This is a genomic window from Roseovarius nubinhibens ISM, from assembly GCF_000152625.1.
In the GTDB taxonomy this organism is placed as follows: Bacteria; Pseudomonadota; Alphaproteobacteria; order Rhodobacterales; family Rhodobacteraceae; genus Roseovarius; species Roseovarius nubinhibens.
In genome coordinates, this window is record NZ_CH724156.1 from 1,190,793 (window position 1) to 1,417,927 (window position 227,135).

The 227,135-nt window shown below is 63.6% G+C and carries 216 protein-coding genes, 1 tRNA gene, 1 pseudogene and 1 riboswitch (2 of these 219 cut by a window edge); of the genes and pseudogenes, 92 read left to right on the forward strand and 126 right to left on the reverse strand.

The annotated features are described in order from the left end of the window. On the reverse strand, positions 1-630 hold the 5' portion of the coding sequence (locus ISM_RS05785; RefSeq protein WP_009813188.1) for an enoyl-CoA hydratase. Its footprint begins 147 nt before the window's first position; only the first 630 of its 777 coding nucleotides appear in the window; the start codon lies at positions 628-630; its stop codon lies off the left edge, out of view. 64 nt (positions 631-694) lie between these two features. Continuing rightward, the gene (gene mutM / locus ISM_RS05790; protein WP_009813189.1) at positions 695-1,546 is read right to left on the reverse strand and encodes a bifunctional DNA-formamidopyrimidine glycosylase/DNA-(apurinic or apyrimidinic site) lyase; all 852 of its coding nucleotides are present in this window, start codon (positions 1,544-1,546) and stop codon (positions 695-697) included. A 113-nt stretch (positions 1,547-1,659) separates the two neighbouring features. Here mutM and ubiE point away from each other — a divergent pair, with 113 nt between their 5' ends. The 4 genes from ubiE to ISM_RS05810 all read left to right on the forward strand — a co-directional run bounded on the left by ubiE (position 1,660) and on the right by ISM_RS05810 (position 6,935). Further along, on the forward strand, positions 1,660-2,403 hold the full coding sequence (ubiE, locus tag ISM_RS05795) for a bifunctional demethylmenaquinone methyltransferase/2-methoxy-6-polyprenyl-1,4-benzoquinol methylase UbiE (RefSeq protein ID WP_009813190.1): 744 nt from the start codon (positions 1,660-1,662) through the stop codon (positions 2,401-2,403). Then, positions 2,404-3,939 (forward strand): 2-polyprenylphenol 6-hydroxylase, encoded by a 1,536-nt coding sequence (gene ubiB, locus ISM_RS05800; RefSeq protein ID WP_009813191.1) that lies wholly within the window; start codon positions 2,404-2,406, stop codon positions 3,937-3,939. Between the two features lie 192 nt (positions 3,940-4,131). Next, complete coding sequence (locus tag ISM_RS05805) at positions 4,132-6,234, forward strand: YjbH domain-containing protein (RefSeq protein ID WP_009813192.1); 2,103 nt, start codon at positions 4,132-4,134, stop codon at positions 6,232-6,234. Continuing rightward, positions 6,231-6,935, forward strand: a complete 705-nt coding sequence (locus ISM_RS05810; RefSeq protein WP_009813193.1) for a YjbF family lipoprotein — start codon at positions 6,231-6,233, stop codon at positions 6,933-6,935. The genes ISM_RS05805 and ISM_RS05810 overlap by 4 nt, the downstream gene beginning before the upstream one ends. Before the next feature lie 273 nt (positions 6,936-7,208). On the opposite strand, the gene ISM_RS05815 is transcribed toward ISM_RS05810, so the two are convergent. The 3 genes from ISM_RS05815 to ISM_RS18380 all read right to left on the reverse strand — a co-directional run bounded on the left by ISM_RS05815 (position 7,209) and on the right by ISM_RS18380 (position 8,754). After that, complete coding sequence (locus ISM_RS05815; protein ID WP_156783323.1) at positions 7,209-7,412, reverse strand: hypothetical protein; 204 nt, start codon at positions 7,410-7,412, stop codon at positions 7,209-7,211. A gap of 167 nt (positions 7,413-7,579) precedes the next feature. After that, a complete protein-coding gene (locus tag ISM_RS05820; RefSeq protein ID WP_009813195.1) occupies positions 7,580-8,263 on the reverse strand; it encodes a flagellar hook capping FlgD N-terminal domain-containing protein in 684 nt (227 codons plus the stop codon). Positions 8,264-8,310: 47 nt separating this feature from the next. Continuing rightward, positions 8,311-8,754 carry a flagellar hook-length control protein FliK gene (locus tag ISM_RS18380; protein ID WP_217622866.1) on the reverse strand — a complete coding sequence of 148 codons (444 nt, stop codon included), beginning with the start codon at positions 8,752-8,754 and terminating at the stop codon, positions 8,311-8,313. A 1,145-nt stretch (positions 8,755-9,899) separates the two neighbouring features. Between ISM_RS18380 and ISM_RS18505 the strand changes: the two genes are divergently transcribed. Both ISM_RS18505 and ISM_RS05835 read left to right on the forward strand, forming a co-directional pair. Beyond that, entirely contained in the window at positions 9,900-10,073 is a 174-nt protein-coding gene (locus tag ISM_RS18505) for a hypothetical protein (RefSeq protein WP_009813197.1), read from the forward strand. A 28-nt stretch (positions 10,074-10,101) separates the two neighbouring features. Beyond that, positions 10,102-10,422 carry a flagellar biosynthesis protein FlgN gene (locus ISM_RS05835; protein ID WP_254655654.1) on the forward strand — a complete coding sequence of 107 codons (321 nt, stop codon included), beginning with the start codon at positions 10,102-10,104 and terminating at the stop codon, positions 10,420-10,422. A 202-nt stretch (positions 10,423-10,624) separates the two neighbouring features. Here ISM_RS05835 and ISM_RS18510 read toward each other — a convergent pair. The 8 genes and pseudogenes from ISM_RS18510 to ISM_RS05870 form a co-directional block, all read right to left on the reverse strand. Further along, positions 10,625-10,717, reverse strand: a pseudogene (locus ISM_RS18510) (chemotaxis protein MotB); the annotation flags it as partial. 92 nt (positions 10,718-10,809) lie between these two features. Beyond that, positions 10,810-12,030, reverse strand: coding sequence for a phenylacetate--CoA ligase family protein (locus tag ISM_RS05840; protein WP_009813199.1), 1,221 nt, complete (start codon positions 12,028-12,030; stop codon positions 10,810-10,812). Between the two features lie 97 nt (positions 12,031-12,127). Next, positions 12,128-12,952, reverse strand: coding sequence for an ABC transporter ATP-binding protein (locus ISM_RS05845; protein WP_009813200.1), 825 nt, complete (start codon positions 12,950-12,952; stop codon positions 12,128-12,130). 62 nt (positions 12,953-13,014) lie between these two features. Beyond that, on the reverse strand, positions 13,015-14,295 hold the full coding sequence (locus ISM_RS05850) for an ABC transporter substrate-binding protein (RefSeq protein ID WP_009813201.1): 1,281 nt from the start codon (positions 14,293-14,295) through the stop codon (positions 13,015-13,017). A 68-nt stretch (positions 14,296-14,363) separates the two neighbouring features. Then, positions 14,364-15,440: a branched-chain amino acid ABC transporter permease gene (locus ISM_RS05855; protein ID WP_009813202.1), complete on the reverse strand. Its 1,077-nt coding sequence runs from the start codon at positions 15,438-15,440 to the stop codon at positions 14,364-14,366. 133 nt (positions 15,441-15,573) lie between these two features. Next, a complete protein-coding gene (locus tag ISM_RS05860) occupies positions 15,574-16,560 on the reverse strand; it encodes a branched-chain amino acid ABC transporter permease (RefSeq protein ID WP_040617889.1) in 987 nt (328 codons plus the stop codon). A gap of 134 nt (positions 16,561-16,694) precedes the next feature. Continuing rightward, the gene (locus ISM_RS05865) at positions 16,695-17,513 is read right to left on the reverse strand and encodes an ABC transporter ATP-binding protein (RefSeq protein WP_009813204.1); all 819 of its coding nucleotides are present in this window, start codon (positions 17,511-17,513) and stop codon (positions 16,695-16,697) included. A 12-nt stretch (positions 17,514-17,525) separates the two neighbouring features. After that, complete coding sequence (locus tag ISM_RS05870) at positions 17,526-19,499, reverse strand: AMP-binding protein (RefSeq protein ID WP_040617890.1); 1,974 nt, start codon at positions 19,497-19,499, stop codon at positions 17,526-17,528. 195 nt (positions 19,500-19,694) lie between these two features. Between ISM_RS05870 and ISM_RS05875 the strand changes: the two genes are divergently transcribed. Both ISM_RS05875 and ISM_RS05880 read left to right on the forward strand, forming a co-directional pair. Beyond that, complete coding sequence (locus ISM_RS05875; protein WP_009813206.1) at positions 19,695-21,629, forward strand: PAS-domain containing protein; 1,935 nt, start codon at positions 19,695-19,697, stop codon at positions 21,627-21,629. Beyond that, positions 21,626-22,327, forward strand: a complete 702-nt coding sequence (locus ISM_RS05880; protein WP_009813207.1) for a response regulator transcription factor — start codon at positions 21,626-21,628, stop codon at positions 22,325-22,327. The genes ISM_RS05875 and ISM_RS05880 overlap by 4 nt, the downstream gene beginning before the upstream one ends. Positions 22,328-22,388: 61 nt before the next feature. Here the strand turns inward: ISM_RS05880 and ISM_RS05885 are convergent, their stop codons facing one another. The 3 genes from ISM_RS05885 to ubiA form a co-directional block, all read right to left on the reverse strand. Then, on the reverse strand, positions 22,389-22,706 hold the full coding sequence (locus ISM_RS05885; RefSeq protein WP_009813208.1) for a hypothetical protein: 318 nt from the start codon (positions 22,704-22,706) through the stop codon (positions 22,389-22,391). Continuing rightward, positions 22,693-24,609 carry an OmpA family protein gene (locus ISM_RS05890; protein WP_040618346.1) on the reverse strand — a complete coding sequence of 639 codons (1,917 nt, stop codon included), beginning with the start codon at positions 24,607-24,609 and terminating at the stop codon, positions 22,693-22,695. Before ISM_RS05890 ends, ISM_RS05885 begins: the two co-directional genes overlap by 14 nt. Before the next feature lie 112 nt (positions 24,610-24,721). After that, positions 24,722-25,687 carry a 4-hydroxybenzoate octaprenyltransferase gene (gene ubiA, locus ISM_RS05895; RefSeq protein ID WP_009813210.1) on the reverse strand — a complete coding sequence of 322 codons (966 nt, stop codon included), beginning with the start codon at positions 25,685-25,687 and terminating at the stop codon, positions 24,722-24,724. 12 nt (positions 25,688-25,699) lie between these two features. Between ubiA and ISM_RS05900 the strand changes: the two genes are divergently transcribed. The 3 genes from ISM_RS05900 (at position 25,700) to ISM_RS05910 (ending at position 28,442) form a co-directional block, all read left to right on the forward strand. After that, a complete protein-coding gene (locus tag ISM_RS05900) occupies positions 25,700-26,467 on the forward strand; it encodes a 16S rRNA (uracil(1498)-N(3))-methyltransferase (RefSeq protein WP_040617891.1) in 768 nt (255 codons plus the stop codon). After that, positions 26,464-26,994 (forward strand): hypothetical protein, encoded by a 531-nt coding sequence (locus ISM_RS05905; RefSeq protein ID WP_009813212.1) that lies wholly within the window; start codon positions 26,464-26,466, stop codon positions 26,992-26,994. The genes ISM_RS05900 and ISM_RS05905 overlap by 4 nt, the downstream gene beginning before the upstream one ends. A gap of 77 nt (positions 26,995-27,071) precedes the next feature. Beyond that, positions 27,072-28,442 (forward strand): glutamate--cysteine ligase, encoded by a 1,371-nt coding sequence (locus tag ISM_RS05910; protein ID WP_009813213.1) that lies wholly within the window; start codon positions 27,072-27,074, stop codon positions 28,440-28,442. Between the two features lie 19 nt (positions 28,443-28,461). Here ISM_RS05910 and pncB read toward each other — a convergent pair whose 3' ends face one another. The 3 genes from pncB to ISM_RS05925 all read right to left on the reverse strand — a co-directional run bounded on the left by pncB (position 28,462) and on the right by ISM_RS05925 (position 31,138). Beyond that, complete coding sequence (pncB, locus tag ISM_RS05915; protein ID WP_009813214.1) at positions 28,462-29,754, reverse strand: nicotinate phosphoribosyltransferase; 1,293 nt, start codon at positions 29,752-29,754, stop codon at positions 28,462-28,464. Between the two features lie 86 nt (positions 29,755-29,840). Continuing rightward, positions 29,841-30,704, reverse strand: a complete 864-nt coding sequence (locus tag ISM_RS05920) for an SDR family oxidoreductase (protein WP_009813215.1) — start codon at positions 30,702-30,704, stop codon at positions 29,841-29,843. Next, complete coding sequence (locus ISM_RS05925) at positions 30,701-31,138, reverse strand: VOC family protein (RefSeq protein ID WP_009813216.1); 438 nt, start codon at positions 31,136-31,138, stop codon at positions 30,701-30,703. Before ISM_RS05925 ends, ISM_RS05920 begins: the two co-directional genes overlap by 4 nt. An 80-nt stretch (positions 31,139-31,218) precedes the next feature. On the opposite strand from ISM_RS05925, the gene ISM_RS05930 reads away from it, so the two are divergent. From ISM_RS05930 to ISM_RS05940, 3 genes are all read left to right on the forward strand, one after another. After that, the gene (locus tag ISM_RS05930; protein ID WP_009813217.1) at positions 31,219-32,694 is read left to right on the forward strand and encodes an AMP nucleosidase; all 1,476 of its coding nucleotides are present in this window, start codon (positions 31,219-31,221) and stop codon (positions 32,692-32,694) included. A 130-nt stretch (positions 32,695-32,824) separates the two neighbouring features. After that, complete coding sequence (locus ISM_RS05935; protein ID WP_009813218.1) at positions 32,825-33,112, forward strand: HU family DNA-binding protein; 288 nt, start codon at positions 32,825-32,827, stop codon at positions 33,110-33,112. Positions 33,113-33,238: 126 nt separating this feature from the next. Further along, positions 33,239-34,126 carry a DMT family transporter gene (locus ISM_RS05940; protein ID WP_009813219.1) on the forward strand — a complete coding sequence of 296 codons (888 nt, stop codon included), beginning with the start codon at positions 33,239-33,241 and terminating at the stop codon, positions 34,124-34,126. Here ISM_RS05940 and ISM_RS05945 read toward each other — a convergent pair. From ISM_RS05945 to ISM_RS05975, 7 genes are all read right to left on the reverse strand, one after another. Next, entirely contained in the window at positions 34,123-34,818 is a 696-nt protein-coding gene (locus ISM_RS05945) for an ABC transporter ATP-binding protein (RefSeq protein WP_009813220.1), read from the reverse strand. The two genes, ISM_RS05940 and ISM_RS05945, sit on opposite strands and share 4 nt — an antisense overlap. Next, the gene (locus ISM_RS05950; RefSeq protein ID WP_009813222.1) at positions 34,805-35,524 is read right to left on the reverse strand and encodes an ABC transporter ATP-binding protein; all 720 of its coding nucleotides are present in this window, start codon (positions 35,522-35,524) and stop codon (positions 34,805-34,807) included. The genes ISM_RS05945 and ISM_RS05950 overlap by 14 nt, the downstream gene beginning before the upstream one ends. Next, positions 35,521-36,465 (reverse strand): branched-chain amino acid ABC transporter permease, encoded by a 945-nt coding sequence (locus ISM_RS05955; protein ID WP_009813223.1) that lies wholly within the window; start codon positions 36,463-36,465, stop codon positions 35,521-35,523. Before ISM_RS05955 ends, ISM_RS05950 begins: the two co-directional genes overlap by 4 nt. Further along, positions 36,462-37,388, reverse strand: coding sequence for a branched-chain amino acid ABC transporter permease (locus ISM_RS05960; protein WP_009813224.1), 927 nt, complete (start codon positions 37,386-37,388; stop codon positions 36,462-36,464). Before ISM_RS05960 ends, ISM_RS05955 begins: the two co-directional genes overlap by 4 nt. Before the next feature lie 143 nt (positions 37,389-37,531). Then, the gene (locus ISM_RS05965) at positions 37,532-38,839 is read right to left on the reverse strand and encodes an ABC transporter substrate-binding protein (RefSeq protein WP_009813225.1); all 1,308 of its coding nucleotides are present in this window, start codon (positions 38,837-38,839) and stop codon (positions 37,532-37,534) included. 136 nt (positions 38,840-38,975) lie between these two features. After that, the gene (locus ISM_RS05970; RefSeq protein WP_009813226.1) at positions 38,976-40,313 is read right to left on the reverse strand and encodes a hypothetical protein; all 1,338 of its coding nucleotides are present in this window, start codon (positions 40,311-40,313) and stop codon (positions 38,976-38,978) included. Positions 40,314-40,418: 105 nt separating this feature from the next. Further along, positions 40,419-40,742, reverse strand: a complete 324-nt coding sequence (locus ISM_RS05975) for a DUF3775 domain-containing protein (protein ID WP_009813227.1) — start codon at positions 40,740-40,742, stop codon at positions 40,419-40,421. 259 nt (positions 40,743-41,001) lie between these two features. On the opposite strand from ISM_RS05975, the gene ISM_RS05980 reads away from it, so the two are divergent. Next, on the forward strand, positions 41,002-43,026 hold the full coding sequence (locus tag ISM_RS05980) for an NADPH-dependent 2,4-dienoyl-CoA reductase (RefSeq protein ID WP_040618347.1): 2,025 nt from the start codon (positions 41,002-41,004) through the stop codon (positions 43,024-43,026). Between the two features lie 60 nt (positions 43,027-43,086). Here the strand turns inward: ISM_RS05980 and ISM_RS18640 are convergent, their stop codons facing one another. The 3 genes from ISM_RS18640 to ISM_RS05990 form a co-directional block, all read right to left on the reverse strand. Continuing rightward, a complete protein-coding gene (locus ISM_RS18640; RefSeq protein ID WP_009813229.1) occupies positions 43,087-43,317 on the reverse strand; it encodes a hypothetical protein in 231 nt (76 codons plus the stop codon). A 15-nt stretch (positions 43,318-43,332) separates the two neighbouring features. Further along, the gene (locus ISM_RS18645) at positions 43,333-43,497 is read right to left on the reverse strand and encodes a hypothetical protein (RefSeq protein ID WP_009813230.1); all 165 of its coding nucleotides are present in this window, start codon (positions 43,495-43,497) and stop codon (positions 43,333-43,335) included. 77 nt (positions 43,498-43,574) lie between these two features. Next, positions 43,575-44,594, reverse strand: coding sequence for an alkane 1-monooxygenase (locus ISM_RS05990; protein WP_009813231.1), 1,020 nt, complete (start codon positions 44,592-44,594; stop codon positions 43,575-43,577). A gap of 194 nt (positions 44,595-44,788) precedes the next feature. On the opposite strand from ISM_RS05990, the gene ISM_RS05995 reads away from it, so the two are divergent. Then, a complete protein-coding gene (locus tag ISM_RS05995) occupies positions 44,789-46,474 on the forward strand; it encodes an NAD(P)H-dependent oxidoreductase subunit E (protein ID WP_009813232.1) in 1,686 nt (561 codons plus the stop codon). Positions 46,475-46,534: 60 nt separating this feature from the next. Here ISM_RS05995 and ISM_RS06000 read toward each other — a convergent pair whose 3' ends face one another. Further along, the gene (locus ISM_RS06000) at positions 46,535-47,611 is read right to left on the reverse strand and encodes a Hint domain-containing protein (protein WP_009813233.1); all 1,077 of its coding nucleotides are present in this window, start codon (positions 47,609-47,611) and stop codon (positions 46,535-46,537) included. A 172-nt stretch (positions 47,612-47,783) separates the two neighbouring features. Beyond that, entirely contained in the window at positions 47,784-48,824 is a 1,041-nt protein-coding gene (locus tag ISM_RS06005) for a Hint domain-containing protein (RefSeq protein ID WP_254655655.1), read from the reverse strand. 476 nt (positions 48,825-49,300) lie between these two features. On the opposite strand from ISM_RS06005, the gene ftsY reads away from it, so the two are divergent. Next, positions 49,301-50,770 carry a signal recognition particle-docking protein FtsY gene (gene ftsY, locus ISM_RS06010; RefSeq protein WP_009813235.1) on the forward strand — a complete coding sequence of 490 codons (1,470 nt, stop codon included), beginning with the start codon at positions 49,301-49,303 and terminating at the stop codon, positions 50,768-50,770. A gap of 14 nt (positions 50,771-50,784) precedes the next feature. Here ftsY and ISM_RS06015 read toward each other — a convergent pair whose 3' ends face one another. Continuing rightward, positions 50,785-51,267 carry an MgtC/SapB family protein gene (locus ISM_RS06015; protein WP_009813236.1) on the reverse strand — a complete coding sequence of 161 codons (483 nt, stop codon included), beginning with the start codon at positions 51,265-51,267 and terminating at the stop codon, positions 50,785-50,787. A gap of 38 nt (positions 51,268-51,305) precedes the next feature. On the opposite strand from ISM_RS06015, the gene ISM_RS06020 reads away from it, so the two are divergent. After that, the gene (locus ISM_RS06020; protein WP_040617893.1) at positions 51,306-52,208 is read left to right on the forward strand and encodes an EamA family transporter; all 903 of its coding nucleotides are present in this window, start codon (positions 51,306-51,308) and stop codon (positions 52,206-52,208) included. A 23-nt stretch (positions 52,209-52,231) separates the two neighbouring features. Then, positions 52,232-52,840 carry an inner membrane-spanning protein YciB gene (locus tag ISM_RS06025; protein ID WP_009813238.1) on the forward strand — a complete coding sequence of 203 codons (609 nt, stop codon included), beginning with the start codon at positions 52,232-52,234 and terminating at the stop codon, positions 52,838-52,840. A gap of 9 nt (positions 52,841-52,849) precedes the next feature. Here ISM_RS06025 and ISM_RS06030 read toward each other — a convergent pair whose 3' ends face one another. Next, complete coding sequence (locus ISM_RS06030; protein WP_083780908.1) at positions 52,850-53,845, reverse strand: alpha/beta hydrolase; 996 nt, start codon at positions 53,843-53,845, stop codon at positions 52,850-52,852. A gap of 119 nt (positions 53,846-53,964) precedes the next feature. Continuing rightward, positions 53,965-54,041, forward strand: a riboswitch (SAM riboswitch). A gap of 57 nt (positions 54,042-54,098) precedes the next feature. Here ISM_RS06030 and metZ point away from each other — a divergent pair. From metZ to ISM_RS06045, 3 genes are all read left to right on the forward strand, one after another. Next, positions 54,099-55,280, forward strand: coding sequence for an O-succinylhomoserine sulfhydrylase (gene metZ / locus ISM_RS06035; RefSeq protein ID WP_009813240.1), 1,182 nt, complete (start codon positions 54,099-54,101; stop codon positions 55,278-55,280). 92 nt (positions 55,281-55,372) lie between these two features. Then, positions 55,373-56,908, forward strand: a complete 1,536-nt coding sequence (locus tag ISM_RS06040; RefSeq protein ID WP_009813241.1) for an ATP-dependent DNA helicase — start codon at positions 55,373-55,375, stop codon at positions 56,906-56,908. Next, positions 56,905-57,630, forward strand: a complete 726-nt coding sequence (locus tag ISM_RS06045; protein ID WP_009813242.1) for an SDR family oxidoreductase — start codon at positions 56,905-56,907, stop codon at positions 57,628-57,630. The genes ISM_RS06040 and ISM_RS06045 overlap by 4 nt, the downstream gene beginning before the upstream one ends. Before the next feature lie 17 nt (positions 57,631-57,647). Here the strand turns inward: ISM_RS06045 and ISM_RS17930 are convergent, their stop codons facing one another. The 5 genes from ISM_RS17930 to ISM_RS06070 form a co-directional block, all read right to left on the reverse strand. Continuing rightward, positions 57,648-58,883: a Hint domain-containing protein gene (locus tag ISM_RS17930; RefSeq protein WP_009813243.1), complete on the reverse strand. Its 1,236-nt coding sequence runs from the start codon at positions 58,881-58,883 to the stop codon at positions 57,648-57,650. 243 nt (positions 58,884-59,126) lie between these two features. After that, positions 59,127-63,653, reverse strand: a complete 4,527-nt coding sequence (gene gltB, locus ISM_RS06055) for a glutamate synthase large subunit (RefSeq protein ID WP_009813244.1) — start codon at positions 63,651-63,653, stop codon at positions 59,127-59,129. 143 nt (positions 63,654-63,796) lie between these two features. Continuing rightward, a complete protein-coding gene (locus ISM_RS06060; RefSeq protein ID WP_040617894.1) occupies positions 63,797-65,230 on the reverse strand; it encodes an NAD(P)-dependent oxidoreductase in 1,434 nt (477 codons plus the stop codon). A gap of 158 nt (positions 65,231-65,388) precedes the next feature. Beyond that, a complete protein-coding gene (locus ISM_RS06065) occupies positions 65,389-66,192 on the reverse strand; it encodes an undecaprenyl-diphosphate phosphatase (protein WP_009813246.1) in 804 nt (267 codons plus the stop codon). Positions 66,193-66,216: 24 nt separating this feature from the next. Then, the gene (locus tag ISM_RS06070; protein ID WP_009813247.1) at positions 66,217-67,197 is read right to left on the reverse strand and encodes a complex I NDUFA9 subunit family protein; all 981 of its coding nucleotides are present in this window, start codon (positions 67,195-67,197) and stop codon (positions 66,217-66,219) included. A 148-nt stretch (positions 67,198-67,345) separates the two neighbouring features. Here ISM_RS06070 and ISM_RS06075 point away from each other — a divergent pair. From ISM_RS06075 to ISM_RS06115, 8 genes are all read left to right on the forward strand, one after another. After that, a tRNA-Leu gene (locus ISM_RS06075) sits at positions 67,346-67,431 on the forward strand. Positions 67,432-67,531: 100 nt separating this feature from the next. Next, positions 67,532-68,908, forward strand: a complete 1,377-nt coding sequence (locus ISM_RS06080; RefSeq protein ID WP_198011651.1) for a site-specific integrase — start codon at positions 67,532-67,534, stop codon at positions 68,906-68,908. A 97-nt stretch (positions 68,909-69,005) separates the two neighbouring features. Beyond that, positions 69,006-70,391: a hypothetical protein gene (locus ISM_RS18185; protein ID WP_156783325.1), complete on the forward strand. Its 1,386-nt coding sequence runs from the start codon at positions 69,006-69,008 to the stop codon at positions 70,389-70,391. Positions 70,392-70,974: 583 nt separating this feature from the next. Then, positions 70,975-72,489 (forward strand): DNA cytosine methyltransferase, encoded by a 1,515-nt coding sequence (locus ISM_RS06090; RefSeq protein WP_009813250.1) that lies wholly within the window; start codon positions 70,975-70,977, stop codon positions 72,487-72,489. Between the two features lie 120 nt (positions 72,490-72,609). Further along, on the forward strand, positions 72,610-72,834 hold the full coding sequence (locus ISM_RS06095; protein WP_009813251.1) for a hypothetical protein: 225 nt from the start codon (positions 72,610-72,612) through the stop codon (positions 72,832-72,834). Positions 72,835-72,848: 14 nt separating this feature from the next. Next, positions 72,849-74,813 (forward strand): hypothetical protein, encoded by a 1,965-nt coding sequence (locus tag ISM_RS18195; protein ID WP_156783326.1) that lies wholly within the window; start codon positions 72,849-72,851, stop codon positions 74,811-74,813. Between the two features lie 12 nt (positions 74,814-74,825). Continuing rightward, positions 74,826-75,647, forward strand: coding sequence for a hypothetical protein (locus tag ISM_RS06110; protein ID WP_009813254.1), 822 nt, complete (start codon positions 74,826-74,828; stop codon positions 75,645-75,647). After that, the gene (locus ISM_RS06115) at positions 75,647-76,411 is read left to right on the forward strand and encodes a hypothetical protein (protein WP_009813255.1); all 765 of its coding nucleotides are present in this window, start codon (positions 75,647-75,649) and stop codon (positions 76,409-76,411) included. Before ISM_RS06110 ends, ISM_RS06115 begins: the two co-directional genes overlap by 1 nt. Positions 76,412-76,961: 550 nt before the next feature. On the opposite strand, the gene ISM_RS18200 is transcribed toward ISM_RS06115, so the two are convergent. Beyond that, positions 76,962-77,348, reverse strand: coding sequence for a hypothetical protein (locus tag ISM_RS18200; protein WP_156783327.1), 387 nt, complete (start codon positions 77,346-77,348; stop codon positions 76,962-76,964). Positions 77,349-77,682: 334 nt separating this feature from the next. Here ISM_RS18200 and ISM_RS06120 point away from each other — a divergent pair, with 334 nt between their 5' ends. Together ISM_RS06120 and ISM_RS06125 are read left to right on the forward strand one after the other, a co-directional pair. Next, positions 77,683-78,246: a recombinase family protein gene (locus ISM_RS06120; protein ID WP_040618350.1), complete on the forward strand. Its 564-nt coding sequence runs from the start codon at positions 77,683-77,685 to the stop codon at positions 78,244-78,246. Between the two features lie 449 nt (positions 78,247-78,695). Next, positions 78,696-79,550: an SDR family oxidoreductase gene (locus ISM_RS06125; protein ID WP_009813257.1), complete on the forward strand. Its 855-nt coding sequence runs from the start codon at positions 78,696-78,698 to the stop codon at positions 79,548-79,550. Between the two features lie 16 nt (positions 79,551-79,566). Here the strand turns inward: ISM_RS06125 and ISM_RS06130 are convergent, their stop codons facing one another. After that, entirely contained in the window at positions 79,567-80,103 is a 537-nt protein-coding gene (locus ISM_RS06130; protein WP_009813258.1) for a DUF421 domain-containing protein, read from the reverse strand. Positions 80,104-80,335: 232 nt separating this feature from the next. Here ISM_RS06130 and ISM_RS06135 point away from each other — a divergent pair, with 232 nt between their 5' ends. From ISM_RS06135 to ISM_RS06145, 3 genes are read left to right on the forward strand one after another with little or no spacing between them, the layout of a single operon-like run. Continuing rightward, complete coding sequence (locus ISM_RS06135; RefSeq protein WP_009813260.1) at positions 80,336-80,926, forward strand: hypothetical protein; 591 nt, start codon at positions 80,336-80,338, stop codon at positions 80,924-80,926. Beyond that, positions 80,923-81,336: a phage holin family protein gene (locus tag ISM_RS06140; RefSeq protein ID WP_009813261.1), complete on the forward strand. Its 414-nt coding sequence runs from the start codon at positions 80,923-80,925 to the stop codon at positions 81,334-81,336. The genes ISM_RS06135 and ISM_RS06140 overlap by 4 nt, the downstream gene beginning before the upstream one ends. Next, positions 81,326-82,489: a DUF3618 domain-containing protein gene (locus ISM_RS06145; protein WP_009813262.1), complete on the forward strand. Its 1,164-nt coding sequence runs from the start codon at positions 81,326-81,328 to the stop codon at positions 82,487-82,489. The genes ISM_RS06140 and ISM_RS06145 overlap by 11 nt, the downstream gene beginning before the upstream one ends. A gap of 172 nt (positions 82,490-82,661) precedes the next feature. Here the strand turns inward: ISM_RS06145 and ISM_RS06150 are convergent, their stop codons facing one another. After that, entirely contained in the window at positions 82,662-83,990 is a 1,329-nt protein-coding gene (locus ISM_RS06150; RefSeq protein ID WP_156783328.1) for a coiled-coil domain-containing protein, read from the reverse strand. 157 nt (positions 83,991-84,147) lie between these two features. Further along, positions 84,148-84,504 carry a hypothetical protein gene (locus tag ISM_RS06155; protein ID WP_009813264.1) on the reverse strand — a complete coding sequence of 119 codons (357 nt, stop codon included), beginning with the start codon at positions 84,502-84,504 and terminating at the stop codon, positions 84,148-84,150. A gap of 216 nt (positions 84,505-84,720) precedes the next feature. On the opposite strand from ISM_RS06155, the gene ISM_RS06160 reads away from it, so the two are divergent. Continuing rightward, on the forward strand, positions 84,721-85,074 hold the full coding sequence (locus ISM_RS06160; protein WP_156783329.1) for a PRC-barrel domain-containing protein: 354 nt from the start codon (positions 84,721-84,723) through the stop codon (positions 85,072-85,074). Positions 85,075-85,154: 80 nt separating this feature from the next. Here the strand turns inward: ISM_RS06160 and ISM_RS06165 are convergent, their stop codons facing one another. Then, positions 85,155-86,027, reverse strand: a complete 873-nt coding sequence (locus tag ISM_RS06165; RefSeq protein ID WP_040617898.1) for a LysR family transcriptional regulator — start codon at positions 86,025-86,027, stop codon at positions 85,155-85,157. 312 nt (positions 86,028-86,339) lie between these two features. Here ISM_RS06165 and purB point away from each other — a divergent pair, with 312 nt between their 5' ends. Then, positions 86,340-87,704, forward strand: a complete 1,365-nt coding sequence (gene purB, locus ISM_RS06170) for an adenylosuccinate lyase (protein WP_040617899.1) — start codon at positions 86,340-86,342, stop codon at positions 87,702-87,704. A gap of 94 nt (positions 87,705-87,798) precedes the next feature. Here the strand turns inward: purB and ISM_RS06175 are convergent, their stop codons facing one another. The 8 genes from ISM_RS06175 to phnG all read right to left on the reverse strand — a co-directional run bounded on the left by ISM_RS06175 (position 87,799) and on the right by phnG (position 94,016). Then, entirely contained in the window at positions 87,799-88,941 is a 1,143-nt protein-coding gene (locus tag ISM_RS06175) for an alpha-D-ribose 1-methylphosphonate 5-triphosphate diphosphatase (protein ID WP_009813269.1), read from the reverse strand. Between the two features lie 82 nt (positions 88,942-89,023). After that, entirely contained in the window at positions 89,024-89,593 is a 570-nt protein-coding gene (gene phnN / locus ISM_RS06180) for a phosphonate metabolism protein/1,5-bisphosphokinase (PRPP-forming) PhnN (protein WP_009813270.1), read from the reverse strand. Further along, entirely contained in the window at positions 89,590-90,270 is a 681-nt protein-coding gene (phnL, locus tag ISM_RS06185) for a phosphonate C-P lyase system protein PhnL (RefSeq protein ID WP_009813271.1), read from the reverse strand. The genes phnN and phnL overlap by 4 nt, the downstream gene beginning before the upstream one ends. 3 nt (positions 90,271-90,273) lie before the next feature. Further along, positions 90,274-91,047 carry a phosphonate C-P lyase system protein PhnK gene (gene phnK / locus ISM_RS06190; RefSeq protein WP_009813272.1) on the reverse strand — a complete coding sequence of 258 codons (774 nt, stop codon included), beginning with the start codon at positions 91,045-91,047 and terminating at the stop codon, positions 90,274-90,276. Further along, positions 91,044-91,898, reverse strand: coding sequence for an alpha-D-ribose 1-methylphosphonate 5-phosphate C-P-lyase PhnJ (locus ISM_RS06195; RefSeq protein ID WP_009813273.1), 855 nt, complete (start codon positions 91,896-91,898; stop codon positions 91,044-91,046). The genes phnK and ISM_RS06195 overlap by 4 nt, the downstream gene beginning before the upstream one ends. After that, positions 91,895-93,001, reverse strand: coding sequence for a carbon-phosphorus lyase complex subunit (locus tag ISM_RS06200; protein ID WP_009813274.1), 1,107 nt, complete (start codon positions 92,999-93,001; stop codon positions 91,895-91,897). Before ISM_RS06200 ends, ISM_RS06195 begins: the two co-directional genes overlap by 4 nt. Then, positions 93,001-93,576 carry a phosphonate C-P lyase system protein PhnH gene (gene phnH, locus ISM_RS06205; RefSeq protein WP_009813275.1) on the reverse strand — a complete coding sequence of 192 codons (576 nt, stop codon included), beginning with the start codon at positions 93,574-93,576 and terminating at the stop codon, positions 93,001-93,003. The genes ISM_RS06200 and phnH overlap by 1 nt, the downstream gene beginning before the upstream one ends. After that, positions 93,573-94,016, reverse strand: coding sequence for a phosphonate C-P lyase system protein PhnG (gene phnG, locus ISM_RS06210; protein ID WP_009813276.1), 444 nt, complete (start codon positions 94,014-94,016; stop codon positions 93,573-93,575). Before phnG ends, phnH begins: the two co-directional genes overlap by 4 nt. A gap of 113 nt (positions 94,017-94,129) precedes the next feature. Between phnG and phnF the strand changes: the two genes are divergently transcribed. Continuing rightward, on the forward strand, positions 94,130-94,843 hold the full coding sequence (gene phnF / locus ISM_RS06215; RefSeq protein WP_009813277.1) for a phosphonate metabolism transcriptional regulator PhnF: 714 nt from the start codon (positions 94,130-94,132) through the stop codon (positions 94,841-94,843). A gap of 5 nt (positions 94,844-94,848) precedes the next feature. Here phnF and ISM_RS06220 read toward each other — a convergent pair whose 3' ends face one another. From ISM_RS06220 to ISM_RS06250, 7 genes are all read right to left on the reverse strand, one after another. Next, the gene (locus ISM_RS06220) at positions 94,849-95,466 is read right to left on the reverse strand and encodes an LbetaH domain-containing protein (RefSeq protein WP_009813278.1); all 618 of its coding nucleotides are present in this window, start codon (positions 95,464-95,466) and stop codon (positions 94,849-94,851) included. Beyond that, complete coding sequence (gene phnE, locus ISM_RS06225) at positions 95,463-96,842, reverse strand: phosphonate ABC transporter, permease protein PhnE (RefSeq protein WP_009813279.1); 1,380 nt, start codon at positions 96,840-96,842, stop codon at positions 95,463-95,465. The genes ISM_RS06220 and phnE (ISM_RS06225) overlap by 4 nt, the downstream gene beginning before the upstream one ends. Continuing rightward, entirely contained in the window at positions 96,839-97,711 is an 873-nt protein-coding gene (gene phnE, locus ISM_RS06230) for a phosphonate ABC transporter, permease protein PhnE (protein ID WP_420806181.1), read from the reverse strand. Before phnE (ISM_RS06230) ends, phnE (ISM_RS06225) begins: the two co-directional genes overlap by 4 nt. 64 nt (positions 97,712-97,775) lie before the next feature. Continuing rightward, the gene (phnD, locus tag ISM_RS06235; protein ID WP_009813281.1) at positions 97,776-98,678 is read right to left on the reverse strand and encodes a phosphonate ABC transporter substrate-binding protein; all 903 of its coding nucleotides are present in this window, start codon (positions 98,676-98,678) and stop codon (positions 97,776-97,778) included. 57 nt (positions 98,679-98,735) lie between these two features. Continuing rightward, a complete protein-coding gene (gene phnC / locus ISM_RS06240) occupies positions 98,736-99,530 on the reverse strand; it encodes a phosphonate ABC transporter ATP-binding protein (protein ID WP_009813282.1) in 795 nt (264 codons plus the stop codon). A 145-nt stretch (positions 99,531-99,675) separates the two neighbouring features. Further along, the gene (locus ISM_RS06245) at positions 99,676-102,807 is read right to left on the reverse strand and encodes an efflux RND transporter permease subunit (RefSeq protein ID WP_009813283.1); all 3,132 of its coding nucleotides are present in this window, start codon (positions 102,805-102,807) and stop codon (positions 99,676-99,678) included. A 40-nt stretch (positions 102,808-102,847) separates the two neighbouring features. Beyond that, on the reverse strand, positions 102,848-104,068 hold the full coding sequence (locus ISM_RS06250) for an efflux RND transporter periplasmic adaptor subunit (protein ID WP_009813284.1): 1,221 nt from the start codon (positions 104,066-104,068) through the stop codon (positions 102,848-102,850). Positions 104,069-104,383: 315 nt separating this feature from the next. Between ISM_RS06250 and nfsB the strand changes: the two genes are divergently transcribed. Further along, positions 104,384-105,052, forward strand: a complete 669-nt coding sequence (gene nfsB, locus ISM_RS06255; RefSeq protein WP_009813285.1) for an oxygen-insensitive NAD(P)H nitroreductase — start codon at positions 104,384-104,386, stop codon at positions 105,050-105,052. A gap of 70 nt (positions 105,053-105,122) precedes the next feature. Here the strand turns inward: nfsB and rpe are convergent, their stop codons facing one another. Then, a complete protein-coding gene (rpe, locus tag ISM_RS06260) occupies positions 105,123-105,812 on the reverse strand; it encodes a ribulose-phosphate 3-epimerase (protein ID WP_009813286.1) in 690 nt (229 codons plus the stop codon). A gap of 175 nt (positions 105,813-105,987) precedes the next feature. Here rpe and ISM_RS06265 point away from each other — a divergent pair, with 175 nt between their 5' ends. Then, positions 105,988-106,386, forward strand: a complete 399-nt coding sequence (locus ISM_RS06265; protein WP_009813287.1) for a PaaI family thioesterase — start codon at positions 105,988-105,990, stop codon at positions 106,384-106,386. 18 nt (positions 106,387-106,404) lie between these two features. Here the strand turns inward: ISM_RS06265 and ISM_RS06270 are convergent, their stop codons facing one another. Genes ISM_RS06270 through ISM_RS06285 form a run of 4 tightly spaced genes read right to left on the reverse strand, consistent with a single transcriptional unit; the run spans position 106,405 to position 110,141 of the window. Continuing rightward, a complete protein-coding gene (locus ISM_RS06270) occupies positions 106,405-107,136 on the reverse strand; it encodes an SDR family NAD(P)-dependent oxidoreductase (RefSeq protein WP_009813288.1) in 732 nt (243 codons plus the stop codon). Next, a complete protein-coding gene (locus ISM_RS06275; RefSeq protein WP_009813289.1) occupies positions 107,133-107,867 on the reverse strand; it encodes an SDR family NAD(P)-dependent oxidoreductase in 735 nt (244 codons plus the stop codon). The genes ISM_RS06270 and ISM_RS06275 overlap by 4 nt, the downstream gene beginning before the upstream one ends. A 2-nt stretch (positions 107,868-107,869) precedes the next feature. After that, the gene (locus ISM_RS06280; protein WP_040617901.1) at positions 107,870-109,420 is read right to left on the reverse strand and encodes a trimethylamine methyltransferase family protein; all 1,551 of its coding nucleotides are present in this window, start codon (positions 109,418-109,420) and stop codon (positions 107,870-107,872) included. Positions 109,421-109,445: 25 nt separating this feature from the next. Next, on the reverse strand, positions 109,446-110,141 hold the full coding sequence (locus ISM_RS06285; RefSeq protein WP_009813291.1) for a GntR family transcriptional regulator: 696 nt from the start codon (positions 110,139-110,141) through the stop codon (positions 109,446-109,448). Between the two features lie 114 nt (positions 110,142-110,255). On the opposite strand from ISM_RS06285, the gene ISM_RS06290 reads away from it, so the two are divergent. Together ISM_RS06290 and ISM_RS06295 are read left to right on the forward strand one after the other, a co-directional pair. Continuing rightward, positions 110,256-111,704, forward strand: coding sequence for a TrkH family potassium uptake protein (locus ISM_RS06290; protein ID WP_040617902.1), 1,449 nt, complete (start codon positions 110,256-110,258; stop codon positions 111,702-111,704). Next, positions 111,704-113,296 (forward strand): thiamine pyrophosphate-binding protein, encoded by a 1,593-nt coding sequence (locus ISM_RS06295; RefSeq protein ID WP_009813293.1) that lies wholly within the window; start codon positions 111,704-111,706, stop codon positions 113,294-113,296. Before ISM_RS06290 ends, ISM_RS06295 begins: the two co-directional genes overlap by 1 nt. Before the next feature lie 170 nt (positions 113,297-113,466). Here ISM_RS06295 and ISM_RS06300 read toward each other — a convergent pair whose 3' ends face one another. Then, a complete protein-coding gene (locus tag ISM_RS06300) occupies positions 113,467-114,360 on the reverse strand; it encodes an AraC family transcriptional regulator (protein ID WP_009813294.1) in 894 nt (297 codons plus the stop codon). A 169-nt stretch (positions 114,361-114,529) separates the two neighbouring features. Between ISM_RS06300 and ISM_RS06305 the strand changes: the two genes are divergently transcribed. Further along, positions 114,530-115,477: an oxidoreductase gene (locus ISM_RS06305; RefSeq protein WP_009813295.1), complete on the forward strand. Its 948-nt coding sequence runs from the start codon at positions 114,530-114,532 to the stop codon at positions 115,475-115,477. Positions 115,478-115,511: 34 nt separating this feature from the next. Here the strand turns inward: ISM_RS06305 and aroC are convergent, their stop codons facing one another. Beyond that, positions 115,512-116,615 carry a chorismate synthase gene (aroC, locus tag ISM_RS06310; RefSeq protein ID WP_009813296.1) on the reverse strand — a complete coding sequence of 368 codons (1,104 nt, stop codon included), beginning with the start codon at positions 116,613-116,615 and terminating at the stop codon, positions 115,512-115,514. 135 nt (positions 116,616-116,750) lie between these two features. Here aroC and ISM_RS06315 point away from each other — a divergent pair, with 135 nt between their 5' ends. Then, positions 116,751-117,146 (forward strand): VOC family protein, encoded by a 396-nt coding sequence (locus ISM_RS06315; protein ID WP_009813297.1) that lies wholly within the window; start codon positions 116,751-116,753, stop codon positions 117,144-117,146. Positions 117,147-117,386: 240 nt separating this feature from the next. Here ISM_RS06315 and ald read toward each other — a convergent pair whose 3' ends face one another. Beyond that, a complete protein-coding gene (gene ald, locus ISM_RS06320; protein ID WP_009813298.1) occupies positions 117,387-118,505 on the reverse strand; it encodes an alanine dehydrogenase in 1,119 nt (372 codons plus the stop codon). 136 nt (positions 118,506-118,641) lie between these two features. Between ald and ISM_RS06325 the strand changes: the two genes are divergently transcribed. Next, a complete protein-coding gene (locus ISM_RS06325; protein WP_009813299.1) occupies positions 118,642-119,100 on the forward strand; it encodes an Lrp/AsnC family transcriptional regulator in 459 nt (152 codons plus the stop codon). An 88-nt stretch (positions 119,101-119,188) separates the two neighbouring features. On the opposite strand, the gene pnp is transcribed toward ISM_RS06325, so the two are convergent. The 8 genes from pnp to rbfA form a co-directional block, all read right to left on the reverse strand. Further along, entirely contained in the window at positions 119,189-121,330 is a 2,142-nt protein-coding gene (gene pnp / locus ISM_RS06330; protein ID WP_009813300.1) for a polyribonucleotide nucleotidyltransferase, read from the reverse strand. Between the two features lie 227 nt (positions 121,331-121,557). Then, positions 121,558-122,421 (reverse strand): DMT family transporter, encoded by an 864-nt coding sequence (locus ISM_RS06335; protein ID WP_009813301.1) that lies wholly within the window; start codon positions 122,419-122,421, stop codon positions 121,558-121,560. Between the two features lie 129 nt (positions 122,422-122,550). After that, positions 122,551-122,820, reverse strand: a complete 270-nt coding sequence (gene rpsO / locus ISM_RS06340; RefSeq protein ID WP_009813302.1) for a 30S ribosomal protein S15 — start codon at positions 122,818-122,820, stop codon at positions 122,551-122,553. Positions 122,821-123,011: 191 nt separating this feature from the next. After that, on the reverse strand, positions 123,012-124,085 hold the full coding sequence (locus tag ISM_RS06345; protein WP_009813303.1) for a calcium-binding protein: 1,074 nt from the start codon (positions 124,083-124,085) through the stop codon (positions 123,012-123,014). A gap of 116 nt (positions 124,086-124,201) precedes the next feature. Then, a complete protein-coding gene (locus ISM_RS06350) occupies positions 124,202-124,744 on the reverse strand; it encodes a DUF1643 domain-containing protein (protein ID WP_009813304.1) in 543 nt (180 codons plus the stop codon). A 39-nt stretch (positions 124,745-124,783) separates the two neighbouring features. Further along, complete coding sequence (truB, locus tag ISM_RS06355; RefSeq protein WP_009813305.1) at positions 124,784-125,692, reverse strand: tRNA pseudouridine(55) synthase TruB; 909 nt, start codon at positions 125,690-125,692, stop codon at positions 124,784-124,786. Between the two features lie 107 nt (positions 125,693-125,799). Next, positions 125,800-126,552 (reverse strand): phosphodiester glycosidase family protein, encoded by a 753-nt coding sequence (locus ISM_RS06360; protein WP_040617903.1) that lies wholly within the window; start codon positions 126,550-126,552, stop codon positions 125,800-125,802. Then, a complete protein-coding gene (rbfA, locus tag ISM_RS06365; protein WP_009813307.1) occupies positions 126,539-126,934 on the reverse strand; it encodes a 30S ribosome-binding factor RbfA in 396 nt (131 codons plus the stop codon). The genes ISM_RS06360 and rbfA overlap by 14 nt, the downstream gene beginning before the upstream one ends. An 86-nt stretch (positions 126,935-127,020) precedes the next feature. Between rbfA and dapB the strand changes: the two genes are divergently transcribed. Next, positions 127,021-127,833 carry a 4-hydroxy-tetrahydrodipicolinate reductase gene (gene dapB / locus ISM_RS06370; RefSeq protein ID WP_009813308.1) on the forward strand — a complete coding sequence of 271 codons (813 nt, stop codon included), beginning with the start codon at positions 127,021-127,023 and terminating at the stop codon, positions 127,831-127,833. Between the two features lie 36 nt (positions 127,834-127,869). On the opposite strand, the gene ISM_RS06375 is transcribed toward dapB, so the two are convergent. Continuing rightward, positions 127,870-128,064 carry a DUF1674 domain-containing protein gene (locus ISM_RS06375; RefSeq protein ID WP_009813309.1) on the reverse strand — a complete coding sequence of 65 codons (195 nt, stop codon included), beginning with the start codon at positions 128,062-128,064 and terminating at the stop codon, positions 127,870-127,872. A gap of 66 nt (positions 128,065-128,130) precedes the next feature. On the opposite strand from ISM_RS06375, the gene ISM_RS06380 reads away from it, so the two are divergent. From ISM_RS06380 to ISM_RS06415, 8 genes are all read left to right on the forward strand, one after another. Continuing rightward, complete coding sequence (locus ISM_RS06380) at positions 128,131-129,405, forward strand: RsmB/NOP family class I SAM-dependent RNA methyltransferase (protein WP_040617904.1); 1,275 nt, start codon at positions 128,131-128,133, stop codon at positions 129,403-129,405. Between the two features lie 74 nt (positions 129,406-129,479). Then, positions 129,480-130,880 carry a hypothetical protein gene (locus tag ISM_RS06385; protein ID WP_040617905.1) on the forward strand — a complete coding sequence of 467 codons (1,401 nt, stop codon included), beginning with the start codon at positions 129,480-129,482 and terminating at the stop codon, positions 130,878-130,880. A gap of 158 nt (positions 130,881-131,038) precedes the next feature. Next, positions 131,039-132,757 (forward strand): heparinase II/III family protein, encoded by a 1,719-nt coding sequence (locus ISM_RS06390; RefSeq protein ID WP_009813312.1) that lies wholly within the window; start codon positions 131,039-131,041, stop codon positions 132,755-132,757. 12 nt (positions 132,758-132,769) lie between these two features. Next, positions 132,770-134,365: a bifunctional phosphoribosylaminoimidazolecarboxamide formyltransferase/IMP cyclohydrolase gene (gene purH, locus ISM_RS06395; protein ID WP_009813313.1), complete on the forward strand. Its 1,596-nt coding sequence runs from the start codon at positions 132,770-132,772 to the stop codon at positions 134,363-134,365. Positions 134,366-134,383: 18 nt separating this feature from the next. After that, positions 134,384-134,854, forward strand: a complete 471-nt coding sequence (gene lspA / locus ISM_RS06400; RefSeq protein ID WP_009813314.1) for a signal peptidase II — start codon at positions 134,384-134,386, stop codon at positions 134,852-134,854. 52 nt (positions 134,855-134,906) lie between these two features. After that, positions 134,907-135,428: a DUF3035 domain-containing protein gene (locus tag ISM_RS06405; protein WP_009813315.1), complete on the forward strand. Its 522-nt coding sequence runs from the start codon at positions 134,907-134,909 to the stop codon at positions 135,426-135,428. Positions 135,429-135,559: 131 nt separating this feature from the next. Continuing rightward, positions 135,560-136,933 carry a M16 family metallopeptidase gene (locus tag ISM_RS06410; protein ID WP_009813316.1) on the forward strand — a complete coding sequence of 458 codons (1,374 nt, stop codon included), beginning with the start codon at positions 135,560-135,562 and terminating at the stop codon, positions 136,931-136,933. After that, positions 136,930-138,249, forward strand: a complete 1,320-nt coding sequence (locus tag ISM_RS06415) for a M16 family metallopeptidase (protein ID WP_009813317.1) — start codon at positions 136,930-136,932, stop codon at positions 138,247-138,249. Before ISM_RS06410 ends, ISM_RS06415 begins: the two co-directional genes overlap by 4 nt. Here the strand turns inward: ISM_RS06415 and ISM_RS06420 are convergent. Further along, on the reverse strand, positions 138,246-138,983 hold the full coding sequence (locus tag ISM_RS06420; RefSeq protein ID WP_009813318.1) for a 2-dehydro-3-deoxygalactonokinase: 738 nt from the start codon (positions 138,981-138,983) through the stop codon (positions 138,246-138,248). The genes ISM_RS06415 and ISM_RS06420 overlap by 4 nt on opposite strands. Then, positions 138,980-139,405, reverse strand: a complete 426-nt coding sequence (locus ISM_RS06425; RefSeq protein ID WP_009813319.1) for a protein tyrosine phosphatase family protein — start codon at positions 139,403-139,405, stop codon at positions 138,980-138,982. Before ISM_RS06425 ends, ISM_RS06420 begins: the two co-directional genes overlap by 4 nt. A gap of 171 nt (positions 139,406-139,576) precedes the next feature. Here ISM_RS06425 and radC point away from each other — a divergent pair, with 171 nt between their 5' ends. After that, complete coding sequence (gene radC, locus ISM_RS06430) at positions 139,577-140,329, forward strand: RadC family protein (RefSeq protein WP_009813320.1); 753 nt, start codon at positions 139,577-139,579, stop codon at positions 140,327-140,329. Between the two features lie 6 nt (positions 140,330-140,335). On the opposite strand, the gene ISM_RS06435 is transcribed toward radC, so the two are convergent. The 3 genes from ISM_RS06435 to secA all read right to left on the reverse strand — a co-directional run bounded on the left by ISM_RS06435 (position 140,336) and on the right by secA (position 145,754). Then, a complete protein-coding gene (locus ISM_RS06435) occupies positions 140,336-141,898 on the reverse strand; it encodes a substrate-binding domain-containing protein (protein WP_040617907.1) in 1,563 nt (520 codons plus the stop codon). A gap of 26 nt (positions 141,899-141,924) precedes the next feature. Then, complete coding sequence (locus ISM_RS06440; RefSeq protein WP_009813322.1) at positions 141,925-142,917, reverse strand: hypothetical protein; 993 nt, start codon at positions 142,915-142,917, stop codon at positions 141,925-141,927. Positions 142,918-143,051: 134 nt separating this feature from the next. Further along, positions 143,052-145,754: a preprotein translocase subunit SecA gene (gene secA, locus ISM_RS06445; protein WP_009813323.1), complete on the reverse strand. Its 2,703-nt coding sequence runs from the start codon at positions 145,752-145,754 to the stop codon at positions 143,052-143,054. Between the two features lie 190 nt (positions 145,755-145,944). Between secA and ISM_RS06450 the strand changes: the two genes are divergently transcribed. The 4 genes from ISM_RS06450 to ISM_RS18390 all read left to right on the forward strand — a co-directional run bounded on the left by ISM_RS06450 (position 145,945) and on the right by ISM_RS18390 (position 148,770). Continuing rightward, positions 145,945-146,805, forward strand: coding sequence for a peptidylprolyl isomerase (locus ISM_RS06450; protein WP_009813324.1), 861 nt, complete (start codon positions 145,945-145,947; stop codon positions 146,803-146,805). A 2-nt stretch (positions 146,806-146,807) separates the two neighbouring features. Continuing rightward, a complete protein-coding gene (gene argJ, locus ISM_RS06455) occupies positions 146,808-148,037 on the forward strand; it encodes a bifunctional glutamate N-acetyltransferase/amino-acid acetyltransferase ArgJ (RefSeq protein WP_009813325.1) in 1,230 nt (409 codons plus the stop codon). Then, complete coding sequence (locus tag ISM_RS06460) at positions 148,034-148,432, forward strand: (deoxy)nucleoside triphosphate pyrophosphohydrolase (RefSeq protein WP_009813326.1); 399 nt, start codon at positions 148,034-148,036, stop codon at positions 148,430-148,432. The genes argJ and ISM_RS06460 overlap by 4 nt, the downstream gene beginning before the upstream one ends. 194 nt (positions 148,433-148,626) lie before the next feature. Then, positions 148,627-148,770 carry a hypothetical protein gene (locus ISM_RS18390; protein WP_009813327.1) on the forward strand — a complete coding sequence of 48 codons (144 nt, stop codon included), beginning with the start codon at positions 148,627-148,629 and terminating at the stop codon, positions 148,768-148,770. A 175-nt stretch (positions 148,771-148,945) separates the two neighbouring features. Here ISM_RS18390 and infB read toward each other — a convergent pair whose 3' ends face one another. The 5 genes from infB to pip all read right to left on the reverse strand — a co-directional run bounded on the left by infB (position 148,946) and on the right by pip (position 155,450). Continuing rightward, entirely contained in the window at positions 148,946-151,444 is a 2,499-nt protein-coding gene (gene infB / locus ISM_RS06470) for a translation initiation factor IF-2 (RefSeq protein WP_040617908.1), read from the reverse strand. After that, positions 151,441-152,073: an RNA-binding protein gene (locus ISM_RS06475; RefSeq protein WP_040617909.1), complete on the reverse strand. Its 633-nt coding sequence runs from the start codon at positions 152,071-152,073 to the stop codon at positions 151,441-151,443. The genes infB and ISM_RS06475 overlap by 4 nt, the downstream gene beginning before the upstream one ends. Positions 152,074-152,097: 24 nt before the next feature. Continuing rightward, on the reverse strand, positions 152,098-153,732 hold the full coding sequence (gene nusA, locus ISM_RS06480; protein ID WP_009813330.1) for a transcription termination factor NusA: 1,635 nt from the start codon (positions 153,730-153,732) through the stop codon (positions 152,098-152,100). A 2-nt stretch (positions 153,733-153,734) separates the two neighbouring features. Further along, positions 153,735-154,307, reverse strand: coding sequence for a ribosome maturation factor RimP (rimP, locus tag ISM_RS06485; RefSeq protein ID WP_009813331.1), 573 nt, complete (start codon positions 154,305-154,307; stop codon positions 153,735-153,737). Between the two features lie 171 nt (positions 154,308-154,478). After that, on the reverse strand, positions 154,479-155,450 hold the full coding sequence (pip, locus tag ISM_RS06490) for a prolyl aminopeptidase (RefSeq protein WP_009813332.1): 972 nt from the start codon (positions 155,448-155,450) through the stop codon (positions 154,479-154,481). 49 nt (positions 155,451-155,499) lie between these two features. On the opposite strand from pip, the gene ubiG reads away from it, so the two are divergent. Further along, positions 155,500-156,243: a bifunctional 2-polyprenyl-6-hydroxyphenol methylase/3-demethylubiquinol 3-O-methyltransferase UbiG gene (ubiG, locus tag ISM_RS06495; protein WP_040618357.1), complete on the forward strand. Its 744-nt coding sequence runs from the start codon at positions 155,500-155,502 to the stop codon at positions 156,241-156,243. Here the strand turns inward: ubiG and ISM_RS06500 are convergent, their stop codons facing one another. Genes ISM_RS06500 through ISM_RS06515 form a run of 4 tightly spaced genes read right to left on the reverse strand, consistent with a single transcriptional unit; the run spans position 156,244 to position 158,567 of the window. Further along, positions 156,244-156,690, reverse strand: coding sequence for a MarR family winged helix-turn-helix transcriptional regulator (locus ISM_RS06500; RefSeq protein ID WP_009813334.1), 447 nt, complete (start codon positions 156,688-156,690; stop codon positions 156,244-156,246). Further along, positions 156,683-157,525 (reverse strand): carbon-nitrogen hydrolase family protein, encoded by an 843-nt coding sequence (locus ISM_RS06505; protein ID WP_040618358.1) that lies wholly within the window; start codon positions 157,523-157,525, stop codon positions 156,683-156,685. The genes ISM_RS06500 and ISM_RS06505 overlap by 8 nt, the downstream gene beginning before the upstream one ends. Positions 157,526-157,530: 5 nt before the next feature. Further along, positions 157,531-157,788: a glutaredoxin 3 gene (gene grxC / locus ISM_RS06510; RefSeq protein ID WP_009813336.1), complete on the reverse strand. Its 258-nt coding sequence runs from the start codon at positions 157,786-157,788 to the stop codon at positions 157,531-157,533. Between the two features lie 32 nt (positions 157,789-157,820). Continuing rightward, complete coding sequence (locus ISM_RS06515; protein ID WP_040617910.1) at positions 157,821-158,567, reverse strand: double zinc ribbon domain-containing protein; 747 nt, start codon at positions 158,565-158,567, stop codon at positions 157,821-157,823. Between the two features lie 15 nt (positions 158,568-158,582). Here ISM_RS06515 and ISM_RS06520 point away from each other — a divergent pair, with 15 nt between their 5' ends. Together ISM_RS06520 and hemH are read left to right on the forward strand one after the other, a co-directional pair. Beyond that, positions 158,583-159,404: a methyltransferase domain-containing protein gene (locus ISM_RS06520; protein ID WP_009813338.1), complete on the forward strand. Its 822-nt coding sequence runs from the start codon at positions 158,583-158,585 to the stop codon at positions 159,402-159,404. A 53-nt stretch (positions 159,405-159,457) separates the two neighbouring features. Further along, positions 159,458-160,513, forward strand: coding sequence for a ferrochelatase (gene hemH / locus ISM_RS06525; protein ID WP_009813339.1), 1,056 nt, complete (start codon positions 159,458-159,460; stop codon positions 160,511-160,513). A gap of 77 nt (positions 160,514-160,590) precedes the next feature. Here the strand turns inward: hemH and ISM_RS06530 are convergent, their stop codons facing one another. Next, a complete protein-coding gene (locus ISM_RS06530; RefSeq protein WP_009813340.1) occupies positions 160,591-160,779 on the reverse strand; it encodes a hypothetical protein in 189 nt (62 codons plus the stop codon). 140 nt (positions 160,780-160,919) lie between these two features. Continuing rightward, positions 160,920-161,513, reverse strand: coding sequence for a L,D-transpeptidase (locus tag ISM_RS06535; RefSeq protein WP_338053135.1), 594 nt, complete (start codon positions 161,511-161,513; stop codon positions 160,920-160,922). Positions 161,514-161,692: 179 nt separating this feature from the next. Between ISM_RS06535 and dalA the strand changes: the two genes are divergently transcribed. Next, a complete protein-coding gene (gene dalA / locus ISM_RS06540; protein WP_040617912.1) occupies positions 161,693-162,205 on the forward strand; it encodes a divisome-associated lipoprotein DalA in 513 nt (170 codons plus the stop codon). 69 nt (positions 162,206-162,274) lie between these two features. Here dalA and ISM_RS06545 read toward each other — a convergent pair whose 3' ends face one another. The 5 genes from ISM_RS06545 to hslO form a co-directional block, all read right to left on the reverse strand. Then, positions 162,275-162,760 (reverse strand): L,D-transpeptidase family protein, encoded by a 486-nt coding sequence (locus ISM_RS06545; RefSeq protein ID WP_009813343.1) that lies wholly within the window; start codon positions 162,758-162,760, stop codon positions 162,275-162,277. A gap of 120 nt (positions 162,761-162,880) precedes the next feature. Then, a complete protein-coding gene (locus ISM_RS06550; protein WP_009813344.1) occupies positions 162,881-164,113 on the reverse strand; it encodes a class I SAM-dependent RNA methyltransferase in 1,233 nt (410 codons plus the stop codon). Beyond that, positions 164,110-165,246: a CCA tRNA nucleotidyltransferase gene (locus ISM_RS06555; RefSeq protein WP_009813345.1), complete on the reverse strand. Its 1,137-nt coding sequence runs from the start codon at positions 165,244-165,246 to the stop codon at positions 164,110-164,112. Before ISM_RS06555 ends, ISM_RS06550 begins: the two co-directional genes overlap by 4 nt. Next, a complete protein-coding gene (locus tag ISM_RS06560) occupies positions 165,236-165,853 on the reverse strand; it encodes a CoA pyrophosphatase (RefSeq protein WP_009813346.1) in 618 nt (205 codons plus the stop codon). Before ISM_RS06560 ends, ISM_RS06555 begins: the two co-directional genes overlap by 11 nt. After that, a complete protein-coding gene (gene hslO, locus ISM_RS06565) occupies positions 165,843-166,829 on the reverse strand; it encodes an Hsp33 family molecular chaperone HslO (RefSeq protein ID WP_009813347.1) in 987 nt (328 codons plus the stop codon). Before hslO ends, ISM_RS06560 begins: the two co-directional genes overlap by 11 nt. 84 nt (positions 166,830-166,913) lie before the next feature. On the opposite strand from hslO, the gene ISM_RS06570 reads away from it, so the two are divergent. Then, the gene (locus ISM_RS06570) at positions 166,914-167,348 is read left to right on the forward strand and encodes an NUDIX domain-containing protein (protein WP_009813348.1); all 435 of its coding nucleotides are present in this window, start codon (positions 166,914-166,916) and stop codon (positions 167,346-167,348) included. A gap of 364 nt (positions 167,349-167,712) precedes the next feature. Here ISM_RS06570 and ISM_RS06575 read toward each other — a convergent pair whose 3' ends face one another. Further along, the gene (locus tag ISM_RS06575) at positions 167,713-168,990 is read right to left on the reverse strand and encodes a PP2C family protein-serine/threonine phosphatase (protein WP_040617913.1); all 1,278 of its coding nucleotides are present in this window, start codon (positions 168,988-168,990) and stop codon (positions 167,713-167,715) included. 146 nt (positions 168,991-169,136) lie between these two features. Here ISM_RS06575 and ISM_RS06580 point away from each other — a divergent pair, with 146 nt between their 5' ends. Continuing rightward, positions 169,137-169,460 (forward strand): Hpt domain-containing protein, encoded by a 324-nt coding sequence (locus ISM_RS06580; protein ID WP_009813350.1) that lies wholly within the window; start codon positions 169,137-169,139, stop codon positions 169,458-169,460. Here the strand turns inward: ISM_RS06580 and ilvA are convergent. Next, positions 169,457-170,692 (reverse strand): threonine ammonia-lyase IlvA, encoded by a 1,236-nt coding sequence (gene ilvA, locus ISM_RS06585; protein ID WP_009813351.1) that lies wholly within the window; start codon positions 170,690-170,692, stop codon positions 169,457-169,459. The two genes, ISM_RS06580 and ilvA, sit on opposite strands and share 4 nt — an antisense overlap. 139 nt (positions 170,693-170,831) lie before the next feature. Between ilvA and ISM_RS06590 the strand changes: the two genes are divergently transcribed. The 4 genes from ISM_RS06590 (at position 170,832) to dctP (ending at position 175,356) form a co-directional block, all read left to right on the forward strand. Further along, on the forward strand, positions 170,832-172,058 hold the full coding sequence (locus ISM_RS06590; protein WP_009813352.1) for an argininosuccinate synthase: 1,227 nt from the start codon (positions 170,832-170,834) through the stop codon (positions 172,056-172,058). Between the two features lie 370 nt (positions 172,059-172,428). Next, positions 172,429-172,923 carry a TRAP transporter small permease subunit gene (locus ISM_RS06595; RefSeq protein WP_009813353.1) on the forward strand — a complete coding sequence of 165 codons (495 nt, stop codon included), beginning with the start codon at positions 172,429-172,431 and terminating at the stop codon, positions 172,921-172,923. Further along, positions 172,920-174,245: a TRAP transporter large permease gene (locus ISM_RS06600; protein WP_009813354.1), complete on the forward strand. Its 1,326-nt coding sequence runs from the start codon at positions 172,920-172,922 to the stop codon at positions 174,243-174,245. The genes ISM_RS06595 and ISM_RS06600 overlap by 4 nt, the downstream gene beginning before the upstream one ends. A gap of 37 nt (positions 174,246-174,282) precedes the next feature. After that, the gene (gene dctP / locus ISM_RS06605) at positions 174,283-175,356 is read left to right on the forward strand and encodes a TRAP transporter substrate-binding protein DctP (RefSeq protein ID WP_009813355.1); all 1,074 of its coding nucleotides are present in this window, start codon (positions 174,283-174,285) and stop codon (positions 175,354-175,356) included. A 60-nt stretch (positions 175,357-175,416) separates the two neighbouring features. Here the strand turns inward: dctP and ISM_RS06610 are convergent, their stop codons facing one another. Next, positions 175,417-176,136 (reverse strand): sulfotransferase-like domain-containing protein, encoded by a 720-nt coding sequence (locus tag ISM_RS06610; RefSeq protein ID WP_040617915.1) that lies wholly within the window; start codon positions 176,134-176,136, stop codon positions 175,417-175,419. A 180-nt stretch (positions 176,137-176,316) separates the two neighbouring features. Here ISM_RS06610 and msrA point away from each other — a divergent pair, with 180 nt between their 5' ends. Continuing rightward, complete coding sequence (gene msrA / locus ISM_RS06615) at positions 176,317-176,976, forward strand: peptide-methionine (S)-S-oxide reductase MsrA (protein WP_009813357.1); 660 nt, start codon at positions 176,317-176,319, stop codon at positions 176,974-176,976. On the opposite strand, the gene ISM_RS06620 is transcribed toward msrA, so the two are convergent. Beyond that, on the reverse strand, positions 176,966-177,826 hold the full coding sequence (locus ISM_RS06620; RefSeq protein ID WP_009813358.1) for a PfkB family carbohydrate kinase: 861 nt from the start codon (positions 177,824-177,826) through the stop codon (positions 176,966-176,968). The genes msrA and ISM_RS06620 overlap by 11 nt on opposite strands. Positions 177,827-177,864: 38 nt before the next feature. Then, a complete protein-coding gene (locus tag ISM_RS06625; protein WP_040618361.1) occupies positions 177,865-180,120 on the reverse strand; it encodes an NADP-dependent malic enzyme in 2,256 nt (751 codons plus the stop codon). Between the two features lie 156 nt (positions 180,121-180,276). Here ISM_RS06625 and mutS point away from each other — a divergent pair, with 156 nt between their 5' ends. Continuing rightward, the gene (mutS, locus tag ISM_RS06630) at positions 180,277-182,901 is read left to right on the forward strand and encodes a DNA mismatch repair protein MutS (protein ID WP_009813360.1); all 2,625 of its coding nucleotides are present in this window, start codon (positions 180,277-180,279) and stop codon (positions 182,899-182,901) included. A gap of 139 nt (positions 182,902-183,040) precedes the next feature. Here mutS and ISM_RS06635 read toward each other — a convergent pair whose 3' ends face one another. Further along, positions 183,041-183,601, reverse strand: a complete 561-nt coding sequence (locus tag ISM_RS06635; RefSeq protein ID WP_009813361.1) for a nucleotide exchange factor GrpE — start codon at positions 183,599-183,601, stop codon at positions 183,041-183,043. A gap of 11 nt (positions 183,602-183,612) precedes the next feature. Then, positions 183,613-184,677, reverse strand: coding sequence for a heat-inducible transcriptional repressor HrcA (gene hrcA, locus ISM_RS06640; RefSeq protein ID WP_009813362.1), 1,065 nt, complete (start codon positions 184,675-184,677; stop codon positions 183,613-183,615). Positions 184,678-184,798: 121 nt separating this feature from the next. On the opposite strand from hrcA, the gene rph reads away from it, so the two are divergent. From rph to ISM_RS06660, 4 genes are read left to right on the forward strand one after another with little or no spacing between them, the layout of a single operon-like run. Beyond that, on the forward strand, positions 184,799-185,515 hold the full coding sequence (gene rph, locus ISM_RS06645) for a ribonuclease PH (RefSeq protein WP_009813363.1): 717 nt from the start codon (positions 184,799-184,801) through the stop codon (positions 185,513-185,515). Next, positions 185,508-186,116 (forward strand): RdgB/HAM1 family non-canonical purine NTP pyrophosphatase, encoded by a 609-nt coding sequence (rdgB, locus tag ISM_RS06650; RefSeq protein WP_009813364.1) that lies wholly within the window; start codon positions 185,508-185,510, stop codon positions 186,114-186,116. Before rph ends, rdgB begins: the two co-directional genes overlap by 8 nt. Further along, on the forward strand, positions 186,109-187,266 hold the full coding sequence (hemW, locus tag ISM_RS06655) for a radical SAM family heme chaperone HemW (protein ID WP_009813365.1): 1,158 nt from the start codon (positions 186,109-186,111) through the stop codon (positions 187,264-187,266). The genes rdgB and hemW overlap by 8 nt, the downstream gene beginning before the upstream one ends. Positions 187,267-187,269: 3 nt before the next feature. Then, entirely contained in the window at positions 187,270-187,629 is a 360-nt protein-coding gene (locus ISM_RS06660) for a YbaN family protein (RefSeq protein ID WP_009813366.1), read from the forward strand. On the opposite strand, the gene ISM_RS06665 is transcribed toward ISM_RS06660, so the two are convergent. The 7 genes from ISM_RS06665 to hemJ all read right to left on the reverse strand — a co-directional run bounded on the left by ISM_RS06665 (position 187,598) and on the right by hemJ (position 195,017). Beyond that, a complete protein-coding gene (locus tag ISM_RS06665; RefSeq protein ID WP_009813367.1) occupies positions 187,598-188,515 on the reverse strand; it encodes a ParB/RepB/Spo0J family partition protein in 918 nt (305 codons plus the stop codon). The two genes, ISM_RS06660 and ISM_RS06665, sit on opposite strands and share 32 nt — an antisense overlap. 20 nt (positions 188,516-188,535) lie before the next feature. Then, positions 188,536-189,345, reverse strand: a complete 810-nt coding sequence (locus tag ISM_RS06670; RefSeq protein ID WP_009813368.1) for a ParA family protein — start codon at positions 189,343-189,345, stop codon at positions 188,536-188,538. Beyond that, entirely contained in the window at positions 189,338-189,940 is a 603-nt protein-coding gene (rsmG, locus tag ISM_RS06675; protein ID WP_009813369.1) for a 16S rRNA (guanine(527)-N(7))-methyltransferase RsmG, read from the reverse strand. The genes ISM_RS06670 and rsmG overlap by 8 nt, the downstream gene beginning before the upstream one ends. After that, positions 189,937-191,802 (reverse strand): tRNA uridine-5-carboxymethylaminomethyl(34) synthesis enzyme MnmG, encoded by a 1,866-nt coding sequence (gene mnmG, locus ISM_RS06680; protein ID WP_009813370.1) that lies wholly within the window; start codon positions 191,800-191,802, stop codon positions 189,937-189,939. Before mnmG ends, rsmG begins: the two co-directional genes overlap by 4 nt. Positions 191,803-191,814: 12 nt before the next feature. Next, the gene (mnmE, locus tag ISM_RS06685; protein WP_040618362.1) at positions 191,815-193,098 is read right to left on the reverse strand and encodes a tRNA uridine-5-carboxymethylaminomethyl(34) synthesis GTPase MnmE; all 1,284 of its coding nucleotides are present in this window, start codon (positions 193,096-193,098) and stop codon (positions 191,815-191,817) included. A 28-nt stretch (positions 193,099-193,126) separates the two neighbouring features. Then, entirely contained in the window at positions 193,127-194,398 is a 1,272-nt protein-coding gene (gene rho, locus ISM_RS06690; protein ID WP_040617917.1) for a transcription termination factor Rho, read from the reverse strand. Positions 194,399-194,564: 166 nt separating this feature from the next. Then, positions 194,565-195,017, reverse strand: coding sequence for a protoporphyrinogen oxidase HemJ (hemJ, locus tag ISM_RS06695; protein WP_009813374.1), 453 nt, complete (start codon positions 195,015-195,017; stop codon positions 194,565-194,567). Positions 195,018-195,410: 393 nt separating this feature from the next. On the opposite strand from hemJ, the gene ISM_RS06700 reads away from it, so the two are divergent. Genes ISM_RS06700 through dnaQ form a run of 4 tightly spaced genes read left to right on the forward strand, consistent with a single transcriptional unit; the run spans position 195,411 to position 198,124 of the window. Beyond that, complete coding sequence (locus ISM_RS06700) at positions 195,411-196,004, forward strand: Maf family protein (RefSeq protein WP_009813375.1); 594 nt, start codon at positions 195,411-195,413, stop codon at positions 196,002-196,004. An 8-nt stretch (positions 196,005-196,012) separates the two neighbouring features. Next, on the forward strand, positions 196,013-196,846 hold the full coding sequence (locus ISM_RS06705) for a shikimate dehydrogenase (protein ID WP_009813376.1): 834 nt from the start codon (positions 196,013-196,015) through the stop codon (positions 196,844-196,846). Continuing rightward, positions 196,843-197,436 (forward strand): dephospho-CoA kinase, encoded by a 594-nt coding sequence (coaE, locus tag ISM_RS06710; RefSeq protein ID WP_009813377.1) that lies wholly within the window; start codon positions 196,843-196,845, stop codon positions 197,434-197,436. Before ISM_RS06705 ends, coaE begins: the two co-directional genes overlap by 4 nt. After that, on the forward strand, positions 197,429-198,124 hold the full coding sequence (dnaQ, locus tag ISM_RS06715) for a DNA polymerase III subunit epsilon (protein WP_009813378.1): 696 nt from the start codon (positions 197,429-197,431) through the stop codon (positions 198,122-198,124). Before coaE ends, dnaQ begins: the two co-directional genes overlap by 8 nt. Positions 198,125-198,130: 6 nt before the next feature. On the opposite strand, the gene secB is transcribed toward dnaQ, so the two are convergent. Next, the gene (gene secB / locus ISM_RS06720; protein WP_009813379.1) at positions 198,131-198,637 is read right to left on the reverse strand and encodes a protein-export chaperone SecB; all 507 of its coding nucleotides are present in this window, start codon (positions 198,635-198,637) and stop codon (positions 198,131-198,133) included. 67 nt (positions 198,638-198,704) lie between these two features. Then, a complete protein-coding gene (locus tag ISM_RS06725) occupies positions 198,705-199,181 on the reverse strand; it encodes an FxsA family protein (protein WP_009813380.1) in 477 nt (158 codons plus the stop codon). Positions 199,182-199,295: 114 nt separating this feature from the next. Here ISM_RS06725 and ISM_RS06730 point away from each other — a divergent pair, with 114 nt between their 5' ends. Genes ISM_RS06730 through ISM_RS06740 form a run of 3 tightly spaced genes read left to right on the forward strand, consistent with a single transcriptional unit; the run spans position 199,296 to position 201,567 of the window. After that, positions 199,296-199,952 (forward strand): Tim44/TimA family putative adaptor protein, encoded by a 657-nt coding sequence (locus ISM_RS06730; protein WP_040617918.1) that lies wholly within the window; start codon positions 199,296-199,298, stop codon positions 199,950-199,952. Continuing rightward, positions 199,949-200,986: a murein transglycosylase A gene (gene mltA, locus ISM_RS06735; RefSeq protein WP_009813382.1), complete on the forward strand. Its 1,038-nt coding sequence runs from the start codon at positions 199,949-199,951 to the stop codon at positions 200,984-200,986. Before ISM_RS06730 ends, mltA begins: the two co-directional genes overlap by 4 nt. Beyond that, complete coding sequence (locus ISM_RS06740; RefSeq protein WP_009813383.1) at positions 200,983-201,567, forward strand: Smr/MutS family protein; 585 nt, start codon at positions 200,983-200,985, stop codon at positions 201,565-201,567. The genes mltA and ISM_RS06740 overlap by 4 nt, the downstream gene beginning before the upstream one ends. Here ISM_RS06740 and ISM_RS06745 read toward each other — a convergent pair. The 11 genes from ISM_RS06745 to regB form a co-directional block, all read right to left on the reverse strand. Next, positions 201,550-202,773, reverse strand: coding sequence for an MFS transporter (locus ISM_RS06745; protein WP_009813384.1), 1,224 nt, complete (start codon positions 202,771-202,773; stop codon positions 201,550-201,552). The genes ISM_RS06740 and ISM_RS06745 overlap by 18 nt on opposite strands. Before the next feature lie 274 nt (positions 202,774-203,047). After that, positions 203,048-204,355: an ATP-dependent protease ATPase subunit HslU gene (gene hslU / locus ISM_RS06750; protein WP_009813385.1), complete on the reverse strand. Its 1,308-nt coding sequence runs from the start codon at positions 204,353-204,355 to the stop codon at positions 203,048-203,050. 45 nt (positions 204,356-204,400) lie between these two features. Further along, on the reverse strand, positions 204,401-204,958 hold the full coding sequence (gene hslV, locus ISM_RS06755) for an ATP-dependent protease subunit HslV (RefSeq protein ID WP_009813386.1): 558 nt from the start codon (positions 204,956-204,958) through the stop codon (positions 204,401-204,403). Between the two features lie 121 nt (positions 204,959-205,079). Then, on the reverse strand, positions 205,080-205,400 hold the full coding sequence (gene trxA, locus ISM_RS06760) for a thioredoxin (RefSeq protein WP_009813387.1): 321 nt from the start codon (positions 205,398-205,400) through the stop codon (positions 205,080-205,082). A 63-nt stretch (positions 205,401-205,463) separates the two neighbouring features. After that, entirely contained in the window at positions 205,464-208,835 is a 3,372-nt protein-coding gene (gene addA, locus ISM_RS06765) for a double-strand break repair helicase AddA (RefSeq protein WP_254655657.1), read from the reverse strand. After that, positions 208,795-211,752, reverse strand: coding sequence for a PD-(D/E)XK nuclease family protein (locus tag ISM_RS06770; RefSeq protein WP_009813389.1), 2,958 nt, complete (start codon positions 211,750-211,752; stop codon positions 208,795-208,797). Before ISM_RS06770 ends, addA begins: the two co-directional genes overlap by 41 nt. Then, complete coding sequence (locus ISM_RS06775; RefSeq protein WP_009813390.1) at positions 211,745-212,431, reverse strand: nucleotidyltransferase family protein; 687 nt, start codon at positions 212,429-212,431, stop codon at positions 211,745-211,747. The genes ISM_RS06770 and ISM_RS06775 overlap by 8 nt, the downstream gene beginning before the upstream one ends. After that, positions 212,416-213,426, reverse strand: coding sequence for an aminoglycoside phosphotransferase family protein (locus tag ISM_RS06780; RefSeq protein ID WP_009813391.1), 1,011 nt, complete (start codon positions 213,424-213,426; stop codon positions 212,416-212,418). Before ISM_RS06780 ends, ISM_RS06775 begins: the two co-directional genes overlap by 16 nt. Continuing rightward, positions 213,423-213,899, reverse strand: a complete 477-nt coding sequence (gene tsaE, locus ISM_RS06785; RefSeq protein WP_009813392.1) for a tRNA (adenosine(37)-N6)-threonylcarbamoyltransferase complex ATPase subunit type 1 TsaE — start codon at positions 213,897-213,899, stop codon at positions 213,423-213,425. The genes ISM_RS06780 and tsaE overlap by 4 nt, the downstream gene beginning before the upstream one ends. 62 nt (positions 213,900-213,961) lie before the next feature. After that, on the reverse strand, positions 213,962-215,461 hold the full coding sequence (locus ISM_RS17695) for a PAS-domain containing protein (RefSeq protein ID WP_009813393.1): 1,500 nt from the start codon (positions 215,459-215,461) through the stop codon (positions 213,962-213,964). An 82-nt stretch (positions 215,462-215,543) separates the two neighbouring features. Next, positions 215,544-216,935, reverse strand: coding sequence for a sensor histidine kinase RegB (regB, locus tag ISM_RS06795; protein ID WP_009813394.1), 1,392 nt, complete (start codon positions 216,933-216,935; stop codon positions 215,544-215,546). Between the two features lie 99 nt (positions 216,936-217,034). Here regB and ISM_RS06800 point away from each other — a divergent pair, with 99 nt between their 5' ends. Both ISM_RS06800 and ISM_RS06805 read left to right on the forward strand, forming a co-directional pair. Further along, entirely contained in the window at positions 217,035-217,658 is a 624-nt protein-coding gene (locus tag ISM_RS06800) for an SCO family protein (protein WP_009813395.1), read from the forward strand. A 98-nt stretch (positions 217,659-217,756) separates the two neighbouring features. Further along, a complete protein-coding gene (locus tag ISM_RS06805; protein ID WP_009813396.1) occupies positions 217,757-218,308 on the forward strand; it encodes an ActR/PrrA/RegA family redox response regulator transcription factor in 552 nt (183 codons plus the stop codon). Positions 218,309-218,358: 50 nt separating this feature from the next. On the opposite strand, the gene ISM_RS06810 is transcribed toward ISM_RS06805, so the two are convergent. Further along, a complete protein-coding gene (locus ISM_RS06810; protein ID WP_009813397.1) occupies positions 218,359-218,907 on the reverse strand; it encodes a hypothetical protein in 549 nt (182 codons plus the stop codon). 61 nt (positions 218,908-218,968) lie between these two features. Further along, entirely contained in the window at positions 218,969-219,565 is a 597-nt protein-coding gene (locus tag ISM_RS06815) for an HD domain-containing protein (RefSeq protein WP_040618366.1), read from the reverse strand. Positions 219,566-219,789: 224 nt separating this feature from the next. Here ISM_RS06815 and ISM_RS06820 point away from each other — a divergent pair, with 224 nt between their 5' ends. The 8 genes from ISM_RS06820 to ISM_RS06855 all read left to right on the forward strand — a co-directional run bounded on the left by ISM_RS06820 (position 219,790) and on the right by ISM_RS06855 (position 226,504). Next, complete coding sequence (locus tag ISM_RS06820; RefSeq protein ID WP_009813399.1) at positions 219,790-220,098, forward strand: hypothetical protein; 309 nt, start codon at positions 219,790-219,792, stop codon at positions 220,096-220,098. A 198-nt stretch (positions 220,099-220,296) separates the two neighbouring features. Further along, positions 220,297-221,685 (forward strand): adenosylhomocysteinase, encoded by a 1,389-nt coding sequence (gene ahcY, locus ISM_RS06825; protein WP_040618367.1) that lies wholly within the window; start codon positions 220,297-220,299, stop codon positions 221,683-221,685. 31 nt (positions 221,686-221,716) lie between these two features. Further along, the gene (locus tag ISM_RS06830; protein ID WP_009813401.1) at positions 221,717-222,157 is read left to right on the forward strand and encodes a DUF922 domain-containing protein; all 441 of its coding nucleotides are present in this window, start codon (positions 221,717-221,719) and stop codon (positions 222,155-222,157) included. Positions 222,158-222,298: 141 nt separating this feature from the next. Then, complete coding sequence (locus tag ISM_RS06835) at positions 222,299-222,640, forward strand: DUF2853 family protein (RefSeq protein ID WP_009813402.1); 342 nt, start codon at positions 222,299-222,301, stop codon at positions 222,638-222,640. 120 nt (positions 222,641-222,760) lie between these two features. Beyond that, on the forward strand, positions 222,761-223,771 hold the full coding sequence (locus ISM_RS06840; RefSeq protein ID WP_009813403.1) for a D-cysteine desulfhydrase family protein: 1,011 nt from the start codon (positions 222,761-222,763) through the stop codon (positions 223,769-223,771). Then, positions 223,768-224,478 (forward strand): metallophosphoesterase, encoded by a 711-nt coding sequence (locus ISM_RS06845; protein ID WP_009813404.1) that lies wholly within the window; start codon positions 223,768-223,770, stop codon positions 224,476-224,478. Before ISM_RS06840 ends, ISM_RS06845 begins: the two co-directional genes overlap by 4 nt. A gap of 67 nt (positions 224,479-224,545) precedes the next feature. Further along, positions 224,546-225,724, forward strand: a complete 1,179-nt coding sequence (locus tag ISM_RS06850; RefSeq protein WP_009813405.1) for an acetyl-CoA C-acyltransferase family protein — start codon at positions 224,546-224,548, stop codon at positions 225,722-225,724. A gap of 126 nt (positions 225,725-225,850) precedes the next feature. Beyond that, the gene (locus ISM_RS06855; RefSeq protein ID WP_009813406.1) at positions 225,851-226,504 is read left to right on the forward strand and encodes a sugar transferase; all 654 of its coding nucleotides are present in this window, start codon (positions 225,851-225,853) and stop codon (positions 226,502-226,504) included. Positions 226,505-226,891: 387 nt separating this feature from the next. Here ISM_RS06855 and pbpC read toward each other — a convergent pair whose 3' ends face one another. Then, positions 226,892-227,135, reverse strand: the end of a protein-coding gene (gene pbpC / locus ISM_RS06860; RefSeq protein ID WP_040617919.1) for a penicillin-binding protein 1C. The gene runs 1,802 nt beyond the window's last position; 244 of the gene's 2,046 nt are visible here — the last part of the coding sequence; its start codon lies off the right edge, out of view — the gene reads right to left on this strand; the stop codon is at positions 226,892-226,894.

Genomic DNA, 227,135 nt, shown 5'->3' on the forward strand with positions numbered 1-227,135 from the left:
CTCCTTGACCGCCATCACGGCAATCATGGATTTCTCGGCGATCTTCTGGGCCGCCGTCATGGTCTCTTCCATCAGCTTCTTGGCGGGCACGACGCGGCTCACCAGACCCGAGCGTTCGGCCTCTTCGGCATCCATGAAGCGACCGGTGAGGTTCATGTCCATGGATTTCGATTTGCCGATGAAGCGGGTCAGCCGCTGGCTGCCGCCCATCCCGGCGATGACGCCGAGGTTGATCTCGGGCTGGCCGAATTTCGCGGTGTCCGAGCAGATGATAAAGTCGCACATCATCGCCAGTTCGCAGCCGCCGCCCAGCGCATAGCCGGAGACGGCCGCGATGATCGGTTTGCGGATGCGCATAATGCCTTCGGCCTCGGGGCCGAAAAGATCGCCAGCGAAGACATCGACAAAGCTCTTCTCGCTCATCATCTTGATGTCGGCCCCGGCGGCGAATGCCTTTTCCGAGCCGGTGATCACGATGCAGCGCACCTTGTCATTGTTCTGTGCGTCCTCGAGCGCCTTGACCAGCTCGCTCAGCAACTGATCGTTGAGAGCGTTCAATGCGTCAGGGCGGTTCAGGGTGATGAGGGCGACGTGGTCTTCTACTTCGACGATGATCGTCTCATAGGCCATGGATTTTGCTTTCGCTTGTTCCTGTCAGGTGGGTGTTCTTATCACCCCTACGGCGCGGATCAACCTATCTTTGGCATCGGGGGCAGTAGAAGGAGGACCGCCCCGATTGCACGACACGGGCCACGATCCCATCGCAGCCGGGGCGGCGGCAGGGCTGACCCTCGCGGTCATAGACGTCGAAATTATGCTGAAAATAACCCAATTCCCCATCCGCCTGCCGGAAATCGCGCAGCGACGAGCCCCCCGCCGCGATGGCATCGCCAAGCACGTCGCGGATGATCGGAACCAGCGACGCGATGCGCGCCGATGACAGGTTATTGACGCGACGTTTCGGCGAGATCCCGGCCCGAAACAGCGCCTCGCAGACATAGATATTGCCGAGACCGGCCACGATTCGCTGATCCAGCAGGGCGGATTTCGCGGGCATTGTCCGGGTCTTGAGGGCGGCGACGAAATACTCTTCGTGAAAGCCATTGCCCAAGGGCTCCGGCCCGAGCACCGCCAAAAGCGGATGCGCCTCGGCGCCGTCGGTGGGCAGAATATCCATCGCGCCAAAGCGGCGCGGGTCGTTGAAGGTGATCCGCGCCCCATCCGCCATATGCAGCACCACATGGTCGTGTTTCTCGGGTGCCGGGTGATCATGGACGAACCGCCCCTGCGCATCGCCCGAAATCAGCATCCGCCCCGACATGCCGAGATGGATGAGCAGCGTCTCGCCCGAGGCGAGATCGGCGAGGATATATTTCGACCGCCGCCGCAGCGCGGTGACCTTTTGCCCGGCGAGCCGCTCGGCCATGCGGTCGGGAAAGGGCCAGCGCAGATCGGGGCGGTTGACCTCGGCGCGGGCGATGGTGCCGCCCTCCATCACCGGGGCCAGACCACGGCGCACGGTTTCGACCTCGGGCAATTCGGGCATGGCGGGCCTTTCTGATCACGGCGACATGTCGCGCCGACAATTCACGGCGGCGCATTGTCACCGCCGCCTCGCAGCCTATAAGAAGAGGCGAAACAGCACCGGGGGCAAGACCCATGAGCGGGAAAACCACGCATTTCGGATTTCAGACCGTGCCAGAGGCCGAAAAGGCCGGGCGCGTGCAGGGGGTCTTTGGCTCGGTCGCGTCGAAATACGACGTGATGAATGATGCGATGAGCATGGGCATCCACCGGATCTGGAAAGATGCGATGATGGATTGGCTCGCGCCGCGCCCGGGGCAGCGGCTTCTCGATGTGGCGGGCGGCACGGGCGATATTTCCTTCCGGTTCCTGAACCGCGCCGGGAGCGGCCATGCCACCGTGCTCGACCTGACCGAGCCGATGCTCGTCGAGGGGCGCAAGCGGGCCGAGGCGGCGCAGATGGCCGACAGTCTCGACTGGGTGGTGGGGGATGCGATGGCGCTGCCCTTTGCCGACAACACATTCGACGTCTACACGATCAGTTTCGGCATCCGCAACGTGACCCGCCCCGAAGAAGCGCTGCGCGAGGCCTATCGCGTGCTGCGCCCCGGCGGGCGTCTCATGGTTCTCGAATTCAGCCAGATCCCCAATGAGATGATGCAGAAGGTCTATGACCTCTATTCCTTCCATATCATCCCGCGCATGGGGCAGGCGATAGCCGGCGACCGCGACAGCTATCAGTATCTGGTGGAATCGATCCGCCAATTCCCCGATCAGAAGACGTTTCTCGGGATGGTGCGCGAGGCCGGGTTCGGCAATGCGAAATACCGCAATCTGAGCCTGGGCATCGCCTGTCTGCATTCGGGCTGGAAGCTCTGAATGCGGGGGCCTCACAATATTCTTCGGCTGATCCGGACCGGTGCCACGATGGAGCGCACCGGCGCGATGGGGCTTATCATGGAGGCCATGGAGGCGCCGCCCTTGGTGCGGGGCACGATGCGTTGCCTCGCCTGGCCCTTTCAATGGCTCGGCTATAAGGGCGATCCGAGCATGCCGCCCGCGGTGCGCGCGCTCACCGCGCTTGGGCCAGCCTATATCAAATTCGGTCAGATCCTGAGCACGCGGCCCGATCTCGTCGGGGCCGAGCTGGCGCAGGAGCTGCGCGTGCTGCAGGACCAGCTGCCGCCCTTTTCCACCGAGATCGCCAAGCGCGGCGTTGCGCAGGAGCTTGGCGCGCCGGTCGACAGTCTCTTTGACGAGTTCAGCGAGCCGGTGGCCGCCGCCTCGATCGCGCAGGTCCACAAGGCCCGTCAGCGCGACAGCGGCGCGCCGGTCGCGGTTAAGGTGCTGCGCCCCGGGATCGAGCGGGCGTTTCGCCGCGACATCGATGCGTTCTACTTTGCCGCCGGGATGATCGAGTTTCTCTCGCCCGCCTCGCGGCGGCTGCGGCCCACCGATGTCATCGCCCATTTCGAAGGGGTGGTTCTGGGCGAGCTCGACCTGCGGCTCGAGGCGTCTTCGGCATCGGAATTTGCCGCCAATACGGTGGGCGACGAAGGGTTCGAGCTGCCCGAGATCATCTGGCCGCTGTCGAAGCGGCGGGTGATGACCATGGGCTGGGCCGATGGGGTGCCGCTCGGCGACAATGCGGCGCTCGATGCGGCGGGGCATGACCGCGAGGCGCTGGCGGCGCGGGTGCTGTCGCTGTTCCTGCGGCATGCGCTGCGCGACGGGTATTTCCATGCCGATATGCATCAGGGCAATCTCAAGGTCGCGCCGAGCGGCAATATCATCGCCTATGATTTCGGCATCATGGGCCATATCGATGAATACACCCGCCGGGTCTATGCCGAGATCCTCTACGGGTTCATCAAGCGCGATTACCGCCGGGTGGCGGAGGTGCATTTCGAGGCGGGCTATGTGCCGCCCGACCGCGATGTCGACGAGTTCGCCCGCGCCCTGCGGGCGGTGGGCGAGCCGATCTTCGGGATGGATGCGAGCCGCATTTCCATGGGCAGCCTTCTGAGCTATCTCTTTGAGGTCACAGAGAGATTTGGCATGGAGACGCGGACCGAGCTGATCCTTTTGCAGCGCACGATGGTGGTGGTCGAAGGGGTCGCGCGGTCGCTCGATCCGCAGATCAACATCTGGCAGGTGGCGAAGCCCGTGGTCGAGAATTACATCCGCGATTCGCTGGGTCCCCGGGCGATGGCCACGCATCTCACCAAGACGGCGATGGTGCTCTCGCGCTTTGGACCGCGACTGCCGCAGATGGTCGAAGCGGCCCTCATGCGTCACAGCATGCCGTCGCCGCCCCCGCCGCCGCGCCGCCGCCGGCGTGATCTGGTCTTTGCCGGGATGGCCGGGGCTGTCGGGGCGCTCGGGTTGGCGGGGCTTGGCTGGCTGCTCTTCTAGCGAGATCCACCGCCGATCGTCGCATTTCTGCGACAGGGTGAGATACATCTAAAAGTTGCACAATCCCCCCTGTTCCCGGCCGCCAAGTTTTCCTATGGTGCGGAGGTGTCAGTATCCGACAAGAGGGATGGTCGAGCCTTGAAGACGTTAACCAGTGGTGCCGCGGGCCTTGCGCTCGCAATGGTTTTGCCGATGTCCACGGCCCAGGCAGATCCCCTGACCACCAAACAGACAAACATCTATGGTGTGCCCGGTCGCCTCATCGACATGCCCACCGCCGAGGTGGCCCCTGATGCCCAGCTTTCGACCACCGTGTCGATCTATGGCAGTGGCAACAATCAGACCACCCGCACGACGCTCAGCTTTCAGATGCTGCCACGGCTCAACGCCTCGTTTCGCTATAGCGCGATTGGCGGGCTTGTCCCGACGCCGGGGCGGCCAACCTTCACCACGCTCTATGACCGCAGCTTTGACCTCAGCTACCGGTTCCTGAACGAGGGCAAATATCACCCGGCCATGTCCATCGGCCTGCGCGATTTTGCCGGAACGAATATCTATAGCGGCGAATATATCGTCGCCACCAAGAGCTTTGCCCAGGGCAAGCTGGCGCTGACCGCCGGGCTTGGCTGGGGGCGGCTTGGCAGCTATGGCAGTATCGGCAGTACCGGGACGCGCAAGACCGGTTTTCTCGGCCAGGGCGGCATCCCATCTTATGACCGGTGGTTCCGGGGGGATGTCGCGGCCTTTGGCGGCCTGTCTTATCAGCCCACCGAAAAGCTCGGGTTTGCGGTCGAATATTCCTCGGACGCTTATGACCGCGAGGTGCGTGACGGCGCGCTCGACCACAAATCGCCGTGGAACTTTGGCGTGAGCTACAAGGCGAGCGAGGCGCTGCGCTTTGCCGCCTATTCGCTCTATGGCGATGAGATCGGCGCGAGCGTGACCCTGACGCTGAACCCGCGCAATCCGGCGGTGAAAGGCGGGCTCGAGCCCGCGCCGCTGCCTGTCGCGGTGCGCTCGGCCCAGAGCGCCGCCGATCTTGGCTGGAGCACCGATCCGGCGCGCCGGGCCAGCACCACCGCCCAGAGCCAAGAGACGCTGAGCGCGCTGCTCGAGAAGGAAGGCATCTCGCTTCATGCGATGTCGATGAGTGGGCGCGAGGCGCATGTGCAGATCCGCAACCATCGCTATGACATGCGCGCGCAGGCCTTTGGGCGGACGGCGCGGGCGATGACCCGCTCCCTGCCCGCCTCGGTCGAGACGCTGACCGTGACGCTGATGACCCAAGGCGTGCCCAGCACCGCCGCCACCTTCCCGCGCAGCGATCTCGAGCGGCTTGAAAACGCGCCGGCGCAGGCCATGCGTGAGGCAACCACGCTCAGCGATGGACGGCGCTTCGACACCGGGCTCAGCTATCATGAGGAGGCGCTGCCGCGGTTTGAATATTCGGTCTCGCCCTTTCTGCGGCTGAGCGTGTTCGACCCGGAAAACCCGGTGCGCGCCAATGCCGGGGTGCAGGCCAAGGCCAAGTATCACTTTGCCCCCGGCTGGGCGGTTTCGGGCTCTGTCTCGCAGAAACTGGTGGGCAATCTCGACAAGAGCTCGCCCCCCGGCGCGTCGGGCCTGCCGCGCGTGCGCTCGAACGTGGCCTTCTATTCGCGCACCGACACGCCGACCATCGATCACCTGACGCTGGCCCATTACGGGCGGCCCGCCGAGAATATCTATAGCCGGGTGACCGCCGGTTATCTCGAACGGATGTATGCCGGTGTCTCGGGCGAGGTGCTGTGGAAACCGGTCGAGAGCCGTCTCGGCCTCGGGGCCGAGATCAACTATGTCCAGCCGCGCGATTTCGACCAACAATTCGGTCTGCGCAGCCGCAACACCGGCACCGGGGTGATCCCCGAATGGAACGGCCATGTCTCGGCCTATCTCGACATGGGCTACGGGTTTCACGGGCAGCTCGATGTCGGGCGCTATCTCGCCGGGGATTGGGGCGCGACCGTGGCGCTCGACCGGGTCTTTGCCAATGGCTGGTCGATCGGCGCCTTTGCCACCAAGACCAATGTGTCGTCCGACACTTTTGGCGAGGGCTCCTTTGACAAGGGGCTGCGCATCACGATCCCCTTCGCCTGGGGTCTCGGCACCGCCAACAAGCGCAGTTCGACCACGACCTTGCGCTCGCTCACCCGCGACGGCGGGGCGCGGCTTGAGGTCGAGGACCGGCTCTATGAGCGGATCCGCGACACGCATGATCCGCAGCTCTCGCGCGGTTGGGGGAAATTCTGGAGATGACCGATATGATCCGCACCGCCGCGCCCCTGTCGCGTAAATTGGGTGATCTGGGCCGCGTGGCCGCCCTTGTGGGCCTTGGCCTCTTGGCCGGGTGCAGCAATGCGCCCGAGGCGGGCAAGACGACGGGTTTTGTGAAGGGCATCTTTACCAAATCCTCGGCCCAGCCGCGCAGTGCCGAAGAGGTCTCGGCCGAGGCCGCCGCGGCGTTGCAACGCACCGATGCGCGCGTGATTCTGATCTCGCTGCCCTCGGTCGAAGTGACGACCGTGATGCAAAAGCTCGAGCAAAACGGGGCCTATGAGACCTATGGCACCGCCGACCGGCGCAGCCTGACGCTGCGCAATGGGATGCTCACGGCGAGCCGCTCGATTGGCAGTGATCTGATGTCCGCCGATGTCACTGAGGCGCTGCGGCTGGTGAGTGCCCGCCGCGCGGGCCAGGCGGTGCGGGTGTACCGGCATCTCGATGGTGAGAACCTGACGGTCGCCACCCGGATGCGTTGTGACATCCGCACGGGCGGGACCTCGCAGATGGCGGTGGGTGAGATCAACGCGACGGTGACCAAGGTGATCGAGAGCTGCACCGGTGAGGCGCAGTCCTTCGAGAATATCTACCAGGTCGATGGCGCGGGGCGCATTCTCGCCTCAAAACAATGGCTGAGCGCCGAGCGCGGGGCGATTTCGATCCAACAGCTGCGCTGAGCGAGCGGTGCTGTGGCGCCTCGGTTGGCGGGCCCTGCCTGCTGTCCGCGTTTTGCCGGGGATAGGGCCTGCGGCTGGTAAGGTGTGGGCGGGAAAGATCCTGTCGAATTCGAGCGTGGCTGGAGGGGCAGCCCGCCGCACCTGGGCCCGGGGTGACTTTGATCTGCCACCTCAAATGACCAACACTCGGTGAACAGCGCAATGACCAGCCCATGAAAAAAGGCGACCCCGAAGGCCGCCTTTTCCCTATCTCTTCCAAAACCGTGAGACGGCTTAGGTGTCGTCGCTGGAATCCAGTGCGGCGATCGCGATGACAGCCACTGCGATACCGGCAGCCACAGCGCCAGCGCTGATGTTGGTCACGCCTTGCGAAGATACAAACGGATCTGCAGTCACGTTTGCTTCGTTGGCCGCGACGGGGGCTGCTGCTGCCGCAACGATTGCGGTGGCGGCGGCGAGGGTTGCGAATTTTTTCATGTCGTCTCTCCAAACCATTTAAAAAGGCGCGTGAGAATCCACGCTCCGCGGTGACTATTACACAGCTTAAGGCAGAAAAAAACTGTAAACCTTATTGCTGCGGCCTTCTCGCGAACTGTTGCATCGAGGTCGCATTTTCGGCGAATTTTAACCTTTGTTACAGTATGTTACTCGCTGCGGCGCAGGGCAATGACCTCTTCAGCGGCGATCTCTTGTCCGGAGGAGAGTAGCAAACGGGTGCCTTGGGCGGTCTGGCGTGCCTCCACGATATCGGCGCGATGTTCCACCGGTTGCGACCCGAGCAAGGCGTCGCTGGCATAACCCTCCACCGTCAGCGTATAGACGCCATTGGGCAGTGGATCCCCATCCTCATCCACCGCGACCCAGGTCAGCTCTCCGCCGCTGGCGGGGACAGTCTGGCGCTGCACCTCAACCCCTCGGGCATTGGTCACCACCATCTCGGCCCGGTCGGCCAGGGCGATCTCTGGCAGAACCAAATCGACCGGCGCGCCATCGAAGGCCACGGGCGCGGTGGTCCGCGCCTCCATGCCCACCCAGCCGAGCAATTGGCCAAAGCCGAGGCCGCCCAGTTGATTGCCCAGCGCCCCCAAAAGGTCATTGGTGCGCACCTGCTGTTCCACGGTGGAGAACGTCGCCAATTGGACCGCGAAATCAGTGCCTTCTACCGGGTTCAGCGGGTCCTGATTGCGCATCTGGACCGTGAGCATCTTGAGGAAAGTCTCAAAATCCGCGCTGATCGCGCGCGAACTGCTGTCGCTTTCTGCCTGTGTGCTGGCCTGGCCGGATTGGGCGGCCTGACCCGTCGATGTTGTGCTGGTGGTAACGTCCATTCAGTGTCCATTCCTCATCATTGCGCGCCCTGTAGGCCCAGCTATGGTTACAGCCGCAGGTTCAGCCCGTCGGAAAGGAGCAGCTCTTGTGCCGCTGCCTGCACCGCAACCGGCCCCTCCTCCTCCGACAGATCGAGCTCTAGAAGCTCTGCCTGATCCGGCATCTGATCTCGGGCCTGGCCTGACCCTGTGCCACCAAAGCTCAGCTCGGCGCGTTCAAATCCCGCCTGACGGAACTCTTGCATGAGCTGCTCGCTGTGGCGGCGCATCAGATCCAGCGTTTCAGGGCGATCCGCATGGATTGTGACCACCAGACCCGCCTCGCCCGGTGCCATACTCAGCCGGACGCGCCCAAGCTCGGCCGGGTTAAGCGTAAGATCCACCTGCCCCGGAATGCGCGGCCCGTCCGGCCCCGCGCGGACAAGCCGCGCGACGAGCTGCTGACCGATATCAGCGGCCTGCGCCGTGGCGCTGCCGGGTGGTAAGGACACGGGCCCGAACCGCAGAGGATCAGAGATCGATCGCATGTCGGTCAGACCGGACAGCGAACGCTCGCCCCCATCGCCCGGCGACGATGATGCATCGCCTGCCACTCGCCGCGCGGCCTCACTGGCCTCTCCGGTCCCAAAGGCCGTGGCGGGCGCTATCGGATTGGCCCTTGGCGCGGCCTCTGGCCGGCTGGGCTGCGCCCTATCCCCCGTGGGGTCCTCTCTGCTCCGCCCTTCGCCGCCTGACTGTTCAGGCAGATCAAACGGCGCCCCAGTCGTGGCGGACACGGCGGGCGCGGGTCCAAAGCCGCTGCCCGCGGCAAGTGGCGGAGAAGCTGCTTTGCCATCTTGTGCGGGGTCCCTGATAGCTCGGGCCGGTTGCGCGACAGTCACGGCTTCAAACGGCGTTCCTGCGGCGCGGCTCAACCGGTCCGAAGGGGACTGACCCACCGCCACCTCTTCGATTTCCAACACTCGCGTCATGGCTGCAGTCGTATCATCAGTTTGCATAGGTGCAGGCAGGGGTTGCCAGTCATCCGCGTTCTGAAGGTCATCCTCTGCGATGTGCGAGGCCTCTTGAGGAAGCTCTTCACCTGCTCCTGTGGCCCGCGTGGCAGGATCACGCAGCCGCTCATACCCATCTTGCGAAGCGCCCATATCTGGCGATTCGGCCACAGTCTGAACCTCTTCAATTGCAACCTCGGCCGATGTCGTCTCAGCCTCAGAAGCGAGGCGAGACTCAGGCTCTGATTGAGGCGTTTCCTCGCCTTTTTCGGCCCGGCGATTCACGATATGTTCAAAACTCTCATGGCTTTTCGCAGGCTGTTTCGGCGTTGCCGCCCCGGGCACGGAAGGGGCAGTCTTGGCCTGAGGCGGCGCGACATTCGCCCCCCGTATCTGGGAAATAAAATCCTGCATGATCAGCCTCCGGCACCGTCATTTGACCTGTGCAGAATATCCGTCGCTGGTTACCGCTTCTTTACCGCTTTGCTGTTTATTGGTCCCAAGTTCCATCAATTGGAGGCATTCCTGTGACCGCTTCTTTACCATTGGCCGCGCCCCCTGCCGCGCCATCAATTTCATCGCCCACAGCCGCACCAGACCGGCGCGCTGCCGCAGAAAAACTCGAGGCGGTGTTTCTGGCGGAAATGCTGAAATCGAGCGGCCTTGGCAAGGCGACCCAGGGGTTCGGCGACCAGGGCGACGAAGACCATTTCGCCAGTTTTCAGCGCGACATCCTCGCGCGGGAAATGGTGCGCAAAGGCGGCATCGGGCTCGCCGAAATCTTCTTTCGGGCCATGGCGGGACGGGCCGATGAGTAGCGCGCCGACGACCGATCTGATCGATGAGTTGACCGATCTTCTCGAAGCCGAGCAGCGCGCGCTTCTCGATGGAGATCTGACCGGCGTGACCGCGCTTGCCGAACGCAAAGCGGCGCTGATAGCAGCGCTCGACAAGGCCCCAATCCAACCCGGCGATTTACACGGTTTGCGCGCCGCTCTCGACCTCAATCAGACTCTGCTGCGCGGCGCGAGCGACGGGATCAAAGCGGTTGCCGAACGGCTGCGCGCGCTCAAACGGACCCGCGACACGCTCGAGACCTATGGGCGCGATGGCAAACGCGAAACGATCCCCGCTCATAAAACGAAAACCGTGGAAAAACGGGCCTAAAACCGCAGTCATTCAAATCCGAGATAAACGGTGGGCAGAGTTTAGGGTTTCGTTAGCAGTTTCGGCCCCAAGGTGCCCCGGCATCCCTCGCGGATGGCGCAGCCCGCCCCCCGGCGCTGCATATGTCAGAAGGCAGCAAACCGCCTGGATCGCCCAGGCACGAACCAGGTGCAAAGCACTGTCGACGAAAGGAATAATCCATGGCCACCTTCCAGGCGCCGCCGTGATGGCCTTCGCCACCCATGACCTTCTTTTTCTTGATGATAATGGGCGCCACATTACCCTGCGCGCTCATATCCACCACCTTCATTCACCCAAAGGTAGGGATAGCAGCAGGCCGTTACCGCCGGTTTAACAGCTAAAATTGTCGCCGTTTCACCGCCCGGCTCAGTCGTAGCTGCGCTGATCCTCGATCACCATCCCATCATTGGGAAGACTGCCCGGCGCAACGATCTCGATCCGACCCTTCATCTTGAGCGCCTCGACAACCGAAGCCTCATAGCGCTCTGCCGCGCCGCCCTCGGCCTCGATCTGCACGGTCATCACATCGCGCTCGCCCTCGCGGCTGGCGATGACACGGGCGCGGCGCACCTCCTCATGGCGCGCGACCAGCGCCGCCACCTGTTCGGGGCGCACGAACATGCCCTTGATCTTGGTGGTCTGATCGGCCCGGCCCATCCAGCCCTTGATGCGCATATTGGTCCGGCCACAGGGGCTCTGCCCCTCCATCACCGCGCTCATGTCGCCGGTGGCAAACCGGATCAGCGGATAATCGGGGTTGAGCGTCGTCACCACGACCTCACCGACCTCGCCCGGCCGCACCGGATCGCCGGTGCCCGGGGTCACAATCTCGACGATGACCCGCTCATCGACGATCATCCCCTCCTGCGCCGCGCTCTCATAGGCGATATTGCCGAGATCGGCCGTGGCATAGCATTGCAGACACAGGATGCCGCGATCCGCATATTCCTGCCGCAGCGACGGAAAGAGCGCCCCGCCGCCCACCGCCGCGCGGGTGATCGACAGCCGCTCGCCCATCTCCTCGGCCTTGTCGAGAATGACCTTGAGGTAATCGGGCGTGCCGGCATAGACGGTACAGCCGATATCCGCCGCCGCCCGCACCTGAAGCTCGGTCTGCCCGGTCCCGGCGGGCAGCACCGCCGCGCCCACGGCCCGCGCGCCGCTCTCGAAAATCATCCCCGCCGGGGTCAGGTGATAGCCAAAGCAATTCTGCACGATATCGCCCTCGCCGACGCCACAGGCATGGAGAAACCGCCCCATCCGCCACCAGTCGCGATCAATGCCGCCCGGCTCATAGATCGGCCCGGGGCTCTGGAACACATGGGCAAAGCCCGACACCGGCCGCGTCGTCAGCCCGCCAAAGGGCGCCGCGCCCTTCTGCGCCGCCCCGAGGTCAGATTTCCGCAACACCGGCAGCCGCGCCAGATCGTCGAGACTGCCAAGCCCCTCCGGCTCCACCTCGTCAAGCGCCCCGGCATAGCCCGCCAGCCCCTGCGCCCGGCCAAGCTGCGCCCGCAGCTCATGCATCTGCGCGTCAAGCCGTTCCTCGGTGCTGCGGGTCTCTAGATCATCGTAATAGCGGGTCATAGCCTGTCCTTGCCAGGGCGCAATTGCGCTGGATTAGGGTCTGTTTTGATGCCCCGCACCCGGGGCGGACGTATCACTTGCGGGGGCAATCCCCGGCTCAGCTGAGCCAGCGTTTGCGGCGCCGATAGCTGCGCACATCGCGAAAGCTCTTGCGCCCCTCATCGGACATGCCGAGGTAAAATTCCTTCACATCCGGGTTCTCGCGAAGCTCCTTCGCGGGCCCGTCCATCACCACCCGGCCATTCTCGAGGATATAGCCGTAATGGGCAAAGCGCAGCGCCACATTGGTGTTCTGCTCCGCCAGCAAAAACGTCGCCCCCTCGTTTTCGTTGAGGCTTTTGACGATGTTGAAAATCTCTTCCACCAGCTGCGGCGCAAGCCCCATGCTCGGCTCGTCGAGCAGGATCATCTCGGGCCGGCTCATCAGCGCGCGACCGATCGCCACCATCTGCTGCTCGCCCCCCGAGGTATAGCCCGCCTGGCTCTTGCGGCGCTCCTTGAGACGCGGAAAATAATCATAGACCATGTTCAGATCGGCATCGATCTCGCCACGGCTCGCCCGCCGCGTATAGGCCCCGGTGAGAAGGTTTTCCTCGACGGTCAGATGCTCAAAGCAATGCCGCCCTTCCATCACCTGAATGACCCCCTTTTTCACAAGCTCCGAGGGCACCAGATCCTGCACCCGCTCGCCGCGATACTTGATCGACCCCTTGGTCACCTCGCCCCGCTCCGAGCGGAGCAGGTTCGACACGGCCTTGAGCGTGGTGGTCTTGCCCGCCCCATTGCCGCCCAAGAGCGCGGTGATCCCGCCCTTCGGCACCTTGAGGCTCACGCCTTTGAGCACGAGGATCACATGGTTGTAGATCACCTCGATATTATTGACCTCGAGCAGGCTGTCTTCTGTCTCTGCACCGTCCAGCATGGGCCCTGTCCTGCGTTAGAATTGCGGGAATGGGCCCCGGCACTTGGCCGGGGCCGCATCACTTAGTTGCAGCGTTCCGAGATATTGTTCTCGGCGGCAAAGGCGGCACTGTCCTCGGCCACCAGCGTCGCGATCACCTCACGGTCGCTGTCGATGTAATCGGTCAGCGGCTTCCACATCTTCTCATTGGCGTCCCACTGCTGAACGATCGCCTGACCGGACCCACCGTGATCGGCACAGCTCACGCTGAACTCCGGCCCGATGCCTTCCATGCCAAGCGCTGCCATCTTCTCATTGGTCATCTCCAGCGCCTCCATCCCGTCACGCATCTGCGCGGCGTTGATGTCTGCGGTGCCGTGGATTTCCTGCGCGGTCTTGGCTGCCTCAACGGCGAGCATCGCGGCATACATGCCCCGCGTATAGAGGACCGACCCCACGTTCGACCCGTCGCCCGCGGCATTGCCCGCCTCATGGACATGTTTCTTGATGTCCTCAAAGACCGGCAGATCGGCGATCCGGTTCATGTTGAGCGACTTGTAGCCATGTGCCGCCTCGCCCGCGGGCGTCACGTCATGCTCGGCCCCGGCCCACCAGTTGCCGATGAAGTTCTCCATCGGGAAACGGATGTTGGCGGCCTCTTGAATGGCGACCTGGTTCATCACGCCCCAGCCCCACATGATCACGTAATCCGGACGCTCCCGGCGGATCTGAAGCCATTGGCTCTTCTGTTCCTGACCGGGGTGATCCACCGCGATCTGGCCAAGCTCGAACCCGTGTTTCTTCGACAGCTCTTCGAGCGTGCGAATGGGCTCCTTGCCATAGGCCGAGTTGTGATAGAGCAACGTGATCTTCTTGCCATCGAGCGACCCGCCGTTCTCTTCGAGCAGGTGGTTGATCGCCGCCGAGGCCGCATCCCAATAATTCGCCGGATAGTTGAACACATTGCTGAACACCTTGCCATTCGCGGCAGAGGTCCGGCCATAGCCCATGGTGTGAAGCGGGATACCATCCGCCGTAACCTTCGGGATGAGCTGATAGGTGATGCCCGTCGACAGCGGCTGATAGACAAGCGCGCCTTCACCCTTGGTCGCCTCATAGCATTCGACGCCCTTCTCGGTGTTATAGGCCGTCTCGCATTCGATCACCCGCGCCTTCTCGCCGCCGATGCCGCCATCGCGCGCATTGACCAGCGCGAAATAATCCTGATAGCCATCCGAGAACGGCACGCCGCCCGCCGCATAGGGACCGGTGCGATAGCTCAGATCCGGAAAGACCAGATCCGCCGCCGCCGGGCCTGCGGCCAATGCCGCCCCCAAGGCCAATGTCGTGAACATCTTCTTCATCGGTTTATCCTCCCATGGTTTGTCCGATGTGCCGGGGTTCGCCCGGTCGTCTCTCGCAGCCCGCCCCGTTAATGCGGGAAGGGCCACAATCTCAGTTTTTCCTTCGCCACCCGCCACAGCTGGGCCAGCCCATGCGGCTCGACGATGAGGAAGAGCACGATAAGCGCCCCCACGATGATCAGCTGCAGATGCGCCACAAGATCGGTCGGCCATCCCAAGAGATCGACCCCCACCAGCTTGAGCACCACGGGCAGAAGCACCAGGAACGCCGCCCCCGCGAAAGAGCCGAAAATCGACCCCAACCCGCCGATAATCACCATGAACAGCACGAGGAAAGACTTGGTGATGCCAAAGGCCTCACCGACTTCCACCGCACCCAGATAGACCGCGAAAAACAACGCCCCCGCCACGCCGACGAAGAACGACGACACCGCAAAGGCGCTGAGCTTGGCCATCAGCGGATTGACCCCGATGATCTCGGCCGCAATGTCCATGTCGCGAATGGCCATCCATTTGCGCCCCATCATGCCCCGCGTCAGGTTGCGCGCGATCAGCGCACAGAACACCGTCAGCACCAGACAAAAGAGATAGGCCGCCCAGGCCGCCGTCTCCGGCCCGGTGACCGGCACGCCGAACATGGTCCGCTCCGGCGCGTTGATCTGCCCCGAGGCGGAATAATTGTAGAACCACGGCACCCGGTTGAAGAGCCAGACGAGAAAGAACTGCGCCGCCAGCGTCGCCACCGCGAGGTAAAACCCCTTGATGCGCAGGCTCGGCAGACCAAAGAGCACGCCGACCCCGGCGGTGATCCCCCCGGCCAACAGCACATGGATGAGAATGCTCACCTCCGGAAAGGCGGTCATCAGCTTGTAACAGGCATAGGCCCCCACCGCCATGAACCCGCCGGTCCCAAGGCTCACCTGCCCGCAATAGCCGGTCAGGATGTTGAGCCCGATCGCCGCGATCGAATAGATCAGGAAGGGCAGGAAGATCGCATTCACCCAATAGTCGTTGATGACAAAGGGGATGAAGGCAAAGCCGATGATCAACACCGCGTAATAGCGGTAGCGGTCGAACTTAATCGGAAAGGTCTGGCTATCGGCGACATAGCTCGTCTTGAAATCGCCTGCTTCACGGTAGAGCATCGCTTACCCCTCTCCCTGTTCCGCGCCACGCCCGGCGCCTTGCGTCTTCTGATCTTGCTTCAACTGGCCTTGCTTCTTCTGGCCCCGAAATATCCCGGGGTCCGGGGCAGCGCCCCGGCACGCCCGCCGCGCCTCACACCCGTTCAATGATCTTCTCCCCAAACAGGCCCTGCGGGCGGAACACGAGGAACAACAGCGCCAGCACATAGGCGAACCAGTTCTCGGTCGCCCCGCCGACCATCGGCCCCACGGCAAATTCGAAAAGCTTCTCGCCCACCCCGATGATGAGCCCGCCGACAATCGCGCCGGGGATCGAGGTGAACCCGCCGAGCATCAGCACCGGCAGCGCCTTGAGCGCGATGAGCGACAGCGAAAACTGCACCCCCGATTTCGTGCCCCACATGATCCCGGCGACCAGCGCCACGAACCCTGCCAGCGACCAGACCATCACCCAGATGAAGTTGAGCGAAATCCCCACCGACAGCGCCGCCTGATGGTCATCCGCCACCGCCCGCATCGCCCGGCCCTGCTTGGAGTACTGCGCGAAAATCACCAGCGCGATCACCAGCAGCGCCGCCACCAGCGTCGCCACCAGATCGAGATTGTCGATGAAGAACCCGTAGTTGAAGATATTGTAGGTGAGCTCGTCAATCGGCCCGTTGATCCCCTGCGGCAACCCGACATCGAGCTTCTTGATGTCCGACCCCCACATGATGTCGCCCACCCCTTCGAGGAAATAGGCAAGCCCGATCGTCGCCATGAAGAGGATGATCGGCTCCTGGTTGACGAGATGGCGGAAAATGAACTGGTTCACCGCCCAGGCCAGCGCGATCATCACCACCATGGTCAAGAGGATCGCCAAGAGCCCCGGCACATGCCAGCCAAAGTGATGGATTTCCGTGCCGAAGATCGCGTTGATCAGATGCGCGAACGGCACCTGCCCCTCCATGATCCCGACCAGCGTCAGCGCCGCAAAGAGCGCCATGACCCCCTGCGCATAGTTGAAAATCCCGCTCGCCTTGAAGATGAGGACAAACCCCAGCGCCACCAGCGCATAGAGAACCCCCGCCATGAGGCCGTTGAAAAAGACCTCCATACCCCAGATCAATTGTTCAGGCATTCTCTTGCTCTCCTTTGCGGGGGGCGTGTCGTGTCTCGCTTTTGGCTGTGCTCGCGGCGGGGCTCTTGGCCATGCTCAGGCGGCACCGACGCGATACCGACGTGCGGCCGACGTCTTGCCGATGGGCGCGGGGATCAGTCATGGGCCACCCCCAGATAGGCGTCGATCACATCTTGGTTGTTGCGCACCTCGTCGGGCGTGCCGTCACCGATCTTCTTGCCGTAATCCATCACGACCACCCGGTCGCTGAGATCCATCACCACGCCCATGTCATGCTCGATGAGCGCAATCGTCGTGCCGAACTCGTCATTCACATCGAGGATAAAGCGGCTCATGTCCTCTTTCTCCTCGACGTTCATCCCGGCCATCGGCTCGTCCAGAAGCAGGATCGACGGTTCCGCCGCCAGCGCCCGCGCCAGCTCCACCCGCTTCTTGAGCCCATAGGGCAGACGCCCCACCGGGGTCTTGCGGATATGCTGGATTTCGAGGAAATCGATAATCCGTTCAACGGCTTCGCGGTTGGCGATCTCTTCGCGCTCGGCCGGCCCTTTCCACAGCGCCTGCGCCCAGAACCCCGAGGTCATCTGCCGGAACCGCCCGGTCATCACATTGTCCAGAACGCTCATCCCCTCGAACAGGGCGATGTTCTGAAAGGTCCGGGCGATGCCCTGCCGGGCCACCTGATAGGGCTTCATCGCCGGGCGTTTCGCCCCCTTGTACCAGACCTCGCCCTCCTGCGGATGGTAAAACCCGGAAATCACGTTGAGCATCGAGGATTTGCCCGCGCCATTCGGCCCGATGATCGCCCGGATCTCGCCCTCGCGGATATCGAAACTGATATCCTTGATCGCCACCACCCCGCCAAAACGCAGCGTGATATTCTTCATTTCCATCACCACCGGACCGATCTTGCGGCCATCCTCGGTGACAAATCCTTCTGTCTGATCAAGCATTTGACACCTCTCTCATTCGGCCGCGACACGGGCCGGTTCGACCGGGACAATCTCGGCATCGACGAGTTTGAGCGTCGCGCTGATCGACCCTTTGCGGCCGTCCTCATAGGTCACTTCGGTGGTGGTAAAGATCTCGTCCGACCCGTCGTAGAGCGCCCCCAGAAGATCGGCGAATTTCTCCGCGATGATATTGCGGCGCACCTTGCGGGTGCGGGTCATCTCGCCGTCATCGGCGTCGAGCTCCTTGTGCAGCACGAGGAACCTGTGCACCTGACAATGGGCCAGCATCGGGTCCTCGGCGAGGCTCCGGTTGACCTCTTCCACATGGCCCCGGATCGTGTCGAGAACCTGCGGATGCCCGGCCAGCTCCTGATAGGAGGCATAGCCGATATTGTTGCGCTCGGCCCAATTGCCCACCGCCGTCAGGTCGATATTGATAAAGGCGGTGCACATCTCGCGCCCATTGCCGAACACCACCGCCTCGAGAATATTGGGAAAGAACTTGAGCTTGTTTTCCACGTATTTCGGCGCAAACAGCGCGCCATCGGCCATCTTGCCCACATCCTTGGCGCGGTCGATGATCTTGAGATGCCCGGTGTCCGGCTCAAAGAACCCCGCATCCCCCGTCGCGACCCAGCCCTCAGGATCCTTGGTGCTCGCCGTGCTCTCGGGGTTCTTGTAGTAATATTCGAACGTCCCGGGGCTGCGATAGAACACCTCGCCGCTCTCCGCGATCTTGATCTCTACCCCCGGCGCGGCGACACCCACCGTGTCATTGCGCACCTCGCCATCGGGCTGCAAGGTGATGAACACGCTCGCCTCGGTCTGCCCATAGAGCTGTTTGAGATTGATCCCAAGGCTCCGGTAGAACTCGAAAATCTCCGGCCCGATCGCCTCGCCCGCGGTATAGCCCACCCGCACCCGGCTCAGCCCCAGCGTATCCTTGAGCGGCCCGTAGACACAGAGATTGCCCAGCCCATAGCGCAGCCGGTCGATCATCCCCACCGGCTTGCCATCGAGGATATCCGGCCCCACCCGACGCGCCAGATCCATGAAGTGATGGAACATCTTCTGCTTGAACCGCCCGGCATCCTCCATGCGGATCATCACATTGGTGAGCTGCGTCTCGAACACCCGCGGCGGCGCAAAGTAATAGGTCGGCCCGATCTCGCGCAGATCGGTCTGCATCGTGTCGGCGCTCTCGGGGCAATTGACGCAGAACGCGTTCCAATAGGCCTGCCCGATGGAGAAAATGAAATCCCCCACCCAGGCCATCGGCAGATAGGCCAGAACCTCTTCGCCCTTGGTCAGATGGTCAAACTCGGATGAGGATTTCGACGCCTCGATGATATTGCGGTTCGACAGCACCACGCCCTTCGGCTTGCCCGTCGTCCCCGAGGTGTAGAGCATCACGCAAACACTGTCATAGCTGAGCTTGGACCGCCGCGCCGCCAGCTCAACGCCGAGCCGGTCATAGGCCGCGCGCCCCTTCTCCTGCACCTCCGAGAATTGATGCAGCACGCTATGGTCGTATTTCCGCAAGCCGCGCGGATCGACATAGATGATCTGCTCAAACTCACTAAGCCGATCCTGCACCTCGATGAGCTTGTCGACCTGCTCCTGATCCTCGACCACCGCGAACCGCGCGCCGCAGTGATCCATCACATAGGCCATCTCTTCGGCGGCACTGTCCTGATAGACCGGCACCGGCACCGCGCCCACGCATTGCGCCGCGACCATGGCCCAGTAGAAATAGGGCCGGTTGCGCCCGGCAATGGCAATGAAATCGCCCTCGGCAACCCCCAGCTCCAGAAACCCGAGCGCCAGCGCCTCGATTTCCTGCGCGGCCTCGGCCCAGCTCCAGCTCTGCCAGATGCCGAATTCCTTTTCCCGATAGGCCGGGCGTTGGGCGTGCTCGCGTGCATTACGGGCCAGCAAGGCCGGAATGGACGCAAGTCCTCCGGCCGCCTCAGACGACTGTGCCAAATTGTATCCTCCCTTTGCCCGACTCCCCTCGGGCTGTGCCTTTGCGGCACGATTCTTCTACACCCAAGGGTGCAGCTTCCTGTCTGGCGGTCAACTTTTTCCATAAGTTTGCCGAAACCTTTCGAATTGTAACAAGCCCCCTTTCGGGCATTTGCACCGGCGCGCCACGGTGCTAGCCATGAGGGGGGAGAGACGATGACCACCGAGAAAACCTATCGCCAGACACAGGACGGCCCCCGTGCCGACGCCATGACCATGGCCGGGCTCAACCTGATCCAGCAGGCGCTCACCATCTATGATGCCGAGCTCCGGCTCGCCGTGTGCAACGTCCGCTTTCAACAGATGTTCGACCTGCCCGACTGGCTGGTGACCCCGGGGGCGAGCTTTGACGACACGATCCGCTTTCTCGCCAAACGCGGCGATTATGGCGATGTGGGCGAGATAGAGCCCTTTGTGCGCGGCCGCGTCGATGTCGCCCGCGCGTTCAAGCCGCATTACATGGAACGCACCCGCGCCAATGGCCGGACGATCTCGGTCGAAGGCTCGCCCCTGCCCGAGGGCGGCTGGGTCACCGTCTATACCGACATCACCCGGACCAAGCGGCAAGAGGCGCTGCTGCGCGCCCGCTCGGACGAGCTCTCGGATCAGCTCTCGGGCTATTCCGAGGAACTCACCGCCTCCAACCGGCAACTCGAGGCGACCATCACCGCCCTCGAACATGCCCAGCGCCAGCTCACCGCCTCCGAGGCCCGCGCCCGGCTCACCACCGAAATGATGCCGGCCCATATCGCCCATGTCGGGCCCGACGGGCTCTATACCTATTCCAACCGGCGGCTCACCTCGGTGATGCCGGGCAGCAAATCCGACATTCTCGGCCTCACCGTGGCCGAGGCGCTCGGCCCCGCCGCCTATGCCGCGATCAAGCCCCGGCTCGAACAGGCCTTTGCCGGCACCGCCTCGATCTTCGAGTTCACCCATCAGCCGAGCTCGCGCCGCATCCGCGCCGCCTTCACCCCCGATGGCCAGACCGGCGGCGTCTATATCCTGTCGATGGACATCACTGAGGAAACCCAGACCCGCGCCGCCCTGCAACAGACCCGCCGCCGCGAAGTCGCGGCCCAGCTCACCTCCGGCATGGCGCATGATTTCTCCAACCTGCTGACCATCATCCTCGGGCTGCAATCGCGGCTCGCCCGGCTCGGCCTGCCCGACCCCGCGCCCGAGCTGATCGAGGCCACCCATGCCGCCGCCCGGCGCGGGGGCGATCTGCTCAACCGCATCGCCGACATGACCGGCGAACGCGAACACACGCCCGAACCGGTGCACCTGCCCGGCTTCTTCCGCGATCTCGAACCGCTGGCCCGCTCGACCCTGCCCGAGGCGGTGGGTTTCACGGCCGAGAACACGCTCGGCGACGCCACCCTGATGCTCGACCCGGCGATGTTGCAGGATTCTCTCCTGAACCTCGTGCTCAACGCCCGCGACGCCTGTGGCGGGGCCGGGCGCATCACCCTGACCGCCCGGCGGGTGCAGGACACCTGGGTCGATTTCTCGGTGACAGACACCGGCCCCGGCTTTTCCGACACCGCCCGCGAACGCGCGTTCGAGCCGTTCTTTACCACCAAGGGCGACGACGGCTCGGGGCTCGGGCTGGTGATGGTCTATGACATGACCAAACTCGCGGGCGGCCGCGTCACCCTCGCCAACACCGGCAGTGGCGCGCAGGTGACGCTCCGCCTGCCGCTCCGCGTCGCCCCCGATCCGGTCGAGGCCGGGCTCATCCTGCTGCTCGAAGACACCGCCGAAATCCGCGACGCGCTGCGCGACATGCTGCGCGCTGATGGCCATGCGGTGATCGAGGCAAGCTCGGTGCCCGAGGCCCGCGAATTGCTCGCCGGTCTGCCCGAGATTTCGGCGCTCCTGTCGGACATCGTGCTCGAAGGCGAGGAAACCGGGCTCGACCTTATCCGCAACCTGCCGCGCGACGGGCTGCCGGTCATCCTGATGACCTCGCTGCCCCCCGACGACCCCCGCCATGCCGAGGCCCGCGATCTCGCCCCGGTGCTGCGCAAGCCGGTGACACCGGCCCGGCTGCGCGCCCTCCTGAGCCAGAAGGATTGCCCCCGATGACCGCCCCCCTTGTCGCCATTCTCGATGACGAACCCGAGATCCGCACCATGCTGGCCGACGCGCTGGACGAGGCCGGGTTTCGCACCGTCTCCTTTGGCCGCGCCACCGAATTCGAGGCCTCGCTCAACACCACCGTGCCCGATGTCTGCCTCGTCGACCTGTCGCTGCCCGACCGTGACGGGCTGTCGCTCGTGCATCGGCTGGCGCTGGAAAAAGGCGCCATCGTCATCATCATCTCGGGCCGCGCGCAGGTCCGCGACCGGGTGACCGGGCTCGAACTCGGCGCCGATGACTATATCATCAAACCTTTCGACCCGACCGAGGTGGTGGCCCGTATCCGCGCCCGCCTGCGCCGCGATGTGGCCACGCCAAGCGGTCAGGATCAGGCCCATTTCGCCGGATGGGTGGCGCGGTTCGACCGCTTCGTTCTGGAACGCGAGGATGGCAGCGAAACCGCCTTCTCCCACGCCGAGGGCGAGGTGCTGCGCCTCTTTCTCGAACGGCCCAAGCGGCTCATCACCCGGCAATCAATGCTCGAAACCTTGGGCGGCAGCGCCGGGGACAGCTTTGATCGGGCGATGGATGTGCGCATCTCGCGGCTGCGCACCAAGCTCTGTGAAGACCCGAAGAACCCGAAACTGATCAAGACGATCTATGGCGCGGGCTATATCTTTCTGGCGGATGTGACATGGTCCTGACGGGCCGAAATCTGCACCGTCGCTTTACTGTCGTTTTACCGACGCATTACCGACCCGGCATTTAGCCCCGTTCGAGCTGCGCCCGCATCACTTCGGCTTCCTGCCGCGCCTCGCGCAGACCTTCCATCGTGGCCGCCAATTCCGCCTCGGTCTGGTTGAGCTGATTGGTCAGTTCCGCCTCGCGCTGCTGCAGATAGGTGATCGCCTGATCGCGCGTCTCCTCGGCCTCGTGAAGCTCCTGCGCCATCCGGTCAAGCTCGCCCATCTCGGACTGATTGACCCGAATGAACCGATGCACCAGCCAATTGGCAAACCACCCGAGACAGAATGCAACGAACAGGATGATCGCAGTGGCGATGATAAATTCAGTTCTGTTCATCGGTCGGCTCGCCCTGCTCGGTCTCGTTGTCTGCTTGTTCTTCTTCGCCTTGTTCTTCAAGGCTTTCAAGACCCGTTTGCCGCTCTTTGACCGGTTCCGGCTTGATCAGGTGGAATTCGATACGCCGATTGGCCTCGCGCCCCTCGTCACTGTCATTGTCCGCGATAGGGTCGTTTTCGCCATAGCCCACGGCCTCATAGGTCGAGGTGATGACCCGCCGCATCCGCAGCCCGTCAAGCACCGCCCGCGCCCGGTTCTCGCTGAGCTGCTGGTTCATGCTCTCGCGGCCCTGACTGTCGGTATAACCCGCGATCTCGAGCTTGATTTCCCCGCATTTCTTGAGGATTTCGGCAATATCATCGAGGATCGCCGCCCCGTTGGAATCGAGCTTGTCGGACCCCGGCTCAAAGTTGATCTTGCGCTCCGCCACGATGAGCTGAATCTTCGACACGCATTCCTCCGGCGTCGGCAGCGCCGCAATCGGATCGAGCACTTCCTGATAGGTCACATCGATCTCGAACTGCCCCCGCTCGCCCAGCGTTTCGGCCAGAAACCCAGAGATCTGCGCGCTCGCGTCCTTGTTACCGGTGTTGCCCGTCACATCGATCGAATCCGGCGTCACCGTCACCGCGCCATTCTCGAGATAGGACAGCGATTCCAGCCCCGCCAGCACCCGCACCGGCCAATCCGCCGGCAGCCCCTCGACCACCCGCGCCTTGGTATGCACCCCGGCCGAGCTGAACCGCGCCCGGGCAAAACTGTCCACCGTCTCGCGCAGCTTGTCACTGCCCAGACGCCCGCGCAGCTGCACCAGCCCCTCGGGCGACAGGGTCGCCACGAACTCGGGGATCACCACCTCGGCATCGGTCGGCGGCGGCGGCAGCACCGCATGCAGCGCGAACACATCCGGCAGCGCGGTCTCAAGCCCGCCCACCACATCGTCGAAACTCTTTTCCTCGATCCCCTGCAGCGCGATCAGCGAAATATCGGCATCCGAAAAGGTCACCGACCCGCCGCCCAGATCCTTCACCGCCTTGATCGCAAGCTCGGCCGCCCGGCCCCATTGCGGGCTCGGCACGCCGAGACCGATGGTGCAATCGATACTGCCCTCAAGCCCGACCTCGCGCGCCGTGGCAATGATCCGCCGCCGCGCCTCTTCGGTATCGGCGGAACAGGCGTCGAACCGGGCCTCGCCCTCCTCGATCAGAAACCGCAGCGTGAACGGCGTGATCACCGGGCGCGGCGCCGAAATGTCTGTGATCAGCCGCACATTCTTGGGCACCCGCCGCGCCAGCTCCGCCTCGAGCTTGCGCTTGGCCTCCGGGCTGTCGGTCATCGCGGTCACCGACACCCGCCCCGCCTCGACCGAAATCTTGGCGCGCGGCAACTCGTCGAGCTTGGCCACCGCATAGTTGAGCGCCGCGGTCCAGCCATCGGGCACCGGGTAATCCGCCCGGTCGATGAAATCGGTGATATTGGTATCGCCCGCCACTTCGCCGACCTTGGACATCAGCGCCTCGACATCCGACGCCGCCGGCATCAACCCGATGAGCGAAATCCCCGCATCATTGCGCAGGATCTCGACGGAAAACCGCGGCGGCGCGATCTCGGCCGCATCCTCGACGAGCATCTGGTCGATCACCCGCGTCGCATCCACAACGCCGCCCGCCACTGAAATCGCCTTGAACCGCGTGGCCTCTGTCGGCGCAGTTCCCGCAAGGAACACCTGAAGCCCGTCGGCATCCACCTCGGCCCAGCTCATATCCGCCAGATCAAGCGCCCGCCGCACGTCACGACGCGAATTGTCCTCGATCACCCCCGCCGAAAACCCGGCGGCGACCACCGCAATGATGGCGGCCGCGAAAAACGTTCCGGCAATGGCGAAGATGGAAGAAAGGCGCATCGCTTGCATACCTATAGGAAACGGGCGGCACTGCGCCCCACACATACTCGTCCAGCAGGCAAGCCTGAGCTGGCCCGCCTCACTGTTTAGGGGGATCGCCCCGTGAATTCAATCAGATGAGCAGAGCGATGGCGAAAATCGGCAAAGGCAGCAAACCCGCGTCCCTGTTGGACCGAAAGAGCCGGATCAGCACAGCGCCATCTTCGGCGTCGAACTGTCGCAGCTGCCAGAACATATGCATCCCGAACGCCCAGGGCGCGATCAGCGCCACCAGACGCGCCATCGGATCGCCGCCCTGCGTCGCCACGATCACCGCCGCCATCATTAGGATCACCGCCACCACGAGGAACCTTGCGAGCCACGCAGGCGTCCGCTCGGCAAAGAGCCGCGCCGTCGATTTCACCCCGATGATCGCATCGTCCTCGGCATCCTGATGGGCATAGATCGTGTCGTAAAACAGCGTCCAGGCGATCCCCGACAGATAGAGCAGCACCGGCGCAAGGCCGAGCGACCCGACATGCGCCACCCAGAGCATGAGCGCCCCCCAGTTAAAGGCAATGCCCAGAAACACCTGCGGCCACCATGTGAACCGCTTGGCAAAGGGATAGATCGCCACCGGACCGAGCGACAGGACCCCCATGAGGATCGCCGCGCTGTTGAAGCTGAGCAGGATCACCAGACCGAGCAAGAGCTGCAGCCCGAGCCAGACAAACGCCCCGCGCAGCGACACCTGCCCCGACGGGATCGGCCGCGACGCGGTCCGCGCCACCGACCCGTCGATATGCCGGTCGGTGATGTCATTCCAGGTACAGCCCGCCCCGCGCATCACAAAGGCCCCGATCGCGCTGGCCACAAAGAGCCACAGATCGCCCCAGCCCGCCTGCCCCGTGTGCAGCATCGCCAGCAAGAGCCCCCACCAGCACGGCAAGAGCAAGAGCCATGTGCCGATCGGCCGATCCGCCCGGCTGAGCCGGAGATAGCCGCGCGACCACGCCGGCGCATAGAGATCGACCCAATTGCCTTTCGGCGCGTCGGAAACTTGGCCCGCCGCCTCTGGCGTATCCTGCGGTACGGTCATATGTTCCCCCTCATGAGCGCGACAAAGATCAGATTGTATGTAGATCACCCGCTGGGGGCGGGGCAATCGGTTCCTGTGGACCGGGATCAGGCGAATTACCTGTTCAACGTGATGCGGCTGGATCAGGGCGCGTCGGTCACCCTCTTCAACGGGCGCGACGGCGCATGGCGCGCCGAGGTGGCCGAACGTGGCAAACGCGGCGGCGCGCTTCAGGTCGCGGAACAGACCGCGCCGCAGCGCAACCCGCCCGATCTCTGGCTGCTCTTCGCTCCGATCAAGAAGGCGCGCACCGATTTCATCGTCGAAAAAGCCGCCGAAATGGGCGCCTCGCGCATCTTGCCGGTGCAGACCGAGTTCACCAATTCCGAACGCATCCGGCAGGACCGGCTACAGGCCCATGCCATCGAGGCCGCCGAGCAATGCGGCGGCACCTTCGTGCCCGAAGTGGCCGATCTGGCGCGGCTCGACCGGCTTTTGTCGGACTGGCCCGAGGAGCGCCAGCTTATGTTCTGCGACGAGGCGCTTTTTGACCGGCCCAGCCCGCTCACCAATGGCGATGCGACCAGCAGCGGCACCGGCACACCTTGGGCCATTCTCATCGGCCCCGAGGGCGGCTTTTCCGACGCCGAGCGCAGCCGCCTCCACGCCCTGCCCTTCGCCCACCCGGTAAGCCTCGGCCCGCGCATCCTGCGCGCCGACACCGCCGCCGTCGCCGCCATGACCCTCTGGCAGGACCGTCTTGGCGACTGGACCGCGCCCAACTCGGACCCGGTCCGGTGATCCGCCCCGCGGCCCGGGCGGCGCTCTGGCGCTGGCGCGATGTGCTCGCGGGGCTGGCGGTTCTGGCGCTGGCGCTCTGGGCGGTGCTCGGCGCCTTTGGCATCCTCCACTGGCTCGGCTGGCTCGGCCTCGTGCTGGGCGCGGCGCTGGTCTGGACCGGCTGGCAGCGGCTGCGCTTTCACCGCGATGCCGACGGGCCGGGCGTGGTTTCCGTCACCGAAGGCCAGATCAGCTATTACGGGCCGCTCTCCGGCGGCGCGGTCGCCCGCTCCAACCTTTTGCGCCTGACCTATGACCCGACCGGCAAACCCGCCCATTGGGTGCTTGGCCATGATGGCGGACCGGACCTTCACATTCCCGTGACCGCCGCCGGGGCCGAGACGCTCTTTGATTTCTTCAGCAGCCTCCCCGGCCTGCGCATGGAACAGCTTTTGCGCGTCACCACGGGCCCCGGCACCACGCCCACCCGCCTGTGGCAGCGCAACACCACCTCCCACGTGACCGAACTCATCAGCAGATCACATTAACATCATCACGGTCCTGCGCCTTGACACCCCCCGGTCTTGGCGGCACCACAGCCCGGACCCTTAACGCGGAGACAGCCATGTCCATTCCCCAGTCCGGCGGCGGCCCGATCGAACACCACAGCCAACTGGCTGGCTATCTGGAAAGCGGCTGCAAACCGCGCGACGCATGGCGCATCGGCACCGAACACGAGAAATTCGGCTATTGCCGCGACAGCCTCCTGCCGATCCCCTATGAGGGCGAGCGCAGCGTGCTGGCCGTGCTCGAAGGTCTGCGCGATGTCCACGGCTGGGCCCCGGTCGAGGAAAAGGGCAAGCTCATCGGCCTTGAAAAAGACGGCGCCAATGTGAGCCTCGAACCCGGCGGGCAGCTCGAACTCTCGGGTGCGCCGCTCGAAACCATCCACGAGACCTGTGACGAGGTGAACGCCCATCTGCGCGACGTGAAAGACATCGCCGACAAGGTGGGCGTCGGCTTTATCGGCCTCGGCGCCGCCCCGCAATGGAGCCATGAGCAAATGCCGCTCATGCCGAAGGGCCGCTACAAGCTGATGGATGCCTATATGCAAAAGGTCGGCACCATGGGGCGCTCGATGATGCGCCGCACCTGCACCGTGCAGGTCAATCTCGACTTCGCCTCCGAGGCGGACATGGTGCAGAAACTGCGCGTCGCGCTGGCGCTACAGCCGGTGGCCACCGCGCTCTTTGCCAATTCGCCCTTCTTCGATGGCAAGCCCAACGGCCACAAAAGCTGGCGCAGCCGCGTCTGGCGCGATCTCGACGCCGACCGCACCGGCATGATGCCCTTCGTCTTTGACGAGGGCTTCGGGTTCGAGGCCTATGCCGAACACGCGCTCGATGTGCCGATGTATTTCGTCTACCGCGACGGCGAATATATCGACGCGCTGGGCCAGTCCTTCCGCGACTTCCTGCGCGGCGAACTGCCCGCACTGCCCGGCGAGAAACCGACGCTGAGCGATTGGGCCGACCATCTCACCACCCTCTTCCCCGAGGCGCGGATCAAGAAATTCATGGAAATGCGCGGTGCCGACGGCGGCCCGTGGCGGCGGCTCTGCGCCCTGCCCGCCTTCTGGGTCGGTCTGATGTATGATCAATCGAGCCTCGACGCCGCCTGGGATCTGGTCAAAGGCTGGGATGCCGAGACCCGCGACGCCCTGCGCGTGGCCGCCTCCGAACAGGCGCTGCAGGCCAAGGTCGGCGGGCTCAATATGCACGATCTCGCCCGCGAAGTGCTCGACATTTCCGAGGCCGGGCTCAAGGCCCGCGCCCGCCCCGGTGCCGGTGGCCTCGTCGCCGACGAGACCCATTTCCTCAACGCCCTGCGCGAAAGCGTCGAAAGCGGTCAGGTCCCCGCCGACGAGCTGCTCGAGAAATACAATGGCGAATGGGACGGCGATCTCGACCGGATCTACCCGGACTATTCCTACTGATTGGCAGGGCGGTGGCGCCTCAAACGACCACCGCCTGCTCTTCCTGCTCACCGACGCCAAACACCCGCTTGTACCGTGCAATCTCTTCCGCCGGCCCCATCGCTTTGCGCGGATTGTCCGAGAGCTTGACCGTCGGCCGACCATTCGCCGCCACCGCCTTGCAGACGAGCGAAAACGGCGCCAGCGCATCCTCCGGCGTCAGCCCCCGGAAATCATTGGTCAGCAACGTCCCCCAACCGAACGACACCCGCACCCGCCCGGCAAACTGGGCATGCAGCGCGATGATCTTCTCCTCATCGAGACCGTCCGAGAAAATGATCAGCTTCTGACGCGGATCTTCGCCGCGTTCCTGCCACCAACGGATCGCCGTTTCGGCCCCGGTCGCCGGATCGCCGCTGTCGATGCGAATGCCCGTCCACCCCGCGAGCCAATCCGGCGCATTCTCCAGAAACCCCGCCGTGCCATAGGTGTCGGGCAGGATCATCCGCAGATTGCCGTCATGCTCCTCATGCCAATCGCTGAGCACCTCATAAGGCGCCCGCGCCAGCGCCGCGTCATCCTCGGCCAGCGCCGCATAGACCATCGGCAATTCATGCGCATTCGTGCCAATCGCCTCGAGATCGCGGTTCTTCGCAATCAGGCAATTCGACGTGCCCACGAATGTCTCGCCAAGCCCCTCGCCCATCGCCTGCACGCACCAATCCTGCCAGAGGAAACTGTGCCGCCGCCGCGTCCCGAAATCCGCAATGCGGAGCCCCTCGACCCCGCGCAGCCGCTCGACCTTCTCCCAGAGCTTGGTCATCGCCCGCGCATAGAGCACCTGCAGCTCGAACTTGCCCATCTGGTTGAGAACCGCCCGCGACCGCAGCTCCATCAGAACCGCCAGCGCCGGGATCTCCCAGAGCATCACCTCCGGCCAGCTCCCCTCAAAGGTGAGCTCATACTGCCCGTCCCGCTTCTCGAGATGATAGGGCGGCAGCCGCAGCGCCTCGAACCAATCCATGAACTCCGGCGTGAACATCTGCCGCTTGCCATAGAATGTGTTGCCCCGCATCCAGGTGCTCTCGCCCCGCGACAGCGACAGCGACCGGATATGATCGAGCTGCTCGCGCAGCTCGCCCTCATCCACCAGATCGGCCAGCCGCACGGATTTCGTCCGGTTGATCAACGAAAAGGTCACCTGCGTGTCCGGCTTGTTGCGAAACACCGACTGACACATCAAGAGCTTGTAGAAATCCGTGTCGATCAGCGACCGCACGATCGGGTCGATCTTCCAGCGATGATTGTGAACGCGAGTGGCAATATCGACCATGGACAGGCCTCCGGAACTATGACCGGGCTGTTAAATCAAAGCCCCGGCAGAGTGGCAAGACCGCTCTGCCTCTCGCTCTGCCCCTGCTAGACCTCGGGCTTTTCCGCCGCCGCCAGCGCCTGCAACCCGGCGCGATAATCGGGATAGCGCAGCGTCACGCCAAGCGCCTCCTTGATCCGGTCATTCCGCACCCGCTTGGATTCCGCGTAGAAACTGCGCGCCATCGGCGTCATCTCGGCCGCGTCGAAATCCACCGCCTCCGGCACCGGCAGTCCCAAGAGCTCGGCGGCATAGGCGATGACCTCTTCCGGCGGGGCCGGGTCGTCGTCACAGAGGTTATAGACCGCGCCGGGATCGGGCCGCGCGATCGAGGCCGCGAGTACCTGCGCGATATCCTCCACATGGATGCGGCTGAACACCTGCCCCGGCTTGATGATCCGCCGCGCCGTGCCGCGCCGCACCTTGGCAAAGGGGCCACGCCCCGGCCCGTAAATCCCCGCCAGCCGAAAGATATGCAGCGGCAGCCCCGGCACCGCGCGCCACTGCGCTTCGGCCGCCTGCCGCATCTCGCCGCGCCGCGTCGAGGGCGCCAGCGGCGTCTCCTCATCGACCCAGCCGCCGCCGTGATCGCCATAGACCCCGGTGGTCGACAGATAGCCAGCCCAGTCGAGCTGCGCGGCATAGTCACGGATCAGATCACCATAGGTGTTGAGCACCGGATCGCCCGCCTCATCCGGCCCGGCACTGATCAGGATATGGGTCGATTTGGCCAAGATAGGCTCTATATCGCCCTGCCCCCAAATGATCGGCTGCACGCCCTCCTCGGCCAGCGCCTCGGCCTTCTCGGCATCACGCGTCGTGCCATAGATGGTCCAGCCATGCTCCAGCAGCTCCGCCGCCAGCGCCCGCGCTGAATAGCCATGTCCAAAGGACAGCAATCTTTTCGTCATTCCGACCCCCGGGCTTGCAACGGGCGCGACGGCACCCAGACATAGCCCGTATCGCTCAGGATAAAGGCCTCGCGCAACCCATGCGGCTTGTCCGTCGCCGCCTGCAACACCATCGCCCCCCGCGCCTCGGCCCGCGCCACGGCCGCGTCGGGGTCACTGTCGTATAGGCGGATCTCGATCCCCGCCCCGCGCGCCCCCGCCTCGGGCAAGAGCGACAACAGCGGATGCGCCCCATAGGTATGGTCGCCATGGATCTGAAACACCTGCGCCCCATAGGGCACGATGGCGAAATCGCGGCTCACCCGATGCGCCTTGAGGTCGAACACATCCGCCAGAAAGGCCAGCTCCTCCGCCACGTCCCGCACCAGAATATTCATCCCGATCCCGCGCAGGGACCGGCCGAAATCCTCCGGGCTGACCGTTTCGAAATCCATTCGCCTCTCCCTCTTTGGCGCAGCTTGATCCTGCCCCCCCAGTCTGTCAACCTGACCGCCACATCATTGCAGGACATGACATGACCGACGGCCAAGATATTCTGACACCGGACAGCGCCTCTGTGCGCGCCTTCGACGATGCCGCCGCCGCCGTGGACCATCTGACCGCACTCTATGACGAGGCGATTGCCTTCTTGCAGGACGGGTTCGCCGAGGCGCTGTCAGGCCAGATCCCGAGCACCCGCATCCGCGCCTATTACCCCGAAATCCGCATCTCGACCCAGAGCCATGCCCAGGTCGACAGCCGGCTGAGCTTTGGCCATCTCGCCGCCCCCGGCACCTATGCCGCGACGATCACCCGGCCCGATCTCTTTCGCAACTACCTGCGCCAGCAGATCGGCCTGTTGCTGCGCAACCATAATGTGCCGGTGCAGATCGGCCCCTCGGACACGCCGATCCCGGTGCATTTCGCCGTCACCGGCGAAGAGGGGCTCTCGGTGCCGCATCAGGGCGCCGCGCCCTTCACCTTGCGCGACTATTTCGACGTGCCCGATCTCGCCACCACCAATGACGATATCGTCAACGGCACCTATCAGACGCCGCCCGGCGCGCCCCTGCCGCTGGCCCCTTTCACCGCGCAGCGCGTCGATTACTCGCTCGCGCGCCTCGCCCATTACACCGCGACCGACCCGGCCTATTTCCAGAACCATGTGCTCTTCACCAACTACCAATTCTATGTCGAAGAGTTCGAGGCCTTCGCCCGCACCGCGCTCGCCGATCCCGACAGCGGCTATGAGAGCTTTGTGACCACCGGCAACACCCGCATCACCGAGGCCGACGCGCCGCTGCCCATGCCCGCGAAACTGCCGCAGATGCCCGCCTATCACCTGACCCGTGCCGATGGCTCGGGCATCACGCTGGTCAATATCGGCGTCGGCCCGTCCAACGCGAAAACCGCCACCGATCATATCGCGGTGCTGCGCCCCCATGCCTGGCTCATGGTCGGCCATTGCGCCGGGCTCCGCAATTCCCAGAGCCTCGGCGATTTCGTCCTCGCCCATGCCTATCTGCGCGAGGACCGGGTGCTCGATGCCGACCTGCCCGCCTGGGTGCCGATCCCGGCGCTGGCCGAGATCCAGATCGCGCTCGAACGCGCCGTCGAACACGAGACCCGGCTCGAAGGCTATGACCTCAAGCGTATCATGCGCACCGGCACCGTGGCCAGCTTTGACAACCGCAACTGGGAATTGCGCGACCAATCCGGCCCGGTGCAGCGGCTGAGCCAATCCCGCGCCATCGCCCTCGACATGGAAAGCGCCACCATCGCCGCCAATGGCTTTCGCTTCCGCGTCCCCTACGGCACGCTGCTCTGCGTCTCCGACAAGCCGCTGCATGGCGAATTAAAGCTTCCCGGCATGGCCTCGGACTTCTACAAGACCCAGGTCGCGCGGCATTTGATGATCGGAATCCGCGCCATGGAAAGCCTGCGCGGCATGCCTCTGGAGCGCCTTCACAGCAGGAAATTGCGCTCTTTTGACGAAACCGCTTTTCTTTAGGCCTGTTTTAGGGGCAAAAAGCCTAGAAAACCGCATATACGCGGCCACTATTCGTTGTGTTTGTATACAAGATAGCGTTAGATTACGCGACAGAGGCCCAAATCACCGGGCAGTTGAAGGAGACCATGAAATGGCAAAACCCCTGACCAAATCCCAGCTTTCCGCCGTTCTGGCCGAAGAAATGGGCAGTGACAAGAAATCCGCCGCGGCTGCGCTCGACGCCGTCTGCGCCGTGATCACCCGCGAAGTGTCGAACGGCGGCGCCGTGACCCTGCCGGGCGTTGGCAAAATCTACTGCCGCGAGCGCCCCGAGCGTATGGTCCGCAACCCCGCGACCGGCCAGCAGATCAAGAAAGAGGCGGACAAGGTCGTGAAAATGACCATCGCCAAGGCGCTCAAAGACAGCGTCAACGGCTGATCTCCGCATCATCGGACAGATCCAAAGGGTCGCCCTCGGGCGGCCCTTTCACGTTTCGCCCAACCGCCCTTTCCAATCCCGCCGCCCTGTGCCACTCCTTGCGCCATTGCAGGGGGGAAGTGCACCATGGACATTCGCGCGATCATTATGGGCGTCGGCTTTGCCGTCATGTGGTCCTCGGCCTTCACCTCCGCCCGGATCATCGTGGCCCACGCCCCCCCGGTCAGCGCCCTCGCCCTGCGCTTCTTCATCTCCGGCATGCTCGGCGTGCTCATCGCCCGCGCCCTCGGCCAGAGCTGGCGCCTCACCCCGCCGCAATGGCGCGCGACGATCATCTTCGGCATCTGCCAGAACGCCCTCTACCTCGGGCTGAACTTCGTCGCCATGCAGACGGTCGAGGCCTCGCTCGCCGCGATCATCGCCTCCACCATGCCGCTCCTCGTGGCCCTGGCGCTCTGGCTCTTCTGGGGCGAACGGCCCGCGCCTCTGGCGGTGCTCGGCCTCATCGCCGGCGTCATCGGCGTCGCGATCATCATGGGCTCGCGGCTCTCGGGCGGGGTCGATCCCTATGGGCTGATGCTCTGCATCGGCGGCGTTATCGCGCTCACCTTCGCCACGCTGATGGTGCGCGGCGCCACCTCGGGGGGCAATTTCCTGATGGTGGTCGGGCTACAGATGCTGGTCGGCAGCGCCGTGCTCGCCGTTGTCGCCCTGCCCACCGAGACCCTCGACATCACCTGGAGCTGGAGCCTCATCGCTGCCTTCGCCTATACCACGCTGATCCCCGGCCTCGCCGCGACGCTGGTCTGGTTCCTGCTGGTCGAACGGATCGGCGCCACGCGGGCCGCCACCTTCCACTTCCTCAACCCGTTCCTCGGCGTCGCCGTGGCGGCGATCTTCCTCTCCGAGAAAATGGGCCTGATGGACCTGATCGGCGTCGGCGTGATCATGGCGGGCATCCTCGCGGTACAGCTCTCGCGGCAACGCAAACCCGCCGCCGCCCCCGCCGCCTAAACGCCCACGTAACGATCGACGATGGAATGATCGGCCCGAAGCGCCTCGGCCGACAGGATCTCGCCATTGCGGCCATTCTCGATAAAGGCCACCCGATCCGCCACCGACAACACCGCATCGACCCGCTGTTCCACCAGCAGGATAGCCACCCCATCCGCCCGCAGCTTGACGATCACCTGCCGGATTGCTTCGATCATCGAGGGCTGCAACCCCTCCGTCGGCTCATCGAGCAACAGCGCCTTGGGCCGCAGGCACAGCGCCCGCGCCGTCGCCAGCATCTGCTGCTCGCCCCCCGACAGGGTCTGCGCCTTCTGCCCCATCCGCTCGCGCAGCCGCGGAAATAGCTCGAGAACTTCCTCCAGCACCTCCCGCCCGCTGCCCCGCGTCATGAGACCGACCTCAAGGTTCTGCGCCACGGTCAGCCCGGCAAAGAGCCGCCGCCCCTGCGGGATATAGCCGATGCCCCGGCGCGGCACCTCATGGGCGGGCAGGCTGCCGATATCCTCGCCATCGAGGCTGATCCGCCCGGACATGAGCGGCAACAGCCCCATGATCGTCTGCATCGTGGTGGTCTTGCCCGCGCCATTGCGCCCGAGCAGGCAGAGGATCTCGCCCGCCTGCACCTCAAGCGACAGATCGCGCAGCACCTGCGCCCTGCCATAGCCCGAATTGACCGCCTCAAGCCGCAGCATCGCCACCCCCAAGATAGGCCGCCTGCACCTCGGCATTGGCACGGATCTCCTCCGGCGTCCCCTGCGCCAGCATCTCGCCGAAATTGAGAACGCTGACCCGGTCCGCCACCTCCATCACCACCTGCATGTTATGCTCGATGAGAAGGATCGTCGTCGCCCCCGCCAGATCGCGGATCAGCGCCTTGAACTGCGCAACCTCGCCTTCCGCCAGCCCCTGCGTCGGCTCGTCGAGGATCAACAGCCGCGGCCGCTGCACGAGGCCCATGGCAATCTCCAGAAGCCGCTGATGCCCATAGCTGAGATCGCCCGCCTCCTGATCGATCCGCTCGCCAAGCCCGACCCGCGCCAGCGCCGCCTCAACGGCCTGCGTCACCTCGCCCTGCGGCACCCGCCGCCGCGCCGCGAGCGCCACGTTCTCGCGCACCGGCAGCCCCGGAAAAACCGAGGTGATCTGAAACGTATAGGACATGCCCGCCATGATCCGCTTATGCGCGGGCCAGCTGGTGATCTCGACCCCGTCAAATTCGATCGTGCCCCGGCTCGGCGGGATGCGCCCCGAAATCATCCCCACAAGGGTCGATTTCCCGGCCCCGTTCGGCCCGATGAGCGCCCGAACCTCGCCTTCCTCAAGGTCGAAATCGACCCCCTCAACGGCGATCAGCCCGCCGAAATGACGGCTGAGCCCCCGTGTCCGCAACAGGCTCATGGCAGCCACCCGAACGCCCGGCGGCGCAGCTCGCCCATGATCCCCTGCGGCGCAAACAGCGTCAGCAGCACAAGCGCCACCCCGGCGATGAGCATATGCGCCGTCGTCACCCCGGAACTCAGGTCGATCAGGTAGAACATGAAGAGCGCGCCCATGAACGGCCCGAGGATCGTCCCCGCCCCGCCCAACAACACATAGAGAAGCGGCAGGATCGAATGCGGCACCGCGCCGAAACTGGCTCCGGCATAGCCAAAGAGAAGCCCGTAAAACGCCCCCGCTGCCGCTGAAATAGTGCCTGATATGACCATCGCCCCGAGCTTATGCGCCTGCGTGTCATAGCCAAGCATCCGGACCCGCTCCTCATTCTCCCGAATGGCGATGAGCGTCCGGCCAAAGGGCCGCCGGATGAGCCAGAGCGACAATAGTAAACAGGCCGCGAATAGCACCAGCGCCGCGAAATAGCGATTGCTCGGCTCGCTGAGATCAATCCCCCAGAGCACCCGCTGCGCCGATTGGATCACGAACCCTTCGTCGCCCCGCGTATATTCGCCGAAATAGAGAATGGTGAGATATCCCGCCTGCGCGAACATCAAGGTCACGATCATGAAGGCCACGCCGCTCGTCCTGAGCGCCAAAAGCCCCAGCGCCAGCGACACCACCGCCCCCGCGCCGATCCCCAGCACAAGCGCCGGCGCAGGCGACAGCCCGCCATGCTGAATGCCAAGCCCCATGCCATACATGCCCGCCGCAAAGAACAGCGCATGGCCAAGGCTCAGCAGCCCGGTATAGCCAAAGAGGATGTTATACCCCACCGCATAGGAGGCGAGCACCATGATCCGCGCGAGATTGCCGTGGTGATAGGCGGGCAGCAGGAATTGCAACGCAAAGAGCACCGCGATCAGCCCGAGATGCAGCCCCCAGATCCGCCCCGCCCCGCTCATACGCCGCGTGTCCCAAAGAGGCCCTGCGGCCGAAAAACGAGCACGAGGCCGACCAGCAGCGTCGCGAGGATCTTCGCCAGCGTCGGCGAGAAAAACACCGAGATGATGCCATCGCTGAGGCCGATGAGAATGGCCGCCACCACCGTACCGGGCAGGCTGCCCAGCCCGCCGATGATCACCACGATAAAGCTCAGAAGCAACGGATCGGCCCCCATCAGGTAATGCGCCTGCTGGATCGGCACGATCAGCACCGCCGCCATCGCCGCCAGCCCCGCGCCAATGCCAAAGACCATGGCGTAAACCTTCTCGACCGGGATGCCAAAGGCCTGCGCCATGTCCCGATCCGCCTGCGTCGCCCGCATCACAAGGCCAATCCGCGTCCGCGCCATCATCGCCCAGATCCCACAGAGCAGCACCACCGCCGCGCCAATCACGGCGAGCTTGTAACTCGTCGTGCTGAGACCCCAGGGCCAATACATCGCCAGCCCGTTCTCGCCCCACTCGAACCACGGCAGCGCCAGCCGCGTGTTGAACGGCGCCTCCACCGGCCGCGCATCGGGGCCATAGCTCATCAAGGTGAGCTGCTGAATGATGTACAAAAGCCCGATGGTCGCCACGATGGTCCGCTCCGGGTCATAGTCGAGCCGCTTGAGGATGGTCATATCCGCCACCACCGCCAGCACGCCGACCAGCACCGGCGCCACCACCAGCGCCACCGCGAACCCAACCGCCGGATGGCCAGAAATCGCCCGCGTCAGCACATAGGCAATCACCGCGCCCAGCATGAAGAACTCGCCATGGGCGATATTCACCACCCGCATCACCCCGAACACAAGGCTCAGCCCAACCGCCGTCAGCGCCAGCACCGCCGCCGTGACCGAGCCCTCCAACGTGGCCAGCATGAGATAAGGTCCAAGCTCCATAACCCCCGACGATGACCCGGCGACCCCGTATTTGGCAAGGAAAATTATCTGTCCCCTCAAAGGGATGCGCAAAAATGCACAGCCCGGCGCCGGTCCGTGACCGCGCCGGGCTAAATTGTTAGCGTACTATCAATATATTAGCGTCAGAACCCCTGCGTCGTGTAATCCACCTCATCGGGATACATGCCATCCTCGATCGAGGTTTTATGCACAACCTTGAGCGCCCCATCCTCCACTTTCGAGATATATTGATGCCCAAACACCTGGTGCGTCTTGCCGTTGAAAAGCTTCGCCCCCTGCGGATGCGCCTGGCTCTCCGGCATCTCGCCCATCGCCTCGACCGCCTCAATCAACGCCGCCCGATCGCCGATGCCCTGATAATTCGCAGCCTCCATACCGGCCTTGATCACATGCATCGTCTCCCAGCAGCCGAACATATGCGCATAGGTCGACACATCGCTCGGATCATTGACCGACGCGCCCCGCGCATCGACCCCCACCGCCTCGCGATAGAACTTGTCATGCGCGCTCTGGTCCTCCTGCGCATTGCGCGGATTGCCCTCCCAGAAATAGGTCCCCTCGAGATACTCAAGCCCCGGGCTCGCGATATCCACCGCCTCGAGACTGTCGATAAAACCGAAAATCTCCGGCCGCGACGGACCAAAGAACTCGCCCAGCTCCTTCACAAAGGTCAGAACCGCCGGCCCCACCATCACATGATAGAGCACCTCGGTCTCGCGCGGGATCTTGGGGAAATACTTGGTGAACGACGTCTCCGCCGGCGGGATCGCGATATGTTCGAGAACCTCGCCCCCCTGTGCCTCGATCGCCGCGGTAAAGAAATCCCGGTGATCATGGCCAAAGGCGAAATCCGGAAAGATCATCGTGACCTTCTTGCCAAGGTTCTCCGCCACAAAGGGCGCCATCGCCTGCACCTGGCTCTTCACATCGGTGATCCCGGGCTGAAGCGTATAGCGGTTGAGCATGCCGCTCGCCACGTGATGCCCCTCCGACACCACGAAATACGGTAGCTTGAGCTCGCCGGCCCGCGGGCTCGACCCGATGACCACATGGCTAAACAGCGTGCCAAACCCCACGTCACAGCCGTGCTGGTTGGCGAATTTCTCGACCACTTCCGCACCGCGCTTGGGGTCGGTGCCGTCATCCTCGGCCACGATCTCGACCATCCGGCCATTGATTCCGCCACCCTCGTTGATGAGCTTGACCGCCGCCTCGGTGGTCCGCCCGTACCAGCGCCCATAGGCCGCGCCGATCCCCGTGCGGTGCACCTGAAACCCGATCTTGATCGGCTCCGAGGTGCTCGCCTGGGCATAGCGCGCCCACATCGGCAGGCTCGCCGCCCCCGCGCCCAGCGCCAGCGTCTTGAGCGCGCCGCGCCGCGTGGTGGAACTGACCTGAGACTTCATCTTGGAATTGGACTTGTCGGACATGGTGCGACCTCCGCATTGCATCGTTGGTGGACGAATTTTGTTATTTTGTGCCGATCCTGCGGCGCAATCGGCCCTCTTGTCCAGTGATTTACGCAAGGTCATCCCCCGAGGTCACGCGCGCCCCTAGCCCGCCCGCCTAGCCTGCCCGCGGGCTCGCCAAGAGCCAGAGCCCGAACACCGTATAGCCGAGCATGAAGAGCGCCAGAGGCAGCTGGCTGACCACCGCCCGCCGATGCCCGCCCATCAGCCGCAGCGCCATCACATGCGCCATCAGGATCGCCACCACATGGCCCAGCACCACCACCCCGGCCTGGCAGAGCCAGATCACCCGCACCGGCCCCGGCGTGTTGAGAAACCCGGCCGTCACATGCACATGCGGCCCGCCCAGCGCGTCACTGATCCGCGCCAGCACATATTGCCCATCCACCAGAAAACTCGGCAGGTAATGCGCGATATGATAGGCGAGCGCGATGGGCAGGATCGAGGGCGCGAACACCCCCAGCGCCCGGGCGATCCCCACGCCCCCCCCGGCCAGCCGCAGCCCCAGCACCAGCGCCGCGACAAAGGCCGCGACAAGCATCAGATTGGCCCCGATCAACCCGGCCAAATTCGACCCTATCACAGCGGAACGGCCTGAAAACTCCAGCGGGTTCAACCCCAGCACCCCGAACCACCAAAAGGTCTCGTTGAGCCCGTCAAAACTCCCGGTCCCGAGCAGCAAGAGCGCGAATATCGCGGCGCTCCCCCCGACATTGCCGCGCCGCATCCATTGCCAGCCCGGCAGGCCCATTCCCTGCCGCCCGCGCGCTCGGCCGAGCAACGCCATTCGCCCGTATTGCCGCATCAAAACAGTGACAAACTCACCGTAATAGAGCCATTTTACCCCAAAGAGCAGCAGCAGGATCAACGTCCCCAGCCAATAGAGCCCGACAATCAGGGCGAGCCGCGCCGGATCGGCCGGGGCCGGATCCGCCAGCAAGAACGCTCCAAACCCCAAGAGCCCCGCCACCGCTGGCCAATGGCCGAGGCTGCGCGGATAGCGCAGCGGCACCCGCCGCCGCCCGAGCTGCGCCAAAAGCCACCCCGCCCCGGTCCAGGGGTTGAGGCGCCGCCACAGCCCGCCAAACACCCCCTCCCAGGTCACCATCCCCATCCACCAGACGACCCAGATCGTCAGCGGCAGCGGATTGCCCAGCGGATCGCGGCTCCCGCCCCAGCCCGCGGCGAGGAGCGACAGCAGCACCGCCATGGACATCAGGCTCGAACCATGCCGAATATTGAGATTTTTCACAGGCCAGAGCCGCAGCGGGCGAAACAGCCCCCGCGCCATCCGCGCGGGCAGCACCGCCAGCAGGATTATGGTCAGCGCGACGCTCGCGCCCCCGGCAGAGATATAGACATCGGTGGGCAGCAAGAGGACAAACCCCTGCTCGCTGGCATGGGCCCGCGCCATGCCGGGCGTCACCCCGGCCATGGCCAACGCCCCGGCCCGTCCCGCTCCGATCCTGTGCCGCATCCCGGCCCTCGTCTCTGCCCTCATCCGCCCACTATGCGGCGGGGGGACAAAAACGCAATCGTCTCAGCCGCCTCGGATCAGATCATCCTCATCCTCGGTGAGCCGCACGCCAAGCGCATCGGCCCCGTTTTCGAGATGATCCGACAGATGCGGCGTCCCCATCAGGTAATCGATGAGCGGCGCATCCCGGCCCAGCGCCTCTTCGACGGCCTCGGGGATTTCGTCGGTCTGGAAACTGCCGCGCCCGATCCACATGACCACCACGAGGCTCAGAACCTCCTCCTCGGTCATCCGCTCGAACAGGCCGCGAAGCTCGGGGGCCGCGCGGCGTCCCTCGCGCACCATCAACACGACCTGTGCGATCTTGGCGTTGCTGATCTCCAACATCCGCGCCTCCCGGCCCTGGGCCAAAGCTGCACGATCATAGCAGGATTCGCTTGTGAAAGCGCGGCTGATCTGCCGCGCCCCTTGCGCAAGGGTTAACGTGCCCGCCCGGCCAAACCGCCACTGTCGCGTTACCGACGCAATACCGACGTTCTGCCGACCCAGGATTTCGGCGGCTTTCGGGGCAAATCCTAACGCAGCGTCCGGCGTGACATTAACCCTCTGAATGGCCAAGGTATCCCGGCAACCTCAGGAGGCCGCCATGACTGACTACCCGCATCTTCTGTCCCCGCTCGATCTGGGCCATGTCACCCTGCCCAACCGCGTGCTGATGGGCTCGATGCACACCGGTCTCGAGGAAACCAAGGACTGGAATCGGGTCGCCGAGTTCTACGCCACCCGCGCCCGCGGCGGCGTCGGTCTCATGGTCACCGGCGGCATGGCCCCGAACCGCGAAGGCGGGGTTTTCCCCGGCGCGGCGGGGCTCTTCTCGGACGAGGACATCGCCAATCACCGCATCGTCACCGACCGCGTTCATGAGGCTGGCGGCCGCATCGCCATGCAGGTGCTGCACGCCGGGCGCTACGCCTATGGCCCCGAATGCGTGGCCCCCTCGCCGATCAAATCGCCGATCTCTCCCTTCCCGCCGAAAGAGCTCGATGAAGCGGGCATAGAGAAACAGATCAGCGACATCGTCACCGCCGCCACCCGCGCCCGCGAGGCTGGCTATGACGGGGTCGAGATCATGGGCTCCGAGGGCTATTTTATCAATCAATTCCTCGTCACCCACACCAACAAACGCACCGATCGCTGGGGCGGCTCCTATGAAAACCGGATGCGTCTGCCGCTCGAAATCGTGCGCCGCACCCGCGCCGCACTGGGCGAGGATTTCATCATCATCTACCGGCTCTCGATGATCGATCTGGTGCCCAATGGCTCGACCTTCGACGAGGTGATCGAACTGGCGCAGCGCATCGAGGCGGCGGGCGCGTCGATCCTCAACACCGGCATCGGCTGGCACGAGGCCCGCATCCCGACCATCGCCACCTCCGTGCCCCGCGCCGCCTTCACCTGGGTCACCGCCAAGCTGATGGGCAAGGTCTCGATCCCGGTGATCACCTCGAACCGGATCAACACCCCCGCGGTGGCCGAACAGGTGCTCGCCTCGGGCTCTGCCGACATGGTCTCGATGGCCCGCCCCTTCCTCGCCGACCCCGATTTCGTGGCCAAGGCGGCGCGCGGCGAAGCGGACCAGATCGCCCCCTGCATCGCCTGCAACCAGGCCTGCCTCGACCACACGTTTTCCGGCAAGATCAGCACCTGCCTGGTCAACCCCCGCGCCTGCTTCGAGACGGAATTGGTTATCACACCGACCGATGCCCCAAAACGCATCGCCGTCGTCGGCGCCGGCCCCGCCGGCCTCTCCGCCGCCCTCACCGCCGCCCAGCGCGGGCATAAGGTGGCGCTGTTTGATCGCGCCGAAACCATCGGCGGCCAGCTCAACATGGCCCGCCGCATTCCCGGCAAGGAAGAGTTCCACGGGCTGGTCGATTGGTTCGCCACAATGGTCGATCAGGCTGGAATAGAGACGCATTTGGGCCAGGAACCCACAGCCGATACCCTCGCCGCCTATGACGAGGTGATCATCGCCACCGGCGTCCTGCCCCGCGATCCCGACATCCCCGGCCAGGACGGCCCCAACGTGCTGAGCTATATCGACGTGTTGCGCCACAAGGCCCCGGTCGGCAACCGGGTGGCCATCATCGGTGCGGGCGGCATCGGCTTTGACGTGGCCGAATATCTCACCACCGACGACAGCCCCACCGAAGACCTCACCGCCTGGAAAGAGGAATGGGGCATCACCGATCCCGAAACCCATCGCGGCGGGCTCGGTCCCGAAGGCCCGCAACCCGAAGAACCGGTGCGACATGTGACCCTGTTACAGCGCAAAGCCGAGCGGCCCGGCAAACGTCTGGGCAAGACGACGGGCTGGATTCACCGCGCCACGCTGCGCATGAAAGACGTGAAAATGATCGGCGGCGTCAACTACGAACGGATCGATGCCGACGGGCTGCACATCAGCCATGGCGAGGCTCGCGAAAACCCGACCCTGATCGAGGCCGACACCATCGTGCTCTGCGCCGGACAACTGCCTGAACGCAGCCTGGCCGACGCGCTCATTGCCCAGGGGATCACCCCGCATATCATCGGCGGCGCCGATGTCGCGGCCGAGCTTGACGCCAAACGCGCCATTGATCAGGGCACGCGACTCGCCGCGGCGTTCTGAGCTCCTCTTTCTGGTCTTAAATACCCCTCTGCGCCCGATCCGGGGCGCAGGCCTCACGCTTCAGGCGCCGACATCCGGGCCAATGCAATGCAGCGGTTCGGCGCTTTGCTCCACCTCATAAAGCTCTAGCCGCGAGGGATCGCTCTCGAACCGGGCAACGAGACCACGCGCGCCGCGCTCAAAGCTCCAGCATTGCGGCTCATCGAGATGCTCGTAGGTAAAGCAGATGTTGCCGCCCTCCTCATACCAGCGCCCGTCCTGACATTGCCCGTCGAGGACCGACCAGCGCACCCGCCGATTGTCGAGTTATTCCTCGCCCCCATAGGCCGATCCGTCGCGCCCATAGTAAAAGGTCTTGCCGCGCGTATAGGCGTCGAACTCGGCGGCGCTCATGCTCTGCCCGGCAAGCCCGGCGGCAGGCAGTCCAGCGATCGCCCCGATCAGGGCCAGATATGTTGCAACGACACGCATCCTGCCCAAAGCCTGCCAAAGCCCGCCGCCCTTGGCCAATCTTTTCCGCCCAACGCGCCGATTGGGCAAAGCGATGCTCATGTCTCGCCCGCCCAGCGCCGCGCCCGCCCGTCCATCACCCGACGCCAGAGCGGCGGCCAGAGCGCCAGCGCCCCCATCACCGGCACCGGATAGGGTAGCATCGGCATCTCCTCCTCCAGCCGCAGCGCCGGAAAGGGCCGCGACGGGGTCACGTGATGATCGCTATGGCGCGGCGCGTTCACCATGAGCGCCGAGCTATACCAATGCGGGCTGTTCCATGCGTGCCGCGGCCCCACGGGTTCGAGCCTGCCCTGCCCATCGCGCCCCCGGCGCAACCCGTAATGCTGCACATAGTCCGACATATAGATCTGCATCTGTGCATGCAGACACAGCGCCAGATAGATCAGCAGCCCGGCCCGCCCCAACAGCCCCCAAACCACAAGGAGCAGGGCAATCGCCACCGCCCCATAGAGCAGATAGGGATGCCGCCAGAACGGATGACCGGCCCGGCGCAGCATGGCGCTCTCGGCCGCAAACCCCGCGCGAAAACTGCCCAGCGACGCAATCAGCGCATAGCGATAGAACCCCCGCCCGAGACGCGGCGTATTGGGATCGGCCTCGCTGCCCACATGGATATGATGCACCCGGAGATGGGCGCTCGCATGATGCCCGATCAACAGGCTCGAATAGATCAGCCGACCGAGCAGACGCGCCCCCCGCCCCGGCTGATGAATGAGCTCATGCGCCACCGGATGCGAAATCTGCCCAAAGATGAGCCCCGTCGCGAGCCCGAGCGCCAGCTTGCCAAGCCCCGACGCGCCCCCCGTGACCAGCCCACAGAGCACCACAGCCAGCACCACGAAATGCCCGATCCCGAGAACCCAGAGCAACGCCCGCGCCGCCGGAAACTCGGCCCCCGGCGCGGCATTGCCCATATCGCGCGCCACGAGGCGATCCATCCCCGCCACCAGCGCCGTCATATAGACGAGCCCCGCATAGACCCAGCCGCCGCCCAAAACGGCCCCCGCCAGAACCAGCAGCATCGGCGTCATCGTGGCTATGGCAAACAAGATCATCGCGCGCGCGGCCCCTCTCAGATGACGGCGCAATCCCCTGCGCCTATCGGAAACATTCGGTCATTTATCGGCACGTTATCGGGGATTCACCGGCTTGCCCAACGAATCTGAGGGCATTTACGTCGCATTTGACATCGCACGCCCCCAATCGCTGCGGCTATTGCTGGCGCAACCAAGATCGAAGGAACCGGATAATGGCACTGGATGAACGCAAGGGTGTATGGAAATCGGGCAAAGGCAAGGGCCGCACCACGCCCAAGGGCCGTCAGCTCGACGATCAGGCGTGGGACGAGGTGCGCGCGCTGCTCGGCGACCGTCCGCGCCGCCGCGATCTGCTGATCGAGTTTCTGCACCTGATCCAGGATGCCTATGGCCATCTCTCCGCCGCCCATCTGCGCGCCCTGGCCGAAGAGCTGCGCGTCGCCCAGGCCGAGATCTACGAGGTCGCGACCTTCTACGCCCATTTCGACGTGGTCAAAGAGGGCGAGACACCGCCGCCCGCCCTGACCATCCGGGTCTGCGATTCGCTGGCCTGTGAGCTCGCCGGCGCGGAGCAGCTCAAATCGGCACTGGAAAGCGGCCTCGACCCGGCCGAGGTCCGCGTGCTGCGCGCGCCCTGCATGGGCCGTTGCGACACCGCGCCGGTGCTCGAACTGGGTCACAACCATATCGACCACGCCACCCCGGAAAAAGTCGAGGCGGCCATCGCGGTGGGCGACACCCATGCCCATCTGCCCGACTATCAGACGCTCGACGCCTACCGCGCCGAGGGCGGCTATGCCCGCCTCGCCGAGATCCGCGACGGCGGTGATTTCGAAACCATCCAGCAGACGCTGCTCGATGCCGGTCTGCGCGGTCTTGGCGGGGCAGGCTTCCCCTCGGGCCGCAAATGGGGCTTTGTCCGCGCCGCCCAAGGCCCGCGTTACCTCGCCGTGAATGGCGACGAGGGCGAGCCGGGCACGTTCAAGGACCGCTACTACCTCGAACGCACGCCGCATCTCTTCCTCGAAGGCATGCTGATCGCCGCCTGGGCGGTCGAGGCCGAAACCTGCTTTATCTACATGCGCGACGAATATCCCGCCGTGCTCGAGATCCTCGCCCGCGAAATCGCAGCCCTCGAAGAGGCGGGTCTCGTGGCCCCGGGCTATATCGACCTGCGCCGTGGCGCCGGCGCCTATATCTGCGGCGAAGAAAGCGCGATGATCGAATCCATCGAGGGCAAGCGCGGCCTGCCCCGGCACCGCCCGCCCTTCGTGGCGCAGGTCGGCATCTTTGGCCGCCCGACCCTCGTCAACAACGTCGAAACCCTGCTCTGGGTCGCCCGCGTGCTGCGCGAAGGCCCGGAAATCCTCTCGGGCGTGGAAAAGAACGGCCGCAAGGGCCTGCGCTCTTTCTCGGTCTCGGGCCGCGTGAAGAACCCGGGCGTGCATCTGCTGCCCGCCGGCTCGACCATGCAGGACATCATCGAGGCCTGCGGCGGCATGCTCGACGGTCACAGCTTCAAGGCCTATCAGCCCGGCGGCCCCTCGGCTGGCCTGCTGCCCGCCTCGATGTCCGACATCCCGATGGATTTCGACGTGCTGCAGGAACATGGCACCTTCATCGGCTCGGCCGCCATCGTGGTGCTCTCGGACCGCGACAGCGCCCGCGACGCGGCGCTCAACATGCTGCGCTTCTTCGAAGACGAAAGCTGTGGCCAATGCACCCCCTGCCGGGTCGGCTGTGAAAAGGCGGTCAAGCTGATGCAGGCCGACACCTGGGATCAGCCGCTTCTGGAAGAGCTCTGCACCGCCATGGCCGATGCCTCGATCTGCGGTCTGGGTCAGGCCGCGCCGAACCCGATCCGCCTCACGATGAAGCATTTCCCCGACGAGATCTGATCTCGAAAAGCTCTGGACAGGAAGGGCCCGCCTTTCCTGTCCGCCTCACGCCTCGGCCCTTTACGCCACCGACCGGGCCGTCCCCACGGGCGGCGCGATCAGCCCCAATTCCTCGCGATGCGCCTCGAACTCGGCCCGCGACAGGATCGGCAGCGCCGCAGGATAGGGGTTGCCGGTGACAAACCGCCCCCTCTCCCAGGCCTGCCCGATCCGGGGAAAGGCGCGGAACAGATCCGCCCGCATCCGCTCCTCCATATGGCGCAGCGATTGCGCACCGGGTTTGAACGTCTCCGCCCACATGCCGCAGACATTCACCACCTCATGCACCCGCGTCAGCAGGTGAAAGATCTCAACCCGCCGCCCATCCGCGATGAACCGGCAGCCGCGCAGCCCCTGTTCGGCCAGAAACTTCACCTTCACCAGCCGCTGCTGCCCGGCCACACAGAGCGCGAGCCGATGCTGCACCGTGACCAAAACCGCCTCGCGATTGCCAAAGGCGTCGCGCGGAATGCAGACGAGCCGATTGTCCGGCCCCGCGCCCCCCGCGCCAATCTCGGCCCGGATCACGCTCTGCCCGACCCAGCGCAGCCGCGCCACCCCGCCGCGCAGCACCTGCACCGCATCGCCCCGGCGCAGCGCCTCCACCGCGACCGGCCCCCGGTCCGAGGCAATCCGCGTGCCCCGCGCATAGCAGATGGTCTGCAAATAGACATCGTCATCGCTGCGCCCGCCAAACTGCGTGTCATCGACGAAAAACGGTGAATTCTGCGCCTGGAATGATCCCTGCGACAGCAACAACGCCACGTTCTGGCCGGTCTGATCCTTGCCCGTCGCGGTCAGCGTGCCCTTTTGCTGCGGCGTGCCACTGCTCTCCGACCCGTTGCGCGTCTGCCCGACCACCGCGTTGTTCACCTGATAGATGGTGCCGCCGATGGTGATGGTAAAGGAAATCACATCCCCCTCTTCGAGCAAGCCGGGATTGCCATCCTCCGCCGCCCAGATCGTCGCCGCGCCGCGCACCCCGTCATGATCGGGAAGATGCACCCGGAGGCTGCTATTCTGCGGATGGGTCGTGTTGTAATTGCTGCCGGTCGCCACCGACGCGTACATCTGGCTCGTGTTCAGCAGAACGGGCATGACCTGACAACTCTACTCCACCTGACCGCACAGCAGACATCCCTCCAACGCCACGCGAAGGATGCCCCCGACAGTCTGACCGAGAAAGCTTTCCAGAGCCTTTACGAGATCAGAGATTTTCGCGCGCCTCTCCCACGGGGCACACCGGGACTGCCGCGATCATCGCCGCAAGCTATTCCGCCGCGATGGCCAGCGGCGCCACCACCGGCGCAAGCAAGCCGAGAGCGCCCGCCTCGCGTCTGAACCGCGCCCGCGACGCCATCGGCAGCGCCGAAGGATAGGGATCGCCCGTCTCGAACCGCCCCCGGTCCCAGGCGCGCCCCAACCTCGGGAAATGCTCGAAAATCTCCTGCCGCATCGCCGCCGGCATCTGGCTCAGCGAATAGAGCCCCGGCTGAAACGTCTCGGACCACATGCCGCAAATGTCGATCACCTCATGCCGTGTGGTCAGCAGATGATAGATCTCGACCGGCCGCCCATCGTCCACAAAGCGACAGCCGCCAATCCCCTCTTCCGCCAGAAACTTGGCCTTGATCAGCGCCGCCTCACCGCCAAGCGCCAGCGCCAGCCGATGCTGCACCGTGACGAACACCGCCTCGCGATTGCCAAAGGCACCGCGCGGAATGCGCACCAGCCGGGTGTCGCCCTGCCCCGCATCGCGGCCATTCCGCGCCCGGATCACCTGATGCCCGACCCAGCGCAGCCGCGCAGAGCCGCCGCCCAGCACCCGCACCCGGTCGCCCCGCCGCAACTCTTCGACCCGGGCGGGGCCGTCATCGGTTTCGACCCGGGTGCCGCGCGCATAGCAGATGGCCTTGAGGAACACATCATCGCCGCCATGGCCGCCAAACTGCGTGTCATTCACAAAGAAGGGAGAGTGCCGCTCTTGGAACGGGCCCTGCGACAGCAAGAGCGCGACATTCTTGCCATTCTGATCCGTGCCGGTCGCGGTCAGATGGCCCTTTTGCGCTGGCTCGCCGGATGCTTCCGCCCCGTCCCGAGACTGGCCCACGACCGCACGATCCACGACATAGGTATCGCCGCCAATGGTGATGGTGAAAGAGATGATATCCCCGGCCTCGAGCAGCCCGGGATTGCCATCATCCACCGCACGAATGGTGGCCGCCCCCTGCTCCGCATCATGATCCGGCAGGTGCACCGGGATCGAGTTATTCTCGGGATGACGGGTGTTGTAATTGCTGCCAGTCGCCACGGAGGCGTACATTTGGCTTGCATCGAGCAAAACGGACATACGAGCACGGACTCCAACCGATAAACCTCGCGTCCTCTCAACGACTGCCCGCCGCGCAACTCTTCAACTCAGATCACGGGGGCCTTCGCACACGGCCCCTCTCATTCCTGTTCGTAGGCTATCGTCCGGTTTGTGACACAACAATGACACCATTCGGCCCGATTTCACGCCGCAAGATTAAGAAATTGAATTCAAAACGAATTAAATTTCGCCCCAGACTTCCACTGTTTCGCAATCGCCAACAATCCCTCGCCTTGGGCGGGATCGTTCCCAAAACCATCATCCTCCAATCCCCGCCCTAAGCGCCCCCTATGCGCCCCCTGTGCACCCCAGACCAACGCCCTAGCTTGCTCTCTAAGGGGGGGCCGGACCGCTCCGGCCCTTTCAAATCCCGCGCAACCGGATTAGGTGATAAGGAACAGCGAAAGGGGCCGGAAATGGCGTTCTTCAAAAAACTCAAGAGCAAGCTTTTCAAATCCTCCTCGAAACTCGAGGAAGGTCTCGACGCGATTGTCGGCGATGGCGGCAGCGAAGAGGCGATCGTCACCGACACCGCCCAGACCTCTGCCGCGCCCGACCCCACAGCCCCGCCGCCCCCCGACACTGTGCCTGCGCCCGAGCCAAGCCCGGCCCGCCCGTCCGAGCCCGATGTGACCCCCACGCCCGAGCCCGAGCAGATCCCCGATCCCGCGCCGGACGTCACCCCCACACCCGAGCCGACCCCGGTCCCCGATCCCGCGCCCGACACCCACCCGACGCCGGACCCGGAGCCCACGCCCGAGCCGGACACCATCCCGCTGCCCGATCCGACCCCGGCCCGCCCGCCAGAGCCCGGCCCCGACATCACCCCGCCGCGCGATCCGGCCCCCGGGGCCCCGCCCATCGAGGCCCCGCCCCCGCCGCCCTCGCCCGCGATGCCGGAGACCCCGATCAAACCCGCCCTGCCGGGCGACAGCACCTTGGTGGAGCCGCCGACAGATACGCCCGCCGTCCCTGCCGCAGCAGCAGCCCCGGCCGCCAAACCCGGCCTGCTGGGCCGACTTCTGGGCCGTGGCGACAAAGCCACCGTCATGCGCCGGGCGCTTGACGACGACATGCTCGAACAGCTCGAAGAGCTGCTGATCACCGCCGATATGGGGGTCGACACCGCCCTGCGCGTCACCGCCAACATGGCCGAGGGCCGCATGGGCAAAAGGCTCTCGACCCAGGAGATCAAGGAACTCCTCGCCGCCGAGATCGCCCGCATCATGGAACCCGTCGCCCGCCCCATGCCGCTCTATACCAAGAGCCCGCAAGTGGTGCTGGTGGTGGGCGTCAACGGCTCGGGCAAGACCACCACCATCGGCAAGCTCGCCAGCCAGTTCAAGGCGGCGGGCAAATCCGTGGTCATCGCCGCGGGCGACACGTTCCGCGCCGCCGCCGTGGAACAGCTTCAGGTCTGGGGCGACCGCGCCGGCGTGCCGGTGCTGACCGCGCCCGAAGGCTCTGATCCCGCCAGCCTCGCCTTTGACGCCATGGACCGCGCCCAGCGCGACGGCGCCGATCTTCTGATGATCGACACCGCCGGGCGGCTGCAAAACCGCGCCGACCTGATGGAAGAGCTGGCCAAGATCGTCCGCGTCATCCGCAAAAAGGACGAAACCGCGCCGCATAACACGCTGCTCGTGCTCGACGCGACCACCGGTCAGAACGCGCTCTCACAGGTCAAGACCTTCCAGGAGCTCGCCGATGTCTCGGGCCTCGTGATGACCAAGCTCGACGGCACCGCCAAGGGCGGCGTGCTGGTGGCGCTGGCGGATAAGTTCGGCCTGCCGATCCACGCCATCGGCGTCGGCGAACAGATCGACGATCTCGCGCCCTTTGATCCCGAAGATTTCGCCGCCGCGCTCACCGGGCTGGAGGCGTGACCGGATGACCGCGCCTAGCGCGTGCCCATCCACCGTTCCACCACATGCAGACTGAGCAACACCAGCACCACGATCCCCGTGGCCATCGCCGCGAGCGGCATCTGCCCCGCGCCGCAGGCGAGGCCAATCGCCCCCGCAAGCCAGAGCGACGCGCCGGTGGTGATATTGCGCACCTGCCCCTTCGAGGTGAAAATGATCCCCGCCGCGAGAAAGGCGACCCCCGCCGTCACCGCCTCCACCAGACGCAGCGGATCGACGCGCAGCGCCTCGCTGTCGCCAAAGGGCAGATTGGCCAGCTGCTGACTGATGATGATAAAGAGCGCCGCCGCCATCGAAACGAGCATATGGGTCCGCAGACCCGCCGGTTTCTCGCGCCGCTCGCGCTCATATCCGATGATCCCGCCCAGAACGACCGCCGCCACGAGCCGCGTCCCCGCCACCAAGGGCGGCACGCTCGAAAACGTCCCGTTCAGCTCTTCAATGATCACATCCAACATGGCGCAGGCCTTTTCCGCAGGGCGTAGGAGATAAACTAGTGAGCGACTGGCTGATATCAATGGAAGGCACCGAGGCGGGCCATCAGGCGGCGCTCATCCTCGCCCTCTCGGCGGCCTTCCTGCACGCGGTCTTTGGCGCGCTCCAGAAGGGCCGCTACGATCCCTGGCTCGCCCGCGGAGCCATCGACGTCTGGATGGTGGTGATCGCGGCGCCTTTCGCGCTCTTCGTCGTGCCCTGGCCCGAACCGCATATGTGGCCGCTCTTTGCCGGGGGCGTGGTGATCCATGTCATCTACAAATTCCTGCAGGCCATGGCCTATAGCCGGGGCGCCTATACGGTGGTCTACCCGGTGGTGCGCGGGGCGGGCCCGCTCTTTACGGTGATCGGCGCCTATCTGATCTTTCGCGAGAGCTTTACCCTGATCCAATGGCTCGGCGTGGCGGTGCTTCTGGCGGGGATCTTCGGCCTTGCGGTCTATAACCTGATCTTTCTCACCGTGGACCGCGAACGCCTGCCGATGGCCTTGATGCTGGCGGCGATGACCGGGCTCTTTGTCGCCATCTACACCACCTATGACGCCTATGCGATCCGCGCCACCGCCGACCCGTTCACCTTTCTCGCGTGGTTCTTCATGTTCGAAGGCATGACCATGCCGCCCATCGCCTATCGGCACTGGCGACGGATGGAGACACGCCCGCCACTGCGGCCTTTGTTCACACGGGGCTTGATTGGGGCCTTCGTCGCCTTCATGTCCTTCGGGTCGATCATGCTTGCCACACGGCTCGACAAGGTGGGCGAGGCGGCGGTGCTGCGCGAAACCTCGGTGGTCTTCGCGGCGCTGATCGGCTGGCTCGTCCTGCGCGAAACCGTGGGGCCGCGCCGCATCGCGCTCATGGTGCTGATTGCGCTTGGCGCTGTAATCGTGGAAATGGGGGGCTGATGCCCCGTAGAGGAGACCGCCCAATGGCCGAGAAGAAAATCAACGGCGCCCTGAAGACCGCGCTCGAACTGGGCCCGATCGCGGCGTTCTTCGTCGCCTATCTCTGGCTCAAGGACGAGGTCTTCATCATCGGCGGCACTGAATACGACGGCTTTGTCGTGGTCACCGCGGGCTTTATCCCGGTCTTCCTCGCCTCTATCGCGGCGCTCTGGTGGCTCACCGGTCACCTGTCGCGGATGCAGGTGGTCACGGCGGTGCTCATCGTCGTCTTTGGCGGGCTCAGTGTCTGGTTCAACGATCCCCGCTTCTTCAAGATGAAGCCGACGATCATCTACCTCCTCTTCGGCGGCGTGCTCGGCGCGGGCCTCCTGCGCGGCCAATCCTACCTGCAATCGCTGATGGACGGGCTGATGCCGCTCACCCATGAAGGCTGGATGATCCTGACCCGCCGGCTGATGATCTTTTTCTTCGGCCTCGCCATCCTCAACGAAGTGATCTGGCGCAGCATGACCGAAGAAACCTGGGTCTATTTCAAGACCTTCGGCCTGACGGCGGCGATCTTTCTCTTCTTCATCACCCAGGGCAAGGTCTTCTCAGCCCATTCCACCGAAGAGAAAAAAGAGGGCGACTAACCCCCACGCTCAGGCCCCACGCCAGGTCTCGCCCAGAGGGCTGGCCGCCCCCCGCCCCCGCCAGAGCCGCGACCAGCGCGGGTCCTGCTGATCGGCCACCGCATCGATGAGCGTGGCCAGCGTCGGCCCGCCCCCCTCGCGCAACAGCCGCGCATAAAACCCGAGCAGCCCGGGCCGCGTATAGGTCGACCAGTGACAGGCCATCGCCGCCTCATGCGACATCGGCACCCCGGCCCGGCCCAGCGCCCGGCGCACATCCGCATGATCGATCTGAAGGCTGCGCAGATTGCCCGCCTCCGGGATGCCCTCGCTCATCGCCCGCTCGCCGCGCCACGGCGCACCCATCACCAGCTCGAACAAGAGATCGAAAATATCGTTCTCGCGGCTCGTGACATTGAACACTTCGGCCCGCCGCCCGGCCGGTGTGGCCAGCGCCCGCGCCGCAGGCCCGCGCAGCTCTGCCGCCGACAACAGGATCGCCCGGTCAAACCCGGCCTCGGCCCGCGACGCCGCCGCCAGCGCCGAGAGCACCACCCGTGCGCCCAGCGAATGCGACACCGCATGCACCGGCCGCCCCGGCGCCCGCGCCCGGATCATCTCCACCAGCTGCGCCAGCATCCGCCCCGCCTCGCCGGCCCGCCGATAGGCCTGCCAGAGACTGCCGCGCGCCGACCAGCCAAAGGAAATCGCCACCCCCTCGCCCTCGGCCCCCTGCCCAAAGCCGAGACCGCGCGGCCAGCTGTGCTGCCCGACCCAGCCCGGACAATCGGGATCGAGCGCGCCAAGCGTGCGATGCGGACAATGGCGCTCACGCCCCGGCTGATATTTGTAGCCATGGACGAGAACGATCACCGGCCCCGCCCGCCCCGCCGGATCGGCCAGCGCCGCATCGAGGGCCAGTCCGAGCGCCGCACCGGACGCCGCACTGGGCGCCGCACTGGGCGCGACATCCGCCCCGTGCAACTGGGGCCCTTGCGGCGTGGCATCTATGGACAAGACCGGCATCTGCGGGCACTCCCACTACATCTTGTGGAGAACCCCTAGCTGCGCCACACGACACCCGTGTAAAACCTCTGTATCGGCCCTGTGACACTGTTGACCTGCAACAGGTGATTTTATATCTCCATCCACATCGTGGCGATTTGTTACCGGATTGCGGGCCACGTTAATCCCTCCGCTAAAAGGTCAGGACCAAGGCCCCCTTGCGCTTGACCGCAACGGGGCTTTTTCATTGGGCGATATGCCCGGAGGTCGAGAGATGAGCAAAGACTGGAACAAACGCACGAAACTGGTCCATGGCGGCACCCGCCGCAGCCAGTATAACGAGGTGAGCGAGGCGATCTTCCTCACCCAGGGTTTTGTCTATGACAGCGCCGAACAGGCCGAAGCCCGCTTTCTCGAAACCGGGCCGGATGAATTCATCTATGCCCGCTATGGCAACCCCACCGTCGCCATGTTCGAAGACCGCATCGCGGCGCTCGAAGGTGCCGAAGCGGCCTTTGCCACCGCCAGCGGCATGGCCGCCGTCTCGGCCGCGCTGACCGCCTCGCTCAAGGCGGGCGATCACGTGGTCGCGGCGCGGGCGCTCTTTGGCTCGTCGCTCTATGTGCTCGAGGAGCTGCTCGGCCGTTTTGGCGTCGAGGTGACATTCGTCGACGGGCTCGATCTCGACCAGTGGCGCGATGCCATCCGCCCCGACACGGCGCTCGTCTTCTTTGAAACCATCGCCAACCCGACGCTCGAAGTGATCGACCTGCCCGCCGTGGCCGAGCTCGCCCATGCGGTCGGCGCCCGGGTCATGGTCGACAATGTCTTTGTCACCCCGGTCCACAGCCGCGCGCTCTCGCAAGGGGCCGATGTGGTGATCTATTCCGCCACCAAACATATCGACGGCCAAGGCCGCGCGCTCGGCGGCGTGATCCTCGGCTCGGAAGAGTACATCCGCAAGGTGATCGAACCCTATATGAAACATACCGGCGGGGCGATGTCGCCCTTCTCGGCCTGGGTCATGCTCAAGGGGCTGGAGACCATCGCCCTGCGCGTCCGCGCCCAGATCGAAGGCGCCACCCGCCTCGCCGAGGCGCTGCAGGGTCATCCGAAACTGGCCCGCGCCATCTATCCCGGCCACCCGGACCATCCGCAACACGCGCTGGTGATGCGCGACATGGGCATGGGCGGCACGGTGATCTCGCTCGATCTCAAGGGCGGGCAGGAGGCGGCCTTCCGCTTTCTCAACGCGCTGAACATCGCGGTGATCTCGAACAATCTCGGCGATGCGAAATCCATCGCCACCCATCCCGCGACCACCACCCATCAGCGGCTCAGCGACGAGCAGAAGGTGACGCTCGGCATCACCCCCGGGCTCGTGCGTTTTTCGGTCGGCATCGAAGACCCCGAGGATCTGCTCGCCGATGTGCTGGCCGCGCTCGACGCCGCCTGAGGCCAGCCGCGCGCAGGGGTATTTGTCACCAGAAAGAGACCGGGGGCCCGCCACCTATGGCCCCCGGCGCGACCACGCGATAGGGTCGCGCCATGACTGAGACCGCGCTGACATATTCCGACGATCAGGCCGAGGCCCATGACCGCATCGCCGAGGCGCTGCGCGCGGTCGGCGTCGATCTCGAAGAGGGGCTTTTGACGCCGCCCGGCGAGGCCAAGGAACAGGTCATGGCGGTGATCGGCAAGGCCGGCTCGGGCAAGACCCTGCTGCTCGCACAGCTCTACCGCGCCCTCGAGGATGCGGGTGTCGATGTGGTCTCGGGCGACTGGGAGGGCAAGCGCCGTCGCGAACGCCGCACCCTCGCCATTCTCGCCCCCACCAACAAGGCCGCCAGCGTGCTGCGCATGCGCGGCGTGCCCGCCACCACCATTCACCGCATCCTCTATACCCCGGTCTATGACCCGGAATATGAACGGATCGCCGAATGGCTCGCGGGCAATGGCGACCGGCCCGAGATCGAAGGGCTCACCGATCAGGCGCTCGACCGGGCGCTGGCCTTTTACCAGAACAACAAATCGATCCCCGGCGCCCTCGCCGCCGCCGGGCTGCGCGGCTCGGATTTCATCACCGGCTGGAAGCGCCGCGACGATCCGCTCGACATCGGCTTTGTCGACGAGGCCTCGATGCTCGACAAGAAGCAGTTCGACGATCTGCGCGAGATCTTTCCGACGCTGCTGCTCTTTGGCGACCCGGCCCAGCTCGCCCCGGTCAACCAATCCGGCGCCATGGTGTTCGAGAGCCTGCCCGACCCGGCCAAGCTCACCCTCAACCGCATCCACCGTCAGGAGGCCGACAACCCGATCCTCGATCTCGCCCATGCGCTGGCCGATCCAGCGCTGCAATTCCACGATTTCGAACAGATGATCGAGGACAAGGCCCGCGCCGACGACCGGGTCCGCTATGCCCAGCGGGTCGAGGTCGATCTCATGGCGCGCTCGCCGGTGCTGGTCTGGCGCAACGCCACGCGCATCAGGCTGATCAACGCCTTTCGCGCTGTCCATGGCGCCCCCGAGACCGAGCTTCTGGCCGGCGAGCCGCTGATTTGCGACGGGCTCGAGCTGCCGCTCAAACACCGCAAGAAACGGCTCGATCTCGAGGCGCGCGGCCTCATCAAAGGGGCGCAGGTGATCTATCTCGGGCCGGGCCGCAAACCGGGGTTTTCCCGCCTCCATGTGATCGGCGCCGAGGACCCGCAGCTGAGCGCCGCCTCCATCGTCAAGATCGAGAAACCCGACGAGGAAGAGCCCTTCATCCCCTTTGCCGCCCGCATGGGGGCGACCTTTCTGCATGGCGCGGCGGTCACCATCCACAAGGCGCAAGGCAGCCAATGGCCCGAGGTGCAGGTCTTTGCCCCCGATCTCTATGCCGCCGCCCGCATGGGCCGCAGCGAGGCCGGACAGCCGCTGTGGAAACGGCTCGCCTATGTCGCCATCACCCGGGCCGAGGAACGGCTCTACTGGGTGGTGCGCAACCGGCTGGCGAAACCGAGCTATGAGCTGCGCACCGACGATCTGCGCGCCGCCCCGGTGGCGCTCGAACTGGAACCGCAAGAGGAGCCCACCGCATGACCCAAGAGACCCGCAGCCTGCTAATCACCGGCGCAAGCTCTGGCATCGGCCGTGCCACCGCCGAGATGTTTCTCGACGCGGGCTGGCAGGTCGGGCTCGTCGCCCGCCGCGCCGACCGTCTCGAAGAGATGGCCGCCAGCCACGCCAAGGCCATCGCCCTGCCCGCCGATGTGACCGACGCCGAGGCCATGCGCGCCGCCTTCGACCGTTTCATCGACCAGACCGGGCGGCTCGATGTGCTCTTCAACAATGCCGGGATTTTCGGCCCCATGGGCCCGATTGACGAGGTGCCGCTCGACGGGCTCGATCAGGTGCTCAACGTCAACATCCGCGGCATGTTCATCGCGGCCCAGCTCGCCTTTGGCCAGATGCGCCGCCAGGACCCCAAGGGCGGCCGGATCATCAACAACGGCTCAATTTCCGCCCATAGCCCGCGCCCCGGATCGACCTGCTACACGCTCTCAAAACACGCGATCACCGGCCTCACGCGGAGCCTCTATCTCGACGGGCGCGCCCATGGCATCGCCTGCGGTCAGATCGACATCGGCAATGCCGAGAGCGAGATCGTCAGCGATCTCAAATCGCATCAGCCCGACATGGCGACCATGGATGTGGCCCATGCCGCGCGCTCGGTGCTGCATATGGCGGATATGCCGCTCTCGGCCCATGTGCCCTTCATGACGGTGATGGCGACGCAGATGCCCTATATCGGCCGCGGCTAAAGGCTGCGGGCTGCCCCTCAGGCCGCCCGTTCGACCAGCGGCTTGTGGTTCTTCTGATGCCGCGCCGCGAGCCGCTTCATCGCGCGGCCGGTCTCTGGCACGAACCGCGCCATGCGGATCGTCACCCCGGGCAGCGCTAGGTCCGGGAACAGCTGATAGAGCTCGCCCACCGCCGCCGGTCCCAGACTGGCGAGCGCCTGCGGCCCGGGATAGAGGCTCTCGGTCTCGGCATCATTGGAAAAGAGGATCTCATGCTGATCGAAGAGCAGGTGAAAATAGGTCACCTCCTCGGCCTCGCTCTCGGCGCTGATCCCCGGCAGCCCGACGAGCCGATGCGCCGGCACGAGAACCTCTGATTGGCCAAACATCCGCTCTGCGATCCGCGACCGGACGAGGACCCGGTGCTGCCGCGACACCAGAAGATCGCCGCTCGGCAGCCCCGCCCCAAGCGCCCCTTGCGCGATCCGCACCGGGCAGAGCTTGGGCGCGCGGCGCAGCGCCTCAGGCCCGAGCCGCCGCTCCCCGATCCAGCGCAACGGCTGCGCCCCGTGATCCGCCGTCAGGACCAGATCGCCGATCACGAGATCCTCGATGGCCCGCTTGCCCTGCGGCGTCTCGATCAACGTGCCCTTGGTGAAACAGACCACGCCGGTGGTCTCGAAATTCTGCGACTGGCTGTTTTGCGACTGCGACTGGGTGACGAGCTGATCATTGCCCTTACCACCGTCGAGCTTGCCCACCGACGCGCCGGAACCGAGCTGCACCCGGTCATCGCCCTGACCCGCGTCGATCTCCTTGATCGTGGCATTGTCGCCGACCCGGATACTGTCATTGCCGCCCTCGGTCTTGATCTCGTCGAGAACGGTGAAATCATCGCCCGCCGTGACCGTATCGACGCCGGTTTTCGACCCCTCGTATTTGTCGATGGTGACCCGGTCCCCGGCGACAAAGGTCACGGCCTCGGCATCATCGGCCTTGAACTTGACCTCGCTCAGATCGACATCGTCGAGCACGAGGATCACCGGGCTAAGCCCGTCCTTTATCTCGACATCGAAATCATTGGGATTGCTCTCGCGAAAGAGGATCTCGAACTGCGCCGGCCCGCCATCCGCGGCTTCGAATTTGATGTCGTCGTCAGCAGACGGGTCGATGATGACCTGATCGCCATCTTCAACATAGATCGTGTCGCCAGCATTGATCTCGTTCGGGCCAAGGCTCTCTTGATCCTTGGCCACGACAACATAGGTCGCCATCCGAAGTCCTGCCCATCCCTCTTGCCGCTCATTTGTCCATGCGGAGAGGTATTCTCTTTAAACCCGGGTATTTACCCTCAAATTTAGGCAAATCAAGGGCAACCCTTGGGTGTAGCCATGACCTCTCTGCAACCCCGACATCGCCGCGCCGGGACGGGCCGTGATCGCCCCCCGATCAAGCAGAGGCCAAATGCAAAAAGGGCGGGGAAATCCCCGCCCTTTGCAATGACTTGATGGCAACGCTCACTCCGCCGGGATGGCCTCGGGCAGCTCGATCGGATGGGCGAGCTTGTTGAGCATCTCTTTCGGCACCACCTGCACGAATTTGGATTTCTCCACATCCCAATGCTGCAGGATCTGCTTGGCCTTGGCGCTGCCGGTCTCTTCGACATGGCGCTCGATCAGCTCTTCGAGCTGCTGCATGTAATGACCCTCCTGCACCGGGCAGGTGATCACGGTCTCGCGGTTGAGCATGAGCTCGGTCGCGCCCTCGGGATCATAGAGATATGCCATGCCGCCGGTCATGCCCGCGCCAAAGTTGGCGCCGATCCGGCCAAGGATCACCGCGACACCGCCGGTCATATATTCACACCCGTTGGTGCCACAGCCCTCGATCACCACTTTCGCGCCCGAGTTGCGCACGCCGAACCGTTCGCCCGCACGCCCCGCCGCAAAGAGATAGCCATCGGTCGCGCCATAGAGCACCGTGTTGCCGATGATCGTGTTCTCGCTCGCCTCCAGCGGGCTCATCATTGCCGGGCGCACCACGATGGTGCCCCCCGACAGGCCCTTGCCGACATAGTCATTGGCATCGCCCGACACTTCGAGCTTGAGCCCCGGCGCCGCAAAGGCCCCCAAGGACTGCCCCGCCGAGCCGGTGAGCTTGACCGTCAGGTGGTTCGGCTGCAGCGCATTGCGCATGCCGAAATTGCGCACGATATGGCTGCTGACGCGGGTGCCCACGGTGCGATGCGTGTTCTGCACCGCATAGTGAAGCTGCATCTTCTCGCCATCGTTGAGGAAGCGTTGCGCATCGCGCACGATCTCCGCATCGAGCGTATCAGGCACCTCGTTGCGGCCCCGGTTGCGGTCGAGGCTGAGCCCCGCGCTGCCATCCACCGTGATCAGCATCGGGTTAAGGTCGAGATCGTCGAGATGCGCGCTGCCCCGGCTGACCTGGGTCAGCAGATCGGCCCGCCCGATGACCTCGTCGAGGCTCCGCGCGCCAATCGAGGCGAGGACTTCACGCACTTCCTGCGCATAGAAGGTGATGAGGTTGACCACCTTATCGGCATTGCCGGTGAACTTGTCGCGCAGCGCCTCGTCCTGGGTACAGACGCCGACGGGACAGGTGTTCGACTGGCACTGACGGACCATGATACAGCCCATCGCGATGAGCGCGGCAGTGCCGATGCCATATTCCTCGGCCCCCATCATCGCCGCCATGACGATGTCGCGCCCGGTGCGCAGCCCGCCATCGGTGCGCAGCGTCACCCGGTCGCGCAGGTTGTTCATCGCCAGAACCTGATGCGCCTCGGTGAGGCCCATCTCCCACGGCAGACCGGCATATTTGATCGAGGTCGCCGGGCTCGCCCCGGTGCCGCCATTGTGGCCCGAAATGAGGATCACATCCGCCTTGGCCTTGGCCACACCGGCGGCAATCGTGCCGACACCGGATTGCGCCACCAGCTTGACGGTGACCTTGGCACGCGGGTTGATCTGCTTGAGATCATAGATCAGCTGCGCAAGGTCCTCGATGGAATAGATGTCGTGATGCGGCGGCGGGCTGATGAGCGTGACGCCCTTGGTCGAATGCCGCAGCCGCGCGATGAGATCGGTGACCTTCATCCCCGGCAGCTGACCGCCCTCGCCGGGCTTGGCCCCCTGCGCCACCTTGATCTCGAGCTCTTCACAATGGTTGAGATACTCGGCCGTGACCCCAAACCGCCCCGAGGCGACCTGCTTGATCTTGGCGCTCGGGTTGTCGCCATTGGGCTCCGGCGTGAAATGCGCCGGATCTTCGCCGCCCTCGCCGCTGTCCGACTTGGCGCCAATCCGGTTCATCGCCACGTTGAGCGTCTTATGCGCCTCCGGTGACAGCGCCCCAAGGCTCATCCCCGGCGTGACAAAGCGTTTGCGGATCGCCGTGACGCTCTCCACCTCTTCCAAAGGCACCGCCTCGCCCATCGGCTTGATCGCCATCAGGTCGCGGATATGGATCGGCGGGTTGGCCTGCATCGCCGCCGAATAGCGCTTCCAGAGCTCATAGCTCGCCGCATTGCACGCCGCCTGCATGAGATGCATGTTCTGCGCGCCCCAGGCATGGGTCTCGCCCGTCTTGCGCGCCTTGTAGAACCCGCCAATCGGAAGCACATCGCCACCGCGATAGGCCTGCGCATGCACGGCTTCGAGCTTGGCCTGAATGCCGCTGACCCCGATGCCGCTGATCCGGCTCATGAGACCGGGGAAGAACTCGGCGCACATCGCCCGGCTCAGACCCACCGCCTCAAAGTTGAGACCGCCGCGATAGGAGGAAATCACCGAAATCCCCATCTTCGACATGATCTTGAGCAGACCCTGGTCAATCGCATTGCGATAGCGCGCCACCGCCTCGGTGAGGCTGCCATCGATGAGACCGCGATTGATCCGGTCGGCGATGCTGTCCTCGGCGAGATAGGCGTTGACCACCGTCGCACCGGCCCCGATCAGCACCGCGAAATAATGCGGGTCGATACATTCCGCCGACCGCACGTTGAGCGAACAGAAGGTCCGAAGCCCCTTGCGCGTCAGGTGACTATGCACCGCGCTGGTGGCGAGGATCATCGGCATCCCGACGCGGCCCTCGCTCACATTTTGATCGGTGAGCACCAGATGCCCGGAGCCCGAGCGCACCGCATCCTCGGCCTCGGCCCGGATCCGTTCAAGCCCACGGCGAAGCGCCCCCGGTCCCGGCTCAAAGCTACAGTCGATCTGACCGACCTCAGCGTTGAAATGCTTCTGCAGCTCATCCCATTGCGCATTGCCGACGAACGGGCTGTCGAGCACCAGAATCTCGGTCTGGCTGCTGTCCTCGTCGAGCACGTTCTTGAGGTTGCCGAACCGCGTCTTGAGGCTCATCACCCGGTATTCGCGCAGACTGTCGATCGGCGGGTTGGTCACCTGGCTGAAATTCTGCCGGAAGAAATGGCTGAGCGGGCGATAGCCCTTGGACAGGACCGCGCTCGGCGTGTCGTCGCCCATGCTGGCAATCGCCTCTTTGCCATCCTCGGCCATCGGCGCGAGGATCTGCTCGAGCTCTTCGATCGTATAGCCCGCCGCGATCTGACGACGGCGCAGCTCATCGCCGGAGAAGAGCGGCGTCTCGGTGATCCCGGCCAGCTTTTCGTCAAGCTCGTTGATCCGGCTCACCCATTCCGAGAAGGGCAGCGCCTGGCTGAGCTTGTCCTTGATCTCGCGGTCGCGGAACATGAGACCTTTCTTCATGTCCACAGCCAGCATCTGACCCGGGCCAAGCGCGCCTTTTTCGCGCACATTGCGCTCGTCGAGCGGCACCATGCCCGCCTCGGACCCGGCAATCAGCAGCCCATCCGACGTCACCACATAGCGCATCGGCCGCAACCCGTTGCGGTCGAGCCCGGCACAGACCCAGCGGCCATCGGTCATCGCCAGCGCGGCAGGGCCGTCCCACGGCTCCATGACCGAGTTGCAATAGGAATACATGTCGCGCCACGCCTGCGGCAGCTCTTCGGCCTGTTTCGACCAGCTTTCCGGCACCAGCATCGTCTTGGCCATCGGCGCCGACCGCCCGGCCCGCACCAGAACCTCGAACACCGCATCGAGCGCGGCACTGTCCGACGACCCGCCGGGGATGATCGGCTTGATATCCTCGGCCATGTCGCCAAAGGCGCCGCTCGCCATGCGGATCTCATGGCTCTTCATCCAGTTGACGTTGCCCTTGAGCGTGTTGATCTCGCCATTATGCGCCAACATGCGGAAGGGCTGGGCCAGCCACCATTGCGGGAATGTGTTGGTGGAATAGCGCTGGTGATAGATCGCAAAGGCGCTCTTGAACCGCTCATCCTGCAGATCGGGGTAGAACACCGCCACCTGCTCGGCGAGCATCATGCCCTTGTAGATGATCGACCGGCAGGACAGCGACGCGATATAGAAATCGCGCACGCCCGCGGCGGTGACCGCCTTCTCGATGCGGCGGCGAATGACATAGAGCTCGCGTTCGAAATCCTCTTCCTCGATGCCCTTGGCATTGGAAATCAGGATCTGTTCGATCTCGGGCCGCGTCGCATTGGCCTTTTCGCCGAGGCATTTCACATCCACCGGCACATGCCGCCAGCCATAGATCGTGTGCCCCATGCGCAGCACTTCGGTCTCGACGATGGTCCGGCAGACCTCTTGCGCGCCGAAATCCGTGCGCGGCAGGAACACCTGACCGACGGCGATGAGCTGATCTTCATGCGGCTCATGGCCGGTGCGGCGGATCTGGTCATAGAAGAAGGGCACCGGGATCTGCACATGGATGCCCGCGCCATCGCCGGTCTTGCCATCGGCATCGACCGCGCCGCGATGCCAGATCGCCTTGAGCGCGTCGATCCCCGCCTGCACCACCCGGCGCGACGGCTTGCCATTGATCGACACCACGAGGCCGACGCCACAGGAAGAATGCTCTTCCTCTTCCGAGTACATGCCATTCTCGGCCATCCAGGCGCGCTTGGCTTCCTCGGCGGCTTTCCAGTTCTGATCAAACTTTGTCATTCTCTTAACCCTTCCTCATCCGGTGGGTCAGGACTATTGCCCTGCTTATATCTCTTGGTCCGTTCGGGGCGAAATCCGCGCTGTCGCTTTACCGACGCAATACCGACGTGCTGCCGACATGGCGTTTTCGGCCCCCGGTCCCCTTATTCCGCCGCCACGGCCCGCGCCGCGCTCAGATCCTCAAGGATCGCCTGCGCCGCGTCACGCCCGTCACGAATGGCCCACACCACAAGGCTCGCGCCCCGCACGATGTCACCCACCGCATAGACCCCCTCAAGCGAGGTCCGCCCGGTCTGATACTCGGCCCGGATGGTGCCCCAGCGCGTCACGTCGAGCCCCGGCTCGCCCCACAGCGTCGGCAGCTCTTCCGGCTCAAAGCCCAGCGCCTTGATGACCAATTCGGCCTCCATATCCTCGATCGCGCCCTCGATTTCCTCGGGCACCTGACGGCCCGTGGCATCCGGCGCGCCGAGGCGCATCTTCTGCACCTTGACCGCGCTCACGCTGTCGCCGGCAAAGCCCTTGGGCGCGCTAAGCCATTCAAACACGGCGCCTTCTTCCTCGGCATTCTGCACTTCGCGCTGGCTGCCCGGCATGTTGGCCCGGTCCCGACGATAGAGGCATTTGACGCTCTCCGCGCCCTGCCGAATGGCCGTGCGCACACAGTCCATCGCCGTATCGCCGCCGCCGATGACCACGACCCGCTTGCCCTGCGCGTTGAGCTCGCCGCTCTCGATCTCCGGCACCGTGTCGCCAAAGGACGCCCGGTTGCTCGCCGTGAGATAATCGAGCGCCTTGACGATGCCCTTGGCCCCGGCGCCCGGCCCGCCGAGATCGCGCGATTTATAGACGCCCGTGGCAATCAGCACCGCATCATGCTTGCCGCGGATCTCGGCAAAGCTCATGTCCTCGCCCACAGTGCAGTTGAGCACGAAGGTGACGCCGCCCTTTTCGAGCTGCTCGATGCGCCGCATGACCACCGGTTTTTCAAGCTTGAAGCCCGGAATCCCATAGGTGAGCAGCCCCCCGGCCCGGTCATAGCGGTCATAGACCGTGACCTGCACCCCGGCCTGACGCAGCATATCCGCCGCCGCCAGCCCGCCGGGGCCCGCGCCTATGATGCCGACGCTCTCCGCGCGTTCTTCGCGGGGCGTCGGCACCCCGACCCAGCCCTCCTCCCAGGCTCGGTCGGTGATGTATTTCTCGACACTGCCGATGGTGACCGTGCCGTGGCCGGATTGCTCGATCACGCAATTGCCTTCGCAGAGGCGATCCTGCGGGCAGATGCGGCCACAGATCTCGGGGAAGGTGTTGGTCGCCTGGCTGATCTCATAGGCCTCGCGCAGCCGCCCTTCGGCGGTCAGGCGCAGCCAGTCCGGGATATTGTTGTGAAGCGGGCAATGGCTCTGGCAATAGGGCACGCCGCATTGGCTGCAGCGCCCGGCCTGCTCGGCCGCTTTCTCCGCCGCGTATTCGGCGTAGATCTCATCGAAATCCCGATTGCGGGTTTCAGCGTCGCGCTTCTCGGGCATATCCCGCGGAACAGAGACGAATTTCAACATAGGTTGCTTGGCCACGCGGTTTCCCCTGACTTGACTTCCGGCCTGCCACGTTTAAATCGCGCCAAACAAAAAGAAAAGTCAGCAGTGTTGACCTACATACCATTTATGAGAGAAATTTCTCGTCCCGCACCCCTCGTGCGTCAAATTTTAGGTAACTTCTGCTTACCTACCCCTCATCCGACCGCCCACAACAGGCCCAAAGTCAGCAGCCCCACCGCGATTCGCCACCAGCCAAACAGCGCATAGCCATGCTTGCTAACGAAATTGAGTAACCATTTTACCACCACAACGGCCGCCACAAAGGCCACGGCAAACCCCACCGCAATATCGCCCATCGCGCTCAGGTCGAGAACATCGTGGTTCTTGTAGAGATCATAGCCAAAGGCCCCGGCCATCGTCGGCATCGACAGGAAGAAGGAAAACTCCGCCGCCGCCCGTTTGCCGACCCCCATGAGCAGCCCGCCCACGATGGTCGCCCCCGACCGGCTCGTCCCCGGCACCATGGCCAGACATTGGAAAAGCCCGATCCCGAGCGCCACCGGCATCGGGATGCGCGTCGGGTCCTCATAACGCGGCGCTGGCGCAAACCGATCCACAAAGAGCAGCACGACACCGCCCACAATGAGCATCGCCGCAATCAGATGCGGCGTCTCGAAAAGCACCGATTTGATGAACCCATGCGCCATCACCCCGACCAAGGCCGCCGGCAAAAACGCCAAGAGCACCGAGGCCAGAAACCGCCGCGCCTCCGGATCCCGCGGCGCCGCGCGCAGCACCCCCCAGAGCTTGGCGGAATAGACCGTCAGAATGGCCAGCACCGCGCCGAGCTGGATGACAACTTCAAACGTATGCGCCGGGCTCTCAAAGCCGAGGAAATGCCCGGCCAATAGCAGGTGACCGGTCGAGGACACGGGAATAAATTCGGTCAGGCCTTCGAGCAGCCCGAGAAAGGCTGCAACAAGGATACTCTCAGACATAAAACAGGCCTTTGATTAAAACACTCAGGTGCGCAGGTTCTTGGCGCTCTCCTTGATCGCGGAATACTGCCCCGAGGGACGGAACCGCCACAGGTAATCCGGCAGCACCGCCTCGAGAGACACCGGCGTGATCCCCAGATCGGCAAAGCCCCGCGCGCCCTCGGACACGACATTGTCCTCGCGCAGGCTGGTGACCTGATCGCGGGTGATCATCCGCGGCACGATCCCAAGGCTGAGCATATGCGCCCACTCGATGAGCATCGCCATCGGCCCGGCCAGCACAAAGGGAATGTTAATAACAAGACGCCGCCGACGAATGACCCCCAGCATCTGCTGCATGAGCTCGCGGAAACTGTTCACATCCGGCCCGCCCAGCTCGTAGATGCCCGGCGCGGCGCGCCCCTCGACACCCTCGACGGCGGCCTTGGCCACGTCGTCCACATAGACCGGCTGAAACTTGGTCTCGGCCCCCACCACCGGCAGCACCGGCCCAAGCCGCGTCATCCCGGCAAAGCGGTTGAAGAACCCGTCTTCCGGCCCAAAGATCACCGACGGCCGCAGGATCACGGCACTGGGGAAATGACCAAGAACGGCCTCTTCGCCAAGCCCCTTGCTGCGCGCATAGTCGCTCGCCGCCTGCGTGTCCGCGCCAATCGCCGAAATCTGCACCAGCCGGGCCACGCCCTCTTCGGCGGCGATCCGCGCCACGCGCTCGGCGCCCTCATGCTGGACCGCATCGAAATTGTTCTTGCCGCGCGCATCAAAGGTGCCGACACAGTTCACCACCGCATCCACCCCCTGCATCGCCGCGCGTACGCTGGCATCGTCGCGGATGTTGCACAGGATCGGCTCGACCTGGCCCACCACCCCATAGGGTTTGACATGCATCGCCTCATTGGGACGCCGCACCGCCACCCGGATGCGCCAGCCCTGCTTGGCCAGCCGCCGCGCGATATAGCGGCCCACGAAGCCCGACCCGCCATAAATAGTGACAATCTTCGACATTCCCGGCCCTCCGGTGCGCTAAAACTACCTGACAAACTCCTACCCGCAAGCCGGCCGTTGGACAAGGCGATAAGCAATCGCATCGAATCCACAGAATCGCCGTTGACACTGATCCCCCCGGCGGCTAAACGCCTGCCTCACGACACCTGCCCAGGTGGCGGAATGGTAGACGCGCTAGCTTCAGGTGCTAGTGTCCGCAAGGACGTGGAGGTTCGAGTCCTCTCCTGGGCACCAATTCACTCCAAGCAAATGATTGATATCAAACAGCTTTTTGTGAATATCGCGCCTGTGGGGTCCACAATTGGGTCCACAATCGCTGATGACAAGAAGGTTCATGACTAAGTACATCCGGATTGATAGCCGGGGAAACTATAAATACCGGCGTCGAGTGCCAACGAAGCTCCAACCAACCTTAGGTAAAAAGGAGTTCGTGAAGCTGCTCGGGAAATCAGAATCCGAAGCAATGCTGGCCTATGGGCCGTTTCATGAGCATGTTGAGAAATTGCTCGTTCTGACACAGCCAGTATCCGAGCAAGGTGATCTTTTGGCCATAAAGATGGCCTTGGAAGCCGAATTCATTGAAGCAGGGTTAGATCCGAGCTCCTCTGGACGTTCTGAAGGTGAGCTTATTGCACGAGACGCGGTGGCTGAAAAAATTTTGCAATCCTATCCGTGCGATCCCGAGACTGGATACCCTGACCGAGAGAGACTTTCCCTAGAGGACCACGCAAGGGTCACTGCTCTGCTCTCTGGAGTTCATGAAATTTCCGCTGAACCAACTGTTCAGAATGCCTTTGCCTTCTACCTAGCGGAAAAAGAAGAGCCGGATCCCAAGAAGAGAAAAAGCCAAATCAGTAGGGTGCGCCGTATAGAACGCGAGCTCCTTTCAGTGATTGGGCAGGATATCCCCCTGTCTCAACTTAGAAGAGAGCATGCGAGGCAGCTTAGAGATCGCCTAAAAGGTCAAAAACGATCGAAGTCACCTGATGCCAAGCCCATCAAAGTCTCAGCTGTAAAGCGCAATCTCGGCATAGCAAAGGCGGTCGTCAATTTCGCTATTCGGGAATACGACTTAGACATCAACAATCCCTTTGAGAGATTGGATATTGGAAGGGATTCCGAAAGCGCTATAGATCTCAAATTGCCCCTCCCCAGGGACGTGATCATAGCTATGTACAAAGACCTACAGAACAATCCGGTCTTCTTGGACGTGTGGACCCTATTGCACCACACCGGTGCGCAGAACGCTGAAATCTTGGGTCTAAATAGGAGAAACTTGTTCCTCGATGCAGAGGTGCCTCATTTTGAGATTAAACCTGAGGGCCTCCGCACGGTCAAAGCTAGGTCGCGTATCCGAAAGGTACCACTTGTTGGTCTTGCCTTGGATGTGTCTAAGAGGCTTCACAGCACTACACCGGCGGATGGGTACCTTTTCCCCCAGTATGCTCCTACGCACAAGCATGACAGTTTTAGTGCATCCGTGATGAAACGACTGCGTAAGTTCACGGACAACCCCAAGCACACGATTTATAGCCTCAGGCACAAGATGAAGGACGCATTACGAGAAAATGGGGCCGGGCAGCGGGTAGAACTAGCGCTTCTCGGCCACGCTAGCGAGAGGTCAGCCTCAGATCAGTACGGCTCGAAAGTCTCGCTCTTAGAGATGAAGAACGCTCTAGAAAAAATTCAATTCGATGTGCCTGAAGATTGATGTACGCGTCCGGCTAGCTTCCATAATGCGTAGTGGTTTTATTGGGTCGCACCTGAACGGCAGGACCATATAGGGACCGAAGAAGGCTTATCTAAGCATGAAGATTGAAACCCCAGACAAAGAAGTTTTGAACAAAGCAAAAATGGCGGAGTTCAACCGCGTTGCAACGACCTGTCTGGCGAAGCATTGGGTGAAATCGCTAGCGAAACAGACTCTTGCTTACGAGGCCGAACATTACCCCCGAGCGAGAGCGCGTCAGCAGGCTGCTTTCGAAAGTTTCAACGGTGCAATAGGAGCTTTTGCAGCGGACCTGATGTACCACTACGGAAACCATGAGGCTGAGGGATTCATGTATCGGCCCTTGGATCGCGAAGAGCTATCCCACACTTTGGTTTCCGCACGAAACTTTGAGAAGCTTGTCCAGTATTGGGGAAACTTAGGCTGGTTAGAGATGACAGGCCACATCAAGGCAACAGATGACTGGGAAGGCCAAAAGATACCAGGATACTCTAGAGCTCGTAGATATAGGGCCACGGTCAGTTTCGTCGAACAAGCGCAAGCATGTCAGATCACACCAGACACGGTCACAGCGCACTTCGAAATCAATGGCAACCAAGTTGATCTTGTTCAGTTTCGAGAAACAAACAAGACAGCACATGGCCAAAGAAGAGGTGGTAAGCGTGTACGGCTGAAGGGGCCAGCGGCTGACTACCAGTTGCAGACAATGCGGAGGCTAAATCGGGCTATGCAGGCGCATTCGTACAGCCTCAAAGAGCCGCCCACTCTGCGACGTTTGTTCAATTGTGTTGAGCGAGATGGCTTTGATTTTGACCTTGGGGGCCGCTTTTATTGCTCTTCCAGCGACGACTGGATGGAGATGCCCAAAGAAGAGCGCAAACACATCACTATAGATGGTGAAGCAACCACCGAGATTGATGTCAGCGCCAGTCATCTCTTCATTCTGTATGCGATACATGGTGAGCGCTTGGACTATGTCTCTGACCCCTACAACGTGGCTGAGTACCCCCGTGATGTTGTTAAACAGATTATAGTCACCATGATTGGCGCCGGGAAACCGCCTCAACGGTGGCCTAAGGGATTCACCAAGAGGTACAAGCAACAGCATGGGCATTTGCCCATCAAAGATTACAAGCTCAAAGACGTTAGGGAAGCTGTGTTGCGGAAGCACCCACTCTTGAAAAAGTTAAAGACGGGTAAGCTCGACTGGGCAAACCTTCAATTCGAGGAAGCAGAGTGTTTCTTGGCCGCTATGTTAAGCTTACATGAAGCCAAGAGCATCCCTTCCTTGCCCGTCCATGATAGTTTAATTGTTCGCCAATCTGATGTGCACATTGCTAAAGAAATTCTGGAGAAGTCATACAAAGATAGGCTCGGCTTTGCACCAAAGGTAACAATCTCGCCCCCTAAGGAAATCTTTGGATACCCTAGGGGAACCCTTAGATACCCTAGTAAGCTATATTGATATTATCATCGCATTCAGGTCAGACTTGAGCACCTTAATGAATTCATAGGCATTACTATGAAACGTAAGGAGTCGGAGCGCATAAACGGCTAATAATAAGAACAATAAAGCCCCTTGTTTTTGAAACCACTTCTGCAACACCCCCACCCCCCATTGAACGCCGAAAGAAATTCAGGACCCCCAATTTCCACCAGCCCAGCGCCCAAGGCTACTAGGAGCTAGTCCATGGATTGGAGCAAAAAAACCTCGTGCCGGTAGTTTAATTTCGCCCCGGGCACCCTAGGTGGCGGCGCCATTGGCAACCATGGACAAACAGGACGCTTTCCCGCCTCGGCAGCACGATATCCCGCGAAGTGGGCCGCTTTTTGGGGTATTAAGCCGAAGTCAAAACTCCCCACGGCGAGGGGACTTCCTCAGTCACAACTCCGGCCTCTTAATCAGACCATCAATACGCGACGTCATCCTAGAGCGCACTTGTAGTGCTACTGTGTCTGCTGTGTGCTCCCATTCTCTTGGCGGCAGGTTTGCCCTGGCGTATCTCACGCTCTTGAAGCTAAAAGAATTTTAAAGTGAAGGAACATTGATGAGCAGTGAATACGCAATAATCGACCTGTTTGCGGGTCCTGGAGGGCTTGGAGAGGGGTTTACTCAAGCTGGCCGTGCCGGGGACGTCAGCATGAAAATCCAGTTGTCTGTGGAGATGGAGGCCAACGCCGTGCAGACTCTTCGGCTGCGCTCCTTTCTGCGCCGCTTTGGCGAAGAGTTTCCTGCGGAGTATTACGCTGCGCTGAATAAGGGTGTTGAATTTCCCAACTGGTCCGAGCTTTATCCGGAAGAATGGAAGCACGCAGAGCAGGAAGTCCGGCAATTGGTTCTGGGTGATCCCGGTGTTTTCGACGAAATTGCAGTGGTTATCGACAAGGTTCGCACAGATTTCCAAGGAAATACCATCCTGATCGGTGGCCCACCCTGCCAAGCCTATTCACTGGCTGGCAGATCGCGCAACAAGGGTAAGGAGGACTATGTTCTCGAAAACGATCATCGGCACTATCTTTACAAGGAATATGTGAACATCTTGGAGCGCCTCGAACCGGCGGCCTTCGTGATGGAGAACGTAAAAGGTATGCTTTCGAGCAAGGTGGATGGTGGCGGAATATTCCACCGAGTGTTGGAAGATCTTGCCGGAGCAGGTCAAGGATACACCTTTATTCCGTTGGCTGCCCCGCCACATCTCGGGTCGGGGCAGCCTCCCGCCCGAGACTTCATTCTCCGCGCAGAGGATCATGGTGTGCCGCAAGCTCGGCATAGGGTAATCGTGGTAGGCGTGCGGAAAGATGTCGCTGAAAAGCTAAACTTTGGAGAGGACCCGCTCCTTTTGCGAAGAGATCTGCGGGCGACCGTCAAAGAGGCGCTCTCCGGGATCCCGCGAGTTCGGAGTGGACTGAGCCGTGGCGACCAATTGGAAGCTTGGATCGATTCAGTTCGAGATCAGGCAAGGGAAATTTCGGAAGCGGAGGAAGTTTCAGCAGAGCTTCAGAAACGCGCTCGACAGATTGTCACGAGCGATGAGTTCCCATCGAAGCGGCAGTCGCGAGATTACTCTGAAAGTTATGAGCTTCCGGATGATCTGAAAGAGTGGTTGCTGGACTGCAAATTGCATGCTGTTCTTCATCATGAAACTAGGGGGCACATTCCTAGAGACCTCGGGCGATATCTTTTCTCTTCTATGTTCGCGGAGGAACACCAGAGAGCGCCGAAGTTGTCTGAGTTTCCAGAATTTCTGCAACCCAATCACAAGAATAGGAAAACAGGGCATTTTTCTGACCGTTTCCGGACTCAGGTAAGCGGGCGCCCCTCGACGACAGTGACGAGTCATATTTCTAAGGACGGGCATTACTTTATTCATCCTGACCCCACCCAGTGTCGATCTTTGACTGTCCGAGAGGCAGCGAGGCTTCAAACATTTCCTGACAACTATTTTTTCCATGGAGGCAGAACGGCCCAGTACCACCAGGTGGGCAATGCGGTGCCTCCGTATCTGGCACTTCAGATCGCCAGCGCGGTTTCCAGCGTGCTGAAACAAGCGGGAGAGCGGTGAACACGCGAGCTGATGCCCCCTAAAAAACAACAATATAAACTACATATCTCAAATGTAGTTGACATTTTTTTGTTCAGTTAAATATATTTCAGGCGATTCTCGAATTTATGATGGTAGGCGATGACTGAAAGAGACAAACGGCAAAAATTTGAGGAACTTGCTGAGAAGCGAGTAAACAAGGTCATCAAGGATCTCCGCCTCATCGGAAACCTATCGAACAGGAACAACTATTCGTTCGACGATGGGGATGTTCGGAAGATCATGAAGGCGCTCGACGATGAATTGAAGGCGCTGAAGGTGCGCTTCACACAGGCTCGCCCATCGGAGAAAGATTTCAAACTGTAGATTAGGAACATGTAATGTGGAGCTTTCCAAAGGCTGGCCCTCAGCACAGCAATTCAAGTTCAAAACTGAATGAGTTTTTTAACGATCAGGAAGCCTCGACGGCTCTGGTTCGTGAAGCCGTCCAGAACTCGCTGGACGCGGCTCTCGACCCTGCACAACCCGTCAGAGTGCGTTTTTCATTGGCTTCGTTCCCATGGCAAACCCTCGAGCCGTTCCTCTGCACTAATCAAGCTGGAGAGACCGTCGACGACCATCTTTTGAGTGGCGATCTTGGAAAATTCGCCGGGAGCTTTGCCGGGAGCAAACTTCGTTGTTTGATAATCGAAGATGAAGGCACAAAAGGCCTTATCGGCGAAACTGACAAGAGCAACGCTCATTCGGGATCTAACTTCGTTGGGTTTTGGTGGAACGATGGGATCAGCGGCAAAGGCAAAGGATCCAGTGGTAGTCATGGAGTTGGCAAAACCACCCTGACACGTATATCGGGGATGTCTCTGTTTTTGGCGGTGACCAAACGCAGCGATGATCAAAAAAGATATCTTCTTGGGTTTGCGAACCTCCCCTATCATCGTGTGAATGGGAACAGTTATCTCGGTTACGGCAGATTTGGCCAATCCGTAAATGATGACGGCAATGAAAAGTTCATGCCAATTGAAGAAACCACTGACGTAGAAAATTTCTTATCCAAATTCTCCTTGAAACGCGATGAAAGCGGCTTGTCGGTCTTAATCCCAGGTGTTCCCAGTTCTGTCGACAGCGGTGGACTTCTTCTCGCGACAGTACGCGATTACTATTGGCCCATCCTGAAAGGTGATCTTGTGGTCGAAGTCGTCGATCGCCTTTCCGGCAAGACTACCACGGTATGCGCGGAAAACCTCTCTGAAGTGATCGAGCATATCGCGGAGCAAGGGGAGCGGCTCAGGAAAGCTGTCTCAGATACCGAACATCGGGTCAGAATTGTGCGGGAGATCCTTGAACTTAAGAAAGGAGGAAACCCAAACTGGTTTGCTGGACATGAGCCGATTATGAGTCACACAGATCTTGGCGGCACGCGGGGCGAGGTTTCCAAAGATTGCTTTTCAGAAGACAACCTCGAAAGGATGTTTTCGGCATTCGAGAGTGGTCAACTGGTTGGTTTCAGTTTTAGCCTGAAATTCCAAACAATTAATAAAGAGCAACAGGTCGGTTTGGTCGAGGTTTATTTCAAGAAAGATGACTACAAGCTGTCCGATAATGCGCAATTCATCCGGAACCAAATCATCATATCCAGACAACCCTCGAACATCCCAGCCAAGAACGTCACCTGTTTCCTGATCGCTGAAGATCGAGACATGTCGGACTACCTCAAGGAAGCCGAAGAACCGGCACACACAAGGTGGTTCCTGAATCGCTTCAATGAACAGAAGAGTTTCACATCAGATTGGGCGCTGCGTTTCGTGATGGATCTCCCTGCGCACATGTATCGCATCCTTTCCCGAGAAGACGAGGACGCCAGCACCTATGAGAATTTCGCCGATGATATCTTCTCAGTCACTGAACCGATGGGGATTGGCGCCAAGAAGAAACGCGGCCAGACGCGGAAAAAGTCGGAAGAACCTAGTGACATCCCTCCAGTGAAGAGGTCGCCTGTCATTCGAGTCGAAAGAGATACTGAGAACCCGGGCTTCGACCTGCTCCCTGTGGGGAACATTGTCGAACTGTTCGCAGAAGAGGAGATTTCTTTCCCGGTCGAGATTTCCGTGAAGGCGGCATATGTTTCGGCTCTCGGGAAAAGCAGATCATGGCGTGACTATAGCAAAATTGACTTCCAATTTGGGAAAACCATCCCAATCGAGATTTCACCAACAGGAGCGGCAAAAGTGATTTCGGTGTCGCAAAACACCTTCACTGTCGCGTTGCTCAAGCCCGAGTTTCGCATTTCGGCAAAGGGCTTCGATAGAAACCGCGACCTGCTGATCCACCCAAGAATTAAGCTGTGATGAGGTGACCCTATGACAATTCAGCTAGAGTTCAACGACACACAGAATTTCACAGGCCGAGCTCGGATCAAACAGAAAAGCGAGCTTCTTTCCTTGCAACTCATTGACCGTCAAGGAGAAACCGTCCGCATACATGCAAAGTTCGACCGAGCTGCGATAGAAAAGGAGTGTAAGCTCCATGAGGAAGAAGCTAAGGAATTCGTACTTGATGTGTTCGCGCTCGGCGACATTCGCCGACATGTGCTTCCAGAGTTCAGGTCCGAGGATGAGATCGAGCTTCGTGAGATCCCGGATGGAGCAAACCTGGAATTCCGCCTGAAGGTAATTTCACGTTCTGCAGACGCTTCAGGGAAAATCCTTGCCGCGACAAGTGGGCGTCTAAGACTCCATACTGGCAGTGGGGACGAAGGTTCCGGAGAACAGAACAAGGGTATTTTCCATCCCAAGCCCTCAACGAGCATCGGGGATCGCATTTGGCAGGTCGTCTGGGACGGGCAAGGCGACTTCGAAGTGTTCGTGCACGCCGACTATTTCCACAAATTCGTCAACGACCCCCTATTCGCCGCACATGTTTTTCCCGAGATCGTGCGAAATGTCTCTACAGGGATTCTTCTGAGGTTTGAAAGCATCAAGGACATTGATGAGGATACCCTATTGGCCAAGTGGGTGAGCTTTATTCAGCAACGGCTCGCAATACCCCTCGAGGGAGAAGACGCGGCCCATCTCAACGAGGCAGACAACATTGAGAAGCTCGATCTCGTCGAGCAGATCGTTGATGCCTTCACCAGTCAGAAATGGCGGGATGGCAAAACCCTGATTGCGGAGATCCTGTAATGGAGAGAGCACTTTGCGAGTTCAATTCAGATGGCGTGACCGCCTTTCAGGAACTGATAGACGCGGAAAGGGCGAAAGTGAAATCCTCACAGCCCGCGAAGGTTTCCGAAGACTTCTTTTCCAAAGTTAGGAAACTGGCCGGCGCCTCAGCACTGATTCATGAAGTGCCTAGTGCAAATCAAATCGATACCTCCATGGTCTTCGACACGAGATATGATTTCGGCGCCTACCTAAACCAGTCCCTTCCCGACGATTTGTCCACGGTTCAATATTCGAATGTGGGGCTATGGGCCTGGATATCGGCTGCCTACCTTCCTCAATTACTGAAGCACTCCAGTCGGGGAAATTCTCATGACTTATGGAGCACTTATCGGTATGTCCCCCTCGCCTATAGCAAGTTCCGGTACTACAGGCACCTGGCTTTCATCTCGTTCTGGCTACACAGGCAATTGGGAGAGACTGCTGCACGTCTTTTCTTGTCCCGCCCTATGTATGAGCATTCTGATGCAATTGAGCAACTCTATACGTCCGACAAGGATTTCCTGACAACACCGGCTCTATTGGAAGTGTCCGTTGAAATGTACTTGGATGCAGAGAGTGGGGTTATGAAGAAAAAAGCCCTCGGAAAAGAAACCCCGGGCAGCGCCAGACGTTTGGCCACCAAGGTGGCGAAACAGCTGCAAATGAATTTCGACATGCATTCGATGACCAAGGAGCAGGTTTATAGCCTTTTGCCTGCTGAATTTGATGATTGGAAAAAATAGTTGGTGCATACAGGTGGCAAGTTTCCCACGGGGATCGTCACTTTTCGAGTCAAGGAGCAGCACAAAACGCCGATTGTCGGGTCAACTGAACTCTCATGTAGCCATGCCAAGGTGGCCTTCCGTTTCACGGCTTCCAATCTCTTGAGATGTCTTTTCAAGGTGGCGCCGCTGCGTGTCAATGTCAGCTAGGCCTCCTGATCTTCACCTGTGCCGGCGGACTTCAGGAGGTTTCGCTTGGGCAGCACCAGTGCGGCCCTCGCGTGCCGTGAAAAGGCGATGAGCGCAGCGACACAAGCCCAAGGTTTGCCTGCAAGCCTCGCTTGGAAGCTGAGCAGCGGACGCGGTGTTTCGGCCCCTCGCACTGTGCATGAGAAATTCTTCCCACCGGCGTGAAGTCATCGCCCTTTTCCGTGCCGATGGCATTTCATTCGCGTGATCCAGCTAAATGTCTGTTCGTTGGCCTTGGATTTGACAATGGCGGCGAATGTTCAGACCGATAGCCCACACCGTGACACGCCGATCGGTGAGCAACCGCTTTGGACCGCACACTTCAAAGAAAATGCTCCTCTAAGAACTCTCTTACGGTCTCGCTAAGCGCAGCCACCTTGTTATGCGCATGACGGTAAATAAGCTGAGCTAATTCGGATTCAGGTGAGCCATCGTCTACATCTCTGTAGGGCGCAATTTTGCTAAGATTGAGCTGACGTCGAATAGTAGCTTCCACAAGAACTTCAGCTATTACCCGGCCTCTGATAATCGTACATGATTTGACATTTCCAACCGCTATCAGCCCACAACCACCAGATGTCTCAGAGGTCCATATAAAAATCCGATCGCCGGAAGAAATTGATTTGCCATTGTACATCGCACGTTCGTCGATGCGAATGTTTTTCCCCGTTGCGGTTTCGGCGGCATCTATCTTCGCAATGAAAGCCATTTTTTTATCCCTTTCCGTTATTTACGAAAGGCTATCGCCGAATGAGATAGAATAGCAACGTGGGCGTTTGAATTTCCCGTCCTAGGAAGCTGCGCTGCAGCGAACGCTTGGCCGCAAATGGCAGTTTTTCGCGGATTGTATCCATAGCTATTTATTGGAAAGTCTCTTCCATTAAGTAGCAAATGGATGCCACGGCTCGGTCTCACATAGGCAAGGCTCAAAGAGACGTCTCATGCTTTTGCACACTATTGTCTCATTAGATTGGAGTTGACCATTTGAGACGCCTCACTTAAATGGCCTAAGACTTCAATGAGACACTTTAGGGAGTTGAATGATGATTGTTGGGTATGCTCGCACCTCGACGGTAGATCAGACTGCAGGTCTTGAGGCACAGCAACGAGAATTGGCTAGCGCTGGGTGTGAGAAGGTCTTCGTAGAACAGGTTTCCTCAGTGGACGTAAGAGCCCGTGAGAGGCTCGCTGAGGCGCTCGACTTCATCCGCAAGGGTGACACCCTCGTGGTGACCAAACTGGATCGTCTGGCCCGCTCTGTGGCTCACCTGTTGGAGATTTTGGAGGTGGTAGAGGAAAAGGGGGCAGCCCTTCGTATCCTCTCTATGGGCATCGACACTGGCACTGCAACGGGCAAGCTAATGCTGACTTTGTTGGGCGGCGTCGCCGAGTTCGAGAGATCCATCATGCTTGAGAGACAGCGTGAAGGTATCGCCAAGGCCAAGGCAGAAGGCAAGTACAAGGGCCGTAAACCCACTGCAAAGGCAAAGGCTACCGAGGTGCTCGCGATGCATGCTGAGGGCGTGGGAGCCACAGAAATTGCCAAACGGCTGAGCATCGGTAGGGCAAGTGTTTATCGCATCCTTGGGGAACACAAAGCGGCTTAGGCGCAAGCGCTTGTTCTTTTTCTGGATGCCTATAAATGCCATGAAATTCCTCGCTAATATCACCCTAGGTGGATCTCGCACACTGACCGAAATTAGGAACAGAAGCTGAATGCATTTTAAAATGAAGAGTACATTTGAAAGCAGGTCCACATTTGGGTCCACATTCAGCATTTACTACCAGTCAAGCCATTGATATTTATAAGATAACAATCTGAAACAGGGCCTCTCCTGGGCACCAATTCCCCCGACACTCTCGCTGACAATTTATCAGACCATTGCGACCGCGCTCTCGTGGTCCGATTCTGCTGTTTGCCCCGCAAAACCTGACGCCCGGGCACGCGCGCCATCGGCAAAATCAGGCCCAGATCAGGCCCACACCAAGCCACCCCCGGAACTCCCCGCTGCCCTCTGCGGTTTCCCCCGAAACCTCACAGCACAGGAGACTGGCCATGCCCGACGACAGCTTCACCCCGCTCCAAAGCCCTCAGCGCCAGCCGGGGCTCGAACATGAAATGGACCCCGCGCCCGAGTATATGCCGCGCCATCTCGGCTCGGACCGGCTCAAGGGCAAGGTGGCGCTCATCACCGGCGGTGATTCCGGCATCGGCCGCGCCACCGCCGTCCTCTTCGCCCGCGAAGGGGCGCGCGTCGCCATCATCTATCGCGACGAGGAGCGCGACGCCGAAAAGACCCGCGACCTGATCGAGGCCGAGGGCTCCGAGGCGCTGCTCATCCGCGGCGATGTCGGCGACAAGGATTTCTGCCGCGCCGCCACCGATCGCACGGTCGAAACCTTTGGCGGGCTGCATATCCTCGTCAATGACGCGGGCGAACAGCACGCCCAGGACGACCCGACCAAGATCGAAGAGGCGCAGATCGAACGCACTTTCCGCACCAATATATTTGGCACGATCTTCATGACACAGGCAGCGCTGCCGCATCTCGAACGCGGCGCGCGGATCATCTGCGTGACCTCGATCACCGCCTACAAGGGACAGGATCTCTTGATCGACTACGCCTCCACCAAGGGCGCGATCCTCTCCTTCATCCGCGCCATGTCGAGCAAGCTCGCCAGCGAAGGCATCTTGGTCAATGGCGTGGCCCCCGGCCCGATCTGGACGCCGCTGATCCCGGCCTCCTTCCCCAAGGACGCGGTCGAAGATTTCGGCAAGGACGCGCCGCTCGGCCGTCCCGGCCAGCCCAACGAAGTCGCCCCCGCGCTGCTGTTCCTCGCCTGCGATGACAGCTCCTACATGACGGGGCAGGTGCTCCATCCCAATGGCGGCACGCTGATCGGCGGCTGATGCCGCCCTGCCGGGATCAGCTCTCAATGTTGATCCCGTGCACATCCTGCAAGGCGCGCCGCCCCCCGTCCCCCTCGGGCCGGGGCAGCACGCTGAGCGAGGCGTTGGTCTCGAGGATCACGCAGTGCACCTCGTCGAGGTCGCGCATCCCATTGGCCCGGATCGCCGAGAGCACCTCCTGCTTGCAGACCCGCTCGCGGCGCATCGCCTCCCAGAGAAACTCGCCCTCATGGAACAACAGCCGCGGATCGGCCCGCACCAGATCCTCCAGCGGCTGCCAACGCAGCATGGCCCAGGTGAGCAGGAACTGCAGACCGAGCAGCGTGGCAATCGCAATCATGCTCTCAAGCAGGCTCACATCCTTGAGCAAGATCCCCGACGCCATGAGCGAGCCGATCGCCACCGTCACCACCCAGTCGAAATTGTTCATCTGCGAGGTCGAGCGTTTGCCGCTCACCCGCACCGACAGGATGACGAACCCATAGAGCAGCGCCGCCGACACCACCGCCCGGACGATCTGGTGCCAATCGTCGATCAGAAAGCTTTCCCACATGCCGATCCCCTTCTGTTTTTCACCGCAGATAGAGTCTCCCAACGCATGGGCAGGCCAAAAGGTTCAGAGCAAAGTTAGAGGAACAGAAAAGCCCGCCGCCCGTTGTCCTGACACCACAGTTTCAAAAGCACGGGGAGAGACCAATGCACGGAATTTTCTATCTCATCGGGGTGATCGTCGTCGTGCTCGCCCTGCTCAACTTCATTGCCTGATCCAGGAAAGGACCTAACCCATGTCACATCAACGCAGCGGGTCCCATGATGGCGAGGACCTCAAGACCAAGGCACGCGATACCGCCTCTGCCGTGAAAGAAGACGTCACCAAAGCCGCGCAGAGCGCGGCCCGTACCGTTCAAGACGAGGCGGCCCACTATGCCGACCGGTCCAAGGAAACCGCCGCCCGCGAAGTGCGCGGCGTGGCCTCGGCCCTGCGCACCGCCGCCGACGAGCTGCGCGACGGCTCGCCGCAGGAACGCACCTTTAGCCAGCTGGCCGATGGGCTCGCCGATGTCTCCGACACGATCCGCGACAAGGATCTCGGCGAGGTCGTGAGCGGCCTCAACAGCTTTGCCCGCCGCAATCCGCTGCTCTTCCTGGGCGGCGCGGCGCTCGCAGGCTTTGCCGCCACCCGCTTTGCCCGCGCCACGGCCCGCGATCCGCAACACGGCACAGAGCAAAACTCTGACACGCCCGACCGCGCCACCAGCTTCGGCGCCGATCTCGGCCAAGGCACCGCCACCGCAGGCGGCACCGGCTCGATCAGCGAAACGGGCAGCGCGACAGGTAGCAGCGCGGCCAGCCAAACCGGAGGGGCGCGCTCATGACCCATGATCCCGACATCAAACCCACCGGCCCCAGCGCTGGCAACCTGCTGAGCGAAGCCCTCGCCCATGTCAGCGCGCTGGTCCGCAACGAGGTCGACTTGGCCCGCGCCGAGATCGACGAGAACCTCAAGACCGCGGGCGTGGCGATCGGCCTGATCGTCGGTGCCGTGGCCGTGGCCCTCGCCGCGCTCCACGTGCTCGCCGCCGCCCTCGTCGCCGCCTTGACCGAGCTCGGCATCCCCGCCGGCTGGTCGGCACTCATCGTCGGTGTCGGGCTCGCCCTCATCGCCTGGGCCATGGTCCAGAAAGGCGTGAACGAGCTCAAGCTGCGCAGCCTCGCGCCGACCCGCACCGCCAAGAATGTTCAACGTGACGCACAGACCGTTATGGAGGTCTACAATGACAAATGACACACGAAGCCCCGAAGAGATCGAACGCGACATCGAACGCGAACGTCAGGGCCTGAGCCGCACGCTCGACGAGCTGCAACACCGCTTTTCCCTCGACGGTCTCACCCATCAGCTGAGCCAGGGCCTGCGCGACCACGCCGGCGACATCGGCCAGTCCGTCTCGCAGGCGGTCAAGCGCAACCCCACCGCGCTCGCCGTCACCGGCATCGGCCTCGCCTGGCTGATCCTCGGTGACCGCTCGTCGCGCAAACACGACAGCGACGTGCGCCACTATTCGACCCTGCGCCACCATGGCGACGCCCGCCACGACGCTTACGGCGCACGCGACCGCGAGGGTGCCGCCCAAGGCGCCTCCGGCGGCTATGACGCCGACACTGGCCCGAGCTGGGCGCGCACCGAGACCCTGCCTCTGCACGGCTCACCGCGCCACGGCTTTGCCGGAACCGGTGGCATTCGCGACCGCAGCAGCCACAGCGCCGACGCGCCCGAGGGCCAATCCGACGGTCTCACCACCGCCGCCAGCGACGCCGCCCATGCCGCAGCCGACCGCGCCCGCGATCTCGGCGACGGGATCAGCTCTGCCGCAGGCTCGGCCCGCGACGGGCTGCGCGACACGGCCCGCTCTGCCGCCGACCGCGCCAAGGCGCTGCGCGAACGCCTCGCCGAAGGCACCGAGCAGCTGAGCGAAGAGGCCCGCAACCGGGTCATCGCCGCCCGCGAACGCGCCGTCGAGGCCCGCGACGCCGCCATGGCCCGCGCCCGCCAGACCCGCGAACGCGCCTCGGACCTCTACGAGGAACACCCGCTCGTCGCCGGGGCGCTCGCCGTCGCCGTGGGGGCCGCCATCGGCGCCGCCCTTCCCCGGAGCCGCACCGAAGACGCCTATCTCGGCCAACACAGCGACGCGCTGATGGACGAGGCGGAACGCATCTTCGCCGAGGAAAAGGCCAAGCTCGGCGAAGTCGCCCGCGCCGCAGGCGAAGAGGCCAAGAAAGTCGCCCGCGAAACCAAGGCTGACCTGGACGAGAACGCCCCCGGCGACAAGGATTTCGCCGACGCGCTCAAGGACAAGGCCCGCCAAAGCGGCGCCCGCGTCGCCGAAGCCGCCAAATCCGAGGCCGACAAACAAGATCTCGGCACGGTCAAACACTGAGCCGATCCGCTCAAACGCAAGGCCCCGCCATTGGCGGGGCCTTTTGTGTGGGAGGGGGGAAGTGCTCGAGGCCGATAGAAGGCAATGCGAGTTCGTGTGTTTTTTGTAACAGGTGATAGGGTTTACGGAAAAAAGTGCCCCAGCGGAAGGTCCACCCGCATCATCTTCCCATCTATTCTACATCCTTCGCCGCAGCCGCGATCTTCTTGTTGGCACCCTTATTTAGTGCGAAAGTCGGGCCATTCGGACCAATAGTTGCTGACGCGCTCATACCCATGAGGGCTGCCAAGGCTTGCGCGCCTTCTTCGAGGGTATCCTTTTTACGGGCCGAGAATAGTCCTTCTGTAACCCCCGCAATCCACTCAGGCGGAATAGCTTCGTCGTGCTCCTTACGGATTTCGAGCGCTGCATCCATTACCCACGATGCCCGCGCCATATCGTTGCGGAAGCGGAGAGTTTCCTCCTGCGATTGCATATCACGCATATAAAAATATCGCAGCCATGCCGCAGCGCTGAAGAAAGCGCCAATGGCTGTCAGTGCCAGCAAAGTTGTCTTAATAGCAGGCAAGAGCCAAGCGCTGGTCGAAGAAATATCTGCGGGCTGGTTCGTGATGGTGATATAAGCGAGCAAGGTAGCACAGAAGCCGGCCAGCATAATTGCCCAAAAAACCGCCCAACGAGTCTTGTTGAGCCCCGAGTCCACGACACGCTGCCCGAGTGTTTCATGCAAGTTCTTTTGCAGCTCTGCAAACTGTCTCCGCCGTGCATCTTTGTGACTACTGATTTCCAATTGCTTCCGAGCGGCCTCAATTTCCGCCCAGCTTTCGTCAATTTCACGACGCGCTTTTAAGAGTTCTTCTTCAGAGTGCTTTGCGGCTTCCTTGCGCTCCTGCGTGACTTCTTCGTGAAGCTTACGCCGTTCTTCCTCAAATTCGGTTAACTGCTTAGCGCGCTCGTCACTGACGGCAGCAATCGCCTTCGCGAGTTCTCTGGTAATACCTTGGTAGGTAACGCTAAACGCTTGGGACAAATTTGAAAGTGTCGGGACGAGCCCCCCATCTTCCGGTGAGACCGGCTGAAGCAGTGGTGAGAGTTTCTTATAGATCGCCTTCGTGATGGCTTCTTCGGCGGACTGGTTTATGCTCGATAATTGACTAGTCTGGTCTATTTTAAAGGTATCGACAAGATGCTCACCGCCACCTCGGATAAGTTCAAAGGTGACGCTTTCTCTCCTCGATTCTCTTCCTCGGGGTGGGACCGTTTGCAGACTGAAAATTATCCGTGCGTTATTAATCGTGAATTGATCGCCCGGTGCTTCTCGTAGCTCTTCTTCAGTTACATCCCAAGGGACGGCTGCGCTAAAGAGGAGCCTGACTTGGTGTTCTGTTCCTGAGAGGCCTTCAGCCTTGCTCAACGCTACTTGCCCAGCATCCCTCGCGTCAGCAAAAACACTATACAGGCTTTTGTCGTCGAGCCTTTTAACCTTGATTTCCGTCGCCATAATCATCCCTCTGTGAACGCACTACAGTTTAAACCGAGCTCAGCGGGCTTGGCTACAACTGCGCATCCGGAGATTGTTTGCTCGGTCGTTTTTCACTCGGCGTGGTGATGGCCCAGTTTACCCGAAAAATCCCTTCTCACACAACTGCTTCCCCCCCTCACATCACCTCCACCAGCACCCAGATCACCAACAGCCCCAGCCCCACCACCAGCGCCAATTTGGCGAGGGGGCGGCTGCCCGGGCCAGGCTCGGCGCTGGGGCTGATCGGGCGCAGGTCGGGCCGCGCTTGATCGGCATTCGGTCTCTCCGCGATCTCGGCCTCGGCCATCCGCCGCTCGGCCTCTGTGGGCGGCGCACCCCCTGCCTCGGCATCGGTGCCCAGAGGCGCTGCCGCCGGATCGGGAAAGCCCTGCTTGTCCCCCGCCTTGCCCGCGTCGATCTCCTGTCGCAGCCGGTCCGTGGTCTTGGCCGCCCCCTTATTCGCCTCTCCCGTGGCTTTCGAATTCTCTGACATTTTTTCGCTCCTTGGCAGCTTGCGGTTAACATTTGAGTCGCAGCGCCTCGCGCCCACGGCCCGGGCCCGCCCGCCGTGCAGTCGCGATACCGTCGTAATACCGACGCGATACCGCATGTCGGCCAGATGCTGCCGACCGCGCTTTGGTTCGGGTCTGTGAACGGAACGCACGGCAGGCTCATTTGTTGCCCCAGTACCAAGGAAAAGGAGGATCAAATGACCACCACAACACGTGCAACACTCGTATCGTCCTCGGATGTGAACGGCACCGAGGTCTATAGCCCCGATGGCACCAATGTCGGCACCATCGACCACCTGATGATCGACAAGCAAAGCGGCAAGGTCGCCTATGCTGTCATGGCGTTCGGCGGCTTTCTCGGCATCGGCGAAGACCACCGCCCGGTGCCTTGGGGCAAGCTGAACTACGACACGAACAAGGGCGGTTTTGTCTCCGACATCACCCCCGAAGAGGTCCAGAGCGCCCCGGATCGCACCAACGACTGGTACGCCGACCGCGCCTGGGATCAGCGCACCCATGACCATTATCAGGTGCCTTACTACTGGATCTGATAGGGCGCCGGTTCGCCCCCGCCCTGCCTCGGGCCCACCCCCGCCCCGCCGCGCGCTGGGCGGGGGATTTCGCCGTGACCCTAAGGCGTTACCGCCGCGTCCTTGGCCGCCCTCTCGAGGATCATCCCATAGAGATCCTCCACCTCGGGCCGGTTCTTGTGCAGCGATCTGTGCAGGTAATAGGACACATGCGGCAGCGACGGCAGGCCGAGTTTCGTGTCGAGAATTTCGATATCCGAGCGAAACGCGCTCTTGGTCCGCGCCGTGATCCCGATCCCCGCCTCGATGCCGAACCGGATGCCCGCCGGGGTCCGCGAGGTGAACTTCTCGAAATAGGTCCAGCCATCGAGATCGAGCGCCGACAGCGCAATCCGCCGGAACATGCTCGGCGCGTCCGTGACCACCAGCGGCAGCGGCTCATTCGGTCGATGCTGCCAGCCTTTCGCCGCGATCCAATGCACGCTGAGCATCCGCACCCGCGTCCCCTCGGTGCTCCCCGAGCGCCATGTCGAAAGGGTTAAATCGAGCGCGCCTTCTTCCAGCATTTTCATCAAGATCCCGCTGCGCTCCACCGCCAGCACCACCCGCACCCCGGGCCAACGCTCGACAAAGCTCTGAATGATCTCCGGCAGCAGGTCATTGGCAATTTCCAACGGCGCGCCGAGCTTGATCACCCCGGTGTTCTGGCTGAGCCCCGAGGCCGACATCGCCTGTTTACAAAGGGATACGATCTCATGGCTGTGCCGCAGCAAGGTCTGCCCCGCCTCCGTCAACTCCCGCCGCCGCCCCCGCGTCACAAACAGCGGCGTGCCGACGATCTTCTCCAGACTCTGCATCTGCTGCGTCACCGCCGACTGCGTCCTCCCCAACCTCTGCGCCGCCGCACTAAAGCTCCCCTCCTGCTCAATCGCGATCAGGGTTCGTAAATGCGAAAGCTGAAAATCAGGTGTCATCGGCGGCCTCAACTGTTCATTTTGGCTGATATGTTCAGTAAAAATATTAATTTTACAAATGAATCAAGCTTCCCTATCGATCCTCAATCGAATTCGCCCCTCGGGGACCGCCACAGACATCAAAGGGAGCACATGATGAACCGACTGGCCTTCGCAGCGGCACCGGGGCTCCCAACCCCGCCCATGACGGGCAAGTGATCCGGTTTCACGCCGGGCTCGAACATATCGACGATCTCATCGCGGATCTCGCGGCCTCCTTCGCGGCGGCCGCCTGATCCCGCCAACCAACACCTATCCACCGGAGAACCACTTATGGGTACAAGCGTTTTCGATTCCGTCCTTCTCAAGAATTCCTGGTCCACCGAAGAGATGCGCGGCATCTTCAACGACGAAGCCCGCATTCAGCGCTGGCTCGACGTCGAAGCGGCGCTCGCCCTCGAACAGGCCAAGCTCGGGATGATCCCCACCGCCGCCGCCGAGGAAATCGCCGCCAAGTCGAAATTCGACGCCATCGACATGGATCTCGTGCTGCATCTCCTCGCTGTGACCAAACACCCGCTGGTCCCCGTGGTGCGCGCCCTCGAACAGGCCTGCGAAAACGGCGCCGGTGAATATGTCCATTTCGGCGTCACCACCCAGGACATCATCGACACCGGCCTCGTGCTGCAGATGAAGGACGCCTATGACGTCATCCGCCGCGACCTGCTCGAAATGGCCAACCACCTGCTGCGGCTGAGCGAAGAACACCGCAACACGCCGATGATGGGCCGCACCCTCATGCTGCAGGCGATCCCGATCACCTTCGGCTTCAAGGCGGCGATCTGGCTCTCGGAAATCGACCGTCACTTGGCCCGGCTCGACGAGATTGCGCCGCGTGTCTTTGTCGGCTCGATCGTCGGCGCGGTTGGCACCAAGGCCTCCTTCGGCTCCAAGGCGCATGACATGGAAAAGGCGGTCAACACCTATCTCGGCCTCGGCACGCCCAATATCTCGTGGCAGCCCGCCCGCGACCGTTTCTACGAATTCGGCGCCGTCATGGGCGGCATCAACGCCACGCTCAACAAGATCGGCAATCAGCTCCTGCTGCTCGCCCATAATGAATTTGACGAGATCGCCGAACCCTTCGGCGAAGGTCAGGTCGGCTCCTCCACCATGCCGCACAAACGCAACCCGGCGGTGACCGAAAACTCTGTCACCGTGAGCAACACGCTCAAGTCCAACATCAACATGCTCTCGGACATCACCAAGCATGAACATGAACGCGACGGTGCCGTGTGGAAGATGGAATGGAAGATCATTCCCGAAATCTGCCTGATGCTCTCGGTGGTGCTCGCCAATCAGAAATTCGTGCTCGGCGGTCTCGAGGTGAAGAAAGCGAGCATGCTGAACAATCTCAAGCTGCTCAAAGGCTATGCGCTGGCCGAACGCATCATGTTCGCCGCCGCTGACAAGCTCGGCAAGCAGACCGCCCATGAAGAGGTCTATGAGGCCGCGATGAAGGGCATCGAGGCCGGCGTCACCTTCAAAGAGGCGCTGCTCGACAACGCCGCCATTTCCGGCGCGCTGACCGAGGCAGAGCTCGACGCGCTGCTCGATCCGACGACCTATGTCGGCGCCTCGCCCGACATCGTCGACACCGCCATCGCCGCCATCCGCAAAGAGGGCCGCATCGGCTAGGCCCGCACGTGACCTACGAAGGGAAAGGCCGGTGCTTCCCCGCACCGGCCTTTCTGTTAGCCGTAAAAACAGGCCCTGTTACAGCATAAACGCCCTAACAAACCCGACGCCCACGCACCCAGGTTTCGCGCACCACCGGCGTGCCCTCGATCCGCGCCATCCGCAACAGATCCGCCCGCGCGCCCAGACGAACCTCGCCCCGATCGTCGAGCCCGCTACACCGCGCCGGGTTGGCCGTCACCGTCTTGATCCCCCGCGCCATATCGTCCCAAAGATCGCCGAGCATGACACCGGCCGCCAAGAGCGAGCCGGGAATATAATCCGACGACACGATATCGAGCAGGTCTTTTTCCGCCAGAACCGAGGCCGCGACATTGCCCGAATGCGACCCGCCGCGCACCAGGTTCGGCCCGCCCATGATCGTGGCCAGCCCCTGCGCCCGGCTCTCGCGCGCCGCCTCTTCCGTGGTCGGAAACTCCGCCAGCCGCACACCAAGCCGGGCCGACACCCGCGCCTGCTCGGCCGTGGTGTCGTCATGGCTCGCCATCACCGCCCCAAGCCGCGCCGCCGCCGCCACCGCGCCGGCCTCATGCTTGGCCCCCAACCGCGCACTCAGGCTACGGCGGTCGTCCACATGCTGTTCAAACTCGGCATCCGACAGCCCGTGCTTGCCACAGACATATTCCTTGAGCTTGGAAATATCGCGAAACTGCCGCTGCCCCGGCGTGTGATCCATCAGGCTCAGGATACGCACCCGATCCTCCGGCCCGAACTCGTCGAGCTCATCGAGCAGCGTCTCGGAACAGATTTCCGCCCGCAGATGCAGGAAATGGCTGATCCGCAGCACATCCTTTTCGCGCATCTCCAACAGCTCGGTGGCGAGCTGCCGGGCGTATTTGCCATAATCCGCCCCCTGCCCCGACAGGATCGAGCCCACCCGCATCGCGTCGAATACGGTGGTGATCCCCGCCGCGGCGAGCTCGGCATCATGGGCGATCAGCGCCGACATATGCGGCCAGGCCACCTTGGGACGCGGCTGAATATGCCGTTCGAGATTGTCGGTATGCAGCTCGACCATGCCGGGCATCAGGTAATCACCGCCCAGATCATGCACCCCCGTGGCCTGCGTGCCGCCGCTCGAAATATCGGTGATCTCGCCCGCCTCGACCGTCACCGATCCGTGGATCACCTCATCGGGCAGCACAATCGCGGCGTTCGTAAAAATCGTCTTGCTCATCGCTTTCGTCCTTTAGTGCCGGTTGCCGCTAGCGGGTCCGTGTCACAGCCATATGACAGGGCGGAAAATTCGCGCAAACCCCTCATGCCGCCGTCTCCACCTGCCCCAGCGCCGCAAGAAGCTGCGCCACACTGTCCTTCACCCGACCGCTGTTGTCGATCTCCATGAAAGGGATGCCCTCAGGCACCGCAATTCGCCCACGTTCGAGCCGCTTTTCGATCTCTTCCGCCGTCTCGCGCCCGCGCTCTTCGAGGCGGCGCGACAGGGTCTCGCGGTCCGTGGTGATGACCACGACCCGCAGCTCGGGATAGCTCTCCATGATCTCCGGCAGCGCCTCGCGCGACCCGTTGAAAAGCACCGTCTTGCCCTCTTTCAACGCCGCAACCACGCTCACCGGCACCGCATAGCGCAGCCCATGCGCCTGCCAATGAAAGAGAAATGCCCCAGCCGCGAGACCGGCTTCAAACGCCTCGTCACTGACGCCGATATGATCCTCGCCGCCCTTGTCCTCGTCGCGGGTAATCACCCGCTTGGCCCGGACGAGCCAGGGCGCCGCCCGGCAGGCGGCATCGAGAACGGTGTCTTTCCCCGCCCCCGAGGGACCGACCACCGCGACGAGCTGCCCGGCCTTATCCAAGTCCGCCCCGCTCATGCCAGCCCCGGCACAAAGCGGGTGACATCCACCACCCGATCACAGAGCCGATCCCGCGCCGCCTCGTCATGGAAAATGCCAATGATCGCCGCGCCGCGCGCCTTGGCCGCCTCGATCATGCTCATCACCACCTCGCGATTGGCCGCGTCCAGGCTCGCCGTCGGCTCATCGAGCAACAGCGCCGGGTAATCATGGGCAAAGCCCCGGGCGATATTGACCCGCTGCTGCTCGCCGCCGGAAAAGGTCGTGGGCGACAGCGACCAGAGCCGCTCGGGGATATTGAGCCGCGCCAGCAGCTCCGCCGCCCGCTCGCGCGCCCGGCTCTCGTCCTCGCCCACGATCAGCAATGGCTCGGCCACCACATCGAGCGTCGGCACCCGCGGCACCACCCGCAGGAACTGGCTGACATAGCCCAGCACCTCGCGGCGCAGCGCCAGTATCTCGCGCGGCTCGGCCCGGGCGATGTCGACACCGCCGACGATGATGCTGCCGGACTGGCACAGGTAATTGCCGTAAATCATCCGCATTAGGGTCGATTTTCCGGCCCCCGACGCCCCGGTGAGCGCCACGCATTCCCCCGCGGCCACACGCAGGCTGGCGCCCGCCATCACCGGGATTTCTGCGCCGCCCTGATTGTGCAGGGTGAAGGATTTGGAAAGGTTGTCGATCTCGATCATGGGTCAGGCCTGCAATACGGAAGAGACAAGAAGCTGGGTATAGGCGTGCTGCGGATCGTCGAGCACCTGATCGGTCAGCCCGGTCTCGACCACATGGCCCGATTTCATCACCATGAGCCGATCCGCCAGCAGCCGCACCACCGCGAGATCATGGGTCACGAGGATCACCGACAGCCCCATCTGCCGCACCAGCCCACGCAACAGATCGAGGAGCCGCGCCTGCACGCTCACATCAAGGCCCCCGGTCGGCTCGTCCATAAAGACCAGCCGCGGCCCGGTCACCAGATTGCGCGCGATCTGCAACCGCTGCTGCATCCCGCCCGAGAAGCTCGACGGGCGGTCGTCGATCCGGTCATCGGCAATTTCGACCCGGCCAAGCCAGTCCGTCGCCACCGACCGGATACCGCCGTAATGCCGATGTCCTACAGCCATGAGCCTTTCGCCCACATTGCCCCCGGCACTGACCCCCATCCGAAGCCCGTCGCGCGGGTTCTGATGCACAAAGGCCCAGTCGGTCCGGCTCAGCATCCGCCGCTCCGGCTCGGACATGGTGACCGTATCGCGCCCCACACCCTGCCGGTCATGATAGATGACCTCGCCCTGATCCGGCGTGAGGTGACCGGCCAGGCAATTGAGAAGGGTCGATTTTCCCGACCCGGATTCGCCCACGATGCCCATCACCTCGCCGGGGTAGAGATCAAATCCCACCCCGGTACAGCCAATCCGCGCACCATAGCGTTTCTCGATATCTCGCACTGAGAGAAGAGGGGTCGTCATGCGGCATCCTCCGCCTTTGCGCCGGCTGCGGCCTCGACCCGCCCCCGGCAATAATCCGTATCCGAACACACAAACATCCGCCCCCCCGCATCATCGGTGATCACCTCATCGAGATAGCTGTCCTCGGCCCCGCAAATTGCACAGGGATGATCGGCTTTCGACGGGTCGAACGGGTGGTCCTCGAAATCGAGACTGACCACTTTCGTATGCGGCGGCAGCGCATAAATCCGCTGTTCGCGCCCCGCCCCAAAGAGCTGAATGGCGTCCATCTCGAGCTTGGGATTGTCGAATTTCGGGATCGGCGACGGGTCCATCACATAGCGCCCCTCGACCTTGACCGGATAGGCATAGGCGGTGGCGATATTGCCGTGCTGGGCGATATCCTCATAGAGCTTCACATGCATGAGCCCATATTCCTCAAGACTGTGCATCTTGCGCGTCTCCGTCTCTCGCGGCTCGAGAAAGCGCAGCGGCTCGGGGATCGGCACCTGATAGACGATGATCTGATCCTCGCGCAGCGCCTCTTCGGGGATGCGGTGCCGGGTCTGGATCACGCTCGCCTCTGCCGTGCGCTCGGTCACCGCCACCCCGGCGGTCTTCTCGAAAAAGCGCCGGATCGACACCGCGTTGGTGGTGTCATCGGCCCCCTGATCGATCACCTTGAAGCAATCCTCGGGCGTCAGCACCGCCGCCGACACCTGCACGCCTCCCGTACCCCAACCATAGGGCATCGGCATTTCGCGGCTGGCAAAGGGCACCTGATAGCCCGGGATCGCCATGCCCTTGAGAATGGCACGGCGGATCATCCGCTTGGTCTGCTCATCCAGATAGGCAAAGTTATAGTCGGTCATTCTGCGGCCTCCGGGGTTTTGCTCTGCGCCGCCTGATAGGCTTCGGCCTCGGCGCGGATCTTGCGGATAAGCTCAAGCTCGGATTGGAAATCCACGTAATGCGGCAGCTTGATATGTTCGAGGAACCCGGTCGCCTGGATGTTGTCGGCATGGCTCAGGACGAACTCTTCATCCTGTGCCGGCGCGCCTTGGTTCTCCTCGCCGAGCTCACGCCAGCGCAGCGCCCGATCGACAAGCGCCATGGAAATCGCCTTGCGCTCGGTCTGCCCAAAGACAAGCCCATAGCCCCGGGTGAATTGCGGCGGCTCGGTCTTGGAGCCCTTGAACTGGTTTACCGTCTCGCATTCGGTCACGGTGATCTCGCCGATCTCGACCGCAAAGCCGAGCTCGGGAATATCCATCTCGATGGCCACCGCACCGATGCGCAGCTCGCCCACAAAGGCATGGTTGCGCGCATAGCCGCGCTGCGTCGAATAGGCGAGCCCGAGCAAAAACCCCTCATCCCCCCGCGTCAGCGATTGCAGCCGCAAGGCACGATTGGCCGGCAGCTCGAGCGGCGCACGGGTGAGATCCGGCGGCACCGCCTCGTCCCGTGCCTCGCTCTCGATAAGCCCGTCCCGGTTGAGAAACTCGGTCACATGCGGCACCGGCCCGGCACTTCCCTCGGCCTCTTCGGCGGGCTGCGGGGCCTCCCCCTCTGCCGCCAGTTTGAAGTCGAGCAAACGGTGCGTGTAGTCAAACGTCGGCCCGAGGATTTGCCCGCCGGGCAGATCCTTGAACGTCGCCGACACCCGCCGCTCACAGCGCATCTCGCCCGTCTCAATGGGTCGCGTCGCACCAAAGCGGGGCAGCGTCGTGCGATAGGCCCGGATCAGGAAAATCGCCTCGATCAGATCGCCGCGCGATTGCTTGATCGCCAGCGCCGCGAGATCGGGATCATAGAGCGAGCCTTCGGACATCACCCGGTTGACCGCGAGCGCCATCTGCTCGCGGATCTGCGCAAGGCTGAGCTCGGGCACCTGCGGGTCGCCCCGGCGCTCTTCGGCAAGCCACGCATGGGCATTGTCGATGGCCTTTTCGCCCCCTTTGACAGCGACATACATCAGACGCCCTCCACTTTCGTGCTGCGCGGCAGGGCGGCGATGCGCGCCCCGGCCGTGAAAAAGAAATCGAGCCCCTGAGGATAGAGCAGGTGATTGTCCTGAAACGCCTCGGTATCCGGCAGCGGCAGACGCGCCACATCGCGAATACCCGGCCCGCTGATCCGTGCGCCCATGTCGGGCTCGAGCCGGTCCAGCGCCACCACCAGCGTGGTCGACCGGTCGGGATATTCGGCACTGCCAATCGGGAACTCCGCGAGCGGCAGCAGCGCTTCCCAGGTGCCAAAGGCAAAGCTCGCCTCGGCCCGCGTCTCGGTGATCGGCGCGCCTGCGTGAAAGCTGATCCATTGGCGGATCTCGGGGCTGTCCATCCGCCCGGCGAGATAGACGGGCGTATCGGGATCACAGAGCGTGAGCAGGATCACCCCCGCCCCGATCGACAGCGGCGCCGGCGGCACTGCGCCGCTCACCTCGGCAATCGTGCCGGGCCGCGCCATCACGTCGAGACAGGCGCGAAACGCCCTCGCCGCCTCGCGCGGCGCATCGGCGAACCCGCCTTGCAATGTATCGGCGCTCATGCGTCCTCTCCCCGTACCATCGTGAAAAAATCGACCTTGGTCGCGGCGGCCTTGGCGGCGCGGCGGGCGCGGCGCGCCTCTTCTTCGCGCTGCAACGGGTCGAGCAACCCGGTCTCGATCGTCGCCGCCTCATCGGTTTGCAACAGCGCATCGGCCAGCGCTGCGATCTCGGCATGACGGCGGCTGCGGCCTTGCACATAGGCATGTCCCGTGGTGCCACAGGTCTCGAGCCGCAGCGCACAGCGCGTCACCGTGACCTCGCCCATGTTGAACGCGTCGCCGGTGCCGCCCATGCGGCCCCGGACCATGACACCACCGGTTTCCGGCATCCGCGCCCAGCTAAATTCCGGCGCTTTTCCGATCCCGTCCCAGAGCGCGATAACCCGCTCTGACGGGGCCCGCGCCAAAAGGCCCATCCATGTCTGACGTTTTTTCGTCATGCGTAGACACCTTTTCAACTTGTCTATGTTATTATACAACTAGACAAATATAGCCACGACTCACCCACGAGTCGCAAGCGATGATTTGTGAAATTCTAATGACGAGAGTGCCCATGGCCCGAAATCCGATCTGGAAGACAATCACCGCCACCCTCACAAGCGAGATCGCCGACGGCCATTACCGGCCCGGGGACAAGCTGCCCACAGAGGCCGAATTATCGGCCCGTTTCGGCGTCAACCGCCACACCGTGCGCCGCGCCATCGCCGCGCTGGCCGAGGCCGGGTTGACCCATTCGCAACGCGGCTCGGGGGTCTTTGTCACTGCCAAACCGACCGATTATCCGCTCGGCCGCCGCGTCCGTTTCCACCAGAGCCTGCAGGCCGCGGGCCAAATCCCCGACAAGCGCACGCTGCGCATCGAGGTCCGGCTCGCCGACCCGCGCGAGGCCGAGGCGCTCCAGCTGCCCGAAGGCGCCTCTGTTTCCGTCTATGAAAGCCTGTCTTTCGCCGATGGCGCACCGATGGCGCTGGCCCGGTCGCTCTTTCCGACCGCCCGCTTCCCCGACATTCTCACCCATCTGCAGGAAACCAATTCCGTCACCGAGGCGCTGCGCCGTTCCGGTCTCGACGACTACACCCGGATCTCCACCCGGCTCACCGCCAAGGCCGCCACCGCCACCCAGGCGACCCATCTGCGCATCCCCGAAGGCGCGCCGATCCTGCGCAGCGTCGGCATCAATGTCGATTCAGGTAACCGGCCCGTCGAATACGGTCAGACTTGGTTTGCCGGGGATCGCGTCACCCTGACGATCTCGCCGGACGACTGACCGGCTCAGCCCTCGTATTTCTCGAGAAACTCCGCCACCGGCAAGGCCCGAAAATCCACCAGCGCCTTGCCCACCGCCTCATGCGTCCAGTCCCACCAGCCCAAGCCGATCAACCGCTCGGCCAGCTGCGGCGCAAGCCGCGCCCGCACCGGCCGCGCCGGCACGCCTGCGACGATCTGATAGGGGTCCACAGGCTTGGTCACCACCGCCCCCGCCGCGACCACCGCGCCATGGCCAATGCGCACCTCGGGCATCACCATCGCGCCATGGCCAATCCATGTGTCATGCCCGACCACCACCCGCCGCGACGCCCGATGCGCAAAGAACGCCGCATCATCCGCCGCATCCTCCCAATACTCCGCCGAGCGATACATGAAGTGATGCAACGACGCCCGGTCGAGCGAATGATCGGTCGGCCCGATCCGCGCAAAGCTCGCGATATTGGAGAACTTACCGATCTCGCTATTGGCAATATCGGCATAGCGGTCGGTATAGCTGTAATCGCCCATGCTGGAATTGAGCAACCGCGTCCCCTGACCGAGCGCCACAAACCGCCCCATCTGCGAGTTCACCACCTCCGACCCCGCACCGATGCGGGGCCGGCCCGGATCAAGCCCGCTCATACCGGCAGCGGCCCGGCCTTTGGTGCCGGTGTTTTGGCCTTCTTCGCAGGCGCATCATCGCCCTTGATCAGCCGCCGCCGCAACATCCCCGACAGCCAATCCATCGCCATCACCATCATGATGATGAGCACGATGTAATAGCTCACCTCTTCCCAATCCTTCTGGGTGATCATCGCCTGGGTGAGCAGCAAGCCGATGCCACCGCCGGTGATCGCCCCGATGATCGTCGCCGACCGCGTGTTCGATTCGAGGTAATAGAGAACCTGGCTGAGCAGCACCGGCGTGATCTGCGGGATCACCCCAAAGCGATAGCGCTGCAATGGCTTGGCCCCGGTCGACTGCACGCCCTCGATCTGCTTGCTATCGACATTCTCCAACGCCTCCGAGAACATCTTGCCGAAACTGCCGGTATCCGTCAGCAGGATCGCCAGCGCCCCGGTGAGCGGCCCCGGCCCAAAGGCCCGCGCCAGAACGATGGTCCAGATCAGCGCATCCACCCCGCGCAGGAAATCGAACACCCGCCGCATGGCAAAGCGCACGCTCTTCAGCGGGGTGAAATTCCGCGCCGCCATAAAGCCCAAGGGAAGCGCCACGATCGCCGCCCCGAAGGTGCCGAGAAACGCCATCAGGATCGTCTCGAAGATCGCCCAATAGACCTCGCCATGCCGCCACATCGCATTGTTGATGAACCCGTCCCACATGGCCGAGATATTCGACTGTCCCGGCACCACCTGATCGCCGGAAAACGCCAGCCCCACCAGCTCGGCAAACCCCTTGCCATGGAACGGGCTGTCGAGCGTGAAGAAAAACAGCTCCCAGCCGGTGAAATAGCGCAGCACCTCGGTCCGGTTGCGGGTGATGGTCAGCCGCCCCGCCTCGGTGGTGATCGTCACCCGGTTTTTCGACGCGTTGATCCACTCGGGCAGATCGCCGGGGGGAAACTCGGCCTGCGCGCCTTGCCGTCCCGGCCGCGCGGTGATCGTGCCATAGCCCGGAATGTCATAGCTGACGATTTCCTGACCAAAGCTCACCACATGCCCCGCGCCAAGGTCGATCACACTGGTCTCGCCCAGCGTCACCCACTCCGGCGACATGCCCTCGGGATAGGTCCCCTTGCGCTCGCCCTCGATGGCGATCTCGACCGCGCCATTGCGATTGTCACGGCTGACATGGGTCTTGTAGCTATAGCTGTCCGCCACCAGTGTCCGCGCGTTCTCGGCGCTGGCCCGGCCGAGAACCCCCGCCATGTCAAAGCTGACAAAGATATAGGCGAGATAGACCACAATCACTGCCGGAAGGGCAAAGCCCCAGCGCCGTTTCTTCTGAAACCGGCGGTCGGCTTCGGTCTTCATGATGCCAAGCGTCGCCACACTCATGCCGCGCGTCCTTCTGTAAGCTTGTGACGCACCACCGATGACAGCTGATCGACCAGCACGATGGACAGGAACAGCAGGATGAAGATCGCCGCCGCCTCGTCATATTTACCCTGGCCCCAGCTCATCGCGTTCTTGAGCTCATAGCCAATGCCCCCCGCCCCGACAAAGCCGAGGATCGCCGAGGCGCGAATGTTGATCTCGAACCGCAAGAGCGCATAGCTCACATAGTTCGGGCTCACCTGCGGGATCACGCCAAGCCACATGCGCTGGCTCCAGGTCGCCCCGACCGACGCGAGCCCATCCACCGGCTTGATATCGGCATTCTCGTTGACCTCGGAAAACAGCTTGCCGAGCGCGCCAGCCGTGTGAAAGGCGATGGCGATCATCGCCGGCACCGGGCCACCGCCCAGCACAAAGATCAGCACCAGCGCGATGACGATTTCGGGCACCGCCCGCATGATGTCCATGACCCGGCGAAACACCGGGATGAGCCGCGGCCATTTCGCCAATCCCCGCGTCGCCAGCAGCGACAGAAGAATGGCAAAAAGCGCGCCGGTAAGCGTCGCGGCGGCGGCAATATTGATCGTCTCGATCAGCGCCGGCAGATAGGTCACCAGATGCGCGGGCAAAAGCGCGATCTTCTCCGCCGCCTCGCCCAGAACCTCGCCGGGGAAATCGAAAATCCGGTGCAACCCGCTCCAGAATCCGCCCGCGTTGCGACTGTCGGCAAGGTCAAACCCGCCGACCATCAGCGCCACGAAAAGCGCCAGGAGAATGCCGCCGTAAATGCGTTTGCGGCGCATCGCGCCAAGATAGTCGGATCGGATATCCGCGACGGGCCGTGGACCGTCACCCAGCAATGTCTGCACCTTGCGTCCCTCGCAATAAATTACGGACCCCGCCGGGGCAGGGTCCGCAGATGGTGGTCTGAAATCAGTTGGACTTCAGTTTGCGTGCTTCGATGATCACGTTGTAGGCGTCATGGGTGATCGGCATGAAACCCTTGGCCTCACCCTGCAGCACGCCATAGGCGCAGTCTTCGTCGAGCGATTTGAGCGACGCCATCAGCGCGGTCATCTTGACTTTGACGTCCGACGGCAGCTCGCTGCGCAGAACAACCGGACCCTCGGGGATCGGCTTCGACTTCCAGATTTCCACGAGGTCGTTCATGTCGACGAGACCGGCATCAACCGCCTTGCGCAGCGCGCCCGAGTTGTAGCCATCTTCCCATTCGCCCAGACCGTCGGCCCAGGTCACGCCCGCGTCGACATCGCCATTGTTGACCGCAACGATGGTCTGCTCATGGCCACCGGTGAATTTCACTTCACCGAAATAGTCGCCCGAGGTCATGGTCGACCCGGTCGCCTCAGGGATCTCGATCGACGGGATCAGGAAGCCCGAGGTCGAGTTGGGATCACCGAAGCCGAACACCTTGCCCTTCATGTCGTCGAGCGAGGCAATCCCGGCATCCTTGCGGGCGAAGCCCACCGAGTAATAGCCATAGCCGCCATCATTGTTGACCTTGACGAGGATCGGCTCGACCGCTTCGGGATCGCTCAGATAGACCTTGGCATAGGCCGATGCGCCGAGCCACGCCATGTCGATGGTGCCACCCAGCAGGCCTTGGATCACACCGTTGTAATCGGCCGGGGCAAAGAGCTTGGTCTCGACACCGAGAAGCTCTTGGGTCTTTTCGCGCAGGCATTCATTGCTGTTCATGCGGTCCTGGGCGTTTTCGCCGCCGAGGATACCGATGCGGAATTCCTTGATCTCTTCCGCCGCGGCAGGTGCGACGAGGGCGGTGCTGGCCAGGATGGCGGCAACAAGCGTTTTCATGTGAACTATCTCCGGTTGGTTCGCGCCTCCCGACCCCCGGGAGACGCCAGGTAAGGGTTAGGCTGGAACGGCGATGGGCTGATCGATCGCGGTCGATGTGGCCCCTTCGTTGAAACTCGCATCGGCACCGTAAATGTCGCGCGCGACCCCGGCGGTCAGCTGCTCGGGCGTGCCGTCAAACACGATCCGCCCGGCCCGCATCCCGATGATCCGGTCGCAATAGCGCCGGGCGGTGTCGAGCGTGTGAAGGTTCGCGACGACCATACGTCCGTCCTCTTCGTGAATGCGGCGCAGCGCATCCATCACGACCTGCGCGTTCATCGGGTCGAGGCTGGCAATCGGTTCGTCGGCGAGAATGATCTTCGGGTCCTGCATCAGCGCCCGCGCGATGGCGACCCGCTGTTGCTGCCCGCCCGACAGCGCCTCGGCGCGTTTGGCGGCGTTCTCGGCAATGCCGAGACGGTCGAGAATATCGATGGCCTTATGCACATCCTCGGTCGGATAGAGGTTGAACATCGTGGCCAGCGTGCTGCGCTTGCTGAGCGTGCCATGCAGCACGTTCGACACCACATCCATCCGCGGCACGAGGTTGAACTGCTGAAAGATCATCGCGCAATCGGACTGCCAGCCGCGCTTCTCGGCGCCGGTCAGGCTCAGCACATCGCGCCCTTCGAACAGGATGCGACCCTCGGTGGTATCGGTCATCCGGTTCATGATCCGCAGCAGCGTGGACTTGCCCGCACCCGACCGTCCGATGATCCCGATCAGCGCCGGTTTCTCGACGGTGAAATTCGCGGCATCCACAGCAGTGCTCTGCCCGAATCTCTTGGTCAGATTTTCAACGATCAGCATAACAGCCCCCAATTGCGTCGAGGGCTTCCTGAGCCTTTTCTGTTACGCCCGCATGTCACTTGGATGATGGTTTTGTAACGGCAAACGCAAACCCCCCGGCCCATCGGACCGGGGGGTTACAGACCTGTTACAGCCGTAATACCGCTTAGCTTTTGACCGTCTCCGCACCAGGCCGCGTCTTGCGCCACCCCTTGGTAAGCCGATGAATGATCACAAAGAACACCGGCACAAAGATCACCCCGAGCATCGTCGACGACACGGTCCCGCCGAGCACACCGCTCCCAATCGCCGTCCGCCCCCCAGAGCCCGCCCCGCTCGACAGAACAAGCGGCAGCACCCCCAGCGAGAAGGCCATTGAGGTCATCAGGATCGGCCGGAACCGTTGTTTCGCGGCCTCCGTCACCCCAGAGTAAAGCGGCGCCCCGGCATCCATGCGCTCGCGGGCAAACTCGACGATGAGAATCGCGTTCTTGCCGGTCAGACCGATCACCGTCAGCAGCGCCACCTGCAGATAGACACCGTTCTCGAAACTTCCGAGCCACGCCGCTATCAGCGCCCCGGTGATCCCGATCGGCATCGCCAGCATCACCGCCACCGGGATCGACCAGCTCTCATAAAGCGCCGCGAGACAGAGGAACACCGCCGCCAGCGACAGCGCATAGAGAAGCCCCGCCTGACTGCCCGACTCGCGCTCTTCGAGCGACAGCCCGGTCCAGGCCACCTCGTAGCCCGGCGGCAATTGCGCCGCCAGCGCCTCGATCTCGGCCATCGCCTCGCCGGTGGTCACCCCCGGCGCCGGGCTGCCCTGCAGCTGCACCGCCGGAATGCCGTTATAGCGATAGAGCCCCTGCGCCCCGTATTCCCAACTGCCCTCGGCAAAGTTGGAAAACGGCACCAGCCCACCGGTCGCGTTGCGCACCCGCCAGCGCTCGATATCCTCGGGCACCATGCGATAGGGCGCATCACCCTGCACATAGACCCGCTTGATCCGGCCCCGGTCGAGGAAATCGTTCACATAACGCCCGGCCCAGGCCACCGACAACAGATTGCCAACCTCCGACGCCGACAGACCCATCGCCCCCGCCGCCTGCCAATCCACGTCGAGCTTGAACTGCGCCGCATCTTCAAGCCCGTTGGGCCGGACAGAGGCGATCTTGCCGCCCTGCATCGCCATCCCGATGAGCTGATTGCGCGCCTCGATCACCTGCTCATGGCTCTGCCCGTTCCGCGCCTGCAGATAGAAATCGAACCCGCTCACATTGCCGAGCTCGATCACCGCCGGCGGCACGATGGGAAAGACAAACCCTTCCTGGATCTGCGAGAACGCGCCAAAGGCCCGCCCCGCCAGCGCCCCGACGCTCTGCTGCGGCTCGGTCCGCTCGTCCCAATCCTTGAGGCTGACAAAGGCGATGCCCATGTTCTGCCCCTGCCCGGCAAAGCTGAACCCGTTCACGGTGAACACCGAATTGACCAGCTCGCCCTCCTGCTCAAGGTAATAGTTGCGCACCTTGCTGAGCACCTCTTCGGTCTGCTCCGCCGAGGAACCCGTCGGCCCCTGCACGATGGTAAAGAGAATGCCCTGATCCTCTTCGGGCAGGAACCCCGTCGGCGTGCGCACAAAGAGAAACGCCATCAGCCCGCCGATCATCAGATAGAGGATCCCGACCCGCAGCGGCCGCTTGATCACATAGCCGACCGTGCCCGCATAGCCGTTGGTAAGCTTGTCAAACCCGCGGTTGAACAGGCCAAAGATGCCGCGCTCTTTCGCGCCATGCTCGGGCTTGCGCAGCATCGTCGCACAGAGCGCCGGGGTCAGCGTCACCGCCACCAGCACCGAGAGCATCATCGCCGACACCACGGTGATCGCGAACTGCTGATAGATCACCCCGGTCGAGCCACCGAAAAAGGCCATCGGAATGAACACCGCCGACAGGACGAGCGCGATCCCCACCAGCGCGCCGGTGATCTGATCCATGGATTTCTTGGTGGCCTCATAGGGGCCGAGCCCCTCGTCCTCCATGATCCTCTCGACGTTCTCGACCACCACAATGGCGTCATCGACCAACAGACCGATGGCCAGAACCATCGCCAGCATGGTCAGCGTGTTGATGGTGAACCCAAAGAGCGCCATGATCCCGAACGTCCCCAACAGAACCACCGGCACCGCCAGCGTCGGGATGAGCGTCGCCCGCAGGTTCTGCAGGAACAGAAGCATCACCAGGAACACGAGACCGATCGCCTCAAAGAGCGTGTGCACCACCGATTCAATCGAGATTTCGACAAAGGGCGTGGTGTCATAGGGAATGCGGTATTCGACCCCATCGGGGAAGAAGGCCGACACATCCTCGAGCTTTTCCTTGACCCGCTCCGACGTGTCGAGAGCATTGGCCCCGGTGGCGAGCTGAATCGCCATCCCCGCCGTCGGCGCGCCATTGTAATGCGCCGAGGTGGCATAGCTCTCCGCGCCGATCTCGACCCGCGCCACATCTCGGACGAGCACCAGACCGCCATCGGTCTCGGCCCGGATCACGATCTGTTCGAAATCCTCTGGCGTGCTGAGCAGCGATTGCGCGGTGATCGTCGCGTTGAGCATCTGCCCATCCACCGCCGGCAGCGACCCGAACGAACCCGCCGACACCTGCGCATTCTCTTCCGAGACCGCCTGCACCACATCCGCCGGGGTCAGCTCGAACGCGTTGAGCTTTTCCGGGTCGAGCCAGATGCGCATCGCATATTGCGCGCCGAACACCTGCACATTGCCGACCCCTTCGAGACGGCTGAACTCATCGACCATGCTCGCCACGAGGTAATCCGACAGGTCGAGCGCCTCGAGACGGCCATCGGTCGACACCAGCGCAATCACCATCAGGAACCCGCCCGAGGATTTCTCCACCGACACGCCCTGACGCTGCACCTGCTCGGGCAACAGCGTCGAGGCCTGGCTGAGCTTGTTTTGCACCTGCACCTGCGCGATATCGGCATCGGTGCCGGTCTCAAAGGTGAGCGTGACATTCGCGGCCCCGGTCGAGGTCGAGGACGAGCTGATATAGCGCAGCCCATCCAGCCCGGTCATCTGCTCTTCGATCACCTGCGTGACCGTGTTGTTGACGGTCTCTGCCGAAGCCCCGGGATAGACTGCGTTGACCTGCACCGTGGGCGGCGCGATCTCTGGATATTGGGCCACCGGCAGGATCAGGATCGACAAGACCCCGACCCCCATCAGCAGGATCGAAATGACCCAGGCGAAAATCGGTCGGTCGATGAAAAAGCGTGCCATATACTCATGCAATCCTTTTTGGCGCCCGCAGGCGCGCTAATCACTCTGCGGCGGGGGCGGCCCCGTCGGTGCCCTCGGCGGTGCCCTCAGTGGCGCCTTCTGTGGCACCCTCGGCGCTTGCCGCCTCGGGCTTGGCGCGCTCTTGAGGGGCCACCGGGCTGCCTTCTGCAATCTTCTGCAGCCCGCCCACGATGACCTTGTCGCCCGGCGCAAGACCGTCATTGACGATCCATGTGTTGCCCTGCGTCCCAAGCGTCGTCAGCACCCGTGCTTCGACGACATTCTCCGCATTGGCGACAAGCGCCGTCGGCTGCCCCCGGCGGTCCCGCGACACGCCCTCTTGCGGCACCAGAACCACGCCCATCGCCTTATCCACGGGCATATGCGCCTTCACATACATCCCCGGCAGCAAGAGCTGATCGGGATTGGGAAACTCGAGCCGCAGCACCGACACGCCGGTCTGCGCATCGACATGCGCCTCGGCGGCCAGCAAGGTGCCGGTATGCTCATAGGTCGATCCATCCGCCAGCGTCAGCGTCACGGTCGGGTCGATGTCGGCCAGGTCACGGCCCTCTTTCATCGCATCGCGACGGCGGCGCACCACCTCGGCCGCCGAGGCGGTCACATCGACATAAACCCGGTCGATCTGCCGGATCACCGCCAGCGGATCGGCCTGCTGCGCCGTGACCAGCGCCCCTTGCGTGGTCAACGCCCGGCCCACCTGCCCCGACAGAGGCGCGGTGATCGTGGTATGTTCGAGGTTGATCTCATCCGCCCGAAGCTGCGCCTCCGCCACCAGCAAAGCCGCCTGCGCCGCGTCCCGCGCCGCCACCGCATCATCCAGCGCCTGCTCCGAGGCCACATTGCGCCGCACCAGCTCGGTCATCCGCGCGGCTTCCTTATCCGTCGCCGTCACCGCCGCCTTGGCCTGGGCCACGCTGGCCTCGGCCCGCTGCACCTGCGCCGCATAGATCGCCGGATCGATCCGATACATCGGATCGCCCTCCTTGACCTCCGCGCCCTCCTGGAACAACCGCTCGACAAGGATGCCCGACACCTGCGGCCGCACCTCTGCCACCCCCAGCGCCACGACCCGCCCCGGCAGCTCCGAGGTCAGCGTCACGTCCTTGGCCTCAAGCGTCACAACCGTCACCGGGGTCGGTGGCGGCGCATCCTGCGCAGCCGCATCCGCCGGAGGAAACACCAGCCGGATCGCCAGCAACGAGGCCAGGGCCACAATCTTGAATTTCGAAGTTAACATGCGCGTCTCCTGCACTCGCGGACGGTCGAACGAATTATGTTACGTCAATTAACACTTTGGCGCCTGCTACCACCAACCCGTTGTGTTTAACAGAGAAGTCACGCCACAGGGTATTGCGCTTTTTTGCACATAAAATGACAGACCTGCCGTTTCCCTGCTCTGCCGCCGTTTCACGCCCCCTCACGGGGCATTCTCTTCGTTCTCGATAAAATCTATTCCGGTTTCGCCCGTTTATTCGCATTCCCTCCTGTCTTACCTCGTCAGCAGCCAATCACGCGGGGCGCCTCCGCCCCGTCCGACCCGAGGACATAAGACATGACATCGACCATCACCGACTACAGCCGCGCCCGTTACACGGTCAAAGCGTTCAACCCCGATCGCCGGATCAGCGACGCCGACATGGCCAAGGTCCGAGACCTCCTGCGCCTCAGCCCGTCGAGCACGAACCTCCAGCCGTGGTATTTCGTCATCGCCAGCACCGAAGAGGGCAAGGCCCGCGTCGCCAAATCGGCCGAAACCAAATTCCCCTTCAACGCGCCCTCGATCAAGAAGGCGAGCCATGTCATCGTCTTCGCCAGCCGCCTCGAGCTGACCGAAGACTACCTGCAAAAGGTTCTCGCCCAAGAAGAGGCCGACGGCCGCTTTGCCGCCAACCCCGAAGAGTTCAAGGCGCAGATGCACGGCGGCCGCTCGCTCTTCTCGAACATCCACAAGCACGACATGAAGGATGCCCAGCATTGGATGGACAAGCAGGTCTATCTCAACCTTGGCAATTTCCTTCTCGGCGTCGCCGCGCTCGGCATTGACGCGACCCCGATGGAAGGCGTCGACACCCAGGCGCTCGATGCCGAATTCGGCCTGCGCGAAAAAGGCTATGGCAGCCTCTTCGTCGTGCCCATCGGCTATGCCGACACCGAGGCCGACTACAACCGCGCCCTGCCCAAATCGCGCCTGCGCGAAGAGGACATCATGCTCGAGGTCTGAGGTCATTGCGACCCGATGCGCCGCCCCTCCCCAACCGGGGTCGGGCGGCCATCACAGGTCTGGCGCGGGCCTAGCCCTGCGCCGCTTCTGCCGCCGACCGAATGGCGCGGATGTTCTCGCCATAGACCTCGGGCTTGGCGACGCTGCCGCCCTTGAACACGCCTGACCCGGCAACCAGAACATCAGCCCCCGCCGCCACGACGAGCGGCGCGGTCTCGGGCGTGACACCGCCATCGATCTCGATATGCACGGGCCGGTCACCGATCATCGCGCGCAGCTCGGCAATCTTGGCGGTCATGTCGATAAACTTCTGCCCGCCAAAACCGGGGTTCACGGTCATCACACAGATCACATCGGTCAGGTCCAGAAGATGCGCCACCGCATCCGCCGAGGTCCCGGGGTTGAGCGCCACGCCCGCCTTCATCCCGGCGCCGCGAATGGCCTGCAAGGTGCGGTGAATATGCGGCCCCGCCTCGACATGCGCGGTCAGAACATCGGCCCCCGCATCGGCATAGGCGTCAATATAGGGATCGACCGGCGCAATCATCAGATGCACATCCATCACCGTTTTCACATGCGGGCGGAACGCCTTGACCGCTTGCGGACCAAAGGTGAGGTTCGGCACGAAATGCCCGTCCATCACATCCACATGCACCCAATCGGCGCCCTGCGCTTCGATGGCCTGAATCTCCTGCCCGAAATTGGCGAAATCGGCGGAAAGAATGGACGGGGCGATCTTGATGGCACGGTCAAAGCTCATGGCATTCCTCTTGGGCTGCATAGGGTCTGCTATATAGGGTCTGCGATGCCACGCGCTATGGGCCGCCTGACGCGCTAGGTCAAGGGCCGGGCACCACCGGCAATTGCACCGCCCCCCGCTTTGTGCCACCCATGGCCCGATCCGCACGCCCGCCCAGACGCCCAAAGGACCCGACATGAGCCAATCACCAGATCTCGAAAAACGCTCTGCCTTTCAAACCCATATTGGGTTCGAGGTCACCGGCTGGGAGGTCGATGTCGCGCGGGTCGAGGCCCCCATCGCCCCCTTCATGAGCAATCGGCAGGGCATCCCCCATGGTGGCGTGCACGCCACCCTGCTCGACAGCGCCATGGGCTTTGCCGGCTGCTACACCGGCGATCCCGACCGCCAGCAAAACGCGCTCACCCTGTCGCTCACCGTGAATTACGTGGGGCAGGCACAGGGCAGCCGCCTCATCGCCGAAGGTCGCCGCATCGGGGGCGGCCGCAAGACCTATTTCGCCGAAGGCCGGCTTACCGACGATCTCGGCAATCTGGTCGCCACCGCCAGCGGCACCTTCCGCTACCGCTCCTGAGGTCTCGGGTCGCGCCGCTCAGGGCAGGCTGAGCTGCGCGGTCCGCCCGCCATCAATCGTATAGATCTGCCCGGTCACGAAACTCGCCTCCTCACTGGCGAGCCAGCAAACCAGCTGCGCCACCTCATCCGGCCGCCCCGTGCGCCGGACCGGATGAATCGACCCTATTTCAGCACGAAACGCCTTTGGATCGGGCATAGAGTCGATGAAATCCTCGTTCAGCGGCGTGTCGATCCAGCCCGGCGCCACCGCGTTACAGCGCACGCCCTCCGGCCCATGATCCACCGCCACCGCGCGGGTGAGCCCATGCAGCCCCGCCTTGGACGCGCAATAGGCCGGGTGGCGCGGGTTGGACCCGAGCCCCTCGATCGAGCCCACGTTCACAATCGCACCGCCACCGTCGCGCAGCATCGGCAGCGCCGCCCGGATGAGCTGAAACGGCGCGGTCAAATTGACCTGAAGATGCGCCGCCCAATCCGCGTCGCTCGTCTCTTCCACCGAGCCTTCGCGCATCAGCCCGGCATTGTTGATCAGGATATCGAGCCGCCCGACCCGCTCGGCGACGGTGGCGATCACCCGCTCGGCCGCGCCGGGATCAGCGAAATCCGCCTTGATAGGGTCGAAATCGGCCGAACCCCGCTGGGCGGTGAGCACCTGCGCCCCGCCCTCGGCCAGACGCCGCGCGATGGCGGCCCCCATGCCGCTCGACGCGCCGGTGACCAGCGCCACCTTGCCCGCGAACCGGCTCATCCGACCGGCTTCGCGCCATTGACCTCGACCAGCGCACCGCAAACATAGCGCGCCGCGTCCGAGGCGAGGAAAGCGATCACATCGGCAATCTCTTCCGGCTCCGCGATATGGCCGATGGGCACCGACCGGTTGAGCTCTTCGATGCCCTTGTCCGGGTCGAGCCCGCGAATGGCAAACCCGGTGCGCAGCATCGGCGTGTTGACCTCGTTGGGACAGACCGCATTGACCCGGATGCCCTGGCCCGCGTGATCGCGGCCCAGACATTGGGTCAGCGAGGCGAGCGCCGCTTTCGACATGATGTAGAGCGGATGGTTCGGCCCCGGATGCACCCCCCAGCAGGAGGCGGTGTTGACGATGGCCCCGCCGCCCGCCTCGGCCATGATCGGGATCGCCGCCCGGCACAGGCGAAACGGCGCTTCGACATTGACCGCCATGGTCAGCGCGTAATCCTCGTCGCTGGCCTGGGTGATGTCGCCACGGGTGATCACCCCGGCGTTGTTGATGAGGATATCAAGCCCGCCCAGCGCGTCCTGCACCTGCCCCGGCAGCCCGTCGCAATAGGCCGGATCGCGCAGATCGCCCTCCAAAATCAGGTCCGACGCAATACCGTCGCAATACCGATCAGATACCGCAACCCGCGCTCCCTCGGATTTGAGCAGGGTGACAACCGCCTTGCCGATGCCCCCCGCAGCCCCCGTGACCAGTGCCACCTTGCCCTCGAACCGCCCCATGATCAGTACTCCTGATTGAGCGCATCGGCCGCCGGGATCTCCCGCTCGCGCCGCGCGATATAGTCCCGAAGGGCCTCGTCCACACCCGCATCGAGCTTGGGTTCGAAATAGTCGGCCAAGAGCGATTTCACATGGGCCAGCGCCCGCTCATTCGTCTCTATTCCGCCCTCAGCCTGCCATTGTTCGATCGAGTTGTTGTCAAAGAGATCCGGCATGAAAAACGCCCGCTGGAAGTTCTCCAACGTATGCGCATGCCCCAGGTAATGCCCCCCCGGCCCGACATCCGACACCGCCGCCACGGCCTCATCGAAATCGTCCCAGCGGATGCCTTCGGCCATCCGGTAGGCCATCGCACATTGCTCGGCATCGACGACGAATTTCGCCATCGAACAATGCATCCCCGCCTCGTTCCACCCCGCCGCGTGCCACATGTAGTTCGTGCCCGCCATCTGCAACGCCATCAACGTGGTCGCACTCTCGTAACCTGCTTGGGAATCAAAGGTTTTTGACCCACCCAGCGCCGTCGAAGACCGCCACGGCACGCCATAGAACCGGGCCATCTGACCGATCATCAGGTTCATCAGACTGATCTCCGGCGTCCCCGCCATCGGCGCCCCCGACTTCATGCTGACCGTGCTCAGATAATGTCCATAGATCGCCGGACAGCCTTTGCGCACCACCTGCGTATAGGCCAGCGCCGACAGCGCCTCGGCATTGAGCTGCGCCACCGTCGGCGCGACGCTCGCAGGCGTGTTCGCCCCGCCGAGAACGAAGGGCGAGCAGAGCACCGGCTGATTGCGCCGGTTGAACGCCCGCATCGCACCGAGCATGGTCTCGTCCCAAACCAGCGGGCTGTTGCCGTTGCAATTCCCGGTCACCACCGGATGCGTCTCGAGAAACTCTTCGCCAAAGAGGATCGCACACATATCGAGCACATCCTCGGCGTTCTTGGGGCTGGTGGTCATCCCCATGAACATCTTGTCGGAATGTTTCATCGAACTGTAGGTGATCCGCAGATGCCGCTGGCTGATCGGATGATCATAGGGCTCGACGATATGATGCGCCGAGCTGTGCATCGCCGGCAGCATATGGCTCAGCTTGTGGAAATTCGCGAGATCGTCGAGCGTCGGGTTGCGCCGCACATCGTCAAGGTCGCGCAGAAACGGTGCGCCGGTCATCGGCACGAACACCGCATGATCGCGCCCGAACGGCAGGTTATTGGCCGGGTTGCGCGCGTGATAGGTAAATGTCTCGGGGATCGTCTTGATCAGCTCGCGCACCAGCGCCCGGTCGAGATACACGGTCTCGCCGACCACCTTGGCCCCTGCCCTGCGCCAATCTTCAAGCGCGATATCGTCGCGAAAAACCACGCCAACGGTTTCGAGAATGTCCATCGAGGCCGCGTCGATCCGTTCGATCTGCTCCTGATCCATCGGCTCGGTGAGGGGCAGCCCCCGCTTCAACGCCGGAAGCATCGCAAAATCCCGTGTCTGCCTGATAGCCTTGCGCGCGCCACGGCCCCGACGGGCTGGTTTTTCGGCCACTACACTCATCTCTGGTCTCTCCTTAGGGGGCGGCTCAGGCGCCCATCTCGACAAGTTCCGACCCCAAGGGCAGCGGGTCGGGCATCACATAGCGTTCAAGCTGATCGCGGGTCAGGTTCCAGTGATCCATGGTCAGGGTCACCATGTTGTCGCCATCGCGGCGCGCCATCGCTTCGAGCATCGCATCATGCTGCGCGACAGAGCTTTCGACCCGGCGCGCCCCGTCCTCGGAGGAGGGGCGATAGAAGGTCTGGCTCAGCCGCGTGTGATCGATCAGCATCCGGTTGAGCGCGACGAGAAGATAGGGATTGCGCGCCATAAGGCCCATCTGCTGATGAAACCCATGGTTGAGGAAAGACGCCGCCTCGGCATCGCCCTCGGCATGGGCCGCACGAAATTCTTCCTGAATCTTATGCAGCTGGTCTAGCTGCGCCGGGAGGTGATTTTCCGCCGCCTGACGTGCCACATTGCAATAGATGAGCGGCGCCGTCTGAAAGAAAACGCGCATCGTCGCCAGATCCATCGACGACACTTTGGCCCCGCGGTTCTGTTCGATCCGCGCATAGCCCTCGCCCGCGAGGCGCTGAAAAATCTCGCGCAACGGCGTCCGCGACAGCCCGTATTCCTCGCAGAGCGTCGCCTCGTCGAGATCGCTGCCCGGGGCAATCCTCTGAGTGAGGATGCGGCGGCGCAAATCTTCCAGACAGGCGGTTTTCTTATCTCGACTCATGGGCCCTCTCAATCTGGATACGATTCGTATACATTTTGTATTCATCTGTCCAGATTTTCTCGCGCAGCCCGCGCATCGCTTGACACTCTGGCACCCACAGGCCAACGCTTCGCCATGCACGACCTGCGCCCTATTGGATACGTGATCGGCCTCACCGTTCTGGCCCTTGGATTGACGATGCTGCTGCCCATGCTGGTGGACATCGCCGATGGCCGAGGCCATTGGCCTGTGTTCGCGGAAAGCGCACTGTTTACCATCCTGATCGGAAGCCTGGTGGCGATCAGCTGCCGCAATGGCGTGCGCGAAGGGCTGACGGTGCAGCAGACCTTTCTTCTCGCCACCGGTGTCTGGGTGGCGCTGCCGGCCTTTGGTGCGCTTCCCTTCATGCTCGGCGCGACCGAGTTCGGGATCACCAACGCCATCTTCGAGGCCATGTCGGGCCTCACCACCACCGGATCCACCGTCATCGTCGGGCTCGACACGCTGCCCAAGGGGCTGCTTCTTTGGCGCGGCATTCTGCAATGGCTCGGCGGCGTCGGGATCATCGTCTTTGCCATGGTGTTCCTGCCGGTGCTGCGCATCGGGGGGATGCAGATCTTTCGCTCCGAAGCCTTCGACACGATGGGCAAGATCCTCCCCAAGGCGAGCGCCATCGCCTCGCAGATCTCGGTGATCTATCTCGCGCTGACGTTGGCCTGCACCATGAGCTATCTGCTGGTGGGGATGAACGCCTTTGACGCCACGGTCCATGCGCTGACGACGATCTCGACCGGCGGGTTTTCCAATTACGACGCCTCTTTCGGCACCTTCTCTGGCCCGGCGGAATATATCGCCAGCCTCTTCATGATCCTCGCCGCCCTGCCCTTTGTCCGCTATGTGCAGCTCATCAATGGCCGCACCCTGCCGCTGTTTCGCGACCCGCAAATCCAGGCCTTTCTCATGGTGGTCTTCGGCACTGCGGCGGTGATGGCGATGTTTCTGGTCAACATCTTCCCGACCCACCCGGAACAGGCCTTTCGCGAGGCGCTGTTTAACATCACCTCGATCATCTCGGGCACCGGCTATGCCAGTGTCGACTATATGCAATGGGGTCCGTTTCCGATTTCGATCTTCTTTTTTATCGGGCTGGTGGGCGGCTGCGCGGGATCAACCGCCTGTTCGGCCAAGATTTTCCGCTATCAGATCCTCTTCGCCTCGATCCGCACCCAGCTTCAGCGCATCCGCTCGCCGCATGGCATCTTTGTGCCGCGCTATGACGGGCGCCCCATCGAAGATGATGTGCTGAGCTCGGTCATGTCGTTTTTCATGTTCTTCATCCTGACCCTGGGCGTGCTCGCCGTGCTGCTGAGCATGACCGGCCTCGATTTCCTGACCTCGATTTCCGGCGCGGCGACGGCGATTGCCAATATCGGTCCGGGCCTCGGTGACATCATCGGTCCGGCCGGGAATTTCGCCACGTTGAACACCACGGCCAAGTGGCTCTTGACGCTGGCCATGCTGATCGGACGGCTCGAGCTTCTCGTCGTCTACGCATTATTCACCGTCAGTTTTTGGAGGGCCTGATGACCGCTGATAAGAACCACACCCGTCCCTTGGGTGCACAGATCTCGCATATGCTCAAATCGCGTGGGGTAGACACGATTTTCGGCATTCCGGGCGTGCATAACCAAGAGATGTATCGCGGCATCGAAGAGGCCGGCATCACCCATGTTCTGGCCCGTCACGAACAGGGCGCGGGCTTTATGGCCGATGGCTATGCCCGTGCCTCGGGGCGGCCGGGGGTGGCCTATGTCATCACTGGGCCGGGCCTGTGCAATATCATGACGCCGATGGGCCAGGCCTATTCCGACAGCGTGTCGGTTTTGGTCCTGTCGTCCTGCCTAGATGAGACCGCCGCCTATCGTGGGCAGCTGCACCAGATGCTCGATCAGCGGGCGGCGGGGGATACGGTCTGCGACTGGTCCTATGAGGCGCGGGATGCGCAGGCGGCCTATGGGCTGATCGACCGGGCGATGGCGGAATTCGCCACGCAGCGGCCGCGCAGCAAGCATATCCAGGTGCCGATCGCCGCGCTGGAGGCCGAGGCCCCTGCAGCGCCCGAGGTGCCGACGCCGCCGGCGCGGAGCCATGGCGATCTGCCGGGTGGTTTGGCTCAGCGCATCATGGGCGCGAAAAAGCCGATGTTCGTGCTTGGCGGTGGCGCGCGTGGGGATGTGGACGCCCTGCGCAATGCCTTGAAAACATTGGGCGCTGCGAGCTTTGTCACCACGGCGGGCAAGGGCATTGTGGGCTCGGATGATCCGCTCCATTTCGGGAGCTACCTGCCGCGGCCGGATAGTGCGGCTGTCATCAAGGGGGCGGACCTTGTGGTGGCGGTCGGGACCGAGCTGGCGGAGGTCGATCTGTGGCGGCGCGAGCTGGGCAATTCGGGGCCGCTGATCCGGGTGGATATCTGCCCCGAAGTGCTGTCGCAGCCGATCAATAGCGAAGCGGTGATGATGGAGAGCGGGGCGTTTTTCCGCGCGCTAAATCAATCACTTGAGGGGCATCAACCCAAGACGGGCTGGACCGCGCAGGAGGTCAAGGCGACCCGGGCGCGGTTCCGGGCGGAAGTGGATGCCGAGCGGCCGGGGATCGCGAGGGTGGCGGATGCGCTGCGCGAGGTGATGCCGGATGACGCGATGATCTATACGGATATGACGCAATTTGCCTATGTTTCCGTGGAGTTATGGGACATCGAGCAGCCCGGTCACTGGCACCATCCGGCAGGCTTCGGGACGCTGGGCTATGCCATGCCGGCGGCGATTGGTGGGGCCATGGCGCGGCCGGGGAAACCGACGGTGGCGATCGCCGGGGATTACGGATTTCAGTATACAGTTCAAGAGCTTGGCGCAGCGGTGGAGATGAAATTGCCGCTGCCGATCCTGCTCTGGGACAACCAGAAGCTCAAAGAGATCGAGGACAGCATGGTCGGGGCACAGATCGCGCCCAACTCGGTCATCGCTCATAACCCGGATTTCGTAGCTCTGGCAAAGGCTTATGGTGCGCGCGCCGAGGCGCCGAAGACGCTCAAAGAGCTGCAGAGCGCGCTTACGGCGGCCTTTGAGGCGGACGGGCCGACGGTGATTTACATGACCGGTGACATGGCGGATTGAGCCGCGTTAACCCGTTAAAACCGCCGAAAAACGCCATGTCGGTATCACGTCGGTAAAACGACAGTAATGCGACTGTGGTCCCTTTGGCGGATTCCAGCGCGACAGGCCGGGCCTTAACCTTTGGCGGGTCGAGGCCCGACCCACACGCCGCGCCAAGCGGCGAGACATGATCAGAGCGCGCCAAGCGCGAGCTGCTGTGCCTCGGCCCATTGCCGGGGGGATTGGCCGTAGTGGCGCTTGAACTCGCGGCTGAACTGCGAGGGGCTGACATAGCCCACCTCCTGCGCCGCTGCGTTGACCGTCGCGCCGCTTGCGATCTTCATCGCCGCCTTGTTGAGCCGCATCGATTTGACGAATTGCACCGGCGCCATCCGCGTCGCCTGTTTGAATCGGCGATGAAAGGCGGCGCGGCTCATCCCTGCGCGGGACGCGAGATCGTCGATGGAGACGGGCGCGTCGAGATGATCCGAGAGATGGGCGATGACCCGCGCCATGGCGTTGCCGGCGCTGAAGGCGCGCCGGGCAAAGGCCCCGGCCTCGCCCTTGAGAATGGCATAATAGAGTTCGCGCAGCCGCGCCTGACCCAAGATTGCCATGTCGGTCGGGCTCTCGCCGAGCTCTAGCAGGCGCAGCAGCGCGTCGGTGAAATCGGGCTCCCACCGGGCCAGTTGGATGCCCGGGCTGCGGCCGCCGCTCTCTGCCGCTGGCAGGGCGTGACCGGCGCGGTCCAACTCGAGCCCGAGCTCGCTCATCAGCCGCGCGTTCAGCGACAGGAACACCCCATAGAGCGGGGCCTCGGGCGAGGCGGCGGGCGTGCCCGCCTTGACCGGCATCGACATCGGGCAGCAGAGGTAGCGCGCGCTGTCATAGACAAAGCGTTCGCCATCGAGAATGGCCTCTTTCACGCCGCTGACGATGGCCACGACGCAGGGATCATAGACCGCCGGGACGCAGGGAATGGATTGGGTGGCCCGAAACAGGCGCAGCCCCTCGATGCCGGTCTCGGTCAGACCATCCCGGTCGGCGCGGCGGGCGATGAGGGTGAGAATCTGATCTTTGCTCATGATCCCAAAGTAGGGGGCGAACAGAGGCGTTTACAACCGAGTTGAGACAATCAGGCAAGTAATCGGGACGATTGTGCCTATGTTCGTCGCGCTGTGAGACCTATTTGCAGATGAGACAGCGAAACATCAATCGGCGACGGGATGCAAGAGGCCCGCAGGAGATAGGACAATGGCAGATACGCAATTTGGCCCCCATGGCTGGACACCCGAGCGGCTCGGCTCTCTCGCGGGGCGGTGCTATGTCATCACCGGGGCCAATGCCGGCACCGGCTATGAGGCGGCGCGGCTCTTTCTGTCGAAAGGGGCGTCGGTGGTGATGCTCAACCGCAGCGCCGAGAAATCCGCCGCCGCCATCGCGACGCTCAAGGCGGAACATGGCGCAGAGGCCGATGTGCGGTTCATTGAGATGGACCTTGCGGATCTGACCAGTGTGCGCCGGGCGGCGGAGGAGATCCGCGAAACCGTGCCGCGCATCGACGCGCTCATCTGCAATGCGGCCATCGCGCAGGTGCCCAAGCAACGGCTGACGGTGGATGGGTTCGAGAGCCAGCTCGGCACCAACCATTATGGGCATTTCGCGCTTTGCGGTCTCTTGTTCGAGCGGATCGAAGAGAGCGAGGGCCGCATCGTCGTGGTGGCGAGCCTCGGCTATAATATGGGGATCAAGACGATCCAGTTCGACGATCTGAACTGGGACAACAACTACAGCGCCAATGCGGTCTATAGCCAATCCAAGCTGGCGCAAATGATGTTTGCCTATGAATTGCAGGATCGGATCCGGGCGGCGGGCAAGAGCGTCGAGGTTCTCGTGTGTCACCCCGGATCGTCCAAGACCTCGCTCATCAAGACCAGCGGCAGCCCGGTGATGCGGGCGATCTGGTGGCTCATGACCAAGTCGCCGATGGTGCAGACGGCGCAGCAGGGGGCCTATCCCGAGGTGATGTGCGCCACCGAGGAGGGGCTGGAAGAGCGGGCGCTCTATGGTCCGACGGGGCGGATGGAATTTGTCGGCCCGGTGGGCCGGGGCACATTGCACCCGCATGCCTATGACAAGCCGGTGATGACCCGGCTCTGGGAGGTGTCGGAAGCGGCGACCGGGGTGGTCTGGCCGCTCTGATCAGGGGCGGGGGTGGCGCGGGGGGCGCGGAGGATCAGCCGATCTTGCCGCGCGGGCCGTCGCCCACCTGACCGCGGTGCAGCATCAGGTGATCGAGGATCACGCAGGCCATCATCGCCTCGCCCACCGGCACCGCGCGAATGCCGACGCAAGGATCGTGGCGGCCCTTGGTGACCACCTCGATCGGAGTGCCATCGCGGCGGATCGAGCGGCGGGGGGTGAGGATCGACGAGGTCGGTTTGACCGCGAAACGCACGACGAGATCCTGACCCGTGGAGATGCCGCCGAGGATACCACCGGCGTGGTTCGAGCTATATTCCGGGCCGTTCTCGCCCATGAAAATCTCGTCCGCATTGTCGGTGCCCATAAGTTCGGCCGCGGCCATGCCTTCGCCGATCTCGACGCCTTTGACGGCGTTGATCGACATCATCGCGGCGGCAAGATCGGTGTCGAGCTTGCCATAGATCGGGGCGCCGAGCCCGGCGGGCACGCCGCGCGCCACCACTTCGACCACCGCGCCGACAGAGTTCTGCGCCTTGCGGATCTTCTGCAGATAGGTCTCCCACGCGGGGGCGGCGCTGGCATCGGGCAGCCAGAAGTCGTTCTGGTCGATGGCATCCCAGTCGAACCGCGTGCGGTCGAGGGTCATCTCGCCCATGCGGGTCATATAGCCCTTGATCTCGATCCCCGGCACCAGCGCGTCGAGCGCGGCGCGGGCGATGCCGCCCGCCGCGACCCGGGCCGCCGTTTCGCGGGCCGAGCTGCGACCGCCGCCGCGATAATCGCGCAAACCGTATTTCTGGTGATAGGTGATGTCGGCATGGCCGGGGCGGAAGGTCTCGGCGATGTCGCCATAGTCGCGCGACCGCTGATCGGTGTTTTCGATCATCAGCTGGATCGAGGTGCCGGTGGTTTCGCCCTCGAACACGCCCGACAGGATGCGCACCGCGTCGGGTTCGTTGCGCTGGGTGGTGTTCTTGTTCTGGCCGGGGCGGCGTTTGTCGAGCCAGTGCTGCAGCATGGCCTCGTCCACCTTGATGCCCGGCGGGCAGCCATCCACCGTCGCGCCGAGCGCGGGCCCGTGGCTCTCGCCCCAGGTGGTGAAGCGGAAGAGATGTCCGAATGTGTTGAGGCTCATGTCGCGGGCTCCTTTGGAAATTGGGTCTAATGGCCGGGTTGCCGCGCCTCAAGCCCTTTTGATGTCTGGCGGGGTTTGCGGGGATGGGCAGAGCGGCTATGACCGGGGTCAGGCAAAGAGATGCAGGAGCATGAGATGGCAAAACTGATCCACGGGATGATCCGGGTTCTCGACGAGGAACGGTCGGTGAATTTCTATCGCGAGGCCTTTGGGCTTCGGGTTGAAAAGCGGCTCGATTTCACCTCATTCACGCTTGTTTACCTGCGAAATGAGGAAGCGGATTTCGAGATTGAGCTGACCATCAACAAGGATCGCGAGGCGGCCTATGACCTTGGCGATGGCTATGGTCACATGGCGGTTGTGGTGGAGGATCTCGAGGCCGAGCACGCGCGGTTTCAGGAGGCCGGGCTCAACCCGCGCAAGCTTGTCGAGTTTGCGCCGGATGGCGAGCTGATCGCCAAGTTCTTTTTCGTGGCGGACCCGGATGGCTATGAGATCGAAGTGATGCAGCGCCATGGGCGGTATCGGTAAGAGGCGGAGGGGGATCGCCCGCCCGGATAAAATCCGGGCATCGCCCGACCTCCCCCAGGAGGGCGATTTTGAGGTGGTGGCAGTTTCGCGGTGGTCGCTGTTTGGCGAGCGGTCGTGTCATGTCGCCGGAGTGAACGCCCTCCAGGTCGGGCGAGGCCCTTGCGCACCTCTGAAACGAGAAAGGCGGACCCTTGGGCCCGCCTTTTTATCATTTTAGCCCGTGTTAGGCTCTGTTTTTGATCAGGCCTTGACCAGCATCTGCGGCGAGATCACGTCGATGCCGAGCGCCTTGCCGACGGCGTAATAGGTGAGCTGACCGGCGTGGACGTTGAGCCCTTCGAGCAGGTGCGGATCGTCGGCGCAGGCCTTTTTCCAGCCCTTGTTGGCCAGGGCCAGCATGAAGGGCATGGTGGCGTTGCCAAGGGCGATGGTCGAGGTCCGGGCCACGGCGCCGGGCATGTTGGCCACGCAGTAATGCATGATCCCGTCCACCTCGTAGATCGGATCGGCATGGGTGGTGGCGCGCGAGGTCTCGAAACAGCCGCCTTGGTCGATGGCGACGTCGACGAGCACCGCGCCGGGCTTCATCGTGGCGAATTGCTCGCGGCGCACCAGCTTGGGCGCTTCGGCGCCGGGGATGAGCACCGCACCGATGACCATATCGGCCTCGGTCAGATGTTCGGCCAAGAGACCGGCGGAGGAATAGCCGGTGTTGAACGTGCCGCCAAAGACATCGTCGAGATAGCGCAGACGCGGCAGCGAGCGGTCGAGCACGGTCACATCCGCGCCCATGCCCGCAGCGATACGGGCGGCATGGGTGCCGACGACACCGCCGCCGATGACCACGACCTTGGCCGGGCCGACGCCGGGCACGCCACCCATCAGCACGCCACGGCCGCCATTGGCCTTTTGCAGCGTATAGGCGCCGACCTGCGGTGCGAGACGGCCGGCGACCTCGGACATCGGCGCGAGCAGCGGCAGCCCGCCGTTGCGGTCGGTCACGGTCTCATAGGCGATGGCGGTACAGCCGGAGGCCAGCAGATCCTTGGTCTGTTCGGGATCGGGGGCGAGGTGCAGATAGGTAAAGAGCAGCTGGCCCTCGCGCAGCATCTTGCGCTCAACCGCCTGCGGTTCCTTGACCTTTACGATCATGTCGGCGCTGGCAAAGATTTCCTCGGCCGTGTCGATGATCGCGGCCCCGGCAGCGATATAGTCGTCATCAGAAAAGCCGGCACCGATGCCAGCACCGGCCTGAACGATCACCTCATGTCCGTTCTCAACGGCCTCACGCGCGGCATTGGGCGTGAGGCCAACACGGAATTCTTGGGGTTTGATTTCCGTTGGGCATCCGATTTTCATGGTCTCTCCTCCTTGGACTGTCGGTCAGGGTAGGGGAGAATCGGCGCAAAAGGATGCGAAATACCTCTCGCCATTCGGGGATGTTTTCGAATATTCTGCGATGATACCCGCGTAGCCACAGGAGTTTCTTGCGCATATGTCACTCGACACAACCGATCGTCGCATTCTCGCCGTGCTTCAGCGACAGGGGCGGATTTCGAATGCCGACCTGGCGGAGAAGGTCAATCTCTCGGCCAGCGCCTGTCACCGGCGGGTGCAGCGCCTCGAGACCGAGGGCTATATCGCGGGCTATGTCGCGTTGCTGGATGCGCGCAAGATGGGGGTGCCGTCAACCGTTTTCGTCGAGATCACCCTGTCGACGCAGGCCGATGAGGTGCTCGAGGCCTTTGAAAAGGCGGTGGCGCGAATCCCCGATGTTCTCGAATGTCATCTGACGGCGGGGGCGGCGGATTACATCCTCAAGGTGGTGGCCGAGGATACCGAGGATTTCGCTCGCATTCACCGCCGGTCGCTGGCGCGGCTGCCGGGGGTGGCGAAGATGCAGTCGAGCTTTGCCCTGCGCACGGTGAGCAAGACCACGGCGCTGCCGGTTTAAAACTGCCCGCATAAAACTGCCGGTTTAGAGACGAAAAAGCCCCGGCATCGCTGCCGGGGCTTTCCTGACTTAGCTGTCCGAAATCGGATCAGGCGTCGTCTTTTTCTTTCTTCTCCGGCGCGATTTCTTCGCCGGTTTCCTGATCGACGACTTTCATCGACAGGCGAACCTTGCCGCGATCGTCAAAGCCGAGCAGCTTGACCTTCACGTCCTGACCTTCTTTGAGAACGTCGGACGGGTGGTTCAGGCGGCGGTTTTCGATCTGGCTCACGTGGACGAGACCGTCACGCTTGCCAAAGAAGTTCACGAAGGCGCCGAAATCGACGATCTTCACGACCTTGCCATCATAAACCTGACCTTCTTCGGGCTCTGCCACGATCGAGTGGATCATGTCATAGGCCTTCTGGATGGCTTCGCCATTGGGCGAGGCGATCTTGATCACGCCGTCATCGTTGATGTCGACCTTGGCACCCGAGGTTTCCACGATCTCGCGGATGACCTTGCCGCCCGAGCCGATCACTTCACGGATCTTGTCGGTGGGGATGTTCATGGTCTCGATGCGGGGCGCGTGAACCGAGAATTCGCTCGCCTCGGTGAGGGCCTTGGACATTTCGCCGAGGATGTGAAGACGACCGTCTTTGGCCTGCGCCAGAGCCTGTTTCATGATCTCGGGCGTGATGCCTGCGACCTTGATGTCCATCTGCAGCGAGGTGATGCCTTTTTCGGTCCCGGCCACTTTGAAATCCATGTCGCCGAGGTGATCCTCGTCGCCAAGAATGTCGGTCAGGATGGCGAAATCGCCGTCATCTTCGAGGATCAGGCCCATGGCCACACCGGCAACCGGCGCCTTGAGCGGAACACCTGCGTCCATCATCGACAGCGAGCCGCCGCAGACAGAAGCCATCGAGGACGAGCCGTTCGATTCGGTGATCTCGGACACGACGCGGATCGTGTAGGGGAAATCGGTCGGGGCGGGCAGCACGGCCTGAAGCGCGCGCCATGCCAGTTTGCCATGGCCGATTTCACGACGGCCCGGAGGGCCCACGCGGCCAGCTTCGCCCACCGAATAGGGGGGGAAGTTGTAATGCAGCAGGAAGTTCGATTTGAACGTGCCATGCAGCGCGTCGATGAATTGCTCATCATCGCCGGTGCCGAGCGTCGTCACCACGAGACCCTGGGTCTCGCCACGGGTGAAGAGGGCCGAACCGTGGGTCCGCGGCAGCAGGCCGGTTTCCGAAACGATCGGGCGCACGGTGGTCGTGTCACGACCGTCGATCCGCTTGCCACCCTTGACCACGTCGCCGCGCAGGATGCTGGCTTCGAGTTTCTTGAGGGCCGAACCGAGGTTCGCATCTTCGAGCTGCTCTTCGGTCAGAGCGGCCTTGATCGCGGTCCGCGCGGCGGCAACAGCGGCGGTGCGCTCTTGCTTGTCGGTGATCGCGAAAGCGGCGCGCATCTCTTTTTCACCGGCGGCTTTGACCGCGGCATAGAGATCCGAGTAATCCGGCGCCTGGAAGTCGAAGGGCTCTTTGGCGGCGACTTCGGCCAGGTCGATGATCAGATCGACGACCGGCTTGAGCTGCTCATGGGCGAAGGTCACGGCGCCGAGCATTTCCTCTTCGGTGAGCTCATAGGCCTCGGATTCGACCATCATCACCGCGTCACGGGTGCCCGCGACAACCAGATCAAGACGCTGATCGGGGTTGCTGCGCAGCTCGTGCATGTCGTCCACGGTCGGGTTCAGGATGTATTCGCCATCCTCGTAACCGACGCGGCAACCGGCGATCGGACCCATGAAGGGCGCGCCCGAGATGGTCAGCGCGGCAGAGGCGGCGATCATCGCAACGATGTCGGGATCGTTGACGAGATCGTGGCTCAGCACGGTGCACATCACCAGAACTTCGTTTTTGAACCCATCCACAAAGAGCGGACGAATCGGGCGGTCGATCAGACGCGCGGTCAGCGTTTCCTTTTCGGTGGGACGCGCTTCGCGTTTGAAGAAGCCACCGGGCACCTTGCCCGCGGCATAGTATTTCTCTTGGTAGTGAACCGTCAGCGGGAAGAAGTCCTGACCCGGCTTCGGCTCTTTGGCGAAGGTCACGTTTGCCATGACGCTGGTTTCGCCCAGCGTGGCAATGACCGAACCGTCAGCCTGACGGGCAACCTTGCCCGTTTCCAGTGTCAGCGTTTCTTCGCCCCACTGGATGGATTTTTTCACTTCGTTGAACATCTATCGTATCCTGTCTGGAGGCGCTCCGGGCCCCTGCCCGGTCCTCCGTTTCAATGGCGGCCCCATTGCCGCCGACCTCAATCATTCCCATGCGCCCGAGGTCAGAGGCGTCACGTCTCAGATGGCCGTGGCCTTACAGGAAATTTGCCCTGTTGGAAAGCAATGATGTGGATAAGCCCAATCTGCGCGGCGCTTGGCGCATTCGGGCGATGGGGGCGCGTGGGCGGTCAGGCGGTGGCGCGCAGCCGCACCGCGAAGAGCGAGCCCAGCCCCGAGGCGAGGATGATCGCGAGCCCGGTGAAGGAGAGCGTATCGGGCCAATCGCCAAAGACCAGCACGCCGAGGGCGGTGGCGGTGATGAGCTGTGAGTAGATCAGCGGCGCGACGATGGTGGCGCTCACCTTGCGGCTCACCAGCACGAGGATGTAATTGCCAAGCGCCGAGCCGACCGCGCTCATCAGGATGAGGCCCGAGAGCGCCGGGGTGAAGCTGGGCCATGGCACGGTGGCCACCACGGGCGAGAGCAGAAGCGCGCCGAGGACCAGCTGTGACAGCAGCAGAAAGCGCGGCCGGTAGTCGCCCGCGATGGCGCGGGTCATCGTCAGGTAGGAGCCGTAGCAACAGCCCGCCAGCAGCGCAAAGCCGAGACCCGGCGTCGCGCCAAAGCCCGGCTTGACCACCAGCATCACGCCGAAAAAGCCGAAGAAGAGCAGGATCGTGCGCATCCGCGAGATGGTCTCGCCCAGAAACAGCACCGCCAGCCCGTAGGAAATGATCGGTCCGATGAAGAAGGCGCCAAAGACATTGGCGATGGGTTCGGTCCGCAGCGCCGTCAGGATCGAACAGATGCCACCGACGATGAAGATCGACCGCAAGACGACGCGCCAATGGAGGAGAAACCGCAGCTCGTGCCGTTGCAGCCCGCTGAACGGCAGGATCAGCGCCGCCCCCAGCGCAAAGCGCGACCAGGCGACAAAGAACGGGTTTTCACCGCCCTGGGTCAGCAATTTGCCCGCAGTGTCCCCGGTGACGACAAAGCTCGTGGCGACAAAGACGAGGGCAGCGACCGAGAAAAGCGCGGCGAGGGGCATGGCAATGGTCCGTAAATACTATGGCCCCGGGCTTAGACCCTGCCCCGGGGCTTGGCAATGCGGATCGCCGAAATGCGAAACGCCCGCTGCAAGAGCGGGCGTTTCTCAGGTCCGGTGGGACCGGAATTCTTAGCGGCGGATGCCGAGGCGTTGGATCAGGTCGCGGTAGCGGCCTTCGTCCTTGCCCTTGAGATAGTCCAGCAGCTTGCGGCGCTGGGCGACCATTTTCAGAAGACCGCGACGACCGTGGTTGTCTTTTTTGTGGGTCTTGAAATGCTCGGTCAGGGTGGTGATCCGCGAGGTCAGGATGGCAACCTGGACTTCGGGCGAACCGGTGTCGCCGTCCTTGGTTGCGAATTCTTTCATCACGCGGGCTTTTTCTTCAACAGTGATCGACATCGGGGTCTCCTTTCAGAGTTGGATGTGAAGGGCACAAGCCGGGATGTCGTCCAGCAGGGTCCTATGGGAGACTCACCGGCGGACCGGAGAGATGGGCGCGTATAGGCCGATTGGCGTAGAAAGAAAAGGGATTTCTTGGGGCTGCCGCGCCGGTTGCGCCCCCCTGTCGCGCCCCCGCCCTGCCCGCCCGGTCAGGCGGCGGGCGGCGTCATCAGCGCGGTGAGCGTGCTCTGCCCGACGAGGCGCAGATGCGACGGGTCGAGCAGCGGCGCGTTATGGACGAGGGCGATCCGTTCGCCATTGAGGGTGATATGCTGGGTGGAGGCGTCTTTTTCGTCCGGCTCGATGGTCAGATCAGGCTCTGTTCCGGCCTGATCGTCGTAAACCACCATGAGCGTGTCTTCGTCTGCGGAGAAGTCGAGGATCTCGGCCTGATGCGCGGCGCTGAGCCAATCGCCAAGCACGATCCGGTCGGCCCCGGTGCCGGCGGTGACGGTATCGCCCTGCCCGGTCAGGATAAGATCATCGCCGCCGCCGCCATTGAGATAGTCGCCATCGGGGGTCTGGCCCTCTTCGGGCTCCAACCCGGAAATCGTGTCATTGCCCCAGCCGCCAAACAGGCTGTCCTGCCCGGCACCGCCCGACAGGATGTCATCGCCCAGCCCGCCGGAGAGCGCATCATCGCCCGCCCCGCCCGAGAGCGTGTCACCGCCCGCGCCGCCATGGAGGCTGTCATCGCCCTCGCCGCCGTCGAGATAGTCGTCATCGCCATGGCCCATGAGCAGGTCACTGCCCGCGCCGCCCGCGAGGCTGTCTGCCCCGCGCCCGCCGTCGAGCCGATCGTCACCGTCGTCGCCGGCGAGCGTGTCCGCGCCATTGGCGCCGATGAGCGTGTCGGCCTCTGCCGCGCCGGTGAGATGGTCATTGCCGTCGCCACCATGGCTCGCGTCGCGCAGATCGCTGCCAGGCAGGCTATCATCCCCGTCGCCGCCCGCCGTGATGCGTTCGCCGGGGGGCGGGGCGTCGGTGATGTCAGAAACAGTCTCTATTTCAGGGGAATTGGCATTTATTTCTTGAGGTGCGGCAGCACTCTCATTCCGAAGCTCGGCCTCCTCCTCGGCGGCATTCGCGGCCTCTTCGGTGTCGAGATCCTCGTCGGGTCTCTCCTCCTCATAGACGAGATCCTCGTCCTCTTGTTCGGTGATGGTCAAAACGGCGGTGGCCCCAATGGCCATCGCGCCCAGCAAACCCGCCAACATCAACATTGCGCACTATCCCCAAAAACCCACTGGCCCAAAAACCCACTGGCCCAAAGAGCCATTACCCCGTGGGGATTGGGCCACACTGCGCGCTGTCGCACAATTGCCGAGTGAACTCTTGGTTAACCTGCGAGGGTGGCGAGCTGCGCCATCTCGTCCGGGCCCCAGATCCGGGGCTGTTCGGCATAGCCGATGTAGAGCGGGTGTTTCGGGTGGCCCGCCTTGGTCAGGCCCAGATGATGCACCGCGCCGCCCGCCTCGGACAAAAGCCGCGCCACAGAAGCACCGCGCGCCAGATGGTCGCCATGGCTGCCCCAGGCGGCGATGACCTGATCCGCCCAAGGCAGGCTGTCGCGGATCGCGACATCGTTTTCGGCCCCCACCGGATCCATGGCGGCGCGCATGGCACGGGGGTCAGTGTCGCGCCAGGCAAAGATATTTGTGACCCTAAAGCTGCCAAATCCAAGCGTGCGCGCCCGCCGTTCGCAGCGTTCGACGGTGGGATCGTTCTGCACCTCGGTCGCGGTCGAGGGGTTGAGCATGATGAAGAGCGCCCGCCGCCCCGTTGCATCCCATTCGCGGGTCAGCATGTAGCGGTAGCGTTCGCAATCGGAATAGATGGCGGTCGAGGGCGCGTCGCCCTTTTGATGGCTGCGGGTGATCATGCGCCATTTCTGCCGAAGCGGAGGGTCAGGCGCAAGGGATCAGCCGACAAAGACGCGACTTGGGTGCAGCTCGCCCGCCTTGTAGACGCCCACGGCGACGGCGCGCCCCTCATGCGAGGCCCAGCATTCATCGCCATATTCCACGTCATTCGCGGCCATCACCATGCCGGGATTGCCATTGCGCAGACGCGCGGCGCCTTCGGCGGTGGCGCGCAGTTCGGGCAGATCGTCGAGGCCGATTTCAAGCGGCAGAAGATGCGCGTCGAGCGCCGGGTCCTTGGCGAGGCGGTCGACCTCGTCGAGGCTGATGCCCTGCGCGACGTCGAAGGGGCCGGACCAGGTGCGCCGCAGCCAGGACACATGGCCGTAGCAGCCCAGCGCCGCGCCAAGATCGCGGGCGATGGAGCGCACATAGCCGCCCTTGCCGCAGACCATCTCAAGCTCGACATGATCGGCATCGGGACGGTCCACGAGGGTCAGCTCTTCGACCCAGAGGGGGCGCGCGGCGATTTCCACGTCCTCGCCATCGCGGGCGAGCTTGTAGGCGCGCTGACCGTCGATCTTGACCGCCGAGAACTTGGGCGGGACCTGCATGATGTCGCCAACAAAGGGCATGAGCGCCTCTTTGATCGCCGCATCATCGGGGCGGGCGTCGCTTTCGGCGATGATCTCGCCCTCGGCATCATCGGTGTTGGTGGCCTGCCCGAGACGCACGACAAAGCGGTAGGCCTTGAGCGCGTCGGTGATATAGGGAACGGTCTTGGTTGCCTCGCCCAGCGCCACGGCGAGCACGCCGGTCGCCTCGGGGTCGAGCGTGCCGGCATGGCCCGCCTTGGAGGCCGCGAGCGCCCAGCGCACCTTGTTGACCACGGCGGTCGAGGTGATGCCGGCGGGTTTGTCCACCACCAGCCAGCCGGAGATGTCGCGCCCCTTGCGTTTGCGTCCCATATGCGTGCCTCTATCGCTGTGATCAGGCTGCGGGGGCTAGCCCAGCCAGCGCGGCCTGTCAATCAATGGGCTTGGGCCGGTTTGGCCTGCCCCGGTTCTGCCCTGGCCTAGTCTGTCGCGTCTTCGACCACGCCGACGATCGGCCCCATGGGAAAGCCGCGATCATGGCGACCGGAGCCCGGCGCATAGAGCCGCGACACCTTGCCGTCGAAATAGAGCGCATTGGGCAGCTTGAGCGTATCGCGAAACAGCGTGCCAAAGGTGTAGAAATTCACCCGCTCGTCCGAGATGGCGAGCACCACGCGCTGCCCGTCGGCGGAGGTGCCGACGCCGTTGCGGACATGCACGCTGTCGCTGTCGGGCAGAAAGCGCGGATGCAGCGCCCCGTCGATCACCAGCATCGGCCCCGATTGCGTGGCATAGCGGCAGTCCGGCGCGGCGGCCTCGAAGGCGAGGCTTTCGATCACATCGGCGCGGCCGTCGCGGATGCAGAACACGCCATTGGGCAGGAGACCGAAATTGCCGGGGCCCTTGGAGGTGATCAGCCGCATCGCCTGCTGGCCCTCTTCGACATAGAGGCCGACGGGGCCGAGGTCATTGTGATACATGCCCGCGTTCATCGCCACGCCGAGCCGCTCGCCCCGGTCGCGCAGCATCTGATCGACGCGCGGGAAACTGCCCAGAACCTCGCCCTCGGGGGTGCTGTGGAAGAGGCGAATCACCTCTGTGCCGGCGTCGATCTCGCAGATGGTGAACTCCGCCCCCTCATGGGTCAGGGCGCGGCAGTCGGCCGCCTGGGCAGAGGCGGGCCAGAGCGCCGCCACGAGGGCGGCCGTGACGAGGGCTCTAGTCCTCGACATCTCGGCGCACGTCGTCCTGATCAAAGAGGCGGCGGGTTTCATCCATCTGATCGAAGGTCTGATCGAGGCGAAAGCGCAGCTCGGGCGCGTATTTCAGCCCCAGCTTGCGGCCAATGATCCGGCGCAATTCGCTTTGATTGCGGGCCAGAAGGCCGACGATCACGTCCTGACCCTTGCCGCCGAGGGGCAGCACATAGGCGGTGGCGATCTTGAGATCGGGCGATGTGCGCACCTCGCCGACTGTCACCGACATGCGGTTCAGTTCGGGATCGTGGATGTCGCCACGCATCAGCACCTCGGACAATGTCCGGCGGATCAATTCGCCGACGCGCAGCTGACGCTGCGACGGGCCGGGACCATCATGAAACTTGTTCTTAGCCATAGGCCTCATCTAAGCCGTTCGCGCCCCTTTGCCAAGGCGGCACGGCGGCGCTATGCAGGGGCCATCGCTTTGAAGGAGGGCGCAGGATGACGGATTTGCCAGGGATCGTGGTGACAGGCGTGTCGGGCCGCATGGGCCAGATGCTCGTCAAGACCATCCGGGAGAGCGGGCGCGCCCGGCTCTGCGGGGCGCTGGAACGGCCGGGCCATGACTGGGTGGGCCAGGATCTTGGCCGTGCCATGGGCGGCGCTGAAAGCGGCGTCATCGTGAGCGACGATGCGCTCGAAGTGCTGGCCACCTGTGACGCGGTGATCGATTTCACCGCCCCCGCCGCCACGGTCGAGTTTGCCGCGCTGGCCGCGCAGGCGCGGATCGTGCATGTGATCGGCACCACCGGCATGACCGAAGAGGACATCGCCAAGGTGGATGCCGCCGCCCATCACGCCACCATCGTGCGCGCCGGCAACATGAGCCTCGGGGTCAACCTGCTGGTACAGCTCACCCGCAAGGTGGCCGCCGCGCTCGACGAGGATTTCGACATCGAGGTGATCGAAGCCCATCACAACCAGAAGGTCGATGCGCCCTCGGGCACGGCCTTGATGCTCGGTCAGGCCGCCGCCGAAGGCCGGGGCGTGTCGCTCGAGGATGTGTCGGACCGGGGCCGCGATGGCATCACCGGGGCGCGCAAGCGGGGCGATATCGGGTTCACCGCCATTCGCGGCGGCGACATCGTGGGCGAGCATGATGTGCTCTTTGCCGCAGCGGGCGAGCGGATCGTGCTGCGTCATATGGCGACGGATCGCGCGATCTTTGCCCGTGGCGCGGTCAAGGCCGCGCTCTGGGGGGTCGGGCGCGGGCCGGGGCATTTCGACATGATGGATGTGCTTGGGCTGAAATAGGGTCTGTTTTTGATCCCTTAACAGCGGCCGTCGCGGTCAGAAATCGACCGCGATGCCCTTTTTCTCCCAATCGCCATAGCGCACCGGTTCGGGACCTTTGCGACCGCCAAGCTCTTTGGGCAGCGGCGCCTCGGCCTCGGCCAGACGGCGGCGTTCCTCGGCCTCGGCCAGCGCGCGCTGGGCGGCGGGGGGCAAATCCTTGCGGTCCGTGGGCTGGCTGTCGTCGCTCATCTTATGCTTCCTTTGGCCTTGTGTGCTTGATATAGGCCAGACTTCCGCAAGAGCCAAGGAGCGCCCATGTCCAGACCTGCCCCCTCTCCCCGGCACAGTGCCGTGTGGATGCTCGACAAGATCACCGGCGAAGGCCGGATGTTGCAGGATCTTCTGGCGGCGGGTGCGGTGGATCGGCTCGACCCGGCGGACCGGGCGCGGGCGCAGCGGCTCACCACCCAGACCCTGCGGGCCATGGAACGGGCGGATCGGCTCATTTCCCGGCATGTGAAGAAGAAACCGCCGCTGACCATCCGCAATATCCTGCGGCTGGCGACGGTCGAGCTCGCCTATGGCGGCGATGCGCATGGTGTGGTGGGCGAGGCGGTGACGCTCGCCGGTGAAGGCCAGCGGTCGCAGAATTACAAGGGTCTCGTCAACGCGGTGCTGCGCAAGATCGCCGAAGAGGCGCCGCGCTCGTGGAACGATCTGCGGGTGCCGCGCCTGCCCGGTTGGCTGCGCGGGCCGCTGCTCGACGCCTATGGGCCGGGGGCGGTCAACGGGATGGAGGCGGCGCATTTCGCGGGCGCGCCGCTCGATTTGACGGCCAAGACGGATGCGGCGGCGCTGGCCGAGGCCACGGGCGGCACGCTCTTGCCCAGCGGCTCGGTCCGGCTGACCGATCCGGGGCAGGTCTCGGCCCTGCCCGGCTATGCCGAGGGCGCGTTCTGGGTGCAGGATGCCGCCGCCGCGATGCCGGTGCGCATATTAGACCCTAAACCGGGCGAAAACGTGCTCGACCTCTGTGCCGCCCCGGGCGGCAAGACCCTGCAAATCGCGGCCAGCGGCGCCAGCGCCACCGCGCTCGACCTGTCGGCGCAGCGGATGCAGCGGGTGCAGGAAAACCTCGAGCGCACCGGGCTTGCGGCGAGTTGCGAGACCGGCGATGCGCTGCGTCACACGGGCGGGCCTTATGATGCGATCCTGCTTGATGCGCCGTGTTCGGCCACCGGCACGCTGCGCCGTCACCCCGACCTGCCCTTTGCCAAGGATGGCTCGGACATCGGGCGGCTCATCACGTTGCAGGGCGAGATGCTCGACCATGCGCTGAGCCTTCTGAAACCCGGTGGGCGGCTGATGTTCTGCACCTGCTCGCTCTTGCCGGACGAGGGCGAATGCCATGTCGAAGAGGCGCTTTTGCGCCACGAAGGCCTGGTGGTGGACCGCGAGGCGCTCGCCCAGCCCGGCATCGACCCGGCCTGGATCACCGAAGAGGGCGGGCTGCGGCTGCGGCCCGATTATTGGGCAGATCAAGGCGGCATGGACGGGTTTTACATGGCGCTGTTGCGCAAACCCGGCTGATCCGGGCGGGGGCCATTGTAATCACCCGCGATCCGCGCAACGGTGCGGGCGATAGCTCTCTGGTCGATTTTCAGATGCCCCTTTCACACCGCCTTTCCCCCGCCACCGGCCTCGCTTTGCTGCTGGTCTGTGCCGCTGTGCTGATTCGCGAATGGCTCGGCGAGGGGGTGCTGGGGCTGCTGCCCGTCATTCTGACCGCGCTGTTGCTGGCGCTGCTGACGCTACAAGTGCGCAAGGGGCGACAGGTTTTCGTGGCAATTGGCCTGTGTTTGACCCTGATTTTGGCGCTGAGCGACGACAATTGGCGCGCCACGGTCCTCAAAGGGCTTGGCACGGCCGGGTTTATCGCGGCGTTTTTCACGGCGCTGGCGTCCTTGCGCAGCGCGGCGGGCAGTTCGGCCTCGATGTCGCGGGCGGGGCGGTTTCTGGCGCAACAGCCGCCGGGGCGGCGCTATCTCGCGCTGACCCTTGGCGGGCAGCTTTTCGCGCTGGTGCTCAACTATGGCTCTATCGCGCTGCTGGGCGGGCTGGCGAGCGATGCCGCCGAGGCAGAGCCCGATGCCGAGATCCGCGGCCACAGGCGGCGGCGCATGCTCTTGGCCATTCAGCGGGCGTTCGTGTCGATGCTCACCTGGTCGCCGCTGTCCTTTAGCATCGCGGTGTCCATCGCGCTCATCCCCGGGGCGACATGGCCGGATGTGGTGCTGCCGGGCATTGTCTCGTCGCTGCTGATGGCGGGGACGGGTTGGGCGCTCGACACGATCTTTCGCCCCCGGCTCAACCAGCCGCGCCCGGCCTTTCGCCCGCCCGAGGGCAATTGGAGGCTGCTGACGCCACTGTTCATCCTGCTCGGGCTGCTGGTGATCGCGGTGGTTCTGCTCACGTGGCTCACCGGCATTCGCGTGGTCGGCATCGTCTTGCTGGTCGTGCCGCTGCTGGCGGTGGCCTGGGTCCTGTTGCAGCGGCGCGAAGACCCGACGGCGGCGAGCCTCGGCCAGCGCAGCCGCAGGTTCTTTTGGACCGAGATGGCGGGCTATCATGGCGAGCTCACGCTGTTGATGATGGCAGGCTATATCGGCACGGTGGGCGCGCCGATCCTCACGCCGCTGTTGCTGGCCTCGGGGCTCGATCCGCTGGGGCTGCCGGTCTGGGCGATCCTGCTTTGCATCATCTGGATCATCCCGGCGCTCGGGCAGCTTGGCATGAACCCGATCCTCGCGGTGACACTTTTGGCGCCGATGGTGCCGAGCGCGGCGGCGATGGGCCTCAGCCCGGCGGCAATCATCGTGGCGATCACCGCGGGCTGGGCGCTCAGCGGGGCAAGCTCGCCCTTTACCGCGACGACGCTGCTCATCGGGTCTTTCGCCAATATCAGCGCGGCGCGGGTCGGCCTCGTCTGGAACGGGGCGTTCACCCTTACGGCGGGGGCTGTGATGAGCCTCTGGGTGCTGATCCACGCGCTCTGGCTCGGCTAGGGCGGACGGGGAAAATCCGACACACTCGGCCCGGCCTAAAGCGGTGACTTGGCAGAAAGCCTCATGTATGGTCGGGGCGGAACACGCGCCAGCAAGAGCGCCACGAGGCAAGGTAGATGTGGACTTCTCATATGATTTCCGCGCGTTGGGCGCTCTTGATGGACCGGATCGCGGCGCGGCGGGCCACGATGTCGCGCCCAGCCACCGCCTTTCTGTCCCAGCCTGAACCGCGCACCATCGGCAGCTTTGCCCGGGGGCGGCAGCTCTGTGCCGGGAATTTCCTCTTTGCCGGACAGCTTGTGCAGGCCGAGGGCAAGAGCATCTGGCAGATCACCCCGCCGGACCGCGCCTTTGCCGCCGAGTTGCACGGCTTTGCCTGGCTCGACGATCTGGCGGCGGTGGGCGATGGCCCGGCGCGCAAGACGGCGCAGGCGTGGATTGCGGAATGGATCGCGCGCTATGGCGCGGGGCGCGGGCCGGGCTGGACCGCCGATCTGGCGGGGCGGCGGCTCATCCGCTGGATCAGCCATGCCTTTCTCATCATGCGCGGGCAGGAGGCGGAGGCCACCGATGCCTTTATGCTGTCGCTGGCGCAGCAATCGCATTTCCTCGGGCGGCGCTGGCAGGCAGCACGGCCCGGGCTGCCCCGGATCGAGGCGCTGACCGGGCTGATCTATGCCGGGCTGTCGCTGGAGGGGATGCGCGATTACGTCGGGCCGGCCAATGCGGCGTTGGCACGGGAATGCGATGCGACGATCTCTCCCGATGGCCTGTTGGCGTCGCGCAATCCCGAGGATCTTCTCGATATTTTCACCCTGCTCACTTGGGCCGAAATGGCGCTGAGCGAAGCCGAAGTGCCACCGAGCCCGGCGCTGCAGGGCGCGATTGAGCGGATCGCGCCGATCCTGCGCAGCCTGCGCCATGCCGATGGCGGGCTGGCGCGATTTCATGGCGGCGGGCGCGGCCTCGAAGGGCGGCTTGATGCGGCGCTGGCGGCGAGCGGCATCAAGGCAGCCGCGCCGGGCGGCATGGCGATGGGCTATACGCGGCTCAATGCCGGGCGGACCACGATCATCACCGACACCGCGCCACCGCCTCTGGGGGCGGTGGCGGGCGATGCCCATGCCTCGACCCTCGCCTTCGAGATCACCTCGGGGCGGCGGCCTCTCATCGTGAACTGCGGCTCGGGCAAGAGCTTTGGCCCGGAATGGCGGCGGGCGGGACGGGCGACGCCATCGCATTCGACGCTGGTTCTGGCGGGGGATTCGAGCGCCCGGCTCGGGCCGTCGGGTCCCACCGAAGACTGGCTCGTCTCTGGGCCGCGCGATGTGCCGGTGCAGACCCGACGGGCCAGCGACGGTCTGCGGCTCGAGGCGGCGCATGATGGCTATGTCAGCCGCTTTGGCCTCACCCATGCGCGCAGCATCGACATGACCTTTGATGGCCGTGGCGTGGCGGGCGAGGACATGCTGCTGGCGCTCGACGACAGCGATCAGCGGCGGTTCGATGCGGCGCTCGATGCCACGACGCTCGACGGGATACGGTTCGACATCCGCTTTCACCTGCACCCGGATGTCGATGCGACGCTCGATATGGGGGGCAATGCGGTGTCGCTGGCGCTGCGCAGTGGCGAAATCTGGGTGTTTCGCAGCGAAGGACGCGGCGAAATGCGGCTTGATCCCAGCGTTTACCTAGAAAAAACGCGATTACGGCCCCGTGCGACCAAACAGATTGTTCTATCCGGGCGCGCAATAGAGTATGCGACCCGCATCAGGTGGTCTTTGGCCAAGGCGCAGGAAACCCCCGTCGGCATTCGCGATCTCGAACCCGACGATGCGTTCGCGCCCGAGGCCGAGCCCACGGAACACACAGACTAGGATTTGCTGCCCATGCCCTCTGCCTCGCTTGCGCCCGTCAAACGCGCCCTTCTTTCGGTTTCCGACAAGACCGGTCTCATTGAACTGGGCCAGGCCCTCGCGGGGCTTGGGGTCGAACTTCTGAGCACCGGGGGCAGTGCCAAGGCGCTGCGCGAGGCGGGGCTTGAAGTGCGCGACGTGGCCGATGTCACGGGCTTTCCCGAGATGATGGATGGCCGGGTCAAGACGCTGCACCCGATGGTGCATGGCGGTCTGCTGGCGCTGCGCGACAATGCCGATCACCTCAAGGCGATGGACGAGCATGGCATCGGCGGGATCGATCTTTTGGTGGTCAATCTCTACCCGTTCGAAGAAACCGTCGCCAAGGGCGCGGATTACGAGACCTGCATCGAAAACATCGACATTGGCGGCCCGGCGATGATCCGTGCGGCGGCCAAGAACCACGGCTTTGTCACCACCATCGTCGATGTCGAGGATTACGACGCGCTGCTGGCCGAGCTGCGCGGCAATGACGGGGCGACGACGCTCGCCTTCCGGCAGAAGATGGCGATGACCGCCTATGCGCGCACCGGGGCCTATGACGCCGCCGTCTCGGGCTGGATGGCCGATCAGCAGGGCGACACCGCGCCGCGCCGCCGCGCCGTGGCCGGCACGCTCGCGCAGGAACTGCGCTATGGCGAGAACCCGCATCAGCAGGCGGCGTTTTATGTCGATGGCTCGAACCGTCCCGGCGTCGCCACCGCCCAGCAACATCAGGGCAAAGAGCTCAGCTACAACAACATCAACGACACCGACGCGGCCTTTGAGCTGGTGAGCGAATTTGACCCGGCGCAAGGCCCGGCCTGCGCGATCATCAAACATGCCAACCCCTGTGGCGTGGCGCGGGGCGCGACGCTCAAAGAGGCCTATGGCCGCGCCTTTGATTGTGACCGCACCAGCGCCTTTGGCGGCATCATCGCCCTCAACCAGCCGCTCGACGGGGCCACCGCCGAAGAGATCGTGCAGATCTTTACCGAGGTGGTGATCGCGCCCGGCGCCGATGACGACGCCCGCCGGGTCTTTGCCGCCAAGAAGAACCTGCGCCTGCTGACCACCCAGGCGCTCGCCGATCCGGCGGCGGCGGCCCGCACCATCCGTCAGGTCTCGGGCGGATACCTTGTGCAGGACAAGGACAATGGCGTGATCACCCGTGACGATCTCAAGGTGGTGACCAAACGCGCGCCCTCCGAGCAGGAGCTCGAGGATATGCTCTTTGCCTGGAAAGTGGCGAAACACGTCAAGTCGAACGCCATCGTCTATGTCAAGGACGGCGCCACCGTCGGCGTCGGTGCGGGCCAGATGAGCCGCGTCGACAGCTGCCGCATCGCCGCCCGCAAGGCCGAGGACATGGCCGAGGCGCTCGGGCTCGACGCGCCGCTGACCCGCGGTTCGGTCGTGGCATCGGATGCGTTCTTTCCCTTTGCCGACGGTCTGCTGACCGCGGCCGAGGCCGGGGCCACCGCCGTCATCCATCCCGGCGGCTCGATGCGCGACGACGAGGTGATCGCCGCCGCCGATGAGGCCGGGCTTGCCGTGGTGCTCACCGGTATGCGCCATTTCCGTCACTGACACCCAAGCGAGGACGCCATGCGGATAGTTTTCTGGGCCGGGCTGGCCACGTTTTTGATCGACCAGATCAGCAAATATATCGTCGTGCACGCGATGAACCTGCGCGAAATCGGGTCGATCGACATCTGGCCGCCGCTGCTCAATTTCCGCATGGCGTGGAATTACGGCATCAACTTTGGCTTTCTGTCGGGGGACTCGGCCCTCACGCGCTGGGTGCTGATTGCCGTGGCGCTGATCATTTCCGCCTCGGTTCTGTGGTGGGTGCGCAGCGATCCGGCGGGCAAGTGGCAGAAAATCGCCGCCGGTCTGCTCATTGGCGGGGCGCTCGGCAATGTGATCGACCGGCTGCGCTATGGGGCGGTTGCGGACTTTCTCAACATGTCCTGCTGCGGCTTTGACAACCCTTATGCGTTCAATGTCGCAGATATCGGGGTCTTTGCGGGGGCCATCGGGGTGGTGATCTTTTCCAATAGCGAAAAGCCTGCGTGACGCGCCGCCCTCGATGCGCTAGAACATGGGCCAAACTGGCTGGAGGCACCTAATGCGCAAGTCGCATGTCATCATTCTTCTGACCGCCCTGACGGTGGCGCTTGGCGGCTGCGCCAAACGCGGCGAAGCGCCCAAGCTTGCGCATTTCAAGAAGACCGGCAACGGCCCGGATGAGTTTACCGTGCTGCCCACCCATCCGCTGCAGACGCCGACCAGCTATAACGCCCTGCCCGCCCCGACGCCGGGCGGTGTGAACCTTGTCGACCAAAACCCCGAGGCCGATGGCATCGCGGCGCTGGGCGGCAATGCCGCCGCGCTCAACAGCACCTCGGCCGCCGAGGCCAACCTGATCAACCATGCCCGCCGCGAGGGTGCGACCCCGGACATCCGCCAGACCCTGCGGACCGAGGACAATGACCGCCGCCGCCGCTATGGCCGGGTCAATATCTTCCGTCTCGGGCCGATCGACGATTACACCGCCGCCTACAAGCGTCAGTGGCTCGATGCCGATGCCGAGAAACAGCGGCTCGAGCGTCGCGGCATCGCGACCCCCTCTGCCCCGCCGGCAGAGTAACGCGCCCCACCATCCAGAGTGTTGCCAGCCACACCCCCTGAGCTCATCACGGCTTTGTCAGGGCGGTTGAAGCCTGCGCGAAAGACCGTATCTATCGGGGAGCACGCGAGCAGCACCCCCAGGGAGAGCCTATGCACAACCGTATCACCGCCATTCTGGCCCTTGTCGCCGGGCTTGGCCTGACCAGCCCGGCCTGGGCCCAGTCAGACACCGCCATCGACGCCGCGGGCGAGGCCGATCAGGTCAGCCATTTCACCCTTGATAACGGCATGGATGTGGTCGTCGTCGAAGATCACCGCGCCCCGGTCGTCGTACAGATGATCTGGTATCGCGCCGGATCGGCGGATGAGAAACCCGGCGCCTCGGGCGTCGCGCATTTCCTCGAACATCTGCTGTTCAAAGGCACCGAAACCCTCGCGCCGGGCGAATTTTCCGCCACCGTGGCGCGCAATGGCGGCTCGGACAATGCCTTTACCAGCTATGATTACACCGCCTATTTTCAGCGCATCGCCGCCGACCGGCTCGAGCTCATGATGCGGATGGAGGCGGACCGGATGGTCAATCTGCAGCTCAGCGAGGCCGATATCGCCACCGAGCGCGACGTGATCATCGAAGAGCGCAACCAGCGGGTCGAGAACGATCCCGGCGCGCTCTTCCGCGAACAGCGCAACGCGGCGCAATATCTCAACCATCGCTATGGCGTGCCGATCATCGGCTGGCGTCATGAGATGGAGGCATTGGGCCTCGCCGAGGCGCTCGACTATTACGAGACGCATTATGCGCCCAACAACGCCATTCTCGTGGTGGCGGGCGATGTCGAACCGGACGAGGTGCGCCAGCTGGCCGAGACCTATTATGGCGTGATCCCCGCCAATCCCGACCTGCCAGACCGCGCCCGCCCGCAAGAGCCGCCGCAGACCTCGGCCCGGCGTCTGGTGATGTCTGATCCGCGCGTCGCGCAACCCTATGTCACGCGCTCCTATCTCGCGCCCGAACGCGACCCCGGTGCGCAGGAAGAGGCCGCCGCGCTGACGCTTCTGGCCGAGCTTCTCGGCGGTGGCATCACCTCGGTGATGTCGCAAAAGCTCCAGTTCGACGAGAAGATCGCCGTGCAGAGCGGTGCCTGGTACAGCGGCACGAGCCGTGATGACGCGACGCTCAACCTGTCGGTGGTGCCGGTGGATGGGGTGAGCCTCGAAGAGGCCGAGGCCGCCATGGACCGGGTCATTGCCGAGTTTCTCGAGACCGGTGTCGACGAGGCCCAGCTCGCCCGGCTCAAGACCCAGCTGCGCGCCGCGCGCATCTATGCCCGCGACGATGTCGGCGCGATTGCCAACCGCTATGGCCGGGCGCTTGCCGTCGGGCTGAGCATCGAAGACGTCCAGGCCTGGCCCGCGCTGCTCGATGCGGTGACGCCGGATCAGATCATGCAGGCCGCGCGCAAGGTCTTTGACGACAGGACATCGGTCACCGGCTGGCTGACCCAAACGGAGGTTTCCCAATGATCCGCGCCGCGCTTGTTGCCATCGGCCTCTTGGCCGCCCTGCCCGCCCGGGCCGAGGTTGAGATTCAAGAGATCACCACCCCCGGCGGCATCACCGCCTGGCTGGTCGAAGAGAATTCCAACCCCTTCGTGGCGCTCGAGCTGCGGTTTCGCGGCGGCACCTCTCTGGATACGCCCGAGACCCTCGGCGCGGTGTCTTTGATGACCCACACGCTCGAAGAGGGGGCGGGTGACATGGATGCCAATGCCTTTGCCACCCGCAGCGAAGAGCTCGCCGCCTCGTTCAGCTATAATGTCTATGACGATGTGCTGAGCGTTTCGGCCAAGTTCCTCACCGAGAACCGCGATGAGGCGGTCACCCATCTGCGCGAAAGCCTGGTAAACCCGCGCTTTGACCAAGACGCGGTGGACCGGGTGCGCGGCCAGATGCTGTCGATCATTCAAAGCGACGCCAAGGACCCCAATGCCCAGGCCGGGCGGGCGCTCGATCAGCTGATCTTTGGCGATCACCCCTATGCCAATAGCGGCGATGGCACGCTCGAGACCGTGACGGCGCTGACCCGCGAGGATGTGCTCGCCGCGCATAAGGCCGCGATTGCCCGTGACAGGCTCTATGTCAGCGCGGTGGGTGATATCACCGCAGACGAGCTGTCGGCGCTGCTCGACCGGCTTCTCGGCGATCTGCCGGAGACCGGTGCGCCGCTGCCCGGCCGGGCCGAGCTCAACCTGCCCGGCGGCACCCATGTGACGCCCTTTGCCACGCCGCAATCGGTGGCCGTCTTTGCCCAGCCGGGCATCGACCGCGATCACGAGGATTTCTTTGCGGCCTATCTGCTCAACCATATTCTCGGCGGCGGCGGGTTCGAAAGCCGGCTGATGACCGAGGTGCGCGAGAAACGCGGGCTGACCTATGGCGTCTATGCCTATCTCGCCAACAAGGACAATGCCGATCTCTGGGCCGGATCCGTGGCCTCGGCCAATGACCGTATCGCAGAGGCGATCGAGGTGATCCGGGACCAATGGGCGCGGGTGCAGACCGAGGGTGTTACTCAGGCCGAGCTCGACGATGCCAAGACCTATCTCACCGGGGCCTATCCGCTGCGCTTTGACGGCAATGGCCCGATTGCCAATATCGCGGTCGGGATGCAGATGGACGATCTGCCCACCGATTATATCGCGACCCGCAATGACAAGGTGATGGCGGTGACGCTCGAGGATGTGAACCGCGTGGCGCGCGACTATCTCGATCCTGACAAGCTCACCTTTGTGGTGGTCGGCCAGCCCGATGGGCTGATGCCCGACACGGCCGCGAATTAACCGGCCTCGGCCAGACCCAGACGCTGTGCCAGCGCCGCGAGGCCCTGGCGCAGCGCCGCCTCTGGCGCGTCGCGCTCGACCGGGACACCCTGCGCCTGCAGCGCCTCGGCATAGGCATCGCCCTCGGCCCCGCCCAAGACGATCACCGCCTGACCGAGCCAATAGGGCCGCAACGCCGCCAATTCCGCCCCGATCAGCGCGCCCGTGACATCCGCCGCAGCGCCCGCCATCTCGGCCCGGCGCAGATGCAGCGCGATCTTTTCCGGCCGGGCCAGCGCATCCTCGACCGCCGCTGGCGCGGCCTCTGCCGCCCCGCCCAGCGCCGCGATGAGCCGCGCGGTGACGCTGCCTTGAAAACTGACGATCTCTTCGGCGCTGATCTGCAGCCAATGGGTCACATCGCGCCCGGCGTGACAGATCACCCCGTCCCAATGGTTGCGCGTCGACACCACACCCGCCGCTGCGAGCCGCGCCCAGCCCGAAAGCCGGTCGAGCGGCGCCTCTTGCACCATATCGCCCAGCGCCGCGCCACTGTCGGGCAAGAGCGCGGCAGGGACCTTGTCCTGCCCCGCGCCGATGCGGATCAACCGGCTGTCCCCCTCGGCCTTGAGCGCGCGCAGAACCGCCGACTCATCGGCCTCGGTGGCCTCGGCCAGGATCTCGGACCCGCGCAGCCGATAGCCGCGCCATCCCGCCGCGTCAAAGGGTCCAAGAGCCAGCCAGTCGGCGCTCATGCGCCTTGCATGCTCTGCAATTGAGAGATGATGCCACGCATGTCATAACCCGCCTGTTCGGTGCGCTCGACGATCTCCACCGGGTCGAGCCGGTCGAAATTGGCGATGGTCCAGAGCATCGTGCAGCGCGTGCCGCTGCGGCAATAGGCGAGGATCGGCCCCGGCAGCTGATCGAGGGCCTGCCGGAACCGGTCCGCCGCCTCTTCGGTGACAACGCCCGAGACGATCGGCAGCATGAGAAACTCCATCCCGGCCTTGCGGGCCTCGGCCTCGACATCGCAATGGTCGCATTGACCGTATTCTTCATTGTCGGGACGGTTGCAGATGATGCTGCGATAGCCGGATTTGGCAATCTCGGCCACGTCCTCGGGCAGAATTTGCGGGGCAACGGCGAAATCATCGGTGATCTTGCGCAGATCCATCTTTGGCTCCTTGGCTGATTGCCACGTGTATGCGCCGATTTTTGCACAACTTTCAATCACCAAGCCATATCCCGGCAAAACAACGCCGGATGTGCCTGATCTCATGGGATTTTCCGGGGCGCACCATCGCCCTTAACCACGCGTTAACCGTGGCCGCGGAAACTCATCCGCATGACCCGCGCAAATGGATTCGCCGATGCCTGCCTGCCGCTTTTCGCGGCGGGCGAGCCTGTGCCGGGCGACGGCCGCCTGCCCTCCTATATCCGCGACCACCGGCAGCGGCTGCGCGAGCGGTTCATGCAGGGCGGGGCGGCGGCGCTGCCGGATTACGAATTGCTCGAACTGCTGCTCTTTCGGGCCATCCCGCGCCGCGATGTGAAACCGCTGGCGCGCGCGCTGCTCGACATGTTCGGCGATTTCAACGGGGTGATTTCCGCCCCGCCCGAGCGGCTCGGCGCCCTGCCCGGCGTCGGCCCTGCCGTGATCTGCGAACTCAAGCTTGTCGAGGCCGCGGCGCATCGGCTGGCCCGGGCGCGGGTGCTGCATCGGCCAGTGATGTCGGGCTGGGACGCGCTGCTCGACTATTGCCGGACCAGCATGGCGCATCGCGACACCGAACAGTTTCGCATTTTCTTTCTCGACACGAAAAACACGCTCATCGCCGATGAGGATCAGGCGCGCGGCACGGTCGATCACGTGCCGGTCTATCCGCGCGAGGTGGTGAAACGGGCGCTGGCCCTCAACGCGACCGCGCTCATCCTCGTGCACAATCACCCCTCCGGCGATCCCACCCCAAGCCAGAGCGACATTGCCATGACCGCGCAGATTGCCCAGGCCGCCGGCAGCCTCGGCATCACGCTTCATGATCACATCATCATCGGCAAATCGCGCGAGCTGAGCTTTCGCGCCGAAGGTCTGCTCTAGCCGCCGCTAGCGCACCCAGACCTCGACCCGGCGGTTGGCGCGACGGCCCCATTCGCTATCGTCACAGGCCATCGGCATCGCCTCGCCAAAGGCCTGGGTTTCGATGCGCAGCCGCGACAGGTTGGCGGTCTCTGCCGCTGCAACAACCGCCTCGCGCACCGCCGCCGCCCGTTTGCGGGCGATCTGCCGATTGGGCCCCGCCGGGCCATCGCCATCGGAAAAGCCCACGAAAACCAGCCGCCGCGTGTCATAGAGCCCCCGCTCGAGCGCCTGCGCCAGCTGGGTCACGTTGGACCGCGACTGCGCATCGAGCCGGGCCGAGCCCGGTTCGAACCGAAAGGTGGTGGTGAGCCGTTTGAGCGGTGTCAGCACCCGCACCATCTGTTGCAGATCCTCAAGGCTCACGTCTTCGCCCGCGCGCAGCACCGCATTGGCGAAGCGATCCCCTTGCGCATCAATGGCGATCTCTTCCGGGAGCTGATCGACATAGCCCGCCCGCCGGATCACCAGCTGCGCCGCTGGGCTGCGGGTATAAGCGAGGAATTCGCGCACCAGACGCGGAAAGCGCCGCGCCGGGCTATAGAGAAACACCGGCGCGGTGAGCGGGTAATCCTCGGTCTTGACCGCGCGCCTTGTGGCCGTCGTCTCGAACCCGCATTCGCCGGTGAGCGCCAGCTCGCGCAAGGTCGCCTTGTCGGTGCGGCTGCCGATGCCGAGGGCAAAGGGATCGCGGCTGACGCTATGGACGAGCGTGGTGAGGGACGGGTGACGCCGCGCCTCGGCGGCAAATGCGCGGGTCTCCCCCAGAAGCATCCGGTCCTCGGTCGCCTGTCCCAGCCCGGTCTCGGCCGCCAGCAGATGCACCGCAATGGGCGCGTCCGGCCCGCCGAGATCCTGCCAATTGTCGATCTCGCCCGCCAGAACGCTGGCAAGCTGGGTCGTGGTGATGCTGCGCACCGGGTTGTCCGGCGTCACCAGCGGCACCAGCGCATCAAGCGCCAGCACCCGGCTGCGCCGCCGGTCGGTGAGATCGCCGATCCCCGCATCCTCGGCCAGCCGCGCCTCATCGGGGCGCAGCTCGCGCAGGCTCATCACGATATCGGCCTCATTGGCCAGAAGATCGGCAAAGCCTTCGTCGGAATTGGTCAGGTGGAAATGAAACCGCCCGCGCAGCGCGCCGGTCTGGCGGTCCTCAAAGCGATAGATCGCCCGATGCCCATCCGCCCCATCGACGCGGGTGACGTCATAGCCCTCTTTCTGGCCAAAGGCCGCCATCAGCGCCGGCAGCAACAGCCGGCCCACCGCGGGCGCGCCGGAAAACCGCACCTCGGCCACGAAATTCGTCAGGTCCGGACAGCCCGGCCCCTCGCAGAGCACCCCAGAGCCATCGACCGTCAATTCGCCATAGATCGTATCGACGCGATAGAACTCGCCATCGAAGCCAAGAAGATTGCCGGAAATTTCAACCGCGCCATCGCGCGAGGTCAATGTCACATCCTGTGCCGCGCCCGGTTGGGCCGTGACACATACAAAAAGTGCGGCGAGGATCGCCGCACAGAACCTTGTCATGGGTATGCCCCCGGGTAACTGCGGAATTATCTCGCAGCGACTTTCAAGTCATTGAGCAGGTTTTTCAACACCAGAAAGTCACCCGCCGCATCGCAATCCGGAATTGACAGGATGAGATCCTGCGACCGCGTCTTGCCATTCACCGGAAACTCGAGCGTTTGGGCTTCGACATCCTTCATGCAATTGGCCTGCGTCACCTGCGCCTCGACGCTGAGCGTGACCTGCGCCTCGGGGTTCGTGCCGGTGGGGTAGCTGTAGACATCGGCCATCAGCGGCTCTGCGGCGCGGGCATCGCCCAGACGCACGAGAAAGCCGCCATCGCCGGTGGTCATGTCGCGCGGCGCCTCGGCCCAGACATGGCCTTCGCTGCCATAGTCGGCCCCGCCCTCGCGGGCATGAAGCTGCAGACCGCTCTGGCCTTTCCACTGCACCACGACCCGGTCGTATTGGCTGAATTCCGGCACTTTGGCCGTGGCCACAGCGCCTTCGCCATTCATGAAGGCCACAATAAACACCGGCTCGGCCGACAGGGCGGGCACGACCAGTTCGCTGCGGCCGTCGTCATCGGTGATCGCGGTCACCATGAGACCGTTGTGATGCAGGGTGAACCGTTCATTGGCGAGGCAATGCGCCGACAGCTCGAGCCGCACCATCGCCGCGGCGAGCGGCGTCACGTTCAACTCTTGCTCGCAGGTCAGCGCGGGCGCTTTTTCCTCGCGCGGCAAGGTCGGCAATGTCGTTTGTTTTTCAGGGGCCGGGCCGCTGGCCACGGCGGGCAGCGGCGACACCGGTTTTTGCGCCACGCGCGGCGCGCTCGGCAGGGCCGAAGTGAGGGTCACATCGCTGACGGCGAGACGGCCGAGCGTTTCGGCCTTGCCCAGCGGCGTGGTGGTCACGGGGGCGGGTTTTGCGTGGTTGACCGCAGAGGATCCACCGGCGTGGCTCTGCATGTATTGCGCGGCGGCCAGTGCAATGGCGAGCGTGGCGACGCCCATGGCGGCAATCCGAATCTTTTGCATAACGACTCTCCCGAACCTGAAACGGTACTGGGAAAGACTCGCCGATAAGTTGGGCGCACGTGTGGCAACCCTAAGATGCTTGTAAGGCCAGTTTGCCCGGATTTAGCTCAAATTCGGGCAAACTGAAAATCGCGTCAGAGCTTGCCGTGGCAATGCTTGAACTTCTTGCCGGAGCCGCAGGGGCAAGGCTCGTTGCGGCCCGGTTCGCCCCATGTGCTGGGGTCGTTCTGGTCAAATCCGGGGCGCGCATCGCCGGGTGCCTCTGCGGCGGCTTCAGGGCTGTCGCCCTCGGCCGCAGCCGCCATCGCCGCCCGCTGTTGCAGCATCTGCTGCATCATCGCCTGCTGCTCTTCCTCGGACATCGGCCGCACCTTGGAAAGCTGCTGGGTCACGTCCTGACGCAGGCTGTTGAGCATCGATTCAAACAGCGCAAAGGCCTCGGTCTTGTACTCGTTGAGCGGATCGCGCTGCGCATAGCCGCGAAAGCCCACGACGCTGCGCAGATGTTCGAGCGTCAAAAGATGCTCGCGCCATTTGCCGTCGATCGTGTTGAGCAGAACCTGCTTTTCCACCATGCGCATGTTCTCGGGGCCAAACTGCACCGCTTTCTGCGCCATCATGTCATCGGCGGCGGCCTCGATCCGGTCGGCGATATCCTCGTCGTCGACGCCCTCTTCATCGCCCCAGGCCTGCACCGGCAGATCCATGTTGAGCTGTTCCTTGAGCGCGCCATGCAGCCCGTCCATGTCCCATTGATCGGCATAGGTCTTGGGCGGCATATACTGATCGACCAGATCGTCGATCACCTCGTTGCGCATGTCCGACACGATGGCCGACAGATCCGCCGCCTGCATGATGTCGAGCCGCTGCTTAAAGATCACCTTGCGCTGCTCGTTCATCACATCGTCGAACTTCAGAAGCTGCTTGCGGATGTCAAAGTTGCGCCCTTCGACCTTGGCCTGCGCGCGTTCGAGGCTCTTGTTGACCCACGGGTGCACAATCGCCTCGCCCTCTTTCATGCCCAGCGTGTTGAGCACCTTCTCAAGCCGCTCCGAGCCGAAGATGCGCATCAGGTCATCGTCAAGGCTGAGGAAGAAGGCGGATTTGCCCGGGTCCCCCTGACGGCCCGACCGGCCGCGCAGCTGGTTGTCGATGCGGCGGCTCTCATGGCGCTCGGTGGCCAGAACGAAAAGACCGCCGGCCTCTTTGACCTTCTGCTCGTCGCCCTCATGCTCGGCTTCGATCTTCTGGCGGATCTCTTCGGGATCGGCCTCGGGATCGGCGGCGATGGCCTCCATGATCTTGAAATCGACATTGCCGCCAAGTTTGATGTCGGTGCCGCGCCCGGCCATGTTGGTGGCGATGGTTACCGCCCCGAACTTGCCCGCGTCGGCGACGATCTGCGCCTCTTGCTCGTGCTGGCGCGCGTTGAGAACGTTATGGGTGATCCCCGCCTGCGTCAGCAACTGGCTGAGCATTTCCGACTTCTCGATCGAGGTGGTACCGACGAGCGTCGGCTGGCCCTTGGCATGGGCCTCGCCAATCGCTTCGATGATCGCGTCGTATTTTTCCTTGGCGCTGCGATAGACCGCATCGTCAAGGTCTTCGCGGGCGATGGGGCGGTTGGTCGGCACTTCGACCACGCCAAGCCCGTAGATCTCGGCAAATTCCTCGGCCTCGGTGGCCGCGGTGCCGGTCATCCCGCCAAGCTTGTCATAGAGACGGAAATAGTTCTGAAAGGTGACCTGCGCCATGGTCACGTTTTCCGGCTGGATCTCGACGCCTTCCTTGGCCTCGATGGCCTGATGCAGACCGTCCGACAGGCGCCGCCCGGCCATCATCCGGCCGGTGAACTCGTCGATCAGCATGACCTCGCCATTGCGCACGATGTAATCCTTGTCGCGGGCAAAGATCTTATGCGCGCGCAGGCCCTGGTTCACATGGTGGACGATGGTGGTGCTTTCGGGATCATAGAGCGACTGCTCTTCCGGCAGCAGGCCGCGCTCGCGCAGCAGGTTTTCGAGGAACTCGTTGCCCTCGTCGGTAAAGGTCACGTTGCGCGACTTTTCATCGACCGAATAGTGATCGTCGTGCAGCTCGGGAATGAGCGTATCAATCGCCTGATAGAGATTGGTGCGATCCTCGGCCGGGCCCGAGATGATCAGCGGCGTCCGCGCCTCGTCGATCAGGATACTGTCGACCTCGTCCACGATGGCAAAGTGATGGCCGCGCTGCGACATCTCGTCGAGCGAGGATTTCATGTTGTCGCGCAGATAATCGAAGCCGAGCTCGTTGTTCGTCGCATAGGTGATATCGGCGGCATAGGCGGATTTCTTCTCACCCTGCGGCTGCTGCGGATAGACGACCCCGGTGCTCAGCCCGAGCGCGGCATAGACCTTGCTCATCCATTCCGCGTCCCGCTTGGCGAGATAGTCGTTCACCGTGACGATATGCACGCCCTTGCCGGTCAACGCATTGAGATAGGCCGGGAATGTCGCCACGAGGGTTTTGCCCTCGCCGGTCTTCATCTCGGAAATATTGCCCTGATGGAGGAAAATACCGCCCATGAGCTGTGTATCAAAGGCCCGCAGGCCGAGCGCCCGCTTGGCCGCCTCGCGGCAATTGGCAAAGGCCTCGGGCAGCAAAGAGTCGAGGCTCTCGCCCTTCATGGCGCGTGTCGCCAGCTCTTCCGTCTTGGTCTTGATGCCCTCGTCGGTGAGGGTTTCAAACTCGGGTTCAAGCGCGTTGATCTTGTCGATCAGCGGTCGTGTCGCCTTGATCTTTCGGTCATTCGGGGTGCCGAAAATCTTTTTGGCAACCGTTCCAAGTCCCAGCATATCTGCTCCGCTTTTCGTCAATCGGCGGCTTGTCGCGGGCAATGGCTTGCCCCGTCTATCGCACCACCCTAAAACAGGCCCCAAGGCACAGGTTCCGCCTTGATCCTAAGGCGATGTAAGGGGCTGGTACTTGAGTGTCAACGTCACGCAACCGCGCAGGCTTCTGCGCTTTCCGTCAAAGGATGTTATAATGCTGCACCGTCTTCGCCCGCTCCCTCTCGCCCTGGCCCTTGGTCTGGGTCTTGGCGCGGCCCCGGCCCTAGCCGAAGAAGAAGCCCCCAATGCCGATACCGTCGTCGCCACGGTGGACGGTAATGAAATCACTCTGGGCCATATGATCGTGCTGCGCGCGGGCCTGCCCGCACAGCTGTCGCAGCTGCCGCCGGCCGTGCTCTACAAGGGGATTCTCGATCAGCTGATCCAACAGGCGATCATGGAAAACAACTTTGAGGGCGAGCTGTCCAAAGCCGCCAAGCTCAGCCTCGAGAACGAGCGCCGGGCCCTCATCGCCGGTGAAACGATCAACCGCGTCGCCAATGTCGCGCTGACCGACGAGGCCCTGCAGAAGGTCTATGAAGACACCTACATGACCGCCGAGGCGCAGACCGAATTTAACGCCGCGCATATTCTCGTCGAAACCGAAGAAGAGGCCAAAGCCCTCATCGAAGAGCTCAACGGCGGCGCGGATTTCTCGGCGCTGGCCAAGGAAAAATCGACCGGCCCCTCCGGCCCCAATGGCGGCGAGCTCGACTGGTTCGCCGGTGACATGATGGTCGAACCCTTTGCCGAGGCCGTGGCCAAGATGGAAAAAGGCGCGATCTCCGAGCCGGTCCAGACCCAGTTCGGCTGGCATGTGATCAAGCTCAACGACACCCGCACCAAGGAACGCCCCGAGCTCGAAGAGGTCCGGGCCGAGCTTGAGGAAGTCGTGCGCCAGCAGGCCATCGACGCCTATATGACCGATCTCTCCGAAGGCGCCAAAGTCGACCGCGAAGCGGGCGATGCGCTCGACCCCGAGATCCTGCTTCAGACCGACCTTCTCGAGGAATAATCATGGCCAAGGCTCTTCCGGTCTCTCCGCTCGCTCCGGCGCGGTTTCCCGAGCTTCCGGTGATCGACGGTGTGCGTTTCGCCACCGTCGAGGCCGGCGTCCGCTATGCCGGGCGCACCGATGTGATGCTCGCCCATCTCGCCCCGGGCAGCACCGTGGCCGGGGTCTTTACCCGGTCCTCGACGCGCTCGGCGCCGGTGCTCGATTGTCAGGCCAAGATCGGCCAGCATGACGATGCGGGCGCCGCGATCCTCGTCAACTCGGGCAATGCCAACGCCTTTACCGGCAAGCGCGGCGTCGAGGCGGTGACCGCAGTCACCACCGAGGTCGCCCGCGTCCTCGGCCTGCCCGAAAGCCGCGTCTTCACCTCCTCCACTGGGGTGATCGGCGAGGTGCTGCCGCATGACCGGATCACCGCCAAGATCGGCGAGCTGAGCCAGAAACTCGACGCGGGCGGGATCGAAGCCGCCGCCCGCGCCATCATGACCACCGACACCTTCCCCAAAGGCGCGCAGACCGAGGTCGAGATCGACGGCAAGACCGTGCGCATCGCGGGCATCGCCAAGGGCTCGGGCATGATCGCGCCGGATATGGCGACGATGCTGGTCTATATCTTCACCGATGCCGCCGCCGACCGTGAGGTTCTGCAATCCATGGTCTCGGCGCTCAATGACCAGACCTTCAACTGCATCACCGTCGACAGCGACACCTCGACCTCCGACAGCCTGCTGATGGCGGCGACCGGCACCTCGGGCGTGCGCATCGACGAAACTTCCGTGGGCTTCATGGAGGCACTGCGCCGCGTCATGCTCGACCTCGCGCATCAGGTGGTGCGCGACGGCGAAGGGGCCACCAAATTCGTCGAGATCGCCGTCACCGGTGCTTCGTCCGACGCGGATGCCCGCACCCATGCCATGGCCATCGCCAATTCGCCGCTGGTCAAGACGGCCATCGCGGGCGAGGATGCCAACTGGGGCCGCATCGTCATGGCGGTGGGCAAATCCGGCGCACCGGCCGACCGCGACACGCTGTCGATCTGGTTCGGCGACATTCTCGTCGCCAACAAGGGCTGGGTGAACCCCGACTACCGCGAAGAGGACGCCGCCGCCTATATGAAGGGCCAAGAACTCTGCATCGCGGTCGATCTCGGCCTTGGCGGTGGCAAGGCCCATGTCTGGACCTGCGATCTCACCCACGGCTATATCGACATCAACGCAGACTATCGCTCGTGAAAACGGTTCTCGTCTCTGCGGTCGCGCTCATCGACATCGATGGGCGCGTCCTGCTCGCGCAGCGCCCGGAGGGCAAATCGCTGGCCGGCATGTGGGAATTTCCCGGCGGCAAGGTCGAACCGGGCGAGACGCCCGAAGTGGCGCTCATCCGCGAATTGCACGAAGAGCTTGGCATCGAGACCTGGCAGAGCTGCCTCGCGCCACTCACCTTTGCGAGCCACAGCTACGAAGGGTTTCACCTGCTGATGCCGCTCTTTGCCTGCCGCAAATGGGAGGGCGTGCCGCAGGGCCGCGAGGGTCAGGCGCTGAAATGGGTGCGGCCGCTCGATATGCGCGACTACCCGATGCCGCCCGCCGACCTGCCATTGATCCCGATTCTGCGCGATTGGCTCTGAATCAGGCGAAAATACGCTCGAAATCCCCTATTTCGTTAACGAATGGTAAGGAATTTCGTGCAATTTTGAGTTGACTTTGCTCCGCCCTGTTCAATAATTCAGGGCAAGCGGGGCAATTGTTTCCGCTTCGTGCACAGGTGTCGCGCAACCCGCAATCTGTCACGACATATGAGGCGTCATTCGGGGGATATGGCATGCTGCGCACCATTCGGCTTGGAAGCTGTGTATCGGTTCAAGGTATTTTCGAAGGGCAATTGCCCGATGGCCGCGTGCAGGTGCGCGTCGGCGATCAGATCTTCGTCGGCCAGCCGATCAGCACCGTTCAGGCCGCCGCCTGATCCCATCTGACCGCAGAATCTGAGCACAGAATCTGACCTATCGCCCGCCCGGTCCGTCCGGGCGGTTTGCGTTTGCGCGCTTGAAACGCGCCACCAACCAAACCAATCCCCCAGAAACACCAAGGCCCGCGACATCCGCCGCGGGCCTTGATCAATTCTGGACTGTCGCCCCGGATCAGTCGAGCGACCGCTCGACCTCTTCGCGCTCGAAGATCTCGATCACGTCATCGGGACGGATATCGTCATAATTCTCAAAGGCCATGCCGCATTCCTGACCGGACTGCACCTCGGGCACCTCGTCCTTGAACCGCTTGAGCGTCTTGAGCGTGCCTTCGTGGATCACCACATCGTCGCGCAGCAGGCGCACACCGGCGGAGCGGCGGGCAACACCCTCGGTCACGAGACAGCCGGCAACCTTGCCAACGCCGGTGACCTTAAAGACCTCTTTGATCTTCGCATAGCCGATGAAGTTCTCGCGGATTTCCGCCCCGAGAAGACCCGACGCCGCCGCTTTCACATCATCCACCAGATCGTAGATCACCGAGTAATAGCGGATCTCGACGCCCTTCTGGTTGGCGCTGTTCCGTGCCGGGGCATTGGCCCGGACGTTAAAGCCCAGAACCGGCGCACCAGAGGCTTCGGCCAGACCGATATCGCTCTCGGTGATGGCGCCGACGCCCGAATGCAGCACGCGCACGCGCACCTCTTCGTTGCCGATCTTCTCCATCGCCTGAACGATGGCCTCGGCAGAGCCCTGCACATCGGCCTTCACCAGGATCGGAAGTTCGGCCACGTTCTGATCTTCCTTGGCCTTCGCCAGAAGCTGATCGAGCGTGGTCGCGGCACCGGCCGCGGCACGTTTGTCCTTGGCCGCCTTCTCGCGGTATTCGGCGATCTCGCGGGCCTGCGCTTCGGTCTCGACCACGTTGAGAACGTCGCCGGCCTCGGGCGTGCCATTGAGGCCGAGAACCTCGACCGGCACCGACGGGCCCGCCTCTTGGACGCGCTCGCCCGTGTCGCTGATCAGCGCGCGGACCTTACCGTACTGCTCGCCCACAACGAAGATATCGCCTTGTTTGAGCGTGCCTTTCTGCACCAGAACGGTCGCAACCGGGCCTCGGCCCACGTCGAGCTGCGCTTCGATCACGGCACCTTCGGCGGCGCGGTTCGGGTTCGCCTTGAGCTCGAGGATCTCGGACTGAAGCGCGATGGCTTCGAGAAGCTCATCGAGGCCCTGACCGGTCACGGCAGAGACTTCGACATCCTGCACTTCGCCCGACATCGCTTCGACGATCACTTCATGCTGAAGCAGATCGGTCCGCACCTTGTCCGGGTTGGCCGACGGCTTGTCGACCTTGTTGATCGCCACGATCATCGGCACGCCTGCGGCCTTCGAGTGGTTGATCGCCTCGATGGTCTGCGGCATCACCGCGTCATCCGCGGCAACCACCAGAACCACGATATCCGTGACCTGCGCCCCACGGGCCCGCATGCTGGTAAAGGCGGCGTGGCCCGGCGTGTCGAGGAAGGACAGAACCGTCCCGCTCTCGGTGGTCACCTGATAGGCGCCGATATGCTGGGTGATGCCCCCGGCTTCGCCCGCGACAACCTTGGCGTCGCGGATCGCATCCAGAAGCGAGGTCTTGCCGTGGTCGACATGGCCCATGATGGTGATGACCGGCGGCCGCGGCTGCAGGTCCTCGGGCTTGTCCTCGACCGCGTCGATCACATCCTCGACGTCGGCATCCGACACCCGGGTGACCTTGTGGCCGAATTCCTCGATGATGAGCTCGGCGGTGTCGGCATCGATCGACTGGTTCTGGGTGACCATCATGCCGTTCTGCATGAGGGCCTTGACCACGTCGCTGACCCGCTCGGCCATACGGTTGGCCAGCTCGGAGACGACAATCGCCTCGGGCAGCTTGACCTCACGGACAACCTTTTCGCGCGCCTCATTGCCGCCCATCGCCTTCTGACGTGCACGTTCCTGCTTGCGCTTCATCGCGGCGAGCGATTTCTGACGGCCACCTTCGCCACCAGACAGCGCCTGGTTCAGCGTCAGCTTGCCAGAGCGGCGGCCATCGTCGCGGCCTTTGCCACGCGCCGGGCGCTCGTTGCGGTCGGTCTTGTTGTCCTGCTTGCGCGCGGGCTGGGCCTGTTTGGCAGGCGCGCCACGGGCGGCTGCGGGCTCATCCGGCACGGCAGCAGAGGCCGCAGCGGCGGCTTTCTTGGCGGATTCTTCGCTCTCGAGGCGCTTGCGCTCGTCCTCTTCGGCCTTCTGGCGGGCCCGCTCGGCGCGTTCGCGCTCTTCGCGTTCCTTGGCCTCGGCCTCTTCGCGGCGGCGCTGGCGCTCTTCTTCGCGGGCCTTTTCCTCGGCTTCGCGCTGGGCGGCTTCTTCGCCCTCGCGGGCCTTGGCGGCCTGCAACGCCTTCAGGCGGCGCTCCATCTCGGCATCGGTGATACCTGCGGGGCGCTTGCTGGGGTCACCCCCGGCCAGGGATTTCGACGCAGCTCCACCCGCCGCGCCGCCGGGTTTCGGCATGACGACGCGTTTGCGCTTGGTTTCCACCACGACGTTCTTGGTGCGGCCATGGCTGAAGCTCTGCTTCACATTCCCCGGACGGGAACCTCCACCACGTACACCCAAAGTCTTTTTACCGTCGTTGTCGTTCATCTGGTTTTACTTCCTTTCCGGCGGCTGTCACCGCCGTCCGAGACACGCAGGCCCTTCAACCTTTGCGCCTCCTCTACAACACGATGCGCCAAACCGCCAGCACGCAATGCCGCGTGTATGGAGGTTTGCCGCCCGAATGCCTGGCCCAGTTCGTCTGCGCTCAGCCACCCGATGAATTTTCCGCCCTGCGGCGTGCTCAGCTTTGATTTGCCGCGCTCCGAACCGTCATGGGCCTGGATCAGCGCAATCGCGTCGTCGCGCCACAGCCAATCCTTGACCTTCTCATAGCCCGACACCGCATAGCCGCCCTTGCGGGCGAGGCTGATCAGATCAACCACCCGCCGCGCCAGAATGCCCTCGACCAGATCGGTCAGACCGTCCGGCACAGTGACCGGTTGTTTCGCGGCGCGGGCAAACAGCCCCTTCGTCGCCGCCTTGTCGAGCGCCGCCCGCTCGGACAGCACCCAGATCCCCCGCCCGGGCAGTTTGCCCGCCAGATCAGGGACGACCTGGCCATCGGGTCCAACCACGAAACGCAAAAGCTGCGCCACGGGATATACCTCCCCCGTGGCGATGCATTTACGCTCGGGACCGTCCGACCGGTCTTTGGGGTGCCCACCGCGACCCATGCTCGACGCCCGAGGCCTGAAGAATCAGGCCTCGGCCTCCTCGGCTGAATCGCCGGCTTCGGCATCCGCGTCGATCTCGTCCTCTTCCTCGGCTTCGAGATCGGCAGGATCGACCCAGCCCAGCATCACGCGGGCGGTCATCACCATGGCCTGAGCTTCTTCGAGCGAGACGTCGAAGGGCTCGAGGATGCCATCATCCTTGACCCGCTGACCGTCCTGCATGGTCCAGCCGCCGGCCAGTTCCCAATCCGCGCAAGTGGCGAAATCTTCGAGCGTCTTCACGCCATCCTCGGCCAGAGCTTGAATCATCTGGGGTGTGAGCCCCTCAAATTCAACCAGGCTGTCCTCAACCCCGAGCTCGCGCGCCCGTTCGAGCGCCGCCTTGGCCCGCGCCTCGAGAACATCGCGCGCCCGTGCCTGAAGCTCGCCCGCCGTGTCCTCGTCCACCCCGTCGATGACCAAGAGCTCGTCCTGCTCGACATAGGCCACCTCTTCGAGGTTGGTAAAGCCTTCGGAGACCAGCAGCTGGGCAAAGAATTCGTCGAGATCGAGCGTGTCCATGAACAGCTTGGTGCGCTCTTCGAACTCGCGCTGACGGCGTTCGCTGTCTTCGGCCTCGGTCATGATGTCGATGTCGAGCCCGGTGAGCTGCGACGCCAGACGCACGTTCTGACCGCGACGGCCAATGGCCAGCGACAGCTGCTCTTCCGGCACCACCACTTCGATCCGCTCGGCCTCTTCGTCGAGAACCACTTTCGACACTTCGGCCGGCTGCAGCGCGTTGACCAGGAAGGTCGGCTGATCTTCGTTCCACGGGATGATGTCGATCTTCTCGCCCTGAAGCTCGTTGACGACGGCCTGCACCCGGCTGCCGCGCATACCGACACAGGCGCCCACCGGGTCGATCGACCCGTCATAGGAAATCACGGCGATCTTGGCGCGCGAACCGGGGTCCCGGGCCACGGCCTTGATCTCGATGATGCCGTCATAGATCTCGGGCACTTCCATCTTGAACAGCTCGGCCATGAATTCCGGCGCGGTGCGGCTCAGGAAAATCTGCGGCCCACGGGCTTCGCGGCGCACATCCTTGATATAGCAGCGGATGCGCTCATTCGGGCGATAGCTCTCGCGGCCGATCTTCTCGTTGCGGCGCAGGATGGCTTCGCCCCGGCCCACGTCAACGATGACATTGCCGTATTCCTCGCGCTTGACCATGCCGTTGATGATCGTGCCGGCGCGGTCCTTGAACTCTTCGTATTGGCGATCACGCTCGGCTTCGCGAACCTTCTGCAGGATGACCTGCTTGGCCGATTGCGCCGCGATCCGGCCCATGTCCACCGGCGGCACTTCTTCGATATACTGATCGCCGACCTTGGGATCGTCGAGATATTGCTTGGCCTGCTCAACGGTGAGCTCGGCCTGATAATTCTCGAGCTCTTCTTCCTCGACCACGGTGCGCACCCGGGTAAAGGTGGCGCGGCCGGTCTTGCGGTCGATGCTGACGCGAATGTCCATCTCGGCGCCGTAGCGGCTCTTGGCCGCCCGCGCGAGGCTCTCTTCCATCGCTTCAACCACGAGACCGGGGTCGATCATCTTTTCGCGGGCCACGGCCTCGGCCGTTTGCAAAAGCTCAAGCTGGTTTGCAGAGGTAATCGCCATCTTTACTCCTCCTCTGACGCGTCATCCTCGATCGCGTCAAATTGCTCTTCATCCAACACGCCCGCATCCTTGCGCTGGCGCAGCATTTCCTTGATCAGCTCGTCGGTCAGGACCAGCTTGGCATCGGCCAGCCAGTCGAACTGCAGACCGATCGTGCCTTCTTCCACATTGATCAGAACCTCTTCGCCCTCGACCCCGGCCAGCACGCCCTTAAAGCGTTTGCGCCCGTCGATAAGCTCCGAGGTCTCGATCTTGGCTTCATAGCCCTCAAAGGTCTCGAAATCCTTGAGCCGCGTCAGCGGCCGGTCGATGCCCGGGCTCGACACTTCGAGCGTATAGGCCTCGATGATCGGGTCCTCGACATCGAGAACCGCGCTCACTTCGGTGCTGATCCGCGCACATTCATCGACCTCGATCCCGCCTTCGGGGCGCTCGGCCATGATCTGCAACGTGTCGGTCTTGCCCCCCATCAGGCGCAGCCGGACCAGCTCAAACCCGAGATCTTCGATCACGGGGGTCACGATCTCGGCCAAACGCCGGTCGATCGCTGCCTTGGCTATCAGGTCATTGCTCATCAGTCGTCCAAATACAAAAAAACGGGCCCGCGGCCCGTTGATCTTTCCCGGTGGAGCATCTGGGAGAGACCCGTCTGCGCCGCTGTTGAGGGGGATATACGCCTCTTGGCCCGAGTCTGCAAGGGGCTAGGGTCAGACAGGCCAGATTGCCGCCTCACCGATCCCCCGCGCCTACCCCCGCGCCAGCATATCCATGGTCTTGACCAGCTCGGCGCTGATCCCCGGCTCGGACAGGGCATGGCCCGCCAGCGGGATCATGCGCAGCTCGGCCCGGCCCCAGCGCTCGGCCAGCCGCCAGGCGCTCGCCGGGGGGCAGATCATGTCATAGCGGCCCTGCACAATCGTCCCCGGCACATGGGCAATCCGCGCGATATTCTTCTCGATCCAGCCATCGGCCTCGAGAAACCCGGCATGGGTGAAATAGTGATTCTCGAGCCGCGCAAAGGCCCGCGCATATTCCGCCGGCGCGTCGCCCATCATCCCGGTGCTGCGCACCGTGGCCAGCGCGTTTTCCCAGGCCGACCAGGCCTTGGCATAGGTGATCTCGGTCGCCCGGTCGCCGGAAAACAGCCGCCGGTGATAGGCCGCGATCATATCGCCGCGCTCGACCTCGGGGATGAGCCGCTGAAACCGCGCCCAGGTCTCGGGAAAGAACTGCCCCGCGCCGCCGCCATAGAACCATTTGAGCTCGGCCTGCGTCATCAGGAACACGCCGCGCAGCACCAGATGCGCCGCCCGGTCCGGATGGCTCAGCGCATAGATGAGCGACAGCGTCGCCCCCCAGCTGCCGCCAAACACGATCCAGCGCTCGATCTCCAGCGCCTTGCGGATCGCCTCGATATCCTCGACCAGATGCCATGTGGTGTTGTTCTCGACCTCGGCATGCGGCCGCGACCGGCCACAGCCGCGCTGATCGAACAGGATGATGCGATACTGTTCGGGATCGAAATAGCGCCGCATCGCCGGGCTGCACCCGCCCCCCGGCCCGCCATGCAGCACCACCACCGGACGGCCCTCGGGATTGCCGGACTGTTCCACATAGATGTGATGCCCCTCACCCACATCCATCATCCGCCGGTCAAACGGCTCGATGGGCGGATAGAGATATTGCACCGCGGTTTTTTGTTCGGGAAACTTGTCCATCACCGTCCTATATAGCAAAGCGGTGACAGATGAGCATATGGAGAGCGAAATGCAAGCCGCGCAAAGCACGATCGATCCCGCAGAAGTCGCCAAATTCGAGGCGATGGCCGCCGAATGGTGGGATCCGAACGGCAAGTTCAAGCCGCTGCACATGCTCAATCCCTGCCGTCTCGACTATATCACCGCGCAGATCGCCGCCGAATTTGACCGCGACCTGCGCGAGGACCGCCCCTTTGCCGGGCTGCGCCTGCTCGACATCGGCTGTGGCGGCGGGCTGCTGAGCGAACCCATGGCGCGGCGCGGCGCCACGGTGATCGGCGCCGATGCCGCCGAGGGCAACCTGCCCGTCGCCCGGCTCCATGCCGAACAGGGCGGGCTCGACATCGACTACCGCCACACCACCGCCGAGGCGCTGGCCGACGCGGGCGAGACATTCGACGTGGTGCTCAATATGGAAGTGGTCGAACATGTCGCCGACCCGCTCGACTTCCTCACCGCCTGCCGCCGCCTGCTCAAACCCGGCGGCCTGCATCTGTGCTCGACCATCAACCGCAATCCCAAGAGCTTTGCCATGGCCATTCTCGGCGCCGAATATGTCATGCGCTGGCTGCCCAAGGGCACCCATGACTGGTCGAAATTCATCACCCCGGACGAGCTCTATGATCTGTTGAAACAGGCGGGCCTCTCGCCGGTCGACCGCAAGGGGTTCGTCTTCAATCCGATTGCCTGGTCCTGGTCGATCTCGGACCGCGATCTGAGCGTGAACTACGTCACCGCCAGCCTCGCCCCCTGATCACTCCGCCTCTTCGAGCTTGGCGCGCAGGCCCCGCAGCACCGGCAACGCCCCGCGCACCCGGTCTTCGCCCAGCTCGGTCACCATCTCGGATATGATCGGCGTGATCGCCGCCACCGCCGCATCGCGCGCCGCACGCCCCGCCGGGCTGATCGACACCATCTTGCGCCGCGCATCGTCCCAATCGGGCCGGATATGCACATAGCCCGCCCATTCGAGCTTGCTCAGCGTGTTGGTCATCGCCCCGCGCGTCACATGAAAACTCTTGGCAAGCTGCGCCGGGCTGCGCTCTTCGCCGCTCCGCGCCAGATGGTTGAGCAGGGTGAAATGCGAAATCTCCATCCCCTTCGGCAACACCCGGTTCAGCCGGCTGCGGATCATCTGGTCCGAGATCAGGATCTCGCCAAAGAGCGCCACCGCCAGCGAACTTGTTGCCGATTCATGCATCCTGACTTGGGCCCTCGAAGCTGCGATCATGTGTGAGCGAAGGAATTCGCTGTCGCGCTTGTGCCACTTCCGCGAGGTCCAGATCAACGATAATCGCCCCGGTTGCGTCTCCGCCATCGGCGAGAACCTCGCCCCAGGGCGCCACCGCGAGACTATGCCCCCAGGTCTCGCGCGGCTTGCCACGGCCTGCGGGATGCTGGCCGCATTGCGCCGGGGCGAGCACGAAACACCCGGTTTCAATCGCCCGCGCCCGCAGCAACACCTCCCAATGCGCCGCACCGGAGACTGGCGAAAACGCCGCGGGCACCGTCAGGATCTGCGCCCCCGCCTGCGCCAAGGCGCGGTAGAGCTTTGCAAACCGCAGGTCGTAACAGACGCTGAGCCCAAGGCACGCCTCCCCCGCCTGCGCCACAACCGCCCGCTCGCCGGGACGATAGCCCGCGCTTTCGCGATAGCTTTCGCTCTCGGAAATCTCGACATCGAACATATGCATCTTGTCATAGCGCGCGGTGATCGCCCCCTCGGGCGAGACGAGGAAACTGCGATTGGCAAACCGCCCATCCGCATCCTCGGTCTTCACCGCCAGCGACCCGATCAACAGCCAGATCCCCAGCTCCGCCGCCAGCGCCCGCAGCGCGGCGAGCGTTTCATCCTCGCCCTCATGGCGCAGCACTTCGCGCTGATGCGAGCGGCTCGACGAGACGCAATTCGTCACCTCCGGCGTGAGGATAAGCGTCGCGCCCTTGCCCGCCGCCTCGCGGATGAGCGCCTCGGTCGCGGGCAGGTTGGCCGCCGGGTCATCCCCGGCGGTCATCTGGATCAATCCCGCCCGCAGCACGCTCATGCCGCCAGAAGCGCGTCCAGCTTCCCGGCCCGCTCAAGCGCATAAAGGTCGTCACAGCCGCCAACATGGGTGTCACCCACGAAAATCTGCGGCACGGTCCGCCCGCCATTGGCGCGCTGGATCATCTCCGGCTTGCGGTTCGGGTTCTCGAGCACGTCAATCTCGGTGAAATTGACGTTCTTTTCCTTCAACAGCCGCTTGGCGGCGTGGCAAAAGCCGCAGAGCGGCGATGTGTAAATCTCGACTTGTTTCATTTGGGCACCTGCATCATTGCGTTGCCCAATACCTAAGTCGCACGGCCCGCTCTTGCCAGTACCAAGATGCTCACCTCTGCGGCACCATGTGTTACAAGCGCCTCCGCCGCCGCCGACAGGCTCGCCCCCGAGGTCATCACGTCATCGACGATGAGAACCGGCCGCCCGGCAATCCGCCGCCGCTGCCCCTCGCGCAGGGTGATCGCCCCGGCCATGGTCTGAAACCGGTGATCATGGCCCATCCCCCCAAGGCTCGGCGTGGCGCGCGCCCGGATCAACACATCGGGCCTGTGCCGCAGCCCGGTTTCCCGCGCCAGCGCCTCGGCCAGATGCGCCGATTGGTTGAACCGCCGTTTGACCAGCCGCGTCCAATGCAAAGGCACCGGCACGATGAGCATATTGCGCGCAAAAATCTCCCGCCCCGCCCGCGCGAGCCACCGCCCCGCCGGGCGCAGCACATCATGCCGATCCCCATGTTTGAGCCCAAGCACAAGCCGCCGCCCCATGCTCTCATAGAGCATCGCCGCCCGCCCCCGCGCCCAGGGCCGCACCCGCACCAGACAGGCATCGCATTGCGCAGGCTCCGCCCCCGGCCCGCCCGGCTCCTGTTCACCGGGCAACGGAATGCCACAGGCGTCACAGACCAGCCCCGAAATGAACGGCGTCTCGCGCCAGCACGGCCCGCACAGACCAAAGTCGCTCTCGACCCGCGCCCCACAGCCAAGACACCGCGGCGGATAGAGGGTTTGCAGAACGGATTGGACTACGCCCCCGTTCATGTATATTTCCGCGCCATGACCACGCCTCCCCAGCTGACCGACCGCCAGGCCCTATGCCGCAACCGCGCCCGCGCCGCCCGCGCCCCGGCGCTGTTCCTGCATGAAACCGCCCGCGACGAGATCCATGATCGGCTGGCGATCGTTAATAAAGAATTTACCAAACCCGCCATTGTCACCGGGATGCCGGATTTCTGGGCCGATGTGCTGCCCGGCGCCACGCTGGTCGAGGATGCCGAGACGCTCGCGCTCGATCCCGGCGCGCATGATCTGGTGATCCATGCCATGGCGCTGCATTGGGCCAATGACCCGGTGGGACAGCTCATCCAATGCCGCCGGGCGCTGGCCCCCGATGGGCTCTTTCTCGGCGTGCTCTTCGGCGGCGAGACCCTGCATGAACTGCGCGCTGCGCTGGCCCAGGCCGAAAGCGATATGCGCGGCGGGCTCTCGGCCCGCGTCGCGCCCATGGCCGAGATCCGCGACCTCGGCGCGCTGATGCAGCGGGCGGGCTATGCGCTCCCCGTCGCCGACAGCGTGCCGCTCACCGCCGCCTATCGCTCGGCCCGCCACCTGATGCAGGATCTGCGCGCCATGGGTGAGACAAATGCGCTCACATCACGGCCCCGGCGCTTTGCCCGACGTGACGTCATGGCCCGCGCCGAGACGCTTTATGCCAATAACTTCCCCCATGGCGAGGACCGACTCCAAGCCACGTTTGACCTTATTTTCCTCACCGGCTGGGCCCCCGACCCGTCGCAGCCACAGCCCCTGCGCCCCGGCTCTGCCACAGCCAGCCTCGCCGCGGCGCTCGGCACCGAGGAAACCAAGCTCAAAGATTGACGCCCCGGCCCCACCCCCTATCTGGGGCCTGATGACCGCGAGAAAGATGTGACATGACGCTCGACGCCCAACGCCCCGACCACGCCCCCAGCGACCACCCGGCCCTGCGCCATGGCCGCACCGGCATCCTGCTGGCCAATCTCGGCACCCCCGATGGCACCGATTACTGGTCCATGCGCCGCTACCTGAGCGAATTTCTCTCGGACAAGCGCGTCATCGACTATCCGAAATGGAAATGGCAGCCGATCCTGCAGGGCATCATCCTGACAAAGCGACCCTTTGCCAGCGGAAAAGCCTATAAATCCATCTGGAACGAAGAGCGGGATGAAAGCCCGCTGATGACCATCACCCGCGATCAGACCGACGCCATCCGCGCCGCGCTCACCGCCGATTACGGCGATCAGGTCATGGTTGATTTCTGCATGCGCTACGGCAACCCCTCGACCGCCTCCAAGGTCCGCGAGATGGTGGCGGCGGGCTGCACTCGCATCCTCTTCTTCCCGCTCTACCCGCACTATGCCGGGGCCACCTCGGCCACCGCCAATGATCAGTTCTTCCGCGCCCTGATGGAAGAGACCTGGCAGCCCACCGCCCGCGTGGTCGAACCCTATTTCGAGAATCCCGCCTATATCGACGCGCTCGCGCAATCCGTCGAAAAGGCCTATTCAGAGACTGATACGCCGCCCGAAATGCTCGTCGTCTCCTACCACGGCATGCCCCAGCGCTACCTGACTCAGGGCGACCCCTATCATTGCCAATGTCAGAAAACGACGCGGCTCCTGCGCGAACGTCTGGGCTGGGATAAGGACCGGATCACCACCACCTTCCAATCGGTCTTCGGCCCCGAGGAATGGCTGCGCCCCTACACCGTCGAAGAGGTCGCCCGCCTCGCGCGGGACGAGGGCAAGACGCGCATCGCCGTGATCGCCCCGGCCTTTTCCGCCGATTGCATCGAAACGCTCGAAGAGATCAACGAAGAGATCCGCGAGAGCTTTGAAGAGGCCGGCGGCGAGAGCTTCACCTATATCCCCTGCCTCAACGACACGCCCGATCACGTCGCAGCCCTCACCGCGATCATCCGCGAAAACCTGGGCGGCTGGGTCGCCTGATCGCCTAAGGCCTTGGCCCAAAACGAAAAAAGGCGGTGGAAACTCCACCGCCTTTTCCCTGTCCTGTGAGGGACGTATTAGTCTGCAGCGATAACCGCGGCCACAACGGCCAGCAGCAGCAGCGGAACCCAAACGCCAGCAGCCGACGAGCTTGCAGCGGTTTCTTCAACGATGACGGGGGCTTCCATCACGGGCTCGGACAGGTTGCCGGCCGAAGCGGTGGTGGCAGCAGCAGCGAAAGCAACGGCGAGTGCGAGTTTTTTCATGGTCTTCTCCAGTATTGGCCGGGCGCCATTTTCCTGAGACGTCCGGCAAAATGACTTATCTCGTGACCGCCGAATAATCAGCTAACCCGTTCGCTTGCAAACACGATTTTCATCTCCGCCACACAATCCACACGGGATTGTCAAATTAGCAACACTTGCGTACCAACTTTGGTCATCCCGTAGAGCTGTGCGATATGCTGGTTGTACAGCCCGATACAGCCGTTCGACGACCGCCGCCCGATCTTGCGCGTATCATGGGTGCCGTGGATCCGGTAATAGGTCCAGCTGAGATAGAGCGCATGGGTGCCAAGCGGGTTGTCCGGCCCCGGCCCCACATAACTCGGCCAATCCGGGTTCCGCTCGAGCATCGAGGGCGTCGGACGCCATTCCGGCCCTTCCACCTTGCGCACGACGCTGGTCCGGCCCCGCCGGGTGAGCTCTTCACTCATCGGCACGCTCGACGGAAAGAGGAAATACTCGCCCGACTCGGTCCAGAAATGCAGCGCCCGCGAATCGATATCGACCAGCACCGCGCCATTGTTCAGATTCGAGAAATAGGGCTGCCAGTCCAGCGACCGAAAGGCAGAGACATTGCGCCGCACTTTGCTCGAAATGTCTTGTTCCATCTCGATTGTCGAGGCGCTGTTGAGATCCTGGGCCATGGCCGGCGCGCCAACACAGGCGGCGGCACCCATCAGGAAATGACGTCTGTTCAGGGGGCTTTTCACAGTCATGGACATACCTTGTCTCCAGTTATCCTCGTCAAAGCTACAGCTGACTATATATGGCGCGAATGCCGCAGTGACAAATCAAACCAATGTGCACTGACGGTCCTCCGCCGATGCGGGTTTGATATGCCACAGGATATTCACTAGAGAGGGTCGGTGTTCAAAATTTGATCTGGTAGGGCAACATGACACGACTTCTGGCTATCTTGGCAACCGCATTGCTGACGCTCAGCGCATGTGCTCCCGCACCTGTGTCGACAATCGGCCCCGATGGCAAACCTCTCCCGCAGGTCTATCGCATCCGCAATGCCGATACCTCGCGCATTCAGTACCGGATGCTCGACTCGGTCAACGCTCTGCGCGAGGCCAAAGGTGCCGCCCCGGTGGCGCTCAACGCTCAGCTCACCGCCGCCGCCGCCACCCATGCCCGCGACATGAGCGTGCAAAACCGCCCCTGGCATTTCGGCTCCGACGGCTCCTCGCCGATCGACCGGGTGCGCCGCGTCGGCTACACCGGCGAACTGGTGGGCGAAGCGATCTCGGAAACCTACGAGACAGAGCTCGAAACCCTCGCCGCCTGGATGGAAGAAGAAGGCTCGCGCCGCGTGATCCTCGATCCCGCCGCCCGCGAGCTGGGCTTTTCCTGGCTGCAGGAAGACAATGGCAAGATCTGGTGGACCCTCGTCATGGGCCGCTAAGGCCCACGCCATCTCGATCTTGCGGATGGGCCACGACGGCCCATCCCACTCTCTCAAAAACCGATCGGCTTAGGGCGTGATGGTGATCGGCGTGCCGTTCTTCACCATCGCATAGATATCCTCGATCTCGCGGTCCTTGACCGAGATACAGCCCGCCGTCCAATCCGGGCCATTGCCCTTTTTCTTGGTGTTGGGCCGGCCATGGATAAAGATATCGCCGCCCGGCGTCTTGCCCTGCGCCAGCGCATAGGCCCGGTCCCGCATGTTCGGATAATCGAGCCCGATCGACAGGTGGAAATCGCTGTTCGGATTGCGCCGGTCGATCACATAGCGGCCTTCCGGCGTCTTGCCATCGCCCTGAAACTGCTTGTGCCCCTCGGGCGCAAAGCCAAGATCGATGTCATAGGCCTTGAGCACCTGGTTGTGATGCAGCAGATACATCCGCCGCGCCCCCTTGTTCACGAGAACATGGGTCACCTCCGGGCCGTTATAGGTTTTGAATTTGGAACTACACCCCGAGAGCGCAACCGCGCCGATCAGGGCCACCATCAACATCAGGTATCTCATTTACACTGCCCCACTGGTCTTATGCCTGTTGCCGCAAATTAACGCATCTCGGCGCCTCGCAACAGGGGGGACATGCGCAGAGCCGTTAAAAATCTGGCGAATGCGCCCCTACGACGCCTCCGGCCGCGCAAAGCTGGTGACAAGCTCGACATGCGATGACCAGCGGAACTGATCCACCACCCGGACCGGCCCCATCTCATAGCCCGCCGCCAAGAGATGCCGCGCATCGCGGGCAAAGCTCGCCGGGCTACAGGACACATAGGCGATCCGCGCCACATCGCTCTGGGCGAGCTCGCGCACCTGCGCCTCTGCCCCCGCCCGTGGCGGATCGAGACAGACGCCGTCATACTCCCGCAGTTCCTCGGCCCGAAGCGGATCACGAAACAGGTCGCGCACCTCCGCCGTCATCGTCCGAAGCCCCTGCACATTGCGCCACCCCGCCTGCAGCGCGTCGATCATGTCCCGCGCCCCTTCGACCGCATGAACCTGCGCCGTCTCGGCCAGCGGAAAGCTGAACGTGCCACAACCGGCGAACAGATCGACCACCTTCCCGGCCCCGGCCAGCGCCGCGCGCACATCCGCGACAAGCGCCGCCTCGCCCTCGCGCGTCGCCTGCAAGAACGCCCCCGGCGGCGGCACCACCTGCGCCCGGCCAAAGCTCTGCGCCGGCGGCAGCTCTTGGCAGACCACATCGCCCTCATGGCTGAGCCGCGCCAGCTTTTGCCGCCGCGCCACATCGCCCAGCGCCGCCCGCAGCGGCCCATCCAAGGGCTTAGCGCCGCGCAGATCCACATCGAGCCCCGCCGCCGTCACCGTGCAGGCAATCGAAATCTCGCCCTTGCGGCTGCCCGCCACTTCGGCCAGCTCCGCCGCCAGCGCGGTGCCGCGCAACAGATCGGGATGCAGCAGCTTGCAATCGGGAATGTCGATGATCGCGTCCGAGGCGCGGGCGTGAAACCCGGCCATCGCGCCCTTTTTCGTGCGCCGCGCCGAAATCGTCGCGCGGCGACGGCTCTGCGCCGGGCTCACATGTATCGGCAGATAGCTGGCCTCGATCCCCTGCGCCCTGAGCGCCGCCTCGACGATCCCCTGTTTCCACTCGGCCACGAAATCATCGCTGGCATGTTGCACCGCACAGCCGCCGCAGGATTTGAAATGACGGCAGGGCGGCCGCACCCGGGTGTCGCTCGGCGTCTCGATCCGCACATCGCAGATCCGCTGCCCCTCGAGCCGCCCGGTGACCACCTCGCCCGGCAGGGTCATCGGCGCAAAGACCGGCCCTTCGGCCACGCCATCCCCATGATGACCCAACCGCTCGATGACCCAGCTTTCAGCGCTCACAGCAAATCCTCTTTCGTCTTGGTGAAACCGGAGGCGATCCAACGGGCCTCGATCTCTTTCAACTTCGCCCCCAGCGCCGCGCCCTCATACTCGGGCATCAGATCCCGCGCCGTGACCGGACAGCGCGCCCCGGCGCCGCGCCGGATCTGCGCTGGCCAATCCTCGGGCTGCGGCAGCCCCAGCGCCATCCGCAACAGCACGATATCGCGCGCCGCTTCGGCCCCGTGCCGATAGCCGAGAGTGGCCGGATCGTCCACCGCCGCGATGCCGTCGCGATACCGACGCAATACCGACGTCTCGTTTTTGCTCAATCGCAGCCGGTCTTCCACCTCTTCGCCGCCAATCAGCGCCAGCCGCCGCATCGCCTCCGGCGGTGCACCGGCATGGGTCTCGAGCGCCACCAGAACCGGCACCGCGCTCACATCCGCCCCCGGCAAGACCCGCATCAACACCCCGCACTGCGCCATCGCCGCAAGGCTCATCGACGGCTCCGGCGCCGCCAGAAGCTTGCGCATCTCGGCCCCCACCCGCTCCCGCGCGAGCCGCTCCAACCCGTCGAGATGTTCGGCAATCGCTGCCAGCGCCTCAGGGTCCAGACCGTCCCGGCCATAGATCGCGTTGAACCTGAAAAACCTGAGGATTCGCAGGTAATCCTCCTCGATCCGCCGCCCCGCATCCTCGATGAATCGCACCCGCCCAGCCCGCGCATCCGCGACCCCATCCACCGGGTCGATCACCGTCCCGTCACCTTGGGCATAGAGCGCATTCATGGTGAAATCGCGCCGCCGCGCATCCTCTGCGAGATCGTCGGTAAAGGCCACTTTCGCGTGCCGCCCATCCGCTTCTTCATCGCGCCGAAAGGTGGTGATCTCAAACGGCTCCTCGCCGCTCACCACCGTCACCGTCCCATGGTCGAGCCCCGTCGGCACCGCCCGTAGCCCCGCCGCCTCCGCCAGCGCCATCACCCTCTTGGGCCGCGCATCCGTGGCAATATCCATATCCGTGACCGGCAGCCCCATCACCGCATTGCGCACCGCCCCACCTACGATGAGCCCGCGATGCCCGGCCGCTTCCAGCATCGCCAACACCGCCCTGAGCGGCGCCGCATCGAGCCAATCGCCCTCAATCCTCATCGGCCACCGCCTCGGCCAATTGCCGCAGGAACCGCGCCGTCGCCCCCCAGATATAATAGGGCCCAAAGGGCGCCACGTAATAGCGCCGCCGCATCCCCCGCCAGCGCCGCGCCTCGATGCGATAGCGCCCCAGATCGAGCACATGATCGAGCGGCACTTCAAAGACTTCCGCCACCTCACCGGCTTCCGGCACCGGGGTAAACACATCCCGCACCCGCGCCACAACCGGCGTCACCGTGAAGGATGTCACCGTCTCATGCGCCGGCAATTGCCCCAACACCTCGGCATTGCGCGGGTCGAGCCCGATCTCCTCATGCGCCTCGCGCAGCGCGGCCGCCACGACATCGGCATCGCCCTCATCCTGCTTGCCGCCGGGACAGGCAATCTGACCCGGGTGATGGCGCATCGCCGACGAACGTTTGGTGAGAATGACCCGCGCCCCCTCGGGCCGCAGGAGAATGGGCACAAGCACCCCCGCCGGACGCAACCGCCGCCCCTCGGGCAGCACCACATCCGGGTTCAGATCGAAATCCGACGACGGCCGCATCGGCCGCGCAAGGGCGCGGATCACCCGATCCAGCGCCCCCTCCTGCAGGTCAATCGTCATTGCCATCCGCTTCGAACCCGAGCGTCGCCGGATCGAGATCGTAATGCCGCCCGCAGAACTGGCAATCCGCGGTGACGCGCCCCTCTTCCGTGGTCATATGCGCGATGTCGCGGGCCGAATAGATCGACAGGCTCTGGCGCACACGGTCCTCGGAACAGGTACAGCCAAACCGCACCGGCTGCGTGTCGAAAATCCGCGGCTGCTCTTCGTGGAACAGCCGATAGAGCAGCTCGCTCGGCGCCACCGACGGCCCGATGAGCTCGAGCTCTTCGGCGGTGTCGAGCAACACATTCGCCCGACCCCAATTCTCGCCATCCTCGCCCTCGACCAGATCGGCGGCCTGCAACAGCCCACCCTCGCCGCTGCCGCCGCCTTTGGCATGGGGCGACGCCTTGGGCATATGCTGGAGCATGATGCCGCCCGCGCGCCAATGCTCGGCCGACCCCGCCTCGGTCGACTGACCAAAGCTGAGCTTGAACCGCGTCGGCAATTGCTCGGACTGCGCGAAATAGGCCTCGGCACAGCTGGTGAGACTATCGCCCGCGATCGGCGTGATCCCCTGATAGGGGGTCGTGCCCTCGCCCTGATCGATCATGATGGCGAAATACCCCTCGCCGAGCTGCGCAAACGGCACCTCATCAGTAAGCCGATCGCCGTCGAAGGAGGCATAGGCGCGGATGCGCGCCGGCTCGCCCTCTTCGGTGGGCGCATAGTAATCGGTGGCGATCATCCGCACCGCGCCCTTGGTCTGCACCTGAAGCTGCAGCTTCCAGCGCAGGCTGATCGTCTGGCCGATCAACGCGGTCAAGAGCGCCATCTCGGCGATGAGCGCCTCGACCTGGGCCGGGTAATTGTGCTGTTGCAGAATGCCTTCCAACACGCCGTCAAGGCGCGCGACGCGTCCGCGAACATCGCAATTGTCCAATTGAAAGGGCAGGACCGTGTCGTCCCAGGCGATTTTCTGTGCAAGTGTCATGGGGTTTCCTATTGGGCCTGGAATTGGCATATCGCGTCTAGATAGGAAGGGGCAAGCAATGCTCCAAGGGAAAGGTGGCAATTCATGCGGCGGGTCGGCGAAGCGGTACATCCTGACATCACCTATAAACTGCGCCCCGGCGCCTATGCGATTCTGCCCCATGGCAGTGGCGTGCTGCTGACCCATCAGGACCGGCCCGAGCCGGAATTGCAGCTCCCCGGCGGCGGCATCGACCCCGGCGAATCGCCCCTGCAGGCGCTGCACCGCGAGGTCTTCGAGGAAACCGGCTGGCGCATCGCCGCGCCGCGCCGCCTCGGCGCCTATCGCCGCTTTGTCTATATGCCGGAATATGATCTCTGGGCCGAAAAAATCTGCACCATCTACGAGGCCCGCCCCGTGCGCCGCCTCGCCGATCCGGGCGAGCCGGGCCATACGCCCATCTTCACCGACTGGCAGACCGCGATGACCGAGGTCGCCAGCATCGGCGACCGCATGTTCGTGCAGGATTATTGCCGCTGACCCCGATCTCGGCAGTATAGCCGCTGAAGGTTTGTGCAGGTCCCGAACGCGGCCCCCCGTCCCTTCCGCTTTCGGCAAATCGTCGGCTTTTTTGTCGCGGCAAACCCTCCGCTTTTGTCTCGGCACCCCGCCCGTTCCGATCTCGGCCAATCCCGTGGCGGCACGCGCAGCCACATCCCGAAATCTCTCTACCCCTCCGCAATCGTGGCGGGTCCTAACCCTCCAACTCACCGAGTTGATCAAGCCTCCCGATGGTGCCCCAGCGCCTCCCGCCGCTATCCCGCGCCGCGACCCCGGCCAATCGCGGATCTTGATCGAGACCTTCCGAGACACCCCAGCTGCGCGACATCGGAAAAGCTGCCTTCTACCCTTGAAAATACCCTCCTCTGAATTCGAGCAGCACCGCCGAGACATCATCCTCGAACCGGTCGCCCCCGGCATGATCCGCCAGTTTCCAAATCACCGATTCGAGACAGGCCTGCCCCCGCGTCTGGTTGAGATCACTCAGAATACGCTGCAACCCTGCATCGCCGAGCTGCCGCCCCGCCGGATCGGCGCATTCCACCACCCCGTCGGAATGGATCATCAGCCGGTCACCGGGGCCAAGCCGCGCCTCGATCCCGTCATAGCATGCGCCGGGGATGAGCCCCACAGGCAGCCCGCCCTGCCCGAGCAGCTCACAGGCCCCCGACCGGCGCTGGATCACCGGATGCGGATGGCCCGCCTGCGCCAGCCGCAACCGCCCGCTGCCAAGATCAACCTCGGCGAGGCAGATCGTGAAATAATGCTCGGTCTCCATATCCTCGAGGCACATGCTGTTGAGCGCCGCCAAAGTATCCTGCGGCGGCCGCATCGCAAACCGGCCATCGTCGCGGCGATAGAGGGCGACATTCTGCTCCGGCACGCTCGCCGACAGATAGCCCGCCAGCCGCGCCGTCATCAGCGCCGAACTGATCCCATGGCCCGACACATCGAGCGCATAGATGCCGATCACCTCGTCGCTCACCTGAAACATGCCGACGAGATCGCCGCCCACATGCCCCGCCGATTGCAGCAAAAGCGACACCTGCGCCGCGCCGAAATCGCGATAGCGCTCGGCGATCAGCGATTGTTGCAGCTTGCGCGCCTCGATCAGGTCGCGGTCAATCGCATCATAGAGCTGCTGCAACTGATCGAGCGTCTCGGTCACCAGCCGGTTCTTCTCGACCATCTCGCGCTGCATCCGCAGGATGCGTTCGCCCGCCGAAATCCGCGCCCGCAGCTCGCCGCCATTGACCGGTTTGGTCAGGAAATCATCCGCCCCGGCATCGAGCCCCGCCGCCACCTCTTCCTTGTCGCTCTTGGCGGTGAGCAGGATGAAATAGCCATAGCGCGCCCCGGCCAACCTGCGAAACGCCGTGCAGAACTCCGGTCCGCTCATCCCCGGCATCATCCAGTCGCTGAGCACCAGATCCGGCAGCGCCTCGTCACAAAGCGCCAGCGCCTCCGCCCCCGACCCTGCCTCGCGCACGCGATAGCCCCAGCGCCGCAGCAACCCGCCCGCGATGCGTCGCTGCAACCGGCTGTCGTCGACGATCAGCACCTCCCGAATGGCCGAGCCTTCGGGCAAAACCTCCTCTATCACGTCCCGCTCTGGTCGCATCACGCCGCCTGTTTGGTTTCACGGCCCCGGTATGACAGGCGGCGCTTAACAGGGGGTGAAAGCGGGGCGGAAAAATTGCCGGGCCAGGCTTAGGGATTTGTTAGGATTTCTGCGCGATTGTCGCCGCAACAGAAGCGAGCGACGCCATGATCGATTGGGACCGGGTCACCGAACTGCGCGAGGAATTCGGCGACGGGGATTTTCAGGATATCGTCACCCTGTTCCTCGATGAGGTCGAGGCAGAGCTCGGTTCGCTGCGCGGCACCACCCCGCGCGAGGGGCTCGAGGGCAGATTGCACTCCCTCAAAGGTAGCGCGCTCAACCTCGGCTTTACCGAGTTCGCGGCGCGTTGCCAGGCGGGCGAATCCCTCGCCGCCTCCGGCGCGGCGCAACAGGTCGATCTGGCCGCGATCTGCACCGCCTATGATCGGTGCAAATCGCAATTTCTTTCGGGGGTCCCTGGCTCTTAAATCAGGAACTCGGCCAGAACCTCATCCTTGGTGATGTCGCGATAGGCAAAGCCCTGCGCCTTGAGCGCCGCCTCGATCCGCGCGAAATTCTCGGCATGTCCCGTCTCGATCCCGATCAGCACCGAGCCGAAATTCCGCGCCGATTTCTTGAGATATTCGAACCGCGCAATATCGTCCTCCGGCCCAAGGATACTGAGAAAATCCTTGAGCGCCCCGGGCCGCTGCGGCATCCGCAGGATGAAATATTTCTTCACGCCCGAATGCCGCTGCGCCCGTTCCTTGACCTCCGGCAGCCGCTCGAAATCGAAATTGCCGCCCGAGGTGACGCAGACCACCGTCTTGCCCGCGATCTCGTCGCGCATATCCTTGAGCACATCCACCGACAGCGCCCCCGCCGGCTCAAGGACAATCCCCTCGATATTGAGCATCTCGATCATCGTGGTGCAGAGCCGATCCTCGCAGACGAGCCTTGACCGCGCCGGATCGAGATCACGCAGCCGCGCGAATGTCTTCTCACCGATCTGTGCCACCGCCGCGCCATCGGCAAAATTATTGACCTGCGCCAGCCGCACCGGCTCTCCCGCCGCCAGCGCCGCGTTGAGACAGGCACCGCCCTCGGGCTCGACAAGGGTGATCCCCACCCGATCGCCGAAATAGCTCCGCACCCCGGACGACAGCCCACCACCGCCCACCGGCATCACGATCTCATCCGGCAGCCCGCCGAGCTGCGCCTCGATCTCCGCCGCGACCGAGGCCTGCCCCTCGATCACATCCTCGTCGTCGAAAGGCGGCAGGAAATGCCCGCCGATCTGCGCACAATGCGCCTGCGCCGCCGCCAGCGTGTCGTCGAAATAATCGCCGATGAGCTTAATCTCGACACTCTCCCCGCCGAACTTGGCCGTTTTGCCGATCTTCTGCTGCGGCGTTGTCACCGGCATGAAAATCACGCCCCGCACCCCGAAATGCTGGCACATAAAGGCGACGCCCTGCGCATGGTTGCCGGCGCTCGCGCAGACAAACACCGGCGCCTCGCCGCGTGCCATCACCTTGCGCATCGCATTGAACGCACCGCGCAGCTTATAGCTCCGCACCGGCGTCAGATCCTCCCGCTTGAGCAGGATATTCGCGCCGTAACGCTCGGACAGATGTTCATTGCGCAGCAGCGGCGTCTCGGGGAACACCTCGCGCATCGCGCGCTCGGCGGCGCGGGCCTTATCGATGAAATCACTCATGCCGCTCTGACTGCGCCATTCCCGCCGCCAAGGCAAGGCTTCCGGCCAAAGAATACAGGCGCATACCGGCCCTGACTTGCCGACACCGGCGAAACAGGCTAAGCGCCCATGGATCACGATACGAAAGGGATTCCTGCCCATGTCCGCGCCCAAAAAAGTCGTTCTGGCCTATTCCGGTGGCCTCGATACCTCGATCATCCTGAAATGGCTGCAAACCGAATACGGTTGCGAAGTGGTGACCTTCACCGCCGATCTCGGCCAGGGTGAAGAGCTTGATCCCGCCCGCAAGAAGGCAGAGCTGCTCGGCATCAATCCCGACAATATCTATATCGAGGACATCCGCGAGGAATTCGTCCGCGATTTCGTCTTCCCGATGTTCCGCGCCAATGCGCTCTACGAGGGCCAGTATCTGCTCGGCACCTCCATCGCCCGCCCGCTGATCTCCAAACGTCTGGTCGAGATTGCCGCCGAAACCGGCGCCGATGCCGTGGCCCATGGCGCCACCGGCAAGGGCAATGATCAGGTCCGGTTCGAACTCGCGGCCTATGCGCTCAACCCCGACATCAAGGTGATCGCCCCCTGGCGCGAATGGGATCTCACCTCGCGGACCAAGCTGCTGGAATTTGCCGAGGCGAACCAGATCCCGATCGCCAAGGACAAGCGCGGCGAAGCCCCCTTCTCGGTCGATGCCAACCTCCTGCACACCTCCTCCGAGGGCAAAGTGCTCGAGAACCCGGGCGAAGAGGCCCCCGATTACGTCTATCAGCGCACCGTCTCCCCCGAGGACGCGCCCGACACCGCCGAGATCATCGAGATCGGCTTTGAACGCGGCGACGCGGTGAGCATCAATGGCGAGGCGATGAGCCCCGCCACCCTGCTCACCCGCCTCAACGAGCTGGGCGGCAAGCATGGCATCGGCCGTCTCGATTTCGTCGAAAACCGCTTTGTCGGCATGAAATCGCGCGGCATCTACGAGACCCCGGGCGGCACCGTGCTGCTCGAGGCGCATCGCGGCATCGAACAGATCACCCTCGACAGCGGCGCAGGCCATCTCAAGGACAGCCTGATGCCCCGCTATGCCGAGCTGATCTACAACGGTTTCTGGTACTCGCCCGAACGCGAAATGCTGCAGGCCGCCATCGACAAGAGCCAGGAACATGTGACCGGCACCGTCCGGATCAAGCTCTACAAAGGCGCGGCCACCTGCATCGCCCGCTGGTCGGATCACTCGCTCTATTCCGAGGCCCATGTGACCTTCGAAGAAGACGCCGGTGCCTATGATCAGACCGACGCGCAGGGCTTCATTCAGCTCAACGCGCTGCGGCTCAAGCTTCTCGCCGCCCGCAAGCGCCGTCTCGGCAGCTAAGCCCAACCGCTACGCTTTATTCCACACGAGGCCCCGCCAGAGACCGCTCTGGCGGGGCCTCTTTTTTGGGCACATGGCTCGCCTTATGGTTGTGTGTCCGGATGAGGCCCTTTAGGTCGGTTCAGCAAGGCTCTGACTGAGTCCCGGGCCGGGTCCCGGATGGGACCTCACCCCCGCGCCACTCTTGCAAATTTCCGCCAGATCCCCGAAAAATCGCGTAGCTTGTGTACCGTTGCACACAGTAGAAATACGTTAAATCACAGTTATTTATCTGAAATATCACGAATAATTGAACAAGCGTTCACCGAATATCTTGCACTTTGTATACAAAAAGTCCAAGCTCCGCGCGGAGCAGAGGGAGGGGTAAGACATGGTCATCAAAGCCATCGACGGCCTGAATGAAATCACCGGGCGGATCGTGTCGATCTTCGCCGTGTTTTTCGCAGCCATCATCATCTACGACGTGTTCATGCGCTACGCGCTGAACGAACCCACACGCTGGGCCTTCGACGTGAGCAAACAGCTCTTCGGGTTCTATTTCATCATGCTGGGCGGCTATGCGCTGCGCCACAACGCCCATGTCCGCGTCGACATCCTGACCGAGAAATTCGGGGCCGGGCTGCGCCGCATCGTGGCGGTGCTGGGCTACCTGATTTTCTTCTTTCCCTTCACCTGGGTCTTCACCACCCGCAGCTATGAGTTTGCGCTGCGTTCGTGGAACCAGGGCGAAGTGACCTATGGCGCGGTGCAGCTGCCGGTCTACCCGCTGAAAATGGCCATGTGCCTCGCCGCCGCGCTGCTCTTCCTGCAAGGCATCTCGCAAGTGCTCAAGCTCATTCTCAACCACGAGGAGGCCGTCACATGAACCCGGAACTGATCGCCCTTATCATGTTCGGCCTTCTGGTGCTTGGCCTGTTCATGGGTCACCCGCTGGCCTTTGTCCTTGGCGGCACCGCCGTTCTGACCACCTTCATCGTCGGCAAGCCGATGGTGCTCGGCATCGTGATCAACCGGATCTATGGCGATGTGCTCGACAATTACACGCTGATCGCCATTCCACTCTTTGTCTTGATGGCCAGATTCCTATCGGATTCAGGCGTCACCGACCGCATGTTCGAAACCCTGCGCCTGCTGATGAGCCGGGTCCGCGGCGGTCTCGCCCTCGCCGTCGTCTTCATCTCGATCCTGCTCGCCGCCACCACCGGCATCATCGGGGCCTCGATCACCGTGATGGGCGTGATGGCGATGCGGCCGATGCTCAAATACGGCTATGCCCCGACGCTGACCTCCGGCGTGATCGCCGCCTCCGGCTGCCTCGGCATCCTGATCCCGCCGTCGATCATGCTCATCCTCATGGCCTCCTATTCGCCGCTCTCCGTGGGCGAACTCTTTGCCGGCGCGATGCTGCCCGGCGTGCTCCTCGGGCTGAGCTATGCGGTCTATGTCTATGTCATCTCGGTACTGCGCCCCGATCTTGCCCCCATGGTCGAGGCCGAAGAGAAGATCTCGCGCGGCGAGTTGATGCGCATGCTGGTGATCGAAGCCATGCCGCCGCTGGTGCTGATCTTCGGCATCCTCGGCACGCTGCTCCTGGGCATCGCCACCGCGACCGAAGCCTCGGCCATCGGTGCGGCTCTGGCCCTGCTGATCGTGCTGATGCGCCGCAAGTTCGAATGGAAGACCTTCTACAGCGCCATGCTCGAAACCGGCCGCACCTCGGCGATGATCCTCTTCATCGTCGTCGGCGCCACCGCCTTTACCGGGGTGTTCAACATCACCGGCGGCCTGCGCGCGACACAGGAGATCATCCGCACGCTCGATATGGAGCCCTGGATGCTGATGACCATGATGCTCTTCATCGTCTTCATCCTCGGCGCCTTCCTCGACTGGACCGGCATCGTGCTGCTGTCCTTCCCGATCTTCCTGCCGATCATTCAGGAGATGGACGGGGTCAGCCTGCTGTGGTTCGTCGTGCTGATGGCCGTGGTTCTGCAAACCTCGTTCCTGACGCCACCCTTTGGATATGCGCTGTTTTACCTGCGCGCCATCGCGCCAAGCGATGTGCGCACCGGACAAATCATCAAGGGGGTTCTGCCCTTCATCGGGCTGATCGTCGTCATGTGCATGGTGGTGGCACTATTCCCGCCGCTCGTCACATGGCTGCCCGAAACGCTTTACACCAAATAAGTTAACCAAGAGAGGAGAAAGACCAATGGCATCACGTATGATCGCCCTCGCCGCCGCAACTGCTGCGCTTCTGGCGGGCCCGGCCAAGGCCGAGGAAAGCTGGACCATGACCACCACATGGCCCTCGTCGCTCGAACTGATCGAAATGGACAAGCATTTCGTCGAGCTGGCCAACAAGCTCACCAAAGGTGAACTGACCATCGAATTCTTCGAAGGCGGCTCGCTCGTGCCCTCCGGCGAAGTCTTCGGCGCTGTCGAAAGCGGCACCATCCAGGCCGGCGGCGACTGGCCCGGTTACTGGGCTGGCCGTGACGCGGCCTTCTCGGCCCTGGCCACCACGCCGAGCCTCTTCAACGCCGTCGATTACGTCAACTGGATCCAGCAATGGGGCGGTGCCGAGCTCTATAACGAGATCTACGGCCAATTCGGCATGGTCTACCTGCCCTATGCCGTCACCAACAACGAATCGGGCTTCCGCACCAACGAACCGATCCGCAACCTCGACGACCTGCAAGGCAAACGCCTGCGTCTCTCGGGTCTCGAACAAGGCCGCCTGCTCGAACGTCTCGGCGGCAACCAGGTCTCGATGGCCGGTGGCGAGATCTACCAATCGCTCGAACGCGGCGTCATCGACGGGGCCGAATTCTCGACCCCCAACGTCGACTGGTCCGGCGGCTTCCAGCAGGTCACCAAATACTGGGCAACCCCCGGCTGGCACCAATCGGCTTCGGTCTTTGGCGTCATGATCAACAAAGCCTCCTGGGACGCGCTGACCCCCGAGACCCAGGAAAAACTGAAGATCGCCGCCGATGCCTCGCTGCTCTGGTCGCTGGCCTTCACCGAAAAACGCGCGACCGAGGCCTATGCCCAGTTCGACGACGCGGTGGAAATCAACCGCTATGACGACGAGACCCTGACCAAGATTCAGGAAATGGCGAACGAAGTCATCGTGGAAACCGCCTGCGAGAACCCGAACTCGGCCAAGGTCTACCTGTCGATGGTCGAATATCTCGGCGATTACGCCCAGTGGCGCGATGCCTCGGCCCCGTTCAACCTGGGCCGCACGCCCAACGGTCCCGACGTGGCCGCCCTGCGTGACTGCGTCAAGTAAGCGACGAAAACAGTCTCTGTAAAAGCGAAATGCCCGCCAAACCGGCGGGCATTTTTCATGTTAGACGACGATCCTGTTGCGGTAGAGCCGCCGATAATAAGGCATCGCCTCCTCCACCAGCGCGCCCAGATCACCCGCAAGCTCCGGCAGGGGCGCGATCTCGCTGTTGAACCCGGTGCTGCGATGCGCCGTGCCGTACCAATGCTTGGCCCAGACCCCATCCGCCGCATGCCCGCCCTTGGGCCAGCTGAGCATCTGCGGCAAAAACTCGATCCCGAGCTCCTCGCAAAGCGCCCGCAGCATCGCCTCCGGCGCCGCGCGAATGTCCTCGCTGTCCACGACGATCGGATCATCCCCCATCGCCCGCGCATAATCATAGAGCTCGACCTGCTGGCGCAGACCAATATCGTCGAGATCGGGATTTTCCCGCTTCGCCGCATAGCTCGCCACCACCCGCGCCGGATGCCGGATGAGAAACACGTTCTTCACATCGCCCAGCCAATAGCGCGTGATCCCCTCCACCATGTGATGCGACATATGCTTTTGATACTGCAGCGGCAGCCGTCCGGGGATCGGCCCGAGCAGCGTCTCGATCACCTCACCGGGGTTCTGCGGCTGGCTGGCAATGATCTCCGGACGCATCGGATGGTTGATCCCGGTCTGTAACAAATAGACCGCATAGAACGGTTCGTCGACAATGTCGCAATCCCCACGCGCACCAAAGGCATACATCATGGCCGTCGAGAGATTCCGAGGGCCAGACCACATTGCAATCCGCATAACTTATTGTTTTCCTTTGGGTTTACTTGGGTGCGAGCGTTAACGTTCCGTTAACCTATCCAATCCCGCTTTGAATGCCAAACTGTAAACTCCCCTCACTAGCCCGTGACCTCACGTAGCTGTGGCTTTTGATTACAGCCCATCCCGGGCAGGCTTGTCACACATCGAAAGGAACACAGGATGACACATATCCACCCTCTCAAGAACGCGGCGCTCGCCCTCTCGATCCTGCTGGGCTGCTGGGCCAGCGCCAACCCGGCCGAGGCCGCCGAGACCCGAACGCTCACCGTTGCAGGCGGCTGTTTCTGGTGCGTCGAATCCGATTTCGAATCCGTCCCCGGCGTCTCCGAGGTGGTCTCGGGCTACACCGGCGGCAAGGTGAAAAACCCCGATTACAAACAGGTCACGCGCGGCGGCACCGGCCATTACGAGGCGGTGCAGATCCACTATGATCCCGCCCGCGTCTCGCGCGACACGCTCCTGTCGATGTTCTTCCGCTCGATCGACCCGACCGATGCCGGCGGCCAGTTCTGCGACCGTGGGGCCAGCTATCGCAGCGCGATTTTCGTCTCTAACCCGGCGGAAAAGGCCGCAGCCGAGGCCGCCAAGGCCAAGGCCGCCAAACAGCTCGGCCAGAAGATCGTGACGCCGATCCTCCCCGCCGCCACCTTTTATGAGGCCGAGGCCTATCATCAGGATTACTACAAGGGCACCAAGCTCGTGGTCACCCGCGCCGGCCCCAAGAAACAATCCTCCGCCTATAAATTCTACCGCGAGGCCTGCGGTCGCGATCAGCGCGTGAAACAGCTCTGGGGCAAATCCGCGCCCTTCACGGGCTGAGAAACCTCTCAACCTCCGCCCGATCCGGCACCGCCCCCGCGGCCCCGGGTCGGGTCACCGACAGCGCCGCCGCCGCCGCCGCGAGTGCCATGGCCTCTTCCGGCCCGCGCCCGGCCTCGAGCCCCGCCACGACATAGCCCGCAAAACAATCCCCGGCCCCGGTGCTGTCCACCGCCTCGACCGCAAATCCGCGCTGCTGCAGACGGGCCTCGCCCTGCCGCCACTCGGCCCCCGCCGCTCCTTGAGTGACCAGCGTCGCGCAATCCGCAGGAAGAGCGATCCCCGCCGCCCCCAGCGCGACAAATTCGCCCTCATTCAGCAATAACAGAGACACATATGGCAACACCCGGCGCAGCGCTTCGGCCTCGAAGGGTGCCGCCGAATAGGCCACCTGCACGCCACGCACTTGGGCCAACTGCGCCGCCTCTTGCTGATGCGAGGTCTCATTTTGCAGCAAGAGCCAATCCCCCGGCCCGGCCTGACCCAGCGCCGCGTCGATCCGCGCCAGATCCTGCCGCGCATTCGCCCCGGCAAAGACCGTGATCACATTCTCGCCCTTGGCATCGACATGGATGATCGCATGGCCGCTTGGCCCCGCATCCTGCGCCACATGGCGGCACTCCACCCCGTAAGAGGCGAGCTCTGCCACGCACCAATCGCCTTCCGCGCCGACCATCCCGATATGGACCACCCGCGCCCCGGCCCGCGCCGCTGCGACCGATTGGTTCGCGCCCTTGCCGCCGAGACCCCGGCGCATTTCCTGCGCCACGATGGTTTCGCCGGGCCGGGCCAGCCGCGCCACCCGATAGGTGACATCGGCATTGATCGAGCCGAGACAATAGACCGTCACCGCCGCCCTCTTTCCAATTTCGGGCGGCGGCGCATGGCTTAGCCCACCTTGCAGGCGGCCAGAACCGCCATGTTGAGGATGTCATTGGCCGTCGAGGTCGAGGAACAGATCTGGATCGACTTGTCGACCCCGGCCAGGATCGGCCCGATCACCGTCGCCCCCGCCATCTCCTGCATGAGCTTGACTGAGATCGACGCCGAATGCCGCGCCGGCACCACGAGGATATTCGCAGGCCCGGTGAGCCGCTGGAACGGATAGCTCTTCTGCGCCTGCAGATTGAGCGCCACATCGACGGTCATCTCGCCTTCAAATTCGAAATCGACCCCCCGCGCCTCGAGCACATTGGGCGCCAGATGCATCTTCTCCGACCGCTCCGACCGGGGATAGCCAAAGGTCGAAAAGCTGACGAACGCCACCCGAGGCTCGAGCCCGAGATGCCGCGCCACCCCGGCCGACCGCTCGGCGATATTGGCGAGATCGGTCTCATCCGGCCATTCATGCACCAGCGTATCGGCAATCAGCACGACCCGCCCTTTATGCATCACCGCCGTGACGCCGACCGCGCCATGTTCCGCATCCGCGTCAAACACATGGTTGATCAGGTCGAGCACATGCGAACTCTTGCGCGTCGCCCCGGTGACAAGCCCGTCGCCATGCCCATGCGCCAGCATGAGCGAGGCAAACACATGCCGATCCCGCGCCGCCAGCCGGTGCACATCATGCCGATCATGGCCCTTGCGCTGCAGCCGCTTGTAGAGAAACGCCTTATATTCCGCCAAATGCTCGGTATTGGCGGCGTTGACGATCTGCAATTCGCTCACCGCATCGCCAAGCCCGCTCGCCTCGAGCTTGGCCTTCACATCCGCCTCGCGCCCCACAACCAGCGCCTCGCCGAACCCGGCCCGCTGATATTGCACCGCCGCGCGCAGCACCTTGGGATCGTCGCCCTCGGCAAAGATCATCCGCGCCTGCGCCGCCCGCGCCCGCGCATTGATCGACCGCAGCATGCTCGCCGTCGGGTCCATCCGCGATTTGAGCGTCAGCTCATAGGCCTCCATATCGACAATCGGCCGCCGCGCCGCACCCGTGTCCATACAGGCCCGCGCCACCGCCGGCGGAATCGTATGAATAAGCCGCGGATCGAACGGTGCCGGAATGATGTAATCGCGCCCGAAACTCATCTTGCGCCCATAGGCCATGTCGACCTCATCGGGCACATCCTCCCGCGCCAGCCGCGCCAGCGCCTCGGCACAGGCGATCTTCATCTCGTCATTGATCGCCCGCGCATGCACGTCGAGCGCCCCGCGAAACAGATAGGGAAAGCCCAGAACGTTGTTCACCTGGTTCGGATAATCGCTCCGCCCGGTGGCCACGATGGCATCGCTGCGCACCTCATGCGCCTCTTCCGGCGTGATCTCGGGATCGGGGTTCGCCATGGCAAAGATCACCGGATCCTTGGCCATGCTCTTGACCATCTCCTGCGTCACCGCGCCCTTGGCACTCACCCCGAGGAACACATCCGCCCCCACCATCGCCTCTTCGAGACTGCGCAGCTCGGTCTTCACCGCATGGGCCGATTTCCACTGGTTCATGCCATCGGTGCGACCCTGATAGATCACCCCGCGCGTGTCACAGACGATGCAATTCTCATGCCGCGCCCCCATGCTCTTGAGCAGCTCGATACAGGCAATCCCCGCGGCCCCCGCCCCGTTGAGCACGATCTTCACATCCTCGATCTTCTTGCCCGACAGATGCAGCGCATTGATCAGACCCGCGGCACAGATCACCGCCGTCCCATGCTGATCGTCATGGAACACCGGAATATCCATCACCTCCTTGAGCCGCTGCTCGATGATGAAACATTCCGGCGCCTTGATATCTTCGAGGTTGATCCCCCCGAACGTCGGTCCCATCAACCGCACCGCCTCGATGAACTTCTCCGGATCCTCGGTGTCGAGCTCGATATCGATGCTGTTCACATCCGCGAAGCGCTTGAACAGAACCGCCTTGCCCTCCATCACCGGCTTGGACCCGAGCGCCCCGAGATTGCCAAGACCCAGAACCGCCGTGCCGTTGGAAATCACCGCAACGAGATTGCCCTTGTTGGTATAATCATAGGCCGTCTCGGGCGCCGCCGCGATCGCCTCGCAGGGCACCGCCACGCCGGGCGAATAGGCCAGGCTGAGATCGCGCTGCGTGGTCATCGGGACCGTGGCGGTGATCTCGAACTTGCCGGGCGTCGGCTCAAGGTGAAAGGCCAGCGCCTCTTCGCGGGTAAACTTGGGTTTCGACATGTCGTTCGCTTGTTCCAGAAGGTCGGTTTCCCAATCCTTATCCGCGCCCCGCCCCCACGACAACCATAACCCCCCTTTCGCCCCCCTGCCCGCATCGGTAAATTGCCCCGAAACCGGGGGGCAGACGTGACGGCACAAACCGCAACCGTAACGCCGATGATGGCGCAATTTCTGGAACTCAAGGCAGGCTATCCCGAGGCGCTGCTGTTCTATCGCATGGGCGATTTCTACGAATTGTTCTTCGATGATGCCGTCGCCGCCTCGGCCGCGCTCGACATCTCGCTGACCAAACGCGGCAAGCATCTGGGCGAAGACATCCCGATGTGCGGCGTGCCCGTCCATGCCGCCGAAGGCTATCTGCTAACGCTCATCCGCAAAGGGTTTCGCGTCGCCGTCTGCGAACAGATGGAGGATCCCGCCGAGGCCAAGAAACGCGGCTCGAAATCCGTGGTCAAACGCGATGTCGTGCGGCTCGTCACCCCCGGCACCCTGACCGAGGACAGTCTGCTCGAGGCGCGCCGTCACAATTTTCTGGCCGCTTTCGCCAATGTTAGAGACACATCTGCCCTCGCTTGGGTCGATATTTCCACCGGCGCGTTTCACGTCATGCCGCTCGCGCCCGCGCGGCTTGGCCCGGAACTGGCGCGGCTCGCCCCGGCCGAGGTCATCGTCGCCGACGGGCTGACCCGCGACATGGCCGAGATCATCGAAGAGAGCGGCGCATCGCTCTCGCCGCTGGGCGCCGCGTCCTTTGACAGCACCGGCGGCGAAAAACGCCTCTGCACCCTGTTCGGCACCGCCTCGCTCGACGCCTATGGGCAGTTCACCCGCCCCGAACTTGCCGCCATGGGGGCGCTGGTCGATTATCTCGACATCACGCAAAAGGGCAAACTGCCCCTGCTCCAAGCCCCGAAACAGCTGAGCCAGGGCGGCGCGATGCAGATCGACGCCGCCACCCGGCGCAATCTCGAACTGACCCATGCGCTCTCGGGCGGGCGCGCTGGCTCGCTCTTGTCGGTGATCGACCGCACCGTCACCGCCGGCGGCGGCCGCCTGCTGGAACAGCGGCTTTCAAGCCCCTCGCGCGATCTGCAAACCGTGACATCGCGGCTCGACTCCGTGTCATTTGCGCTGGAACAGTCTCGATTCTCGGATCAGCTCCGCGATATGCTGCGCCGCATTCCCGATATGGATCGGGCGCTGTCACGGCTCGGGCTCGACCGCGGCGGCCCGCGTGATCTCACCGCCATTCGCAACGGGCTCGACCATGCGGCCCAGATTGCCGCCCTGCCCCGTCCCGACGATATGCCGCGCGACATTTCCGCGGCCCTCGCCCGGCTCACCGGCCATGACGAACTGCTCGACCTGCTCGATCAATCGCTGGTGGCCGAACCGCCGCTTCTCGCCCGCGACGGCGGTTTCATCGCCCCCGGCTTTGACGAAGAGCTCGACGAGTGCCGCAAGCTCCGCGACGAAGGCCGCAGCGTCATCGCCGCCATGCAATCGGAATATGCCGAGCTGACCGGGATTGCCTCGCTCAAGGTCAAACACAACAACGTGCTGGGCTATTTCGTCGAAGTCACCGCCACCCATGCCGACAAGATGCTGTCGGAGCCGCTCAATCAGACCTTCAAGCACCGCCAGACCACCGCCAATCAGGTGCGCTTCACCACCGTGCCCCTGTCCGAGATGGAAACCCGCATCCTGAACGCGGGCGGCCGCGCGATCGAGATCGAAAAGCGGCTCTATGACACCCTGAAACGCGCCATTCTCGACCGCTACGCGCAGGTCTCCGACAGCGCCGCCGCGCTGGCAGAGCTCGATTTGCACAGCGCGCTCGCCACGCTGGCCCGCGAATTGGACTGGTGCCGCCCCAAGGTCGATGACAGCCGCGCGCTCCACATCACCGCAGGCCGTCACCCGGTCGTGGAACAGGCGCTGCGCGCAGGCTCCGGCGCGCCGTTTATCGCCAATGATTGCGATCTTGGCGGCGAGGCCGACATCTGGCTGCTCACCGGCCCCAACATGGCGGGTAAATCGACCTTTCTGCGGCAGAACGCGCTCATCGCCATTCTCGCCCAGATGGGCAGTTTCGTCCCCGCCGCCTCGGCCCATATCGGCCTTGTCAGTCAGGTCTTCAGCCGCGTCGGTGCCTCCGACGATCTCGCCCGGGGCCGCTCGACCTTCATGGTCGAAATGGTCGAAACCGCCGCCATTCTCAATCAGGCCGATGATCACGCGCTGGTCATTCTCGACGAAATCGGCCGTGGCACCGCCACCTATGACGGGCTCTCCATCGCCTGGGCGACGCTCGAACATCTCCATGAGGTGAACGGCGCGCGCGCGCTCTTTGCCACCCATTACCACGAGATGACGCGCCTCTCGGACCGGCTCGCCCGGGTCGACAACGCCACCATCGCGGTCAAGGAACATGATGGCGACGTGATCTTTCTGCACGAGGTCCGGCGCGGCGCGGCGGATCGCTCTTACGGCGTGCAGGTGGCCAAGCTCGCGGGTCTCCCCGCCACGGTGGTCGAACGCGCCCGCGTCGTGCTCGAAGCGCTGGAGAAAGGCGAACGCGAAGGCGGCACCACCCGCGACACGCTGATCGACGATCTGCCGCTCTTCTCCGCCGCCCCGCCACCGCCCGCCGCCGCGCCCAAATCCTCGGGCCCCTCGGCTTTGGAATCCCGGCTGTCGGAGGTGCTGCCCGACGCGATGACCCCGCGCGAGGCGCTCGATCTGATCTACGAGCTCAAATCCCTGCTCGATCCGAGCTAGACCGCGCGGCACTGTAAGACTTGCCGGCGGGATTTTTCCCGAAATCCATACTGTCGCGTTACCGACGTAATACCGACGTGTCACCGAAACGAAAAAAGCGGCCTCTGGGGCCGCTTTAATCTTTTGATTCGCTCTGGCGTTACTGGGTGTTCGATGACACGCCCACCTGCGCCGGACGCAGGATCCGCTCGTGCAGCATGAACCCCTCGGCCGAGACCTGAATGATCTCCCCCGCCTTGGTCCCCGGCACCGGCGCCTCGAACATTGCCTCATGCAACTGCGGGTCGAACTTGTCGCCAACCTGCGGAGAAACAAGGGTAATCCCGTGTTTCTGGAACACGCTGAGCAGCTCGCGCATGGTGAGCTCGATCCCCTCGATCAGCGCCTTGGCGATCTCTTTTTGCTCATCCGTCGCCGCTTCCAGCGCGCGTTTCATGTTGTCATAGACCGGCAGGACATCCCGCGCCAACCGCGTGCCGCCATATTGCTCGGCATCGCGCCGCGCCTTGTCACCCCGTTTCCGGGCATTCTCCGCATCCGCCAACGCCCGCATGAACTTGTCCTGCAGCGCGTCCCGCTCGGCCCGCAGAGAGTCGATTTCTGCTTGTTCGTCAGTGACTTCTTCCAGCTCGGATTCCATCTCTTCGGCCAATGCCTGGTCAATATCATCCAGGAATTCGTCGTTCTTGGGCTCTGCCATCTCTTACCTCTTCACCCGCGGTCGGAAATCAGTTTCCCGACCAGCTGTGCCGTATAATCCACGATCGGTACGATGCGCCCATAGTTCAGGCGTGTAGGCCCGATGACCCCGACCGCACCGACGATCTTTCGATCAGCGTTCATATATGGAGACACCACCAAAGAGGAACCCGAAAGTGAGAAAAGTTTGTTCTCCGAGCCAATAAAAATGCGCACACCCTCGCCCTCATCGGCCAGTTCGAGGAAATCGGCGATGTCCCGCTTGCGTTCCAGATCGTCAAACAATTCCCGAATTTTCTCGAGATCCGCCTGATCCCCATCCGCCGCCAAAAGGTTCGACCGGCCGCGCACGATCAACCGCTCTGGCGCATCCCCCTCGCGATCCCAAACCGCCAGCCCGCTGTCGACAAGCTCGCGCGCAAGCACGTCGATCTCCTGACGTCTCGCGTTGATTTCCTTGCTGAATCGGGTCCGCAGATCGCTGAGCGTCTTGCCCTCGATGAGCGCGTTGAGGAAATTCGCGGCCTCCCGCATCGAGCTCGGCGTTTGCCCCGGCGGCGGGGTGAAAATCCGGTTCTCGACATTGCCATCGGCAAAGACCAGCACCACAAGCGCCCGATCCTGGGCCAGGCTCACGAACTCGATATGCTTGATCGGTGCCTCATGTTTCGGCGCAAGGACCAGCGACGCCCCGCGCGTCACCCCCGACAGGGCCGCGCCCACACGGTCGAGCACATCCGCCACATCCTGGCTGTTGCCCGTCACCGTCGCATCGATCATTTCGCGATCGGCATCGCCGAGATTGCTCACCTCGAGCAGCCCATCGACGAACATGCGAAGCCCTTCTTGCGTCGGCAGCCGCCCCGCCGACACATGCGGCGAGCTCAGCAATCCGAGATATTCGAGATCCTGCATCACATTGCGCACCGTGGCCGCGCTGATCTTTTCCGACATCTCCCGCGTCAGGCTGCGCGAGCCCACAGGTTCGCCATTGAGGAGGTAGGAATCCACGACGCGCCGAAAGACTTCGCGCGAACGATCGTTCAACTCTTCGAGTATTTTACCTGCATCCGACATCTGTTTGTCACCATGGCTCGCTGGGTTGCCATTAAAACCGGTGGTCTTCCGAGGTCAATCACCCTTCCAATCTTGGTCTGACAAAGGTATTTGCGGATTGAACAATTACAAGGATGATCCCATGCGCCCCTCTGGCCGAGCTCTCGACGAAATGCGCCCTGTTTCCATTGAAACGGGGGTCACGAAACACGCCGAAGGCTCTTGCATGATCCGTGTAGGCGACACCCATGTGCTCTGCACCGCGACCATCGAGGACCGCGTGCCGCCCTTTATCAAGGGCTCGGGCCTCGGCTGGGTCACTGCCGAATACGGCATGCTCCCCCGCTCGACCACGAGCCGCATGCGCCGCGAGGCCTCTGCCGGCAAACAAGGCGGGCGCACTGTCGAAATTCAGCGTCTGATCGGCCGCTCGCTGCGCGCCGGTGTTGATCGCGTGGCCCTGGGCGAGCGTCAGATCACCGTCGATTGCGATGTCATTCAGGCCGATGGCGGCACCCGCTGTGCCTCGATCACCGGCGGCTGGGTCGCGCTCAAACTCGCAGTGCAGAAGCTGATGAAAGCGGGCGATGTGACAAGCGATCCGCTCGTTGATCCGGTTGGTGCCGTGTCCTGTGGCATCTATGCCGGGCAGCTCGTGCTCGATCTCGACTATCCCGAAGATAGCGAAGCCGGCGTCGATGGCAATTTCATCATGACCGCCTCTGGCCGCATGATCGAAGCGCAGATGAGCGCCGAAGGCTCGACCTTCACCCGTGACCAGATGACCGGCCTGCTCGACCTCGCCGAGAAAGGCGTTCAAGAGCTGGCAGAACTGCAAAGGGCCGCTATGAATGCGTAAATTCTCTGACGACCGACTGCTGGTGGCCACGCATAACGCGGGCAAGCTCGAAGAGATCGCGCATCTTCTCGAGCCTTACGGCGTGTCGGTCGTCGGTGCTGCCGAGATGCAGCTTGGGGAGCCCGAAGAGACCGAAGACAGTTTCGTCGGCAACGCCCGGATCAAGGCCCATGCCGCCGCCAAGGCCACCGGCCTGCCCGCGCTCGCCGATGATTCCGGCCTCTCGATCGAGGCTTTGGGCGGCGCGCCCGGCGTCTATACTGCCGATTGGGCCGAAACCCCCGAAGGCCGCGATTTCGCCATGGCCATGGCCAAGGTTCATGATCTTCTCGAAAACGAACAACATGCCAAACCCTGGCGCGCCAAGTTCTGCTGCACGCTGGTGATCGCCTGGCCCGATGGCCATGACGAGGTGTTCGAAGGCATCGCCCCCGGCGAAATCATCTGGCCGCCGCGCGGCGATCAGGGCCATGGCTATGACCCGATCTTCCTGCCCGAAGGCCACGAGATCAGCTTTGCCGAGATGGACCGCTGGGAAAAAAACCGCATCAGCCACCGCGCCGATGCTTTTGCCAAGCTGGTACAGGGCTGTTTTGACTGAGGATTGGCAACAGGGCGGCTTTGGCATCTATGTTCATTGGCCGTTTTGCCAATCGAAATGCCCCTATTGCGACTTCAACAGCCACGTCACCGCGTCAATTGATCAGGATGCCTGGCTTGAAAGCTATCTAGCTGAAATTAAAAGATATTCCGATCTGTTGCCGGGGCGGGTTGTCAACTCGATCTTCTTCGGGGGCGGCACACCGAGCCTGATGCAGCCGCATGTCGTGGGCGGTGTGATTGACGCGATCGGCAAAGGCTGGACCCTCGCCAATGATGTCGAGATCACGCTCGAGGCGAACCCCGGCTCGGTCGAAGCCGGGCGCTTTCTCGGCTATCGCGAGGCGGGGGTAAATCGCATTTCCATGGGCATTCAGGCGCTCAATGACCCGGATTTGCGCCGCTTGGGCCGTCTCCACAGCGTCTCTGAGGCGCTTCAGGCCTTCGATGTGGCCCGCAGCACCTTCTCTCGCGTCAGTTTTGACCTGATTTATGCCCGCCAAGACCAGACTCTGGCCGATTGGGAGGCGGAATTGACCCGCGCGCTCACCTATGCGGTCGATCATCTCTCGCTCTATCAGCTGACCATCGAGCAAGGCACCGCCTTTGGCGACCGCTACAATCGCGGGCTGCTCAAAGGTCTGCCCGCCGATGACAGCGCCGCGGATATGTATGATCTGACCCAAACCATCTGCGCAGATCACGGCATGCCCGCCTATGAGATCTCGAACCACGCCGGCCCCGGCGCGCAATCGCGGCACAATCTGATCTACTGGCGCTATGGCGATTATGTCGGCATCGGCCCCGGTGCCCATGGCCGGATCACGGTTGGCGGTCGTAAATTCGCGACCGAGGCCCATCGCGCCCCCGGTAAATGGCTCGCAGAGGTCAAGAACGGCTCGGGCGACAGCGCCAAAAATGAGGTGATTGGGCCGGAACAGGGTCTGGAATACCTGTTGATGTGCCTCCGCCTGACGGAAGGTCTCGACCGGGATCGCTATCGAACACTCGCGCAGCGCGACTTTGCGCCCGATACCCTCGCTGAGCTTCGCGACATGGGCATGATCGTGGCCGATGACCAGAACCTGCGGTTGACCGAAAAGGGGCGCCCCGTCCTCAATGCAATTCTCGCCGAGTTGGCAGGCGACTGAGTGATGCGCGCGATCTGGCTGATCCTCGGATGCCTCGCCGTCGCACTCGGCGCCATCGGCGTGGTCCTCCCGCTACTCCCGACCGTGCCGTTCCTGCTGCTCGCCACCTTCTGTTTCGCCCGCTCTTCTGACCGGCTGCACGATTGGCTTCTCTCCCATCCGCGCTTTGGCCCATCGATCCAGGATTGGCAGGCCCACGGTGCCATAAGACGACGGGTCAAACTCCTCGCAACAGTCTCTATTTCAGCTGTTTTGGCGATTTCTCTCGGGCTGAGGCTCCCCGCGCATCTGATCATGATTCAGATGGCAGTGCTCTCTCTCGTCCTGCTTTTTATATGGACCCGTCCGGAAGGCCCGCGCTGAGCAAGGAGCACAGCGCATCAAGCTGATCCAGATCGCTGTAGGTCAGCGTGATCTTACCGCCACCCGACGCCCCGATGTGATCAATCGAGACTTTCATGCCCAGATTGGCCGAAAGATCCCCCTCAAGCGCCCGCGTATCCGCATCCTTCGCTGACACTTTGCGCGCCGCAGGCTTGGCCTCGCCCTCTGCCGATTTGCTCGCCGACTTTACCAACGCCTCGGTCTGACGCACCGATAGCCCCTTGGAAATCACCTGTTTCGCAAGCTTTTCAGCGTCGTCCGAAGTAATCAGCGCCCGCGCGTGCCCCGCGCTGAGCTGGCCTTCCGACAAAAACCCCTGAACCGCTGGCGGCAGTTGCAGCAGGCGCATCGTATTGGCGATATGGCTGCGGCTCTTGCCGAGCGCCTGGCTCAGCTTGTCCTGCGTATGGCCGAATTTCTCCATCAGCTGCGCATAACCCGCAGCCTCTTCGACCGGGTTGAGATCCGCCCGCTGAATATTCTCGATTATCGCAATCTCAAGGACTTCCGTGTCGTTAAATTCCTTAATGACAACAGGCACTTGATGCACTTTTGCCCGCTGGGCTGCCCGCCAGCGACGCTCGCCCGCGACAATCTCGAAATGATTCTCCTTGCTCGGATGGCTGCGCACGATCAGCGGCTGGATAATCCCCTTTTCCGCGATCGAATTGGCTAGATCTTCGAGCTTTTCCTCGTCAAACCGACGCCGCGGCTGATCGGGATTAGGCAACACAAGGTCAATCGCCACCATGCGATCCGGCGATCTCGGCTGCTCGGCAGTGGCCGTTGAGGCATCCCCAACATCCGCCATCAAGGCCGAAAGACCCCGGCCCAACCCGCGCTGCTTGCCTTTTTTATCCGCCATGACCCACCTCTTTCGTTCTGTTATGCCGCCACGGGCGAAGATGTCTTGAGCATTTCGCGCGCCAAATCCTGGTAGGCCCGCGCGCCGGACGACGCCGGATCATAGCTCAGCACCGGAATCGCGAAAGACGGCGCCTCGCTGAGCCGCACATTGCGCGGAATCAATGTTTTATAAACCAACTCACCCAGGTGATCGCGCGCATCCGCTTCCACCTGCCGTGAGAGATTGTTCCGCGCGTCATACATGGTCAGCACCACACCCTCGATCCGCAGCTTAGCATTGGCCGTATCGCGGACCTCGCGTACGGTGAGCATGAGCTGCGACAGCCCTTCAAGCGCGAAAAATTCACTCTGAAGCGGCACGAGCACCGAATCTGCAGCCACCAGCGCGTTGATCGTCAGAAGGTTAAGAGACGGCGGACAATCGATAATGATAAAATCGAGTTCCAGCGTATCCAGAGACTGCTGATGCAGCGCATCGCGCAGCAAGAAAACCCTTTTTTCATTGGAGATAAGCTCAATATCTGCCGAGCTGAGATCGGTCGTCGCGGGTACAATCCACAACCCGGGGGTGCCCGTCGGCTGCACCGCCTCCACCGCCTCCAGCTCTTCGAGCAAGAGCTCGTAGGTCGTCATATCCCGCTGATCCGCCTCGATGCCGAGGCCCGTCGACGCGTTGCCCTGTGGGTCGAGATCCACCAAAAGCACCCGCTTCCCCATCTCGGCGAGCGCGGCGCTCAGGTTGATGGCGGTGGTGGTTTTCCCGACCCCGCCCTTCTGGTTGGCAACAGCAATGATTTTCGCAGCGGGCGGACGGCTTGGATCAGGCACGAGACACTCCTGTGACCTTCAGAATATGAGCACTGTCATCGGTTTCACTTTTACAGGCCGTGGCTTTGAAATTCCACAAATTTTCCGCCTGTCGCAGCTCGTCTTGCCACTGCGCCCCCTTCATAAAAAGGGCCAAGCCATCCGGCACCATATGCCGTGTCGCGAAGCCGAGCAAATCCGTCAAAGGCGCCAAAGCTCTGGCTGACAGAACATCCGCCTCCTGCGGGGCCGCCTGCTCAATCCGTTCAGAAAGAACAGTCACCGGCACCGATGTTTCACGTGAAACACTTCGCAAGAACGCGCATTTCCTCTGATCGCTCTCGATCAAGGTAAACTTGGCACCCTTGTGACTCTCCTGCGCAAGGATCGCAGCGACGAGGCCCGGAAAGCCGCCGCCACTCCCAATATCCACCCAGTGAGAAATCTGCGTCGGGGCGTGCAGCATGATCTGCGCCGAATCCTCGAAATGTCGGCGACCGGCCTCATTGAGCGATGCACGCGCAACAAGATTGATCTTCGGGTTCCACTTTTCCAGAAGCGCGGCATAGATTTCTAGCCGCTCTTCTGTTTCACGTGAAACATTGGCAAGGCTCATGCGGTCATTCCGCGACGCGACTGGCGCACCTTGGCCAACAACAGGGTCAGCGCCGCAGGCGTCATTCCGTCAATCCGCCCAGCCTGCCCGATATTATCCGGCCGCGCCGCGTTGAGCTTCATTTTAAGCTCGTTCGACAGCCCTTCCATCGCCATATAATCAAAATCCGTGGGAATGCGCTGCTGCTCGTCCCGCTTGAGAACCGCGACATCACGCTCCTGGCGCAGGATGTAATTGGCATACATCGCATCCTTGGAGAGCTGATCTCGGCTCGCCTCGTCGATCGCCCCCCACTCTGGACGAAGCGCCACGAGCGCGTCGAAATCAAACTGCTGCAAGGCCAGCAATTCATAGCCATTGCGCCGCTTGCCATCCTGATTGACCGCATGGCCCGCGGTCACCAGCTCCTTAGGCGTAAACACGACCGATTCCATGTCTTGCCGTGCCTCGGCAAGCGCGGACATCTTCGCCTCAAACGCCTGTTTCCGCTCTGCGCCAACGCATCCGACCTCGATCCCGAGCGGTGTGAGCCGCTGATCCGCGTTATCCGCGCGAAGCGACAGCCGAAACTCAGCCCGCGATGTAAACATGCGATAGGGTTCGCTCACCCCACGCGTGATCAGATCATCGACCATCACCCCGATATAGCTGTTGCTACGGCTAAAGGTGATCGGGTCGCGGCCCAGCGCCACGGCCGCCGCGTTGAGCCCAGCCACGAGCCCCTGCGCCGCCGCCTCTTCATAGCCAGTCGTGCCGTTGATCTGCCCCGCCAAAAACAGCCCCGGCACATCCCGCACAGCCAGTCGCGAATCGAGCGCGCGGGAATCGACATAGTCATATTCAATGGCATAGCCGGGTTGAAGAATGGTTACATTCTCCAGACCTTTGATCGAACGCACATAGTCATGCTGGATGTCTTCAGGCAGCGAGGTCGAAATCCCGTTGGGATAGATCACATTGTCAGACAGGCTCTCGGGTTCGAGGAACACCTGATGCGAGCTCTTCTCGGCAAAGCGGACGATCTTATCCTCGATGGACGGACAGTATCGCGGGCCGACACCTTCGATCCGGCCGCTGTACATAGCCGATTTACCGATGTTTTTCTCAATGATTTCATGCGTTTGTTCATTCGTGTGGGTGATCCCACAGCTGATCTGCTGTGCCGAAACCTTCGACGACAGGAACGAAAACAGCGTCGGATCATCATCGCCCGGCTGCACCTCAAGATCGGACCAATCAATCGTCGTCCCATCGAGCCGCGGCGGCGTCCCCGTCTTGAGCCGCCCGAGCGGAAGCCCGAACTGATCAATCCGTTCGGCCAGTTTGACAGACGGCTTGTCCCCCATCCGCCCGCCGGGCCGCGACACCTGACCGATATGGATCAGCCCCCGCAGAAACGTCCCGGTGGTGAGAACCACTGCGCTTGCCGAAATCTCGGACCCGTCGGCGAGCCTCACGCCCCGCACCTCGGCCCCGGACATCAGGAAATCCGCCGCCTCGCCCTCAACAATCGTCAGGTTCGGACAGTCGCGCATCTCGCGCTGCATCTCTTCGCGGTAGATCTTACGATCGGCCTGCGCCCTCGGGCCCTGTACCGCCGGCCCTTTGCGCCGGTTCAGCAGGCGAAACTGGATGCCGGCCTTATCCGCCACGCGTCCCATCACCCCGTCGAGCGCGTCGATCTCACGGACGAGATGCCCCTTACCGAGCCCCCCGATCGCCGGGTTGCAGGACATCACCCCGATGCTCTCAAACGTCAGTGTGACAAGGGCGGTGCGCGCACCCATCCGGGCCGCCGCATGGGCCGCGTCCGCACCGGCATGACCGCCGCCGACAACTATGACATCGAAATCATGTTTCACGTGAAACACCCCTCATTTGCCGAGGCAGAAACTGGAGAACACTTCGTCAAGGATCGCCTCAACATCGACCCGGCCCACCAAACTGTCGAGCGCATAGACGGCGCGCCGAATCTCTTCTGCCACGATCTCGGACATCTCTACATTCTGTAGCATAAGATCACGCGCCTGTTCCAACGCATCACAGCCCTCCTGCAATGCCCGCTTGTGACGCAGATGGGTGGCCACCCCGGCATGTGCAACCCGCGACGACAGCCGTTCGGAAATCGCGGTGATCAGCTCGGCAATCCCCGCCCCGGTTTTTCCGGACACCCCGGGAAATGAACCGCCCGCAACATCCGCCTTGGCCTGCAAGAGGATATCCCCCTCCTCGGCAAGCTCGGCGCCTTGCGACGGATCGTCGAGCAGAAAGACCCGAAGATCGGCCTGGGCGGCGCGTTCCTTGGCCCGCGCAATCCCGACCGATTCGACGACATCCTCGGTCTCGCGAAGCCCCGCCGTATCGAGAAACGTCACCGGCAACCCAGCCACATCCATCCGCACTTCGATCACATCGCGCGTCGTCCCGGCCACATCAGAGGTAATCGCCGCATCGCGCCCGGCAAGCCCGTTCAAGAGCGTCGATTTCCCGACATTCGGCGCGCCGACGATCGCCACTTCAAACCCGGTGCGAATACGTTCGGCCGCCGCCACCCCGGTGATCTCGACACGCAGCTCGGCCATCACCCCGTCAAGCACCGCGATCACCTCCGGGTAGACATCCTCGGGCACCTCTTCATCGGCAAAATCAATCGTCACTTCCAGAAGCGCCATCGCCCGGATGAGCTTGCCACGCCAGCCCTCGGCCTTCTGGCCAAGAGCGCCGGAAAACATCTTCATCGCCTGACGCCGCTGCGCCTCGGTCTCGGATTCGAGAAGATCGGCAAGCCCCTCGATCTGCGCCAGATCGAGCCGCTCATTCTCGAGCGCGCGCCGCGTGAATTCTCCCGGTTCTGCCTGCCGCAAGCCCGGCATCTCACCCAGTCGCGCCAACAGCGCGCCGATGATGGCCACGCTGCCATGTACCTGAAATTCAACGGTTTCTTCGCCGGTAAAACTATGGCCCGCGTCAAAGGTTAAGATCAGCGCCTCGTCGAGAACCTCGTCCCCCTGCCGCAACAGACGGACCGAGCCGACACGCCGGGCCGGCACATCTCCCGCCAGAACACGGCACGCCTCAAACGCCGCCGGTCCGGACACGCGAACGACAGAAACGCCCGCCTTCCCCGGGGCGGATGAAAGCGCAAAAATCGTGTCCATCATGGTCACCCTGTGACCAAGACCGGCGTCAGGTGTTCATCGAGTCGAAGAACTCTGAGTTCGTCTTGGTCTGCTTCAGTTTCGAGATCAGGAATTCGATCGCATCCGTGGTCCCCATCGGGTTCAGGATACGGCGCAGGACAAAGGTCTTCTGCAGATCGATCTTGTCGACCAGAAGATCCTCTTTCCGGGTGCCCGACTTGAGAATGTCGATCGCCGGGAAGACCCGCTTGTCGGCAATCTTGCGATCGAGAACGATCTCAGAGTTGCCGGTGCCTTTGAATTCTTCAAAGATCACCTCGTCCATCCGGCTGCCGGTGTCGATCAGCGCGGTAGAGATAATGGTGAGCGATCCGCCCTCTTCGATATTCCGCGCGGCACCAAAGAACCGCTTCGGCCGTTGCAGCGCGTTCGCATCCACACCACCGGTCAAAACCTTGCCCGAGGACGGCACAACAGTGTTAAACGCCCTACCAAGTCTTGTGATAGAATCGAGAAGGATAACAACATCTCGTTTATGCTCGACAAGACGCTTGGCCTTTTCGATCACCATTTCCGACACGGCCACGTGGCGCGCGGCAGGTTCGTCAAAGGTCGAGCTGATCACTTCGCCCTTCACCGACCGCTGCATATCCGTCACCTCTTCGGGACGTTCGTCGATCAGCAGAACGATGAGATAGCATTCGGGATGGTTCTTCTCGATGCTTGCCGCGATATTTTGCAGCAGAACCGTCTTACCGGTTCGCGGCGGTGCCACGATGAGCGACCGCTGCCCCTTACCGATAGGCGCGACCAGGTCGATGATCCGGGCCGAGCGGTCCTTGACCGTCGGGTCTTCGACTTCCATCGTCAGCCGCTCATCGGGATAGAGCGGCGTCAGGTTGTCAAAGGCGATCTTGTGACGCGCCTTCTCGGGATCTTCAAAGTTGATCTGCGACACGGAGGTCAGCGCAAAATAGCGCTCATTCTCTTCCGGCTGCTTGATCTCGCCTTCGACCGTATCGCCGGTGCGCAGCGAATATTGGCGGATGGTTTCCGGCGACACATAAATATCATCCGGCCCCGAGAGATAGTTTGCCTCGGGCGAGCGCAGGAACCCGAACCCGTCCTGCAGCACCTCAAGCACGCCATCGCCATAAACGACCCAGCCCTCTTCGGCCCGCTCTTTCAGAATCGAGAACATCATCTCGCCCTTGCGCATGGTCGAAGCGTTCTCGATCTCGAGCTCTTCAGCCATCGCCAAAAGGTCTTTGGCACTCTGCGCCTTGAGATCGGACAGGTTCAAACGGTCCTGAGACATGATGTCATACGTCCTTGATTGCGCGCCTTGCGGCGCGTCGAGAGGTCATGTTTGGAAATTCGCGTCCCCGGACGGGGCCAGAGGCTTTGCTACAGGCTTTGCCTCTCCTAGTCAATCTTTGCCACGGTCACGCCCCGACGCGCCCTCTCGCGCCTTGTGACGCCGCTCAGAAGCGTACCACCACGGAAAGGACGATCACCACCAGACAGATGGTCGGCACCTCATTCATGAGCCTGTAGGTCCGCCCGCTCACAATGTTCTCGCCCGCGACAAAGGCCTTTCTCTGCGCCCCGAGCCAATGGTGAAACCAGGTCAGCACCCCGATGCCCGCAATCTTGGTATAGGGCCAGACCGAAGCCCAATCGACCACCCCAGGCGTAAAGGCCAGCGTCAGCCCGAACAGATAGGTCGCCATCATCGCCGGGTTCATGATCACCCGAAAGAGCTTCTGCTCCATGACCTGAAAGATCTCATCGCGGCTGTCCCCACGTTCCGCCGCCTCCACGTGATAAACGAAGAGCCTCGGCAGATAGAACAGCCCCGCCATCCAGGCCACGACCGAGATGATATGGAGCGACTTCACGTAAGGATAGGCCGAGCCCAGGATGTCAGAGATCATGTCTTGGTCTTCCTTGCTCCGGTTCCGGCTAAATAAATAATAAAGTTTAAAAGAAAAGATAGTTGTCTTTGTAGGGGGCCGGGAAACCGTGGATCAAATTTCATCCCCGGTTTTATCCAGAACCGCCGACGGACGCGATGCGGCATTTTCTCTCAGGAAACTCTCGAAAATCCCTTTTTAAACAAATTGTTAGAAAATATCTCACAGGCCAGATTCTGCTTGCATCCCTGAGTCGTCCAGAATTGGTTAACGCCGCGGTGGATTTTTCCACAAGGGGATAAATCGCGTCTATCTTGGCCGAGAGCCACCGCAAGCCTTGGAGCTTTCCGCCCGTGCTGATAAATCCCTGAAACGTCACACATTCCATTCAGAGCCATCCGCAGGGTTTTCCACATGTCCATGCACATCATCCTCGCGTCGGGGTCGTCGATCCGCCAGACCCTGCTCCGAAATGCCGGGGTGGATTTCGATGTTGTGCCCGCCCGCATCGACGAAGACGCCGTGCGCCGCGCCATGCAGGCCGAGGATCTGCCGCCCCGCGACATCGCCGACGCCCTGGCCGAGCTCAAGGCGCAGAAGACCGGCGCGAAACATCCCGACGCGCTGGTCATTGGCTGCGATCAGATCCTGTCCATCGGCAAGGACATCCTCGCCAAAGCGGACAGTCGTGATACCGCCAGAATACAGCTGCAATACCTACGTGGCAAAACCCATGAATTGCACTCGGCCGCAGTGATCTGCGAAGGCCCGAAACCCGTCTGGCGCAAGATCGGCCGCGTCCGCATGACCATGCGAAATTTCACCGATGCCGAGCTCGATCGCTACCTCGATCGCAACTGGCCCGGCGTCTCCGATGCCGTCGGCGCCTACAAGCTCGAAGAAGAAGGCGCCCGCCTCTTTGCCGCCGTCGAAGGCGACTATTTCTCTGTGCTGGGCTTGCCGTTGCTCGATCTCTTGTCCTACCTATCCCTGCGCGGAGACATCTGAGGCTCATCATGGATCACCCCAAAATCCCCCTCGCCGGCGTCATCGGATCGCCCATTGCGCATTCCCGCTCGCCCCAGATTCATGGCCATTGGCTCAAGAAATATGGGATCAAGGGCTTCTATATCCCGATGGACGTGGCGCCTGACAATCTCGATCGGGTCATCCGCACCCTGCCCCAGGCCGGGTTCGTCGGCGTCAACGTGACCATCCCGCATAAGGAAAAGGTGCTCGAGATCGCCGATCTGATCACCGACCGCGCCGCGCTGATCGGGGCGTCCAACACGTTGATTTTCCGCAAGGATGGCAAGATCCACGCCGACAATACCGACGGCTATGGCTTCATGAAGAACCTCGAAAGCGCGGGCTCCAACTGGCAGCCGGGCGATGGCCCTGCGGCCCTTCTGGGGGCGGGCGGCGCCGCCCGCGCGGTGATCGCCGCACTTCTGGACGCGGGCGTGCCGGAAATCCTCATCTCCAACCGCACCCGCGTCCGCGCCGATGCCCTGCAGGAGGAATTCGGCAAGCGTCTTCATGTCTTTGACTGGGTGCAGGCGGGCAACATGATGGACGATGCCAAGCTCGTGGTGAATACCACTTCCCTCGGCATGATGGGCAAGCAGCCCCTGCGCGTGCCGCTCGACGGGTTGCGCCCGGGCACCTTGGTCACCGATCTCGTCTATGCGCCGCTCAAGACCCGTCTGCTCGAAGTGGCCGAAGAGATGGGCTGTCACACGGTCGATGGCCTCGGCATGCTCTTGCATCAGGCCGTGCCGGGGTTCGAGCGTTGGTTTGGCACCCGCCCCGAGGTCGACCGCGCCACCCGCGCCGCGGCTCTGGCATGAGCTTTCGCCTCGGCCTCACCGGCTCGATCGGGATGGGGAAATCCACCACCGCGCAGATGTTCAAGGACCACGGCTGTGCTCTTTGGGACGCTGATGCCGCTGTGCACAGGCTCTATGGCAAGGGCGGGGCGGCCGTGGCAGCGATGCAGGGCGCTTTTCCAGATGCCATTGAAAACGGGGGCGTTTCACGGGATCGTCTGCGCGAAATCATTGCCGCAGATGCGGATGCCCTGCCCCGGATCGAACGTATAGTGCATCCGCTCGTGGCCCAGGATCGCCAGGATTTCCTCGCCACGGCGACAGAAGACATCGTAGTCCTCGACATCCCGCTTCTCTTTGAGAATAGCAGTGAAACCATGATGGACGCGGTCGTCGTGGTCAGCGTCCCGCCCGAGGTGCAGCGTGCCCGCGTGCTCGCCCGTCCCGGCATGACTGCGGAACGGTTTGATCTCATCCTGTCGCGCCAGATGCCGGATGCAGAAAAACGCGCCCGCGCGGATTACGTGATCGAGACCGATACGATTGACCATGCCCGGGCACAGGTGGCATCAGTGGTGGCGGATATACGAAAGATGCTGGCCCATGCGTGAGATTGTCCTCGACACCGAGACCACCGGATTTGATCCGCATAGCGGCGACCGGATCGTCGAAATCGGCGCGGTCGAGCTTTTTAATCATATGCCGACCGGCGAGACCTATCATCAATATATCAATCCCGAACGCTCGATGCCGCAGGAAGCGTTTCAGGTGCACGGGCTTGGCGATGATTTCCTGCGCGACAAGCCGGTGTTCAAGCGCATCGGGCAGGCGTTTCTCGATTTCATCGGCGATGCCAAGCTGATCATCCACAACGCCGCGTTTGATATGAAATTCCTCAATGCCGAGCTGGGCTGGATGGGTCTGCCGCAGATCCCGTGGGAACAGGCCATCGACACGCTCGAGATTGCGCGCCGCCGGTTTCCCGGCTCGCCCGCTTCGCTCGACGCGCTCTGTCGGCGGTTCAATATCGACAACTCGTCGCGGACGCTGCACGGCGCTCTGCTCGACAGTGAAATCCTCGCCGAAGTCTATCTGGAACTCATCGGCGGGCGTCAGCCCGATTTTTCGCTGAAGGTGGTGGAGAAAGCCCCCGAACCCGGAGAGGACATGGGCAATTGGCGTCCAAAACCGCGTCCAACCCCCCTGCCCTCGCGTCTGACCGAGGCGGAAAAAAATGCCCACGCCACCTTTGTCGGCGGCATGGGCGATACGGCGATCTGGCGCAAATACGACGCGTGACGCGTCTTAGGAATGCGGCGTTGTGGGCGCTTGCGCCTGGGCGGCGGCCTGACGGCGGGCAATCTCGCCACGATAGATCTGCACCCAGTCGATATTCTCGAGGTTCAGCGGCGGGAAGCCGCCGTCACGGGTGACGTCGCTCACGATCCGGCGCAGGAACGGGAAGAGCATGCGCGGGCATTCGATCATCAGGAACGGGTGAAGCTGATCTTCCGGCACGCCCTCGATGTGGAACACACCCACATAATCGAGCTCCATCAGGAACAGATGCGCACCATCTTCCTTGTTGACGGATTCGACCTTGAGCTTGGTGATCACCTCATACTGGTGTTCGGCCGACCGCTTCTTGGCATCGAGATTGACCTGCACGGTCACATCGGGCTGCACTTCGCCGCCGATGCCTTTTTGGGCAAGAATGTTTTCAAAAGACAGATCGCGGACGAACTGCGTCAGCGTCGTCATCTTGACTTGCGGCGCTTGTGCGGCCGCGCCGTTTTCCTGCTGGTCTTCCATCGCTGGGCTCCTGACGGTCATATGTTGAATAGCTTGTCTTGCGATCTATCAGGAAGGCCCGCGCGCCTCAATGCTTTGTCCAGCCAGAGGGGCGTTCTAATGGTTTCGCCTCGGGGTCGAGCTCTTCGAAATCGCCCTCAACCACGGTCGAAGAGGCCGGGCCTCTGGGCGCGTCACGCTCAAACCCGTGGGTCTGGACCTTGATCCGGCTGCTGGCATAGCGCATCACCGCCTGCCGCACCGAAGGAACCAAGAGCGCAAAGCCCATGGCGTCGGTGAAAAACCCCGGTGTGAGCAGCAGCGCCCCGGAAAACAGGATCATCGCCCCATGCGCCAGCGGCTCGGTCGGGTTGCTGGCCCGGTGGAAGGAGCTTCGCAGATCGCCAAGCGCCCGCGCCCCCTGGCTCCGCACGAGATAGGTCCCGGCGACGGCGGTGAGGATCACGATCAACAGCGTCGGCCACAGCCCGATGAGCCCACCCACCTGAATGAACAGGGCGATCTCGATCAACGGCACCATCAGAAACGCTATGAACAACCACATATTACCCTCATCCAGCCTTAGTCCGGGGGCAAATGGTAGACTTGCCCGCCCTCGTCACCTACATAGGATCACAACAGCGGGCTTTCCACGCCCCAACCGAAAAATGAGACGAATATGGACTCTCCAATGCTTCAATTGCTCGTTCTCGCAGGTATCGCGATCTTCTTGCTCCTGCGCCTTCGCTCGGTGCTGGGCACGCGCGACGGGTTTGAGCCGCCCCGTAGTGAACTGCCCGGCGCTCCGGACCGGCGGCAGGGGTTCGAGGTGATCGAAGGCGGGCCGGATCTCGATATCACGGACCACGTGCCCGAGGATTCCGATGCCGCCGCGGCCCTGGCAGAGATGAAGCGGATCGAGCCCAGTTTTTCGGTGAGCGAATTCCTCTCGGGCAGCCGTCAGGCCTATGAATGGATCCTGATGAGCTTTGAAAACGGCAAGCTCGACGAGATCGTGCCTTTCCTGTCGCCCGATGTGCACGAGGCCTTTGCCCAGGTGATCGACGCGCGTCAGGAAAAGAACCTGACCGTCGAGGCCGAGTTCTATGGCGTGCGCGATGTGACGCTGATCGATGCGGCGCTCGACGACACCACCAAAGCGGCCGAGATCACCGTGAAATTCCTCGGCGAGCTGAGCTCGGTCGTGCGCAATGAGCAAGGCGAGATCATCGAGGGCACCCCGGGCGAGCCCAAGCGGCAAAAGGACACCTGGACCTTTGAGCGTGTGATGGGATCGGACGATCCGAACTGGCGACTTGTAGCTACGGGCGGATGATCCGGGCGGCCCTGTTTGCCTGTGCGATGCTGGTGCCGCTCGTCGCGCGGGCCAGCATGCACGAGATTGCATACGACATCACGAGCTTTGACGCGCTCGACGGTTGGGCCGAAGACGATCATCAGGCGGCGCTCGACGTTTTCCTGAACACCTGCCCCGATATGAATGACCCGGATTGGCTGTCGCTCTGTGCGCTGGCCCAGCAGAAACCCGATGCGCGGCAGTTCTTTGAGCTGTTCTTTCGCCCGGTGCTGATCTCGGACGGCAAACCGGCGCTCTTCACCGGCTATTTCGAGCCTGAGCTCAACGGCTCGCTGCATCCCAGCGATCGGTTCCGCTATCCGCTCTACCGCGAGCCGGAGGCCTCCAAGGAAATCAACCCGTGGCTCACCCGGCGCGAAATCGAAACCGGTCCCTATATGCAGGATCGCGGGCTCGAGATTGCCTGGGTGGATGATCCGGTCGAGCTTTTCTTTCTGCAAATTCAGGGGTCGGGCCGCATTCGCCTGCCCAATGGCCGGATGATCCGCGTGGGCTATGGCGGGGCAAACGGTCACAGCTATCGCTCGATCGGGGCCGAGCTTGTCCGGCGCGGCGTCTACAGCCGTCATCAGGTCTCGGCCGAGGTGATCAAGAACTGGGTGCGGCGCAATCCCGAAGAGGGCCGCGAGCTCTTGTTTCACAACCCCTCCTACGTGTTTTTTCGCCGGATCGATTCCGTGCCTGCGGAACTGGGACCGCTGGGCGCGATGAACCGCTCTGTCACGACCGGGCGGACTGTGGCGGTTGACCCGGCCTTTGTGCCGCTGGGTGCGCCGGTCTGGATCGAGAAAAAAGGCGCGGAGGCCATGCATCGCCTGATGATCGCGCAGGATACCGGCTCGGCCATCAAGGGGGCGCAGCGGGCGGATATTTTCATCGGCACCGGCGATGAGGCCGGGCGCGAGGCCGGGCAGCTCAAGGATCCGGGGCGGATGCTGGTCCTGATGCCCATTCAGCGGGCCTATGCGCTGGCGCCGGATGCGCTGCCATGAAACGGCGGCGCCCGAATAAGGAAGAGCTCGAGCTGTGGCGACAGGTGGCCCGCTCGGCCACTCCGCTCGACCGGCGTCACGAGGCCCCGGTTGTGGCCAAGCCCGCGGCGAAAGATCCCTTTCCCACCGCGCCCGATCCCGTGCAGGAGGCCCGGCCCGCGCTAGAGCCCTTTCAGATCGGTGAGCGGTCGACCCAGACCGCGCCGGGGGCGATGGCTACGGCGAAACCTGCGGTCCAGATGGACAAGAAATCCTTTCACCGGATGAAGCGCGGCAAGCTCAAACCCCAAGCCACGTTGGATCTGCACGGCATGACGGTCGAGCGGGCGCATAACGCGACCATCGGTTTTATCCTGCGGGCGGCCTCGCGGGATCTGCGGCTTGTTCTCGTGGTGACGGGCAAGGGCAAGCGCGGCACCGAGGATGAGATCATCCCGCAGCGCCGGGGCGTGCTGCGCCATCAACTGCCGCAATGGCTCAGCCTGCCGCCCTTGGGTCCGCTGGTTCTCGAGGTGACGGAAGCCCATAATCGCCATGGCGGCGGCGGGGCCTATTACGTCTATCTACGCCGTCGCAGGTAGCAGCGGCGCGGCGCGCAGAACGCCCAGCGTCATGCAGAGGCTGGCAAAGATAAAGTAGCCTGCCACATAGAGAAATTGCAGCTCGATCCCGATCCCGAGGTCGAGGGCCAGCCCGGTCAGCAGCGGCCCGATGGCCGAGCCCAGCACCATGATCGCTGCCGCCATCGCCTTGATCGCGCCGATATGGCGGGTGCCGTAGAACTCGGCCCAGAAGGCCGCCGGGATGGTGGCGTTGAACCCGGTGGTCAGCCCGAGAAAAACAAAGCCCGCAAAGAGCCAGGCGCCGTCGGTGGCCGTGGCAAAAAGCGTGAACCCCACCACCATCGGCAGCTGCATGAAGGGCATGAGCCGGGCGGTGCCGAACCGGTCGAGCGCCCAGCCCGAGGCGATCATCGCGACGATGGAAACGCCTGTGTAAAAAGGGAAATAGGCGACCAGCTGCAGATGCGAGAGCTGCTTGATTTCGGCGAAGTGAACCTGGTGGAAAAAGAAGGCGGTGTTGAAGGCCGAAGGGCCCAGAAGCGCCGGGATCATCAGCCAGAAAAGCCAATGTTTCAAGGCGTTTCGGCGTGTCCAATGGCGGGCGAGCATGCCGAGGGAGCTGTCGCTCTGGGCGTGGCTCTGGGGCGTGCGTTCCTCGCGCAGGAGGTGGCGCAGCGCGGGGATGCCAAGCGCCGCGATGAGCGCTGCCACGATCCATAGAAGCCGCCAGTCGATCAGCGCCATGAGCGCCACGAAGATCAGCGGTAAGAGCGCCTCGCCCAAGGAAAACCCCAAGGTCGCAAGGCTTAGCGCGCGGCCGCGTGTGGCGGTGAACCAGCGGGCCATGGCGACCACCGCGAGATGGCTCAGCATGCCCTGACCGGTGAAACGCAGCGAGAAAATGACCAGGGGCAGCAGCCACCAGACCGGGTTGAACGCCATGAAAAGACAGGCGAAAATCTGCAAGCCGAGGACCAGCGGCGCGAGGGCGCGGACGCGGAAGAGATCGGTCAGCCCACCGGCCCAGATCATCATCATGGCCGAGGCGAAGGTGCCCAGCGAATAGAGCCCGCCCCATTCGCCATGGCTCAGGCCAAAGGCCAGACGGATCTCGCCCGCGAAGAGCGAGATAAAGAAGGTCTGGCCGAAACTGCTCAGGAAGGTGAGCAGGAAGCCGGCGGAGAGCCAGGGCAGGTTGAGCCGGAGGAAATCGAAAAACCGCATGAGGATTGGTGGCGCGAAATCTGCGCTGGGGAAAGGAAAATCGTCGCCCTGCCCCACCTGCTGTTAACCCTGCCAAATCCGGCCGAAATGGCGGGTCGGTGGCACGTCGGTATTCCGTCGGTAAAGCGACAGTGCGGATTTTGGCCAAACCGAAGGCGGGAAAACGTGACCGGAGCGTGCGCTGAGTGTCGCCGAAATGGGCGCGCAGATGTGAAAACCCCGCCGGGACCAAGGGCACGGCGGGGCATTTTGAAACGGTCAGGTCTGGAGAGGATCAGAGCACGTAGCGGCTCAGATCGGCGGAGCGTGCGAGTTCGCCCAGGTTGTCCTCGACGAAGCCGGCGTCGACCGTGATGCTGTCGCCAGAGCGGTCGGGGGCGACGAAGCTCAGCTCTTCGAAGACCCGTTCCATCACCGTGTAGAGCCGCCGCGCGCCGATGTTTTCGACAGAGCGGTTCACCTCGGCGGCGATGCGGGCGATGGCGGCGATGCCGTCTTCGGTGAAACGCACGGTGAGGTTTTCGGTGCTCATCAACGCCTCGTACTGACGGGTGAGCGCGTTGTCGGTCTCGGTCAGGATGCGCACGAAATCCTCTTCGGTGAGCGCCCGCAGTTCGACCCGGATCGGCAGCCGGCCCTGCAGTTCCGGAAGCAGGTCCGAGGGCTTGGCCACGTGGAAGGCGCCGGAGGCGATGAAGAGGATATGGTCGGTTTTCACCGGCCCGTGTTTGGTCGAGACGGTGGTGCCTTCGATCAGCGGCAGCAGGTCGCGCTGCACCCCTTCGCGCGAGACATCGGCGCCGCGGGCGTCGGCGCGGGCGCAGACCTTGTCGATCTCGTCGAGAAAGACGATGCCGTTTTCCTCGACCGCCTCAATGGCGGCGCGGGTGACGGTCTCGTCATCGAGAAGCTTGTCCGCCTCTTCGCCGATCAGGATCTCATAGCTTTCGGCGACGCTCATCCGCTGCCGCTTGGTCCGGCCACCGAGCGCCTTGCCGAACATGTCGCCGAGATTGAGCATGCCCATCTGGCCGCCGGGCTGGCCGGGGATGTCCATCATGCCGAACGGGTTGGAGGTGTCGGCGAGGTCGAGCTCGATCATCGTGTCGTCGAGCTCGCCCTTCTTGAGCTTTTGGCGGAACATCTCGCGGGTGCCTTCGCGGGCGTCCTCGCCGGCGATGGCGGAAATGACCCGCTCTTCGGCGGCGTGATGGGCCTTGGCCTTGACGTCTTCGCGCATGTGATCGCGGGTCATGGCGATGGCGCTGTCGACGAGATCGCGGACGATCTGTTCGACATCGCGGCCGACATAGCCGACCTCGGTGAATTTCGTGGCCTCGACCTTGAGAAAGGGCGCGCGGGCGAGTTTCGCCAGGCGGCGGGAAATCTCGGTCTTGCCGACGCCGGTGGGGCCGATCATCAGGATATTCTTGGGAAACACCTCGTCGCGCAGATCCTCGGAGAGCTGCTTGCGCCGCCAGCGGCTGCGCAGGGCGACAGCGACGGCGCGCTTGGCCTCTTTCTGGCCGATGATGAAACGGTCGAGTTCCGAGACGATCTCGCGGGGGGTCAGGTCGGTCATGGGGTGCTCCTCTGGCAGGGTCTTGGGCGAAAATCAGGCTCTAACTCAGCGTGAAATGCTTTCGACCGTGAGGTTTCCATTGGTGTAGACGCAGATGTCGGCGGCGATGGCCATGGCGGCGCGGGCCACCTCTTCGGCGCTTTTGTCGCTGTCCATCATGGCGCGGGCGGCGGCGAGGGCGAAATTGCCGCCAGAGCCGATCGCGGTCACGTCATGTTCGGGTTCGAGCACATCGCCCGCGCCAGTGATTACATAGAGATCCTGCCCGTCGGTGACGATCAGCATCGCCTCGAGTTTCTGCAGGTATTTGTCGGTGCGCCAGTCCTTGGCGAGCTCGACGCTGGCGCGTTGCAGTTGGCCGGGGCTGGCCTCGAGCTTGGCCTCGAGACGTTCCAGCAGGGTGAATGCATCGGCGGTCGATCCGGCAAAACCCGCGACCACGTCAAAGCCGCCGGGCGAGAGGCGGCGGACCTTGCGGGCAGAGCCTTTGATGACCGTCTGGCCGAGGCTCACCTGACCGTCGCCTGCGATCACCACCTCGCCGCCTTTGCGGACGCCGATGATCGTGGTGCCGTGCCAGCCGGGAAATTCCTCGCGTTGCATGAATGCCTCCTCAATCCGTTGAGACCCATATGGGGGAATTGCGCGAACGGGGCAAGGTGAGCCGCCAAAAGAAACGGGCCCCGCCACTGGCGAGACCCGTGAAAACAAGCGGTTTAAGCGCTTAGATCGACTCTTCGATCCAGCTCTGGAGTGCGGCCTTGGGGGCGGCGCCAGCGCGGTTCGAGACCACTTCGCCATTCTTGAAGATGAACAGCGCAGGAATGCCGCGCACGCCCATCTGAGCGGCGGAGTTCGGGTTGCTGTCGACATCGACCTTGGCGATTTTCACCTTGCCACCCATCTCGGCGGCGATCTCTTCCAGAGCCGGGCCGATCTGTTTGCAGGGGCCGCACCATTCGGCCCAGAAATCCACCACGACGGGGATGTCTGAATTTTTCACTTCGGCGTCGAACGTGTCGTCGGTAACGGCTACGGTGGCCATATCGGAATGCTCCTGAGGGAAGTTTTGCGTTGTCCTAAAGGGTAGGTACGGCCCCCGGGAAGGTCAAGGCAGGACCGTGCTGTCGAAGGCGTTAATCACCAGATCGTGTGGGAGTGGCATCAGTGACCCACTATGGGTCCACAGGATAGCGGTGTCGATCCGCCGATCCGGGTAGATCCGCGAGAGCATGGCGCGATAGGCCCCCATCTGGCGCAGGATGCCAAGGGGCGTTGCCTCGGGCGTGGCGGGGATCACCTGGTTGGATTTGAAATCCACCGCCAGCACGTGATCGGGGGCGATGCGCAGCCGGTCGATGATGCCGTGAAAACGGCGGTTCCCAAGCTCCGGCAAGGTGGCGCTCAGCGGCACTTCGGCGAGCGTGTCGGGGCCGAAGATCTGCCCCAGATCGGGGTTGGCGATGAGCGCGGTGGCGAGGCTGAGCCAGGGCGTGGCGTCGGGCATCTCCTCGGCGCGGGCGAGATCGGCGGCGAGGCGCGGGTGATCAGAGGGGTCGAGCGCGGGCAGATGTTCGAGCAGCGCGTGCAAGAGCCGACCTTCGCGCAGGGCGGTGTCGGTGTCGCGGCCGGCCTCACCGGCGAGCGCCTTGGGCCCGGGCAGGTCGCTCGGGGTGAGCGGGGCGCTGGGCAGGGTGCCGCGCGGGGCGGGTTGGGCGAAATGGGCGGCGAGCGGGGCTGGGACCGGGGCGCTCTCGGCGGCCATATCAGGCACTGTTGCACCCCAATCTCCGCGTTCGACGCGCAGGCCCTGACCGGTGGGGAACATCGCGTCAGAGCCGCCGACGCGGGTCATGCCCTCGGCAATCTGGCTGTGCCAGCTGTCGCGATCCGTGCCGGTGTCGCCCGCCGCCGCGACGATCAGCCATTTCTCGGCCCGGGTCATGGCGACATAGAGCAGCCGGTCGCGTTCGGCCCGTTCGGCGTCCTTCTTGTCGCTGTCGAGCGTGCGCAGCGCGGCGGGCAGTTCGGCGGCGAGCGGACGCCAGAAGGCAGCCTCGGGCGAGGCGAGGAGGGACGCGCCCTGCGGCGGGCGGCGCTTGGTGGTGTCGGGCAGGATCACCACCGGGGCCTCGAGCCCCTTGGCGCCATGCACGGTCATCACGCGAATGAGGTCGCCGGCGCTGTCGAGCTGGCGTTTGATCTCGAGATCGTCCTGTTCCATCCAGACCAGAAAACCGGTGAGACTGTCGACCGCGGCGCGTTCAAAGGCGAGCGATTGCGCCAGGAGCGCGTCGATCCCGTCCTCGGCCTCGTGGCCCAGCCGCGACAGGAGCCGTGCGCGCCCGTCATGACGCGTCAGCACCCGTTCGATGAGATCATAGGGGCGCAGGAAATCGGTCTGATCGCGCAGATCGGTGAGGATGGCGAGCGTGTCGGGATAGGCCTCGGCCCGGTCGCGCAGCGCCTGCCAGAGATATTTGCCGCCGCGCGGCTGGGCGAGGGCAAAGAGATCCTGTTCCGACCAGCCAAAGAGCGGCGAGCGCAGGGCGGTGGCGAGCGACAGATCGTCCTCGGGCGTGGCGAGGAAGGAGAGCAGCGCGCAGATGTCGCGCACCGCCAATTCGCCGCCGAGCCGCAGACGGTCGGCCCCGGCGACGGGCAGGCCGCGCGCCTTGCAGGCGTGGATCACCTCGTTGAAGATTGGCCGGGTGCGCGATTGCACCAGGATGAGCACGTCGCCCGGCGTCACGGCGCGCCAGCCCTTACCATCGGGGATCGGTTGGCGAGTGCGCACCATCTGGTCGATCTGGGCGGCGATTTCCTCGGCCAGGAGGACGGCGGGATCGTTCTCGGCGCGGATGTCGACCGGCATGTACCAAGGCGGGTCTTCGGGGCGCTCGGGTTTGTCCAGCGGCGGCCAGAGATCGACGCGGCCGGGCAGGGCGTCGTGAAAGGCGATGTGGCGCTGATCGGCGGAAAACCCGGCCTCGCCCGCGCCGTCAAAGGTGGCATCCACCACGTCGAGCACCGCCGAGGAGGAGCGGAAGGAATGTTCGAGCACCCGCGAGGCGAGCGGCGCGTTGGAATGGGCGAGCCTCTCGTCGAAGAGATCGCGCATCTCGTCAAAGGCGCGGGGGTCGGCGCCCTGAAAGGAGTAGATCGACTGTTTCTTGTCGCCCACGACAAAGACGGTGCGCGGCCGGTCAGAGCGGCTTCCGGCGCCGCTGGTGAGTTCCTGGGCGAGCTGGCTGATCACCTGCCATTGAGTCGGGCTGGTGTCCTGCGCCTCGTCGACGAGGATATGGTCGATGCCGCCGTCGAGCCGGAAGAGCACCCATTCGGCGACCGCCGGATCGGTGAGCAGATCGCGGGTCTTGGTGATCAGATCGTCGAAATCGAGCAGGCCCCGGTGCAGTTTCGCCGCGTCATAGGCGGTGATGAAGCGGCGGGCAAAGCCGTAGAGCACTTGGGTCTTTTCCAGCGTCATCACGGCGCAGCGCATGTCGCGCGTGTCTTCGACGCGGCGCATGAAATCATCAAGCTGGGGCTGAATATGGGCGATGGCGGGTTGGGCCGCCTTGGTCGGGAATTTGCCGAGCTTGGCGGTAAAGGGTTCCTTGGCCGCAGCCCCCGTCAGAAAGACGGATTCGAGCACCGGCAGCGCGGTGATGTCGAGCGGCCCGAGCGACGACAGTCGGTCGCAATGGGTCGCGTCCTGCTTGCCGCCGCTGCGCAGGCCGGTGATCAGTTCGGCCAAGAGCGCGTCTTCGCCGCCCAAGAACACGCGCGAGGTGATCGTGGTACGGTCGGCCCCGGCGGGCAGGCCAAGCGCCGCGCAGAGATCGGGAGTGCCCATGAGCTGATCGCGCTTGCCGAGGATTTCGCGCAAGAGCTTGTCGAGATCGTCGCCGGAATAATAGCTCACCAGATCGCGGAGCAGCGCGGCGTCGGGGCCGAGCGCGATCTCTTCGACCACATCGCTGCGCAGGGTGGCGGCGGTGCGGTCGTCCATCTCGGTGAATTGCGGCGTGACGCCCGCCTCGAGCGGGAAGCGGCGCAGCAGCGCGGCGCAGAAGGAGTGGATCGTCTGGATGCGCAGCCCGCCCGGGGTCTCGATGGCGGTGGCAAAGAGGCGGCGCGCCTTGGTCAGCGGCAGATCGTCGATGACGGCATCGACGCCAAGCTTGCGCAGCTCTTCGCGCAGGTCCGCGTCGGGCAGCATCGCCCAGGCCCCGAGCCGTTGGAACAGCCGGTTCTGCATCTCGCTCGCCGCCGCCTTGGTATAGGTGAGGCAGAGGATATTTTGCGGGTTCACATCGGCGAGCAGCAGCCGCGCCACCCGGTCGGTGAGCACGCGGGTCTTGCCCGAGCCGGCGTTGGCCGAGAGCCATGTGGAGAAATCCGGGCGGGCCGCGTCGATCTGGCGGCGGGTGGCGTCATCCATCGGGAAGCTCCAGCGCGATCGGGACCGGATCATCGGCCAGCGTCCATTCGCCATAGCGGGCGAGCTGGTCGTAATCGCCGACATCCTCGGCCTTTTGCAGGGCGCGGCGCGAGACAAAGCCCTTGTCGGGTTGCATATAGGCGCCGATGAGCTCGGCCAGCTGCGCCCATGTGTCGGCGGGGCTGAGGTCTTCCAAGGGCGCATCGAGCTCGCCCGCCTTGGCACCGAGCCCGATATAGGCGGCGCGCAGCACCGGGGCGGCGCCGAAATTCTCCCAGCCAAAGTTCTCGGTCAGCGCCGCTTCGAGCAGGAGCTGACGGTCGAAGAATTCCTGTTCCTTGGCGCTCGGCGGCGTGCCGGTCTTGTAGTCATAGATCATCACCTTGCCATCGGGGGTGACGTCGAGCCGGTCGGCCTTGGCGGTGAGGGTAAAGCCGAGCGCGGGCAGGGTGCCGCGCGTGGCGATCTCGAGCGCGGCGGGGCGGGCGACGGTGCGGCGGGCCAGCTCATCCGCGACAAAACCGTCGGCCACCCGTTCGAGCCGGGCGCGCCATTGCATCCGGGTCTGGGCCCAGGGCACCTGTGCCGCCAGTTCCTCGTCGGCGATGCGCATGAGCCGCGCCACGGTGACGCCGCTGTCGTCGTCGCGGGTCTCGGTGATGAAGCGTTCGAGCACATCATGCAGCGCGTTGCCGCGCATCAGCGCGTCGGGCACCCGCTGCACCGGGTTCAGGGCGGAAAGGCCGAGGACGTGACGGGCGTAGATCGCGTAAGGGTCGCGGATCAGCCGCTTGATCGCGGTGACCGAGAGCCGCGAAGGCCGGGCGGCGCGCGGCGGGCAGGGGGCGGGGCGCGGTTCGGGGGCGGTGGGGGTCACCGCTTCGAGCTGATCCACGCGGTCGAGCCAGGCCTTGCCTCGGGCGCGCATGCCGTCGAGCGCCGCGACGCCGCCCTGATCGGGCAGGCCGGAGAGCAGGTTTTGCAGCCGGTTGAGCCAGCGCGAGACCACGGTTTCGGCCTCGTCATTGCGCACGGCGCGGGTGATCCAGATCTCTGGGCCGAGGGCGGCCTGTTGGAAGTCATGGGCGGCGAGGCCGATGCGGCGTTCGGGGAGCAAGAGCCCCGCCTGTTTGCGCAGCGCCCGGTTGAGCCAGGGATCATGGCCGGGGGTTTCCGGCCAGCTGCCTTCGTTGAGACCGGCGAGGATGATCAGCTCGGCCCCCTGCACGCGGGCCTCGATCGTGCCCCAGATGCGGATCAGCGGATCGGCGCGTTCGGCGCTGCGCACCTCGCCGGAGGAGAGGAGGTTTTGCAGGAGATTGCCGAAATCCACCGCGCTGGCGGGGCCGCCATGGGGGCCGTGGAGGGCGAGCTCGTCGAGCACGGCGAGGCTTTGCGGTCCGGCGGGGGTCAGCAGCGGATCGCTCCAGCTCGGCGGCCAGTCCGCGCCCGGGGTGCTGCCCCAGGCGATGCGGCGGGCGAGGGCGCTGTGATGCGCGGCCAGCGCGGGCAGCGGATGGCTGCCCGGCAGGTCGCCCGCGAGGAACGTGTCGCCGAGCCAGTCGCACCAGCTCTGGCGTTCCTCGGGTTTCGCGGCGCACCAGGTGGTGATTGCCTCGTGATCGGGGAAGGGCAGGCCTTTGCGGCGCAGATGCAGTTCGAGTTCGCGCGCGAGACGCAGATGGGCGCCACGGTCGGCCCCCGCATGGGTCAGCGGGTGTTTCAGCAGCGTCAGCAGCAGCTCGGTCGAGAGCCGCTCGGTCATCAGCGCCGCGACATGGCGCAGAAAGCGGCCCTGCGCGGTGCGGTGGAGCGGCGTGCCGGCGCTGTCGTCGGGCAGGATGCGCCAGCGGTCGAGCGCGGCGGTGACCTGTCGCGTCAGATCGCGGTCGGGGGTGATGAGCGCGGCGGGGGTGCCCGCCTCGGCCGCCTCGCGCAGGCGCATGGCGATGGCCAGCGCCTCGGTCCGGCGCGACGGGGCTTCAAGCAGGGTGACGCCCTGCATCGCCTCGGGGATCCCTGTGAGCAGCGGCCCCTCGGAGCGCCATTGATCGGTGACCGGCGCGGGGCGCAGTGCCATGGAGAGCACCGCGTTGCGCGGCGGGCAGGCGGGGGCGGTCTCGGTCCAGCGGGGCAGGGCGGTGGGCGCGAGGCCGAGCTGATCGAGCAGCGCGCGGAAGCGGTATTGCGGGTGATCCTCGCCGCCGAGCCGGTCCTCGAGCGCATTCCAGGCGCTGTCGCTCATGTCATAGTCGAACCCCGGCAGCACCACCGCGCCTTGGGGCAGGGCGGCGACCGCCTGCATCAGCATCTGGGTCGTGCCGCGCGAGCCGGTGGAGCCTGCAAGGATCACCGGGCCTTGGGGCGGTGCCGCCTGCCAGCGGGCGAGTAGAGCCTCGGTCACCAGACGGTTGCGGGCCTCGGCACCGGGGCAATCGTCGCGGTCGTCGAAATCACGGGTGATGGCGAGGAAGGATTTGAGCCGCGCCCAATGGCCCGACTGATCGGCGATGTCGAGCGCGTCGATGGCGTCCATGTCGACGCCTTCGCCATGCATCTCGTCCATCAGCCCGGCGAGGCTGTCGGCGAGATCGAAAAGCGCCGAGCGCGGCGCGAGATCGGGGGCGCGGTCGATCAGGGCGGAGATGAGCCGCGCCAGTTCGAGCTTGCGCCGCAGGGGCGGCATGGCGTCGGGGAGGCCGGGCAGCGGCCAGACGCTTTCGAGGCTGGCGAGGGTGCAGATGCGCGGCAGGATCATGTCCGGCCCGCTGTCGCAGAGCTGACGCAGGCGTTTGGCCATCTTGCGGGTGTTCACGATGAGCGTGACGCGGGCCATGGCCTCGGGCGGTTGGGTTTCGAGCCGCGTGCGCAGACCGGCGAGCAGCTCGGCGCTGTAATCGACGCCGGGGGGCAGGCCGAAGAGGCGGGGGCTGTCCTGGGGCTCAAACATCGCGGGGCTTTCGCAAGAGCGCCTCGGCCTCGGCGATGCCGCCGGGGTGGCCGACGTCGCACCATTGGCCGGGGAAGAGCGTGCCATAGGCGCGGCCCGAGGCGATCAGCCGGTCCCAGACCGCGTTGAGCGAAAAGACCGCGCCGGGGTGGTCGGCGACGAGGCCGGGTTTGAGGATTTGCAGCCCGGAATAGACGAGGGGGCCGCCACGGCTGATCCGTCCCTCGGCATCGAGGGTGAAATCGCCGGGTCCCTGATGGCCGATGGCATTCTCGGCGGGCAGGCAGAGCAGCAGCGCGTCCATCTGCGCGGGCTGCCATGCGGCGAGGGCGGTGGCGAGCGGGTTCGGCCCGGTCCAGACCGCATCGGTGTTGAGCGTGGCGACCTGAGGCGCGCCCAGCAGCGGCAGCGCCGCCTTGAGCCCGCCGCCGGTGTCGAGGATCTGATCCGCCTCATGAGAGATTGCCACGTCCTGGCCGCGCAGATGGGCGGCGATCTGATCGCCGAGATAGTGGCTGTTGACCACGATCCGGCGATGCGGCGCGGCGCGGACGATGTCGAGCGCATGATCGAGCAGGGGTTTGCCGGCCACGTCGATGAGCGGCTTGGGGCGGCTGTCGGTCAGCGGGCGCATCCGCGTGCCGAACCCGGCGGCAAAGAGCATCACATCGAGCTGCATTGCGCCCGGAGCCTGTCGATTGCGCCGCTATCGGGGGGCGGCAGGAGGTCGGTGACGGCGGCCCGCAGCGCGGCCAATTCGGGCGCGTCGAGATCGCGCATCAGGTAGGTCCAGACGCGGGGCAGGAAGTCGAGATAATGCGGCTTGCCGTCGCGCAGGCAGAGCCGGGCGAAGACGCCGATGATGCGCAGGTTGCGCTGGGCGCCGAGGGCGCGATAGGCGGCGGTGAAGGCGGTGGCATCGCCGCCCCAGCCGTCGAGATAGCGGGCGATCATCGCGGCCTCGGTCGCCTCGGGCACGTCGCGGCGGGCGTCTTGCAGGAGCGACACGAGATCATAGGCACGGTGGCCGCGCATTGCGTCCTGGAAATCCAGAAGTCCGACGCGGGCGAGCCCGTCGCGCTCTGGCATCCAGAGCAGGTTTTCGGCGTGGTAGTCGCGCTGAATGAGCACGGCATCGAGCCCGTCGAGCGGCGTCAGCGCGTCACCCATGGCGCTGTGAAGGCGGGTGCGTGCCTCGGCGTCCGCGCGGCCAAGGCCCGTGGCGTACCAATCATGGGCCAGCGCCGCCATATCGGCCATCAAAGCCACATCATAGGGCGCGAGATCGGCGGGCGCGGGACGCTCGTGCAGGGACAAAAGCACGTCGGTTGCGGCGGAATAGAGACTGTTTTCGAGCGCCGGTTGTTCCGTCAGGACCCGCGCGAAAAGATCGTCGCCAAGGTCTTCGATCAAGAGCATCCCGGCCTCGATGTCGCGGTGCAGGATGCGCGGCGCGCTCAGCCCTTGGGCGCAGAGATATTCGGCGATGCGAATAAAAGGCCGCACGTCTTCGCCCCGGTCAGGCGGGGCGTCCATCAGGATCGCGGTCTCGCCCTCGGGGCGGGTCAGGCGCATGTAACGCCGGTTCGAGGCGTCGCCTGCCACCGTTACCCATGTGGCCTCTTGCCAGCCCATGCGGGCGGCGAAATCGGCCAGCGCGTCGTCGCGTGTCATTCGGCGGTCACCTCTTCCAGAACCAGGGCCCAGCGCGGTCCGGACCAGCCAAGCGTGGCGATCCGGGCGTCCTCGGAGCCCTCGGGGCTGAACTCTATCCGCAGGGCGTGTGCGGGGGCAAGCGGGCCAAGCCGGTCGGGCCATTCGACGAGGCAGATGGCGGTCTCGAAGGCGTCGGTGAGGCCGAGCTCGACCAGTTCGCTGCTGTCGGAGAGCCGGTAGAGATCGGCGTGCCAGATCTCGCCCGCCGCGGTGTCATAGGTCTGCACCAGAGTGAAGGTGGGCGAGGGGATGTCCTCGGGCGCATCGAGCCGCGCGGTGATCAGGGCGCGGGCGAAATGGGTCTTGCCAGCGCCGATCGGGCCGCTCAGCAACAGCGTGTCGCCGGGCCGCAGATGCATGGCGAGGCGACGGGCCAGCGCCGCGGTCGCCTCGGGGTCGGAAAGTCGGATATGTCGCGCCATGTCACTCATGGCGCGACACTACACCTCTGCCCGGCGGCTTCAACCGCGAGATGCGGGTCAGGCGTGGTGGTTCAGGCCGAGAGCGCCAGCGCGGTGCCGTCCTCGGGGCCGATGAGCACCATCCGCCCGCCATCTGGCAGACGCCGCACCCGCGCCGCGAGAGGGCGGTCGTCGAGGATCGGGCCTTGGCCGAGGCTGCCACGGGTCTTGGTGGTGCGGATGAGCTTGTTCAGCTCTTTCCAGAATCGCGGGTGGGGCATTTCGGCCTGCCCGGATTTGAGCGCCTCGGTGAGCCGAAGATCGGTCAGGGCGCGGTCGGGGGCGATGCCCACCAGCTGCCGGAAGGCCGAGTTGCACAGGCTGATCCGGTCGTCGGGGCAGACGATCATCACCGCCTGATCGAGCGCTTCGATCATCGCGTCGCGGGTGCTCATCTCGGATTGGTGGCGGCGCGATTGCTGCACATCGGCGCTGATGTCCTCGAAAAAGAACGCCACTGCACCATCGGGATGGGGTCGACCGGTGACCTTGTAGGTGACATTGGAGGGCAGCGACCAGGTCTCTTGGTACAGCCCGTCTTCGGCGCTGCTCAGCATGTCGTCGATCTGCCGCCGCCAGTCGGTGTAGTCGCGCGGCTCGGGCATCACATGGCCGTCGCGGAGCCGGTCGAAAAACGCGTTGAGGCTGGGCCGGGTGGCCATGAATTCGGGCGGCAGCCGGGTGAGATCGGTGAGCGCCGGGTTGAACAGCACCAATTGCCGCCGCTGGTCGAACACGGCGAGCCCGACGGTGAGATGGGCGAAGGTCTTGGTCAGGGTCTGGATGAAATCGACGCGCGCCGCCTCGGCGGTGCGGACGCGGGTGGTTTCGATCGCGTAGCGGGCAAAGCCGTCGGGCTGGGCGATGGTGTGGATTTCAAAACAATCCTCACCCATGTTGAGCGGGTTGCGCAGGCTGACCTGATCGTTGCGCCGTTCGCCGGGGCCGGGCAGTGGCATATCGCTCAGCGCCTCGAAGCGGCTGTCGCAGGCGGCGTTGCGCCAGAGAATCCGCCCGGTGAGATCGAGCCGCCACAGCGGATAGGGGCAATCGCGGGTCTGGGCGATATGGGTGAGCCCGGTGAGCATTTGCAGCCGCAATTCATGGCGCTGCGACGGGTCGGAGAGCCCGGCATCGCGGAGCCGGACGCGCAGCGTGTTGCTGTCCTCCGGGCCGGGTTCAAAGATCAGCCGGGCGGCGGGATCGTCGCGCGCGGCAATCTCGGAAGGGGCGTCGATCATCGAGGGGATGTCGGGGATTGCGGCGAAGCGCGGCAAGAGCCAGCGGCGAAACGCGGCCCAGTCGAAGGTTTCGGCGGAGGGGGTCGGCGCGCTGCAGCGGTCGGTGTCGATCAGCGCCGAGCCCTTGAAGAGAAACACCGTTTCGTCGCTCGACCGGGGGGGCGCGCCGCGATCATGGCCAGCCAGCGCATGGGCCCGTCTGGGCAATTGCGCGACGAGATAGAGCACAAGGCAGACCGTGGCGGTCGCCGTGGCGGTGATGGTGATCCAAGTGAGATAGGTCAAAGTCATGGGCTGGCCGTTGCTGCGTCAAACTCGCCGCAGCCTCGCCAATCATAGTGAATAAGTCGTTAACACCCGCAGGTTGTGTGGCTCAGCGCGAGATCGGCTGATTTTCCCCAAGCGCGGCGCGGGCCTGATCCGGCTCGGCTTCGAGCCGGTCGCGCGGCCAGCTCACCTCGACAAAGGCGCCGGAGCGGGCCGATTTGCGATGCCCGGCGGCAAAGGAATCGACGCCATTGGCAAAGCTCAGATCCGCGCCAGAGCGTTCGAGCAATGTCTTGGCGATAAAGAGCCCGAGCCCCATGCCTTCATATTCCGGGCGCAGCCAGTCGGAGGGCATGGCGCGGCGGCGCATGAACGGATCGCCGATCCGGCCCAGCATATGCGGCGGATAGCCCGGCCCGTTGTCCATGATCCGCAGGGTGATCCGGTCGGCGTCCCAGCGGCTCTCGACCCAGACGGTGTCGGCGGCGAAATCCACCGCGTTCTGGATCAGGTTGCGCAGACCGTGGATGATCTCGGAGCGGCGCTGCACCATCGGTTGTTGGCCGGTGGCATCATCGGCGCGATGTTCCACGAGCACGGTCTTGCCACGGTTCATATGCGGCTCGGCCGCCTCTTCGACCAGTGCGCCAAGAGGCGTGTGGCGCAGATGCAGATCGTCCTTTCCAGCCCGGCCCATCGAGCGCAGGATGTCGCGGCAGCGGTCGGCCTGCTCGCGGATCAGGAGCGCATCCTCGCGCGCGTCGCTGCCGTCGGGCAGGTCGTCAGCGAGCTCCGAGCTGGTGAGTTTGATCGTGGCCAGAGGCGTGCCCAGCTCATGCGCTGCAGCGGCGACCACGCCGCCCAGATCGGTGAGCTTTTGCTCGCGGGCGAGGGCCATCTGCGTGGCCTGCAGCGCGTCGGACATGGCGTGCATTTCCGACACGACCCAGCGTGAATAGACGCCGAGAAAGATCACCGCGATCACCAGCGCGAACCAAAAGCCCACGCGAAACAGCTCGGGCATGATGAGTTCAAACCCCTGCGCGGTTTGCAGCGGCACGTTGAACCACAAGAGCACGGTGACGATGGCGATGGCGGTGAGGCCTAGGAAAATCGTCGAGCGGGCCGAGAGCGACGAGGCCGAGACGATCACCGGACCGACCACGAGGATCGAGAACGGGTTGTTGAGCCCGCCGGTCAGGTAGAGCATGAGCCCGAGCTGCACGAGGTCGAACATCACGAAGAGGAGGTTTTCGGGCTCGTTGAGCCGCTTGGTCGCCGGATAGACCAGCGAGACCGCGAGGTTCGAGATCACCGAGGCGCCGATCACCAGAAAGCAAAGCCCGACATCGAAGACGAGATCAAAGGCAAGATGGCCGATCACCAATGCGGCGATCTGTCCGGATACCGCCCACCAGCGCAGCAGAACCAATGTGCGCAGGCGAATCCAGTGGCCCAGGGTCTCTGGCCCGGTGGCGGCCGTCAGCAAGCTGTCCATCTGCGCACTTTTGTCCCGTTGCAACCCAGCGGTGATGGCTTAGATGTGCCACAGTCGAACGACATTGCCCAGACTTCCCTCTTGTCCACGGAGACAGACATGACCCGTTTCATAGCCGTGCTGGCCGCCTGCACCATCGCGATCGTGCTTGGGGTCACCTATTTTCTGACCAAGGGACGGGGGGGTGATCTGGCCTCTTGCGGGGCCTCGTCGGTGGCCGGCGGCGCCGATCAGATCGGCGGGCCCTTCACCCTTGTAGACGAGACCGGCACCGAGGTGACCAGCGCGGCGCTCTTGACCAAGCCGTCGCTGATCTATTTCGGCTATACGTTCTGCCCCGATGTCTGCCCTCTCGATGCGGCGCGCAATGCCGAGGCGGTGGATATGCTCGCCGAGCGCGGCATCGAGGTGCAGCCGATCTTCATCACCATCGACCCCAAGCGGGACACGCCCGAGGTGCTGGCGGAATATACCGATTTCCTGCATCCCAAGATGATCGGCCTGACCGGCAGCGAGGCGCAGGTCAAGGCGGCGAGCCAGGCCTACCGCACCTATTACAAGGCGCAGCCCGCCGAGGCGGGTCAGGAGGATTTCTACCTCGTGGATCATTCGACATTCACCTATCTGACCCTGCCCGAGACCGGCTTTGTCGAGTTTTTCCGCCGCGAAGTGAGCGCCGAGGACATGGCGGAGAAGACCGCCTGTTTCGTCGGTCAGAGCTAGGGACTGAGGCGCAGTAGCTGCCGCCACCCGACCGGGTTTGACCGGGTCGGGCGGGCAGAGTAGCCTTTATCAACCGTATCCAGCAAAGGACGCAGGGCATGTCAGAGGAATTGGCGGAAATCGGAGAGGATCGCTCGCTCTTGCTGCTCGATGATGACGAGCCGTTCCTGCGCCGTCTGGCCAAGGCGATGGAGAAGCGCGGCTTTGAGGTGGAGACCGCCGAGACGGTTGCCGCGGGCAAGGCCATCGCCACCGCCCGCCCGCCGGCCTATGCGGTCTGTGATCTGCGGCTCGGCGATGGCAATGGGCTCGACGTGGTGGAGGTGCTGCGCGAAAAGCGGCCCGATTGCCGGATCGTGGTGCTCACCGGCTATGGCGCGATTGCCACGGCGGTGGCGGCGGTCAAGATCGGCGCCACGGATTACCTGTCGAAACCCGCCGATGCGCGCGACATCACCAATGCGCTCTTGGCGACGGGGGATGAATTGCCGCCGCCGCCCGAAAACCCGATGAGCGCGGACCGGGTGCGCTGGGAGCATATCCAGCGGGTCTATGAGCTCTGCGATCGCAATGTGAGCGAGACGGCGCGGCGGCTCAACATGCATCGCCGCACCCTGCAGCGCATCCTCGCCAAACGCTCGCCCCGCTGAGGCGGGGGATTTTGGGTATTTGACACCAGAAAGAGGCGCGGTCACGTGCCCTATTGGGCGATAGAGCGCAGCAGATCGTCGAGCAGCCGGTCGAAGCGGCGGTTTGACCAGACGCGGGCGCCGGGCGAGGAGTAGATCAGCTTGACCAGGCAGCCGTCGGCGACGCCGAGGGTGATATAGTCGTTCTGCTGCGTGCGCCCGTCATATTCCATATAGATGAAGGCCAGGCCGAAGAGCCCTTTGGTGGCCTTCTTGGGTCGGTCGAAAAAGACATCGCCATCGGTGACGTTGCGGCCTTGGGCGCGCAATTGGTAGATCTGGCTCGCCGAGACCGAAAGCTCGGTGGCGAGATCGTCGGTGGAGAATGTGCTGCGGCCGCGGTCATAGAGAAAGATCGAGGCGCGCTGGGCCTTGTGGCGTGTGTATTGCAGCAGGTAGCCCGCGCCGCTTTCGAGCTTTTCGAGGTTCTCGCGTTTGGTCAAGGCGTGGCCGCCAAGGCTCTGGGGAGCGGATTTGAACAGGCTCTGGCAGCTGTTGATATTGGCATGGGCCATGGCGGCGCTGGCCAGCAGAGCCGCGATGGCGAGGAAGAGGCGCATGATCCGGGCTCCGATACGAGGCAGGTCAGGATAGGCCCGATGCGGCGCCGCGTCCACGGGGCTAGCCCATGGCGCGCTGCAATTCGCCGAAACGGGAGGTGTAGTCCTGACGGGCGGCGACCGGCGGGCGCAGGTGCAGTTCCAGCCCTTCGATCAGCTCGGGGCGGGGGCGGCCGAAGAACTTGTTGGCCTCGGCGGTGGTAAAGCCGGCGATCTGCGTCGCCTCCATCCAGGCGCTGATCCGGTCGGCGCGCTTGATCTGTTTCTTGACGCTGGCGGGGATCTGGGCGGGCAGGCCAAAGCGGATATGGATGGCGGCGGTGAGCCTCTGGTCGAGCTCTTCATAGCCCGGGCCGACCGCGTGTTTCACCGGCGAGATCATGTCGCCGATCACATATTCCGGCGCGTCATGCAGCAGCGCCGCCATCTGCCAGCGCGGCGGGGCCGAGGGCGCGATGCGGCGAAAGAGCGTTTCGACCAAGAGCGAATGTTCGGCCACGGAATAGGCGAAATCGCCCAGCGTCTGCCCGTTCCAGCGCGCCACGAAGGCGAGCCCATGGGCGATATCCTCGATCTCGATATCGACCGGGGTCGGGTCGAGCAGGTCGAGCCTGCGCCCTGACAGCATTCTTTGCCACGCTCTGAAGGCAGGTGCCATGCGGTTTCCTTTGCTGTGGCCCGCCCTTTTGGCGGGCTTGCCTTTTTTTGGCCACATTCTCGACGCAGCCTGTAACCCTGTCCCGGTCGCATGTTGCCAAGAGGGAGAGCCCGGATGCAACCGGGCCGCCCGAATTGTGATCAGGTCAGACAAACGAGGGGGGCGGTGACCCTTTCTCGTCATGCGCTCCTTTCAGAGGCAAAGCAGTATGAAAGGAAGACGCCATGTTCAAGAGAGTGTTGGGCGCAGCCCTGATCCTGGGTTTGGCCACGCCAGCGGCGGCGGCCACCTGTGGCAAGCGCGGTGATATGGTCACCTCGCTGGAAAAGAAATATCTCGAACAGCTTCAGGTTGGCGGATTGCAGGAGGTCGAGGGCGACAAATCGGTGGTCGAGCTCTGGACCTCGGAAGAGACCGGCACCTTTACCATTCTGATGACCCGCTCCAACGGGATCAGCTGTGTTCTGGCGGTGGGCACCGATGTGTTCTTTGCCAAGCCCGAGCCCGCCGCGGGCCGTGGCACGCCGAGCTGATCGCGCAGGTCCGATGAGGCTGGCCCGATCAGGCTGGCCCGTTAAGACTGGCCTGTTTACGCAGGATTGACCGCCCGAATGCGGGGCGGAAACCACAGCCATGCGGCCATATGGGCCGATCCGGTTGTCCCAGATTGCCAGCCCCGGCATGGGATGCTAGGGCCAAGGCAAGTTGGTTTAACCGGAATGGAGCAGAACATGGCCGGAGAGTATATCGTCAAGGACATCTCGCTTGCCGCCTTTGGGCGCAAGGAGCTGGATATCGCGGAAACCGAGATGCCGGGGCTGATGGCCCTGCGCGAGGAATATGGGACGGCCAAGCCGCTCAAGGGTGCGCGGATCACCGGCTCGCTGCATATGACGATCCAGACCGGCGTTCTGATCGAGACGCTGGTGGCGCTGGGCGCGGATGTGCGCTGGGCGTCGTGCAACATCTTCTCGACCCAGGACCATGCGGCGGCGGCGATTGCCGAGGCGGGCGTGCCGGTCTTTGCGATCAAGGGCCAGTCGCTCGAAGAGCATTGGGACTATGTCGACAAGTCGTTCCAGTTCCCCGAGGGCGCGAACATGATCCTCGACGATGGCGGCGATGCCACGCTCTATGTCCTTCTGGGGGCGCGGGCCGAGGCGGGCGAGGAGATCATCCCCGTGCCGCAATCGGACGAAGAGGCGGTGATCAAGGCGCAGATCAAGAAGCGTATGGCGGAAACGCCGGGCTGGTTCACCAAGACTCGCGACGCGATCAAGGGCGTGTCGGAAGAGACCACCACCGGGGTGCACCGTCTCTATGAGCTGGTGAAACAGGGGCAGCTGCCTTTCCCGGCGATCAACGTCAATGACTCTGTCACCAAGTCGAAATTCGACAACAAATACGGCTGCAAGGAAAGCCTCGTCGACGGCATCCGTCGCGCCACCGATGTGATGATGGCGGGCAAGGTCGCCGTGGTCTGCGGCTATGGCGATGTGGGCAAGGGCTCGGCCGCGTCGCTGCGTGGCGCGGGGGCGCGCGTCAAGGTCACCGAGGTCGATCCGATCTGTGCGCTGCAGGCGGCGATGGACGGGTTCGAAGTGGTGGTTCTGGAAGACGTGGTCGACAGTGCCGACATCTTCATCACCACCACCGGCAACAAGGACGTCATCCGCATCGAACATATGCGCGAGATGAAGGATATGGCGATCGTCGGCAACATCGGCCATTTCGACAATGAAATTCAGGTCGCCGCCCTCAAGAACCACAAATGGACCAACATCAAGGACCAGGTGGACATGATCGAGATGCCCTCGGGCGCGCGGATCATCCTGCTCAGCGAAGGGCGTCTTCTCAACCTCGGCAACGCCACCGGCCACCCGTCCTTTGTGATGTCGGCGAGCTTTACCAACCAGGTTCTGGCGCAGATCGAATTGTGGACCCGTGGCGAAGCTTATGACAACAATGTCTATATCTTGCCGAAACACCTCGATGAAAAGGTGGCGCGGCTTCACCTCGACCGGATCGGTGTCAAGCTGACTAAGCTTGGGGCGGATCAGGCCGCCTATATCGGAGTCGATGTCGATGGTCCCTTCAAGCCGGAGCATTATCGCTACTAAGCCCCTTCTTACCTGCGCCCTGGTCGGTGTCATGCTGACCTGGGCGCAGCCCTCTGCGGCCAAGCCCCGGGTCGCGGTGACGGAAAAGACCTATAGTGTCGATGCGGTGACCGCCGAGGGGATACTCCAGCAGATGAAGGCACGCGGCCCGAACGGGCATTGGGCCTATACCGATTGGTATGTGAAATGGACCGGCAGCTGTCAGCTTTCGGTGGCGATCACCTATACCATGCCCAAGCATCGCAACGAGGCCAAGCTCGACCCGGCGCTGCGCAAACGCTGGCAGAGCATGGTCGCGGCCCTGCGCAAACATGAGCAGAAACACGGCCAGCACGGCATCAACGCGGCGCAGGAAATCGAGAAGGGCAAATGCGCCAATGGCGATGCTCTGATCAAGAAATGGGCCAATCAGGATAAGGTTCTCGACAAGCGGACCCAGCATGGTGCCCGCGAAGGCGTTGTCTTTCCCTGAACGCGGGCGCTTTGCCTCAAGGGGAGAAGCCGCCAAGATTTCCCTTTGAGGAGATAGGCTCCTTGGCTAGGGTAAGCCCAGCCAAACGGGGCTGGACGTTCATTAGACCGGCGCTGCTGCCGGACATTTGGGAGAAAATTCATGGGTAAACGGGACGAGTTGATCGCGCAATATGCGGACGATCTGCGCAATAAATGCGGCATGACGCCGGATATGGACCTGCTGACAAAAGTGACCATCGGCTGTGGCCCGGCGATCTACAATGCCGACGCATCGACCGTGGCCGCGTCGCAGGAGAGCGAGCTGGAAACCGTCAAGACCAATTTCCTCGTCAAGAAGCTGGGCCTCGCAGACAGCCCGGCCTTGATGGATGCGATCAATCAGGTGATCGAGACCTATGGTAAATCCGAGCGCAACAAGTATCGCGCTGTGGTTTACTATATGCTCACCAAACATTTCGGTAAGGAATCCGTCTACGGCTAAGCCAGACGACCAAACCGGCCTGATGACAGGTTTGACACCCGCCCAATGTGGCGGGTGTTTGCGTTTCGGGCTATTCGGGGGATACCCAAACCGATGCGACCCAACAGGAAAGAGAAGATCATGGACAGGTTCGACCGGCTGCTCGCCCCGTTTCCTCAGGCAGGGTTCATGCCCGCGCCGACCCCGCTTGAGCGGCTCGACCGGCTGTCGGAGCTCTATGATCTCGATCTCTGGGTCAAGCGCGATGACCTGACGCGCATCGGCTTTGGCGGCAACAAGATCCGCCAGCTCGATTACTATTTCGGCGCGGCGCTGGCCGAGGGGGCGGATGTGGCGCTCATCACCGGGGCGGTGCAGTCGAACTATGTGCGCTCCGCCGCCGCCTGTGCCGCGCGACTTGGCATGGGGGCGGTGGTGCAGCTTGAAGATCGGGTGCCGGGCAAGGGCGCGCTCTATCACAGCTCGGGCAATGTGTTGCTGGACAAGCTGCTTGGGGCCGAGATCCTGCATTACCCTGAGGGCGAGGATGAGGCGGGGGCCGACCGGGCGCTTCATGCCCGCGCCGAAGAGCTGCGAGCCGAGGGGCGCAAGCCGTTTGTCATTCCGCTGGGCCTTGAGAACCCGCCCAAGGGGGCGCTGGGGTACATGCAATGCGGCCGCGAAATCCTGGCGCAGGATGCGGCAGGGTTTGACCATTATGTCGTGGCCTCTGGCAGCGGGGCGACCCATACCGGGCTCTTGGCCGGGCTGCGGCTGTGCGGGGCAAGCGCTCCGGTGCATGGCATCTGTGTGCGCCGTGACGCCGAGGCCCAGCGCGCCCGGATCGGGCGTCTCGCGGAGCTCTTGGCAGAGCTTCTGGGCGAGGCGGTGTTCGGGGCGGCGGATATCGACATCTGGGATGGGGCGCTCGCCCCCGGCTATGGCCGGATGGGCGAGACCACGCGCCGGGCGCTCGATCAGATGGCACGCTATGAGGGGCTCTTCCTCGATCCGGTCTATACCGCCAAGAGCTTTGCCGGGGTCGAGGGGCTCCTGCAGGAGGGGGTGATCCAGCCGGGCGCACGGGTCTGTTTCATCCATAGCGGCGGTTTGCCCGCGCTCTTTGCCTATGGCGAGGATCTGCTCGCATGATCTATGCGGTGGGCGATATTCACGGCCATCTCGACAAGCTCGACCAGGCGCTGGCGCGCATCGAGGCGGATGGCGGGGCGGAGGCGCCGGTGGTCTTTCTCGGCGATCTGGTGGATCGCGGCCCGGCCTCGTGTCAGGTGATCGACCGGTTGCTGGAGGGACGCGCGGCGGGGCGCGACTGGACTGTGCTGCTTGGCAATCATGATCGGCTCTTCCTCGATTTTCTGGAGGAGGGCCGCATCTGGTCCGAGCATATCAAATCCGGGGTGAGCTGGCTCAACCCGCGGATGGGCGGGGCGGTGACCTTGGCCAGCTATGGTGTCGAGGCCAGCGAAGAGGCGCCCGCGCTGGAGGCCGCCCGGGCAGCGGTGCCCGAGGCGCATCAGGAGTTTCTGCGGTCACTGCCGCGGCTGCATGAGGTCGGGGATCTGCTCTTTGTCCATGCCGGGATCGACCCGCGCAAACCGCTCGATTGGCAGGACCCGGTGGATCTCATCTGGATCCGCGACAGGTTTCTCAGCTATCGCGATCCGCTGCCCTGGCTCGTGGTGCATGGCCATAGCGCGGTGGACTATCCAGAGCATTGCGGCAATCGCGTCAATCTCGACGGTGGGGCGGGGCATGGGCGCGATCTCATCCCGGCGGTGATCGAGGGGCGCGAGGTCTCGCTCTTGACCGATAGGGGGCGCGTGGCGCTGCGCCCGTGACGGCGCGTCGCGATGGACGCAGGGGCCGGGGCGGCCTAGTGTCAGCGCAACGAGACAGGAGGATGACATGGAAGATATCGTGATCCTGGGCGCGGCCCGGACGGCAATCGGCACCTTTGGCGGAAGCCTGGCGGGCGTGGCCCCGGCGCAGCTTGGGGCGGTGGCCACCAAGGCGGCGCTGGCGCGGGCGGGAGTGGCCCCGGATCAGGTCGGCCATGTGGTGTTTGGCCATGTCATCAACACCGAACCGCGCGACATGTACCTGTCGCGGATCGCGGCGATGGAGGCGGGCATTCCCGACACGACACCGGCGATGAACGTCAACCGGCTCTGCGGTTCGGGGGCGCAGGCGGTGGTCTCGGCGGTGCAGAACCTGATGCTCGGCGATGCCGATTTCGCGGTGGCGGGCGGCGCGGAAAACATGAGCCGCTCGCCCTTTATCGTGCCCGATCAGCGCTGGGGCGCGAAGATGGGCGATGTGCGGGTGCTCGACATGATGCTCGGCGCGCTCAACTGTCCCTTTGGCACCGGCCATATGGGGGTCACGGCGGAGAATGTGGCCGCCGAACATGGGGTGAGCCGCGCCGATCAGGACGCCTTTGCCCTCGAGAGCCAGCGCCGCGCCAAGGCGGCGATCGAGGCCGGGCATTTCGACGAACAGATCGTCCCGGTCGAGGTGCAGAAGCGTCGCGAAACCGTTGAATTCAAGGTGGATGAGCACCCAAAGCCGACCACTGAGGAGGCGCTCGCGGGGCTGCGGCCGGTGTTCCAGAAGGAGGGCAGCGTGACCGCCGGCAATGCCAGTGGCATCAATGATGGCGCGGCGGCGATTGTCCTGGCCAGGGCCGGCGCGGCAGAGGCGGCGGGGCTGGCCCCCAAGGCGCGGGTTCTGGGCTATGCGCATGCCGGTGTGCGCCCCGAGGTCATGGGCATCGGGCCGATCCCGGCGGTGGAAAACCTGCTGGCGAAAACCGGGCTGAGCGCCGGGGATTTCGACCTGGTGGAATCGAACGAAGCCTTCGCGGCGCAGGCGATTGCGGTGAACCGGGGGCTGGGGCTCGACCCGGCCAAGGTCAACCCCAATGGCGGGGCGATTGCGCTCGGTCATCCGGTGGGGGCGACGGGGGCGATCCTTGTGGTCAAGGCGCTCTATGAGCTGGAGCGGATCGGCGGCAAACGGGCGCTGATCACCATGTGCATCGGCGGCGGGCAGGGCATTGCGCTGGCCATCGAACGGATGAGCTAGGCCCCGAAAACGGCGGGTCGGCATCGCGTCGGTAAAACGACAGTATCGCGACAGTGCCCGTTTTTGCGTTTTTTTAAGACCTGCGCCCTAGTCTGATCGCCAACGAGCGGTAGTGAGGGCTGGCACATGTATGTGGCATTGGGGCATGTCTGGATCGTCCGGTGGCGGGCGGTCGATGGCAAACGGGCGGTCGATCTCGGGCTGACGTTGCTGGCGCTGCCGTTGCTCTGCCCGCTCATCGCGGTGCTGGCGCTGGCAGTCTGGGCGGCGGATGGGCGCGCGCCCTTTCACTGGCAATGGCGGGTCGGGCGCGGTGGTCGGATGTTCCGGCTGTGGAAACTGCGCAGCATGGTGCCGGGGGCCGAAGAACGGCTTGGGCATGTGCTGGCCGGTGATCCGGCGCTGGCGGCGGAATGGCGGCGGCAGGGCAAGCTGCGGCGCGATCCGCGGGTGACGCGGCTTGGCGCGGTGTTGCGGCGCTATGCGCTCGACGAGCTGCCGCAATTTTTCAACGTGTTCTGCGGCGAGATGAGCCTTGTCGGCCCGCGCCCGGTGACCGGGCCGGAGTTCGAGGCGCGTTATCGCGATGCCGATGGCACGGCCTATGCACGGCTGCGACCGGGGCTCACCGGGCTCTGGCAGGTCTATGGGCGCGGCCGGTGCAGCTATGCCGACCGGGTGGCGCTCGACCGCTACTATGCACAGATGCGCGATATGCGGCTCGACCTGGTGATCCTGTGGCGCACCGTGGCGGTGGTGCTGCGCGGCGAGGGCTGGTAGCCGGTGGCGCGTAGACGAGGCCAGGCGAGAGCGGAGGGCGCTCGGATGGCGTTTTGGCGACTGGCCGTGTCGATTGAAGATCGCGCGGCGGGGCATGGGCCGGTTTGGACGAGCGCTGGGGTCGTAGATGGCACGCTGACTGGGGCCGGTGTTTGCGCGATGGGCAATGACCGGTCTGGGCGAACGCAGGGCTGGACGAAGGCTGGGCCGACAGCGGGAGACGCCAAGCCGAGGGGCGCGGCAGTATCTCACTGGCCGAATGCTTCGCCGCTTGCGGGAAGGGATGCCGCTCGACCGGCGCGGCTTGCGAGGACGACTCGCCATAAAATCGACCCTAATGAATGGAGATTGTGCATTTTTCGGCGTAGGTGACGCCATGCCTTATGCCTAGTCGAGCCGCACCCGGACGCGGGCGGCGCGGCCTTTGGCGTCGATCACCGACAGCTCGGAAAAGCCCCGGCTCAGCCCCGGCAGGATCAGCTCGTGCTGGCGTAGCCCGGTGGCGACGGGTCGGCCATTGGCGAGGATGGTGAAGGGCGGGGTGCCGTCGCGCAGCTTGACCGCCAGATCGCCCGCGACGAGGGCGAGCCGCGCGCCGTCGGGGGGAAAGATCAGTTTCGGCGCATCGGGG

Excerpts from the sequence above, each read along its gene's own strand:
- mutM (WP_009813189.1), bottom strand. The coding sequence starts at position 1,546 with ATGCCCGAATTGCCCGAGGTCGAAACCGTGCGCCGTGGTCTGGCCCCG.
- ubiE (WP_009813190.1), top strand. The coding sequence starts at position 1,660 with ATGAGCGGGAAAACCACGCATTTCGGATTTCAGACCGTGCCAGAGGCC.
- ubiB (WP_009813191.1), top strand. The coding sequence starts at position 2,404 with ATGCGGGGGCCTCACAATATTCTTCGGCTGATCCGGACCGGTGCCACG.
- ISM_RS05805 (WP_009813192.1), top strand. The coding sequence starts at position 4,132 with ATGTCCACGGCCCAGGCAGATCCCCTGACCACCAAACAGACAAACATC.
- ISM_RS05810 (WP_009813193.1), top strand. The coding sequence starts at position 6,231 with ATGACCGATATGATCCGCACCGCCGCGCCCCTGTCGCGTAAATTGGGT.
- ISM_RS05815 (WP_156783323.1), bottom strand. The coding sequence starts at position 7,412 with ATGAAAAAATTCGCAACCCTCGCCGCCGCCACCGCAATCGTTGCGGCA.
- ISM_RS05820 (WP_009813195.1), bottom strand. The coding sequence starts at position 8,263 with ATGGACGTTACCACCAGCACAACATCGACGGGTCAGGCCGCCCAATCC.
- ISM_RS18505 (WP_009813197.1), top strand. The coding sequence starts at position 9,900 with ATGCTGAAATCGAGCGGCCTTGGCAAGGCGACCCAGGGGTTCGGCGAC.
- ISM_RS05840 (WP_009813199.1), bottom strand. The coding sequence starts at position 12,030 with ATGACCCGCTATTACGATGATCTAGAGACCCGCAGCACCGAGGAACGG.
- ISM_RS05845 (WP_009813200.1), bottom strand. The coding sequence starts at position 12,952 with ATGCTGGACGGTGCAGAGACAGAAGACAGCCTGCTCGAGGTCAATAAT.
- ISM_RS05850 (WP_009813201.1), bottom strand. The coding sequence starts at position 14,295 with ATGAAGAAGATGTTCACGACATTGGCCTTGGGGGCGGCATTGGCCGCA.
- ISM_RS05855 (WP_009813202.1), bottom strand. The coding sequence starts at position 15,440 with ATGCTCTACCGTGAAGCAGGCGATTTCAAGACGAGCTATGTCGCCGAT.
- ISM_RS05860 (WP_040617889.1), bottom strand. The coding sequence starts at position 16,560 with ATGCCTGAACAATTGATCTGGGGTATGGAGGTCTTTTTCAACGGCCTC.
- ISM_RS05865 (WP_009813204.1), bottom strand. The coding sequence starts at position 17,513 with ATGCTTGATCAGACAGAAGGATTTGTCACCGAGGATGGCCGCAAGATC.
- ISM_RS05875 (WP_009813206.1), top strand. The coding sequence starts at position 19,695 with ATGACCACCGAGAAAACCTATCGCCAGACACAGGACGGCCCCCGTGCC.
- ISM_RS05880 (WP_009813207.1), top strand. The coding sequence starts at position 21,626 with ATGACCGCCCCCCTTGTCGCCATTCTCGATGACGAACCCGAGATCCGC.
- ISM_RS05885 (WP_009813208.1), bottom strand. The coding sequence starts at position 22,706 with ATGAACAGAACTGAATTTATCATCGCCACTGCGATCATCCTGTTCGTT.
- ISM_RS05890 (WP_040618346.1), bottom strand. The coding sequence starts at position 24,609 with ATGCGCCTTTCTTCCATCTTCGCCATTGCCGGAACGTTTTTCGCGGCC.
- ubiA (WP_009813210.1), bottom strand. The coding sequence starts at position 25,687 with ATGACCGTACCGCAGGATACGCCAGAGGCGGCGGGCCAAGTTTCCGAC.
- ISM_RS05900 (WP_040617891.1), top strand. The coding sequence starts at position 25,700 with ATGAGCGCGACAAAGATCAGATTGTATGTAGATCACCCGCTGGGGGCG.
- ISM_RS05910 (WP_009813213.1), top strand. The coding sequence starts at position 27,072 with ATGTCCATTCCCCAGTCCGGCGGCGGCCCGATCGAACACCACAGCCAA.
- pncB (WP_009813214.1), bottom strand. The coding sequence starts at position 29,754 with ATGGTCGATATTGCCACTCGCGTTCACAATCATCGCTGGAAGATCGAC.
- ISM_RS05920 (WP_009813215.1), bottom strand. The coding sequence starts at position 30,704 with ATGACGAAAAGATTGCTGTCCTTTGGACATGGCTATTCAGCGCGGGCG.
- ISM_RS05925 (WP_009813216.1), bottom strand. The coding sequence starts at position 31,138 with ATGGATTTCGAAACGGTCAGCCCGGAGGATTTCGGCCGGTCCCTGCGC.
- ISM_RS05930 (WP_009813217.1), top strand. The coding sequence starts at position 31,219 with ATGACCGACGGCCAAGATATTCTGACACCGGACAGCGCCTCTGTGCGC.
- ISM_RS05935 (WP_009813218.1), top strand. The coding sequence starts at position 32,825 with ATGGCAAAACCCCTGACCAAATCCCAGCTTTCCGCCGTTCTGGCCGAA.
- ISM_RS05940 (WP_009813219.1), top strand. The coding sequence starts at position 33,239 with ATGGACATTCGCGCGATCATTATGGGCGTCGGCTTTGCCGTCATGTGG.
- ISM_RS05945 (WP_009813220.1), bottom strand. The coding sequence starts at position 34,818 with ATGCTGCGGCTTGAGGCGGTCAATTCGGGCTATGGCAGGGCGCAGGTG.
- ISM_RS05950 (WP_009813222.1), bottom strand. The coding sequence starts at position 35,524 with ATGAGCCTGTTGCGGACACGGGGGCTCAGCCGTCATTTCGGCGGGCTG.
- ISM_RS05955 (WP_009813223.1), bottom strand. The coding sequence starts at position 36,465 with ATGAGCGGGGCGGGGCGGATCTGGGGGCTGCATCTCGGGCTGATCGCG.
- ISM_RS05960 (WP_009813224.1), bottom strand. The coding sequence starts at position 37,388 with ATGGAGCTTGGACCTTATCTCATGCTGGCCACGTTGGAGGGCTCGGTC.
- ISM_RS05965 (WP_009813225.1), bottom strand. The coding sequence starts at position 38,839 with ATGTCCGACAAGTCCAATTCCAAGATGAAGTCTCAGGTCAGTTCCACC.
- ISM_RS05970 (WP_009813226.1), bottom strand. The coding sequence starts at position 40,313 with ATGGCCGGGGTGACGCCCGGCATGGCGCGGGCCCATGCCAGCGAGCAG.
- ISM_RS05975 (WP_009813227.1), bottom strand. The coding sequence starts at position 40,742 with ATGTTGGAGATCAGCAACGCCAAGATCGCACAGGTCGTGTTGATGGTG.
- ISM_RS05980 (WP_040618347.1), top strand. The coding sequence starts at position 41,002 with ATGACTGACTACCCGCATCTTCTGTCCCCGCTCGATCTGGGCCATGTC.
- ISM_RS18645 (WP_009813230.1), bottom strand. The coding sequence starts at position 43,497 with ATGCGTGTCGTTGCAACATATCTGGCCCTGATCGGGGCGATCGCTGGA.
- ISM_RS05990 (WP_009813231.1), bottom strand. The coding sequence starts at position 44,594 with ATGATCTTGTTTGCCATAGCCACGATGACGCCGATGCTGCTGGTTCTG.
- ISM_RS05995 (WP_009813232.1), top strand. The coding sequence starts at position 44,789 with ATGGCACTGGATGAACGCAAGGGTGTATGGAAATCGGGCAAAGGCAAG.
- ISM_RS06000 (WP_009813233.1), bottom strand. The coding sequence starts at position 47,611 with ATGCCCGTTCTGCTGAACACGAGCCAGATGTACGCGTCGGTGGCGACC.
- ftsY (WP_009813235.1), top strand. The coding sequence starts at position 49,301 with ATGGCGTTCTTCAAAAAACTCAAGAGCAAGCTTTTCAAATCCTCCTCG.
- ISM_RS06015 (WP_009813236.1), bottom strand. The coding sequence starts at position 51,267 with ATGTTGGATGTGATCATTGAAGAGCTGAACGGGACGTTTTCGAGCGTG.
- ISM_RS06025 (WP_009813238.1), top strand. The coding sequence starts at position 52,232 with ATGGCCGAGAAGAAAATCAACGGCGCCCTGAAGACCGCGCTCGAACTG.
- ISM_RS06030 (WP_083780908.1), bottom strand. The coding sequence starts at position 53,845 with ATGCCGGTCTTGTCCATAGATGCCACGCCGCAAGGGCCCCAGTTGCAC.
- metZ (WP_009813240.1), top strand. The coding sequence starts at position 54,099 with ATGAGCAAAGACTGGAACAAACGCACGAAACTGGTCCATGGCGGCACC.
- ISM_RS06040 (WP_009813241.1), top strand. The coding sequence starts at position 55,373 with ATGACTGAGACCGCGCTGACATATTCCGACGATCAGGCCGAGGCCCAT.
- ISM_RS06045 (WP_009813242.1), top strand. The coding sequence starts at position 56,905 with ATGACCCAAGAGACCCGCAGCCTGCTAATCACCGGCGCAAGCTCTGGC.
- ISM_RS17930 (WP_009813243.1), bottom strand. The coding sequence starts at position 58,883 with ATGGCGACCTATGTTGTCGTGGCCAAGGATCAAGAGAGCCTTGGCCCG.
- gltB (WP_009813244.1), bottom strand. The coding sequence starts at position 63,653 with ATGACAAAGTTTGATCAGAACTGGAAAGCCGCCGAGGAAGCCAAGCGC.
- ISM_RS06065 (WP_009813246.1), bottom strand. The coding sequence starts at position 66,192 with ATGTCTGAGAGTATCCTTGTTGCAGCCTTTCTCGGGCTGCTCGAAGGC.
- ISM_RS06070 (WP_009813247.1), bottom strand. The coding sequence starts at position 67,197 with ATGTCGAAGATTGTCACTATTTATGGCGGGTCGGGCTTCGTGGGCCGC.
- ISM_RS06080 (WP_198011651.1), top strand. The coding sequence starts at position 67,532 with ATGACTAAGTACATCCGGATTGATAGCCGGGGAAACTATAAATACCGG.
- ISM_RS18185 (WP_156783325.1), top strand. The coding sequence starts at position 69,006 with ATGAAGATTGAAACCCCAGACAAAGAAGTTTTGAACAAAGCAAAAATG.
- ISM_RS06090 (WP_009813250.1), top strand. The coding sequence starts at position 70,975 with ATGAGCAGTGAATACGCAATAATCGACCTGTTTGCGGGTCCTGGAGGG.
- ISM_RS06095 (WP_009813251.1), top strand. The coding sequence starts at position 72,610 with ATGACTGAAAGAGACAAACGGCAAAAATTTGAGGAACTTGCTGAGAAG.
- ISM_RS18195 (WP_156783326.1), top strand. The coding sequence starts at position 72,849 with ATGTGGAGCTTTCCAAAGGCTGGCCCTCAGCACAGCAATTCAAGTTCA.
- ISM_RS06110 (WP_009813254.1), top strand. The coding sequence starts at position 74,826 with ATGACAATTCAGCTAGAGTTCAACGACACACAGAATTTCACAGGCCGA.
- ISM_RS06115 (WP_009813255.1), top strand. The coding sequence starts at position 75,647 with ATGGAGAGAGCACTTTGCGAGTTCAATTCAGATGGCGTGACCGCCTTT.
- ISM_RS18200 (WP_156783327.1), bottom strand. The coding sequence starts at position 77,348 with ATGGCTTTCATTGCGAAGATAGATGCCGCCGAAACCGCAACGGGGAAA.
- ISM_RS06120 (WP_040618350.1), top strand. The coding sequence starts at position 77,683 with ATGATTGTTGGGTATGCTCGCACCTCGACGGTAGATCAGACTGCAGGT.
- ISM_RS06125 (WP_009813257.1), top strand. The coding sequence starts at position 78,696 with ATGCCCGACGACAGCTTCACCCCGCTCCAAAGCCCTCAGCGCCAGCCG.
- ISM_RS06130 (WP_009813258.1), bottom strand. The coding sequence starts at position 80,103 with ATGTGGGAAAGCTTTCTGATCGACGATTGGCACCAGATCGTCCGGGCG.
- ISM_RS06135 (WP_009813260.1), top strand. The coding sequence starts at position 80,336 with ATGTCACATCAACGCAGCGGGTCCCATGATGGCGAGGACCTCAAGACC.
- ISM_RS06140 (WP_009813261.1), top strand. The coding sequence starts at position 80,923 with ATGACCCATGATCCCGACATCAAACCCACCGGCCCCAGCGCTGGCAAC.
- ISM_RS06145 (WP_009813262.1), top strand. The coding sequence starts at position 81,326 with ATGACAAATGACACACGAAGCCCCGAAGAGATCGAACGCGACATCGAA.
- ISM_RS06150 (WP_156783328.1), bottom strand. The coding sequence starts at position 83,990 with ATGGCGACGGAAATCAAGGTTAAAAGGCTCGACGACAAAAGCCTGTAT.
- ISM_RS06155 (WP_009813264.1), bottom strand. The coding sequence starts at position 84,504 with ATGTCAGAGAATTCGAAAGCCACGGGAGAGGCGAATAAGGGGGCGGCC.
- ISM_RS06160 (WP_156783329.1), top strand. The coding sequence starts at position 84,721 with ATGACCACCACAACACGTGCAACACTCGTATCGTCCTCGGATGTGAAC.
- ISM_RS06165 (WP_040617898.1), bottom strand. The coding sequence starts at position 86,027 with ATGACACCTGATTTTCAGCTTTCGCATTTACGAACCCTGATCGCGATT.
- purB (WP_040617899.1), top strand. The coding sequence starts at position 86,340 with ATGGGTACAAGCGTTTTCGATTCCGTCCTTCTCAAGAATTCCTGGTCC.
- ISM_RS06175 (WP_009813269.1), bottom strand. The coding sequence starts at position 88,941 with ATGAGCAAGACGATTTTTACGAACGCCGCGATTGTGCTGCCCGATGAG.
- phnN (WP_009813270.1), bottom strand. The coding sequence starts at position 89,593 with ATGAGCGGGGCGGACTTGGATAAGGCCGGGCAGCTCGTCGCGGTGGTC.
- phnL (WP_009813271.1), bottom strand. The coding sequence starts at position 90,270 with ATGATCGAGATCGACAACCTTTCCAAATCCTTCACCCTGCACAATCAG.
- phnK (WP_009813272.1), bottom strand. The coding sequence starts at position 91,047 with ATGACGACCCCTCTTCTCTCAGTGCGAGATATCGAGAAACGCTATGGT.
- ISM_RS06195 (WP_009813273.1), bottom strand. The coding sequence starts at position 91,898 with ATGACCGACTATAACTTTGCCTATCTGGATGAGCAGACCAAGCGGATG.
- ISM_RS06200 (WP_009813274.1), bottom strand. The coding sequence starts at position 93,001 with ATGTATGTCGCTGTCAAAGGGGGCGAAAAGGCCATCGACAATGCCCAT.
- phnH (WP_009813275.1), bottom strand. The coding sequence starts at position 93,576 with ATGAGCGCCGATACATTGCAAGGCGGGTTCGCCGATGCGCCGCGCGAG.
- phnG (WP_009813276.1), bottom strand. The coding sequence starts at position 94,016 with ATGACGAAAAAACGTCAGACATGGATGGGCCTTTTGGCGCGGGCCCCG.
- phnF (WP_009813277.1), top strand. The coding sequence starts at position 94,130 with ATGGCCCGAAATCCGATCTGGAAGACAATCACCGCCACCCTCACAAGC.
- ISM_RS06220 (WP_009813278.1), bottom strand. The coding sequence starts at position 95,466 with ATGAGCGGGCTTGATCCGGGCCGGCCCCGCATCGGTGCGGGGTCGGAG.
- phnE (WP_009813279.1), bottom strand. The coding sequence starts at position 96,842 with ATGAGTGTGGCGACGCTTGGCATCATGAAGACCGAAGCCGACCGCCGG.
- phnD (WP_009813281.1), bottom strand. The coding sequence starts at position 98,678 with ATGAAAACGCTTGTTGCCGCCATCCTGGCCAGCACCGCCCTCGTCGCA.
- phnC (WP_009813282.1), bottom strand. The coding sequence starts at position 99,530 with ATGCTGATCGTTGAAAATCTGACCAAGAGATTCGGGCAGAGCACTGCT.
- ISM_RS06245 (WP_009813283.1), bottom strand. The coding sequence starts at position 102,807 with ATGGCACGCTTTTTCATCGACCGACCGATTTTCGCCTGGGTCATTTCG.
- ISM_RS06250 (WP_009813284.1), bottom strand. The coding sequence starts at position 104,068 with ATGTTAACTTCGAAATTCAAGATTGTGGCCCTGGCCTCGTTGCTGGCG.
- nfsB (WP_009813285.1), top strand. The coding sequence starts at position 104,384 with ATGACATCGACCATCACCGACTACAGCCGCGCCCGTTACACGGTCAAA.
- rpe (WP_009813286.1), bottom strand. The coding sequence starts at position 105,812 with ATGAGCTTTGACCGTGCCATCAAGATCGCCCCGTCCATTCTTTCCGCC.
- ISM_RS06265 (WP_009813287.1), top strand. The coding sequence starts at position 105,988 with ATGAGCCAATCACCAGATCTCGAAAAACGCTCTGCCTTTCAAACCCAT.
- ISM_RS06270 (WP_009813288.1), bottom strand. The coding sequence starts at position 107,136 with ATGAGCCGGTTCGCGGGCAAGGTGGCGCTGGTCACCGGCGCGTCGAGC.
- ISM_RS06275 (WP_009813289.1), bottom strand. The coding sequence starts at position 107,867 with ATGGGGCGGTTCGAGGGCAAGGTGGCACTGGTCACGGGGGCTGCGGGG.
- ISM_RS06280 (WP_040617901.1), bottom strand. The coding sequence starts at position 109,420 with ATGAGTGTAGTGGCCGAAAAACCAGCCCGTCGGGGCCGTGGCGCGCGC.
- ISM_RS06285 (WP_009813291.1), bottom strand. The coding sequence starts at position 110,141 with ATGAGTCGAGATAAGAAAACCGCCTGTCTGGAAGATTTGCGCCGCCGC.
- ISM_RS06290 (WP_040617902.1), top strand. The coding sequence starts at position 110,256 with ATGCACGACCTGCGCCCTATTGGATACGTGATCGGCCTCACCGTTCTG.
- ISM_RS06295 (WP_009813293.1), top strand. The coding sequence starts at position 111,704 with ATGACCGCTGATAAGAACCACACCCGTCCCTTGGGTGCACAGATCTCG.
- ISM_RS06300 (WP_009813294.1), bottom strand. The coding sequence starts at position 114,360 with ATGAGCAAAGATCAGATTCTCACCCTCATCGCCCGCCGCGCCGACCGG.
- ISM_RS06305 (WP_009813295.1), top strand. The coding sequence starts at position 114,530 with ATGGCAGATACGCAATTTGGCCCCCATGGCTGGACACCCGAGCGGCTC.
- aroC (WP_009813296.1), bottom strand. The coding sequence starts at position 116,615 with ATGAGCCTCAACACATTCGGACATCTCTTCCGCTTCACCACCTGGGGC.
- ISM_RS06315 (WP_009813297.1), top strand. The coding sequence starts at position 116,751 with ATGGCAAAACTGATCCACGGGATGATCCGGGTTCTCGACGAGGAACGG.
- ald (WP_009813298.1), bottom strand. The coding sequence starts at position 118,505 with ATGAAAATCGGATGCCCAACGGAAATCAAACCCCAAGAATTCCGTGTT.
- ISM_RS06325 (WP_009813299.1), top strand. The coding sequence starts at position 118,642 with ATGTCACTCGACACAACCGATCGTCGCATTCTCGCCGTGCTTCAGCGA.
- pnp (WP_009813300.1), bottom strand. The coding sequence starts at position 121,330 with ATGTTCAACGAAGTGAAAAAATCCATCCAGTGGGGCGAAGAAACGCTG.
- ISM_RS06335 (WP_009813301.1), bottom strand. The coding sequence starts at position 122,421 with ATGCCCCTCGCCGCGCTTTTCTCGGTCGCTGCCCTCGTCTTTGTCGCC.
- rpsO (WP_009813302.1), bottom strand. The coding sequence starts at position 122,820 with ATGTCGATCACTGTTGAAGAAAAAGCCCGCGTGATGAAAGAATTCGCA.
- ISM_RS06345 (WP_009813303.1), bottom strand. The coding sequence starts at position 124,085 with ATGTTGATGTTGGCGGGTTTGCTGGGCGCGATGGCCATTGGGGCCACC.
- ISM_RS06350 (WP_009813304.1), bottom strand. The coding sequence starts at position 124,744 with ATGATCACCCGCAGCCATCAAAAGGGCGACGCGCCCTCGACCGCCATC.
- truB (WP_009813305.1), bottom strand. The coding sequence starts at position 125,692 with ATGGGACGCAAACGCAAGGGGCGCGACATCTCCGGCTGGCTGGTGGTG.
- ISM_RS06360 (WP_040617903.1), bottom strand. The coding sequence starts at position 126,552 with ATGTCGAGGACTAGAGCCCTCGTCACGGCCGCCCTCGTGGCGGCGCTC.
- rbfA (WP_009813307.1), bottom strand. The coding sequence starts at position 126,934 with ATGGCTAAGAACAAGTTTCATGATGGTCCCGGCCCGTCGCAGCGTCAG.
- dapB (WP_009813308.1), top strand. The coding sequence starts at position 127,021 with ATGACGGATTTGCCAGGGATCGTGGTGACAGGCGTGTCGGGCCGCATG.
- ISM_RS06375 (WP_009813309.1), bottom strand. The coding sequence starts at position 128,064 with ATGAGCGACGACAGCCAGCCCACGGACCGCAAGGATTTGCCCCCCGCC.
- ISM_RS06380 (WP_040617904.1), top strand. The coding sequence starts at position 128,131 with ATGTCCAGACCTGCCCCCTCTCCCCGGCACAGTGCCGTGTGGATGCTC.
- ISM_RS06385 (WP_040617905.1), top strand. The coding sequence starts at position 129,480 with ATGCCCCTTTCACACCGCCTTTCCCCCGCCACCGGCCTCGCTTTGCTG.
- ISM_RS06390 (WP_009813312.1), top strand. The coding sequence starts at position 131,039 with ATGGACCGGATCGCGGCGCGGCGGGCCACGATGTCGCGCCCAGCCACC.
- purH (WP_009813313.1), top strand. The coding sequence starts at position 132,770 with ATGCCCTCTGCCTCGCTTGCGCCCGTCAAACGCGCCCTTCTTTCGGTT.
- lspA (WP_009813314.1), top strand. The coding sequence starts at position 134,384 with ATGCGGATAGTTTTCTGGGCCGGGCTGGCCACGTTTTTGATCGACCAG.
- ISM_RS06405 (WP_009813315.1), top strand. The coding sequence starts at position 134,907 with ATGCGCAAGTCGCATGTCATCATTCTTCTGACCGCCCTGACGGTGGCG.
- ISM_RS06410 (WP_009813316.1), top strand. The coding sequence starts at position 135,560 with ATGCACAACCGTATCACCGCCATTCTGGCCCTTGTCGCCGGGCTTGGC.
- ISM_RS06415 (WP_009813317.1), top strand. The coding sequence starts at position 136,930 with ATGATCCGCGCCGCGCTTGTTGCCATCGGCCTCTTGGCCGCCCTGCCC.
- ISM_RS06420 (WP_009813318.1), bottom strand. The coding sequence starts at position 138,983 with ATGAGCGCCGACTGGCTGGCTCTTGGACCCTTTGACGCGGCGGGATGG.
- ISM_RS06425 (WP_009813319.1), bottom strand. The coding sequence starts at position 139,405 with ATGGATCTGCGCAAGATCACCGATGATTTCGCCGTTGCCCCGCAAATT.
- radC (WP_009813320.1), top strand. The coding sequence starts at position 139,577 with ATGACCCGCGCAAATGGATTCGCCGATGCCTGCCTGCCGCTTTTCGCG.
- ISM_RS06435 (WP_040617907.1), bottom strand. The coding sequence starts at position 141,898 with ATGACAAGGTTCTGTGCGGCGATCCTCGCCGCACTTTTTGTATGTGTC.
- ISM_RS06440 (WP_009813322.1), bottom strand. The coding sequence starts at position 142,917 with ATGCAAAAGATTCGGATTGCCGCCATGGGCGTCGCCACGCTCGCCATT.
- secA (WP_009813323.1), bottom strand. The coding sequence starts at position 145,754 with ATGCTGGGACTTGGAACGGTTGCCAAAAAGATTTTCGGCACCCCGAAT.
- ISM_RS06450 (WP_009813324.1), top strand. The coding sequence starts at position 145,945 with ATGCTGCACCGTCTTCGCCCGCTCCCTCTCGCCCTGGCCCTTGGTCTG.
- argJ (WP_009813325.1), top strand. The coding sequence starts at position 146,808 with ATGGCCAAGGCTCTTCCGGTCTCTCCGCTCGCTCCGGCGCGGTTTCCC.
- ISM_RS18390 (WP_009813327.1), top strand. The coding sequence starts at position 148,627 with ATGCTGCGCACCATTCGGCTTGGAAGCTGTGTATCGGTTCAAGGTATT.
- infB (WP_040617908.1), bottom strand. The coding sequence starts at position 151,444 with ATGAACGACAACGACGGTAAAAAGACTTTGGGTGTACGTGGTGGAGGT.
- ISM_RS06475 (WP_040617909.1), bottom strand. The coding sequence starts at position 152,073 with ATGGGTCGCGGTGGGCACCCCAAAGACCGGTCGGACGGTCCCGAGCGT.
- nusA (WP_009813330.1), bottom strand. The coding sequence starts at position 153,732 with ATGGCGATTACCTCTGCAAACCAGCTTGAGCTTTTGCAAACGGCCGAG.
- rimP (WP_009813331.1), bottom strand. The coding sequence starts at position 154,307 with ATGAGCAATGACCTGATAGCCAAGGCAGCGATCGACCGGCGTTTGGCC.
- pip (WP_009813332.1), bottom strand. The coding sequence starts at position 155,450 with ATGGACAAGTTTCCCGAACAAAAAACCGCGGTGCAATATCTCTATCCG.
- ubiG (WP_040618357.1), top strand. The coding sequence starts at position 155,500 with ATGCAAGCCGCGCAAAGCACGATCGATCCCGCAGAAGTCGCCAAATTC.
- ISM_RS06500 (WP_009813334.1), bottom strand. The coding sequence starts at position 156,690 with ATGCATGAATCGGCAACAAGTTCGCTGGCGGTGGCGCTCTTTGGCGAG.
- grxC (WP_009813336.1), bottom strand. The coding sequence starts at position 157,788 with ATGAAACAAGTCGAGATTTACACATCGCCGCTCTGCGGCTTTTGCCAC.
- ISM_RS06515 (WP_040617910.1), bottom strand. The coding sequence starts at position 158,567 with ATGAACGGGGGCGTAGTCCAATCCGTTCTGCAAACCCTCTATCCGCCG.
- ISM_RS06520 (WP_009813338.1), top strand. The coding sequence starts at position 158,583 with ATGACCACGCCTCCCCAGCTGACCGACCGCCAGGCCCTATGCCGCAAC.
- hemH (WP_009813339.1), top strand. The coding sequence starts at position 159,458 with ATGACGCTCGACGCCCAACGCCCCGACCACGCCCCCAGCGACCACCCG.
- ISM_RS06530 (WP_009813340.1), bottom strand. The coding sequence starts at position 160,779 with ATGAAAAAACTCGCACTCGCCGTTGCTTTCGCTGCTGCTGCCACCACC.
- ISM_RS06535 (WP_338053135.1), bottom strand. The coding sequence starts at position 161,513 with ATGACTGTGAAAAGCCCCCTGAACAGACGTCATTTCCTGATGGGTGCC.
- dalA (WP_040617912.1), top strand. The coding sequence starts at position 161,693 with ATGACACGACTTCTGGCTATCTTGGCAACCGCATTGCTGACGCTCAGC.
- ISM_RS06545 (WP_009813343.1), bottom strand. The coding sequence starts at position 162,760 with ATGTTGATGGTGGCCCTGATCGGCGCGGTTGCGCTCTCGGGGTGTAGT.
- ISM_RS06555 (WP_009813345.1), bottom strand. The coding sequence starts at position 165,246 with ATGAGGATTGAGGGCGATTGGCTCGATGCGGCGCCGCTCAGGGCGGTG.
- ISM_RS06560 (WP_009813346.1), bottom strand. The coding sequence starts at position 165,853 with ATGACGATTGACCTGCAGGAGGGGGCGCTGGATCGGGTGATCCGCGCC.
- hslO (WP_009813347.1), bottom strand. The coding sequence starts at position 166,829 with ATGACACTTGCACAGAAAATCGCCTGGGACGACACGGTCCTGCCCTTT.
- ISM_RS06570 (WP_009813348.1), top strand. The coding sequence starts at position 166,914 with ATGCGGCGGGTCGGCGAAGCGGTACATCCTGACATCACCTATAAACTG.
- ISM_RS06575 (WP_040617913.1), bottom strand. The coding sequence starts at position 168,990 with ATGCGACCAGAGCGGGACGTGATAGAGGAGGTTTTGCCCGAAGGCTCG.
- ISM_RS06580 (WP_009813350.1), top strand. The coding sequence starts at position 169,137 with ATGATCGATTGGGACCGGGTCACCGAACTGCGCGAGGAATTCGGCGAC.
- ilvA (WP_009813351.1), bottom strand. The coding sequence starts at position 170,692 with ATGAGTGATTTCATCGATAAGGCCCGCGCCGCCGAGCGCGCGATGCGC.
- ISM_RS06590 (WP_009813352.1), top strand. The coding sequence starts at position 170,832 with ATGTCCGCGCCCAAAAAAGTCGTTCTGGCCTATTCCGGTGGCCTCGAT.
- ISM_RS06595 (WP_009813353.1), top strand. The coding sequence starts at position 172,429 with ATGGTCATCAAAGCCATCGACGGCCTGAATGAAATCACCGGGCGGATC.
- ISM_RS06600 (WP_009813354.1), top strand. The coding sequence starts at position 172,920 with ATGAACCCGGAACTGATCGCCCTTATCATGTTCGGCCTTCTGGTGCTT.
- dctP (WP_009813355.1), top strand. The coding sequence starts at position 174,283 with ATGATCGCCCTCGCCGCCGCAACTGCTGCGCTTCTGGCGGGCCCGGCC.
- ISM_RS06610 (WP_040617915.1), bottom strand. The coding sequence starts at position 176,136 with ATGCGGATTGCAATGTGGTCTGGCCCTCGGAATCTCTCGACGGCCATG.
- msrA (WP_009813357.1), top strand. The coding sequence starts at position 176,317 with ATGACACATATCCACCCTCTCAAGAACGCGGCGCTCGCCCTCTCGATC.
- ISM_RS06625 (WP_040618361.1), bottom strand. The coding sequence starts at position 180,120 with ATGTCGAAACCCAAGTTTACCCGCGAAGAGGCGCTGGCCTTTCACCTT.
- mutS (WP_009813360.1), top strand. The coding sequence starts at position 180,277 with ATGATGGCGCAATTTCTGGAACTCAAGGCAGGCTATCCCGAGGCGCTG.
- ISM_RS06635 (WP_009813361.1), bottom strand. The coding sequence starts at position 183,601 with ATGGCAGAGCCCAAGAACGACGAATTCCTGGATGATATTGACCAGGCA.
- hrcA (WP_009813362.1), bottom strand. The coding sequence starts at position 184,677 with ATGTCGGATGCAGGTAAAATACTCGAAGAGTTGAACGATCGTTCGCGC.
- rph (WP_009813363.1), top strand. The coding sequence starts at position 184,799 with ATGCGCCCCTCTGGCCGAGCTCTCGACGAAATGCGCCCTGTTTCCATT.
- rdgB (WP_009813364.1), top strand. The coding sequence starts at position 185,508 with ATGCGTAAATTCTCTGACGACCGACTGCTGGTGGCCACGCATAACGCG.
- ISM_RS06660 (WP_009813366.1), top strand. The coding sequence starts at position 187,270 with ATGCGCGCGATCTGGCTGATCCTCGGATGCCTCGCCGTCGCACTCGGC.
- ISM_RS06665 (WP_009813367.1), bottom strand. The coding sequence starts at position 188,515 with ATGGCGGATAAAAAAGGCAAGCAGCGCGGGTTGGGCCGGGGTCTTTCG.
- rsmG (WP_009813369.1), bottom strand. The coding sequence starts at position 189,940 with ATGAGCCTTGCCAATGTTTCACGTGAAACAGAAGAGCGGCTAGAAATC.
- mnmE (WP_040618362.1), bottom strand. The coding sequence starts at position 193,098 with ATGGACACGATTTTTGCGCTTTCATCCGCCCCGGGGAAGGCGGGCGTT.
- rho (WP_040617917.1), bottom strand. The coding sequence starts at position 194,398 with ATGTCTCAGGACCGTTTGAACCTGTCCGATCTCAAGGCGCAGAGTGCC.
- hemJ (WP_009813374.1), bottom strand. The coding sequence starts at position 195,017 with ATGATCTCTGACATCCTGGGCTCGGCCTATCCTTACGTGAAGTCGCTC.
- ISM_RS06700 (WP_009813375.1), top strand. The coding sequence starts at position 195,411 with ATGTCCATGCACATCATCCTCGCGTCGGGGTCGTCGATCCGCCAGACC.
- ISM_RS06705 (WP_009813376.1), top strand. The coding sequence starts at position 196,013 with ATGGATCACCCCAAAATCCCCCTCGCCGGCGTCATCGGATCGCCCATT.
- coaE (WP_009813377.1), top strand. The coding sequence starts at position 196,843 with ATGAGCTTTCGCCTCGGCCTCACCGGCTCGATCGGGATGGGGAAATCC.
- dnaQ (WP_009813378.1), top strand. The coding sequence starts at position 197,429 with ATGCGTGAGATTGTCCTCGACACCGAGACCACCGGATTTGATCCGCAT.
- secB (WP_009813379.1), bottom strand. The coding sequence starts at position 198,637 with ATGGAAGACCAGCAGGAAAACGGCGCGGCCGCACAAGCGCCGCAAGTC.
- ISM_RS06725 (WP_009813380.1), bottom strand. The coding sequence starts at position 199,181 with ATGTGGTTGTTCATAGCGTTTCTGATGGTGCCGTTGATCGAGATCGCC.
- ISM_RS06730 (WP_040617918.1), top strand. The coding sequence starts at position 199,296 with ATGGACTCTCCAATGCTTCAATTGCTCGTTCTCGCAGGTATCGCGATC.
- mltA (WP_009813382.1), top strand. The coding sequence starts at position 199,949 with ATGATCCGGGCGGCCCTGTTTGCCTGTGCGATGCTGGTGCCGCTCGTC.
- ISM_RS06740 (WP_009813383.1), top strand. The coding sequence starts at position 200,983 with ATGAAACGGCGGCGCCCGAATAAGGAAGAGCTCGAGCTGTGGCGACAG.
- ISM_RS06745 (WP_009813384.1), bottom strand. The coding sequence starts at position 202,773 with ATGCGGTTTTTCGATTTCCTCCGGCTCAACCTGCCCTGGCTCTCCGCC.
- hslU (WP_009813385.1), bottom strand. The coding sequence starts at position 204,355 with ATGACCGACCTGACCCCCCGCGAGATCGTCTCGGAACTCGACCGTTTC.
- hslV (WP_009813386.1), bottom strand. The coding sequence starts at position 204,958 with ATGCAACGCGAGGAATTTCCCGGCTGGCACGGCACCACGATCATCGGC.
- trxA (WP_009813387.1), bottom strand. The coding sequence starts at position 205,400 with ATGGCCACCGTAGCCGTTACCGACGACACGTTCGACGCCGAAGTGAAA.
- addA (WP_254655657.1), bottom strand. The coding sequence starts at position 208,835 with ATGATCCGGTCCCGATCGCGCTGGAGCTTCCCGATGGATGACGCCACC.
- ISM_RS06770 (WP_009813389.1), bottom strand. The coding sequence starts at position 211,752 with ATGTTTGAGCCCCAGGACAGCCCCCGCCTCTTCGGCCTGCCCCCCGGC.
- ISM_RS06775 (WP_009813390.1), bottom strand. The coding sequence starts at position 212,431 with ATGCAGCTCGATGTGATGCTCTTTGCCGCCGGGTTCGGCACGCGGATG.
- ISM_RS06780 (WP_009813391.1), bottom strand. The coding sequence starts at position 213,426 with ATGACACGCGACGACGCGCTGGCCGATTTCGCCGCCCGCATGGGCTGG.
- tsaE (WP_009813392.1), bottom strand. The coding sequence starts at position 213,899 with ATGAGTGACATGGCGCGACATATCCGACTTTCCGACCCCGAGGCGACC.
- ISM_RS17695 (WP_009813393.1), bottom strand. The coding sequence starts at position 215,461 with ATGACTTTGACCTATCTCACTTGGATCACCATCACCGCCACGGCGACC.
- regB (WP_009813394.1), bottom strand. The coding sequence starts at position 216,935 with ATGGACAGCTTGCTGACGGCCGCCACCGGGCCAGAGACCCTGGGCCAC.
- ISM_RS06800 (WP_009813395.1), top strand. The coding sequence starts at position 217,035 with ATGACCCGTTTCATAGCCGTGCTGGCCGCCTGCACCATCGCGATCGTG.
- ISM_RS06805 (WP_009813396.1), top strand. The coding sequence starts at position 217,757 with ATGTCAGAGGAATTGGCGGAAATCGGAGAGGATCGCTCGCTCTTGCTG.
- ISM_RS06810 (WP_009813397.1), bottom strand. The coding sequence starts at position 218,907 with ATGCGCCTCTTCCTCGCCATCGCGGCTCTGCTGGCCAGCGCCGCCATG.
- ISM_RS06815 (WP_040618366.1), bottom strand. The coding sequence starts at position 219,565 with ATGGCACCTGCCTTCAGAGCGTGGCAAAGAATGCTGTCAGGGCGCAGG.
- ISM_RS06820 (WP_009813399.1), top strand. The coding sequence starts at position 219,790 with ATGTTCAAGAGAGTGTTGGGCGCAGCCCTGATCCTGGGTTTGGCCACG.
- ahcY (WP_040618367.1), top strand. The coding sequence starts at position 220,297 with ATGGCCGGAGAGTATATCGTCAAGGACATCTCGCTTGCCGCCTTTGGG.
- ISM_RS06830 (WP_009813401.1), top strand. The coding sequence starts at position 221,717 with ATGCTGACCTGGGCGCAGCCCTCTGCGGCCAAGCCCCGGGTCGCGGTG.
- ISM_RS06835 (WP_009813402.1), top strand. The coding sequence starts at position 222,299 with ATGGGTAAACGGGACGAGTTGATCGCGCAATATGCGGACGATCTGCGC.
- ISM_RS06840 (WP_009813403.1), top strand. The coding sequence starts at position 222,761 with ATGGACAGGTTCGACCGGCTGCTCGCCCCGTTTCCTCAGGCAGGGTTC.
- ISM_RS06845 (WP_009813404.1), top strand. The coding sequence starts at position 223,768 with ATGATCTATGCGGTGGGCGATATTCACGGCCATCTCGACAAGCTCGAC.
- ISM_RS06850 (WP_009813405.1), top strand. The coding sequence starts at position 224,546 with ATGGAAGATATCGTGATCCTGGGCGCGGCCCGGACGGCAATCGGCACC.
- ISM_RS06855 (WP_009813406.1), top strand. The coding sequence starts at position 225,851 with ATGTATGTGGCATTGGGGCATGTCTGGATCGTCCGGTGGCGGGCGGTC.